Here is a 230,686-nt window from a genome sequence, read left to right on the forward strand (position 1 = left end):
ATCCATCATTTTGACTTTGGTAATCAAAATTGAGATTCGGCTTTTAATTGCTGGCTGATTAAATTCGGCCGGAATATTATTGTTCAAAGCCATCGCTTTTTTTGAAATCGCTTTTGACTTTTTTTGAAATGCTGTAATTGTTCGTCTCGGTTTATCGCCAATTTCTTTTAAAAATTCACGCCATTCTGTCCAAGTACCTGCATTTTTCTCTGCAACATCATTTATTGGCTCATCAATAAAAATCCAGGCTTTATTAATATTATTGAAGATTTTCTCATTCTTTTTAGCCATTTTTTCTTGTTCGGCAAGACGTTTTTCATTTTCATTTTGACATGAATGCAGTACAAAAACTAAAAGCAAAAAAAGAGATATTTTATATTTCATCTGATAAAACATTAAGTGGCAAAGTTACGAAGTAAATTTACAATTTCGAAGATCGTTTTTTGCTAAAGATTCTATAAATCAAGGTTGTTGTTTTTGTCATTTCTATTAGCATTCAGAGCCACAAATCAAGATACTTTTTTTTAACGCTTATCATCAATAAAAATGATTTTTAGGGATGATTTTTGAAAGGCACATGAGCACACTCTTCTAGGCACAAAGACACACCCTTGGAAAAGAGAATAATCCAATAAACAAACTTTTTCGTTATTGAATTTATAATTTATGATTCAAAAAAGCTTATGTAATTACGAAAACGTTATATTTGTGTCTCTAAAATCTTCAAAGAAATGAATCCAAAAATATTGATCATTGGTGCCTGTGGACAAATTGGAACAGAGCTGACGCAAAAGCTGCGTAAATTATACGGAACCGAAAATGTAATCGCTTCTGATATTCGAAAATTAAATACTGACGTTGTCAATTCAGGACCTTTTGAAGTGGTCAATGCTTTAGATTTTAATCAAATCGAACATTTGGTAGAAGTACATAAAATTACTGATATTTATTTGATGGCGGCACTTTTGTCTGCAACCGCCGAAAAAAATCCTGCTTTTGCTTGGGATTTGAATATGAATTCGCTATTTCACGTTTTAAATTTGGCTAAAGCCAAAAAAATACAAAAAATCTTCTGGCCTTCAAGCATCGCTGTTTTTGGACCAACAACTCCTAAAGAAAACACCCCGCAATATACCGTAATGGAACCTTCAACCGTTTACGGAATCAGTAAACAAGCAGGCGAAAGATGGTGTGAATATTACCATAATATTTATGGTGTTGATGTTCGCAGTATCCGTTATCCGGGCTTAATCAGCTGGTCAACTCCTCCTGGTGGCGGAACGACAGATTATGCAGTCGATATTTTTTATAAGGCTATTGCCGATAAAAAATACGAATGCTTTTTATCATCAGAAACTAAAATGCCGATGATGTATATGGATGACGCGATTGACGCTACAATCAATATCATGAAAGCACCTGTTGAAGAAATCAAAATTCACTCATCATACAATTTAGCGGCGATGAGTTTTACACCAACAGAAATTGCTGCCGAAATCAAAAAACATATTCCAGATTTTGAAATTACTTACAATCCAGATTTCCGCCAAAAAATTGCGGACAGCTGGCCAGCAAGTATTGATGATTCTTCTGCAAGAGAAGACTGGGGATGGAATCATAAATTTGATTTAGAAACAATGACTAAAGATATGATTGAACATTTGTCATAACCTGAAATAATAAAATTTTAAAGCGTGTTATTCTATAACACGCTTTTTTTTATGAATATTATTGTAAGAAAAAAATACTGATTGTATAATTTATGTACTTTTGATTGCGTTTAAACATTAATCAAGTTTATTCCAAAATCATCAATCAAATCACAACAAAATCATCAATCAAATGACAAATTCTTATCATCCTGTCGAGCAGAGCAAAAGAACTGCAATTGTCGACATACTTCGGGGCTGGGCAATATTGGGCGTAGCAATTGGAAATTATTTAGATTTCCTTTATATCGGTATAGAGAAAAAAATTAAACATAGTACTTTCTCTGAAATTCTTCTATACATTAACCGTTATTTATTTGCGGCAAAATCTTGGACATTATTAACTCTTTTATTTGGCTTCGGATTTGCAATTTTAATTAACAATGTTGCCTCTAAAGGAAAAAATCCTATCGCTTTTTTTGCTTGGCGAATGTTTTTGCTTTTTATTTTGGCTTTTATTAATTCTGCTTTTTGGCTGGGAGACATTTTAAAAGATTATGCCTTTTTAGGACTTGTATTATTACTTTTTTATAGATGTTCTGCCAAAACTTTAGCTATTATTTCTGGTGTCATTGTACTTACAGTTCCTTTTGTAATGGCTTATGTAAATGGTATTAAGATTGAGCATTCTGTAATTGCATCAAATCCTGAATATCTAAAACTATATCATTCTGGAAATTGGATTGACTTTTTTAGATTTAACTTATTAGCTTCATTTTACGAACAAATTATTGTTCCTGGTTATGCCATTACTGCTCATTATGTAATGTTGGGTTGTATGCTATTTGGATTTTTACTTCAAAAGCTAAACTTTTTCAATCGCTTAAGAGAATTAAAAAGCCTTCTAAAAAGTATCTGTGTTGTTAGTTTTACATTGGCCGTCATTATCGGAATTGCATTTAATATCATAATAATATACAAGGTCGAATTTCTAAAAATCTTCCACCCGCTTTACTGGCTGGTATTAAGCACGATGATTTTTATATCAACTGGAATTTGTCTTTTGTATATCAATGGCAAATTAAAAACGGTTTTCAGCTATTTTAGCGCAGGCGGAAAAATGACATTGACCAATTATATGACTCAAAATATATTGGCAGGTATTATTTTCTCTGGAATCGGATTCGGAATTGCAGATTCAATGCCTTATTGGTTTTACTTTTTCCTTGCTATTTCTGTCTTTATAATTCAATTATTCATTAGCAAATGGTGGCTTTCAAAATACAATTATGGACCAATTGAATGGTTATGGAGATCTGCTAGTTACAGAGAATGGGTTCCGTTTAAAAAAGCACAACCAGAGGTTATTGCAGATATAAAAATGGTATAAAAACTAGAAATGAAATAAACTTGATTATAAAAGAAAAGCCCTTAAAACTAAATTTAAGGGCTTTTTTTATGTCTAAAAGAGAGATTTACTTCACTTCAAAAACGTTATTTGTTTGTTTTACATCAGCCATTAATCCGCTTGGATCGATAGTGATTTTTTTGATTGCAGTTTTATTTTTCTCAATTGAAAAACTATAGTTTGACTGTGCCCAAGCCCAATCTTCAAGAACTGTTCTTTTCTCGTTTGGATTTGGGTTTGGTTTGATGAAATTCATCATTCTTAACGGAATGTAGAACGTTTCAGAAGTTCCGTCAGTATAATCTACTTTTAAGTCAATTGGCATTGGCATTCTTCCAATTCTTTCTAAAGTAACTGTCGTTTTTCCTGAATTATCAGCAACGTCTTTAATTCCGTAATCAATTGTATTTGCTGTTTGTGCCCAGTCCACTAAATACCAATCTAATTCAGCTCCAGAAACTCTCTCTGCTGATCTTTTGATATCGTTTGGAGTTGGATGCTTGAATTTGAAATCGTTGAAATACCTGTGCAATGTTTTATCAACATTTTCTTTTCCAATTACATATTCCAATTGCGAAAGGAAAATACTTCCTTTTACATAAGATGAAATACTGTAAGGACGATTTTCGTCATAACGATCTCCGTGCGTCGTTTGTGGCTGTTCTTTTCCAGAATTTACTAAGCTGTAATAAGCGGCATAATTTCCTTTAAACGGATTTGCTTCTTTTTTATCGCCTTTTAATTCATTCAAAGCGCTGTCTTCAATATAGGTTGTAAAACCTTCGTCCATCCAAGGATGTTTAGATTCATTTGAAGCCAAAATATGTTGGAACCAAGAGTGTCCTAATTCATGTGTAGCAGTTCCTAAAATTCCTTCAAGAGTTCCGCTTCCAAGCATCAAAGTACACATTGCATATTCCATTCCGCCGTCGCCACCTTGAATAAATGAATATTGTTTGTACGGATATTGCCCAACTCTGTGATTGTAATAATCCATCACTTTTACCATTAAAGGCTCTAGCTGTTTCCAGTTTGCAGTTGTTTTTTCGTCATTTTTGTAGAAGAAATGCAAATCAACATCATTTGGTCCTTTTACAACATCGTGCGCGTATGCTTTATCAGCAGCCCAAGTAAAATCATGAACATTTGGCGCGATGAAATGCCATGTCAATGTTTTTGCTTTTTTAGGATAAACAACTGTTACGCCAGCATCTTCGTAACCGTGTCCAATTGAATTTTTATCCTGCAAATATCCTGAACCACCAATTGTATATTCTTTATCAATCGTAATATTTACATCAAAATTACCCCAAACTCCGTGGAATTCTCTTGCGATATACGGATCTGCGTGCCATCCTTCAAAATCAAATTCGGCTAATTTTGGATACCATTGCGACATCGAAAGTTCAACTCCTTCTTTATTATTTCTTCCAGAACGACGAATTTGAACTGGAACTTGTCCTTCAAAATCTAATGTAAAAGTAGTTTTTGAATTTGGCAAAATTGGTTTAGCCAAAGTAACTTCTAATATTGTAGATGAAAGTCTTGTTTGCGCTGCAACACCGTCTTGTTTGAAATTTGTCACTTTTAAGAAACCAATTTCGTTTGGTTTTAAAGTTTCAATTCGACTCTGCTTGATTTCTTTTCCATCTGCATCCTTAATTTTATTCACCATTCTTGCATCTGGATCTTTAATTGAATGCAGACGAGCATCCATTTCACTTCCTGGTTGAAATGCATTTGGATATAAATGATAGAAAACCTTTTTTAAAGTATCAGGAGAATTGTTAGTGTAAACTAATTCTTGTTTTCCTTTGTATTGATAGGTTTTTACATCCATCGATACGTCCATCTTGTAATCGACGTGTTGCTGCCAATACGGCGCGCTTTGCGCAAATGCTGAGTTTAAGCCCAAACTCAAAAAGGATAATAGTATTATTTTTCGCATGGTTATTTTAATAAAAATGGAAGGGCTGCCGCCCTTCCACCGGATTAGTGTATTTTATTTGATTATTTTTTTGACATTTTTTCGGCCATAAGCAAAGCGTTGTAAGCATTTACCATTTTAGCAGTTTTTGAAGATTCTACAGATGAAACTGCTTTAGGTGCTTGAATTGAATTTTCATCTTCTCCTAAAACTACTTTTGAAGGAAGCGCAACTCCAGAATCCATTAAAATTTGCTTAACCTGCACTGCTTTTAATTTTGGATAATAAGAACGAATCAATGCCGCAACTCCAGCTGCATTTGGCGCCGCCATTGAAGTTCCTTGCAAATATTTGTATTTATTATTTGGAACTGTTGCATAAATCTCTTCTCCCGGAGCAAAAACATCAACATTTATTTTTCCGAAATTTGAGAATTTTGCCACTACATTTTCGCCATATTCTTTGTTGATTGCGCCAATAGTGATCACATTATTTGTAAATTCTTTTACGTTGTCTTTAGAATCATTTGGATAATTGATGTTTTTCGTTTCATCAATATTATATCCGTCATTTCCAGCTGCATGAACAATCAAAACATCTTTTTTTGCTGCATATGCTAGTGCATCATAAACCCAGTCCTTGTGCGGTGAGAAGCTTTTTCCAAAACTTCCGTTGATTACTTTTGCTCCGTTGTCAACCGCATAACGAATTGCCAATGCAATATCTTTATCATACTCATCTCCATCCGGCACTGCTCTTACAGTCAAGATTTCAACATTGTTTGCGACGCCGTCTCCGCCTAAATTATTACCACGAACTTGCGCAATAATTCCGGCAACGTGAGTTCCGTGAAGTGCTTTTTCTTTATCTGGACCATAAACAACATTGTTTCCGTAATGATTGTTTTTGATATCATCAGGATTGTCGCCTACGACTTTTCTTCCGTCGTACTCTTTGTTTAAATTATAATCGATTTCATCGTAAACTTGCTCTCTGTATTCTTCGAAATCAGCTTCAGGATCAAAAGTCGGACCTGCATTTGTAAAAACTTGCGTCATGACCATTTTTGATCTCGCCACTTTTGGATCTGTAGATGTTAAAGTGCTTAAATCCTCGATTTTATACGTTTTTTTATTAAGCGCAGTTTGAATCGTTTTATGAACGTCCATTAAAAAATCAACTTGTTCCTTGTTTTTTAAAGCCTCCTCATATTTCTCATTATATTGTTTTAGAGCTTCTTTATATTGAGCTGAACCATCATCGCCTTTTTTGACTATACGCGTCAATTCAAGATTTTCATGAACAGCATTTCCAAGAAAATTCCACCCGTGAATATCATCAACAAAACCGTTTTTATCATCGTCTATTCCATTTCCAGGAATTTCTTTTGGGTTTGTCCAGATTTTTCCCTGCAAATCTTCGTGCTCGATATCAATACCAGAATCTACAATTCCTACAATTACTTTTTGACCCGTTTTGCCTTGCAGTAATTCGGCGTAAGCCCTATCGACACTCATTCCCGGAATAGAATCTTTTATTAAATCAAGATGACTCCATCTCTTCAATTCATTTTCAGTAACTGGCGCCTTTTTAACAACTGCCAATGGTGCTTTAATAAATTCTTTAGAAGCAGAAGATTGTGCCTGTAAAGTTGTTCCGCAGCCTGCCAAAACTAATAAAGCAAAAGCAGATAATTTAATAGGTTTAGTATAACTCATGTTATCTTAATTTAATGTCAAAGTTAAAAGATGCGCCTAAATTATGACTTTTTGTTACAAAAAACTAACGATTAACACTGTGTTATGATTATTTAAATTTACTTTAAGTAAACTAAAAAAACTAGCATGAACAATCTCTATATCAAATACTTAAAACTAAACTTACAAAAAACAAAAAAACACAGCCATTTATAGTTTTTTTTCAAAAAATATAGAATAAAATCACGCAATTACGCTTTTCCGTAAGGAATCTCCGCTTAAAAAAGATATTATTGCGCGACCTTATTTCTAAAATTATTCTATGAAAACAAAACTACTCTTGTTGCTGTTTCTGGCAAATTTTTCTATTTATGCGCAGTATACGACAATACCTGATCTTAATTTTGAAAAAAAACTAATTTCCTTAGGTCTTGATTCTGGCGCTCCAGACGGAAAAATATTGACATCAAACATCAATACAGTAATAAATTTAGATGTCACAGATTCAGAAATTAAGGATTTAACCGGTATTGAAGATTTTACAGAACTAGTTGGTCTGACATGCAAATTAAACTTACTTACAAAATTAGATTTATCTAAAAATATAAAATTAGGCATCTTAGACTGTAGAGGCAATAACTTAACAAGTCTGGATTTTTCAAAACTACCAGCTCTTGTCAGCGTATTTTGTTCAGAAAACTTTTTAACTGATCTTGATGTTTCCAAAAATCCAATTTTACAAGGTATTTTTTGCTCTAAGAATGAGCTAATTAGTTTAAATCTAAAAAATGGGAATAACACCAAATTTAAAGATCTCTTTTTTGATTTTACAGATAATCCGCATTTAAGTTGTATTGAAGTTGACGACCCAAATTATTCCAACTTAAACTGGGCTGATAATAAAGACAAAAATGCCGTTTATTCAAGTTCTTGCGGGCAATCTTATACCAATATTCCAGATAAGAATTTCGAGAATAAATTAATAAACTTAGGAATTGACACTGATGGAATAAATGGCCGAGTTTTAACTGCAAATATTATCTCGATTACATCGCTTGATGTTTCTAATAGCTCTATTTCTGATTTATCTGGAATTGAAAATTTTATGAGTCTAGTTACTCTAAATGTTTCTAATAATAATTTAACCTCTTTGAAACCCCTTTATTCAAAAAAGCTTAAATTTTTATATTGTAATAATAATCTTTTAACCGATTTAGATCTAACTAAAAACTCGGATTTAACTACTTTGAATTTTTCAAATAATAAATTATCTGCAGTTGATTTTTGGTACAATTCTTTATTAACTGACGTAAACGGATCTTCTAATTTATTGACAGGGGTTAACTTTACAAATGCCAATTTGATCAAAACACTTGACCTAAACAACAACCAAATAACTGACCTGCAATTAAACAACAATAAACTATTAACAGATGTAAATTGTAGTAAAAATTTATTATCGGCTCTAGACATATCTGCTTTAGATCAATTAAAAACGCTTAATGTTTTCAGCAATCAATTAAAAACATTAGAATGCAAGAACAACAAAATGTTGACGAGTCTTAATTGCGATAATAACTTGCTATCCTCGCTAGATGTTTCCACAAATAGTAATTTGACCTCTTTATCCTGTCGTAACAATCAACTTATAAATTTAGATGTTTCATTAAATACCTTGTTGAGAGAAATTTTATGTGATTCAAATAATTTATTGGAATTAAATTTAAAGAATGGGGCCAACAGTTTATTCACCAACTACTCCTTTAAAAACAATATCAATTTAGAATGTATTCAAGTAGATGATGAATTTTATTCTAATACAAACTGGACTAACAGCAAGGACATAACAGCTACATATAACGTTTTATGCGATCCCTACACCTTAATCCCGGATATCAATTTTGAAAAAAAATTAATTGCTTTAGGTATTGATTCTGGAACCGCAGACGGAAAAGTATTAACTTCAAAAATAAGATTTATAACTTCTTTAGATGTTTCTGGCAGTTCTATTTTTGATTTAACAGGAATTGAAAAATTTATAAAATTGAAGACACTAAATTGCTCGTCAAATCAATTATCAGATTTAAATATTTCCAAAAACAACGATTTAAGTAATCTAATTTGTTCTAATAACAAATTGGGAAGTTTAAATATATCTAATAATAGTAATTTGACCATTTTAAATTGTTCTGCAAACAATTTAAGCAGTCTTGATGTTTTTGCAAATGTTAAGTTAGAAAAAATCAACTGTGCAAATAATCAATTAACAAATTTAGATGTTTCCAAAAATATAGCGCTGATTTCTTTAGACTGTTCAAAAAACAAAATCACATTGCTAAATTTAAAAAACGGAAAAAATACGTTAACAAATACATTTGAAACAAATTTTACAAGCAATGCTCCATTGGCGTGTATTCTTGTTGATAATCCAACTGTTTTTAACACCTCTTGGCTTTCTAAAAAAGATGACTTGGCTAGTTATGGCTCAATTTGTAGTCGTTATACTTTAATTCCAGATATTAATTTTGAAAAAAAACTAATATCGCTGGGCATCGATTCAGGAAAAGCTGATGGAAAAATTCTTTCAGAAAACATTGAGAGTCTTACGTCTCTAAATGTATCAGGAAGCAATATCTCCAATTTAAGTGGCATTGAAGATTTTGTAGCATTAAAGGGATTATATGTTTCACAAAATAACATTACAGTTCTAGATATTTCTAAGAATACCAAACTAACAGAATTTAGTTGTTCCGAAAATAATCTAAGTACTATAGATATTTCTAAAAATACTTTATTGATTCAATTCGCATGTTGGGGCAATAAACTGAGTACTGTAGATGTTTCTAAAAATCCTTCATTAAATGTTTTTGAATGTTATAATAACGCAATCACGACTTTAGATATTTCCAATAACAAAGCACTGGGTTCCATACTATGTTATAACAACAAATTAGAATCTTTAGATGTCTCCCAAAATGCAAATTTATGGTCTATTTCATGTTATTCTAACAACCTGTCTAAATTAGACATTTCAAAAAATAACTTATTATCGTATTTAGATTTCACTTCAAACAAAATAAAAGATATAGATGTCTCAAAAAATATAAAATTAAGAGAACTAAGTTTAGACAATAATCAAGTAAATAAATTAGATGTTTCTAAAAACTTGCTTTTGGAAGTTTTGTCAGTTACAAATAACTCCTTGACAACATTAGATGTTACTTTAAACAATAAATTAAGATCTTTGAGTTGTTCTACGAATCAATTATCAATCCTTGATGTTTCTAAAAATTTAGATTTAGAATATTTTACTTGTAGTTATAATCAATTGCAAAATCTTGATGTTTTTCAAAATACAAAATTGAAATCAATAGCTTGTTCTGGAAATAAAATAAAAACTTTAAATCTCTCTAAAAATGGGCTTCTAACTACAATTATGTGCTCTAATAATAATTTAACTTTTTTGAATATAAAGAATGGAAATAATGCCAATTTGGATTTTATTCATACTGGTTATTTAAATTTTGCAAACAATCCAGATTTAACATGCATTCAGGTTGATAATGAAACATATTCTAATACAAAATGGATAAATAAAAAAGACGCAACAGCTACCTACAATACAAACTGTGGATCTACTCTTGTACTACCAAGCGACAATTTTACTGTAGAAACAAAAGGAGAATCTTGTCTTGGTCAAAACAATGGCGAAATAAACATTACTGCAAAAGCAACATATATTTATCAAACAAATATTGGCGGAAAAGCCTATACGTTTAGCAACAACACTCTAAAAGTGTCAAATTTAATACCCGGAATTTATACAATTTCTATAATTATTCCTGAGGAAAACTATGAACAAATATTTAATGTTACCATTCAGAAAGGTGCAACTATTACTGGAAAATCTAGTATAACTGCTAAAAAAGTTGATGTTGAAATTACTGAAGGAACTGCGCCGTTTACTGTATTTATTGATGGTCAAGCACAGTTTGAAACAAACGATTCTAGTTTCTCTTTAGATCTTGAAAAAGGCGGTTTATTAGAAGTTGTATCATCAAAAGCCTGCGAAGGAGTTTATTCTAAAAAAATTGCAAGATTAGATATCTATGGAACTTTAGCAGCTTATCCAAACCCAACTTCTGGAAGTTTTGAAATCGAAATCCCATCACAGGATAAAGAAGTTACGATCGAATTATACAATTTTGGAGGTCAACTGGTTTCGGCTAGAAACTACAGCATCGAAAATGGAAAAGTGAAATTGAATCTTGAAGATCAGCCTTCAGGAATTTATGCAGCTAAAATCTATTTTGAAACTCCGGAATTCGTTAAAATCATAAAAAAATAAAAATGAAGAATTTTATATATCTCTCAATTATCAGCTTAGTTTTTATTTCTTGCAGTGGTAGCTCAGATGATCCCGTTACACCACCAATAACAAACACCGCTCCAACTGTTCCAACATTAGTTGGTCCAGTTGACAACAAACTTTGTTTAGACAATACGGTTTCTTTTCAATGGAACAAAGCCACAGATAAAGAAAATGATGCTATCACTTATCAAATTCAGGTCGCAAAAGACAATACTTTTGCTCAAATCGAAAAAACTTTTGATGGTGCTGACAATGTGGCTTCTTTTGTATTAAGCAAAAACACGGCTTATTACTGGAGAATAAAAGCAACGGATGCTAAAGGATTAGCAAGTGCATATTCGGCTACTTTCAAATTTTATACTTCTGGAGATGCTGTTGTAAATCATTTGCCTTTTGCTCCAGAATTAGTACAGCCAATTATGAATGCTGCTTTAAGCACTACTACTGCAACCTTAAAATGGACAGCTTCTGATGTTGATACTGCAGATGTTTTGACTTATGATGTTTATTTTGGAACGGCGAATCCGCCAACTGCTAAAGCAAGTGAAAACCAAGGAGCGAATTCACTTGATGTAACTATAGAACCTGGCAAACAATATTTCTGGAGAGTTGTTGTAAAAGACAATAAAGGCGGAGAAACTGTTGGTCAAGTTTGGAAATTTAAAACCAATTAACATTTTTTAACCACAATTTAATTAACCAAAAAATCCTATTTTCATTTATTTGAAAATGGGATTTTTTTATATTTCTGTTTTTCATTACGTTTTTATTTCTAACTTTAGTCTTACAAGCTGATTTCCAAAGAAATAAAACCCAATATGAAGAAAATCATACTTTTATTTTTTCTTTTATTTTTCTTCAAAGCCAGTGCACAGACCTGCGATACGCTAGTATTGAAAAACAACGATATTCTTGTGGGCGAAATAAAAATAATGAACAAAGGCGTTGTTCAAATCGAAACCGATTACAGCAAAGATGATTTTAAACTGGAATGGAAATATGTAAAAAATATTGGTTCAGAAAGAGTCCATATTATCAATTTGACCAATGGAGTTTTGTTAAACGGAATAATTTCGAAAATCAAAGCGCCTAATAAATGCGAAATTACAAATGTCGAAACTCAGACCAAATCTATTGTTGATCTTACGGATATTGTTTACATAAAACCTGTCGATGAAAGTTTTTGGGACCGACTCGACGCCAGTTTTGACGTGGGAATAAAATTGACCAAAGCCCAAAATTTACAGCAATTAACTGCAAACGTAAACTTAGGCTACACGGCAAAAAGATGGTATGGCACAGCAATGTACAAACATCTGCAATCTACTCAGGACGAGAGCGATCCAATTCGTAGGATTGATTCCGAATTAAGTTATGTTCATTTGCTTCCAAAAGATTATTTTATTCCGTTATCAGTAACCACTTTATCAAATACCGAACAAGATATCAAGCTTCGAGTCATTTCAAAAGCAGGATATGGAAAATATCTCATGCACAGCAACAAAAAATATTGGGGAGTTGCCTCTGGATTGTCGTTCAACCATGAACGTTATACCGAAACAGAGGAGGCAAATAAAAGTTTGGAGCTGTTTTTAGGAACGGATTTCAACTTATATGACATTGGCGATTTCAGCATCCAGACTAAAGCCACCGTTTTTCCGAGTATTACGGAAAGCAAAAGGGTCCGTACTGATTTTTCTTTAGATACAAAATACGATCTTCCTCTGGATTTTTTCATCAAGCTGTCGTTTGTTTATAATTATGACAATAAGCCAAAACCTGGTTCCCCAAAAGACGACTATGTTTTCCAGACCACCTTTGGATGGAAATTAGATTAAAGGTTCAAAATAAAAAAAGGACTGTCAAAAATGACAGCCCTTTCTTCAAATTGTAATTAAAAAGCAAATTATGAGTTACCACATAATTTAGTGTAATCGTCAAACATTTTGATGTACGTTTCTTTATTTTCAAAATCGTAGTCTCCTTTATCAATACTCTCAATCATTGCAGGACAATCAGAGAAATATTCTTTTAATGCTTTTCTTCTTCCTAAGAAAACTGGTGGAATGAAGAATTCATCTTCAACTGTTTTTTTCAAAGTATAAGCATCTTGTGGAAAGAATTCATGGAACAATGAAACTTTCGTACCTTTTTTAACTTCTTCAAACATCGAGTATCTTTTTGTATTTACGTCGCTGCTTATGCCTACTCCTCTTCCTGTTTTACCTACAATATATAGTCTGCCTTCGTTATCTTTGATATTAACTACTTTTTTCAAGTTCGTTTTTTCTGGCTTTTTTTGTCCTTCAACATAAATTCTTACCGAACTTTTTTCTGAACCAATACCGTCGACCAATGATCTAAAAGCAGAAGCCGTTTGCTCCGTTCTTAAATCAACCAACTCAGGGTAATCACTGATAATTCTAACTTTACCTTTCCAAACCTTAGAATCAGTATCTAAAACTTCTCCATCAAATTCAGCATATCTAAAAGCTGTCTCTGCTTTTTTGTAAGATGGCAAAACTGGTTCCTGAGCAATTGCTTCAATCGTAAATGCTTTTTCAGTAAGTTTTTTGTATTTATCGATATCTTCTATTAGACCTGTAATGTATGGATGGTCTTTTCTCATACCAAAAAATGATTTTTCATTTTCTTTAATTCCTGGCAAATACTTCGCAGCTTCTTCCGTATTTCCTAAAAGGATATAAGTACCAGCTAAATTGTAATTAGCGCTAAATCTGATATTTTTTGCTAAATCCTCATCCGCTTTATCTTCAAAATTTACAAGTTCTTTCCAGTATTTTTGAGCCTCTCCAAATAAATCTGCCCAGTTTTCTCTATCAACATCAACCAAAGTTGGTAATACCTGAAGTGATTGATTGTATTCATCAATATTAAATGTTGATTTTGATTTTTTCTTTTTTTCCAGATCAGAATATCTTAAGTTCGTGATTTTTGGACCATAAAGATAAAACGCTTCAAACTCTTCCATCATGCTGTAAAAATTATCAGTCAAGATTTTGTACGTTAAATTATCATATGTCTCTTTTGGATCTATAACAAACATGCAAACTTTAGGAGTAGTATATCTTTTGTAAATTAACTTTCCTGTTTTGTCAAATATTTCTAAGTTAGATTCCATACCAATATAATATGCTGGAGCATTTTGATATGAATTTTGTACATAATCTTCATCGTTTACAAGCTCAAAACGAGTCAAATTGTATTTTACTTTAAATTCGCCGTCTTTTTGTTTTTTCAAACCTGAAATATTAAATGCTTCATAATATTTCTCCTGTGAAAATGGAATTTTTCTGTTATTCATACTTTTTTCCAATCCAGGAGCAAGGTCCAGAATCATTTCGTATGATTTGTATTTTCCGTATTGTGGATCCTTTGGTGGCACTGGTCCGCGTAAGTTCAATGCATTTAATATCGATCCAGGTTTCCAACTGAACCAACCATTGCCTTGAGCACTTACAGTTTGTGTGATACTCGCAAGTACCATTAATAAAATAACTCTAGTAAAATTTTTCATGAATTTTTATTTTAGGGCTGGGTTATGTGTAGTATTCAATTTTGATGCTTTAAAACTTGCAATTAAACTATTTGCTCTTTCGATCAATGCTTTTCCATCACTTTTGTCGTAATCATTAGCGATCAATTTCTCAGACTCAGCAATAGTTTTTTCTGGCTGATCTAACATAAGATAAATAACAGCTAAATTATAATAAGCCGAATATCTCATTTTACGAGAAGGTTTGTTATCCTCAGTATATTTTGTTTTCAATGAATCAAAATATTCGATAAGAGGTTGCATATTAGATTTTAAATCATCAATTGGCTCATCTGCTTTCATAGTCGCAAATAAAGCTTTCACTGCCTGAATTGCCTCGATCTGAGTTTTTCCTTCATCGCTTTTTGCATCCAAAATCCATAAAATTTCGTTATCACTTTTAGGTTTGAAACCGTAAACTCTATCAATATTATTACCGAAAGTCGATAATGAGTTATTAGCAAAATCTCTTAATGTTTGATCTTTGATAGCTGTTCTGTTCATGTTAAACTCCTTGTAAGGCAATGACGGATCTAAAGATTCTTTTGAAGTGTATTTTAATTCACCATTGAAACTAACATTAAAACCTTCATTTGAAGCAGTAGAATCTTTTTTCACAACTGCATTTTTCAAAAATCTATTGCTAGCCACAGCAGCTTGTTTTGCTTTTTCTTCTTCGATTTGTTTATCTGAAACTGGCGTTGCAGTAACTGGGCCTTTTACTTTAGCATAACCTCTTGTTGCATAGGTTGCAACTACATAATAATATACTTTTCGAGGTGATGTAACTTTGCCATCTTTATCTTTTCGCTCTTCTTCAACTCTTGTCTGAGTTGAAGCACTTCTTTCAACAAAATCTTCTAAGTTAAGTTCGATATCAACAGTACCGTTCGCTTCAACTTTTTTCCAGCCTGTTATATAAACTTTTTCATTTGCACTTTCCGGATTTACATAACTATATAAAGCCGAGCCTAACTTTACGTGTGATGAAAAAGTTCTCTTTTCGAAAGGAACATATTCTTTAGGAAGAATTTGATAATTCACACCAAAATAAAAACGATCAAGGTCTACTTTCTGTGCTTTTGAGCTAAAAACAGACATTAATAAAATAAAAGCAATAATTTTTTTCATAGGTTAATTATTAATAAATTTTGAGCACAAACCTATCCATAATTTTACTAAAAAACAACTTTATAGAACTATCAACTGAAGAATATTGTGTTAAATTTCACACAGTCCAAGGCTTTTATATACCGCATCCTATAAAAATTTTTTTGTTAATTTCTAATTGTTATATAAGTAATAAAAAAACCTATCTTGTAGTTTTACAACTACAGAGTTTTCTTTCGAAAAAAGCAAAAAAATCCTGCTCTTTTTTTACAAAAAAGCAGGAATTTAAAATTTTATGGAAAAGTCTTAAAAAACGTCTTCGCAGGTAAATACTTCTTTCAAACGAACTCCTTTTTCAGTATGTTCTACTGTTATAATTTGATTGTGGGCATCATGTTCTAAAAACAAATAATAATTCTGATCGGCAGCTGAGTTGAGCAATTTTGCTTTTTCTGGCATCGTCAACAAGGGTCTTGTGTCGTAACCCATTACATAAGGCAACGGAATATGTCCGGCTGTTGCCAGCAAATCGGCACAAAAAACAATCGTTTTGCCTTTGTATTTGATATGCGGAATCATTTGTTTTTCGGTATGGCCGTCAACATAAAAAATATCGAAACCTAATTCTGCGGAAAAACCAAAATCACTTTCCGGTCTTTCAACAAAATTTAATTGGCCGCTTTCCTGCATTGGCAAAATATTCTCTGCCAGAAAAGATGCTTTTTCACGCTGATTTGGCTTTGTTGCCCATTCCCAATGATTTTCATTCGTCCAGAATTTTGCATTTTTAAAAGCCGGTTCATAACCCGTTTTATCCGAATTCCATTGAACACTTCCGCCACAATGATCAAAATGCAAGTGCGTCATAAAAACATCGGTGATATCGTCTCGGTGAAAACCATATTTTGCCAAAGATTTATCAATAGAATGCGAACCCCAAAGTGAATAATACCCAAAAAATTTCTCCGATTGTTTGTCACCCATTCCGGTATCAATTAAAATAAGGCGGTTTCCATCTTCAATCAGCAGACACCGTGCCGCAATGTCAATTAAATTATTGGCATCGGCTGGATTTGTTTTGTTCCAAATTGTTTTAGGAACAACGCCAAACATTGCACCTCCGTCTAACTTAAAATTTCCAGATTCTATTGGATAAAGTTTCATAAAAAAGAATTTCTATTAAGAAAACAAAGCTAGCAAATCCAATTTCGTTTTGCTATTCATTCTCTAAATATGTATCTTTTATGCATGTTAAATTGGCCGCTGATTTTGCAGATTTAGCTGATCTACACGGTTTTTTTAGTGGTAAACTAAATATGTTCGACGCTTTTTCAAAATCTGTGAAAATCCGTTAAACTAGTAATCCCGATAGCTATCGGGAGTGGGCTAAAAAATTTCTTTTATTCTAAAGTAATCGAAGAACTCCCCATTATTTCTTGTTTGTCGAAGAAATTGACAAAATAAGTTCCCTTTTTAAACTTAGCTAAATCATCATTCAAAACGCCATAAACATTTGCCATTTTTCCTTGATAATCAACAGCAACTAAAAAACTATAAACCAACGCTTTGTCATTACCAAATTCAATTAATTTATTCTCGCCCATAACGGTGTTTCTTTGATCCAAAACCTGAATATAATAAACTCTTTTTCCTGTTTTTGCAACCGAATTTCCATTTACAGAAAAGCTTATTTTAAGCTTATTTGTATTTTTAGCTTTTGTAGTTTCTTGTTCTTTTCCTGAGCTTCTTTCATTAAAAGCCGCGACTTTAAAATTTCCTAAAGAAAGTTTTGAAGCATCTTTTAAAGTTGATTCCAGTTTTTTCTGTTTTGAAATTAAGGTGTCATTTTCAGCTTTTTGTTTGTACATGACAACATTTTGGCTCTCAATTTCATTCAACAGATTTTTATTCTGAGATTTTAATTTTTTAATCTCCGCCACCTTAGTATCTAAAGTAACTTTAAGATCAGAAAGCTGCTTGCGGTAAATTTTGATTTGTTCGCCTGACGGATTTTTAGATGCTTTGATGATTTCCATCAAATTCTCAATGTTCTTTTTTTCAAGTTCTAATTCTTCAGATAGCGCTGTTTTTTCGAAAATAGCGACATCGTAGGCTAATTTCAAATTATTCAAAGAATCTAATATATTTTCCTGATCAACAGACTCTGATGCAGGGCCTATGATTTCTAATTTGCCAACTGTCGGCTGTTCTGTTTCGTTATTTGGCTCATTGCTGAAAATCAAATATGTAGCACCTATACCAAAAATAAAAATTACTGCAAAAAGTGCTTTAATCCAGCTATCTTTGTAATTTTTCTTCATAATTACTCATAATTTTGTGCAAAAATACCATAAATTTAAAACTACGAATAGGTAAAACTACGGGATTTTAACGTTTTTTGTTAATTCTTAATAATTTAATAACCAATCGGATAACTTTTTGTAAGTTTCTTTTTATTTTCCTAAAAAACATAGTATTCTGAAAGGTTTTTAAAACATAAAATAACTTCTATCTATTTTAACATTTGTTATAATAATGTGAACCGTTATGGAAAAAGGTTTTTAAGTCGTATCTTTGCAGACAATTTCATTTGAACATTGATAGACAGCTGTTTAAATTGTAATAATTCGATTACTTTTTTAAGCGATTCTGGCAATGAAAGAAAATTAAAAACTATAAACACAATGATAAAAGTTTCTGATACAGCCAAAAAGAAAATCATCGATTTGATGACAGATGATGGTTTTGACGCCGCACACGACTACGTACGTGTAGGAGTGAAAAGTGGCGGATGCTCTGGTTTGTCGTACGATTTGAAATTTGACAAAACCAAAGGCGAAGATGACAAGATATTCGTAGACAATGATATACAAATCGCAGTTGAAAAAAAATCATTCCTTTATTTAGCTGGAACAATTCTTGAATTTTCAGGCGGATTAAACGGAAAAGGATTTGTATTCAATAATCCAAACGCAAGCAGAACTTGCGGTTGCGGAGAATCATTCTCTCTTTAAAATAATTAAACGATTGCAAAATTTAAAGATTTAAAAATTACAGAACTGATTCTACTTAAATCCTTCAATTTTTAAATCTTTCAATAAAAAAACAATGAGCAAATACACAGAAGACGATTTAAAAATCGAACTCGAAACTAAAGAATATGAGTACGGATTTTATACCAATATAGAATCTGAGACTTTCCCTATTGGTTTAAATGAAGAAATTGTAAGAGCTATTTCTCTTAAAAAGGAAGAGCCTGAATGGATGACCGAATGGCGCATCGAGGCTTTCCGTGCTTGGAAAGAAATGATCGAACCTGAATGGGCAAACGTTCGTTATGAAAAACCAGATTTTCAAGCGATCTCTTATTATTCAGCTCCAAAACAAGTAGATCCTAATAAAACTTTGGATGATGTTGATCCAGAATTATTAGAGATGTACAAAAAGTTAGGAATTTCTGTTGACGAACAAAAAATGATGAACAATGTCGCTATGGATATTGTTGTCGATTCTGTTTCTGTAGCAACGACTTTCAAGAAAACTTTGGCCGAAAAAGGAATTATTTTCTGTCCAATTTCTGAAGCTATCAAAGAACATCCTGAATTAGTAAAAAAATATTTAGGAACTGTTGTACCTCAAAAAGACAACTTCTACGCAGCATTAAACTCAGCGGTTTTCTCTGACGGAAGTTTCTGTTATATTCCAAAAGGCGTTAAATGTCCAATGGAACTTTCAACTTATTTCAGAATCAATCAAGCAGGAACGGGACAATTCGAAAGAACGTTAGTTATTGCTGATGAAGGGAGCTACGTTTCTTACCTTGAAGGATGTACTGCTCCAAGCCGTGACGAAAACCAATTACACGCTGCTGTGGTTGAATTGATTGCGCTTGACGATGCTGAAATTAAATATTCTACTGTTCAAAACTGGTTCCCTGGAAATAAAGAAGGAAAAGGTGGAGTTTACAACTTTGTAACCAAAAGAGGTTTATGCGAAACTAACGCTAAAATTTCTTGGACTCAGGTTGAAACTGGTTCTGCTGTAACTTGGAAATATCCTTCTTGTGTATTAAAAGGAGATAATTCAGTAGGAGAATTTTATTCAATTGCTGTTACAAATAACTTCCAGCAAGCGGATACTGGAACAAAAATGATCCATTTAGGAAAAAACACTAAATCGACTATTATTTCTAAAGGTATTTCGGCTGGTAAATCACAAAATAGTTACCGTGGTTTAGTGCAAATTAGCCCAAGAGCGGAGAATGCAAGAAACTTTTCTCAATGTGATTCATTATTAATGGGTAACAATTGCGGTGCACATACTTTCCCATACATTGAAAGTAAAAATCCATCAGCTAAAATTGAGCACGAAGCAACTACAAGTAAAATTGGAGAAGATCAGGTTTTTTATTGCAACCAAAGAGGTATCCCGACTGAAAAAGCGATTGCCTTAATTGTAAACGGTTTCAGTAAAGATGTATTGAACAAACTTCCAATGGAATTTGCTGTTGAAGCTCAAAAATTATTAGAGATTTCTTTAGAAGGTTCTGTAGGATAATACCTTAAGTTATGAATCTTACCCTTAAAAATGTAAAGAAAAAAGATTTGCCTGTTTTAAAAGCATTAGCAAAACGTCTTGGTTTCGAAATTGAAGAGCAGGAAAAACCATATAATTCCGAATTTGTAAAAGAGATTTTACAAGGACAAAAAGATATAGAGGAAGGTAGAGGAATTAAAATGACTAAAGAAGATTTAGACAATTTGTGGAAATAATCATTTTCATTAAAAGGACATTACGAATAAGTATTAATGGAAAATAAAAAAGTCATCATTTTAGGTTCTTCCCGAAAAAATGGAAATACAACGAAAATTGTAGATGAAATTGCGAAAGAACACCATATTGATGTAGTAAATTTAAGTGATTATAATATTTCATATTATGATTACGAAAGCAAAAATATAGAAGATGATTTTTTGCCTTTGATCAAAAGAATTATCGAAAATCATGACACTTTCATTTTTGCAACGCCCATCTATTGGTATAATATGAGCGGAATCATGAAGGTCTTTTTTGATCGGTTTTCAGATTTGATCCGAATTGAAAAAGAAACCGGAAGAAAATTGAGAGGAAAGAAAATTGGCGTGATATCAAATTCGCACGACGATGAAATTGAAGATAGTTTCTACATTCCGTTTAAAAAAACAGCCGATTATTTAGGCATGGAATATTTAGGACACGCGCATTTTAATGCCAACATCCTAAACCAACAAACAAAAATAGAATTGACATTTATATAAAATAAAAAAAACAATGTTATCAATAAAAAACCTTCACGCCGCGATTGGTGATAAAGAAATCCTGAAAGGAATTAATATAGAAGTTAAAGCTGGCGAAGTACACGCTATCATGGGACCAAATGGTTCTGGAAAAAGTACACTTTCGGCTGTTATTGCAGGAAACGAAAACTATGAAGTTACAGATGGAGAAGTTATCCTTGACGGAGAAGATCTTGCTGATTTAGCTCCTGAAGAAAGAGCACACAAAGGAGTTTTCCTTTCGTTTCAATATCCTGTAGAAATTCCTGGAGTTAGTGTAACTAACTTTATGAAAACTGCAATCAACGAAACTCGTAAAGCAAACGGTCAAGAAGAAATGCCGGCAAACGAAATGCTAAAAGTTATTCGTGAGAAATCGGAATTATTAGAAATTGATCGTAAATTTTTATCACGTTCTTTAAACGAAGGTTTTTCTGGTGGTGAGAAAAAAAGAAACGAGATTTTTCAAATGGCTATGCTAGAACCAAAATTAGCTATCCTTGACGAAACAGATTCTGGACTTGATATCGATGCTTTAAGAATCGTTGCAAATGGTGTTAACAAATTAAAAAGCGACAAAAACGCAATTATTGTAATCACGCACTACCAACGTTTGTTAGATTATATCGTTCCTGATTTCGTTCACGTTCTTTACAACGGAAGAATCGTAAAATCTGGCGGAAAAGAGCTAGCATATGAGCTAGAGGAAAAGGGTTACGATTGGATCAAGGCAGAAAACTAATTATAAGTCGTAAAGCCGAAAGTCATAAAGTCAGAAATACAATATGAGTAAGTTCAAATCTTTTGAAGAAATAAATTCCTGGCAAAAATCTCGAATCTTCAATAAGAAAATATATTTGATTACTGAGAATTCTAATTTCAAAAAAGACTTTGATTTTGTTAGACAAATTAGACGCGCATCACTTTCTATATCATCAAATATAGCAGAAGGTTTTGAGAGAAATACAGACAAAGAGTTTATTTACTTTTTATATGTAGCCAAAGCATCTGCAGGAGAAGTTAGATCTCAATTATATTTAGCTTTTGATTTAGAATATATTATAAAAGAAGAATTTGAAATGCTTTTAGAATCGATAACAGAAATATCGAAATTATTAAGCGGTTTCATTAAATATTTGAGCCCAAAGTCATAAAGTCGAAAGTCATAAAGTCTCAAACTTTATGCTTTAAATTTTTAACCTTTTGGCAAAAACAGTCGACAATCCTAAGTCTTTCGACTTTCGACTTTCGACTTTAAGACTAAAAAGAACAATGGATTTAAAAGAAAAATTAGTATCGTCTTTTATGGCTTTTGAAGAGCGTGTCGATGTACATTCAGATTTACATGACATACGCACAAATGCTATAAAAAACTTCGAAAATAAAGGTTTCCCAACCAAAAAAGAAGAAGCTTGGAAATATACATCGCTAAATGCCATCTTAAAAAATGACTTTACGGTTTTTCCAAAACAGGAAAATGCAATCGAATTCAACCAAGTAAAAAAATACTTTTTACACGAAATCGATACGTACAAATTAGTATTTATTGACGGCGTTTTCAGCTCGCATTTGTCTTCAACAACGCATGACGGAATCGATGTTTGCTTGATGTCATCGGCATTGACCAAACCAAAATATAAAATGGTTATTGATACGTACTTCAATCAAATTGCAAGCAAAGATGATAGCTTGACTTCATTGAATACGGCTTTTGCTATTGAAGGTGCTTTTATCAATATCCCAAAGAAAAAAGTAGCTGACAAACCAATTGAGATTATGTATTTCTCAACTGGAAACGAAGCGGCTTTAATGGTTCAGCCAAGAAATTTGGTAATTGTGGGTGAAAATTCGCATGTTCAAATTATTGAGCGTCACCAAAGTTTGAATGAAAACCCAGTTTTAACAAACTCTGTTACTGAGATTTTTGCTCAAAAACGTGCGATTGTTGATTATTACAAAATTCAAAACGATAATAGCGAAGCGAATTTAATTGACAATACTTATGTTTCGCAACAACAAGAAAGTCACGCTTATGTGCACACTTTCTCTTTTGGTGGAAATCTTACGCGTAACAACTTGAATTTCTATCACTATGGTGAAAGATTGACAAGTACGTTAAACGGAATTTCAATCTTAAACGACAAACAACACGTTGATCATTATACTTTGGTAAACCACGCACAACCAAACTGCGAAAGTTTCCAAGATTATAAAGGAATTTTCTCTGATCGCTCAACAGGAGTTTTCAACGGAAAAGTTTTGGTAGAAAAAGAAGCTCAAAAAACAAATGCTTTCCAAAAAAGCAACAATATTTTATTGAGTGACAAAGCAACTATCAATGCAAAACCACAATTGGAAATTTTTGCTGATGACGTAAAATGTTCTCACGGTTGTACAGTTGGACAGCTTGATGAAACAGCAATGTTCTACATGCAGTCTCGTGGAATTCCTAAAAAAGAAGCTAAAGCTTTATTGATGTACGCATTCTCAAATGCCGTTATCGAAAGCATCAAAATACCTGAATTAAAACAAAGAATTACTAAAATCATTGCTACGAAATTAGGCGTGAATTTAGGATTTGATTTGTAGTATTGTTTAACCGCAAGGTTCGCAAAGAATTACGCAAAGTTCGCAAAGGTTTATTACAAAACTTTGCGAACTTTGCGCTTTTTACTTGGCGTCTTTGCGGTTAATTACCCAATAATATTTACAAAATTTCTCCAATTCCAACTAAATTTGGCCCTTCGTGAATCCACCACACTTGTCCTTTATTAAGATATTTTTCAATTGGCTGATTAAGTAAAAATCTGACTGTTACTGTTTTTTCTTCTCCTGGTTCGATAGTTGATTGATTTTCAAAAATAATATCTCCCATAAAAGCTTGATTTATTTTTCCATCTTTCCCATACTCAAAAACATGATCAGGTCTATAGCCACTTGCAATTCCTGTTCGTCTTCCTCCTTCGGCAGTATCTTTTAATTTAATCTTTGCTTTAACAGATAATAATCCATTTGAATTCTCATACTGTAAATCTGTATAACTCATTAATGTATATTTGTCATAAGCCATAATGTCAAATACTTTAGAGTTTCCAGTACTTAACCAACGTTTATAAATGAGAACTCCATTCATATATAAATAAAGCTCATCATTTTCTATTCTTTTTAAAATTGCCATTTATTATTTCTTCACACTCTCAATAATCCCCTTCAGAAACCCATTAAAATCAAAACCAGGTTCTTCTTCCTTCACTCCCATTCTCACGATTACCATATCCAAAGACGGAATAATCACCACCATTTGACCTTGATACCCACTGCAATAAAACATATCACGAGGAACATCCGGGAATTTCCCTCCGGCATTTAACCAAAATTGCGCTCCATATTTTCCTTCAGAAGTATTGGTTGGTGTTGCTGTGTATTTTACCCAGCTTTCGTCAAATATTTGTTCACCATTCCAATTTCCTTTGTGAAGATAAAGTAATCCAAATTTTGACCAGTCTCTCGGTGTTGCCCATCCGTAAGATGAACCCACAAATGTTCCAGACATATCTTGCTCAACAATCATCGAGTTCATTCCGATTTTGTCGATTACGGCGCTGTACCAAAAATCAAGATATTCTTGTTGGGTTTTAAATTGGCTTCTTAAAATTCTTGATAATAAGTTTGTCGTTCCTGATGAATAATACCAATGCGTGTTTGGTTTATATTTCGCAGGTTTGTCCATTTGCACTTTCCCCATATCTGCAGACTGAAAAAGCATTTGTGTGGCATCACAAATTGTACTGTAATTTTCTTCCCATTCTAAACCAGAATTCATGTGAAGCAAATCGTTAATCGTAATATTTTTACGCTCGTCATTTTGCCATTCTTTGATTGGCGCTGGTTTGTAAATATCAATTTTGCCTTGTTTAACCAAAACTCCAAAAGCAGAACTTGTTATACTTTTTGTCATCGACCAGCCTAAAATTTTGCTGTCTTTATTGAAACCTGTATCATATTTTTCACCAATTAATTTGTCTTTATACAAAACTACGACTGCACGAGTACGTTTTGCTTTTCCGCCATTTTTATCGAATGAGTCATCAATTGCTTTTTTTAATTTTGCGTAATCCACATTCGTGAAAGCAGAATCTTTTGGTTCGTTATTCCCGTAAGGAAAAGGAAGATTGTTAACCAATTTTGTTCTTTTTGGAAGCAAATAAGGTTTCGAAATATCATAATCATCATTAATCAACAGAGCACCCAAACCTTCTCTATAAATTGCTTTTCTTTCTTTTAAACCATAAACGGCTGATGTTGCAAATTTTCCGGCATCATTAATTGTATTGGTTGCAAGGTCCAACAAAGGGATATCATTGTCTGTTTTCTGAATTAAATCAAGCGGACGATGATCCATAAAATGTCCTGAAGCAACACTTTTAGCTGAAAAGCCAGAAATTAAATCCAGTTTCGGATAAGTGGTGAATCCGAAATACAAAAAAGCAAGAACTAGAGCAAGTACAAGTACTTTTAGAAATTTTTTCATAATGATGTTAACTATTTTTAATGCAATATAAATAATTTATGTTCACGTTTTTAGAACTGAAATTACAAATATGATTCGGATAATGCATAAAAGCGAATTGATTTTTAGAGAATCAGCAATTACGCCTTCTTGCAATGGCGTCATAAAAGGAAATTATAGAATTCCTGTATAAACAAATTTAGTTTTAGTACTTTTGTAAATAGATTTTTTCTAAATAAGACATGCTAGATATTCAAAAAATAAGAGCTGATTTTCCGATACTTTCACAAACTGTAAACGGAAAACCTTTAGTATATTTCGACAACGGAGCTACTTCGCAAAAACCACAAATCGTGATTGATGCAGAAGTTAAATATTATCAGGAAATCAACGCCAATATTCACCGTGGCGTACACACTTTAAGCCAGTTAGCAACTGATGCTTACGAAATTTCTCGTGGCAAAGTAAAAGTTCATATCAATGCAAAACATGCTTATGAAGTCCTTTTTACTTCGGGAACAACGCACGGAATCAACTTGGTCACAAACGGTTTTGCATCTATTTTAAAACCGAGCGATGAAGTTATTGTTTCTTCTTTAGAACACCATAGCAATATTGTGCCTTGGCAAATGTTGTGCGAAAAAACCGGAGCTACTTTAAAAGTGATTCCAATGAATGAACATGGCGAATTGATTTTGGAAGAATTTGATAAGATTCTTTCAGAAAAAACAAAAGTCGTTACGGTAAATCATATTTCAAATGCATTGGGAATTATTAACCCAATCAAATCTATTATTGATAAAGCGCATGCTGTTGGCGCTGCAGTTTTAATTGACGGCGCTCAAGCAGTTCCGCATTTAAAACCAAATGTTCAGGAATTAGATTGCGATTTTTATGCTTTTTCAGGTCATAAAATGTGTGGCCCAACGGGAACTGGAATTTTATACGGAAAAGAAGAATGGCTGAACAAACTTCCTCCTTATCAGGGCGGTGGCGAAATGATCAAAGAAGTTACTTTCGAGAAAACTACGTACGCAGATCTTCCGCATAAATTTGAAGCCGGAACTCCAAATATTGCGGGCGGAATTGTTTTAGGAACTGCAATTGATTATCTAAATAATATTGGTTTCGAAAATATTCAGCAATACGAACACGAACTTTTAGAATATGCAACAAAACGTTTACTAGAAATTGAAGGTTTGAGAATCTACGGAACTGGAAAAAATAAAGCATCAGTAGTTTCATTTAATATCGACGGAATTCATCCATACGATATTGGTTCGATTATTGACAAATTAGGAATTGCAGTCAGAACTGGCCATCATTGCGCCCAGCCAATTATGAATTTCTTCTGTATTCCGGGAACGATTCGCGCGTCTTTCTCTTTTTATAATACTAAAGAAGAAATCGATGCAATGGTTGAAGCCGTTAAGAAAGCGCAAACAATGTTAAGCTAAAAACCTTTTTTATGAGAATATTATCTTTATTGCTCTTAACGATTTTCATTGGAACTAGCTGTTCGAGCCAAAAAAAAGCAGATATGACTTCAACTCAAATTGAATATTCAGCAGTTTCCAGAGGAGTTTTTAAAAAGATAGTTGTTCAGAATAAAATAGCAACGGTTACAAACGGCAGAAATAACCAACCCGTTGAAAAGAAAATTGATGATGCAAAATGGAAACAAATTGTAACTGAATTTTCGAAAGTGAATTTAGATAATATTCCAAATTTGAAAGCTCCGACAGAAAAACGTTTTTATGACGGCGCCGCAATTGGAAATTTAAAAATAACTCAAAATCAAAAAACATACGAAACAAAAGGTTTCGATAATGGTTTTCCCCCAAAGGAAATAGAAAAACTGGTAAATTTGCTGGTTGATTTTGCTAAAGAATAATTATGACGATAAAAGAAATACAAGACGAAATAATAGATGAATTTTCAATGTTCGACGACTGGATGCAGCGTTATGAATACATCATCGAACTGGGAAAAAGTCTTCCTTTAATTAAAGAAGAATATAAAGTCGACGAAAATTTAATTAAAGGATGCCAGTCAAAAGTTTGGCTTCAAGGCGAAGAAAAAGACGATAAAATTGTTTTCACGGCTGATAGTGATGCGATTCTGACCAAAGGAATAATCGCGATTTTAATTCGCGCTTTCTCAAACCAAAAAGCATCAGATATCATAAACGCTGATACTGATTTTATAGATGAAATTGGTTTGAAAGAACATTTATCTGCAACTCGTGCCAACGGTTTGGTTTCGATGATCAAAAACATCAAAATGTACGCTTTGGCTTTTGATGCAAAAAACAAAAATTAAAAAAAATTAAACCATTAAGGCATTAATGTTCATAAAGTACTAAACTTAATTTTCTTAATATCTTAATGGTAAATAAATCACCTAAATGGTGAAAAAACAAAAACAATGGAACAAGAAATAGACACAAACGAATTAGGAGAATCAATCGTAAAGGTTTTAAAAGGAATTTACGACCCTGAAATTCCTGTAGATATTTATGAATTAGGATTAATTTATGACGTAATGGTAAATACTGATTATGAAGTAAAAATCCTTATGACATTAACATCTCCAAACTGCCCAGTTGCAGAAAGCTTGCCAAGAGAAGTGGAAGAAAAAGTAAAAACAATCGAAAACATCAAAGATGTTGACGTAGAAATTACTTTCGATCCGCCTTGGAGCAAGGATTTAATGAGCGAAGAAGCAAAGTTAGAATTAGGAATGCTTTAAAAATATTTGTTTCAGGTTTAAAGTTTCAAGTTTTGCATAACGTGAAACCTGAAACTTTAAACTTGAAACCATTTTTCACATGGAAGAAATCATCAATAAAGTTGCTAATAGTGCATTAGAAGTTTTTGATCTTGAGGATTATTATCCAAAAGGAATGCGTGTGCAGATTGACATTTCGCAATGGCTTTTGGAAGGATTTTTATTAAAAGAAAAAGACTTTAGAGAGCATCTTAAAAATCACGATTGGTCACAATATCAAGATCAATATGTGGCGGTACACTGCAGCACAGACGCTATTATTCCGGCTTGGGCTTTGATTTTAGTGAGTGTGCATTTGGCACCATATGCAAAAAAAGTCGTGAACGGAACAATCGAAGATCTTGATGGTAGTCTTTACGAAGAAATCTTAAGCAAACTTGATTATTCGGTTTACCAAAACAAACCTGTAATTGTAAAAGGCTGTTCTAAAAAACCAGTTCCAATGCGCGCTTATATTTTAGCCACAACCTATTTACAGCCATTTGCAAGAAGCATAATGTACGGTGAAGCATGCTCTGCAGTACCTTTGTACAAAGAATCCAAGAAATAACCTGCTTTTACAATCAATTAAGTCTTAAGCTTTTAACGGTTTTTAGTATATTTGTTTATACACTTCTAAACTAAAGACCATGAGAAAGCTAGCCTTATTACTTTTCATTTTAGTAAACTTCACATTTTTACAAGCCCAAAATTCAGAAAAAGAGTTAATTCAGAATACTGAAAAAGCAGTAAAAAAAATTAACGATACCATCGAAGACGAAGGCTGGAAAACAAAAGGAACCGTCTCACTTTTATTAAATCAGTCGAGCTTTAACAACTGGATTGCAGGTGGTGAAGATAGTTTCTCTGGAACTCTGGGAATCAATTACGATTTCAATTACAAAAAAGATGATTTAACTTGGGACAATAAAATTCTGGCTTCATACGGATTATTGCAAACCAAAAACGACGACTTCACAAAAAAAACAGATGACCGTTTAGAATTCAACTCAATTGTTGGGAAAAAAGCTTTTGGTCAATGGTATTACTCTTACTTCCTGAATTTTAGAACACAGTTTTCTACAGGTTACATTTACGGCCAAGATGCCAATGGAAAACAAATTAGGACTGAACAAACTAAATTCATGTCTCCTGGATATCTAACTACTGGTCCCGGAATTTATTGGACAAAAGACGACAATCTTAAAATAAATTTTGCGCCATTAACTTCAAAATTCACTTTTGTAGATAGTGCCTACACAACCGGAATTGACAGATTTACAGGATTGCCGTATGTAGATGGTGCTTATTTTGGTGTAGATGAAGGTAAAAGCTTGCGTTATGAGTTGGGTTTTTATGCTTCCATTTACTATAAATTAGCCATAATGACCAATGTAACTGCTGAAAATACGCTGAATCTTTATTCAAATTATCTTGAAGACCCTCAAAACGTAGACATCAATTATTCGCTGAATATTATCATGAAAATCAATAAATTTTTATCTGCGAACTTATCATTTCAAGCAATTTATGACGATAATGCCTTTGCAGGACTACAAACCAGAGAAGTTTTTGGTCTAGGAGTCAACTTCGGATTTTAATTATTAGAAGCATCACAAAAGGCATTTTAACCAACATGGTTTCCCGCTCTCGGCTATATCTCGCTGTTGCCCTCTCGTGCCAGCAAGGATAACGCCTCCATCTGGGCTAGATTCAAACAATTGACATCTTTTAAACATAAAAAAACCCTCTAAATAAGAGGGTTAATATTTTTATAATGACTTAGCTTTTATTTTTACTATTTTATCATCTTTCATAATAACTAATTCGCTATTTGATTTCTTCTTGAACTCAATTAATTTCTCATAAACAAGATCCATTGAATCTAAAATTTTAGTTTGAGTAGCCGATCTTTTATATGTTTTCATTGTAAAACTTTTTAAGTCTATTGTATTTAATTTCGTTGATTATATCAATCTCAGTATCAAACATTTTTTCTGCAATTAATTCAGGTTTACCAAATGAATTATCAAAAATCATCGCTTCATCAACTATAGGCAAATATAAATTAAATAAATTATTTATTCCATTTATATATCTACGCTTAATTACATCATTTTCAATATTATGCCCACCTTCCTTAACTCTGGTTTTCACTCTTTCAATTGCTAAATCAACATCTTGCAACCAAAAAAACAAAAGTACTACTTTATACTTTTTATCTTGAGCAATTTTGACTTTAGACTTATAACTTTTAGTGGCAAGAGTCGTTTCAAAAGCAAAAACTTCATTGTTAATCAAAAGTTCATTTATTCTGTGAAGCATAATTCTGCCCGCTTCAAAAGCAACTTTTTCTGGCTGAAATGGAGAGAGGCCTTTGGCAATTTCATCTGCATTTACAAACTCTTTACAATCTAAAATTTCAGGTAATATTGTAAAAGATGCAGTAGTTTTACCTGCTCCATTGCAACCAGCAATTATATATAAATTCTTACTCATTTAAACAAAGATATGAAATATCCATTTCAGTAAATCTTATTGAAAAGCTAAATTAATAAATCCTTTAATTTAATAGCAAAATAAAAAAAACGGCTTTTGATAAACTCAAAAGCCGTTTCTATTTTATTCCTCTTCTTTTTCAACTGCATCTTTATAATCTGGATACAAAAATTTATTATAAGGAAATCTCGTGATATGAATTTGACGAACAGCTTCGTAAACCATTTCTCGAAATTCCTCGAAATTTTCTTTTTTGGTCGCCGAAATAAACAACGCTTTATCCTGACCAACATTACTCATCCAAGTCTGTTTCCATTCGTCAAGCGTCCAGTGTTTTCTTGTTCTTTCGGTAATCAAATCATCATCATCTATTGTCAGGTGTTTGTAAGCATCGATTTTATTGAAAACCATAATCGTTGGTTTATCGTTGCTTTTAATTTCCAGCAAAGTCTGATTTACAGATTCAATATGATCTTCAAAATCTGGATGCGAAATATCGACAACATGCAAAAGCAAGTCGGCTTCACGAACCTCGTCCAATGTACTTTTAAATGAATCAACTAATTGTGTTGGTAATTTTCGGATAAAACCAACCGTGTCCGATAGCAAGAATGGCAAGTTTTTAATAACTACTTTTCTAACCGTCGTATCTAAAGTCGCAAACAATTTATTCTCAACAAAAACATCGCTTTTTCCAATCGCATTCATTAAAGTCGATTTCCCAACGTTTGTATATCCAACCAAAGCCACACGAACCATTGCACCGCGATTGCTTCGCTGAATACTCATTTGTTTGTCAATCGTTTTGATTTTGTCTTTCAGCAACGAAATTCTATCACGCACAATACGTCTGTCCGTTTCAATCTCCGTTTCTCCAGGTCCACGCATACCAATACCCCCTTTTTGACGCTCAAGGTGTGTCCATAAACCAGAAAGTCTTGGTAATAAATATTGACATTGTGCCAGCTCAACCTGAGTTCTTGCATACGAAGTTTCGGCTCTTTGCGCAAAAATATCTAAGATTAAGTTTGTTCTATCTAAGATTTTAGCGTCAATAATTCGTGAAATATTTTTTTGTTGCGACGGTGTTAATTCATCATCAAAAATAACTGTCGATATTCCGTTTTCTTTTACAAAAAGATTGATTTCGTCTATTTTTCCCGTTCCTACAAAAGTCTTCGGATTCGGGCGTTCCATTTTTTGCGAAAAACGTTTAATAACTTCACCGCCAGCAGTAAAAGTCAAAAACTCTAATTCGTCTAAATATTCGTTAAGTTTTTCCTCACTTTGATTTTGAGTTATGATACCAACAATGGCCGTTTTCTCAAAATTTATAACTTCTTTCTCTAACATATCTTAAAATAAGCTACAAATTTAATCATTTGTGCCCTACTTACAATTATAGAATTTCAATTTTAAATCCGATTTAAAAAAATAAACCATTTATAAATCAGGCAGAAACCTAATTTATAAATGGCTTTAAAATTTATTCAAAACTATTTTATTCGTAAATAAATGTTTTTTCCGTTTTTACAATTCCGTTTTCTTCAATTTGAGAGCATGAAATTGGAAAATTCAACTTGTTGTATTTGTACTTTCGGCTTACTGCAACCAATACTGTAGAAGACGGACTGAAATTCATTTCGTTATTATAAGAAATCGATTCAAAAGCAAATTCTTCTTCATGATAAGAAATCATAGGGACAATTACTTTATAATTATCTCCAAAAAGATTCTGAACAATTAATTGATCAACCGACTTTTTATCATCATAAGTAAATGATTTTGAGATTTTATCGCCAACTAATCCTTTGTGTTTTGAGACATTGTCATTTACATAAACGTATTCGATTTTGCCAATAATTTGTTTGTTTCTATCGCGTGAAGTACGTCTTACAATAATTCCGTTTTCTACAATATATTCAATATCATCGACTAAATTCTGGTGGTTTGTGCTCTTTTTTGTTGTTACTTTAATTCTTGCACCTTCATAAACAAAAGTCACAACTTTAGTAATGTAATCTGGACCTTCCTGGTATTTTTTTACAAATTTCGTGATGTTATTGTCCGCATCATAAGTATAATTTACAATCTCTTTCCAGTCGCTGCCAACTTTGTCTTTTACCGTCATATCCAGCAAGCCATTTTTATTGTAAGAGAAATGCTGTACAACATCTGAAGTTGTTACCGTTTGAAGTTTTCCGTCTTTAAAAACCATTGTTTTGTTTACAATTTCACCATCCTTTGAGTTTTGGTAATTTGTCTTTACAATGTTGATTTGCTTTAATTTAACCGCATCGGTCTGATCCTGGCTGTGCATCAGGAAAGGAAATACCATCATCAAGATGGCGATAAAGTAGGTTTTCATGTGGTATTTGTATTTATTTGGGATGACCAAAATACAAAATTCTGACAAAATCTGAAAGCTTAAAATTGAAAAAACAAGTCATCAATTTTTTTCTTTATCCAAAATCATAGAAAAACTGCCTACTTTTCTCCAAAAATTTTGACATCATCAACCATAAAAGCGCCATTCAAAGTTTTGTCTTTTCCAGAGCCAACATACTTGAATCCAATATTAATATTTCCCGAATACGCTGTTAAATCAATTCCGCCCGAACTTATAAACTGACGCGCCGGTGTCGAAAGCGAGGGAATTTTTGCTTCTAGTTTTGTCCATTTTGCTTTAGCAATATTTGATCCATCAAAATTGGTTGAAACATACACTTCTAAAGTATTTAACGACGAATCTAACTTTAAATCATGCTGTGCACTTCTAAAAGATAACACTGCATTTTTATATCCCGACAAATTGATTTTTGGAGAAATCATCCAAGCAACATTTTCGGCTGCGGTAGTGCTTGTGGTATTAAATTCGGCGTATCCATTTCCTGAATATACCATGCTTTTCCAAAGTTTTGTGGCTTTTTCAACAATATTGCTCCAACGCGGAAGTACAAAATTTACATTGTTTTTAACCGACTGGAAATCTTCTGAAAAAAACGGGGTATTTCGTTTTCCTGTCATTACAATATCACTTTCAAACCGAACTAGAAATTGATAATCCGAACCAAATTTGGTCAAAATTCCTCGGACTTTGCCACTTCCCTCTGGCACAAAATGATCTGCGAATTTTGCATAACTACTGGTTCTAAAAATAATCTGATTTCCGGTATTGTCTCTTAAATTCCAATTTGTAGATCCGCCTACATTATTGGTTTCTTCAAAATAATGGCGACCTAAAGCTTCTTCGGAAAATTCAACATTTTTGAGTTCGATTAAAGTATTTAATTTTGAATCTTTCAAAGCATCTTCAATAGTAAGTGATTCAACCAATTGATTTTCATCTATAATTGTACAAGAGGCGTTCAAAACATTTTTAATTTCATTTTGCGAAATCCTTCCAATTGTTGGGTCGCCTGCATTGCTCACATATAAACTTCCTATTCTTAATCCGCCGTAATACAAATCTGTAAACTGATTTTTAAGTTTTATATACACTTTATTTCCCACTCTATAATCTATATAAGTGTTTGAAGCATCGATTGGAATACTAAAGCCTATTGCAGGAAGATTTTCAGATGCTTTTGCTTGCAGTGAAATACTTTTAAAGAAATTCCCCTCTTCATCGCTCGAAACTACATAAGCTTCAACAACATCGTCATATGCATATTGTTTGGCAGTTGCATTCGAAAGTTCATAGACTTTTTCGACAGTTTTCGTCACTTCAAAATCGGGTTGAGTACAAACTAATTTTGGTGTTTCGATTTCAGCGTTACAACCGAAAAAAAACAAAGAAGGTATAAAATAGAGAAGTCTTTTTTTCATAAGAATAAATTTTCAGTTTATAATCCGAGGGTAAGATTTAAAAAATAAGTTCGGCCATAACCGTAATAATATTTTGGCCCAAATGATGGTGTTCCGCTGGAAACATCCTGATTTAATGCTCTAAAATTTGCATTTCTCGCCTGCTCAAAACCACCAGTTTTATATACCAAATTCAACACATTATTAACGCTTGCAAAAAGTCCGATATACTTTTTGCGAACCCGCCATGATTTTCCACCACTCAAATTAAGCAAGGTTATTGGACTAAATTTTTCTTGTTTCAGCAATTCATTTCCTCGTTCAGCAGTGGCTTCAGGAAAAGGAAATCCATTGACGGGATTAATGTAAAATTGAGAAGTTCTTGAAATTGGTGAAACATCAATATAATTATCCGTCAAATAATTAATATTGACAGCAAGCCACCAAAATTTAGGATCACGATATTCCAATCCCAAAGAACAGGCGCTTTGAGGTGTTCCAGCTTGTTTATAATTTTTAAGAAAAGCGTGCCCGAAATCAAAAGTTGTTTTAGTTCCGTTTTTCGAAGCATTTGCATCATTTGTAATGGAAACATTTGGGTTGCTGCTGTAAATAAAATTTCCGTATGCTGCAGAAAAACTTGTTTTGAGAGTCGGCGAAAATTGATATTCAAAACTCAATTCTGCTCCTGTATTCTTCTTGTCTAATTTCGTCAAAGTCTGACTCACAAAAGCATCTGTTGCGTCAAAGCCGGTACCATTATCAAAAATTCCTTCGGCATAAAAAAAAGAAGTTTTTGACGAGTTTCTAATTAAAGTATAGTAAGCTGTCAAACGCAATTTGAGTTTTGGCGAACGATATACATAATTCGCTTCGGCGCTGCTGACATTTTCATTTTCTATTCCGTCAACAATTGCATTGTTCAATCGTGAATTTGAAAATGTATTTCTCAAAGATGGCGCTCGAGTAAGATGTTCAGCATTTACAAAAAACCATTGTTTGCCCGAAATTTTATACATGAATCCACCTTTAAATCCGAAATTCTCGAAAGTTGCTTTATTGCTTTTTCCGAGAGAATTATTGGCATAAATTCCATTTTTATACAATCCTTCACGTTGATAATTCGAGATTGAATACGACTGTCCCAGAAAAAATTCAATTTTATTATAAGAGAATTTAAACTGCGTAAAAGCATCGATTGTGTTAGCTAAAAAATTATAATTGTAGCCATAAATATCTCCCTTTTTTACTAGACGATTAGGATGCAATAAATCTGATTGTGACAAATTTCCTTTATAAAACGGATCAATATCTACAAAATATTCGCCACCAAGAAGATCCAGTAAATATTGAAAATTATGTGATTTCAAATTCCTATAAACGATTCCTCCATCAAAGGAAAGATTAGAATTTAACTGTGAATTTAAAGTCGAATTTGCAGCGAACGTTTTATCATCTGTTCTGTCTTCATAAAGAATATAATGGCTTTGAGATGGCAAATATCCATTTTGATCTTTCTTTTGATTTGCCAAATACATGGCGTTCCAGTCAATTTGTGAATTTTCCAAAAACGTTGTTTTGCTTTTTTCAGCATTTATGTAATCTGGTGTAAATTCTCCAGAAAATTCGCCATGATCTTTCGCGTAAAGCGAGCTAAAATAACTTGGCATTTTTTGGTAATAAACAGGATCGGGGCTGTTGGCGTTTTGATAATCGATATTGCTGTTTCCAACTTTCCCAAATTGATACATTATCCCAGAATTCAGGTTGGTTTTTTCATCAATTTTAAAATAATGATTCAACATCAAAAGCGGTTCTTCAATATTTTTAACTCTAGCATTTCGTTTTTCACCACTCTGAAATCCCCAATACGAATTGTATTTTTCACCCATCAAACTCACAACTTCATCTGTATTCGGTGAATTTTTTCCTCTGGAATTTGGCGTATAAAATCCGGTAAAGTTTAGTGATTGCCTATTGTTTATTTTCTTCTCAACACTTATAAAAAAAGAATCTGCGTTAAAATTTGTTCCATTAAAATAACCTTCTGTTGCATATCTTTTTCCTACGGAAACAGCATAAGCCCAGCCTGAAGCATTCATTCCTGATGCATATGTTCCAACAGCGCGCCAAGTGTATGACGCATTGCTTCCTGAGAAAGTAAGCTGTGTACCTTTTCTGAACAAAGAGGCTCGAGTTGCGATTTGCTGTGTTCCCAAAATACCTCCAAAACTATAATTTGAAGCTGCAGCGCCCACTGAAAATTCTTGATTTCGGGTTACATTATTCAAACCTCCCCAATTATTCCATTGTGGTCTTCCGTCAAAAATTTTATTCATTGTCATGCCGTTGAGCATCATGGTTCCGTTTTCGCTGTCTAGTCCCCGAACTTTAAATCGGGCTTGTCCCCAATTAAAAGTAGCAGTTTGCATAAAAGCATCTTTTGAAGATTGCAAAAGTCCCGAAGTCATCTCCGAGGAACTACTATCATCAGATAAATCAGTATCTAAAAGTGTGATTAATGCCGCCGGAGTTTCATCAGCATATAAATCCTCTAATTGTAAAGTTCCGAGATAAACAATTTGTCCAAAATTTGATTGAATTTTAAGAAGAAGATCCTTGCAGCCTTGACTATGAATCAATAGCAGCTGTTCGCCATTTATGGAAGAATGAAGTTCAAATTGACCTGTTTTTGATGTAAGTTTTGTTATAGTAGTATTTTGAATCGTTACCACAACATTCTTTAACGGATCTTGCGTTTTTGCATCAACAACAATCCCTCTAAAAACGGTTTCTTGAGCAAAACAAAAAGTACATGAGCATAGAAGTAAAAAAATGAAGTATTTTTTTATCATTAAAAATTCCAATTTATTTTTGAAAATGGTTTTCGGATATTAGTCCTATTCAAAAGATAAAATTGGTTTTTGGAAAAAGGAAAATGGATTTAAATTCTAAAATTCAAATGTAGATAAAATATTTACTATTATGCGTTTTTTCTTACTAATGTTTTGATTGAAATTTGAAATTAATTAAGTAGATTTGCCTATTTTTTGGTTTTTCTTTTTAAAAAATTTTACTCCGTAGTTCTAATTTTAGAAACCAAAAAAGCAATCAAAACTCCAAAAATTCCAATAAACGCAAAAGAGAATTTGAGTCCGAAATTTTGAGCAATGTGACCAATTACGGGAGGTCCCATTAAAAATCCTAAGAAACTCACGCTTGAAACTATGGTTAACGCTTCACCAGGAGGAACAGTTGGGTTTTTTCCTGCCATGCTGTAAACCGTTGGAACAATAGTTGCCACACCCAAACCTACAGCCATAAAAGCAATCGTACACGGAATTAAATATGGAAGAAAAACAGCAGTAAAAAGTCCGGCAGAAATCATGACACCGCTAATTTGCATGACACGCTCACGCCCGAATTTATTAATTAATCCGTCGCCTAAAAATCTTCCGCTCGCCATCATAATCATAAACGAAGTATAGCCCAAAACTACCAAAGGTCCTGGCGCTTTTACAACATCTTTAAAATAAACACCGCTCCAGTCAAACATTACGCCTTCGCTGGCCATACTGCAAAACCCGATTACGCCAAGCCAAATCAAAGCGCTGTCTGGTTTTGTAAACAATTTTTTCTTTTCGCCTTTGTCTTTATGTTTGATTTTTTCTTTGGCTTTGACCAAAAATCTAAAGTTAAATCCTATCATTAAAAGCACGATACCGGCTACTATTAAAAAATGATGCAACGGAGAAAGGTTTAAAGCTAACATTCCTAAACCCACCAAAGCGCCTGTAAAACCTGCAAAACTCCACATTCCGTGAAACGAAGACATGATTGTTTTTCTAAAAAGCACTTCGGTATAAACGCCTTGTGTATTTACGGCAATATTGGCCAAGTTCCCAAACAAACCAAACAAAAACAAACCTAATGACAATTGAAGCGCTGTTGTGGCCAAACCTAAATTGATAAGGCACAAAACATACATTATTAAAGAGAAAATCAAAATGCGATGGCTTCCAAATTTGGTCACCATTTTTCCTGAAAAAGGCATGATGATCAATTGTCCCATTGGCAAGGCAAAAAGTATCGAACCCAAGTCGCCTTCGGTTAAATGCAGGGCGGTTTTTATATCTGGAATTCGGCTTGCCCAAGTAGCAAAACTTAATCCCATTCCGAAATAAAACATTCCTACTGCAAAACGAATTCGGTTTAAATAGGAAGCCTTTGCTTCTCTAAAAACTTTCTTTATTTTTCCTTTTGTCTGAAAAAGTTCTAACGGATTGAAATTTATCAAAATCGATGCATTTTGGGATTATACTATAAAAGTACAAAAAAGCTGTGGATTTCTCTAAAGGTTCAAATTGTTCGTTTATTTACAACGTTATTGTTTATAAATTGCTGTTTTTTTGGCCCACGGATTATGCGGATTAAAACGGATTTACACCGATTTTTATTTTTTTTCTGGCGCATAAAAAAGACGCACTGCTGTGTGCGCCTCTACGATTTATATTCTGTTTTTCATCCACAAATTATAAAAATAAAACCAGCGAAAACCAGTTTTAATCCGTACAATCCGCGGGCTATAAATTACAACTTAATTACTGTTCGCTGTGAGTTGCTTGCAATTGCAGCTTCAATAATCTGCATTACTTTTACGCCATCTTGACCTGTAACCGGTTCTGTTGTATCGTTTATAATCGAATTGTAAACACCATCAAAAAACGAGAAATAATTCCCTTGTAATGTTGGCACTTTTTCACGAATTATTTTTCCTTCAATTTCGGTATGAAGCAGACCTTGCAATTCTTCAGGTTCTGTTCCCCAAGATTCTAAATTTGGTTTTTTTCCAATTTTCAATTCGTCTTCCTGTACGTCTCCACGAGGTTTTAAAAAAGAACCTTTTTTTCCATGAATTACATAAGCAGGATTGGCTTCTCTCACAAAAAAACCAGCTTTTAAACGTACTCTGAAATTTTCGTAAATCAGCGACAAATCAATCCAGTCGTCAACCACAGAATTTTGTCTGGTATATCGAATATCTCCAAAGACCGATTTTGGCGAACCAAACAAACAAATTGCCTGATCGATAATATGCGGACCTAAATCTTTTAAAACTCCGGCTCCATCATTGGCAGTTTCTTTATGCGCTTTAGGACTCAACAACGGGTTGTATCTGTCAAAATGAAATTCGGCTTCAACAAGTTCCCCTAGAACGCCGTCATTGATTATTTTTTGGATCGTTTTAAAATCGCTGTCCCATCTTCTGTTTTGGAAAACAGCTAATTTCAATCCCTTTTCTTTTGCAATTTGTGTCAATTCTTCGGCCTCTGCAACAGTTGTTGTGAAAGCCTTTTCAACAACAGCATGTTTTCCTGCCAAAAGCACTTTTTTCGCATATTCATAATGCGTGCCAACGGGCGTATTCACGATTACTAACTCAACATCATCAGCCAATAAATCATCAATTGAAGGATAACTTTTTACGTATGGATAATCTTCCTGAATTAATTTTTTAGTTCGTTCCCAAGATCCTAATAATTCAAAACCGGGATGAATGTCTAAAAACGGAGCGTGAAAAACTTTCCCCGACATTCCGTATGATAATAGTGCTGTTTTTATTTTTTGCATTTTACATGTTTTTTTGCTACAGATTATTAGGATTAAAAGGATTTTTCTTTTTGCCACGACCCGAGCGATAGTGAACAGGCGAAGCAATTTCACGAATTTACACAAATCAGTGCGTTTAGAAAAGCTTTAAAATTCGTGAAAATTCGTGAAATTCGTGGCAACCAAAACAAAAAAATCACTTTAATCTGTAAAATCTGTGGCTAATAAAATTTAAATCTTAGCTCTCTCGTATTGTTTTGGCCAATGAATATCGTCGTTTAATGCTGCGGCAAAATCCAAAGGCAAATTCGGATTTCTTAATGATTCTCTGGCAAACAAAATTAAGTCGGCTTGACCGTTATTCAAAATTTCTTCTGCTTGTTTTGCGTCTGTAATCAAACCAACTGCTCCCGTTAAAATATTTGCTTCTTTTTTTACTTTTTCTGCGAAAGGAACCTGATAACCTGGACCAATATTAATTTTTTGATGCGAAACCAATCCGCCTGACGAAACATCGATTAAATCTACTCCTTTTTCTTTAAGTATTTTTGAAAGTTGTGCCGATTCTTCAGGATTCCATCCTCCCTCTGCCCAATCTGTTGCCGAAATTCTAACAAACAAAGGAAGTTCTTTGGGCCATTCTTTTTGAACTGCTTTTAGGATTTCTAAAGTAAATCTAATTCGGTTTTCAAAACTTCCTCCGTATTCATCTGTTCTCACATTCGTTAAAGGCGATAAAAATTGATGCAGCAAATAACCGTGCGCCGCATGAATTTCTAAAACCTGATAACCCGCTTGAACGGCCCTTTTTGTCGCTGTTTTAAAATCAGAAATCACTTTTTGAATCCCGTTTTGATCTAAAGCTTCGGGAAGAAATGGTTCGTCATCATGATATGGAATCGCACTTGGAGCAACAGTCTGCCATCCGCCTTGAACGAAATCTAATTTTTTATTGCCGAGCCAAGGAGCCGAAACGCTCGCTTTTCGTCCTGCATGCGCCAATTGAATTCCGGGAATTGAATTTTGTGAAATGATGAATTCGTTGATTTCTTTCAGTTTTGCGATATGTTCGTCTTTCCAAATTCCGAGGTCTGAAGGAGAAATTCTAGCTTCTGGAGAAACTGCGGTCGCTTCCTGAATAATCAATCCGGCGCCTCCACTTGCACGGCTTCCTAAGTGAACCAGATGCCAATTGTCTGCAAATCCGTCTTGAGCAGAATATTGGCACATTGGCGAAATGACAATTCTGTTCTTAAAAATGGTCTGTTTTATTGTTAATTGTGAAAATAATTGTGAAGCCATAATTGTAACTTTTAATGGTTTTAGGCTACCTATTGAAGACAGCAGCCTTTAAAAAAGTAAAGTTACTGCATCCTTATAAAAGGAGAAATCTAAATGTTTATTAATTAACAAACATTTAAAACCTTAAGTATTATATTGCGGTCTTAAATTAAATAAGAAAACGTTACTTTTGTGCGTTAAATACGAACTAAAATTATAAAATGGATATAGTTATCAAACTCTCTCAATTTCTATTGAGTTTATCTTTACTTATTATTCTTCACGAATTAGGGCATTTTATCCCTGCAAAATTATTCAAAACAAGAGTCGAAAAATTTTACTTATTTTTTGATGTTAAATATTCTCTATTAAAAAAGAAAATTGGCGAAACAGAATACGGAATCGGATGGCTGCCGCTTGGAGGTTATGTAAAAATCTCTGGTATGATCGACGAAAGTATGGACAAAGAACAAATGGCTTTACCACCTCAGCCGTGGGAATTTCGTTCGAAACCAGCTTGGCAGCGTTTAATTATTATGCTTGGCGGTGTTACGGTAAACTTTATCCTAGCTTTTATTATATATATAGGAATGGCTTTTGCTTATGGCGATACTTATATTGCAAACGCTGATTTGAAAGATGGAATTTGGGTAACAAATCCTGCTCTAGAAAAAATTGGAATAAAAACGGGAGATAAAATTATCTCTATTGACGGTCAAAAAGTTGAAAATATTGACAATGATACCAATATGAAGGTTATCACTGCCAAAGAAATTTTAATTGAAAGAAACGGACAGCAGATCACAGTCAAAATGCCAACTGATTTTATTGATCAGTTATCAAAACATGAAAAAGGTCTCTTGATTGATACAAGAATGCCTTTTGTTGTTGGAAGCATTCAAGATGATTCGCCAAATACTTCACTTAAACCAAAAGATTTGCTTGTTACATTAAACGGACAACAAGCTAAATATTATGATCAGGTAAAAGCAATTTTAAGCGCAAATAAAGGAAAAACAATTCCTGCTGTTGTTTTGCGCGATCTAAAACAAACTCCTATTACGGTTAAAGTTTCTGCAAAAGGAACTTTAGGTGTCATTGCTGGCGGTTTAGATATTAAATCTTTAGAAAAACTAGGATACTACAAAGTAAGTACTAAAGAATACAGTTTTGCAGAATCTATTCCGGTTGGACTTGAGAAAGGTAAAGATCGTTTGATTGGTTATGGAAAACAATTGAAAATGATTTTTAATCCAGAAACTAAAGCTTACAAACAAGTAGGTGGTTTTGCGGCGATTTACAACATTTTTCCTAGTTCTTGGAGCTGGGAAGCTTTCTGGTCAATCACTGCAATTTTGTCAATTATGCTTGGTGTAATGAATTTATTGCCAATTCCTGCTCTTGATGGAGGTCATGTGATGTTTTTATTATATGAAATTATCAGTGGCAAAAAACCAAGCGATAAATTCCTTGAAAACGCCCAAATGGTTGGCTTCGTACTACTTATAGCGTTGCTTTTGTTCGCAAATGGAAACGATATTTATAAGGCAATTACGAAGTAGAAAAAAAAATCAAGAAAAAGAGTTAAAATATTTTTGAGAAACTAAAAAATCGATTATATTTGCACTCGCTAAAAAGAGCAACACTTTCCTCCTTAGCTCAGTTGGTTAGAGCATCTGACTGTTAATCAGAGGGTCCTTGGTTCGAGCCCAAGAGGGGGAGCAACTTTTTTTAGCAAACATATTTACCTTTAAGGTGATTCCTCCTTAGCTCAGTTGGTTAGAGCATCTGACTGTTAATCAGAGGGTCCTTGGTTCGAGCCCAAGAGGGGGAGCTTCATTGGAAAAGCCATTCGAAAGAGTGGCTTTTTTTATTTCTACACTTTGTAAACCCTTGCAAAACCTAGTCATCAGCTCCACTAAGCTATTTTCAGAATTGGTTCGAAAACAGTCTTTTTCGAGTATTAAATTCTCAGGATAAATAACTCTTAAAAACGACCCTTTTTCCTTATTTTGCAGGTGGTTGAACACATTTCCTAACTGACACAATAAATCAACCGAATTATCTACATATTTCATTAAATCAGTATCATTTTCTTTCATTGAATCAATACGATTTTCAATATCAATGATTTTGTTAGAGTATCTATTCCTAATTTTAACATAGTCCTCTGGTGATAGTCCATCTGACAAAAGCTTATCTTCTGTATTTTCCAGCATTATTTCAACTGATTTTTGCTCTATTTTAAGCTCTTTAATACGAGCTTTAGCATCTACAGTATTTGACTTAATAACGTCACTTAGAACCACTTTGTATAACTCTTTCACATTTTCGTCCAATGAAATTTTATTGAGTAATTCCTTAATCCTATCATGTACTAAATCTTTCTTCAATCTAATCTTACACGATGACTTACAATGATAGTATTCATAATGACCACCGTTCCCTTTAGATTTACTTGCAGTTACTTGTTTACCACAGTTTGGACAAATAAAATTACCTCTCAATGGAAACAAATCGTTTTCACTAGATGGAAATTTAGCATCAGAATTCTTCCTCCCATCTAGTACAGACTGCACTTTTTTAAATAAATTAATATCAATAATTGGCTGATGAATTGCCTTAATGATTTCCTCTTTTTCTTTTTTGTACTCAGGAACTATAATCATACCCGAATAAGTAACGTTTCTGAGCATATTATAAAATTGTTGCTTTTCAAGTTTCAATCCATAGTCATCTTTTATTTTTTTTCTAATTACTTCAACGGGCTCTATTCCTTTCGCCACTTCTGTAAATGCTTTTAAGACAATCTTTGAATCTGAATTTGGCGCTATAGACGTTTTCTCCATAATTTTAGCATTAGAATAACCAAAAGGAGCTTTCCCCATAAAACATCCTTCTTTCTTTGCTCTACGCATACCATCCTTAGTCCTTTGAGCGATTTTATCATTTTCTATTTCTGGAATTACAAGGTACATGGCTAATATTAATTTGTTTTCTGGAATTGTCATATCCAAAGGCTGTTCAATTGCATTTATAATTATTCCCATCTTTGAGAACTCTCTTATAACAGCCATTGCTCCTTCCGAATCTCTAGAGAATCTATCCCATTTTGTTACCAAAAGCATGTCTATAGAATTTTTGTTTTTTTTGACATAATCTCTCAATATTTTCCATTCTGGACGATTAAAAGTCTTTGCCGAATAGTCCTCAACATAATGCTTAAGAATCTTATATTCTTTAATATCACAGTATCTTTTCAACATTTCTTTTTGATGATTTAAGCTAAAACCATTTTCTTTTTGCTCTTCTGTACTTACTCTCCCATAAGTGATTACATTCATTTTTTTCATAATTTTTAATTGTTTTTTTGTTTATACATAATCTCTGCGATTTTGTATAATGCTTCTCTTATTTTTTCTATTTCTTCATCATTGTATGATGCTCCTTTTTTGTTTAATATTTTTTTACATTCAGTAATACTTAACACTTTGTTTCTCAGTCGTCATTTTCCAATTTTTTATTTTGACGGTGGAATTCTCTTTATTTTAGGTCACAACAAGACCTTGCCAAATCAATCTCATAATTAGATTTAGGTAAATTATCGGTATAAATCATTTGCTCAAGTAAAATGAGACAAATACCAAATCAGGCATAAAATGCCTTAGTAATAAATTTTAGGATTTGCTGAAACCACTTTTTAAAAACAAAGTGGAAAAGAATTTTATCGTTTAAACAGCTTAGCTGTCCTCATACATTTTGAGTAAATTAATTAAAAGAGCTGGATTGAGATACCAGTTTTAACCTTTTAAAACTAACATATACAAAGGTACTAAGAAATTCGAAGTGATGCCAACTCTTTTCACAACTAAATTTATATTATGCTGATTCTAATAGCGTTCTACTATACAATTGATGGACAGTTGGGGCAAGAAATTCATTACCGTAACGAGTTTTGAAGTTTAATTTGTTGAGGTATTCCGCAATTTGTCTATATGTCATCCCTCGTTCTTTACAACTTATAATAATAGACTGAGCTTGTCTATTTCTATCGTTGTTGATAGCATTTTCTTTGATTGTCGCAATTCCTTTGGCTCTAGCTTCATCGTTGAGGTTATTTGGATTACCAAGCACTATTCCTTTTTTCTTAAGTTCAGCTAGCGCCTGTTTAGTTCTAATACTTATAAGCATAGCTTCCTGTTCTGCTAGAGCTGAAAAAATATGTATTGTAAAATTATTTGCAGATGGCATATCAACAGCTAAAAAATCAATACCCGCAACCATGAGAGAACTTACAAAGTTCACATTTCTGGCTAATCTATCTAATTTTGCTATGACGAGAATAGCGTTTTCATTTTTAGCCATTTCAATAGCCTTATGGATTTCCACTCGTTCACGTTTATTAGTTCCCGTTTCGATTTCTGTGTATTCACCTAAAATGATTCCTTCTTGACTTGAAACATATTTTTGAACCGAACTTCTTTGAGCTGATAAACCCAAACCCGAAATTCCTTGTTCTTTTCTACTTACTCTATAATATGCAATATACTTTTTCATAGCTCAAATATTTAGGTGTAATAAATCTTAAACGACCGTTTGTGATTTATTACACGACAAATATCCAGGTGTATTTTTGATTATCCTAGAAAAATCCTGGATTTCCTGGGCTCGCATAATTTTGGATAATTTGGAGTAAAAAAAACGAGGTGTTAGCCTCGTTCTTTGGATTGTATTAATCGTGAAAACTCTTCAAGTTCCTTTTCTGTGAAATTACCAGCTTTAAAGGACAGCGGGTATCGGACATCCTCTGATTTGAGAACCTGTCTTAGTTGGTTGAGCGTTATTCGTACTTTCATCGTTTCTTTTACTATAAATATCATTCAAGAATCAAAGTATCCGAAATTTTTACTCCATTTTTCTCTCAGAAATTTTTTTTCTCGATTTTGATAGCGCAGTGAACACGCCATATCATCGCTATAGATATGAGTGTGTACTAATGGTCGGGAGCGAGGGCGGTAACTGAACCCTTTAAAATCAAGACTTTACTGAGAATACGGAGGAGAGGGCGTGCCATTGAAGGATATTTTACCCATTGGTAACTTTCCAGCGTTTACGTGCTCGTGTTGTTCAGTGTGGAACGCTTATACCAGTACTTTAGGGACATAAAGAGTTGATATTACACAAGTATAGTACTATAGTAATCTATTTTCTATTTCTATCTCTTCCTATCTCTATCATATATGTTACTTAATATATTATATAATAATATCTATATAATACCAGTAATAATAAGGTATTCAAGACTATTGTACTATATAGAAATATGCTCAGTTTGCGCTATTGAAAATTTGGAACATCAAATTGATATCAACTATTTTATAAAATTGGTATCCAAAACTCTTGACTAATTTTTGATTTGAAGTATATTTATGAAAAGCAATAATTGAGAGTACAACTCATTAAAACCTTGGTTGCTGGGAGTCATGCCCCAGCTTCTCTTACCAAGCCAATCTAAGAGACAATAATCCATCCTGCGTGATGGAACGAGAATAAGAGAATATCAAAATGAACTTAAAAAATGAAGATAACATTGCCTTTACTGGCGATACTGGAGACTTTGAATTGCTCCAAAACGATTACAAGCTGTCTGAATCAGCACTGCGTTTCCCTAACGTAAATTCTATTCTAATACCAAAGAAAGCCGAGTACAATCTGCGAAAATACGTTTCTAAAGCCATGCTTAGAAAAGTAGACTTCGATTTTGATATAGCCGTTGAAAAATGTCTGGTGTTCTTATCCAACCTAGCCAGTACCTATTACACCGATTCCAAATGGAAACCGCTTAGTTCGGTTTTATTGCATGAGCAATCCCGAAATGCGGACAGTACCTTTATATATACCAAGATAATCGAAGTGCTTACTGCTGGAACGAGTAATGGAGCGTTTATTGAAGTTGATGGAAGCTATCAGGCTGGCGTGCAGTCCAAAAAGTTCCGATTTACCGAGATTTACCTAAAAGCGGGTCTGGTAGAATACATTATCAAAAATACCGAGATTATCCGTACCCGAAACAAGATGTATTATAAGCAGTTATATGAGGCTTTTCAGAATCCAATCTGCTCCAACCTCATTGCAACGTATCCAAAGATTAATTTGCCAACTAGCGAAGAACTGCTAGTTATTGGCAAGCAATTGGTCAAAGACGGTCGATGTACCAAAAAAGGCAAAATCCTGACCATGCGCAACAAGCATGTAAATGAATATTGGATAGATGCTGATAAGAGGAGCTTTGTTGAGGATAATATCAAACTCTTTGAGTTCCTGACTTCTCGTGGCTTTATGATTCCCAGCGCAGGCGATATGTACAGCGGTGGCCGTGTTGTTGATAGCTTCACGCTGATGCCTGCTTGGATACGTGAGCAGATTACCATTGACGGCAAAAAGCTTGTAGAATGCGATTACAGTGCACTCCATCCCAATATTGCCATCAAGCTCTATAATGGTTCTTTGTCTTACCTCACACACGGAATAGTGGCGGAACAAAGCGGTATTGACCTGAAAAAAGTTAAGATTGAACATTTGAGCTTTTTCAATATGAAGTGGGATGACATGAGAAAATCTTCATTATTTAACTACTATTCAACTAATGAACCTGATATGCTAGCGAGAATCTATAAGGACAAAAACGAGCACGGTCACAAGATTACCTCTCAGAAGATGTTTGGGATTGAAGTAGGTATCATGAGCGCAGTTATTATGGATTTGAACGCTAAAGGTGTTTACGTGCTTTACGTGTATGATGCTTTGCTTTGTGAGGAAAAAGATAGTGGGCTCATAGCTGAAACCATGAATCGAATCATTCTGGAGCACGGAGTAAAAACCACCGCAAAGCTGAATATCAATAACGAAGACAATCCAATCTTAGAAACCAATCTTACTAATAAAGAGGAAATAATCGTAGTTGATGCAAGTAAATTAAATCATGGTATAAGTGTTAAAAATCAGATTTTAGAGCGAATCAAAAATGGGGAAGAACTGATTTTTGTTGATGCTGTTATTGAATTTGGCAGAAACGATACGATACTGGATAAGGTTGTAAAAATCTGTGATAAGCAGAATCCAGAAGCCTGTTATGTATCTGAAAGTTTTATTATGAGTGCATGAGAGTATCCTGCATTAATGTTACATATTGAGTTCGGAAAGTAATTCTGACATTTTAATATCTAATGCATTACAGATTTTTAAAAAGATATTAATGGAGAAATTCTGTTTCCCTTTTAAAATTCTTCTGATACTTGTTTCGTCTATATCACATGCAGAGGCAAACTCTAAATTAGTTTTGAATTTAGCTTTTGCTCTTACATTTATATTCTGACCCAACTTTATTAAAAATTCTTCTGGCATCATTCAAAATTCGAATAATGCAATTTTAAATCATCGGCATATTTGCCGATTTAGATGTTTAGTATTAAGTTTGTCTCAATTTAAATCAACCTAAAATTTATTATTATGAAAAAAAATCTATTTTTTCTTCTGTTACTAACTATTGTACTAACAAGTTGCAACACAACTAGCATTGAATCTAAAGAAGAGGTTCAAGAGTTTATTATTGGTAAATGGCATGATGAAACAACTGAAAGCGGTGGTGTTATTACATATTATCGATTTGAAATAACAGCGCAAGAAATAAAATGTTGGAAACAAATTGCTTTTCTTGACGGTACAGGAACGGGACTCAAAGGAGATGATAAGTGGGAAGAACAAACTCCAGTTGCTTTATCAATCGGAAGTGTTCAAACGCAACCTGAGAGTAGTAGTTCTTATGAAAAAAAATATAGAACATTGGGGGATTGCAGTTACGGAACTTATACCTTTGAGCACAATTCAAAGTTTGGTAACTCATTGATTTTTAAGGATAATAATTCGATTAATAGTGATACTGAGTGCGTTTTAGAAAAGGGCTGGGAATATTGATAATTCAAAAAATATTAAAATCTAATAATTAATAAATATCAAAAGCCATTTCGTAATGAAGTGGCTTTTTTTATTGATTATATATAGAATATAAAGTCGAAATTTTCATACACCGCGCGAAAATTTATATTTTTAACACGATTAATTTATATTTGTTATGATTAGAAAAAGTATATTCTTAGCTATCTAAATACATTAATAACAACTTGATTTTTAAAACTTAAAACTTCCAATTTAACAAGAGCTGAAAAACATGAAAATATACACGGAAAGATTGTCTCACATAATTAAAGGTAAAAATCATTGGTCTGACTTAAAAAATGAATTATCTAAATATAACATTGATAATAGAGATGAGAAACTAAAAGATACTTCAGCGGGAAAAATTTTTGAAGTTTTTTCAAAATACTTCTTTTTAAGTGCGCCAGAATTTGACGGACATTATACAAATGTCTGGCTATATAATGAAATACCATTGCAGATAAAAGAAACGTTAGATTTAGGAACTGTTGAATATGGCATAGACTTATTACTAAAAACCATTGACAATAAATATATTGCCGTACAATGTAAATTCAAGAATGATGAAACCAGCAAATTAAATTGGTCTGCAGATAAAATTGCCAATTTATTTGCATACTGTCCAAAAGCCGATGGTTATATATTATTTTCAAACTGTGCATCATTAGATACTGTTTCATCATCTAGAACAAATAATTTTACCTTTTACAACATTGGCCATTTGCTTGAAATCGAAAAAAGCACATTTGAAAACATTTCGATTAAATTACAGAATGGTCAACCCAAAGAAAGGGAATATTTTTCTCCGAAACCACATCAACAAAGAGCTATTAACGAATGCGTACAGTGGTTTACGGAAGGAGAAGAATCAAGAGGGCAATTAATATTGCCTTGTGGCGCAGGTAAAACACTCACTTCCTTATGGATTAAAGAAGAACTGAAAAGCAAAAAGACACTTGTTTTGGTTCCTTCTCTGGCTTTATTAAGACAAATAAAAAATGATTGGGGAAGGCAAAGAAAAACAAATTATGAATATTTATGTGTTTGCTCAGAAACGGATATTGATGGAGATAATCAAGATTCAATTCTAACTCATACCTATGAAATTGGAGGAAATGTAACAACAAATTCCAAATATGTAAATCTTTTTTTGCATGATAATTTAGAAGAAAAAGTAATTTTTTCTACATACCAATCATTACCTGTTATTGTTGAAGCGCTTAAAACTACAGAAATCATATTTGATTTTGTTTTTTGTGACGAAGCACACAAAACAGCTGGAATAAGCAAGGGAGTCTTCGGCATAATTCATGATAACACTAAAATACCTGCTAAGAAACGACTATATGCAACCGCAACCCCGAGAATAGTAAAAGAATCATTAAAAAAGAAATTAGGAGATGATTTGAAATATACTCACGACATGAATGACCCTCAAACTTTTGGAGAAGAATTCTTCCGCATGTCTTTCAAGGATGCAATTGATGAAAACATACTTGTTGATTATAAAATTATTGCAATCGGTGTAAATGATAAACAATTATCTGATTACTTAAAAGAAAAAAGATATGTTGACACCAACATTTCAATAGATGAAGTTGCAAACAACTACGCACTTGATTTTGTAATGTCAAAATACTCCGCTTATCATGCTTTAACTTTTCATTCAAGAGTAAATTTAGCTAAAGCCTTTTCATCTCGACATTCAAAACTTTTTGAAAATACAAATTCCTTTTCAGTAGACGGAACTCAAGCTACAAGTATAAGAAATCAAATTTTGCATGAATTTAAGTCTTCAAATAAAGCAATAATTTCAAATGCTAGGTGTCTAACTGAGGGCGTAGATGTTCCAACTATTGACTTGGTATATTTTTCCGACCCTAAAAATTCAAAAGTAGACATAATACAAGCAGTAGGAAGGGCATTACGAAAAAAAGAAGGAAAGAAACAAGGCTATATTGTTGTACCTGTTTATCATACAAATCATGGGGAGGTGGAAAATTCAATTAGTGAAGGTTCCTTTAGAAATTTATTACAAGTAATTCGTTCACTTTGCGAGCAAGATGAACGTCTTCAAGATGAAATAAACACTATCGCTTTTGGTAAGGGTAAAAAAATATCAAAAAAAATAGACATTCTTACTTCTTTTGATGAAGAAATTGAAACTTTAAATCTTATTGGATTTGAAGAAAATCTAAAAAATTCTTTATTTGACCAAATAATTTATAAGACTTCAAACAATTGGGACATTTGGTTTTTAGAATTAAAAAACTATTTGGCTTTAAATAATGATTATCCTTCTAAACATCAAAACGCTAATTTATACGCATGGGTAGCACAACAACGTAATAGAAAAAACAATAGAACCCTAAAACTCGAAGAGATTAAAAAATTAAATTCAATAAATTTTGCTTGGGATATAATCAAATGGAAATGGGATAAAATGTTTGAACAATTCAAGCTTTATTCTGAAATTAACACATTCGCTCCTTACAAGGATTTCGATAATCCTGATTTAGTAAATTGGTATAAGCTTCAAATTATATATTCCAATGATAAAAAAAATATAACGAATGAACAAATACTAAAATTCCAAAGTATAAATTCCAAATTTTTATGTTCAGGAAGTAGAAAAAAATGGATTCCTTTATATGAGGATTTGGTTGCATGGCGAAATATAAATCCAGACAAATGGCCTCAATATCAAAGAGACGACAAAAATTCAAATGAGAATAAATTAAATGTCTTTTGTGCAACACTTAGAAGAAAATTTAAAGAAAATGATTTAGAAAATTATTGGTATGATAAAATTTCTTCTCTAGGATTTAACTTTGAAGGTTATACAGATAATTGGAATACCTATTTTGATAGATACGAAAAATTAGTTCTTGAAAAAAATTCAATATCAATTAATGATATAGGAGAAAATGCATATGCATGGATAAATCTTCAATTAAAAAAAGACAAATTAGGGACTCTTGATAAGTTCCAATCAGAAAAATTAAATAGCTTTTATAAATTTTTTGAAACTTGGGAACAAACTTTTGAAAAACTAAAAAATTGGCAAATAGAGAGTGGAAAATCACCAACAAAAAATAACCACAAACAGTTTAACAGTTGGCTTAATTCTCAAAGGACTAGATACGCAAATGGCAACTTATCAGAACAACAAATTGAAAATCTTATTTCGATTGGATATGACTTAGACGCTAAAGGTAAAGAAAACAATGAAAAAAAATGGAAAGAAAAGTTAAATCAGTATTCTAATTTTATTAAAGAAAATAAACGAGAGCCAAGTTATGGAAGTGGTGGTCTAGAAAAAACTCTGTATTTATGGTGTTCTGCACAACGAGCGGTGAAAGCTGGAAACGCAAAAAATAGAATTCCATTATCCAAAGAAAGAGAAATTGCATTAAATAATATAAATTTTAACTGGGTTGGTGATGGTAGTATCGGAAAATCTTGGGAGGAAAGTTTTGACGAATTTAAAAAATATGTTGATGAAGAAGGAAGAGTAAATCTATCATCAACAATTGAAGGAGCAAAAAATCCTTTGTCAAAATGGTGGGCAAATCAAAAATCTGCTTATAAAGCAAATAAATTATCTGAAGAAAAAATTAAGGCATTTTATGAAATTGGACTTAAAGGAAAGCTAAACAGCTACAATGATAGAGATGGTTTTCAAAAATGGTCAAAAAATATTAAGGAAATAGCTATTTTTTATGAAATAAACAAGAGATACCCAAAAGCAGGAAAAAAAGATGCCTCCGAATCAAAATTATATCAGTCTTTAGCAAGAACAACGAGAGCTTTTAAAAATAATGAGCTATCTCAAAGACAAATTGATTTCTTACAAGAACTAAATATTAAACTTTAAAAAATTCATGTAATTATTTAAAAAGGTTAATATACAATAATAACATTTTTTTAACCTTGGATATCTAACGAAAAACCACTATTTAGTAGTGGTTTTTTTATTTACACAAGAGGTTGTTAATAAGTGATATAATATGTTAATAATAATATTGTAATAAAATTTAATGAATTTGCGCAGAGAAAATTTTATTCTTAAATTTGCTTAAATAAAAAAGCATCCGACGGGAAAGGATGCTCTTTGTATAGTTCTTTGAAATGGGTGATTTCAAATATTTTTCAATAATGTTTGACAAAATTAATAAATATTCATTAGATGCGCAAGGCGTAGGCAATGATTTGTATGTTAAATTTATTCAAGTTGCATACAATACGGTAAATGACGGAGTAAGAAATTCCGTCAAGATATTCAATAATGACCCTGGTCAGTTTGAATACAGGTCAGCAAAAGCTGTCTGGATGAACTCTAATATCAAGAAATTATTCAATAATAGTTTAATTCTTGATAACTTCTTAACAAAAAAAATCAACCGACTTAAGTCTCATGGTGTTGATTACTACGTATTAGATGGAAAAGCTTTGATTTGTTTTAAAAAAATGGATAATAAAAGCAAGATTAGCGGATTCTATTCTAAAAGATTTAAGGACATGATGAACGGTAATGCAATACATTACTCCACTAATATGCTCCAAAATCTTTCTGAAATGGGAATAAACAAACCATTACCAATTTATTATATAGGTTACATCTTAGACAGAACGGGAAATCTTGTCGATATACGATTAGTCCATTATAACGATGGCATTGTAGCTTATGAGGTTAGTTTGGTTGAAGTATTTAGACCAAATTTATTTAGTATTAATACAAATGACACAACTGACGAAATAAAAGTTGTATCAAAAAAAAGAAAAGGCAACCAACAAACTGGTAGCTAGTTGATAATCGAAATCCCCATTTCAAAGTTATATTAACTTAAAACGAATACCTATGGCAAGTATACTTAAAAATGATACCTTAAAATTAGCTAGGAATTATTTTGGAATGAACCAAAAAGAATTTGCTGAAAAACTAAACGTCTCACAAGCACTGATTAGTAATTTAGAAAAAAGTTTAAAGCCATTAACAGACGATATTATTGAAAAATTAAAGGATGAGTTTAGTGAAAACTTTTTTTCACAAGTTATGAGTACTCCAAATTTAAAAGTACATTATCGTGCGAGTGCGACCGTAGCAAAAAAGTACACAGATTTATTTGAAGCAAGATTATTAATAATTTCAAATAAAATAGAACAATTACTCGAATATGTAGAAATTCCTGAAAATAAGATTCCACAAATGAACTTGGAAGACTTTCGGCTCGATGCAGAATATCTTGCAAATGAAGTTCGTGACTATTTCGAATTAGGAAGAAAACCAATAGAAGATTTAGTCAAACTTCTGGAAAAAAATGGAGTTATCGTTTATTTTTTTGATTATGATTTCATTTCTGCACAAAATAAAAATTTCGATGGAGTAAGTTTCTATGTCAAAGGTGTACCAGTCATTTTAATTAATGATAAGATTCAAAATGCAAGAAAAATCTTCACAATTTCTCATGAGTTAGGACATTTAATAATGCATAATCACAATGATTTTTTTATCTCAAATGAAAGAGATATGGAAAAAGAAGCTAATAAATTTGCTTCCGAGTTTCTTGCTCCTAAAAATGCATTAAGAGGTGAATTCACAAGATTAACAAGTGAAAAACTTTTTGAACTAAAAGCATATTGGAAAATATCGGTTGGTGCATTATTATACAAAGCAAAAGAAACTACTTTAACTCAAGACCAATACAGAAGATGGGTAACCTATTTTGCTCCTTATAGAAAAAGTGAACCTCATGATGTTAATATAAATAAACCAATCCTCTTAAAAAAAATGTTCCAAGTATGTCAAGAAGATATCGGGAGTGAAAAAGAATTTTTAAACGAATTTGGTCTTTCCAAAAAGATTTTCGAAGATGTTTATTCAACATTAATTGATAAGGAAAGAACTAAAATGAAAATAATACTTTAAACAATTAAAAAACAGAAAATCATGAACAATAAACAAACATCAAAGTCAATTGCTTCATTAGCATCAGAAGTTTTAAGAAACCCAAATTCATCAACCATCCAAAAGACTTTAGCAGGTTCAGCCTTATCTCAAGTTAACAAAGGAAATCAAACTGGTTCTGAAATGGAGAGTATTGCATCTAAAGTTTTAGGAAGCACAAAATACAATGAGGACACAAAGAGTCTTGCTGGGTCTATTGTTTCGCAATCAGATAAGAAAAGATAAATTATATCTTAAAAATGAGATAAGTAATATGAGAACAAGATTATGGTACGAATTAACACAAGCAAAATATAATGAAACTTATTTATGTCATTTAATTGCAAGACAAAGACGTTTATTAAATATTTTTAACCTAATTGTTACCGTATTTTCTACTGCAGGAATAATGGGATGGAAAATCTGGAATAATTTGCCAGTCATTTCATGTGTAATAATAGCCGTAATTTCGTTAGCAAAACTAATACAGCCTCATTTAATTCCATCAGATAAACAAATTGAAAAACTTGATAAGGTATGTGATTTTTACTACGACTTTTATCTAAAACTAGAAGAGATTTGGTTTCATTTTGAAAATGATAAGTTATCCGAAATAGAAATGTTAGAAAAGTTTCAAAATCTAAAACAGACCGAAAGAGAAATTAATCAAATCATCAATGAGATACATAAATCTCCCAAAAAGAAACTAGCACTTTTATCAGAAACAGAATGTCATAATTTTTTTAAAAAAGCATTTAATACTACAAATCATGAGTAACGAAAAAGAAAATTCATCAAATGGTTCTCAACAGAATGGAGGACAATCATCTGGAAATACACAATCACAAAGAGGAGAATTAAAGAGTAATACATTGCCTACTTATCAAACTCCGCCACCTCCACCTCCAAAAGATAAAAAGTAATAACTATAAAATTTAAGCATCTTCAATGAAGATGCTTTTTTACTTTTCTTAGTTTATTCGTAATATCCAGATTGAGGATTCATTACTCTTTCAATTCCTTCATTTATCAACCCTTTTTGCATAGCATCATAAATTCTTAAAAAACTAGGAATTTCCATCAAACCTTTTGTTGTACCAATTTTTGTGTTTCTACATTTTAGAACTAAATTGTCTTTGTCAACATTGAAAGGGAATTGGTCATCATCAAAACTCCTACCTAATTCAGCAACTAATATTTTTTTTCGCAATTTGACTATATTCATAATTGTACTTAGCAACCATTTATCAAGATGTTTTAATTGCTCGGTGTCATTAATCAATGGATAAAAACTCATAATACCTTTAAATGTTAGAATTTTGTATGTTCCATTTAAATATTTTTTTAAAGTTTCTTCGGTTAAGTTACCGTATAAGTATCGTCTTATATGCATTATTGCAGATAAAAAGTTCTTATCTAACCCTCCTTTTGGAATATTACGTGGGGAAATTGGAGAAACCTTAATTGGCTGTATTAAATTAGTATACAATAAATAAGAGATTTGTTTTTTAATTTTTTTAATTGATTTATCTTTAATACTTATGTTATCGGTTGAAATTTTATATCCTAAAAACTCAACAAACTCTTTTGTACTATTAAACTCTGAAGGCATAGATTGTTTTTGTAGTAAAGAAATTCCTTCTGACTTATTATAATTAATCTTTATACCTGTTTCCATTGAAAATTCGCTGATAATTTCAAAAGCTTTTGTTATTTTGGTATAATCTTTCGACCAAATAATTGTATCATCAGCATATCTAGCAAACCTTAAACCGTGATTTTCAAGTTCACGGTCTAACATCCAACATGCAACATTTGCCAGAAACAAGGAAATTGACGTTCCTAAAGGAATTCCCTTATCAAAAGGCTTTAAGAAAGCATCTATCACTTGAAATTCTATTTCACTAATAAGAAATCCATTTTTCCTTAATTGACTTCTTATAAAATCATGATTTATTGAACCAAAAAAATCACTAAAATCAAATTCAGCCACAAAAATTCTTGGAGCTAAGTTTAATTCGTTTGCAATATCCTGAATTGCAAAATGAATATTTCTATCATTCCTGTAAGCATATGAATTAGAGCTGAATCTATGTTTGTTTTTACTTAATAAATTGTGATAAAATCTATCGGATACAGCGGAATCAGGAATTTGGTATACATTAATATCTCTATATCCACCATTAGGTTTTTTTATCTGCTTTTTAAATGGTTGCGCAGGAACATAAGTTCCATCCAGAATTTTTTTGCTTATTGATTTTGCAATTTGTTTATTACGTTTTAAAACATAAAACGGATTGAATTTATTATCAATTCCCCATTCACTTGGAATTCTGACATCTTTTATAGGTGCACTTATGTAATTTTTCAAAGCCCTCAAATGTGAATGATGTAAATAATTATGATACAGTTGATATTTATCCCTTTGTTCTTTGGCTTGCTTCGTTATATCTTCAAGTAAAATTTTTTTCATATAATTAATTTAAACAAAAATGTCCTGCATTAAGCAAGACAATTTCACGGAATGCACAATTAAAAATAAGCTTTCAACTAATAAAATCATGTGAATCATAATCTTATACCCATCCTAAAAAAAGGCTGTAGTACCTTCCGTTAGTTCCCTGAGAACCTAAAGCAAATATATATTTATTTAATTATTAATTTATAAATTATTAATAATTTATTTCAATTATGCACAATATTAAACTCCAAAATCTTCAATAAATGAGTTCGACTATTCAACAATAAGGGTATTCATTTTTAGTAATTGTAAAATCAAATCAGTGTTTTATAATGCTTTTTAAATTCCAAACTTAGCGTATAAAGTTTTTCTAAATCAGTTTTAAATCGGTTCGAAAAAACAATATTAAAGGGAGCTTATTAAATACCACTTACAAATTGTAAGTGGTATTTTTTTTGCTTATTCGGATTTTATTTTCTTATCTATATTTTTTGTAAATTTGTATCATTATGATAGACATTTCAAATACAACTGAAAGAGTGCAATTTGCCTTAAAGCAAATGGAGAAAGCTATGCCTATTGTTAAACAACAAGTGGCTATTTATGAAAAAAATATCGCTTCAGGTAAAAATAAAAAAAATCCTCCAATAGCACCGCAATTCAAGAATGTCTAAACCTGTTCTACTTGTTATTGCAGGATGTAATGGCGCTGGAAAATCAACTTTTTCGAAACCCCTTTCTCCTGAAAATTTCACTCCTTTTGATTATGATCTTGAATTTTTAAAGAATTATAATTCTTTATTTGATTCTGAGATGAGAGAAGTAATGGCGCATCAAATGGCTTTTAAAGAACTGGAAAATCAGATTGAGAAAGCAATCGAAACTAAATCCAGTTTTTGTTATGAAACCAATTTTAACTCAACTCCTCTCCACTGGCCAGAATTATTTAAAAAAAATGGATATGATTTGCATTTAATTTTTCTATGTCTTGATTCCATTCAAGAGGCCACAAAAAGAGTCGCTATTCGTGTTGAAAATGGCGGACATTTTGTTCCAAATAATGAAATACAGAAACGTTACTACGACGGATATAGTAATTTAAATTCTTTTTATTATTATTTTGATTATGTCGATCTATATGATTCTTCTAAATATCTAGGAAAACCATCTCATATTTTATCAATTGAATCGGCAAAAGTTATTACTACAACTCATATTCCTAACTACCTAAATGGTTTAATTCCAAATATCCTTTAAGACAATAACAAAAATTATATCAGCTTAATTAAATAATCAATTTCTTTACAGCACTTTGTTATTAAAATAAACAAAAAGACGATCAAATGATCGTCTTTTTGTTTGATATAAATGTAAAGTTCACTCCTTCATTCTTTCTACTTTTTACTGTTTAGCAACTTTATTAGACAAGTTTTTACTTTCAAACAACACCATCATCTCATTTGCTTTTTCTAGCTTGTTAATTGCTTTTAGTGACTCTGCACAGCGATAGTAATATACTGGATCGAGATCTTTGCCTACCTCAACTAGTTCTTCATAATATTTTGCTGCTGCTTCCATGTCTCCTTCAAAATAAGATTGGTCGGCTACTTTTTTGAGCATATCGGTGTTTTTGTAACCACGGTCAACCACTTTGGCGTAGGTTTTTGAGATATCAATATTGATGTATTTTGTAGTTTCCGCAGGACGCGCTACCGCCACTTTTACGGGCTCAACTTTTTCGTCAGGAATATCCGTAACCACTTTTGACATTAACGGTACTGCTGTCGGTTTTAATTTAGGTTTTCTGTAAATTGGAGTAACTGTTCTCGTATTATTGGGACCGAGATCGTAGGTATTCACCATGTCTAGTTTTGAAACTTCATATTTGGTAACTCTTCGTCCAAAAGGCATATTGATTGTTTCTTCAACGTAGTAAGCTTCTATAACAAGACCATCATCTGTGTTCTTATCCGACTGTAACTGTGTATTTCCAGCTGCTGCTATGACAGGAGCTTTTGAAGCTGTTCCTTGGGAAAAACAGCAAAAAGGAACAACACACACAATTGTCACAAAAATCTCTGCATAATTTTTCATGATAAATTGATTAAGTTGTATTTATTTCAAAAAACTAGAGTAAAGTTAGTCATAGTTCTTTTTTTTTTATTGATTTAACCCGTAAACAACCTTAAAAGACGTTTAAATACTGTTTTTTAGCATTTTTAGCTGCAAAAAAACCAAAAAAAATAGCGCTCAATTACTTGAGCGCTATCATAATTATTAAAATCGGAATAAAACTTAAACCCCTAACTTCTTAGCAATATCCGTTGGGATTCCGCCTTTGTTTACCATTAAGGCAGTTGTTTTGTATTTCACGAAGTTTTTGGTTACAAACAAGAAACCTTTGTAATCGTTTGTTTCTCCCCAAGAATTTTTCACGATGTAATATTCTTTTCCTGTTTGATCTTTTGCAATACCAATAATATGCATTCCGTGATCGTCAGTTGTTGTGTAATTATCAAAAGCTGCTTGACGCATTTCTGGTGTAATTTCTGGTTCTGCTTTTGGTCCGTTGAACATGTCTGCTTTTTCTTCAGCCGTCATGTCTTCGTATTTTTTTGTTGGAACATAAGCCACACCATTTTTCCAGCTAAAGCTTTTTTCACTTACATCTGTTGCCCACGCTACCGTGTAACCTTTTTTCAAAGCATTGTCAATAATGTCCGTCATGTCGTTTACTTTTACATTGTAAACCTGATCTAATGACCAGTTGTCCGGTACCATTAACGTTGTTTTTTGGTAATATGGCGAAGTTGTAAATGAAGACATTTCGATATATTCATCTGGATTGATTCCTACTACTTCTTTAGCAAAAGACTGTGGCGTGTAATTTTTTCCTTTGTAAGTAAAATTATCCGGCACTTTTCCTAAATAAGAATCAATAACTGCTGCGTATGCTTTTTGCCAGTTTGGAGTCAATTCTCCATTTGGATTTTTAACAACAGCTGTCAAAACGCCTTCGATAAGCGCTGCCATTTCGGCAAATTTATTTTTGTCGGTTCCGTAGTTTAATCCTGTGTAAACTTCTCTTGGAACAGTTCCGTATTTTTTATACATATTGATTACATCATGCAGCGAACCTCCATCACCTAATGTGGTGGCACCGTGCATACGTACATAATTTACTCCTTTGTCAACATATACATTTCTTGCAGAAAAAACCTGAGACAATTCTACTGGCTGTTTTCCTAAACGAATCATTTCTGATTCTAAAAATGAGTTTGTTGAATAACTCCAGCAAGTTCCAGATGATCCTTGAGCTTTTACTGATGTTGTTCCTAAGTTAACTACTTCTGTGAATTTAAAGTTTTCTTTACTTTTATCACTAGCATTTAACTTTAATGAGTTTACCAAAACGTCTTGTGCAAAACAGCCGCCTACACCAACTAAAAATGCCGATGCCGCAAAAACTGATTTCATAGTATTTTTATACATAATCAAAAGATTTAAAAAGTTGACTTATTAGTAGCCTAATTTTATTTTTGTTACAAATCAATTAAATATCAGGTAAAAAAACTATTGTTTTTACGTTAATTTTTATACAATGTTTTTATTATGCATCAAAACCTTACAAATAATGTAATCTGATTTTTTTTTAATTAGATAATGTGGCAATTAGATAATTAAATGATTTTCTTTAAAATCTTAATTTTAAAATACTCGTTATTATTTGCAAATAAGTAGTATTTTGGTTTGTGTTTTGACACGCAACAAAAAGGCCATGTACGAACTGGAAAAAGAAACTTATTTAGGCAATACTAAAAACATCTTCAAAACCCGGGAGGGAATTGCAGTTGTTGAAACGGAGTATCAAAATAAAGTTTACGAGGGCTGGCATTCGCACAATAACGCTCATATTACCCTTTTTTTGAAAGGCGGCACAACTGAAAAAAGAAAAAATTTCAGTGAAACTGTTGGTCCCGGTTCTTTATTATTTTACCACAGCGATGAACTGCATTTGAATCAAAATACACTTCTCCCGTCCCGAAATATTAATATTGAAATTGAAGAAAACCTTTTAAAGGAACTTTTTATTTCTGAAGCTCAAATCGAAAAGTCAATTCAAAATAGTGTACACGCAAAATCTTTGATTCTGAAAATTTTCAAAGAATCTCAAGCTGCCGATCATTTTACGAATGACAATGTAAAGATGTTGTTTGCGCAATTATCGAATACAAATGAACATTTGGAGCGATTTGAAAAGAGTCCTTTTTGGGTAAAAAGTTTGAAGGAACTGCTAAATGATTGCTGGAATGAAAATCCGAATTTAAACGAACTTGCCCAAATTTTGAACCTCAATCCGATTTCGATTTCGAAACATTTTCCAAGATATTTCGGCTGTACTTTAGGCGAATATATGCGCCGAATTAAAATCAACCGTTCGCTTTCGCTGATACATTCCAATGAAATTAATTTAACCGAAGTTGCTCTAGAATGCGGATTTGCAGACCAAAGTCATTTTATCAGAACGTTCAAAAACCAAACTGGATTTTTGCCTAAACAATTTCAAAAATTATAGCAGAGGCAAATTTCATTCTATTTTTTGTTTTTGACGAGACTTACTTTTGCCTCATCATAAGTCATAATCAAATGGAAACAATTTCTGCAAAACAAAAAATACTTAATTTCCCTTTAACCAAAATCATTTTATCTTTAATAGTTTGCTTGTTTTTTGTCAATATCGGTCAAATCATCAGCGGAAAACTTTTACTTCAAACACCTCTCGACAAAGACTTCAGAAATCTTTTAAAAGGAATAATTGTCTGCGCTTTGGCTTTAAGCAGTTATATTATTTTCTTTAAAAAATATGAAAAGAGAGAAGTAACCGAATTTGCTTTTAAGGGAATTGCTCGAAATTTAATTTTAGGAATTTTAATTGGTGCTGTTTTGCAATCGCTGACAATTTTAGTCATTTATATGAATGGCGGTTACATTATTTCGGCAATCAATCCGGTTTCTTTCATCATTATTCCGCTTACACTTGCTTTCACAGCTGCTATTATTGAAGAAATATTAGTACGCGGTATTCTTTTCCGAATTATGGAAGAAAAATTGGGAAGTTATATTGCTTTGATTATTTCGGCTCTTATTTTTGGTTTTATGCATTTGGCAAATCCAAACAGTACCATTCTTTCTTGTTTGTCAATTGCCATTGAAGCAGGTTTGATGTTGGGCGCTGCATTTATTTACAGCCGAAATTTATGGTTGCCGATTGCCATTCATTTTGCTTGGAATTTTATGCAGTCCGGAATCTTTGGCGCCATAACTTCAGGAAACGAAACACCAAAAAGTCTGCTGGTTTCAAAAATAAACGGTGTATCACTTATAACCGGCGGCGAATTTGGTCCCGAAGCTTCAATTCAGGCGATTATTTTCTGTTCTGTAGCCACGGCAATATTTTTGGCTCTAAGCCATAAAGAAAACAAAATCATAAAACCGTACTGGAAAAAATAAAAAACAAACTCCCGACAATTACTACCGGGAGTTTTATATTTTCACTTCTAACCAATCACTTTTCACTTTTCACTAATCACTATTCACTATTCACTATTCACTAAAAAAAACTACCTCATCCAATTGCTTCCAAAGACAATATAATACGCCCAATCTTCATTTCCTTTGGCAATATCCACTCCCATTCTCAGTTTGAATTTTCGGGCAATTAAATATCTAAAACCTGTTCCGTAACTGTAAACAACTGGTTTTTCAAAAGCCTTATCCCAATCGTCAAAAGCACTCGCAAGACCACCAAATCCCATTAAGCTCCATCTTCGGTACAAATCCCAGCGCAACTCGAGTTCGTTTACAATACTGCTATTTCCCATATAACGGGCTGTTGGAATTCCTCTTAAATTAATTCCCGGTTTTAAATAAAAAGGCGGACTCCCCAGCGCATGTTCTCCTTCAATCCTTAGTCCGCCTATTAATTTGTCCGTTATCGGATAATAACCTATTGCAGATAAATTAATACGCCAGAAGTTATAATCACTTCCTATTCCTTTATCAGACCAAAAGAAATCGGTCTGAATTCGTATTCCTTTATCTGGTGTAAATATGTTGTCGCGTCCGTCAAATTGAAGTGCTCCTCCTAATTGACTCACGGTACTTTTAATATCGCCAGGTTTAACAAATGGTGGTGGCAAATTAACATCGGGCAAATTTATTTTAGAATTCAGAAACAAATATTGCGGTCCTGCGCTCCATTTTGCATTTCTGAATTGCTTTAGCCATTGTGTATAAAAAACCGAAGATCTAAAATTTAATTTAAATTCCTGATCATTTCCAGTAGGAAGATTATTCGCATAGAAAGACAAATTTATATTCCCGTAAGCTGCTCCAATACGGTATAATATTTTTGGTTTTACTAAAGTTGCCGAACGAAATCCTCCGGCCATCCAGCTGTCATTTGCAGTGTACATTCCGAAACCTCCGGTTATATCTGGATTTATAAAACGTTTTTTACCATCTTCCTCGATTACAGGTTCACGCTTTTTAAGGAAAATAGGCGCTAATGCACCTCCAAATCCTCCTAAAGCAGGTTCAGAAATTATGGCAGGAACTACTAGAAAACCATTTGCATAAATTAGAAAATTACTTAAATCGATTGCTCCATCAAGAGAATCTTTAAAGCGCATATTTGTTGGAGTCTTTTGTGCCTGCATTCCCAAATATGACAGGAGAAAAAGGGCAACAATCACTCTGGTTTTCCAGCTATTTTTTCGATCAAAAAGGCGCTTTTTTTTCATTGCAAATGTGTTTTATTTTATAAAAAATAATTCCTTATTTAGGCTGCTCTTTTCCGAAACTGAATACATGTGCCAGCGTTAAAAAAAAGGTATTGCCCTGAAATCTATTTACTGCTCCGAGCTCAGAAACCCAACGAAGTCCTGCTGAAGTTTTGCATTCGATATGGAAATAGTTTACTTCAGCGCCAAGAGCTCCAACTCTGTCTTTATCTGGTTCGAGAATTAATGTGCCGGCCGGTATTTCATCATTTGAAACTTTGTATTGCAAATAATAGATCAATCCCGCATTCAGGATTCCGGTTGGGGCGGTTTTCTCGGCATTCATCATATAAAATGTTTTGCCCAAGCCTCCTTCAACACTTAAAATATCGCCCGTTTTTATATCCGTATCTTTCTTTTTGCCATTGATTTCATAAGCTGCCAAAATTGAGAAATGAACCGTTTTTTTATCATTAAAAAACAAAGTCGTTCCGCCAGAAAATTCGTTTATAAACATTCCCAATCCGCTATTATCGCTTGCTCCGAGTTCGTATTTTCCCGTTGGAAGATATAGTTGATAACTAAAAACAAAATCGGCTTTTTTATGATGCCAGCCTAATTGAATAGGTTGCACAAGCATATCGGTAAAAGCAAAAGGGCTTTTTGAATCTACATAACTTCCTTGGATTCTATTTGATGCAAATGCAAGCAAAAGAGTTGCACCATAATTTGCGCCTAAAATTTTAAAATCACTCACATAATTTGCACCAACACCGGTCAAAAACATATTAACATCTGGATTTGCAATGGACTTATCTCCGTTCGCATCTCGCAACGAACCAGCCGTATACAAATATCCAGGCAAATATAAACTGACTGTGTTTTCTGGAGCCTGCGTCCCCGATTGCAATCCAGAAGATCCCAAAATATGACCGCCTTTTAACTGTGCATGACTTAAACAGCTAAAAGCCAAAAATGAAACCAAGAATATCGATTTTATTGTTCGTCTATATTGATTTAATTCCGCTTTCATTGTTTTTGCTTTTAAATTAATAAGACTTCTGAATCCTGTTTAATTTTAAATAACGTGTATGCGTTTTTCTGGATTCAATCTGATAACTTTAAAATATTCTGAAGGCGATTTTCCGGTATGTTTTAAAAATGCTCTAAAACAAGTAGTTCTGGATTTAAAACCAGAGCCCCAAGCCATTCCTTCCAATGAAAGATCTTTCCATTCTGGATCATTGATTTTTTCTTTGAAATATTCAATTCTTTTCAAGTTTACATAATCTTGAAAATGCAGATTAAACTCCGAATTAATTAAATTGGAAAGATGATGTACAGATATTCCTGTTTCATCGGCAATATCTCTGATAACCAAATCTTTTTTTAGGAAAAGCTCTTTTGAAGTAAAAATTTCCTCCAATTGCAGCAAGTAAAGCTGTTTTTTTTCATTTGTTAATTCCTTGACTAACGGCATTGCATTTTTTGATTCATCTTCTTTTATAACAAGCAGTTTCTCCTCGACAATCTGAAAATTATCATTAACCTCATTTGTATTTATATCATAAAATATTTGTGGCTTAAAATAAAGCCAGCTTACTGTAAAAATAAGCACAAATGAAATTAAAACGTAACAGGATAAGTCAACCGTTTGAACGCTGCTCACTAAAAAATAATGAACAAAAAGAGCCGAAAACAAAAATAAGATCAACAAATTATAAACTCTGATCCAGTTTAGAATTTTTATCCGGTTAAAATGATTTTTTTTAAATTTTCCTAAGTCATAATTCAGAACCATCATTGTTTGGCAAAATGCATAAACAAGCCACATTGATAAACTCAACATAGAAAATGGATTTTGGATTTTTGGTGAAATTTGCTGTGCAAAAGGAAAATGGGCAAAGTTTCCAATCCATACACAAAATGTCAATCCAAAATAAATTAAAAAAGGAACAAAATGAAGCCAGTCATATTTTTGAAACACACTCTCTGTAAATAACAGGTTTCGGATATACAGAAAAGCACAAGGCGCTACTAAAAATATAAATGGTTTCGTGATCATAAACAGATCAGGGAAAAAATTCAGCACATTTGCCGACAAATAAAAATTATACACACTGACAACAGCGAGGCTAAACAGAAATAGGCCTAAAAAGAAACTTTTTGAATAATTCTTTTTAGAAAACAGCACCATAAATGATGTTGCAAAGCCTACCATTGTAGCCATGAAAAAGAAAAGAGAGAGTACTATATCCAGCATATATTAGTTATTTATATTAATAATTGCTCTTTCTTAAAAATGGGTTTTTAGAAGAAAGTAATGTACCATAACTCTGAAAGGCAATACTTATCTGTTGCCAGATAAGTACAACTGCCTTTGTAGAATAAATTTATAAGTTATTTTTTAGCGAGACCTGGGGGAAAGCCTTCTAAGATTTTCTTAATTGCGCCGGCAATAAATTCTTCTGGATTATCTGGTTTGCTGTCGATTTGAGCATTTCCTATCCCTTGCCAAAGCAATTTTTGTGTTTTTGTAGATACAATATCAATTACAAGCGAACCATCAACATAATCGTAAGAATTAAATGTTGTTGTTCCGCCACCCATCATAGCGCCGCCGCCCCAATATCCGTATGGACGATACATTCCTCCATAACCATAGAAATTAGTGTCGGCTGTTACTTGAGTTTTATTTTTTAGGATAGATACCGCGTTAACTTTTAAATCTGGATTATCAGATGATTCTACGAATCCTTTGGCAGTCATTTCGGCACGAATGGCTCTTGCAACACGATCTGCATTAAGTTGATTTACTTGACCTTCTTGAGCCTTTAAGTCATAAACAGTAAATGTTTTGTATTGACTGAAATTAGCTGAATGATCATAATCTGTGGTGACTTTGACAGTAGGCGAACAGCTGTAAAGTAATCCCAGTAAAACTAACGGAATTATACGAAGATTTGTTCTTTTAATATTCATTGTTGTGGTATTTAAATTAATAATTAAATTAGTTTAACTTGAATGTATTAAAATCTAAATAAATCTTTGGGGCATTAAAGTATTGTAAAAACAGTGTTAAGCCAACGCAAACAACTATCAAACAACACTTTATTCAACCTAAAGGTATATTTTTTTCTTTAATTAACATAGTTTATTGCAGAAAATCTTACTTACTAAGTTTAATGAAACGAGTCTTGAAATTTAAAATTCTGCTATATTTTATTTTCTGACGCACAAGCTGAAGCAACTTTCAAATTATTCTTCAGCCGAAATTGGCAATCGTCCGTCTTTAATCGCTTCAACCATTTTATTGTAATCCAATTCGTTTTGATGCGCGTAAAGCATTGAAAACTTAGCAATGGCGTTTGCAAATTCATTGTTATTCCCAATATAGCCCGATAAAACCGACGGATCACCAGATCGGGCGTGAGCTCTTGCGAGTGCCCATCCGCAAGCTTTTGCATAGTCAATCATATTTTCGGATTTCATGATTTCGATAACGGGTTTTATTTTGGCATCGCGAAGCTGACGGGTGTAAAAAAACTTTCCCTTATCGTCATCTGTCCAGCCTAAAAACATATCTGGCGCCGATTGCATTAATTTTTGTCCCATTACAATTCGCTCGCCTTGATGTGAATATTTCCCTTTATTTTTTACGTTCGCTTCAATTACACTTTTTCGCGCTTCTTTAAATTGCAAAAAAATAGGTTCTCCCGTTGCCGACATTAATAAACTAATGCCACAAAGTGTTCCAACACTTCCTACTCCTACCACTTTTATGGCAAAGTCTTGAATTGTGTATCTGCTTAATAAAACCTGCTTGTCTTCTGGCAATGATTCTACATATTTTTTATGAGCCAGCTTTGCTTCTCTAAACGTATAACCTCCCTGAGCTCCAGAAGGGTGATAAATTAACGGTGGATCATCTTTTATTTTAGCACGAACGCCATCTAGATAAGTCATTTTTGCAAATTCTTTTTCGTGGGCAATAGATTCAAATGCTTTTTTTATTCTTTTTTGCTGAAATTCTTTTAGGTCGTCATCTTTTCCTAAATCAATAAGTTCGGCCAAATCAATATCAGCATACCAAATTTGAAGTGCCGATAATTTACTGTAATCAAACATATGTCGTTTATAACTGTCGGCGACATGCCACGCAAAAGCTTTACAGTCTTTTGTCGAAAATTTTCTCCATTTTCCGGCAATCACAAAACTTGCTGCAAGACGTTTTAAATCCCATTCCCAAGGTCCAGGAAAAGTTTCGTCAAAATCATTGATATCAAAAACCAATTTACGTTCAGGAGTTGCAAAACCTCCAAAATTCATTAAATGGCAATCACCGCAAAGCTGAAGCTGTATTCCTGTATTTGGTGTCTTTGCTAAATCTGCCGCCATAATTGCCGCAGCTCCTCTAAAAAAAGCAAATGGCGATTCGATCATTCTTCGGTACCGAATTGGCAGCAAATCTTCAATTCTTCCAATACTGGTTTTTATCAGAATATCAATAGGATCCTCACGGTCTTCAGATGGCGACCATTTTTGGTGCGAAGAACGGGGCACATCTTTTCTGATCGCTGCTCCATTATCATAGCGTTCTGCTTTTGAAGCCAAGCGGTCAAAAAAACTTTCGGCACTATCTGTTGATTTTTCAGTCATGAGGATTATTTATTTCACTTCTTTAATATCATCCATTTTCCAGCTTTTATCAAAGTACGCTGTAGTTGGTCCGTAGAAACGCATATAGGCAAACCAATGTTTTCCTGGCAAAGTTTGAACCCAGTTTTTCTCTTTTCCTGCCGGAGCTTTTGGTCCAAAATACAAATCGACTGAACCATCTGAGTTTTTAATCAAATCTTTACGAGACGATAAATCGGCATTTTTTTGAGGATTGTCAATTAAACAACGCGTTTTAGAATCATAAACTGTGATTGACCAGAAATTTACCGCAGGTGGATTTGCTGGAATATTTAAAGTATAGTTTTTCCCTCCATCTAACCAATTTCCATTACTATCTGAATAATTTCCTAAATACGCCTGACCCAGATTTGGAGTTTTTGATATCATTGCATTAGAAAAAGTTACGGCTTCATAGAAATATGCAGATCGCTCAAAAAATTCATCAAAATTTTCTTCACGCTGAGCAGAATTTTTCATCGTAATAACGTAATCCCATTTTTTATCCGGCCAGTGTCTTACGTCTTTAAAACGTTTTTCATAAGAATTAGCCATCGCCATTTGCTCACCCTTTTCTGCGGCCGCAATTAAAATTTTCTTCTGACGTTCATCGGGTGCAAAAGGTTTTCCTTTTTCTATTCCAAGATTTTGAAGCCAAGCCATAAAGAAACGGTCACGTTCCTCAACTGGTTCATCTTGTAAAATGGCATGTAGGCATTCCCAATATTTTATTCCGGATGGCTGAATTCCGTACCAATTTTTATCGGCTGGCGGACTTACTATTTTCGTTGGTGTCGGATTTGCTCTTTGTGCGTAAGGATATATTTTGACTTTTTTCACTAATTCTTCCGTCACTTTAGGATCTGGGTCTAATGTTCTAAAACCGAAGAAATTATTTACTGTTGTACACGAAATTATAAAATAACCATCGGCTTTAAAATCTTTCATTGTTGGTGGCACCAAAACATATTTTCCTCCTTTTCCCTTATCTGGCCCCATTTCTCCAATTACAGCCTCTTCTCTTTGCCAGAAATCGCTCAATCCTCCGGCTGTTTTTCCGGCTGGCATCTCGATTACTGTTGGACCATTTGCCTTTAAATCTATAAATGACATGATATAAGGAGTTGTAGCATTTGCTGTTAAAATTCCTAATCGATCATGGTATGTATTGTACAATACAAGATCATTACTTGTTGCACTGAATGTTTTATAATGCTGTTGTTGCCATTCGGCGAAAGCCACAATTGGAAGTCCCCATAGATAACATTGCGTTGCCTGCTGAAAATCCATTTCGTCAAATAATGCTGGAATCGATTCTTTTGACGGCAATTCGCCATCCATTTTTATTTCGGTTCCAGATGATGAAACTACTGTAGCTGATGAAGTTTCGGGTGCTTCTTTTTTACATCCAACATTTAAAATTAGAGAAATTGCAGCTAAAATTATAAGGCATTTACTTTTCATGTGGTCAATTATTTTAGTTTAAAATCAGAGCATTTTTTATTTCACTTCAGTAACATCTCCCATTTTCCAAGCTTTCTCAAAAAACCCTTTTTTAGGACCATAAAAACGCGCTAGCAATTCAAATTTCCCTTTTGGATCAGTCGGAACCCAGTTCGATTCTTTGCCTGCTGGGGCTTTTGCTCCAAAATAAATATCTACTGAACCGTCGCTGTTTTTTTGAATTCCAGGCGAAGTTGAAGCTCTGCTGAAATATTTCATATCTTTAATTAAAGCATGTGTCTCACGATCATAAGCTGTTACTGACCAATATAATTTTACAGGAACATTTGCCGGAAGATGCAATTGATACAATTTTGATCCGTCAAATTCCTGTCCTTTGTCATCTTTAATTGATATTAAATAAAATTGACCTGCCCCTAAATGTTTTGCACTGAAATAGGCGATCGAATAAGCAATTGCACGCTCACGAACTGGATAGTTGTTTGGTATTGAATAATTACTTCCAATTGCTTTTACAAATTCCTGCGAAACAGGCAATGCCCATTTTGTACCTTCATAAAAAGGAGTTTGAAAAGCATTGTTGTATTCATTATCTATCCAGCTATGCGCATCTTTTATGGCTGCGTTTAGGATTTCTTTTCTTCTCGCATCTACTTCAAAAGATTTGCCTTTTTCTATGCCAATTGATTTTAAAAAATCGACCATAACTAAATCTCGGTTCAACCAAGGTTCGCGCTGCACAAACTGATTTAAAAGTTCAAAAAAATGAAAATCATACGGAATCGTATTGCTGAATGGAACTTGCAACAAATCAACAAATTTTGTTGCCGGCGGATTTGAAGCTTGTGAATACGGATAAATTTTCACCTTTTTTCCGTACTCAATTGCTCTTTGAAGATCGGCCGAACTTCCGTCAGTCAGGTTCGAACGAAGAATTGCAAAACCAGTATAAGTTGATGAAGGCATCGGAATATACCCTGCTGGTACTTTATCTTTATAATCTGGAGGTAAAATCAAATATTTCCCGCCTTTTCCTTTGTCAACTCCTGCCGGACCGATATCTTCAATTGCAGTTTGCCAGCCGTCATCTAAACTTCCTGTGATAGATGAACTGCCTTCTGCTGCCGGAATTTCTAAAACAACGGGACCTTTTCTAGTATCGTATAACGGATTGATATAAACAACGTCTGGATTTGGCGTTAATGTCTGATTTTTTGAATTGATCAAGCCAGACCAATAAATAATTTCGTTGAAATTGCCTTTTGCGTTAGTTAAACTTTCATTCAACAATTCAAAATTGACCGCAGGAACTCCCCAAATAACAGCTTCAATTGCTCTATTATAAATAACTTGCTCTTCTAGATTAGCTGGTTTGAAAGTACTTGAAACAATTTCGGCAGAAGCGGGTTCTGTTTTTTCTGTCGAAGTTTTATTGCATGAAAAAAATAAAGCAATAAGGAAAAGTAAAATTATTTTAGCTTTCATGTTCTATACTTTTAAAAAATGAGATAAATATTTTCTAAAAACTTTTACGGAAAATTATTGTGGAAATATAAACGCTACTACTGCGCGAAGTCCCCAATCTGGTCTTATGCTGGAATGGCCTACAACTGGAATTAAAGGCATTACAGCAAATTGCATCGTCTGTCCTCCTAATTTTGTAATGGCTCCAACATTTGGACTAACCGTAATTAAGGTGGTATTTCCTTGCCAGTTTTGCGTAATTTCTGAAGTAATTCCTAAACTTGCGCCACTTTTGTAACTATGTGTTAGAAAGATTTGTGTGTAAAACTGATTGAAATCGGCTCGGTCTGCATTTCCTGCTACCGACCAAATTTGATTGGCTAGAAAACCTATAGAAAGCCCTTTTCCTTGGTGCATGACCAAAACACTTGGCCCAATTCCGAATTTTTCTGTTCCCAACAATTTATCTGTAGCAGTTGGTACTAAAAAAGCAGGACCAGCACCAAAGATGAGTCCTTTGGTTTTAGGAGCAAAAAATGCCGTTACTGTTGCATCGCTCAAACCAAATTCGTGTGTATTTTGTCCCGTGACATCCTGCTGATCTACAACTGGCAGAATATAACGGGTAATTAAATTTAGATTTTCACTTAATTTAAAAGGAACAACGGGTTGAATATTTATTTGATATTTCGAGCCATTGTATGCCCCAATCCCGTAAGTAAGATTATTTTGAAGTGGAACACTAATTAAACTCGCAACAGGATTGGCCATTTTATCGGCGAGTTCTTGCGCACTTGACCCGGCTTTTGGTTCGGCTTCCTGCGCAAAAATTCCTATCGAAATAATAAAAAAGAGAGCACAGAAAAATAATTGATGGCTGACAAAATGCTTATTTCGTTTCATGACTATTTATTTATAAATTTTTGTTACTCTCAAAATCACTTATTTATCTGCAAAAACCTTTTTCCAGTCGTCTTTAATGCTCACAACATGATATTTATATTTTGCAGCAGTATTTAAAGACAGATTATCTTTTTCTTGATAATTGAATTCTCTGATCGAATCGTTATGATTTACAATTAATTGAAAAGAAGGATATTTGCTTCCTGAAGAATATCTCAACATGGCAAGATCCCCCGCTCCTCCTTCATTTCCGCAGGCAAAAACAGGACGTTGACCAATATGCAATTGTATGGCGACAGGCTTACCCTCTTTATCATTAAAATGATTTAAAGCCGGTTCTCTTACCACCGAATTTTTAGCATCGTCAAATTTATATTTGAAAGAAGTCCCAACTACTTGTTCTTTCGGAATTCCATAAAAATCTGGAGCTATAGCACGAACAAATTCAACCGTTCCGCCAGTTACGATAAAAGTTTTGAATCCATTGGAACGCAAATAATTCAAAAGTTCTAGTTGTGGCTGGTAACGAATTTGTTTTAAAGGAACATTTTTGCCCGGATAGGTTGCGCCAGCAAAAAAATCTTTGGCCGAAGCTTCGAACTCATCTTCTGTCATTCCCGTGTGTGTTGCTGCCACTAACTCAACAAGTGCTTTGTCTCCGCCTTTTTCAAAATAGGTTTTGTCTTTTTCGATTACGGCTTTAAAAGGTTGTTTTTTAGCCAATTCAGGATTTGCCTCAACCATTTTTTTAACTCGGTAAAAAGCAAATAATTCCTGAGCCAGAGGTTTTTCTGCCCAAAGCGTTCCGTCATTATCAAAAGTTGCAATTCTGCTTTCTGTCGGAATAAAATCTGGACTGCCCTCTTTAGTTACTTTTTCAACATAAGAAATAATATCTTTTTTTAACGGTCCGTCATTCCAGCTTGGCAACGGATCTCCATTTGTAACAGCAGTCGCTGTACTGTCTTTTGTATTGACAGAAGTACTTTCTTCTGATTTTTTGCAGGATACAAATAAAAAAAGAAGGGTCACTATTGGTACTATTTTTTTATACATAACAAATACTTTTTAGTGAAAAGAAACAGGACTTTTTACGTCCTGTTTCCTTCAATTATTTATATTTTATTTTTTCTTTTTTGGAGCGTCTTCTTGCTCTTCTTTTAACTTAGGAAGAACATTTTTCTCTACATATTTTTGCGCTTTGATATCTTTCATCGCTTCTTCCATGATCGTATAAGCAGAGAAACTTGGTGGAATTGATCTTGGCGGATATTCTTTGAATGTTTCTGCAAATGCAACCACATCTTGTATCGCTCCATACATAGAACCTACGTGATTTAACTGCCAATCCCAAAAGGTATTTGATGTTACATCAGCTCGCTCAAAAGGATCCTGAAACAGATTGAATGTTTTTTGAAGACGAAGTTTTGTAAAAGGTTCTGCCCAAACACCAAGAGTTCCTTCTAAACGCTGTTCAGCAAAAACATATTTATAATCTCCTTCTCTTAAAGCAACTAACAAACCATCATCATCTGTATAGAAGAATTTATCTCTGGCACTTTTTGGTGTTTTGCCTTCTAAAAATTTACTTTGGTCATAACCGTCTAAATGCACTTTATACGATTTTCCGTTTGCAGTATAGCCTTTTAATAATTTGTTCGTTAAATCTGGTTCTCCAGCAATTGAAGCAAGAGTTGGCATCCAGTCGTTATGGCTCATTAACTCGTTTGTAACAGTTCCTGGTTTGATATGACCTGGCCAACGTACGATACAAGGTACACGGAAAGCGCCTTCCCAGTTTGTATTTTTTTCTGAACGATAAGGTGTCATGGCACCATCAGGCCAAGTATTCATGTGAGGACCGTTATCTGTAGAATATACCACAATCGTATTATCAGCAATTCCTAAATCGTCTAAAGCTTTTAAGATGCTTCCAATAGTTTCATCATGCTCGATCATACCATCAATATATTCACTGTCTCCATGTGTATATCTTCCTCTATGTTCTGCTCTTACATGCGTACGAAGGTGCATACGAGTAGCGTTGAACCAACAGAAGAATGGTTTTCCTGCTGCGTTTTGTCTTTTGATAAAATCAATCGCGGCCGCAGAAGTTTCGTCGTCGATTGTTTCCATTCTTTTTTTAGTAAGCGCTCCAGTATCTTCTATTTTCTGTTTTCCAACTCTTCCAAAACGTGGATCAGTTGTCGCATCATCAACATTTGTTGCTGTACATTTTAAAACTCCTCTTGGTCCAAATTTTTTCAAATATTCTGGATCTTTTGGATAATCTGGCAATTCTGGTTCTTCCTCAGCATTTAAGTGATACAGATTTCCGAAGAATTCGTCGAAACCGTTTACAGTTGGCAAACTTTCGTTACGGTCACCAACGTGGTTTTTACCAAATTGTCCTGTAACATACCCTAAGTTTTTCATGATTCCGCCAATAGATGGATCCAATTGGCTCATACCCATTGGTGCGCCAGGAAAACCAACTTTTGTAAGTCCGGTTCTAAGACCATGCTGTCCTGTTAAGAAAGCGGCACGTCCTGCTGTACAGCTCTGTTCACCATAATAATGTAAAAATCGCATTCCTTCATTAGCTAAACGATCAATATTAGGAGTTGTATAACCCATAACTCCATCACTATAAGCACTAATATTGGTAGTTCCAATATCGTCACCCCATAGTATTAAAATATTAGGTTTTTTTTGAGCATTCACCTGAACCACTGTGAAGCATACTAATGCAAAAAGCATTATGGCATTTCTGAGTTTACTTTGTTTCATGGTAATAAAATTTGTTAATAATTAGTTTTAAAAAATGATGCATTATTTAGGTGAAAATGTATTGGCATTTTTTAAATAAAAATCATTTCTAGAAATCCTCATTTCAAATTTTATTGTCGGAAAAGATTGTGGAAAGGAAAACAGGAATTTCTTAACTTTTATTTAAGGAACTCAAAATTAACCAATAAAAAACCGGAGAACCGCTTATTTTAACCCTGAGATGGTTTCATTTTATAAAATGAAACGTTAAAAAAGCAGTATTTCAACAATTTGTTAAAGTATTGAACAAAATTTCTTGAACAAAAACAGCTGTTTCAATTCTGTTATGATTCTTTTATTTTGCTGAAAATTTTTACAGAAATTCAGCATTTAAATTATAAAGACAAAAAAAAAGCCATTCTTTCGAATGGCTTTAGCATATCTTTAAAAAAGAAAACTATTCAATTTCAGAAACTCTCATGGTATTCACCATTCCTTTGTCTTTAATTGGCATAGCTGCAAGGTTGATCAAATAGTCACCTTTTGTTGCATATCCTTTATCAATCGCAATTTGGTTTACATCTGTTACAGTATCATCTGTACTTTCCTCATTATCATAATAGAAAGATTTAACTCCCCATAATAAATTCAATTGGGTCAAGATTCTTCTGTTTGAAGTAAATACTAAAATATGAGCAGTTGAAGGTCTCCAAGCTGAAATCTGGAACGCTGTATAACCACTATTTGTCAATGTACAAATCGCTTTTGCACTGATTTCATTTGCTAATAAAGCCGCTTGGTGGCAAACTGTTTTAGTTACAAAACGTTTTGTTTTGATTTGTGGTGTATTTTGAGGCACTTGAATTAGCGGAGAATTTTCTACAGCTTCACAAATTTGCGCCATTCTCTGAATTACCTGTACAGGATAATTTCCTGTTGCAGTTTCTCCAGACAACATTACTGCATCGGCACCGTCCATTACAGAGTTTGCAACGTCGTTTACTTCTGCTCTTGTTGGAGTCAAGCTAGTAATCATTGTTTCCATCATTTGTGTAGCAACAATAACTGGAATTCTAGCCGTTTTAGCTCTGCGGATCAAATCTTTTTGTACCAATGGCACTTCGTGAGCAGGAAGTTCAACCCCAAGATCTCCACGAGCAACCATCAAACCATCGCAATACGCTACAATTTTATCCATGTTCTCAAGAGCTTCTGGCATTTCAATCTTAGCAATGATTGGAATTTTGTATTCTGAGTGCTTAGCGATCAATTCTTGTAAATCCTGTAAATCGCGTGGTGTTTTCACAAATGAAAGTGCGATCCAGTCAACTTTTTGCTCAATTGCAAAAATCGCGTCAGCAATATCTTTTTCAGTTAAAGCTGGCAAAGAAATTTTAGTGTTTGGAAGATTAACTCCTTTTTTAGATTTTAATTCTCCACCTTGAATAACTCTAGCAACAACTTCTGTTTTTTTGTCTGTTGAAACAATTTCAAAAATAAGTTTACCATCGTCTAGCAAAATACGCTCTCCCGGATTAACATCATTTGGGAAGTTTTGATATTTCATGAAAACTTTTTGAGCATTTCCAATAATATCTTCAGCTGTCGTAAACGTGATTGTATCACCATCGTGTACAACTGTTCCTTCTTCCATAACACCAACTCTAAGTTTTGGTCCTTGCAAATCTCCAAGGATTGCTGTAGTGTAACCAAACTCTTCGTTTAGACCTCTAATGATATCGATTTTTTCTTTTACTCCTTCGTAATCTGCATGCGAAAAATTGATTCTAAACACATTAACCCCTGCCTCGATCATATCCTTGATAATCTCTCTTGTACTACATGCGGGACCAAGTGTAGCAACAATTTTGGTTTTCTTGTTTGTTAACATTTTTTTTAAAAAATTAGATTGTTTTTTGATTTTATTTTATCTGTATCGACGGCATAAATAGCCGCAACACTCTCTATGGTATTTAATTGTTGTTGAATTTCTGAAAAATTTAGAGTTTCCTCGCTATTCTCTATTTTCAGGAAAAAATCTACTTTTTTGAATTCAGGAAGTAAATGAATTGTTGTTGAAACCTCACTTGTTTCATTAGAAAACAAATTCTGGAAATCACTCGTACTCACTGAAATGATTTCATTTTTATTCTGAATTAAATTCCATGAAACTGCTTTTTCGGAATCATAATAATAAAATCTAGAAAAATTTGCGACTCCATCCTTAGTCTGAGCATGAATCTCGTTTTTGCTCTTACTTAAGTTTATCGGAAGAATTTTATTGATAAAATAGGCCAATCGATAATCTTCTAATGAAGTATGAATTGCCATTAAATAATAATCAATTTCGTCAAATTCGTCTAAATCCAATCTATGAATAGCCATGTCATGAAAAATCAAGTTGTAAATATACTATTTCTAACGGAGCATCAATAGTTATGACGTGGTTGTTTTTGTTAATTTATAAACGAAAACGTTATAGCTTTAAGATAGTTACAGCATTTTTGTAGCTATTTCTTGTCTATTTTTTCCTGAAATGCAAAATAAGCTCTTTGTGATGCTTTCTCTTCTGCCTTCTTTTTTGAAGTTGCTCGCGCTCTTGCGATTACTTTATTGTCTATACTTAATTTGACGCCAAATAAACGCTGACCATCAATACCGTTATCCTCAAAAATGTCATAATGAAAAACTCTTTTTTCTTTTTGACACCATTCGATAACCAAACTTTTATAACTAATTACTTTTCCTTCAAGCCTAGCAATATCAACATAAGGCGTGATTACTCTCTTTTGAATAAATCGCTCGCAGAAAGAATATCCTTTGTCTAAATAAATTGCTCCAACTAAAGATTCAAAAATATTACCGTGTATGTTTTCGCCAAAATGCTGGATCGGCACTTTACTCTCAACAAAGCGAACCAGATTTAAATCCTTACCAAGCTCATTCAAATGTTCGCGACTTACGATTTTAGATCGCATTTTAGTCAAATATCCTTCGTCTCCATTTGGTGCTTTATTGAACAAATGTGCAGCAATTACGGCACTTAACATCGCATCGCCTAAAAACTCCAAACGCTCATAGTTGATCGGTTGTCCGTTTTCATCCAGCTTATTTGATGATCTGTGTGTAAAGGCTTTTCTATAAAATTCTACATTTACCGGCGGAAAACCAAGAATTTTCTGAATAGTGTCAAAAAAAATCCCGTCTTCTAGAGAACGGGATTTAGAAAATATTTTTTTGATAATATTCATATACGAAAATTAGTCAACTAATTTTTTAAACAATACACACGCATTGTGTCCACCAAAACCAAAAGTGTTGCTCATTGCAACATTAACTTCTCTCTTTTGAGGTTTGTTTAAGGTAAGATTCAATGATGGATCAATTTTCTCGTCTACAACAGTATGGTTAATCGTTGGAGGAACAATACTGTGTTGCATTGCTAAAATAGAAGCGATTGCTTCAATAGCTCCAGCTGCACCAAGCAAGTGTCCTGTCATTGATTTTGTTGAGTTGATATTGATATTTTTAGCATGACTGCCAAAAACTGCACTAATTGCTTTTAATTCAGCAACATCTCCTAGAGGTGTCGAAGTACCGTGAGTATTGATATGATCAACATCTTCAGGTTTCATTCCAGCATCTCTTAAAGTATTTTCCATAACGGCAATAACTCCAATTCCTTCTGGATGTGGTGCTGTTAAGTGGTAAGCATCAGATGACATACCTCCACCGCCAATTTCGCAGTAGATTTTTGCACCTCTAGCTTTTGCATGTTCGTAATCTTCAAGAACCAAAGCTCCTGCTCCTTCACCTAAAACGAAACCATCTCTAGTTGCGTCAAAAGGTCTAGAAGCTGTTTCTGGACTTTCATTTCTTGTTGATAAAGCATGCATTGAGCTAAAACCTCCCATACCAGCAATTGTAACTGCAGCTTCAGATCCGCCTGATACAATAACATCGCACATTCCTAAACGAATGTAGTTGAAAGCGTCAATTAAAGCATTTGCAGAAGATGCACATGCCGAAACTGTTGTGTAGTTTGGCCCCATATAACCATTACGCATAGAAATATGTGCAGGCGCAATATCAGCGATCATTTTTGGAATAAAAAACGGATTGAACTTTGGCGTTCCATCACCTTTCGCATAATACATTACTTCTTCTTGAAAAGTCTCTAAACCGCCAATACCAGCTCCCCAGATAACACCAACTCTTTGTTTGTTTACGTTATCATTTGTAATTCCAGCATCTTTAATAGCTTCATCACTGGCAGCAATTGCATATTGAGCAAATTTATCTAGTCTTCGAGATTCCTTGCGATCCATGTAATCTTCAATGTTGAAGTTTTTTACTTCGCAGGCAAATTTCGTTTTATGCTTCTCTGTATCATAATATGTGATAGGAGCGGCTCCGCTTACTCCATTCACAAGTGCATTCCAATATTCCTGGATATTATTCCCTATAGGAGTAAGTGCACCTAATCCTGTTACAACAACTCGCCTTAATGCCATAAATATGTATTTTGTACTTTAAACAAATAAAACCCACGCTTTCTTAACAATAATGTTACTTAAGAGCCATGGGCATTACAATATAAATATATCTTTTTGATTGAAAACCAATCGAAATTTAAATTTTAAAAAAAATAATAACACCCGACTCTTAAAAATTTCAAAAATCAAAAATCAAATTCCAATTGGAATTTGGAATTTCAAAAATTGGGGATTTTTAGAAATCGGGTGTGGTATTATTATTTTTTAGCTTCCTCGATATAAGAAATAGCTTGACCTACAGTAGCAATGTTTTCTGCTTGATCGTCTGGAATTTGAATATCAAATTCTTTTTCGAATTCCATAATAAGCTCAACAGTGTCTAATGAGTCAGCTCCCAAATCATTAGTGAAGCTTGCTTCTGTTACAACTTCGTTTTCGTCAACACCTAATTTGTCTACGATAATCGCTTTTACTCTTGATGCAATGTCTGACATAATCTTTAATTTTAGAATTTAATTTGTTGGCAAAAATAAAAAACTTTATTTTAAAACAACGATTTAGTTTATAAATGTAACACTAATTTATAAAATTAATTTCAAGAAAGCCGTTTTAAAGCTATTTATTTTCGTTTTTTATTCCGTTTTTTGCATTCTCAAAACACAGCGAATTATGAAAAAAATTATCGTTTTTGCCTCAGGATCAGGAACTAACGCAGAGAACATTATAAAATATTTTTCGAATACTGAAATTGCAAAGGTCGTTTCTGTTTTTACGAATAATGCTTCGGCAAAAGTTATCGAAAGAGCAAAAAATCATCAAATTCCAGTCGAAATCTTCTCAAAAAACGAACTTTTAGAACGAAATGTACTACAAAAAATACAAGAAATCGACCCGGATCTGATCGTTCTTGCCGGATTTTTGCTAAAATTCCCTGAAAATATAATCGAGAAATATCCTAATAAAATAATCAACATTCATCCGGCGCTTTTACCTAATTATGGAGGCAAAGGAATGTACGGAATGCACATACACAGGGCTATAGTAAATAATAAGGAAAAAGAAACGGGAATCTCTATTCATTATGTAAATGAAAACTATGACGAAGGTGGTATTATTTTCCAAACAAACGTAGCATTAACAGACCAAGACACGCCAGAAACTGTTGCAGAAAAGATTCATGAATTGGAACAAAAACATTTTCCGGAAATAATTCAGGCAGTATTAGAAGATTCAATTTCCAAAAAATAAATTTCAAATTAAAAAAAAATTAAACCATATAAGTCATATAAGAATCTATAAGATGGACTTTAACTAACTCTTATAAAACTTGACAAAGAAAATATAAGCTGTATTATTTAAATGAACTTATATAACTTATATGGTGAAAAAAAAATTAAATGAATCACGAAGTACATATATATACAGATGGCGCTGCAAAAGGAAATCCGGGAAACGGCGGCTACGGCGTGGTCATGGAATTAGTGGGAACGCCACATAAAAAAGAATTTTACGAAGGGTTTCGTTTGACGACCAATAATAGAATGGAACTTCTGGCTGTAATTGTAGGTCTAGAAAAACTGAAAAAAGAAAACATGAAAGTGCTGGTAATTTCAGATTCTAAATACGTTGTGGATTCCGTTGAAAAAAAATGGGTTTTGGGTTGGGAGAAAAAGAAATTTGCTGGAAGAAAAAATCCTGATTTATGGAAACGCTTTTTAATTGCTTACCGTAAACATCAAGTCGATTTTAAATGGATCAAAGGCCACAACAATCATCCGCAAAATGAACGCTGTGATCAACTTGCCGTTATGGCATCAATGCAACCGAAACTTTCTATTGATGAATATTACGAAACTATTGGTTCTAAAGAATAAAAAAAACGCATCAAATTATTGATGCGTTTTTTTGTACTAACTTAAATTTTTACTTACTCTTTGTCTAAATCTTTGGCAGTTTTAAATCCTGTTAAAAGTCCAATTCCGGCCATTATAAAAATAATTGAAGGATAAACTGCGTCATCATCTAGAGATGTATACGTTGTAATCAACAAAGCAAGAAAAATTCCAACACCGCATCCTATTAATAAGAATGCCAGATTTACAACAAAAATTTTCCAAGCAGGAACTCCATTTCCTCTTCCTTGCAAAAAGATGCTGGCATCAACACCTTTTTCTATCAAAGCTAATCGCTCTCTGTTTCTTGTCGAATAAATTAGGTAAACAATCCCGAAAATCATTAAGAAAAGGCTAAGTGGTACTAAAACTTGTGGTCCCATAATTTTTATGTTTTTATAATTGATTGATACTCCATATGACGACACGTTTTAAATTGAGGTTACAACTTTTGATGAAAAATTTTAAAAAATAAGTTTTAAAATCCAAAACCTACTGATTATGAGTTAATTTTGAGTTCAAAATTCTTTGAAAAAACTATAACTAGCTTAAACGTTAAATCAATAACGAGGTTTTTGTCATCTCGACGGAGGAGAGATCACACTAGAAGCTCCGCAATGCAAATCGCCAATCTTTGTCGATTTTCGCGTGTGATCTCTCCTCCGTCGAGATGACAATATTGCGGTAAACCTTTGACCAAGTTCAATACTTATTATATATATGTAAATTTTTAAAATTGAAAATTATTTCAAAATTCTTGTAACCTCGACAAACAAACCGTCGTCCTATATAATATGAACACAATGAATGATCAACATTATATCGATAGAATCCTGCAGGGCGAGACCAATTTGTTTGCCGTGCTGGTGGATCGTTATAAGGATATGATTTTTACGTTGTCGCTCAAAATGATTAAAAACAGAGAAGAAGCTGAAGAAGCTGCACAAGATACTTTTATTAAAGTATTTAATTCGTTGAGCAAGTTCAAAGGCGATTCTAAATTTTCAACTTGGATTTATAAAATCTCATATAATAATTGTTTAGACCGTTTGAAGAAAAACAAAAAAGAAGATTTAAATATTTCTATAGATGAATTTTCATCGCATTTAGTAAAAACAATGGACAACGCTTTGAGCGCTTTAGAAGACAAAGAACGAAAGCAGGCTATTCAGAATTGTCTAAATTTGTTGCCACGGGAAGATAATTTCCTGCTGACTTTATTTTATTTTGAAGATCAGAATTTAGAGGAAATCGGCAAAATCATGAATACAAATGCTAATAATGTCAAAGTGAAATTATTTAGAAGCCGGCAAAAATTAGCAACCATTTTAAAAAAGCAGTTAGAACCCGAAATAGTAGAGTGTTATGAAAGAGGAAGATAAAAATTTAGAAAATCTTATTGAGAAAATGATGGCCGAAAACACTTTGCAATCGCCATCTGCCGACTTTACTTCAAACTTAATGTCGCAAATTCTTGTTGCCGAAAAAGCAAAAATCAAACCTTACAAACCTTTGATTTCTATTTCAACATGGATTTTTATTGGAGTTGTTTTGGCTCTTTTAATTGCTTATAATGTCTTTTTTGCGGGAGCCCAAAACAATCTAGAAATAGGAAAATCATACACTGATAAAATCTCGGCAATTGTTTCTGGAATTCATATTTCAAAAACTTTATTGTATGCTATTTTAGTTGTTCCTTTTATGATTTTAATTCAGGTTGGGATTTTGAAAAATTATTTTGACAAGAAGTATCAATTGTAAGATTTTAAAATCAAAAGCATGCTAAAAGCAAAAAAGATATCCATCTGTTCATTCTTACTATTTCTGTTTTTTGTTGTTGGTTATGCATCAGCACTTCCACCGAACTTTACTACGAAAGAAATAAAATTTGTAAGTGAAGGAATTTCACTCGCCGGAACCGTTTTTACACCTAACAACATAAAGGCGGCCGTTGTGATCGTTCATGGATCTGGGCAGGAAAAAAGAATGATAGACTTTGCTACAACCCTAGCCAACAATGGAATTGCAGTTTTGACATACGACAAACGCGGCGTCGGAGAATCAGGTGGCGTATATGCAGGACCCGAAGTAGGAACTAACAATGTTGATTTCGCAAACCTTAATCTTTTGTCTTTAGATGCAAGTGCTGCTGTAAATACTTTATCTAAATCCTTATCAAACAATAAAACATCAATCGGTTTAATAGGTGGTAGTCAAGCCGGATGGATAATTCCATTGACTGCTGCGAAAAATAAGAAAGTCCAATTTATGACCATATTTAGCGGCGCTCTTATTACCGTTAAAGAACAATTGAGATTTCAATTTTATACCAATGGAGATAAAAAATTTTGGGATACGCACTCAGAAGAAGAAGCAAGAAAACATGTATTCCATGACCCAGATAAATATGAGTTTATTGACACAAATCCTAAAGATATCCTTGCTAAATTATCAATTCCAGGATTCTGGATTTATGGCGGTAAAGATATTCAAGTTCCTGCGAAGCTATCAATCGAATATCTTGATGAGTTAAAATCAAAAGGAAAACATTACGAATATAAATTGTTTCCAAACTTGGGTCATAACACAGCATTTTCAAACGATGAAGACCCTATGAAAGATGCAATCAATTGGATTAAAAATGTAGAAAAATCAAAAAATCATAAGCAAAAAAACTAGAGGCATTATCGCTAACAGTTACTAAAATATATTTTAAGTTTTCTAAAAAACTATTTTGATAAGAAGTACCAGTTGTAAGATTATTAAAAAAAATATACTACTTATTATAACTTAATTTATTGTATTTTTGTAAAGTTCATTAAATCATAAAAAATGATACAAAAAACCATTACTCCTAAGGATAAAATTGTCAATCTTTCTTTTGAAATTCCAAAAAACTATGTTGGAAAATCACTGAAAGTATCGATTGATTTCGAAAATGAAGTTGATCAAATTGAAAGTAATTTGTCCAAAGAAGACTTTGTGAAATGGATAGAAAATGCCGAAAAATCCAAAACAATGTCTTTAGAAAAGTTTAATGAGAAATGGGAAGAAAAAAAATTGAAGATACAAAACAATATACGTTAGATATTTCCGAGAACTATTTCCAAAATTTAGAAGAGATTGTTGATTACATCGCATTCGAAAAACATCAACCTATAAATGCTATTAAAGTTGGTAACGGAATAAACAAAGCAATGAATAAAATCATTGAAAATCCCTTAATTTATTCTGAGTGTGAAAATCTACCAACTAAATCTAAAATTTACAGAGAAGCAACTTACAAAACTTGGCTCATTATTTTTAAATTGAAAAAGAATCATATTATGGTTTTGGGCGTTTTAAGCGGAAAAAGAAAAACTTCATCTTTTAGAAAACTCAAATAAAATCCGGAAGTTTTTTCAAAATAAATATTGCAATTTAATTCTGATAATCGTATTTTAATCACTCAAAATATTTCAATATAATTCACTCATTTACAATAGTTTTAACCCCGAAATCGATATTCTTTTTTTAAGAAAATTTTGAGAACCTAAACCGTTGCAATATTGTAACTTATAGAGTATCTTTGCACCCTAATTCGAAATTCATAAAATGAATAAATTATTGATTGTTGGAACAGTTGCTTTCGACGCGATTGAAACTCCTTTCGGAAAAACAGATAAAATTTTAGGTGGTGCTGCAACGTACATTGGTTTATCAGCTTCATTTTTTAACTTGCAATCGGCTATTGTTTCAGTAGTTGGTGATGATTTCCCACAAGAACATTTAGATCTTTTAACTTCAAAAAATATTGATATCTCAGGTATCGAAATTGTTAAAGGTGGAAAAACCTTTTTCTGGAGCGGTTTATACCACAACGATTTAAATTCTAGAGACACTCTTGTAACGGAACTGAACGTTTTAGCTGATTTTCAGCCAAAAGTTCCTCAAAACTACAAAGATGCTGATGTTGTAATGCTTGGAAACTTGCATCCATTAGTTCAAAGCAGTGTTTTAGATCAAATGGAGAAAAAACCAAAATTAGTTGTTTTAGATACAATGAACTTTTGGATGGACTGTGCTCTTCCAGAACTTTTAGACGTTATTAAACGTGTAGATGTTATTACAATCAATGACGAAGAAGCTAGACAATTATCTGGCGAATATTCATTAGTAAGAGCAGCTTCTAAAATCCAAGAAATGGGACCAAAATATGTGGTGATCAAAAAAGGAGAACATGGAGCGCTTTTATTCCACAACAGAGAAGTTTTCTTTGCACCAGCATTGCCTCTAGAAGATGTTTTTGATCCAACTGGAGCTGGAGATACTTTCGCAGGTGGTTTTTCTGGATTTATTGCGCAAAGCGAAAACATTTCGTTTGGCAATATGAAAAATGCAATTATTTACGGTTCAAATTTAGCTTCATTCTGTGTAGAAAAATTTGGAACTGAAAGGATGGAAACGTTAAGCAAAGCCGAAGTAGCGATTCGATTACAGCAATTTAAGTCGTTAACTCAGTTTGACATAGAAATATAATGCCTAAGAGCCTCGGTAAAACGGGGCTTTTTTATTACGTTAATACACACAACTTACAACACACAAAAAAACAAAAAAAATGAGCGACGCTTTAAAACACGAATGTGGTATAGCTTTAGTTAGACTTCTTAAACCGCTTGAATATTATAAAGAAAAATACGGAACTGCTTTTTACGGAATTCAGAAAATGTATTTAATGATGGAAAAACAGCACAACCGTGGACAAGACGGAGCTGGTTTTGCAAGCATTAAATTGGATGTTGAACCTGGACAACGTTACATCAGCAGAGTTCGTTCGAATCACGCACAGCCAATTCAAGATGTTTTTAAACAAATCAATGAGCGAATCAGCGAGGAATTAAAAGCAAGACCTGAAATTGCTGATGATATTCACAAAATAAAATCTGAAATTCCATATGTAGGTGAATTGTTTTTAGGACACGTTCGTTACGGAACTTTCGGGAAAAACAGCATCGAAAGTGTTCACCCATTTTTGCGTCAAAGCAACTGGATGCACCGCAACTTGATTTTGGCAGGGAACTTTAATATGACAAATGTTAAAGAACTTTTCGAAAATCTTGTTGAATTAGGACAGCATCCAAAAGAAATGGCGGATACTGTTACGGTAATGGAAAAAATTGGTCACTTTTTAGATAAAGAAGTAATGCAATTGTACCAAGACTGCAAAGCTGAAGGATATTCTAAAAGAGAAGCTTCACCGGTAATTGCTGAGCGTTTGGATATTGCAAAAATCTTAGCTCGTTCTGCTAAAAACTTAGACGGAGGTTACGCAATGGCCGGATTATTAGGTCATGGTGATGCATTTGTTTTTAGAGATCCAGCCGGAATTCGTCCAGCTTACTTCTATCAAGATGACGAAGTAGTTGTCGTAGCTTCTGAAAGACCAGTTATTCAAACGGTATTTAATGTTCCTTTTGAAAGCGTTCAGGAAATCGACCCAGGAAATGCTTTGATCATCAAGAAAAACGGAAAAGTTACCATGAATCAAATCTTGGAACCAACCGTTAAAAAAGCGTGTTCGTTTGAAAGAATTTATTTCTCAAGAGGAAGTGATGCTGAGATTTATCAAGAACGTAAAAATTTAGGTAAATTAATTTTACCTGCAGTTCTTAACGCAATTGACAGCGATACTGACAACACCGTTTTCTCTTATATTCCGAATACAGCCGAAACATCATTTTATGGTTTAGTTGAAGCGGCTCAGGATTTCTTAAATCAGAGAAAAAACAATTATATTTTAGAAAACAGAAACACACTGACTACTGAAACGCTTCAAGAACTTCTTGCTGTAAAAATTCGTACTGAGAAAGTTGCCATTAAAGATGCTAAACTTAGAACGTTTATTACCGAAGACAGCAGCCGTGACGATTTAGTGGCACACGTTTATGATGTTACATATGGTGTAATCAAACCAGAAGATAATCTGGTTATTATTGACGATAGTATTGTTCGTGGTACAACTTTAAAAATGAGCATCATTAAAATGATGGATCGTTTAAATCCAAAACGTATTGTAATTGTTTCATCGGCACCACAAATTCGTTATCCAGATTGTTACGGAATCGATATGGCAAAACTAGAAGGACTTGTTGCTTTTAGAGCCGCACTGACTTTATTAAAAGAAAGAAACTTATATCATATAGTTGACGAAGTTTACGCGAAATGTAAAGCGCAAGAAAATTTCGCAGATAAAGATGTTGTAAATTATGTTACGGCGATCTACGATCAATTTACTCCAGAAGAAATTTCAGATAAAATTGCAGAAATGTTAAGCTCTCCAGAAATCAATGCTGAAGTAAAAATCATTTTCCAAAAAGTAGAAGATTTACATATTGCATGTCCTAAAAATTTAGGCGATTGGTACTTTACCGGAGATTACCCAACTCCAGGCGGAAACCGAGTTGTAAATCGTGCATTTATGAATTTTTACGAAGGAAAAGACGCTAGAGCATACTAAGAAAACGCTAAGAAAAAGTTAATTTGTGCATTTCATCGGTTTTTTTTGCCGTTCATCCTGTTTGTTTGGTAAAAATGAAAAGCTACAATACTTTTGGAAGACCATAACATTAGTAGGTTAAGTTTATGGTAGATTTGGGGCAAAAAGGGTGGAAGTAATTCCACCTTTTTTATTTTATTCAGATAAGTAATTACAAAACAGACCCCTAGCATCACTTCATCGAAAATATTGACCATTCATCTAAAATTTTTTTTTAAAACATATAGTCGCCATACATTTACTGAACCATAACATTAGTAGGTTAAGTTTATGGTAGATTTGGGGCAAAAAAGGCGGAAGAGATTCCGCCTTTTTTATTTTCCTTTTTTTTTAGTAAAAAGAAGAAAGAGCAAAGACAAAAAAAAAAGAAACACAACTATTTACTTTTTACTGATCACTTTTTACTCAACACTAATCAATAATTACTATTCACTAATCACTTTTCACTACTCACTACTCACTATTCACTCAAACCACAGTTTACTTCATCGGATATATTTGCCATTCGTCTAAAAAAGTTTTTTTTAAAATATTGTCATCATACATTTACTGAACCATAACATTAGTAGGTTAAGTTTATGGTAGATTTGGGGCAAAAAAGGCGGAAGAGATTCCGCCTTTTTTATTTTTCTTTTTCTAGAGAATAGAATAAAGAAAATAGAACAAAGAGAAAGGGCCAAAAAAAAAGATAAAAAAAAAGACGAACACCGAATGTGTCCGTCTTTTCTCTTTATTCTTTACTCTATCTTCTTATTTGTCTAAAGCGAATCTTCTTGCAACTTCTGTCCAGTTGATTACGCTGAAGAAAGCTTCAATATAATCTGGTCTTCTGTTTTGGTAGTTTAAGTAGTAAGCGTGCTCCCAAACATCCATTCCTAAGATTGGAGTTCCACCGTGACCAGCAACTTCTGGCATTAATGGATTATCTTGGTTTGGAGTACCTACAACTTCTAATTTTCCGCCTTTTTGAACTGTTAACCAAGCCCATCCTGAACCGAATTGTGTAGCACCAGCTTTAGCAAATTTTGCTTTAAACTCTTCGAAAGTTCCAAAAGAAGCTTCGATTGCTGCTAATAAATCTCCTGTTGGTAATCCTCCTCCGTTTGGAGACATTACTGTCCAGAATAAATTGTGGTTGTAGAAACCTCCACCATTGTTACGAACTGCAGCGTTAGATTTATCTAAGTTGATTAAGATATTTTCAATAGTTTTTCCTTCTAAATCAGTTCCTGCAATTGCAGCGTTTAGATTTGTTGTATATGCATTGTGATGCTTTGTATGGTGGATTTCCATTGTACGAGCATCAATATGTGGTTCTAATGCATCATATGCATATGGTAATTGTGGTAATTCAAAAGCCATGATATTAGGATTTTTATGGTTTATAATAATTTATTCCAAATTTAGACATTTAACTTTGGAATTGAAAATACTATTTCGTTATAATTAAATTAAATTAATCGATAAATTGATTTTTTAAACGTTAAATACTTGTAAATCTTTATTTTCCGTTAAAAGTTGTCATTGTATTTTCTAATCCGGCTGTCCCAAAAGATTTTATGATTTCAGATGCTACTTCTAAACGTTCTGGCAATTTTGCTTTTTCATCTTCATCCCAATCACCTAAAACATAATCAACTTGCTGTCCTTTTTTGAATTCGTCACTAATTCCGAATCTAAAGCGGGTGTATTCCTGCGTGTTTAATATTTGGTTGATGTTTTTGAGGCCGTTATGACCTCCGTCGCTTCCCTTTTTTCGGATGCGAATAGTTCCGAAAGGAAGATTTAAATCATCGGTAATGACAAATATGTTCTCTAACGGAATATTTTCTTTATCCATCCAGTATTTTACGGCTTTACCACTTAAGTTCATGTAAGTGTTTGGCTTTAAAAGAAAAAAAGTTCTTCCCTTAAATTTATATTCCGCCAAAGCTCCCAATTTTACGGTTTCGAAAGACAAACCTTCTTTTCTCGCTAAAAAATCCAGCACTTTAAATCCGATATTGTGTCTCGTGTTTACGTATTCGGCCCCTATGTTTCCTAAACCTACGATTAAATATTTCTTCATATTGTCTTCTATGTTCTCTTCTTTTGGTGTTGATGAAAACAGTTTTGTTATCCATTTTATCATTTGACAAAAATAGGACTAATTATTTTTAACCGCAAAGAGCGCGAAGGATTTACGCAAAGTACACTAAGAAAAGCACACGGATGATACTGATTTGCTATCGCAAAAACGCTGATTTACACGGATTTTATTATAATCCTTTACAAAAGTATTTCTCGATGATTATGTTGATTTTCTCTTAAAACCCGAGAATCACAAGAACTTACAATCTTATGAAAAAGACTTTTTCTGGCTAGCCCTGACAGAAGCGGCATCCTTTTTATCCGCTTTTTAGCGGATGAAAAGATATAGCGGATGGCAGGAATGTCACATCTACTGAAAACGAGGAATTTCTGCTTCTAAAAAAGCAATTAGATAATTGCTTGTAAAAGGCTTCGACTCCGCTCAGCCTGACAAATATTAAGCGTGTCAGACTGCGCGGAGTCGAAGCTCTTACGCAGTAAAAAACCTTAGTCCCGAAGCTTCGGGATAGCCCCTCAACATCTCAGAACCTCAAAAAAAAGCCCCAATCGGAAGATTGAGGCTTTTTGTATAGAGTTGAAAAAAATTATTTTTTCTTTCCTTTTGCAGGAGCTTTTGCAGCTTTTGCAGCTTCTTGAGCAGCTTTCATAGCAGCACGAGAAATTCTTACTTGACAAACAACTGTGTTGTCTGGGTGCATAATTTTGTACTCTGGTTTTCCAACTTTAGTAACGTATAATTTGTTACCCATTTCAAGTGGAGTGATGTCTGCTTCAACAAAATCAGGAAGATTTGCTGGTAATGCTTTAACTTTTAATTTACGTTGGTTCAAACGTAAAACACCTCCCGCAAGAACACCTTTAGATGTACCAACGATTTTAACTGGAACTTCCATTGTGATTTCTTTATCATCAAATAATTGGAAGAAGTCAATGTGTAAAATTTTGTCAGTAACTGGGTGAACTTGGATATCTTGCAAAATTGCATTGAATGATTTTCCTTTTCCAAGCTCAATCACAACTGTGTGTGCGTTTGGAGTGTAAACCAAGTTTTTGAACGCTGCAGCGTCTGCTGAGAAGTGTACTGCTTGATTTCCTCCGTATAACACGCAAGGAACCGCTCCAGCATTACGTAAGGCTTTAGTTGACACTTTGCCCACGCTTTCTCTTTCTGATCCTTTAATTGTAATCGATTTCATTGTAAAAAAATATAGTTATTAAATAAATATTCTCAATTGCTTTAAGCTTTAGGCCATAGGCTTTAGGCTTTTTTTGTAATTTCTAATAGCTTACGGCTTATTGCCTAAAGCTTATAGCTTTTACATTATGAATTTTCCACTAATGGAATTGTTGTGGTGCACCATGTGCATAACTTCTGCAAAAAGAGGCGCACAACTCACCACTCTTATTTTCTTTGATTCTTTCTTTAACGGGATTGAATCAGTTACGATCAATTCTGTTAATTTCGAATTTTCAATTTTCTCATATGCACCGCCAGATAAAATAGCGTGAGTACAAATTGCTCTTACGCTTAGCGCTCCTTTTTCGATCATTAGGTCGGCAGCTTTTGCTAAAGTTCCTCCTGTATCGATCATGTCGTCCACTAAGATTACGTTACGACCTTTTACTTCACCAATTAGCTCCATAGTGTCGATAACGTTGGCTGCTTTTCTTTGTTTGTAACAGATTACTACATCTGATTCTAAAAACTTAGAGTAAGCATAAGCTCTTTTTGATCCTCCCATATCTGGAGATGCAATCGTTAGGTTTTCCAACTTTAAACTCTGCACGTAAGGCAAAAAGATTGTAGATGCAAATAAATGATCTACTGGTTTTTCAAAGAATCCTTGAATCTGGTCTGCGTGCAAATCCATTGTCATGATTCTTGTTGCTCCGGCTGCAGTCAATAAGTTAGCTACTAACTTAGCTCCAATCGGGACTCTTGGTTTGTCTTTTCTGTCCTGTCTTGCCCAACCAAAATAAGGCATAACAGCTGTAATATGTCTTGCTGATGCTCGTTTTGCAGCATCAATCATTAGTAACAATTCCATCAAATTATCTGCCGATGGAAAAGTTGAACACACGATAAAAACGCGTAAACCTCTAATTGATTCTTCGTAAGATGGCTGAAATTCTCCATCGCTATACGTTGACATCGTTACTTTTCCTAACGGAATTCCGTATTGTTCTGCAATTTTTTCTGCAAGATAAACACTTTGTGAACAAGCAAAAATTTTAGCTTCTGGTTCTAGGTGCGACATTATAATTTGTTGTATTTGCTCCGCTGCTTTTCTACATTTTAACTTTATTTTCTACTTAAAGCAAAAGATGCATAAATGCCTCGGATGTAGTTAGTTGTGTGTGCGTCGTTTTAACGAGGTGCAAATTTATAAAATTTATTGGAGACTGAAAGGAAAAAATTAAGTATTTTTAGTAGTTCATTTAATTTTATTTTTTACATTTGCACCGTGTTAAAGGAATAAGCACAGTTATGACATCATAATTACTTATTCTATTGCGTTAAAATAACTGATTTATTAGTTGTTTTTTCGTCTGCTAAGCCCGGATGGCGGAATTGGTAGACGCGCTGGTCTCAAACACCTGTGGGAAACCGTGCCGGTTCGACTCCGGCTCCGGGTACTTTAACGGAAAAGCTGTCATTTTTGACAGCTTTTTCTTTTTTAAGCCTTTCCGAACCCTTGCTATTTCTAGTCAAAACGTTGATTACTTCATTAACTTGAGTGGTTCGACAATCATCATTTCCAAAAATTAGTTTTTGAGTGAAAATTGAACCCGCTACAATTCTTTTCTCATCATAATCTCCATTATGAAACAACCTATCCATGTTAGTAAGCAACTCAAGACCTGAATCCACAAACGTTTTCATTGAATCTGTCTTAGCACTAAGAACCTCAATTTCATTGTTCACAACACTTAACTTTCCATTGATACGTTCGATTATACTTTCGAATCTTTCCTTGCTAATGTCACCACTTATAAGCTTATCCTCTGCATTTTCAATTTGAGATTTTAAAGCTCTTTGAGCCTCAAATTTCATTTCTAGCTGACTACTCTTGTCACCATTGATTTGAGACTCCGAATCTTTTAAAACAACCGAAAACAATTCTTTGATATTGTCATTTATCTGCAAACCAGTCAGAATATTTGCGATTTTAAGATGAGCATCATGAACCGAGACTCTTGTTTCACATTTATTCCTGCAATGGTAGTAAGCGTATTTCTTTGTCCTACCTGTAGAATTACTACCAGTTATCTGACCACCACAAACCTTACAAGTTAAAAAATCACGCATTGGAAAGTCATGATTCTTATGACTTGGCTTGATACCATACCATCTTTTTCCTCTAAATACAGCTTGAACCTTATTAAACGTCTCCAAATCAATTAGAGCCTCGTGTTTACCGTCAACTACCATTGCTGGCTCCTTCTTGAATTCAGGAACTCTTATCTTACCTATATACACAATGTTCTTAAGAAGCTCGCTAAAAGCACTTTTCTTCAACTCCATTCCATCTTGCCTTAGCTTTTTCCTTATCGTCTCAACAGGCTCTATTCCCATAGCAACCTCTTTGAATGCTCGCTTCACCAACCAAGCATAATCATTAGGTTTAAGAGTGGATTTTTTTTGCTCATCCCTAAAGTTACTATACCCAAACGGAGCTTTTCCTGCAAAATAGCCATCTCTTTTCGCCTGATAAGTACCCGCAATTGTTCTACTAGAAATTTTATCTCTCTCGACCTCGCCAGCGGTTAGATAAATAGCTAGCACCATTTTATTATCTGAATTACTCGTATCTAAGTATTGCTCAGTCGCATTTAATTCAACTCCTATTGAATCAAACTCTCTCAATACGGTTAACGCTTGCTCCACGTTCCTTGAAAATCTATCCCATTTAGCAAAAAGAACCTTATGTATTTCTTTCTTATTGGATTTTACATAAGTTTTCAACTTTGACCATTCAGGCCTATTGAAATTTTTAGCAGAGTGGTCTTCTCTGTAAACTTTGACAATATTATAGTTTCTTGAATCACAGTATCTCTTTAATGATTCTTCTTGATAATCCAAGCTAAAACCTTTTTGAGCTTGTTCGTCTGTACTTACACGACAGTAAATAACTACGTTTGTTTTTGAATTTTCCATGTTCTATTCTTTTATATCTTTTATTCTTTGATTTTATTGTTGAGCTGATTGTGGCACACCTCTGCCAGTTTATACAGTACATTTCTGATAATTTCTATTTCTGCATCTGTATAGCTTATTCCTTTTTTATTTAATATTTTTTTGCATTCAGTTAGACTTAACACTTTGTTTCTCAGTCGTCATTTTCCGATTTTTTAATTTGACGGTAGAATTCTCTTTATTTTTGGTCACAGCAGGACCACGTCCAAATCTGTCTCATAAACTGATTTAGATAAATTTTTACGCATAGAAGTGCCATTTCAAACGAAATGGAACAAATAGCTGATTAGGCATAAATGCCTATAATGTAATTTTGTGTATGTGCTGAAACCACTTTTTGAAGAACAAAGTGGAAATATAAGTTATCGTCTAAACAGTAAAAACTGCCCTCATGCGGTTCTGAGTAATATCGCTAAAAAGGACTGATTAAAGAGTCAGCTTATATCTTTCTAAGTGATATACACGAAGGTACGAATTTTAATCGAAATATGCAACTTAATGTAGACATTATTCTAACCACTTACATGCTAGTGCCCATTTTTGATTTCACCTTTAAAATTTTGTTGTAGCATTTCAATTGTTTCTGCTGAAAAATACCAATAGCAGTTTTCTGGTCCGTTTGGTCCCATGTTCCGAAATATTCTCAAGTCAGGTTGCATAACTATTCCGTACAACATTTTAGTTTCTTCTTCAGCTATTGAATTTAATCCAACAGCAGGTTTATCTACAATAGCAATTGCAGTTACTTCACCACCCAATGATTCATAGAGTGGTAAATCCTCGTGCGTCCCTCTGTATTCAAGCCTCCAGTTTATTAATTCTATTGAAAACCCTGTTTTTGTTTCAAATCTATTCATTGAGATGTATTGTAATTTCAACCAAATCTAACCAAACTTTCAATGGAGGTATTTAATTTATTTCGTAATATCCTTTTATCAGAGTTGCAAGTAAATTTGAAGAAACTCCAGTTGCTATTTTTCCAACTCCATTCAATGCTTTTTTACTGATATTTAAAATCCAATTCATAGCATTTTCACCTAAAGTCTTATCTTCATTCGGGCTTTCTGATTGTACTATTTCTGCTAAGTCATTTACATCTTCAGAATCAATCCCTAGTTTTGTAAGTTCCGTTTTTAATGACTCTAAATCTCCTTTTCGTATTGAGTTTGAATTTGAAATTTTGTTTTCGTTTCCAGTATTTATAACGTTACCATCGCCAGTATTTGTAATGTTTGTGCTCATATAATTGTTTATTGTATTGTTAATTTTTGTATTGTTAAATTCGCTAATTTCAACATCATATCCAAATTCATCAGCAATAGCCATAACTAACTCCAACAATGTTGTTCGTATGGAACTTGGAATATCTAAAAAAATATTTCCATTGCCAATAAGTCTAGAACCCGTTGCGCTTAGTGGTGGATTTGTTTTGTAAAGTTCTCTCAGTACAGGTTGAACAAAATGCAGTAATTCTAAAGGCAATGGCTTATAAAATTCTTTATTTCCCTTTTCTTCCATATCTCTAGCCATTTTCTCAACTGTTGCTATTCCGTCTCTAACACCTACGTAAGTGAATCTATTCCTTAGTTCTTTAATTGCAGATATTGGAATTTCTAATTCTTGAGAATCTACATAATAAGATTGAGCAGTGACTAACAACTTAGCTATTGTTTCTCGGTATTTAGGCACTTCGTCTTCTACTTCATAACCTTTCATTTCCTTAGTTGTGAAATCGATAAGCTTTTGATTTTTTGTTAATCGTCCAAAATAATTTAGCTTCATTAATGGTCCTTGAAGAGTCTTGTCTGTATTTATCAATTCGTCAATAACTTCTTGGAGTAAAAAATTGTGCTTGCTCATGATTTTAAGGTTGTTGTATTTATGAAGCTTTTTTAGGTTTTCTCGTTTATCAAATATAAAGAATTTTTAATCATAAAAATTACCTCTGAGCACTTGGTTCAATACTGAACGTATCAAAATTTCAACTGTATCAAAATATATCTGTTACAACTACACACCGATACAACATTATTGTATCAAAAATATTCTTTGATTTATTTTGCCATGTGCCGAAATACCTGGACTTTTGGAATATGGAAAAAGCAATCATCATATCCCGTTGTTCAACAAATGAGAATCGTCAAGACGTTACACGTCAATCTCAAGAGCTAATTTCTAATTACGGAAATCAGTATGAAATCGTCAAAGAGTTTACTTACTACAAGTCTGGAACCAAAAATGATGAGGTAAATGCTGAGATTTTGGATTACGCAATAAAAAATGGTGTAAAACACATCATTGCCATAGAAATCTCAAGAATCTCTCGCAAGATTTCCTCGTTCGCCTTATTTTTAGAAAAATGCAATGAAAACCAAATCAATATCATTATTGATAATTTCAAACTGCATACTCTTCTACCATCAGGTGAAATCAACGGTATGGTTCAAACGATGCTTAGCATTGCATCGACTTTCGCAAGCCTAGAATTATCGATGATTAAGGAACGTCTGAACTCTGGTCGTGACAAATTTATCCGTAATGGAGGAAAGCTAGGACGCAAAGTTGGCTCAGAGAAAGAGCCGAAGCAACTAATAGCCGAACATGCAGATATTGTGAAATTTCTAAAGCAAGGTCAATCAGTCCGTAACACCATGAAACTAACTGGAAAAAGTAGCGGTACTGTGCAAAAAATCAAAAAAATGGTGGCATAGCAAAAAAAATCCTCCCAGATTATGAGAGGATTTTTCGTAAAACATTGACGCACCACATGATTGTAATGCCTTTTTCTAAGCCCTAAAGCCAGTTTTTTCAGATACACCTATAGAGCAAATACAGGCTAATCTAGGTACAAATAGGAACATTAAATCTGAAAAAAAATTCGAGCACCTATTCGAACCCGCACTATTTCAAACCAAAAAAAGCAAAAAATGCTAGGCGGTAACGAGGCTACATGTTGCCAAATAGCAGGACGGGGTGCGTCACCCCAACTGCTCTATTCTCTTCTTTATCTGCTCGATTTCCTTTTCCAATTGTAACTTCTGTAACTGTTTTTGTAACTCTTGTTTTCGATGCGGTTCGTTCTCAATAGAGATTTGCATTTGCTTTAACCTAATTTTATCATCCGTTGCTATTGCTTCCATCCTTTAGGTAATTTATCAAATACTCCTCCTCAAAAAGAAAATGGAGCTCGTTATTCTCTTTCAAAAGATTATACTCCTGAATCAAATGCCAATCATCTAAAATCGCATCTTCTTCATAAGTTCTAACGCAGTAATTCACCAACATCTTACGAAGCTTTGGATTGTACTTAAAGTCTTTAATTTCTATCATGTTTAGTTTAATTTTTTTAACGTTATTATCTGGCCACCGTCCTTTTTTATGTAATCCTTCCAACCGTTTAAGTCAAAGACGACACTCTCATGATAGCTTATTTGACTGAATCCTAATTTGAAGCAATTGATTAGTTTCTTCTTATTTGAGCATTTTACATAACAATGTAAGTGATTTAGGTTGTTGCTCTTCTTTTGCTCTACTACATAATTAATCTCTAGTACATCGTCACCCATTTGTTCATAAGCAAATTTCATCACCACATCGATGTCAGATTTACTATAATCTGTACACGGGTCGATGCTGAGAGCATAGTATTTGTTCTTTCTAGTTCGTTGAGGTTTGAACTTCGGCACCAATAAATGGTGAACCATCCATTCACCATTTTTATTCTTGTATAGCATAGCTTCGCTACAATTGTCTGTTAGACTACTGATTATTCTTCTAACATTTCTAGTACACATTTCATATTTTGTACTAATTTCTTTTACTGTTACGTATTCATTTTGTTGCATTTTAGTTTCTTATTAAACGCATCATATCTATTAGGGAACTGCTTAAATTCCCTTCTGATATGTTATTTTATTATAAATATGTCCGAGAATTGGAAAAGTTCCTTCGGACATAAAATATTTATCCACAATCATAATTGAGTTGGAATAAATTGTAAATAGTTTGTGTGAATATTTTATTGGTCAGAGTGACCGTATTGTTCTAGTAGTTGTTATCTCTAGTCAATAGCTTGTATGCATGTGAAAGTTTCTTCAAATCTTCAACGAATAAATTCGACAATTCAACCGTAAATGGTACTTAAAACCTCTGAAATCTTTTGATTCTCAGAGGTTTTTACTTTTTAGGCTAATTATATTTGGCAACAATGAAGCTAAAAACGCTTTTTAAATCCAGTACAAATAGACAAACCAAACGCTTAAACAGCATCAAGAGCTTCAAATAATCGATCAAATTCTTCGGGATTTAAGGAATTTTCGAGTTTCCCGCGAATCATGTTTTTGCTTTCTTCCAAAGAAGACTCAAAGACTCTTTTCTGATCACTAGTTAAACAATCTTGCAAGGCTTTAATTTTAAAGCTAAGTACCATTATGCTTAACTTCATTACTTTCAATTCTTCTGAATCCATAAATTAAAGATTTGATAATTAAATACATAGTTAATCAAAATTTCACAAATACTTTTATAATTATTGATTTCTTTTCCCTGTTGAATATAATTATTTAAGACAAACAATATCATTATAGCTCCAAACTAATAATCTTGTATTTATTTACATAATTCAAATCTCACAACTCGCCTCATGCGAAACTGGAAAATTGCAAGAATTAGCAATAAAACACAATTGATTTGCTTTAAAATGTAGCTCTAAAGCCAATTCAATTTGGTCGGGATTTGAAATTTTTACCGTCGGGAATAATTTTACCTCAACAAATCGTCCGCTTCCATCTGGAGAAACTTCGAGTGTTGCTTCGGCATTGTCAGAATATTCGAGAACTTCTATTCCGTTTTGAGAACAGATATATAAATAAGACATCATGTGGCAGGAAACCAAACTGCTCAGCAATAAATCTTCAGGATTATATAATGTTGGATCGCCTTTGAAAGCTTTTGCCGCTGAAACATCTAAAACTGGTTTTCCTTCAATTTTAATTTGATGAGTTTTGCTGAAAATTTTTGAAGTTGAATCTTCTTCTTTTTTTGAAGTCCAATTTAGCGCTGCTTTGAATAGATGTTTCATTTTGCCTTCTTTTTTAATACAACAAAGTTACTATTAAATGTAGCGAAGATTTGAAGCTTAAGCACAATATTGTCATTTCGACGAAGGAGAAATCTTCGTAAGAAGCTCGACAAAGATTGGGTTCTTCATTGCGGAGTTACTCATGGAGATTTCTCCTTCGTCGAAATGACAAAAATGAGCGAACTCTTTATTTTAACTAGTACTTCTACAAATAAAAAAACCTCGAAAGTATTAAGCTTTCGAGGTTTCTTAGAGAATTACTAAACTAATAAACAAATTCTAAAACTATTTTTTCACCGAGAATTTAAACGTAGTTTTAGTTTTATATTTTTCTCCCGGATTTAAAACCGTTGTTGGAAAATTTTTCTGGTTTGGAGAATCTGGATAATGTTCTGTTTCTAGACATAATCCTGTTCTGTGTGCATAAGTTCCACCATTGCGCATTGGTAAAGTTCCGTCAAGGAAATTTCCAGAATAGAACTGAATTCCAGGTTCATCTGTTGTCATTTCCATAATTCTTCCGCTTGCTGCGTGATACACTTTTGCAATAATTGTTTTTCCTTTTTCAGGATTGTTCAATACCCAGCAGTGATCGTAACCTTTTCCTCTTTCTAACTGCTCGTTTTTAGCATTGATATCTTTTCCAATTAATTTTGGAGTTCTGAAATCGAAAGGAGTACCAGCTACATCATCTAATTTTCCTGTCGGAATTAAAGTCGCATCTACCGGAACTAATTTATCAGCATTTAAAGTCAATTCGTGGTCTAAGATTGTTTTTGTAAAATCTCCAGATAAATTGAAATAAGAATGTTGTGTCAAATTCACAACTGTTTTCTTGTCTGTAGTTGCTTCATACAAAACCTCTAATTGATTGTCATTCGTTAAAGTATAAGTCACAAAAACTTTCAAAGTTCCTGGATATCCTTCTTCCATATCTTTACTTACATAAGATAATTTTAAAGAAGCTGTGTCTCCAGATTTTGCTTCATCGGCTTTCCAAACAACATTAAAATATCCTTGCGGACCACCATGCAAAGCATTCGGCGCATTATTGATCGCTAATTGATATTCTTTTCCATCTAATGAAAATTTACCTTTTGCAATTCGGTTTCCATATCTTCCGATCAAAGCTCCGAAGAAAGGATTTTCTTTTTCATATTGTGCCAAAGAATTAAATCCGATTACTACATTTTCAGAAACTCCTTCTTTATTTGGTACTTTCAAATCTGTAATTCTTCCACCAAAAGTGATGATGTCAACTTCCATCCCATTTTGGTTTTTCAATTTATAGCTTTCTACTTTTTCGCCTTTTGCAGTAGTTCCATATTCTGATTTTTCAATTGAAACTAAATCTTTTCCTTCAGTGGCAACTTTTTCTGTATCTGCTTTTTTATCGCTTTTACATTGAACTGAAAGCGTTGCCAAACCTAAAAGTGTAATTCCGAAAACGTAACGTTTTAATCCTTTCATAATTGATATTTTTTGTAAAATGTTAGAAGTTAAAAGTAATCTGCCGGGCTTATTATTTAGACGCGGATAAAACAGATTCGCTTTCGCGAAGACGCGGATTTATACGGATTTTTTTTAATTTAAAATCTGTTTTATCTGCGCTTTTGCGGTAGCAAATCCGTTTTATCTGCGTTGTAATTTGCTCAACAAGTTTAAAAGTAACAAAAACTTAGAACCTTAGCAACTTAGAATCTTAGTCCCTCAGATTAAAGTCCGTGTTGAAACAAATGATAATACGCTTCGTTTGCGTTGATTTTATCTTTGAAATCTCTTACTGTAGTTTTCTCATCAATTACTAATAATTCGATTCCAGCGATGTCTGCAAAATCTTCCATATATTCTGTTGTAATTGATTGGCTGTAAACCGTGTGATGCGCTCCTCCAGCAAGAATCCAAGCTGTAGCTGCAATATCAAGGTTTGGTTTACAATCCCAAAGAACTCTTGCAACTGGTAATTTTGGCAATTCAGCCATTGGTTTAACCGCTTCAACTTCGTTTACAATTAAACGGAAACGAGTTCCCATATCAACCAAAGAAACATTGATTGCATCTCCAGCAGGCGAATTAAATACTAAACGAGCTGGATCTTCTTTTCCGCCAATTCCTAAAGGATGCACTTCGCAAGAAGGTTTTCCGTCAGCGATAGAAGGACAAATTTCCAACATGTGCGATCCCAAAACATATGATTTTTGTGGGGTGAAATGGTACGTATAATCCTCCATGAAAGAAGTTCCGCCTTCCAAACCAATATTCATTACTTTTAAAGCTCTTACCATTGCAGCGGTTTTCCAGTCTCCTTCTCCACCAAAACCATAACCATCGGCCATTAATCTTTGTGTTGCGATTCCAGGTAATTGTTTCCAAACACCAAGGTTTTCGAATGTATCTGTAAAAGCTCCAAAACCTCCTTCTTCAAGGAAAGCTCTTAAACCTAATTCAATTTTTGCCGCTTCCGCTAAAGAGCTTCTTTGCGCGCCACCTTCTTTTAAAGAATCAGTCAAAGTATAAGAAGACTCGTAAACTGCTAATAAATCAGCTAATTGTTTGTCTGTTACTTTTTCAATATGTTTGGTAACATCTGAAGAATCGAATCCGTTTACTGAAACCCCAAAACGAATTTGAGCTTCTACTTTATCGCCTTCTGTAACGGCAACTTCACGCATATTATCCCCAATACGAGCTACTTTTAGGTTTTGAAGTTCATCCCAACCAAGAACAACTCTTGACCAAATTCCTAATTTTTTCTGAACTCTTTCGTCTTCCCAATGTCCCACAACAACTTTACGTTTTTTACGCATTCTTGACATAATAAAACCGAATTCACGATCTCCGTGTGCCGACTGATTTAAGTTCATAAAATCCATGTCGATAGATCCCCACGGAATTTCAGCGTTGTATTGTGTATGTAAATGACATAATGGTTTTTTCAAAATACTCAAACCGCCAATCCACATTTTTGCTGGTGAAAAAGTGTGCATCCAAGCTATAATTCCGATACAGTTTTTCTCTGAATTCGCAGCCAAACAAACATCTAATATTTGAGATGGAGATTTCACCACATCTTTGTAAACTACTTTCACCGGAATACTAGATGAAGCATCTAATCCTTTTGCAATTATCTGCGAATGTTCTGCTACTTTTCTAAGTGTTTCTTCACCATATAATTCCTGGCTTCCTACTACAAACCATACTTCTTTTTGAGATATATCTATCATTCTTTTGTTTATTTTGTTTCAAGTTTCAGGTTTCAGGTTGTTGGAATCTGAAAACTCGATTTGTTATTTTATTGTTTTTTTTTGTTTGTTTCAGCTTTCAGGTTTCACGTTCCAACAACTTGAAACAAAAAAGACCTGAAACCTGAAACAAAACTCCTACTGTCCGTAATACGAATCTTTTCCGTGTTTACGGTTGTAATGTTTCTTTATTAATGAATCCTTTAATCTTGGTGCGTTTGGGTTTATTTGCAAAGTCAAGTATGCCATTTCTGCCACAACTTCTAAGACTTTACTGTTATAAACCGCTTTTGCAGCATTTTTTCCCCATGCAAACGGACCGTGATTTCCTATCAAAATCATTTCTACTTCTTCGTAAGAAAGATTTTTTTCTTTGAAGCAATCCAAAATCTGAATTCCGGTATTGTGTTCGTAGTTTCCTTCGATTAAAGAATCTGCCATTGGCGGCGCGCACGGAATATCAGCTGTTAAATGATCAGCATGGGTAGTTCCGAAAATTGGAATATCCTGCTGAGCCTGCGCCCAAGCCACAGAATAGGTTGCGTGTGTATGTGCAACTCCACCAATATTTGGCCAGTTTTTGTATAAATAAGCATGCGTTTTCGTGTCTGATGACGGACGCATAGTTCCTTCGATAATGTTGTTGTCAAAATCGACAATTACGATATCTTCGGGTTTTAAATCTTCATAAGGAACACCGCTTGGTTTAATGGCAAAAACACCATTTTCTCTGTCCACGGCGCTTACATTTCCGAATGTATAAACCACCAAATTCAATGCATTTAACTGCATATTGGCCTCGTAACATTCTTGTTTTAAATCTTTATACTGAGAACTCATTTTGAGATATTTTAATGGTTGGATCTGCAAAAGCACTTAATTGTTCGTACCCGACAAGCAGTTTATTGTAAGCTGCAACTTTGTCTAATTGAGGGAAATATTCTCCATCAAAATCACTTCCTATTTTCTGACTTGCTTCGATTACATTTGGATAAATTCCTGCTGCAACTGCTGCATAAATCGCTGCACCTAAAGCTGGAGTTTGGTCTGAAGCTGCAATTTTAATTGGTTTGTTTAAAACATTAGCCAATGTCTGCATGATGAAAGGAGATTTTCTTGCAACACCGCCAATTCCGATTACGCTGTCGATTTTTACGCCTTCTTCTTCAAAACGGTCTACAATTTTCTTCGCTCCAAAACAAATAGCGTTTACTAAAGCTTTAAAAATATGAGGCGCTTTTGTTCCTAATGAAAGATTCGAAATCGCACTTTTTACTTCCTGATTTGCATCTGGAGTTCTACGTCCGTTGATCCAATCTAAAGCAATTGGAAGACTTTCTGAAACTGGGATTTTCTCTGCTTCTTTAGTTAACTCCACAATTAATTTATCGCTGAATTCTTCTCTTAATTGCTCTTTTTGAGCGTCATTTAAAAGTGACGTAGAACCTAATAAATGTTCCGTCGGCCACATTAAAAGTTCTTTGTACCAAGCCAATAAATCGCCAAAAGCAGATTGTCCTGCTTCTAAACCAATAAATCCTGGAATTACAGAACCATCAACTTGTCCGCAGATTCCACGAACAGTTTTTGTCCCCACTTCATCATAAGAACCAACCAGAATATCACAAGTTGAAGTTCCCATAACACGAACTAAAGTGTTTTCGCCAATTTTAGCGCCAACAGCTCCGGAATGCGCGTCGAAAGTTCCAACAGCTACAACTGTACCTGTAGAAAGTCCTAAACGATCTGCCCATTCTTTGCTTAAATTTCCGGCAACTAAATCTGATGTATAGGTTTCATCGTATAAATTGCCGCGAAGTTGTGCTAAATACGGATGTAATTTTTCTAAGAATTCAACCGGAGGAAGTCCGTTCCAGTCTGTGTGCCACATTGCTTTATGTCCTGCAGCGCAACGGCTTCTTTTGAACGTTTTTAAGTCTTTATCTTCAATTAACAAATAGGTCATTAAATCGCAGTGCTCCATCCAAGTATGCGCTGCATTTCTAACCGCTTCATCTTGTCTTGCAATGTGAAGGATTTTTGCCCAAAACCATTCTGATGAATAAATTCCGCCTACATATTTTGTAACGTCTTCACCTCCCCAACTTACTGCCAGTTCATTGATTTCGTTTGCTTCATTAATCGAAGTATGATCTTTCCACAACACCATCATTGCATTTGGGTTTTCTTCAAAACCTTTAGTTAATGCTAATGGCGTTCCGTCTTTTGTAACCGGAACTGGAGAAGATCCAGTTGTATCAATACAAATTCCGCGAACCAATGACGGATCAACTTTACTTTCTTTTATAACATTTTGAATGGTGATTTCTAATCCTTCTATATGATCTAAAGGATGCTGACGAAACTGATTTATTGATGCGTCACAATATTGTTTGTTTTTCCATCTTTTGTAATGAGAAACATTCGATGCTAATTCCTGCCCATTTTCAGTATCGATAAGCACCGCTCGAACAGAATCTGTTCCGTAGTCCAATCCTATAACGTAATTTTTCATTCGAAATTCATTTTTAATAATGACAAATATAATTATAATTCATTTATAAGTGTACAATAAACACTTAATAAAAATGGAGCTTTGAATTTTTACAAATAATGCATCAAAACAAGCCATTATGACAAAAACAGAAAATAAACGTTAGTTTTACATTTATTCTGTTGCGATTATTTCATCTTAATTTTTAAAACTGTTACTGAATATGCTGGAAAATCATATTGAACTTTGTTGCCGCTTACTTTAAATTCGCTTTCTTTCGGACTAATTTTAGTTGGAGATTCAAAAGAATTTTCATCATTTATTCCATCTCCTTTTAAAACAATCGCTGTTCCTTTTGAATCTAATTTTGCGCCTTTCAAATCAATTGAAACATTTTGAGAAGCAGCATTTGCATTCACAATTTTCAAAATCACTTCTTTAGAATTCACATCTTTTACTGCCGATGCAAACAAATCATTTTGACCTGTAACTGCTTTTCCATCTTTTGTAATAGTGATTAAATCGGTTCCTTTGTTATTAGAGAATAATTTCTGAACATAATAATTTGGCGTTCCGTATGATTGTAAATTGTTGAACCAAATCATATCTGGTGTCCATTGCCAGCCATCAACGTGAGCCAATAATGGCGCGTAAGAAGTCAACTGAACAACCTCAGCATTACGTTCCATTCCAGTCATGAAAGCGGCTTCAGAGAAAGCACATTCCCAGTTGTTTTTGTTTTCTGGACTAGCAATTGCAACACTTTGCGCTGCATATTCTCCAGCGAAGATTTTTGGTCCTTTACGATCGTAATTATCGTAACGCGTTACATTTTTTCTGAACCAAGCTGGATCTTTATAATAATGTTCGTCAACAATTTCTGCATTCAATTTTTTTAATTCTTTCATGCCATAATCGTAAAAATCGCCCTCAGGAAAAGGTCCTGTTCCAGAAATAATTGTGATGTTTGGATATTTTGCTTTGATCGCTTTTTGGAATACTTTGAAACGCTCGATATAATCTGGTCCCCATTGCTCATTTCCAACTCCAATGAATTTTAGGTTGAATGGTTTTGGATGTCCCATATCAGCTCTTACTTTTCCCCAAGCTGTAGTTGCATCGCCATTTGCAAATTCGATTAAATCTAAAGCGTCCTGAACATAAGGATCAATTTGATCCATTGGAACTAATTCTCCTGTATTAAATTGGCACGCCATCCCACAGCTTAAAATTGGTAAAGGAGAAGCGCCAATATCTTCTGAAAGTTGAAAATATTCAAAGAATCCTAAACCAAAACTTTGGAAATAATCAGGAGCCGGACGATGCGAAAATTCCATATTCCAACGGTTTACTGCAGTTTCTCTGTCTTCCACATTTCCTACTGATTTTTTCCATTGGTAACGTTCTGCCAAAGTTCTTCCTTCAACAATACAGCCTCCAGGAAAACGCAAAAATCCCGGTTTCAAATCGTATAATAACTGCACTAAATCTTTACGAAGTCCGTTTTTTCTTCCTGCCCAAGTATCTTCTGGAAACAATGAAATATTATCTAAATCAATTACGCCATTTCCTTCAAAAGTGATTTTTAATTTTGCTTTGGCTTCTGTTGCATTTGATGTTAGTTGAGCCGAATAATTTGACCAGTCATTTGATGTTGGTACAACAGAAGTTTCGCCTAAAACTTTATTGTTTTTGTCAATAAATTGGAATTTAATTTTTGAAATGTTTCCAGAAATATTTGATGCTTTCAAAGACAAATTGTACTTCAAATCTTTTTTAAGTCCCATTCCTCTAAAGCCTTCATTAATCAATTCATAACCATTTGCATCATTAATTGTTACTCTGCAATAATTATGATTTGTTCCTTTTTGAGAATACTGAATCACATTTGCAATTCCTGATTCGGTGTTTAATTTATGACGGTCGCTTTTTGGCTGATTCCATCCCATTAACGGAAACTGGAATTCGAAAGATCTGTTTTTGATCATTTCGGCATACAATCCACCATCTGCAGCAAAATTGATATCTTCAAAAAACACACCGTACATCGTTGGCTGAATTTTAGTTACTGTTTTTGCAACATCAACTTGAAGATTATTTTTTTGTGCCGATGCATAAACGCTACTCAGCAATAAACCGCAAAGGGTAATTTTTGTAATTAAATTGGACTTCATTTTTTTATAATTAATGTGTTTTATGGTACGCGGATGACACTGATTCACTAAAGTGAAAACGCGGATAAAAACGGATTTTTATTTTTTAAACTTTGGCTTTATTTTTTTAAAACACATAGAAACATAGATTTAAATGATTAAAAAAGGCATTTCATTTTTTTAAACAAACATAGCTATGTGTGCAAATCTAGATTTGTTTTATTCTCTTTTTATAATCATTTAAATCTATGTTTCTATGTGTTTAAATATTTGTTTCTCGCAGACTTAGCAGATTTTTTCTTTTACCTCAACCTGCTAAATCTTGCTTCTTGCTTCTTTTCTCTATTTTCTCAATTCTTATAATCTAACCAAACTTTCATTTTTCCTACGCCTCTGTTTGACCATGAATAATATGGAATTGCTTTGAATTTTGAATTCTCAATCACGTTAACGCCATTCAATAAATTCGCTTCTTTTTTTACTTTGAAATTATCTCCGGGAGCCACATTGATTTGATCAAAATTGGTTTTATTGTCAATTTCTTCAACCGCGTAAACAATTGGTCCGTATTCTAAAGAAACCTTATTTTTATTGGTCTCAACTTTTGAATTGGTTTCCACTTCCTGAACTTCCATTGGGAAATTAAGCGTGATTTTATCTCCTTTTTTCCAATTTCTTGTAATTGAAAAATATCCATCTGTAGATTGAATAGCTAATTGTTCTCCGTTTAAATTAACGGTTGCTTTTTGAGTTGAGGCTTTTTTATAAGTGTATAAATCTCCCGGCAAAACTTCGTTTCTTGCCCAGCCCGGAACACGAAGTTTGATAGTAAATTGGCTTTCTTTTTTTGGATTAACAGCTATTGCTACTTTTCCGTTCCAAGGATAACCGGTTTGTTGTGAAATCTGTAAATCGGTTTTTCCTAATTTGAAAGAAGCGCTGTTTGAGGCATATAAATTTACAAATAATTCATCATTTGTTTTTGAATAAATCAATCCCGGAATTGACGGAATAAAACGAATCAAATTCGTAGGACAGCAAGAACAGTCAAACCAAGCCTGACGCGTGCAAGAACCTCTGTTTGATTTATATACGCCATCGGCTTCAAGGGCATTTGGGTAGAAAAACTCTTTTCCGGTCAATGAAATTCCAGAAATTAATCCGTTATACATCGTTCTTTCGATGACATCAAAATACTCCGATTTTCCGTATAAATTATGCAGTCTGTGATTCCAGTAAACATCGCCAATCGCAGCGCAGGTTTCATTGTAAGCCGTAAGATTTGGCAATTCATAATTGGCTCCAAAAGCTTCTCCGTCATGTCTGGAACCAATGCCGCCTGTGATGTACATTTTTTTGTTCACCATATTGTTCCATAAATTATTTACGGCATTTTCATATGATTTGTCTTTTGTCATCGCAGCAATATCCGTCATTCCTGCATACATATAAACCGCACGAACAGCGTGGCCAACTACTTCATTTTGCTGAATTACCGGCATATGATCCTGCGCATATTCGCCATATAATTTATGATTTTTCGGATTTCCGCGATTATCTAAAAAGTATTTCGCCAATTTCAAATAATCCTCTTTTCCGGTAATTTGATACAATTTAATCAAACCTGTTTCAATAATTTGATGTCCCGGAACACCTTTTACCTGACCCGGACCATCGCCAAAAGTTTTCACAAACAAATCGGCATTTTTGATGGCAATATCAAGAAAGTTTCTTTTTCCTGTCGCTTCATAATGCACAACGGCTGCTTCGATTAAATGTCCGGCATTGTAGCATTCGTGGCTAATTTGCAGTGATTCCCAACGTTTTCCTTCAATAACCGGGACCCAAGTTGCAGGCGGTTTTGCCGGATTTATGGTTCGCCAAGTCGTCAAATAACCATCTTCTTCCTGACCAATTTTTACAATGGCAATCAACGAATCTAAAACTCTTTCTAATTTCGGATTTGGAGCAGAAATTAAGGTATTCGATGCACCTTCAATAATTTTGTAAACATCAGTATCATCAAAAGGCATTTCGCCTCTAACTGTTCCCGTTTTTTGTTTTCCTGCGATTAAAAAGTTCTCAAAACGACCTTCTTCATTACATTTTTGAATGGCATAAGCAATCGTAACTTCTTGGACTCTTTTGATAATTGGCAACCAAAAACTATCGCTCAGTTTCACATTTTGAATGTTAACGGGTTCGATTTTGTAACCCGCTTTTAAAGCCGACGTTTTATCGCTTGCTTGAACTTCTTTGTTTTTGGTTTCTTTACAGGAAGCCAAAATCAGAAGTGACATGAAAATCGCTAAAATTGGTAAATTGTATTTCTTCATTTTATTGGTTTATTCTATTTTAAAACGGGCCATAAATTGGCATCCCATTGCATTTCTTTAACGACTAATCTTGGCGTTCCGTTTGATTTTTTTTCATAAGCGTGATAGAAAATATAATCTTTACCATCAAACGTATATGCGCTATTGTGGCCTACACCAAAGTAATTTTCGTCTCCTTGAACTACGATACTTCCACCGCCTTCTGTCAATAATTTTCCGTCTTTATCAACATAAGGTCCGGTTACATTTTTTGATCTTCCAACGACAACTTTATAAGTGCTTTTTTCTCCGCGACAGCATAAATCCCAAGAAAGAAATTGGTAATAATATCCGTTTTTCTTGAAAATAAAAGGAGCTTCGAGCGCGCCGTCTCCAGGATCAGAATCGACTAATTCAAAAGTTCTTTTACGTTTTGAAATCGTATGCCATTCTTGTGGCTGAGCAATCGATTTTAAATCTGAATTTAATTTGACCATTTTCAATCCTTCCCAAAAAGATCCAAAAGCCAACCAAGGCGTATTGTTTTCGTCGAAGATTAAATTTGGGTCAATGGCATTCCACATATCACGATTGGGTTGTGATTGAATGACAATTCCTTGATCAACCCATTTATAATTTTTGTCTTTTGGATCTAAAGTCGTATTGGTCGCAACGCCAATCGCCGAAGTATTTTTGGCGAAAGCCGAAACTGAATAATACAGATAATACACATTGTTATGAAACGAAATATCCGGCGCCCAAATGTGGTTTTTGAAATCGGCCGCAACGCCATCTGCCCAAACGGGTTTTTCTGCAAAAACTTGAGGTTGTTTGTCCCATTTTTTTAAATCTTTTGAACTGAAAACGCTGATTCCGTTTCCAGTGCAATACAAATAATAGGTGTCTTTTTGTTTGATGACAACTGGATCATGAACTACAATTTCCTGCGCAAATGAAACTGAAGCAATCAGCATCAAAAAACCAGAAATTGTATATTTTATGTTTTTGTAAACCATATAAGTGATATAAGTAAATTTAAGTTTTTTGTTTTACTGAAAACTTTTTAGATCATATAAGCGAAACTGTAAACTGCGACTTTGACTGAACACTAAAAACCTGAACACTGAACACTAATTACTGAATTCCCTCAGAAGTCATTACAACTCGTTTCATTGTTCCGTCTTTGTTATAATATAATTTGTCGACACAAACTGATCTTCTGAAACTTCCGCCATGTGGAATTGAAGCTCCGTTGTGATAAATAAAATACGACTGTCCTTTAAAATCAATTATTGCTTGATGATTTGTATTGCTGTTTCCGGCCAATTCATTTAAAATACCTTTGAATTCCCACGGACCATTTATTGATTTGCTCATCGTGTAAGCAATTTTCTCAGGAAACTCGTAGGCGTACGACAAATAATACCAGTCTTTATGTTTATGAATCCAAGGTGCTTCAGTGTAATGTGGTAAATCGATATGATGAATTTCTCCATCTATTTCAGTCATATTTTCTTTTAATTTGGCGTAATGGCAAGAGGTATTTCCCCAAAACAAATAAGCTTGTCCGTCAGTATCAATATAAACCGTCGGGTCAATATCGTCCCAGCTTATATCGGTATATTTTGTCATGTCATTTGTTATCAAGGCTTTTCCTAATGCGTCTTTAAAAGGCCCAATTGGACTATCAGAAACAGCAACACCAATAGATTTTCCAGGAATTGTTCCGTGTTCAACCGTAACATACCAATAAAATTTCCCGTTTCTTTCAATTACCTGCGAAGCCCAAGCATCGCTTTTTGCCCATTTAAAATCGGTTACTTTTAACGGAACTGGATGCGATTCCCATTTTTTCATGTCAGATGAAGAATACACCACCCATTCGTTCATCTTATAAAAATTAAAATCGTTAGGCGCTTCGTCATGACCGGCGTATAAATAGACTTTGTCTTTATAGACTAATGCTGCCGGATCGCCTGTATATTGATCCTTAATAATTGGATTATTGAATTTTACCGATTGTGCAGTTCCTGCTATCGATAAAAACAAAATGGAAAGGCTTGCAAATAGGTTCTTCATTATGGTTTTATTTTTTGCCACAGATTAAATTGATTAAAATGATTTTTTATAGTCTTTGGCTTGATTTTTTTGCCACGAATTGCACTAATTTTCTCGAATTTAATTCGTGGCTTATTTTTTCTCTCTCAGATTGAGCAGATCTATTTTAATCCATTTAATCTGTGAAATCTGTGGCATAAACTTTAATTTATCTTTTTACCCCAAACTGGCAATCCAGCTGCTGTGTATCCAGAATAACTCAAGGTTACTTTTCTGGTTGCTAATTCCCAATCCCAAGAATCAGAAACATTACATTTTACTCCGTTTACTGTTAAGATTTTTTTCGTGCTGTCATATGACCATGTTCCGTTTGCATCACCGCTTACTTTTTTATCGGCAGTCAAATAAATTGTTCCTGCTTTTTGCATGGTTTTGTATTGGTAATTCATTGTGATTTGCTCCCAAGTTCCAACAAAATTTGCGTCGGTAATTGTTGTTGCTGGAACACCCGCGTAACGTTCTGCTTCAACAACTGGCCAGCCATCTTCTGTCCATTGAATAGCGCGAACATGCCCCATCATTACGGCATTTGAAACGGCAATTCCTGGAACACCTTCCGGTAAACGAGCTTGTGAAGCATAATACCATTGTTTAGTATCTGGATTTTGAAAAACGGCGCAATGCGAAAATCCAACCCAACCTGTATGATTTTTAAATTGATAAGGATGTGTCACCATCGGAAAACATTCTGCTCCGGTTGTAATGCTGCTTCCGCTGATGGTTAAATAAGGGCCTAAAATACTTTTTGAACGTGCTACACGAGTATTGTAAGCAACCGATAATTCGTCATAAGCCAAAAACAAATAATAATATTGTGTGTCTGGATTATAGATAATTTCTGGTCCTTCGAGTGCTTGCCAGCGATTTGTGCTTACGTTTCCGCGTCCTGCAATTCGAACTCCATAATCGTCAATAGTTTTTAATTTATCTGGTTTTCCGGTTGCTGGATTCAGTTTTAAAGCTGCAATTCCAGAATGCCAAGAACCATAAATCAAATACTGATCGCCTTCTGGAGTCTGAATAAAACTTGGGTCGATGGCGTTGAATTTAAAATAAGCATCCCAATCGTTTCCGCCATTTCGAACGTAACTTTTTACGCCGTCTGGCTCAGAGCAAACGACCATTCCTTTATCTACCCAATTGTTTGAAGCCAAATCATCTGTTTCAGCCAAGCCAATAAAAGCGCGCTCCGACCAAGATGTATTGGTATCTGTTCCTGTAATTGGATTTGTTACGACAATACTATAATACATTCTGAATTTGTTTCCGACTTTTCGAACACAAGGCGCCCAATATCCGTAACTCGGATTTGTAATTGGAGGAAGCGCCGGATTCATTCTTGCTCTTTTATTGTTCAAAGAATCTTTTACCCAAGACGGAGCTGTTGTCATCGAAGATCCCATGAATTCCCAATTGATTAAATCTTTTGATCTTCTGTAGAAAAAATGTCCATTGCCTTCGTGCGCATTTCCATAAGAAGCGTCTGTTTGGTACATATAATAGTATTCTCCTGATTTTTCTACCGATGGATCATGAACGTTAGCCAAATTCCATTGCGATCTGCTTCCCCAACTTGAAATTGAAGTATAATTATCAGCATAAGTTGGCCCCGGAAATGCTGGCGTAACCACTGGCGGATCAACCACCACCGGCGGATCTGGCGTTACGGGTGTATCAGGATTGTCACTTGAACAGCCGAATACCAATAACGCGCCTAAAAACATTCCGATATACGGCACTGTTTTTAAAATGGAATTTGATTTTTTCATCTTTATATTTTTTTATTTTCCTTCTAAAACAACAACTGAGAAAGGAGGAATTATGATTTCAAGTTTTCCTTTTTTGTTTTCGAAACCTTTAAAAATTGTCGGAACAATTTTGTTTGGTGTATCGAAAGAATTGTAATCTTGTAATTTAGCCGATGTTAAAACTATTCCTGTGAACGTTTTAACACCAAGATCATTTACATCAATTTCAATTTTGTTTTTGTTTTTAGCATCAATGTTTACCAAAGAAATATGAACTGCACCGTTTTTATCTTTTGAAGCTGACGCTGAAACTGCAGGAAGTGTTTCTCCGTTAAATGTATAGTTTGGAGAAGTAAAACTTACTGGCAATAATTTTGCGTCTTGATGCACGCTGTACATTTTCATTACATGATACGTTGGCGTAGTAATCATTTTTGCTTTGTCAGTTAGAATTACAGCCTGCAAAACATTTACACATTGTGCTAAGTTTGCCATTTTAACTCTGTCTGCATGATTGTTGAAAATATTCAATGTTGCTCCTGCTAAAACAGCATCACGCATTGTATTTTGCTGATATAAAAATCCAGGATTTGTTCCTTTTTCTACTTCGTACCAGCCTCCCCATTCGTCAACCATCATGGCAACTTTTTTCTGAGGATCGTATTTGTCCATTATGGCAGAATGCTTTGTTACAAGCTCTTCCATTTTTAAAGCCGATTTCATGGTTTTGAAATAACCTTCTTCGGTAAAATCTCTGTCATCTCCTTTTTTAGCCCATTCAATTACAGCGTAATGATGCACTCCAAGTCCGCCTAACATATTCAGCGGAATGTTTTTCATTAAAACTTCTGTCCAATTATAATCGGCACTATTTGAACCTGATGCAATTCGAGTCAATCCTCCAGTGTTTTCCCAATCCGACATGAAAGTTGCAAATTTTCTGTATTCGCCAGCATAATATTCGGCTGTCATATTTCCTCCGCATCCCCACGCTTCATTTCCAATTCCCCAGAATTTCACTTTCCAAGGTTCTTTTCTTCCATTTTTTCGACGCAAGTCGCTCATCGGACTTTTACCTCCAAAATTGGTGTACTGAACCCAATCCGCTAATTCCTGGACGGTTCCGCTTCCAACATTTCCTGACAAATATGGTTCTGCTCCAAGAAGTTCACACATATTAAGGAAATCGTGCGTTCCAAAACTGTTGTCTTCTGTAACGCCACCCCACCATTTGTTTACGATTGTAGGTCTTTGTTCTTTTGGTCCAATTCCGTCTTTCCAATGGTACGTATCGGCAAAACAGCCGCCCGGCCATCTTAAATTCGGAATTTTCAACTCTTTCAAAGCAGCAATAATGTCATTTCTAACGCCATTTGTGTTTGGTATTTTTGAAGTGTCTCCAACAAAAAATCCGCCGTAAATACAGCGTCCTAAATGCTCAGCAAAATGCCCGTAAATGTTTTTGTTGATTACTGGAGCATCTGCATTATTTTTTATGGTAACAACTGTGGTTTGATTTTGGGCAAAATTAACCTGACTGCAAATGGCAATTAAAAAGGTAACTAAAAGTGCTTTTTTCATACGTGGGTAATATTTGTTTTTTATTGGAATATGGTATCGCCATTCTTTAATATTATTTTTCATTTGAATCATGGCGATTTCATAATGTTTTAATGTTATAATATCATGTGAAGGTTTTGAAGCCTTCACATGATATTAGGTATTCTGACTAACTCAAATAAATATTAATAACTATCATTTTGTTTTGTTCCCGGATTGTTATCCATTTCTAACTGCGGAATTGGGAAATATTCTCTTCCTGGCGCATATGAATTGAACTCTGCGTCTCTTGTTTTTAACCAAGCCAATTTTGTAGCATCCTGTAACCATCCCCAACGACGGATATCATCAAAACGGTGTCCTTCAAGAGGGAATTCTAAGAATCTTTCATGACCAATTTGATCTCTCATTTGCGCCTGATTCATGCCCGGTTTTGTCGTTGCTAAATCTGGCAGATTCACTCTGTTTCTAACCATTTGAATGTATGTGTAAGCACCTTGAGTATCTCCTGTTTCATTTAGACATTCGGCATACATCAATAAAATATCAGCATATCTTAATAAACGCTCATTGATTCCTGAACGCCAGTCGTATTCATCAGCAAACTGACCATCAGAGTTTTCATATTTTCTGCAGAAGATATCGTTCAAATCAGCTGGACTTGTTGCGTAAAAAGTAGCAAAATCTTTTCCGTACAATTGCATTCCGCCCGGTTTATTGTAAAAAATCGTAGCATCTAAACGAGGATCAACTGCTCCTGTTTTTGTTTTTTCCTGCTGAAATTCATTAAATAATGTCCAAGAAGGCTGAACGTCTGTCCATCCAAAAGCTCTTGGCGCATAAGTAATGGCACGAGCAGATGTTTTTCCCCAGCCAGAAGCCGGTGTACCACCCCAACCTAAATCAACCCCACCTGCATCTCTGCTGAACTGAACTTCAAAAAGTGACTCAGAGTTGTTTTCATTTGCTGTAGTAAAGTTATCACGATAGTTTGAAACTAAAGAGTAAACTCCTAAATCAATTACTTGTTTAAATGTCGTTTTTGCGTTTGCAAAATCTTTAGTAAACAAATATGCTTTTCCTAAATATCCTAAAGCAGCACCTTTTGTCGCGCGTCCTTTTTGACCTTTGTCAATTCCTGTAATTCCATCATAAGATGTTGGCAATAAATCGGCAGCAGCTTTGAAATCTGCAATAACCTGAGCCCATCCTTCCGCTTCTGATTTTTGTGGCGTATATAATTTGATCTCTGTTGGAATCGGTACATTTTTAAACATGTTAACCGAATGAAACAAATACAATCCTCTTAAAAAATAAGCCTGTCCTAAAATTCTGTTTTTAAGCGCCGCATCTTCAAATTGTATGGCTGGAACATTTGTCAAAACTTGGTTGGCACGATAAATCCCTTGATAGTACGTTTCAAAAGCCCATCCATAAATAGCAGGATCTGTAGGGTTTGAGTTGAAACGCCCAACATTGTACATTGCTCCCCATGGACTGTTGCTTCGTGTATCATCTCCTTTTAAATCTAAAAGCAAAGGCGTACTTCGCATGTAAGTTCCATCGGTAAGCAAACTTCCATAAGCGGCGTTTACTCCTTCGATAGCATCTTGATCTGTTTTCCAAAATGAACCTGCGGTTTCAACGTTTGGGTCCACTTGCTTCAAGTCTTCATTATCAACGCAACTTGTTGTTACAAGCGCCAATGAAAAGAAAACTGTTATATAATTAAATACTTTATATTTCATTTTAATTCGTTTTTAATTGGTTAGGATAGATTAAAAAGTTACTTCAACACCCATAGAAATTGTTCTTGGATTTGGGAATGATCCAGCATCATATCCTCTAGAAAATAATCCGTCATTGTAATTAAAATCTGGATCGTAACCTTTGTATTTGCTGATGATCCATAAATTTTGACCATTTACATATACTTTTGCTCTCTGAATAAACAAATCTTTTGGCATTGGAATTGAATATCCAATTTCCATTGTCTGCAATTTGATATAATCACCACTTTCAATAAATCGGTCAGAATCTCTTGCGTTTCCGTTTGGATCTCCAATAATTGGACGAGGAACATTTGTATTTGTATTTGTTGGTGTCCAATAGTTCAATGCATCAACACTATGATTTCCATATTGTTCTGTCATTAAGTTACGATACAATCCGTTGAATACTTTGTTTCCTCCTGAACCTTGCCAGAACATTGAGAAATCCCAATTTTTATAATTTGCACCAAAATTGATTCCGTAGCTGTACTTCGGAATTGTAACTCCCATAAACTTTCTATCAGCATCCGTGATTTGGCCGTCACCATTTAAATCAGCGAATTTAAGATCTCCAACACCTGCATTCGTCTGAGTTGGCGATGAAGCTAAATCAGCAGCGTTTTGGAAAATTCCAGCAACTTGATACGTATAAAGTTCACCAATTGATCTTCCTACTTCTGTTTTTGAAGCTGCTCCGTAGATTGGATTTCCGTCAAGACCAATCTGTAAAACCTCGTTTTTCAAGGTTCCTAAGTTTGCCGAAATATTGTATTTAAACTCATGGTGATTGTTGTTGTAAGTTGCTGTAAACTCAAAACCACTATTTTTAACCGCACCTGCATTTGTTGTAATACTTGCAGGGAATGCTCCAGTTGAATAAGGCAACGGAACTCCAATCAATAAATCTGTTGATTTTTTCTGATAGTATTCAGCCGTAATTTGCAAATCGTTGTCTAAGAATCCAAGTTCAACCGCAACGTTTGAAGTAGCCGTTTTTTCCCAGTGAACATTTGGATCAATAGCACTTACTACAGTTGTTCCAGGAGCTAATGTGTTGTTGAAATCATAACCAGCAAAAGCGTTGATTGTTGGCGAATACGCATAAACTCCAAGTGTGTTATTTCCTAATTCTCCATAACCACCTCTCAATTTGATGGTATTAAACCAATCTGGCAAATGCAAGAACTTTTCGTTGCTTAATTTCCAAGCTCCAGAGAAAGAGTAGAAATTTGCTGTATTGTTGTCTTCACTAAAAAGAGACGTTTTATCTTGTCTGAAGTTTCCAGTAATGAAGTAACGATCATCATAAGAATAATTCAAACGGCTTAAGTAAGAGATATTTGTAAGCGTATTTTTGTATTCACCAGCACTTGTAGCATCAGCATATTGAATTTGGCTGATTTCGCCTGGAGTGTATCCAACACCTCTTGACCAATGTCTGTAATAATCATTTCTTTCTTGAATCCATCCTCCTAAAGCATCGATTTTATGCTTGTCTAAAGTGATTTCGTAAGTCAATAAATTGTTTACGAAAGTTCTTTGCTGATTTCCATTGTCAACATCTAAAGAAGCTTCGTCATTTGTTGTAATATAATACCATCCTAAATCACTTGGCGGAATGAATTTTCTGTTTTGAAAATCCAATCTATCGTAACTTAAATCTAATTTATATTTTAAGCCTTTAACAATTTCAAGTTCTCCCCAAAGATCTCCAATAAAACGGCTTCTTTGCCCGTTGTTTGTAATCAAATTGTTGTAACCAATAACGTTCATTGAGATCGCTCTTTGCGTCAAGTTGTCTGTTCCACCGTAACCACCAAGTCTTTTTGGGTCGTAAACTGGCATTGTAGGAACCGCTCCTAATAGATCAACAATTGCAGATTCTCCACCATTGTATTCATTAAAGTTTTCTTTACCTGATTTTGTATATCCAATTTTTGAACCGTATTTGAATTTTCCTTTTTTACCATATAAATTCAAATTCATAGAATATCTTTCGTAATCTTGAGGCGAATTCAAATAACTTGTATTTTTGAAATAATCTGTATTTAAGTTGTAGCCTAGAGTTTCAGCTCCTCCGCTAAAAGTAAGCGAGTGATTTTGAACAAGACCTGTTTTAAAAGCTTCATTTTGCCAGTTTGTATCCACATTTTTAATGTATGAAGGACTGTTTGGGTCATTTCCTGGGGCAATTGTCAAACCAGCATTTAGTTCAGCCGCCGATGTGATTTTTTGATAACCAACACGGTCAGTTACGTCCCAAGTTTTAGCTACATTCTGAAAACCTACAAGCGATTTGTATTTAATTTCCAGTTTACCTGATTTTCCTTTTTTAGTCGTAATAATTACAACCCCGTTTGCTCCTTGAACACCATAAATAGCCGCCGCAGATGCATCTTTTAAAACCTGCATCGATTCGATATCGCCTGGCGCAAAGTCATTTGGGTTTGAAACGATCATTCCGTCAATAACAAAAAGTGGATTATTGTTTGTAAACGAATTGATACCTCTAATCTTCACATTTACAAATCCTCCAGGCTCTCCAGATGATTGTACTGTTACACCGGCAACTTGCCCTTGAAGCATTTTTGCCGGATCGTATGTTACGGTTTTCTTAGCCGCTTCCATGTCAACTACACCAATAGAACCAGTAAGATCGGCTTTCTTTTGTGTACCGTAACCTACTACGACTACCTCGTTAAGTTTGTTTGTATCTTCTCCTAATGCAAGGTCAATTTTTGATTGGTTTCCTATTGTGATTTCTTGGTTTTGAAATCCTATAAATGAAAAAACTAAAACATCGTTTGGAGATGCTTTAATCGAATACTCTCCATCAAAACCGGTTGTGGTAACGGTTTTGGTTCCTTTTATCATAATATTAACACCCGGCAAAGGCAATTTGTCCTGAGCCGAGGTAACAACTCCGCTAATCGTTTTGCCTTGAGCCGACATTTGATTAACAGAAAAAAGCAGCATTACTAATGCTAAAATCCATTCTTTTTTTGGCAACAAAAAGTTGCAATAAAAAAATAATCGTTGGTTTGTTATCATAAGGTTTAATTAAGTTGGTTAGTGTATAATTATAAGTGTTAATTTTACATTTGTAAATTTAACTAAAAAAAAACCTCAAAAACAAATTAATATGGCAAAAAAAATGCTGAAAAAAAATACATATCATAAATTAAGTGTGAAATTAACATTAATAAATTGATATTTTTTTCAAAAAAAAGACCTATTTTAAGAGTTATTTGTGTAAAATATACACTTTTTGTCAAAAAGCCGCTTTTTAATCAAAAAAACACCTTTCTGAAAAAAATTATAAATAGGCTGTTTTAGAATAATTTAAAGTTTAAAAAAAAATATTTTTGTAAAAAAAATCTGCTTTAGTAACCGCTGTTTTTCTTAAAATTTTCTTAAATTCTAAAAAAACTACTTTATTTTTGTACCGAAAACGTTTGAAAACCAAAAATCTAATTCAAAAAAGGAAAATTTATAACCCATTTATTCAATGTAATTTATGGTCATTTTAACTTTAAGTGTGAAATCTACATTAATAAATTATGAAACATATTAAGAAGTTTATATATTTACCAATAAAAAATTGATTTATGCTAAACAATTATAGCTCTGCAGATAAAGTATTATTAGCAGTAGATTGTATTATTTTTGGATTCGATAATCAGGGTTTAAAAATACTTTTAATCAAGAGGGACTTTGAGCCAGAAAAGGGCAAATGGTCATTAATTGGTGGGTTTTTAAAACGCGATGAAGTGTTGGATAATGCCGCAATCAGAATTTTAAATACCTACACAGGTTTAAACGATATTTATATGGAGCAGCTTTATGCTTATTCCGAAATTGATCGTGATCCTGTCGAAAGAACCATTTCGGTTTCTTACTATGCTTTGATTAATATCGAAAATCATAATACCGAGCTGATCAAAAATTATCATGCGCAATGGTTTAGCATTACTGATGCACCAAACTTGATTTTTGACCATAATGAAATGGTAGAACACGCCATAAGAAGGCTTCGCTACAGAACTTCGATAAAACCAATCGGATTCGAATTGCTTCCGGAGAAATTTACTATGAGGCAGTTATTAGAATTGTATGAGGCAATTTTGAGCAAAGAATTAGACAAACGAAACTTTATCAGCAAAATTAATTCATTGGAAATTCTGAATAAATTGGATGAAAAAGATATGGGGTCGTCACGAAAAGGTTCGTACTTGTACACTTTCAACAAAGAAAAATATGAAGAAAAATTACTTAATGATTTTGTGTTGAATTTGTAAATTATTAGCCCGCGGATTTAGCGGATCAAACGGATTTGCACAGATTTATTTTTTATATTCTCAAAAAACAAAAAACCCTGAAAGCCAAAATCTTTCAGGGTTTTTACTTCAATAAAACTACTTATTAAAAAACTAATTAATTAATCTTTTTTTGGAAAATAATCTCCCGCAGATTTAACAGATTCATGCATAAAAAAATCTCTTCAATCTGCAGAATCTGCGAGAAAAAACTTTTTAGCTATTCCCTTTTTGATAATCCGCAAGGAAAGTTGCTAAACCAATATCCGTCAACGGATGTTTCAACAAACCTTCAATTGCGCTCAATGGCCCAGTAATAACGTCTGATCCAATTTTAGCACAATTGATAATATGCATCACGTTTCGAACCGAAGCCGCCAAAATTTGAGTTTCGTAACCGTAATTATCATAAATCAATCTGATTTCTTCAATCAAGTTCATTCCGTCTGTCGAGATATCATCCAGACGACCAATAAACGGAGAAACATACGTTGCACCCGCCTTTGCCGCCAATAATGCCTGACCAGAAGAAAACAGCAAAGTGCAATTAGTCCTGATTCCTTTATTTGCAAAATATTTGATCGCTTTTACGCCTTCTTTGATCATCGGGATTTTCACGACAATCTGCGGATGCAATGCTGCCAGTTTTTCGCCTTCAGCAATCATGCCTTCAAAATCGGTCGAAATTACCTCAGCACTTACATCGCCTTCAACCAGTTCACAAATTTTTATGTAATGGTCTAAAATATTCTGCGCTCCCGTAATTCCTTCTTTTGCCATTAATGACGGATTTGTGGTTACACCATCTAAAACCCCTAAATCATTGGCTTCTTTAATATCTTTTAAATTTGCTGTATCTATAAAAAATTTCATTTGTCTTTTTTTTGTGAGTGAATTAAAACTAGTTTGTTTTATTTTTTTGACGAGTTTCTTCCTAGGTATCCTCTTTTTATAAAACAAATTAAATAATAAGTGTAAAATTTACATTTACAAATGTATGTAAAATAATTTCACAAAAACAAAAATTGCTTCCTTATTTTTTTAATTAAAAAGATGGTGATTTTTCAAACAATCAGAAAATTTCTTGTGATAAAAACACAAAAAAGCGAATTGTTTTTTGCCCGCTAATCAATTGCAAAATGAATTTTAAACACATAGAAACATAGCTTTTCTAGCGCAATTAAAAGAATGCATAAGAGAAATATATTTCTCTCACATAGTTTGACTATGTTTGTTTAAAACAAGTGAAACCCTTTTTTTAGCAACTAAAAGCTATGTTTCTATGTGTTTAAAACAAAAACTCGCAATGATAAATATTACAAAGAATTTCGCATGATCAAAGACGATTTGTTTTCGATCTGTTCTTTTTTTCCTTTCAAAACCATTTCGGCTAGAATTTTTCCCATGGTTTCAAAATGAGTTGAAATTGTCGTGATACCATTTGCGACAATCTTTTTTAGACGTGTTTCATTATAAGAAATAATTCCGAAATCAATTCCCAATTTCAAATTCTGATTTCGTGCATTCTCAATCACATGAATCAGTTCACGATCAGTTGGAATAATATAAACGTTGCCAACTTCAATTTTTCCATCGGTGAATTCGCTTATGATTTCGTACTCAAAATTATATGTTGAACAAAATGCCTCAAAACCTATTTTCATACCAAGAGGTTCGCGAAATCCCGGGAAAATCAAAATCAATTTTTTGTATTTATTCAATTTTGCTTTTGCATTAAACAGACCTTCAAAAATATCTTTCTCATGATTTTGATAAATTGCTGGATACGCTTTTAAATCGGGATTCGTCTGATCCAGAATAATAACGTCACCTACTGGTAGGGTTTTTATGGAAGATGCCGTGTCAAGCAAATTGGTTGGCATAATAATGTATTTGGTATAATTTCCATTGCTGTCATTAATCAATTTTTGAAAAACTTGGATATTAAAATGATGAAAGAAGATATCGACCTGAACATTTTTTCCAATGTGCTGTAAAAACGAATTATAAATGTCTTCCTTAAAAATATTTAATTCGTCAAAAAGTAAAAAAACCTTTTGTTTTATAGTGGTTTCAACGCTTTTAACATAATAGCCTTTTCCCGGAATGGCATAAATAATACCTCTTTTTTTCAATTCTTCATAAGCCAGCAAAACGGTATCTCGCGACAAAGAAAAAGCCAGACAAACTTTATTTACGGATGGAAGTCTATCATTTTTCACCAATTTTTCTTCGTCAATTGCTTTTTCAATTGAAAGAATTATCTGCTTATATTTTGGCAGGCCAATGTTGTTTTGGATGGAGATAATATTCATGAAAACAAAATTTTGACGCAATATACAAAAAACTGGTAGGTACTGGTATGTAAAAGAGGAAAATGTTTCTAATTTTGAATTTCACTTTTGTCAAAAATAGCATGGAAATAAAACATATATCGCATTTTCAAGATGATTCTGGTTTAAAATCATTTGGTTTAACTCCTGATAACGAAGAAATTCTCTCTTTTGAATTATCAAATAAAAAAGGAATGAAAGTTCAGTTAATCAATTATGGAGCAACTGTAACTTCAATAAAAATTCCTGTTGTTGAAAAATTGGTCGATGTTGTTTTGGGTTTTGATACTTTAGAATCTTATATAGGATCCTATAATTTGCCAAGTGCGCCTTATTTCGGAACTACTGTTGGTCGTTATGCCGGAAGAATCAATAAGGGAATTTTTACCTTAAACGGAAAAGAATTTCAATTGCCAGGAAATAATAACGGAAATGCTTTGCATGGCGGAAATGAAGGCTTCGGAAAAAAAACATGGACGGTTTCTGAGTTTACATCTGGCGAAAACCCATCAATTACTTTTAGTCTTTTAAGTGAAAATTTAGACCAAAATTATCCTGGCGCTTTGCAGGTTTATTTAAAATATACTTTAACGGAAGCAAACGAATTAAAGTTAGAATACAAAGCAACAACAACCGAAGATACGGTTATAAACTTGACACACCATAGTTATTTCAATTTAAATGGTCACGGTTCGACTGTTTTAGATCAAGAAATGTCTATTGCTTCAGATAAATTTTTGGAGACGAATTCGGAGAATATTCCAACAGGAAAATTTACGCCTGTTTCTGGTCATGATTTCGATTTTAGAAATCCTAAAAACTGTCCGGCTTCAATTGATAATTCATTTGTAATTGAACCTTCAGATGATGTTGTAGCAACCTTGTACAGTCCGAAAACGAAATTAAAAATGAGCGTTTATACCGATCAGCCAAGTGTACATATATATGTAGGCGGAAACTGTTTTGATACTTTGAAAGGAAAAGAAAATGCTGATTATCATCCGTCAAGCGGAATTTGTTTTGAAACACAAAATTTTCCAGATGCGCCAAATCACGCGCATTTCCCGAATTCAATTTTGAAAAAAGGAGAAGAATATAACCAAACAACGGTTTATAAATTTGAAAATGTAATTTAAAGATTTATGAAAAAGATCAAATTAATACTTTGTCTTTTTGCAGTAGCAATATTTGCGTCCTGCACGACAACAAAAGACAGCAAGGAAACAAAACCTCAAGAAAATGGTTTTGCAAAAGGTGCCGATGTTGGCTGGCTTCCGCAAATGGAAGCAACCGGATACAAATTTTATGATACCGACGGAAAAGAAAAAGACTGTCTGCAGTTATTGAAAGACCGTGGCATCAACACGATTCGTTTAAGAGTTTGGGTAAACCCAAATGACGATAAAGCCAGCGGACACTGCAGTCCTGAAGAAACTGTGGTTATGGCGGTTCGTGCCCAAAAAATGGGAATGCGTATTATGATCGATTTTCATTACAGCGATTCATGGGCAGATCCTTCAAAACAAAATAAACCGGCAGCTTGGGCGAAACATTCCTTTAATGAACTTTTAAATGACGTTTACAATCATACTTATGATGTTTTGACTTTATTGAAAAAAGCTGGTGTTACGCCAGAATGGGTTCAGGTTGGAAATGAGATTCCGGGTGGGATGCTTTGGCCTGAAGGAAGCACAGACAATTTTGGACAATTGGCGCAATTGCTTAATAAAGGTTATGATGCAACTAAGGCAATTGATGCAAAAATAAAAGTGATCGTGCATCTTGATGAAGGAAACAAGAACGATAAATTCAGATGGTTTTTTGACAAAGCAACTGAAAACAAAGTAAAATATGATGTTATTGGAATGTCGTATTACCCATATTGGCTTAAAACCGATTATAAAAGCACCATTTCAGATTTAGAAAATAATCTGAAAGATATGGCAACACGTTACAATAAAGAAGTTATGGTTGTTGAAGTTGGCGGCGATTATACATTAGTTCAAAACACTAAAGAAATGCTTGAAGCTACTATAAAAGCGGTGAAAAATGTTCCAAACAACAAAGGTTTGGGCGTGATTTACTGGGAACCGGAAGGTGAAAAAAGCTGGAGCGGTTATCAATTAAGCGCTTGGCTTTCTGACGGAAAACCTTCACCGGCTTTAGATGCTTTCAAAAATTAAACAATTAAACAATTAAAATTTACCATTAAGGCATTAAGATTCATTAAGCTTTGTGTGGAATGTAAGATTATTAAGTTTTGCGTTCGCCTTAAATACATTTATAGCTTGGCTTAATTCTCTTGACAAAGCTTAGACTTAATTTTCTTAATATCTTAATGGTTAAAAAAACAGAAAATGAAATTAATTTTTAAATCCATATTTTTCTTAATTCTACTGACTTTTTCTTTCGGAAAAATTCAGGCACAGTCACGCACAAAAATAAATTTTGGTGCCGATTGGGAATTTAAAAGAGAGGAAACTCCTGCTCAAGATTGGGAAAAAGTAACGATTCCGCACACGGCAAGATTGGAGAAATTAGTTGTCATAAAACAGTTTCAAGGAACGTCTTGGTATCAGAAAAAATTCAAAGCCACTATTTCAAAAGATCAAAAAGCTTTCATTTATTTTGAAGGCGTGATGCAGGAAGCTGACGTTTGGATTAATGATCAAAAAGTAAAAAATCACAAAGGTGGTTATTTGCCTTTTACGGTTGATGTAACGCCGTATTTGAATGCTAATAATGACAATACGATCAAAGTAAAAGTCAACAACGAAGACAATCCTGACTTTTTGCCTGGAAAACCGATTAAGGATTTAGATTTTAATTATTATGGCGGAATTTACAGAAATGTATATTTTATTACGACTTCAAAACTACATATTACCGATGCTGTAAATGCGAATAAAACAGCAAGTGGCGGACTTTATGCAAACTTTAAAAACATCAGCAAAACTGAAGCTTCGGGAACTGTTCAGGTGCATTTGCAAAATGAATTTGAAAGCGACAAAACAACTTCTTTAAAATTTATTTTAACGGATAATTCGGGTAAAAAATTAGAGTTTAAATCAGAGAATTTCGTGGTCAAAGCAAATTCTGATTATACTTTGACGCAAAAGATTTCAATTAAAAATCCAAAACTATGGTCGGTTCATAATCCGAATTTATACAAGTTAGAAGTTCAGATTATTTCGAATAATAAAGTTGTTGATTCTCATTCGGAAAAAATCGGGATCAGAAAATCAGAAATAAAAGCCGATGGTTATTATTTGAATGACGAAAAAATCTACATCACCGGAACAAACGAACATCAAGAATATCCTTATTTAGGTTATGCGATTTCAGACGAAGCGCAATATCGCGATGCGGTAAAAATTAAAAATGCAGGTTTTGATTTTGTTCGTATGTCTCATTATCCGCATGCCGAAGCTTTCTTGAATGCCTGCGACGAATTAGGAATTTTAGTAATGAACAGCTTAACAGGCTGGCAGTTTTTTGGCGGAGAACAATTTCAAAAAAGCGCCTATCAGGACATTCGCGATATGGCGAGAAGAGATAGAAATCACCCGAGCATTATTTTTTGGGAAGCTTCATTAAACGAAACCAATATGTCGCCAGAATTCATGAAAGAAGCGACAAAAACACTTAAAGAAGAATTGCCACTTGATTCTAATTACAGCGCCAGCTGGATTGACAACGACAATTACGACATCTTTATTCCGGCGCGCCAGCATGCAAAAGCGCCAGATTATTGGACAAAATACAACAAAGGAAACCGTAAAATTTTCATTGCAGAATATGGCGATTGGGAATATTATGCGCAAAACGCAGGTTTCAATCAAACGGAATTTGCGAATTTAAAAGAAGAAGAACGAACGTCAAGACAATTGCGCGCCGCAGGAGAAAAAAGACTTTTACAACAAGCTTACAATTTTCAGGAATCATCAAATTCAAACCGAAAAGGCGCATCAACAATTGGTGAAGCAAACTGGTTAATATTTGATTATAATCGCGGTTATAGTCCAGATATAGAAAGTTCTGGAATCAGCGATATTTTCAGAATTCCGAAGTTTGCTTACTATTTTTATCAAAGCCAGCGCGATGCAAATGTGGTTTTGGATAAGAAATTATTCTCTGGACCAATGGTGAATATTGCCAATTTCTGGACTCCAGAATCTCCATTGAATGTTACAGTTTACAGCAATTGCGACGAAGTGGCTTTGTATGTAAATGATATTTTAATTGGTAAGCAAAAACCAACTTCAAACAACAACAGCGACAAACTGGAACATGCTCCGTTTATTTTTAAAGTAAGCGCATTTCAAGTAGGAACGTTGCGTGCGGAAGGATTTATCAACGGAAAAAAAGTGGCTTCAAATACAGTAAAAACACCTACAAAAGCTTCAAAAATTGAGTTGAGTTATGATCTTTCATCAGTAAAAATCAATCCGGATTTTCCTGATATGGTTTTTGTTTATGCTAAAATTACTGATGAAAATGGAACTGTTATTCCAACAGCAACGAACGAAGTTACTTTTGCTTTAAGTGAAGGAAATGCCGAAATCATTGGACAAAATCCTGTAAAAGCAGAGGCCGGAATTGCAACGATTGTTCTTAAAACTAAAGATCTTAAAAAGAAAATTGTTCTAAAAGCAACATCAAATAATTTACAAGAAAATACTATTACAATTACTAAATAATGAACGAGATTTTAATTCAAAACACCACAGCATTTTTTGAGAAATCCTTTGGATCTGCTCCTCAAAAAATTGTTCTTTCTCCAGGACGAATCAACATCATTGGAGAACATATTGATTATAATGACGGTTACGTTTTGCCCGCTGCAATCGACAAAATAATTTGTTTTGCTTTTGAGAAAAACAACACCAAAAAATCTAAAATAATCGCCATCGATTTAAATGAAGAATTTGAAATCGATTTGACTGAAAAAATCGAATTGAATGATGCCGTTTGGACAAATTACATTCGTGGCGTAATCAAACAACTTCAAGCTAACGGATTTGCTTTTGAAGGTTTCAATTGCGTTTTCAGCAGTAATATTCCGGTTGGATCTGGATTGTCTTCTTCGGCGGCTCTAGAATGTGGGATGATTTTCGGAATTGCGGCACTTTTCGACTTAAAAATTGAAAAGAAAGACATAGCATTATTAGGACAAAAAGCAGAACACTGGGTTGGAATCAACTGTGGTATTATGGATCAATTTTCAAGCGTTCACGGACTTGAAAATAAAGTAATTCAGCTTGACTGCAACACGCTGGAATTTGAATATCATAATGCCGATTTCAAAGATTATTCTTTAGTTTTAATGGACAGCAACGTGAAGCATTCTCTTTTCACATCTGAATATAATACTCGCAGAATTGAGTGTGAAAAAGGTCTTGCGATTATAAAAGAAAATTTTCCACAAGTAAAAACTTTTAGAGACTGCAAAGAAGAACAGCTTTTGAGCATTCAGGATAAATTTGATCCAACCGTTTTTAAAAGAGTACATTTTGTTGTAAAAGAAATCAACCGAGTTATCAAAGCGTGCGAGGCGCTTGACAAAGGAAATATAGAACTTTTAGGACAATTGCTTTTTGAAACGCATTACGGCTTATCTCAAGAATATGCAGTAAGCTGCGAAGAGCTCGATATGCTTGTAGATACTGCAAAAGCTGATGATGCGATAATTGGTTCTCGTTTAATGGGAGGCGGTTTTGGCGGCTGTACTATAAATTTAATTAAAAAAGGTCATGAAAATGAGGTAAAAAGTAAGTTTTCAAATCTTTATTTAGATACATTTGGAATTGAATTAAAATTCTATGATGTAAAAATCTCAAACGGAACAAAACTACTTTAATACCACAACACATTACAATGAAAAATTTTGACATTAACGAAGATCCGCACAGACGTTTTAATCCTTTATTAAACGAATGGGTCTTAGTTTCACCTCATCGTGCAAAACGTCCTTGGCAGGGACAAAATGAAACCATCGCTACAGAAGCTTTGCCAAAATACGATCCAACCTGTTATTTATGTCCGGGAAATGTTCGTGCCAACGGAATGAACAATCCGAAATATGACAGCAGTTTTGTTTTTGAAAATGATTTTGCTGCCATGAAACAGGACGAAATTATTTTTGAAGAGGATATCAAACACACTTTTTTTAAAGCAAAACCAGAACAAGGAATTTCAAGAGTAGTTTGCTTTTCGCCAAGACACGACCTGACTTTGCCAGAAATGGAAATTGACGGAATCGAAAACATTATTAAAACTTGGCAAAAAGAATACACTAATTTAGGAAGCATCAAATACATCAATCACGTTCAGATTTTTGAAAATAAAGGAAGCGTGATGGGTTGCAGCAACCCGCATCCGCACGGGCAAATCTGGGCGCAGTCATCATTGCCAACGCAGGTTGAAAAAACACAAAACAGCTTAAAAGCCTATTACGATAAAAACAAAAGAACACTTCTTGAAGATTATCTTCAGGCAGAATTAAAATTGGGACACAGAATTGTAATCGAAAATGATCATTTTGTGGCTTTAGTTCCTTTTTGGGCAATATGGCCATATGAAACCATGATTTTAAGCAAAAGAGCTTTTGGCAAAATCACCGATTTTACTGCTGAAGAAGCTACCGCTTTCGCGAAAATTCTAAAGCAACTTACAACCAAGTATGATAATTTATTCAATACTTCGTTTCCCTATTCATCAGGAATTCACCAAGCGCCGACTGATGGTTTAGAGCATCCTGAATGGCATTTTCATATGCATTTTTATCCGCCTTTATTAAGATCGGCAACGGTTAAAAAATTTATGGTGGGTTACGAAATGTTGGGCGAATCACAACGCGATATCACGCCAGAGAAAAGTGCCGAGATTTTAAGACAACAATCAGAAGTACATTATAAAAGTCTTTAAAAACAGATTCTGAAAACACAAAAATCAAAAGTGTTTTAAAATTTAACATAATAAATCTATTATAAATGTAAAAAACACATTTGTAGATAGTGTAAATATCGAATTTTATTATACTTTTGGCTTTCGTTCTTATTTTCATAAAAAAATAACAAAATAAAAACAGATATCTTAGTTTTAACAAGATAAAACAATAAAATAACAGGTTTCGAAATTATAATATAAATGAATTCATAAAACCACTTTACAAACAATCACCTATACTAATTTTTTAAAATACTATTAACAATGAACCAGAACCTCGCTTTCGCCGATTATGCGGTTTTTATTATTTATTTCATCGTAGTTTCTGCCTACGGTTACAGCGTTTACCGCAAACGTAAACAAGACGAACATGATGCTAAAGCTTATTTCTTGGCAGAAGGAAATTTAACTTGGTGGGCCATTGGAGCTTCATTAATCGCTTCTAATATTTCAGCTGAACAATTCATCGGGATGAGCGGTGAAGGTTTCTTTTTAGGAATTGCTGTTGCTGCTTACGAGTGGCTTGCTGCTGTTGCTTTGATAATAGTAGCTGTTTGGTTTATTCCTGTATATCTTAAAAACAAGATTTACACAATGCCTCAATTCTTAAAAACACGTTACAACGAATCTACAGCCTTAATTATGGCGGTTTTCTGGTTGTTTTTATATGTTTTTGTAAACTTGACTTCTATCCTTTATTTAGGAGCTGTCGCAATCAACGGACTTGCAGGCGGACAATATCTACACGTAATTATGATTGGATTAGCTGTTTTTGCTTTGTTCATCTCTTTAGGAGGTATGAAAGTTGTGGCTTATACTGACGTTATTCAGGTTGCGGTTTTAATTATTGGAGGTTTGGTAACTTCTTATATCGCTTTAACAACGGTTGGACAATATTTTGGAGTAGGTCAAAATGCAATTGAAGGTTTCAAAGTTTTAATGAGAGAAGCTCCTGAGCATTTCAAAATGATTATCCCAAAACCAACTGCAAATTCATCGCAGCTTGAAATCGATAAATATTTAACTTTCCCAGGTTTGATGTCATACCTTGCTGGTATCTGGATCATCAACTTAAACTATTGGGGATGTAACCAATACATTACACAAAGAGCTTTAGGTGCTGATTTACAAACTGCTCGTACAGGTATTTTATTTGCTGGTATGTTGAAATTATTAATGCCTCTAATCGTAATGTTGCCTGGTATTGCTGCTTACGTTTTATACCAAAACGGACATTTACCTCAATTAGTTGGAGGAAAAGATGGAGCTTACTCAGCTGTATTGACTTTCTTGCCAACAGGTTTAAAAGGACTTTCTGTAGCGGCCTTGACGGCTGCAATTGTGGCTTCATTAGCTGGAAAAGTAAACAGTATTTCGACTATTTATACATTAGACGTTCATAAAAAATACATCCAAAAAGAAGCAGGCGAAAAGCAACAAGTAAACATTGGTAGAATTGCCGTTTTTGCTGCAATGCTTTTAGCTGTATTATTTACATGGAATGATTTACTAGGAATTGGAGGAGTTGGTGGTTTCACTTACATCCAAAAATATACTGGATTTATCAGCCCTGGGGTTTTCGCAATGTTCTTCCTTGGTATGTTCTGGAAAAGAACTACTGGAACTGCAGCTATCGTGGGTGTAATTTTAGGATTTGCTTTATCTGTTTTATTCAACGAATATGCTCCAATGTTGTTCGGAAATGAAACTTTACTTTATACTGCTTATCCAAACGGAAAAGGAGCTTTTGAAATTCCGTTCCACATTTGTATGGGATTATCATTCTTCTTTACAATGTTAGCAATGATCGGAATCAGTTTTGCTGGTCCAAAAGTAAATCCAAAAGCGTTTGAAATTGACTCTGAAATGTTTAAAGTAAAACCACAAACTACAGTTTTAATTGTAATTACATTATTAGTTATCGTTGCACTGTACGTTAAATTCTGGTAGTATTAATTTTTACTATATTATTTTTTGAAGTTAAAAGGCTGTCTGATGATTAGACAGCCTTTTTTTTATTTCCTTTTGTGAAATTATTTTTAACACATAAAAAAAACAGATTTTGTAAAGTTAAAAAAGGCGTTTCACTTTAAGTAACAATTCCAAAAGCTTAGGAACTATGCGTTAAGAAACTTGTTTCTTTTTTATATTCTTTCCCTAAATCTAAAAATCTATGTTTCTATGCGTTAAATTATTTTTTCGACCAAAAAAAAGCCCCGAATCACTCAGGGCTTTTGTTCTTTTTGCATATTCAGTAAATACGCCATATTCGCAATCACATGATCATGTTTCTTGACAAAAGGATTTTCCTCGTTCCAGACATAACCTGCTAGAACAGCACAAATTTTTTCTTTCACATCTGGATTTTCCGGCTGATGGAAAAACAAAGTCTGAAGATTTCCTGTGTACCATTCCTGAACATAAGTCGTGAAAACAGCAATACCGCGTTTCATATATTGTGTAAATTCCACTTCCCAATCTACTTTAATTCCTTGTGACTCTTTTAAATATAATTTCGCCGCCAACATTCCAGATTCTGTAGCAAAAGCAACTCCAGATGAAAAAACCGGATCAAGAAATTCAGAACTATTTCCGGTTAAGGCAAAACCGTCGCCGTACATTCTTTTTACCGCTCTTGAATAGTTTTCCAATTTAACTGGTTCGAACAAAAATTCAGTTCCTTTAAATCTTTTTATGTAATAATCTGATTTCTGAATGGCGTTTCGCAAAGCCTCAGCATTGTCTTTATTTTCTGAAAGCGAATTAATAAAATCCGTCGGGCCGACAACGCCTAAACTAGTATTTCCATTTGAAAACGGAATTACCCAAAGCCAAACTTCAGTTTCTAAAATATCAAATGAAATTTGAGTTCCCTCCTCGCCTTCTTCTCTATTAATATCTTTTACATGTGTAAATATCGAAGAATGCGGATCCAATTTTGAGGGCGTATCCAAATCTAAAAGTCTTGGTAAAACGCGCCCGTATCCGCTGGAATCAATAATGAATTTGGCGTGAATTTCTTTTAAATTTCCGTCCTTATCTTTTACAATTGTTTTCGAATTTTTTCCTTCAAAAGAAACTTCCAAAACTTCTGTTTCAAATTCTAAATCGATTCCTTTTCGAATTACTTCCTGCGCCATCGTATTGTCAAAATCGGCTCGCGGAACCTGCCACGTCCAATCCCAGCCTTCTCCGAATTTCTGACTAAAATCAAAAACACAAATTTCTTCGCCTCTAATAAAACGGGCTCCGAGTTTTTTTTCAAAGTTCATCGCGTTTAGCGCTTCATAAAGTTCCGCCTCCGCAAAATGATCCATCACGCGCGGAATAAGGCTTTCGCCAACAACAAGCCGCGGAAATTTTGCTTTTTCCACCACTTTTACCTTGACATTATTTTTATGAAGATACGATGCCGAAACACATCCTGAAGGTCCTGCACCAATCACTAAAACATCAACAAACTCCTTTGTCATAATAAAAATGTTATGAATTATTAACTTACATTTGCGTTCATCAAAATAACTACAATTATTTTGATAATTAAAATTAAATTAGCACAATCAAAACCGGTTTAATGAATACAATTAATGAATATTTAAGTTTAGCAGAATTCGAGTCTATCATTTTTGGAAACAACAAAGTCTCTATAAGCAATGTTGTTTTAAATCGAGTAAACGAAAGCTTTAACTTTCTGAAAGAATTTTCGGGAAACAAAATAATATACGGTGTAAATACTGGTTTTGGACCAATGGCTCAATACAGAATTAAGGAGTCAGACCAAATTCAGCTGCAATATAATTTAATCCGAAGCCACTCTTCTGGAACCGGAAAACCTTTGAGCCCTATTTGTGCAAAGGCGGCGATTTTAGCTCGTTTGAACACACTTTCTTTAGGAAATTCAGGCGTTCATCCTTCGGTTATTCATTTAATGTCTGAATTAATCAACAGAGACATTATGCCTTTAATTTTCGAACATGGCGGTGTTGGAGCGAGCGGCGATTTAGTACAATTATCACATTTGGCTTTGGTCTTAATTGGCGAAGGCGAAGTTTTTTATAAAGGCGGAAGAAGACCAACCAAAGATGTTTTTGCAATTGAAGATTTAAAACCGATTAAGGTTGAAATCCGAGAAGGTTTGGCATTGATCAACGGAACTTCTGTAATGACCGGAATTGGTGTTGTGAATGTTCATTATGCTAAAAAATTATTAGATTGGTCATTAAAATCGTCTTGCGCAATCAACGAATTGGTTCAGGCGTACGATGATCATTTTTCGGCAGAATTAAACCAGACCAAACGTCACAAAGGACAACAAGAAGTAGCGGAAAGAATGAGACAAAATCTTTCTGACAGCACTTTAATCCGTAAAAGAGAAGACCATTTATATTCGGGAGAAAATACCGAAGAAATCTTCAAAGAAAAAGTTCAAGAATATTATTCATTACGTTGTGTTCCTCAAATTTTGGGACCAGTTTTGGAAACTATAAATAATGTCGCTTCAATTTTAGAAGACGAATTCAACTCGGCAAACGACAACCCAATTATCGACGTAAAAAACAAACACGTTTATCACGGAGGAAATTTCCACGGCGATTATATTTCGCTTGAAATGGATAAACTGAAAATTGTTATTACAAAATTAACGATGTTGGCAGAACGTCAATTGAATTATTTATTGAATTCAAAAATCAACGAAATTCTACCTCCATTTGTAAACTTAGGAACGTTAGGATTTAATTTCGGAATGCAAGGTGTTCAATTTACTGCAACCTCAACAACTGCCGAAAGTCAGATGTTGTCAAATCCAATGTACGTTCACAGCATCCCAAACAACAATGACAACCAAGATATTGTAAGTATGGGAACTAATGCAGCGGTGATTACATCAAAAGTAATCGAAAATGCTTTTGAAGTTTTGGCAATAGAAATGATTACGATCGTTCAGGCAATTGATTATTTAGGTCAAAAAGATAAAATTTCATCGGTTACCAGAAAATGGTACGACGATGTTCGACATATAATTCCAGAATTTAAGGAAGATCAGGTGATGTATCCTTTTGTTCAAAAAGTAAAAGATTATCTGATAAACAGTTAAAATATGAAATGTGTATTAGTAACAGGCGGTTCAAGAGGAATTGGAAGTGCTATTTGCAAAAAATTAGCCGTTGAATCTGATTATCATATTCTGATTAATTATCATTCGAATAAAACTGCTGCAGAAGAAACACTTTTGGAAGTACAAAAATTAGGTGGAAAAGGAGATATTTTAGGTTTTGATGTTTCTAATTTTGAAGAAGTACAAACTGTTTTAACAAAATGGCAGGAAGCAAATCCTGAAGCACTTGTTGAAGCGATTGTAAATAACGCCGGAATTACAAAAGATGGTCTTTTTATGTGGATGACTCCCGAAGACTGGAATGGTGTTGTGAACACAAGTTTGAACGGATTTTTTAATGTAACGCAGTTTTTCATTCAAAAAATGCTGCGCAATAAATATGGCCGAATCGTAAATATGGTTTCGGTCTCTGGAGTTAAAGGAACTGCTGGACAAACTAATTATTCGGCTGCCAAAGGCGCAATTGTTGCAGCCACAAAAGCATTGGCACAAGAAGTGGCAAAACGCAATATTACAGTAAATGCTGTTGCACCAGGTTTTATAAGAACGGATATGACAAGCCAGCTAGACGAAAAAGAATTATTAAAATTAATTCCGGTGAATCGTTTTGGCGAGGCCGAAGAAGTAGCAGATTTGGTAAGCTTTTTGATTTCTAAAAAAGCAAGTTATATTACAGGAGAAATTATCAATATAAACGGAGGAATATATTCTTAAAAAGTTGATTTTAAACACATAGTTCCGATAGCTATCGGGATATGTGCAAAAAGAATACAAAAGAGAAATACATTTCTTTCACATAGAGAGCTATGTTTATTTAAAATAAGTGAAACGCCTTTTTTAAGTTTAGAGAAACTATGTTTCTATGTGTTTAAAAAGCACTTTAAGGATAAAAAATTACTTTGAAATACCATGAATAAGAGAGTTGTAATTACTGGAATGGGAATTTATTCTTGTATCGGAACTTCTTTAGACGAAGTAAAGGAATCTCTGTACCAAGGAAAATCGGGTATTAAATTTGATGCCGACCGAAAAGAATTTGGTTTCCAATCGGCTTTGACCGGAATGGTTCCAAAAGCTGATTTAAAAAATTTATTGACACGCAGACAGCGTATGAGCATTGGCGAGGAAACCGAATATGCTTATATGGCGACTATCGAAGCATTGAAAAATGCGAATATCGACGACGCTTTCTTTGAAGAAAGAGAAGTTGGAATTATGTATGGAAACGACAGTGTTTCTAAAGCAATTATTGACGCGACAGACATTGTCCGCGAGAAAAAAGATACTGCATTAATTGGTTCTGGAGCGATTTTCAAATCAATGAATTCTACCGTTACCATGAATCTTTCGACGATTTTCAAACTTCGTGGTATTAATTTGACTGTTAGTGCGGCTTGTGCCAGCGGATCTCATTCTATAGGATTGGCTTATTTTTTAATAAAAAGCGGTTTTCAAGATATTATTATCACTGGTGGCTCTCAGGAAATCAACAAATATGCTATGAGCAGTTTTGATGGTTTAGGTGTTTTTTCAAATAGAGAAAGCGATCCTGAAAAAGCGTCAAGACCTTTTGATGCAGACCGTGACGGATTAATTCCGAGTGGTGGCGGCGCAACTTTAATTTTAGAAAGTTATGAATCCGCAATTGCCCGGGGTGCTAATATTATCGCCGAGGTCGTAGGTTATGGATTCTCTTCAAACGGCGGCCATATTTCGACTCCAAATGTCGAAGGACCATCAACAGCCATGCAACGTGCACTAGAAGATGCAAAATTACAAGCATCAGATGTTGAATATATAAATGCGCATGCCACCTCAACTCCGGTTGGTGACGCAAACGAAGCAAAAGCGATCTTTGAAGTTTTTGGAGAAAAAAATCCTCCGGTAAGTTCTACAAAATCAATGACAGGCCACGAATGCTGGATGGCCGGAGCAAGCGAAATCATTTATTCGATCATAATGATGCAGAATGATTTCATCGCACCAAACATCAATTTAGAAAATCCAGATGAAGATGCGGTTAAATTAAATTTGGTCAAAACTACTTTAAACAAAAAATTTGACATATTTTTGTCGAATTCTTTCGGTTTCGGAGGAACCAACTCTGCGTTGGTGGTTAAAAAGTTTAAATTGAACAATGAATAAAGAAGAGATTATAACGAAAATTAATGGTTTTTTGGTTGATGAGTTTGAAGTAGACAATGATGAAATTGAACCAGATGCTAATTTAAAAGATACACTCGGGTTAGACAGCTTAGATTATGTTGATTTAGTAGTTTCTATTGAAGCGAACTTTGGTGTAAAACTGGTTGAAGCAGATTTCGTTGGAATTGCGACTTTTCAGAACTTCTATGACCTGATTGAAACCAAAATAAAAGCTAAAGCTGCTTAATGAGTCAATGGGATGGCAAATCAAAAGGTACAGTTTTAGGCTATAGAATATTCGTTTTTTTGATACAAAAAGCGGGTGTCAAATCTGCTTATGCCTTACTTTATTTTGTTGCTTCTTACTATTTCTTATTTCTAAAGAAAAGTAATAAAGCTATTTTTTACTATTTCAAAGAAAGACTTAACTATTCCAATTTCCAGTCAAAAAAAATGGTTTTCAAAAGTTACTATACTTTTGGACAGACTATTATTGACAAAATTTCGATTTCTGCCGGAATGCGAAATAAATTCACTTATGAATTTGACGGCATCGAAATTCTGAAAAAATTATTGGCCGAAAAAAAAGGCGGTGTCTTAATAAGTGCGCACGTTGGGAATTTTGAAATCGCTGAACACTTTTTTGGAGACATCGATCTTGATTTCCAAATCAATTTGGTTACGACCGATCTCGAACACTCGGCAATTAAGAATTATCTGGAAAGCGTTACTCAAAAATCTGCCGTAAAATTCATTATCATTAAAGACGATTTGTCTCATATTTTCGAAATCAATTCGGCTTTAGCCAATAATGAATTGGTGTGCTTTACCGGCGATCGCTATTTTGAAGGAACCAAATCTCTTTCTGCAGAAATTTTGGGCAAAGAAGCCAACTTTCCTGCTGGTCCATTTTTAATTGCTTCGAGGTTAAAAGTTCCTGTTGTTTTTGTTTATGTGATGAAAGAACCAAATCTTCATTATCACTTATACGCAAGAGAAGCAACCGTAAAACATCGTGACGAAAAAGCTTTATTGAAAGAATATGTAAAAAGCGTTGAAAGTATTCTGCAGAAATATCCTTTGCAGTGGTTCAATTATTTTGATTTTTGGAATGATTTGACATAATGCGTAAAGAATCGCGCGAAGTCGCAAAGTTTTTTCTCATTTTTGTCATTTCGACGAAGGAGAAATCTCCGCAAGTAGCTCCGTTCCTATAAACCAATCTTTGTAGAGCTCCTCGTGGAGATTTCTCCTTCGTCGAAATGACAAACTGCACTTTAAAATTCATTTTAAATTTAACCTTTGCGCCTCTAAGTCTTTGCGAGATTCAAAACGTACCACAAATCCGAGCTTAAAAAAACTTACAAAACGAAACATTAAACAAGAAAATTCGTTTAAAATAATTTACTTATTTTTGTTTGCAACCAAAGCAAGCAAACCCAAATGAAAAATGTTCTCGTTATTTATTATTCCCAATCTGGACAGCTAGAATCGATTGCACGCAACATTGCAAAACCTTTTCTGAATTCAGATGAAATCAACGTCGTTTTTCATGAAATTCAGCTAGAAAAACCTTTTCCTTTTCCTTGGAATAAAACCACTTTTTTTGACGCTTTCCCAGAATCTTTTCTACAGATTCCAACAGCTTTAAAGCCCGTTCCGGATGAAATTTTAAACACAAAATTTGATCTTGTTTTACTGCATTATCAAGTTTGGTATTTAACGCCTTCGATCCCGATAAATTCTTTTTTGAAAAGTGCCGAAGCAAAAACCATCCTAAACAATACACCAGTAATTACCATAAACGGTTCACGAAATATGTGGATTATGGCGCAGGAAAAAGTCAAAGTTTTATTGCATGAAGCGAATGCAAAATTGGTTGGAAATGTAGCATTAGTCGATCGAGTTGGAAATTTAATCAGCGTAATTACGATTGTAAACTGGATGTTTTCAGGAGTAAAGAAAAGATATTTAGGCTTTTTTCCGTTGCCTGGCGTTTCAGATAAAGACATTCAAGAATCAGATCAGTTTGGCGAAGTAATGCTTTCGCAATTCAAACAAAACAAATTAGAAGATTTACAGCCAAAATTAGCCGAAATGGGAGCTGTAAAAATCAGTTCTTATTTAGTGACAGTTGATAAAACAGCGAACAAAATTTTTGATAAGTGGTCAAACTTCATTTATAAAAATCAAAAAAACAGAACAACCCTTCTTAAAATATTTTATGTTTATTTATTCCTCGCAATATGGGTAATCTCGCCAATAGTATATATATTGCATGTTATTAGCTATCCGTTCAAGATTAAAACTATAAAAAAAGAAACTCAATATTACCAAGGAGTTTAGAGACGAAATTAAATTATGTTTGACGTATATATTACCAAAGCCGCGAAATATTTGCCAAATGAAGCCGTTTCAAACGATGAAATGGAAAATTACTTAGGGCTCATAAATGATACCGCCTCAAAAGCGAGACGTATTATTTTGCGCAATAATAAAATTACCAGCCGATATTATGCCGTTGATAAAAACGGCAAAAGCACGCATACAAATGCCGAGTTGACAAAAAATGCTGTTTCGCAATTGTTTGATGAACATTTTTCGGCTCAAGATATGGAAGTACTTTCCTGCGGAACGTCGTCACCTGATGTTTTTGCGCCTTCGCATGCCGCAATGGTTCATGGATTGCTAAAAAACAAATCGGTTGAGCTGAATTCTTCTTCTGGAATTTGCTGTTCTGGAATGAATGCCCTGAAATATGGTTATCTTTCTGTAAAATCTGGAAACTCAAAAAATGCTGTCTGCACAGGTTCTGAAAAAGTTTCGACTTGGCTTTCGGCACAAAAATACAACCACGAAATCATCAATCTGAAAAATCTGGAAGAACAGCCTATTATTGCTTTCAAAAAAGATTTTTTGCGTTGGATGCTTTCTGATGGAGCTGGAGCTTTTTTATTGGAAAACAAACCTTCTGGCGCTATTTCACTAAAAATTGAATGGATGGAAGCCTATTCCTATGCATTCGAATTAGAAACCTGCATGTACGCAGGCGGCGATAAACTGGAAAATGGCGAAATAAAACCGTGGAGCGATTATAAACCTGAACAATTATTGAACGAATCTATTTTTGCTGTAAAGCAAGATGTGAAATTATTAGACGAATTTATTTTGCCAAAAGGTGTTGAAAGTATGAGCGATGCCATGGCAAAACACAATGTTACGGCAGATGATATCGACTATTTTTTACCACATGTTTCTTCTCACTTTTTTGTTGACGGACTTAAAAAAGGACTAATCGAAAAAGGAGTTGACATTGCCGACGAAAAATGGTTTATGAATCTTTTGAGAGTTGGAAATGTAGGTTCTGCTTCGATTTATATTGCCGTTGAAGAATTAATAAATTCTGGGAAATTGAAAAAAGGAGACAAGATTTTCCTTTCGGTTCCAGAAAGCGGCCGATTTTCATTTGCATACGCGTACTTAACTGTCTGCTAAATGGAAATCTCATTACTTTTAGAAAAAGAAGCAGTCGAAAGTCTGATTCCGCAAAAGTTTCCTTTTGTAATGGTAGATCGTATGTTTTCGTATTCAGAAACAGCTTTAGTTTCTGGTTTGAAAATAGACAACAGTAACATTTTTTTAGAAGAAGATGTTTTTTTAGAAGCAGGTTTAATCGAACATATGGCGCAATCTGTTGCGTTGCATACTGGATATCAGTTTTTTTTAAAAAAAGAAATTGCTCCAACAGGATATATTGGTTCTATTAAAGATATTCAGATTAAAAAATTGCCTAAAACCAACGATACCATTCAGTCGAATGTTACCATTTTACAGGAATTTGCTGGAGTAACTTTGGTTGATATTGTGACTTTTTTAAATGATGAAGAAATTGCAAGCGGACAAATGAAAACAGTTTTAGCTAAATAAATATGACGATGAAAGTTGGAATCGACATACAAAATTATTTACCGCACCGTGCGCCAATGCTGATGGTCGATTTGATTTTGGAAATTGACTCCACTTCTGTTGAAACCGAATTTTTAATTAAAGAAGACAATATTTTTGCTGCTAATGGCATTTTAATAGAAGCAGGATTAATCGAAAATACTGCGCAGACTTGTTCGGCAATTGTTGGAAAAAAATATTTTTTTGAAGAGGATGGAACCGAAAATGAAAACGTAAATGTTATTGGTTTCATCAGCGCTTTAAAGAATCTAAAAATACATGCATTGCCAAAAGTTGGCGAGTCAATAACGACAAAAGCAACTTTGGTTTCAAAATTTGTTGGCGACGATTATACTTTATGCACCATGAAATGCGAAAGTTTACTTGGAGACCAAATCCTTTTAGAATGCGAAATTAATTTGTTTATTCAAAAGACGATTTCGACGACAACTTAATGCTAAATTGAAAAATAAATCCCGTCATGGAAAAAGAAAATGTACCTCAGCACGATGGAAATTTAAGCAAAAAAAATCTCAAAGAATTGGTTTATGCTACTGACGAAAATGGCAATTACACAACTGCTTTGAGCACAGGCTGGGAACCAAAAGCCATTGCCCTTTCAAATGCCATCGACGATATAAAAGAGCGTGCCGAAGAAGCCAAAATAAAAGTAAAAAACGGAGAATTGAGTCCGATTTGTTATTTTATGGAACTCAACAAAATGGATCTTTCCATTCTTGCCGGTTATGTAGAAATGTGGAAATGGCGTGTGAAAAGACATTTTAAACCTTCTGTTTTTGCCAAACTAAACGATAAAACTTTACAAAAATATGCCGACGCTTTTGACATTTCATTAGCCGAATTAAAAAACTTTAAAACAGATTAATGCAAGTTACTTTTACACATCATCAATCTGCTCATTGTGAAAACGGAGTAGCTTCAAACCTCTTAAAAAACAGCGGACTCAACATCAGCGAACCGATGGTTTTCGGAATTGGTTCGGGACTTTTTTTCGTGTATTTGCCTTTTTTAAAAGTAAACCACGCGCCGGCAATCAGTTACAGAACTTTGCCTGGACACATTTTTAATAAAGTTGCCAACCGATTAAATCTTAAAATAAAAAGACAAAAATTTTCTTCGGTTACCAATGCAAATAAAGCTTTAGAAGAAAATCTAAAAAATAATATTCCCACCGGATTACAAGTTGGTGTTTATCATTTAAGTTATTTTCCTGATGAATATCGCTTTCATTTCAACGCGCACAATTTAGTCGTTTACGGCAAAACCGAAACCGACTATTTGATCAGTGATCCTGTAATGGAAACGGTTACGACTTTGACACATGAAGAAATGGATAAAGTACGTTTTGCCAAAGGTGCTTTTGCTCCGCGAGGACAAATGTATTATCCAATTCAGATTCCGAGTGAAGTTGATTTAAAAAGTGCTATTATAAAAGGAATCAAAAATACGTGTCGTGACATGTTAGCGCCAATGCCAATTGTAGGCGTTCGCGGAATTAAAATGGTTTCGCGCCAAATTCGAAAATGGCCGAAAAAACATGGAGTTAGGAAAGCCAATCATTATTTGGCGCAAATGGTTAGAATGCAGGAAGAAATTGGAACCGGAGGCGGTGGTTTCCGATTTATTTACGCCGCGTTTTTACAAGAAGCTTCGGTTGTTTTAAGAAATGAAGAATTGAAAACACTTTCAAAAGAAATGACACAAATTGGTGATTCATGGCGCGATTTTGCCGTTGAAGCTTCAAGAATTTATAAAAACAGAAGTGCCAAAGAAGACGCTTACAACGCCATTGCCGATGAACTTTTGGATATTGCGAATCGTGAAGAAATCTTTTTCAAAAAACTAAAAAAAGCAATCAGCTAACTATATTTTGAATTCCATTATAAAAATAGAATCCCTTTCGAAAAAGTACAAAGATGCCGATCAGTTTTCTTTGAACGATGTTTCGCTGGAAATAAATGAAGGCCAGATTTTCGGATTATTAGGTCCGAATGGCGCCGGAAAAACCACTTTAATTTCGATGCTCTGCGGATTGATAAAACCTACTTCGGGACATTTTTCAATTGACGATTTAGATTATCACCATCATTCATCCAAAATCAAAAAAATCATTGGCGTTGTTCCTCAGGAATATGCTTTGTACCCAACTCTGACCGCGAGAGAAAATCTGCATTATTTTGGAAGCATGTACGGTTTAAAAGGTTCCGATTTAAAAGATAAAGTAATCGAAACTCTAGATCTTTTGGGTTTATTGAAATTCGCAGACAAACAAATTCATACTTTTTCGGGCGGAATGAAACGCCGTGTGAATCTGATTGCCGGAATTCTGCACAATCCGAAAGTTTTGTTTTTGGATGAGCCAACTGTTGGCGTTGATGTTCAGTCAAAAAATGCCATTTTAGATTATTTAAAAGTTTTAAATCAAAACGGAACTACGATTATTTATACCTCACATCATTTGGCTGAAGCCGAAGATTTCTGCACGAATATTGCCATTTTAGACCGAGGCAAAATTTACGCTAAAGGAACGCCGTCAAGCTTGATTGAAACGACAGAAAATGCTCGAAATCTCGAAGACGTTTTTATTTCATTAACCGGTAAAGACTTGAGAGATGCTATATAAAATTTGGATGTCGATAGTAAAAGAATTTCTTTTATTGAAAAGAGATTTAGGCGGACTGATTATTTTATTTATCATGCCTTTGGTTTTGGTCATCACGGTTACCATCATTCAGGACAGCACTTTTAAAACAGTAAGCGATAATAAAATTCAGATTTTATTGGTGGACAATGATAAAGGCGCGGTTTCGAAAACGGTTTTTGATAATCTTCAAAAAAATAATTTATTCAGCGTTGTAACGCAACTCGACAATAAAACAATCACCGAAGAAGTTGCCAGAGAAAATGTTTACAAAGGAAAATTTCAGTTAGCAATTGTAATTCCGAAAAATCTAAGCGCCGATTTACAAGCCAAAGTTGATCAGAATGTCGAAAACATTGTGAGCAAAATGGGTTTTACAGACAGCGTTGCAAAACCAGAAAAACCAAAAATAATTCAGCAAAAAGAAGTAAAATTATATTTTGATCCGGCGGTTCAGCTGAGTTTCAAAAATTCGGTAATGAGTTCGATTGACAAAATGATTTCTCAAATCGAAACCAAATCAATTTATACTGCTTTTCAGAATCAATTTGGCGAAGAAAATACTGAATTCGATCAAAAGAATTTTATCACGTTCAAAGAAATTGTTCCGAGAATAAACAATAAAGAAGTGTTACCAAATTCGGTTCAGCACAACGTTCCGGCCTGGACGCTTTTTGCGATATTTTTTATTGTGATTCCGCTTTCAATCAATATTGTAAAAGAAAAATCACAAGGAACTTTTGTTCGACTGTTGACCAATCCGGTTTCAAATTTAGTGGTCATTATTGGCAAGACCATTACCTATTCTGTCATTTGCATGATTCAGTTTTATATGATGGTTGCTGTTGCAATTTTCTTGTTTCCACACATTGGTTTGCCTCCTTTAAATGTTGAAGGGCATTTATTTTTAATGAGTGTTGTCGCTTTATTTTCAGGTTTTGGCGCCATCGGATTCGGGATTTTATTAGGAACTGTGGCGAGCACTCAAGAACAATCAGCGCCGTTTGGTGCAACAAGCGTGATTATTTTAGCTGCAATTGGCGGCATTTGGGTTCCGGTTTTTGCAATGCCAAAAATCATGCAAATCATTGCCAAATCATCGCCTATGAATTGGGGCCTTGAAGCATTTTATGATGTTTTATTGCGCAACGTTTCTTTCGTCGAAATCATTCCAAAAATAAGTTTGCTATTTTTGTTCTTTATAATCACAACTTCCATTGCATTATTTTATGACAAAAAGAAAAGAACAGTATAACGAAGCCTCAGACTTAACCGTTTCGCACGAAATCAGAATTCGTTTTAACGAAACTGATCCGCTTGGAATTGTTTGGCATGGCAATTATATTACCTATTTTGAAGACGGTCGTGAAGCTTTTGGGCGCCAACACGGACTTACGTATTTGGACATTGCAAAAACGGGTTACACGACTCCAATTGTAAAATCAAAATGTGAACATAAGTTGTCTTTGCGCTACGGCGATGTTGTCACAATCGAAACCACAGTTGTTGATACTCCAGCAGCGAAAATAATTTATCGTTTTAAGATTATTGACGCTCAAGGCGAAGTTGCCTGCACCGGCGAAACAACTCAGGTTTTTTTAGATAAAGAAGGGAATTTAATGTTGACGAACCCTCCTTTTTATGAGGAATGGAAAAAGAAAGTTGGGTTGTTGAAATAGAACACGAATTTCACTAATTAGCACGAATTAAAAAATAAAATAATCTGCGTAAAAAAAATTAAACACATAGAAACATAGATTTTAAAGATATTGAAAAGAGAATAAAAACAAATCTAGATTTGCACACATAGCTATGTTTGTTTAAACAAATGAAATGCCTTTTTAAGAAAACAAAAGCTATGATTCTATGTGTTTAAAAAAATAAGTTCAACGTTTATAAATAAAAATCTGTTTTAATCTGCGTCATCTGCGTGCCATAAAAACGCACAAAAAATTAATCATAAAATGTCAAAAGAAATATATATCAACGAAACGAATTGTATTACGCCTTTAGGTTTTGATGTTGAAACCAACATCGAAGCGATTTTGCGTGACGATTCGGGAATTCAGCTTCATAGCGATATTTCTTTGATGCCAAATTCATTTTATGCTTCGATTATTTCTGATGAAAAAATAAACAGCGCTTTCTCAAAAATCAGTTCTGAAACAAAATATTCCCGTTTAGAGAAAATGATGATTTTGGCTTTAGAGCCGATTATCAAAAATTCGGGAGTTGAATTGAATTCAAAAACTGCTTTTATACTTTCGACAACAAAAGGAAATGTGACGGCTTTAAAAGAGAATTCTCAAGAAAGTTTTAATAACGCACATTTAGATGTTTTAGCTAAAAATGTTTCTGATTTCTTCGGATTTCAAACACAGCCAATCGTTGTTTCAAATGCCTGCGTTTCCGGAATTTTAGCCATTTCTGTTGCCAAAAGAATGATTCAATCTGAATTATATGATAACATTTTTGTTGTGGCCGGCGACGAAGTTTCCGAATTTGTTTTGTCTGGTTTTAATGCTTTTCAAGCGATGAGTGAATTGCCTTGTAAACCCTATTCTAAAAACAGAACCGGAGTAAGTTTGGGCGAAGCAACCGCAGCAGTTTTAGTTTCTGCGGAAGCCAAAAACGCAAAAATAAAAGTAATTGGTGATAGTTCTATAAACGATGCGAATCATATTTCTGGACCTTCAAGAACTGGCGAAGGTTTGTTTAGAAGTATCCAAAATGCTTTGAAAGAAGCAAAAATTGACGCCAATAAATTAGATTATATTTCTGCACACGGAACCGCAACTCCTTTCAACGACGAAATGGAAGCGATTGCCTTAAACCGATTGGATTTACAAAATGTTCCAATCAATAGTTTGAAAGGATTTTATGGTCATACGTTAGGCGCTTCGGGATTATTGGAAACGGTAATTGCAATTGAATCAGCGAATAAAAATATGCTTTTTGAATCAAAAGGTTTTGATGAAATTGGAGTTAGTGAAGCTGTAAATGTTATTGAGAAAAATAAAGAAGCAAGTATTGAGTATTTTTTGAAGACGGCTTCTGGATTTGGAGGTTGTAATACGGCTGTGGTTTTTGAGAAGATTTAAATAAAAAAATTAATGGAAAACGAAAAAACATTTAAGACAAAAACTGGATTCTGTCACGTATTATCAGATAAAATAGTTTTGACCAGAGACGGAATAATTGGAAATATTTCAAAAGCAGTTGTTGGAAATGGAATCGCAAAAATCTTAATTATCTATTCTGGAATTGTAATTTTCATGTTATATCAAGCTTTTACAAGTTTTCAAAACAAAGAAAATGGCTCTGCATTATTGTTTGGCGCTCTTTCTATATTTTTAGTTTACTCAATTTCAAAAAGCATTAATAATTCTGCTACACCAATTATTGAAAGAAATAAAATTAAAGATGCTAAATTTATAAATGGAAAAACTGGTTTAACACGTTCAAGATTTGAAATCATGTTTGAAGACGAAAGTGGAAAACTTAAGAAACGTTTGATTATGCTTCCAGGTTCTTTAAGTGATGGATCGAATGAAACCGAAAAAGCATTAGCAATAATGAAAAGTGAGAGGATAATTTCAGCATAATGAAAATATCAAAATTCATATTTATAACTCTAATTCTTCTTTCTTTTTTTGGATGTAAAAAAAAGGAAGTTGAGAAGGTAGATGAATTACGATTTGAAAAAAATGTAGTCAATAATGTTTTTCTAGAAATTGTTGATTCAATTTATATGGATAGAAGAACCGTTATTCCACCACCACCACCTAAATTTGATTTCAAAACAAATAAAGAAGATACGATTGGTTATCATGCGCAACTAAAAAAATATTGGCGGGAGCAAGACAGCATCAAAAAAGATACAACTAAAATTTTACTTGGCGTAACTGATTTAGTTGAAAAAATTGGCGGGTTTGATAAAGAACAGTTGATTAAGGAATGTCAAAAAAAAGGATGTATTTATGATAAAAGAAAAGAAGTAGAAAATTTTAAATTTGATTTAAATCCTTTTAAAAATAATAAAAAATTTAATTTTCAATATCTATCAAAATTCCCTGATTCAAATCTTTGGGATCTAAATGATGAAAAAAGTTCCATGCCTGTTGGAGCAGTTTGGTTTTCGAGAATTTTGTTTAATAAAACCAAAACGAGAGGAGTTTTATCTGCTGAAGCTTCTTGTGGAGGAGGAAAATGCGGAAGAGGATTTACAATTACAATTGAAAATAAATCCGGAAAATGGCACATTAAAAAAATTGTTCAAACTTGGGTTTCCTAAATTAGCAAAATGACTCAAACCAAAACCTACATACAATCCTACATCACCATCCAAAACAACGAAATTGTTTTGAACGGAACTTCTGTATTCAAAATTGAACCGACTGATTTTGCTGATTTCGCGAAACAAGCATTGCGTAATTTTGAAATCCAATATCCAAAGTTTTTCAAAATGGATGCCTTGAGCAAACTGGCTTTTTTAGGATCAGAGTTGCTTTTGAGTCCGATAATTTCATCTGAAGAAGAGAATAATATCGCTCTGGTTTTGGCGAATAAATCGTCGAGTTTAGATACTGATGTAAAATATCAAGAATCGATTTCAGACAAAGAAAACTATTATCCTAGTCCGGCGGTTTTTGTTTATACGCTGCCAAATATTTGTTTGGGCGAAATAAGTATTCGTCATCAGTTAAAAAGTGAGAATTCTTTCTTTATATTTGATGCTTTCAACACTGAATTTATGTCGAATTATTCGAATATTTTATTGAATTCAGATAAAGCAGATAAAGTTCTTTGTGGCTGGGTGGAATATTTTGATGAGAATTACAAAGCTTTTCTCTGCGTCATCAGCAAGGAAGAAAATGAGAAATATAGAGACGAAAATATCAATACATTATATAATAAATAATCATGGAAGCATTAAAAGAAGAATTAAAAAATAAAATCATTACGACTTTAAACTTAGAAGATATCGCTGTTGAAGACATTGCAGACAACGATCCTTTGTTTGGAGACGGTTTAGGTTTAGACTCGATTGATGCACTTGAATTAATCGTGATTCTTGATAAAGACTACGGAATAAAACTAGTTGATCCGAAAGAAGGAAAAGCAATTTTCCAGTCAATCGAAACGATGGCTGCGTACATTAGCGCTAATAGAACTAAATAAATTTTAGATTTTAGACTTCAGATTTTAGATTTTCAATTGAGATCTAAAATCTGTCAACTTTGTCAAAGTTCTAAGAATCTACAATCTAAAATCATAAATCTAAAAATGAAAGGTGTCGCAATAACGGGAATGGGAATTATCTCTTCGATTGGAAATTCTGTCGAAGAAAATTATATTTCCTTAATCGAAAATAAAATCGGTATTTCCAGAATTGAAAATATTCCGACGGTTCATGCCGATGTTATTAAAGTTGGTGAAATCAAAAAAACCAATGAAGAACTGGTTTCCGAATTACATCTTCCAGAAAGTAACAACTTTTCAAGAACAGCAATGATTGGCGCAATTGCGGCCAAGCAAGCTGTTGAAAATGCCGGAATTACTTCGATCAACGAATTTAGAACCGGACTTATTTCGGCGACAAGCGTTGGTGGAATGGACATGACCGAAACTCATTATTATGATTATTTCGAAAATCCTGATCTTGTAAAATATATTTCGTGCCATGACGGCGGTGATGTTGCACAAAAAATCGCCGAAGAATTGGGTTTAAAAGGAATGGTGACGACAATCAGTACGGCTTGTTCCTCTGCAGCAAATTCAATTATGTTGGGTGCGCGATTGATCAAAACCGGAAAACTGGATCGCGTAATTGTGGGTGGAACTGATGCTTTGGCAAAATTCACCATCAACGGATTCAAGACGTTAATGATTTTATCTGACGATTATAACAAACCTTTTGATAATACAAGAAAAGGATTAAATCTTGGTGAAGCGGCCGCTTTTTTAGTTTTAGAATCGGATGAAATTGTTGCGAAGCAAAATAAAAAAGTTTTGGCAAGAGTTTCGGGTTACGGAAATGCAAATGATGCTTTTCATCAAACTGCTTCTTCAGAAAATGGCGACGGTGCTTATTTGGCCATGAAAAAAGCCTTTGAAGTTTCGGGTTTAAGACCTTCTGAAATTGATTACATCAACGTTCATGGAACTGCAACGCCAAATAACGACTTATCTGAAGGAAGAGCTTTGCTCCGAATTTATAAAGATGAAAAAGTTCCGGATTTCAGTTCGACAAAACCATTTACGGGTCACACTTTAGCGGCGGCGGCGGCGATTGAAGCTGTTTATTCCGTTTTGGCCATTCAAAATAGTGTCGTTTATCCGAATTTGAATTTTGAAGTTCCAATGGAAGAATTTGAATTGGAACCTCAAAAAACTTTAAAAATGAAAAATATCGAACACGTTTTATCTAATTCTTTTGGTTTTGGCGGAAATTGTTCCACCCTTATATTTTCTAAAAACTAATGAAATCTTCATTATTCAATAAAAACTAAAATACTAAAAGCTTAATTTTAACCACAAATTACACAAATTCACACAAATTAATTGGCGAAAATTTGTGTAATTTGTGGTTAAAAAAAATTCAGAAGCTGAAAGCAGAATGCACTAAAACACGTAGTTTTTAAATTATTTTTGAGACTAATAAATTAAAAATGATGATTCCAAATTCCTTAAAAAAAATAATCTTTAGATGAAAAAAACATATATAAATGGAGTAGGCTGTATTTCGACTCAAAAAACATTTGATACTGTTTTTTTTGAAGAAGCCATCGTTAATACTACTGAAAATGTATTAGCTGTAGTTGCTCCGGTTTACAAAGATTATATTTCTCCTGCAGCAATTCGCCGAATGGCAAAAGGAGTAAAAAACGGAATCGTAGCTTCGGCTTTGGCAATGAAAGATGCCAATGTCGAAAATGTCGACGCCATTATTACTGGAACTGGTTTGGGTTGTATTGAAGATTCTGAAAAATTCCTGAAAAACATTCTGGATAATAATGAAGAATTTTTAACGCCAACTTCTTTTATTCAGTCGACACACAACACGGTTGGCGCACAAATTGCGCTTTCTTTACAATGCAAAGGTTATAATTTTACGTATGTAAATGGAGCGGTTTCTTTTGAATCGGCGCTATTGGATGCTAAAATGCAGATTGAAGAAGCGGAAGCTAATTCAATTTTAGTCGGAGGAGTTGATGAAAATGGAGAATATACCGTTTCGCTTTTCAAATTGGCAGGAAGAATTAAAAATGAAAATGATCTTCCTTCGAATGTTTTGAATGCAAATTCAACTGGAGCTGTTTATGGCGAAGGTGCGAGTTTTTTTGTTTTGGAAAACGAAAGAAAAGAGTCGACTTATGCCGAAATTCTTGATGTTGAAATCATAAATACATTGGGAAAAAATGAAGTTGAAACAGCTTTAGTTTCATTTTTAAAAACAAATAATTTACAAATTTCAGATCTTGACGCCGTTGTTTTAGGTCTTGATGGAAACGCAGCTTCTGATTTCTATTATAAAAATCTGTCCGAAAATACTTTTGCACAAACGCCTCAAGTATATTACAAACATTTGAGCGGTGCCTACGACACGGCTTCGGCTTTTGCTTTGTGGATGGCATCAAAAATTATAAAAACTCAAGAAATTCCTGAAATCATCAAAGTAAATTCGGTTTCAAAACCAAGTTATAATACCATTTTATTGTACAATCAATCTAACGGAAAAAATCACAGTTTTACGTTGCTTTCAAAATGATAACGCATAAAAACATATCTCTGTTTTTTATTTTTTTATTGCTTTTACTGTTTCTCTTGAATCTTTATACGGCAATTAATTTGTTGTGGTTTGTTTTGATTGTTTTGATTTGCTTAGGAATAAATGCGTTTGGTTCTGCTCGAATTTCTTCGAATTATCATGTAAAAGCGTTCTGCAATAATCCTTCGGAAACAGAAAAAAAAATTGCACTAACTTTTGATGACGGTCCGAGTGAATTTACTTTGGAAGTTTTGGAACTTCTGAAAAAATACAATGCCAAAGCGACTTTCTTCTGCATTGGAAAAAATATTGAAAAGCATCCTGAAATTTTAAAACAAGTTATTGCCGAAGGTCATTTGGTTGGAAATCATTCGTATTCACATTCGAAGTTTTTTGATTTTTATAATGCTAATAAAATAACCGAGGAACTTCAGAAAACAGATGAACTTCTGGAAAAATTCACATCAAAAAAAATCAATTTTTTTCGTCCGCCTTACGGAGTTACCACGCCATCAATTCGTCGAGCTTTAAAAGTTACGGGACACAAAGTTATTGGCTGGAATATTCGTTCGCTTGACGGCGGAACAAAAAATCAGGATTTAATTTTAAACCGAATTAAAAAACGAGTTTCTCCCGGCGGAATTGTACTTTTGCACGATACTGCTCCGCACTCTGTTTTGGTATTGGAACAGTTTTTGCAATTTTTACAGCAGAATAATTATGAAGTGGTTTCTGTGGAGGAATTACTGAGTCTTAATGCTTATAAAATTGAACACGGATGAAACGGATTCGCTAACGCAAAGACGCGGATTAATACGAATTTTATTATACGTTGGGTAAAAACATTTAACACATAGAAACATAGGTTTTTGTGACGAAAAAAGAGATCAAAAGAAACACGTTTCCACACATAGACAAACTATGTGCGTTTAGATTAGTGAAACGCCTTTATTTAGATATTGAAAAACTATGTATCTATGTGTTGAAAATAATTACACCCAAAGGACTAAACTCATAATCTGTGTTAATCATTTTAATCTGTGGCAAAATATTTAAACACAATTTTTGACAAAACATGAAAACTAAAATAGCACTATTAATTCTATTTATTTCAGGTAATTTGTTCGCTCAGGAACAAAAAATGACCGATGCCGAAATTGCAACTTTCAAACAAGATGTAAATGTGATTTCGAAAAAAATCAAAACTTTGAGCACTGATTTTGTTCAATACAAACATTTGGATTTTTTATCGAAAGATATCGAAACATCTGGAAAAATGGTTTTTAAAGAACCTGCGTTATTATCATGGCAATATAAAAAACCATACAATTACAGCATTGTTTTCAAGAACGGAAAAATCTTGATTAACGATGAAGGAAAGAAAAGTGCGGTTGATATTGGCAACAGTAAAATTTTTGCTAGAATCAACAAATTGATTATTGGAAGTGTAAGTGGCAATATGTTTGACGATAAAGAATTTACGATTTCCTATTTTAAATTGAAAGGTCAGAACTTGGCGAAATTTATTCCGAAAGATGTTACGCTGAAAAAATACATCAAACAAATCGAACTGACTTTTGATAAAGAAGAAGCAACTGTAGTTCAGGTAAAATTATTAGAATCATCAGAAGATTATACCCGAATTGTACTTAAAAATAAAGTGATCAATGCAAAAATCGACGATTCAATTTTTACTAATTAATTGTTTTCTGGCAATTGTTTTGGTTTCCTGTGGCTCGGTTACCAAAAATTATACGCCTAAAAAATTAGACAAAACAAGTATTGAAGTTCCGTACTTCGCCAACTCAAGAACCGATTATGTTTATAAAACCAACATCACGGTTTATGGTCATGAATTGTCTGGAATTTTTATTGCCAAGAAAATAAATGATACAACGCATCGCGTGGTTTTTACAACCGAATTCGGGAATAAATTATTGGATTTTGAAATTTCTGAAAAGACTTTTAAAGTCAATTCGATTGTGTCAGAATTAGATCGAAAAATCCTAATTAATACTTTAGAAGAAGATTTTCGATTGCTTCTTAAAAAAGAATATCAGATTCAGGAACAATTTGAAAATGAATATTTTGACATTTATAAATCGGTAGACGGAGATCGCGACAATTATCTTTTCTTCTCTAAAAAAGGTCAGAAATTAGAAAAAATCGTTCGTGCATCTAAGGCAAAAGAAAAAATAACAATTACTTTTACTTTAGAAAACGATAATTTTGCTAAAAAAGTTGTCATTTTACATCAAAACATCAAGCTTACTATTGAGCTAAATTATTTTAAATCGGAATAAAAATTACATTCATACAAACCAAACCAACTATGAGAAAATTAACCTTAATTGCATTTGTTTTATTCATCGGACTTTTTTCATCGCAGGCACAAGTATCTGTAAGTCCAGGAATTAGAGGCGGTTTAAACCTTACAAATCTAACCAATATCGACAACAACAGCATGAAATCTGATTATTATGTTGGTGGTTTGGTTGCAATAAAATTCAATAAATTTTTCACACTTCAACCTGAAATAACGTATTCAAGACAAGGTGCGGAAGGCAGAGAATACTTCAACGGATCAAATAATTTTCAAGATACAAAATATGAGTTGAATTATGTAACGCTTGGTGCAGTTGCAAAGTTTAACTTTGGCGGACAAGGTTTTCATGTTTTGGCGGGACCATCTATTGACTTTAAGACAAGTGATAATTTTGGACGCTACGGTTATGATCCAATTGGTACAGATTTGGCTTTTGTTGGCGGAATTGGTTATAGTTTGCCAAATGGATTGACTTTTGAAGCACGATTCAAACAAGGATTAATTGATATTTATGGTTATGATGGCATTAATAATAATGACTACTATTATGATCAAATTATTCTAAATGAGGTATTGCAATTTGGTATCAGTTATACTTTTAAAGTAAAATAAAAATGGTTTTAAAAGATTTTTATAAGATACTTTCAGAAGAAAAAACAGGTGATTCTAAATATACTATTACGATTTTGGTCAATGAAAAACATGAAGTTTTTAAAGGCCATTTTCCAGGAAATCCAATTATGCCAGGCGTGTGTATGATTCAGATTATTAAAGAACTGACCGAAAAAATCACACAGGAAACTTTAATGATTCAAACACTTGCCAATGTAAAATTCATGGCGCTTATTAACCCAGAAGTTAATCCAGAATTGCGTTTGGAACTTGATATTACGGTTACCGAAAATGACTTGGTTAAAGTAAAAAATACGACTTATTTTAACGAGACTGTTGCTTTGAAACTTAGCAACATCTATAAAAAAATAACACTATGAAACTCTTACTGACATTGCTTTTATGGGTAAATTTTGTGGGCGGTCCAGATTTGGCGTCTATCAGAAAAATGTATCCAAACGTTACAAAATCGGAAAGCAATGCCAAAGAATTTTCTGAGAAACTAGCTGCCATTTCTGATGATGCAGATAAAACTTTAGTTGCATATAAAGCCGCTTCCATTTTATTGGATGCTAATTTCAAAAAAAAATTAAAAGACAAAATTGCTCGATTTAAAGAAGGTGCAAAACTGCTTGAATCGACTATAAAAAGCGACCCAGACAATATCGAAATCAGAATGATACGCTTGAGTGTTCAGGAAAATGTTCCGGGAATTACGGGTTATAAAAAGAACATAAAAGAAGACAAAAAATATCTTACCGAGCATTATGCTGATCAAAGCGTTGTTTTAAAAGACTATCTAAAAGACTTTGTTTTACAATCAAAAAGTTTTTCTGAAAAAGAGAAACAATTTGTGAAGTAAACGAAAGCATAACTCCCCATGGAACCTATTTTACTTCAGCACGATTTACTTGATTCGACTTCGTTTTGTGTTATTGTACCAACGTACAACAATCACAAAACGCTGCAAAGAGTATTGGATTCTATTTTAAATTATACGGCAAATATTATTGTTGTCAACGACGGTTCGACTGATGATACTTTCGAAATTCTAAAACAATATCAACAGCTCACGCAAATTCATCATCCAAAAAATTTAGGAAAAGGACGAGCGCTTCGAAATGGTTTCAGAAAAGCTTTGGAACAAAATTTTGAATATGCCATAACAATCGATTCTGACGGCCAGCATTTTGCATCTGATATTCCGAAATTTATTGAGGAGATTCAAAAAGAGCCAAATGTGCTTTTGATTGGAAGCCGAAATATGACGCAAGAAAATGTGCCAAAGAAAAGCAGTTTCGGAAACAAATTTTCAAATTTTTGGTTCAAATTTGAAACCGGAATAAAGTTGGATGATACACAATCTGGTTTTAGGCTTTATCCGTTGCAATTGCTTCCAAAGAAATTTTACACCAATAAATTTGAATTCGAAATTGAAGTGATTGTTCGTGCAGCTTGGAAAGGAATTGTTGTAAAAAACATTCCGATTCAAATTCTTTATGATCCGGCAGAACGCGTTTCGCATTTTCGCCCGTTTCGCGATTTTACCCGAATCAGTATTTTAAATACGGTTTTGGTTACCAATGCTTTATTGTACATTAAACCGAGAGATTTTTTTAGAAGAGCAAAAAAAAAAGGTTTTAAAAAGTTCTTTCTTGAAGATATTTTAGAAAGCAAAGATTCTAATTTTAAAAAATCGGCCGCAATTGCATTGGGAATTTTTATTGGATTTTCACCTTTTTGGGGTTTTCAAACGATCTTGCTTTTTACTTTTGCTGCGATTTTCAGACTCAACAAAGTCATTGCTTATTTGACTTCAAATGTGAGTTTCCCGCCTTTTATTCCGTTTATTATTTACGCTTCGCTAAAAGTTGGGAGCATTTTCATCAAAAGTGACGCACCTTTGATTTTAGATAGTTCGATAACACTCGACGATATTCAAAAAAATGCTACGCAATATATTGTAGGAAGTCTTATTTTAGCAACCGTTTCGGCGCTATCAGTTGGCACAATAAGTTATTTGCTTTTGTCCGCTTTTACCAAGAAACAAACTGAATAAATTTTTGCCACAGATTCAAAAGATTAAATGGATTTTTTCTATCTGTTCGCCACGAATTTCACTAATTTTCACGAATTAATTCATTTAAATTCTGAAAATACTTGGTCATTCACTATTAGTAAAATCGTGATAGAAAAAACATTAATTTAAATTGTTTTTCATTTTAATTAGTGAAATTCGTGGCAAAATTACACAGACTTTCAAATCATTTTAATCCTTTGAATCTGTGGCAAAAAAATAAAAAACAATGCATCAATACTTCTACGCCATTCATTTATTTGTTAACCGAAGAAAATCTTTGTCGGTTGCTTTGGCATTTTTGATGCTTTTGGTGTTTGGCTTTTTTGCTTCTCAAATTAAGTTTGAAGAAGATATAACCAAATTAATTCCTGCCAATGACAAAGCCGACGTCACAGCAAAAGTCCTAAAACAATTAAATTTTGCCGATAAAATAACTGTTATTTTCAAACTCGAAAAAAACGGTTCTGCAGAAGATTTAAAAGAAATGGCAACTGCATTTTCAGACAGCGTTTCTAAATCCTGCAAACCTTATGTAACGGGAATTCAAGGAAAAATTGACGAAGAAAATATTCAGGAAACAATCGATTTTATTTACCATAATCTGCCTCTTTTTCTTGAAGATAAAGATTATAAAACGATTCAAGAAAAACTACGAAAAGACAGTATTACGGCAACTGTTCAAGGAAATTACAAATCAATTATTTCGCCTTCGGGATTTATTACTCGAGATTTTATTCAGCGTGATCCGCTTGGAATTTCTTTTATGGCGCTAAAAAAATTACAGCAATTAAATGTTGGTGATGATTTTACGCTGGAGAATGGTTTTGTGATGACCAAAGACAAAAAGAAATTATTGCTTTTTATAACCTCAAATCTTCCATCGAGCGAAACCGAAAAAAATACACTGTTTGCAGAAAAACTAAAATCAATTCAAGAAAATTTAAATCAGAAGTTTAACGGAAAAACTTCTATCAGTTATTTTGGTTCGGCTTTAATTGCAGTTGCCAATGCCAATCAAATCAAAAGCGATATTGTCCTAACAACATCAATTGCGATGTTTACTTTGATGTTGATTTTGATTTTATTTTATCGAAAAATCTTAATTCCGCTCATTATTTTTCTTCCAACCGTTTTCGGAGCCTTTTTTGCCGTTGCGTTTTTATATTTTGTAAAAGAGCAGATTTCGGCAATTTCGCTTGGAATCGGATCTATTTTACTCGGAATCACAATCGATTATTCCATTCATATTCTCACGCATTATAAGCATAACAGCGACATCAAAACATTGTATAAAGACATTACGATGCCCGTAATTATGAGCAGTTCGACAACGGCTGTTGCATTTTTATGTCTGCTTTTCGTAAAATCCGACGCGTTGAATGATCTCGGAATTTTTGCCGCCGTAATTGTTATGGCAACTGGAATTTTTTCGCTTTTGATTGTACCGCATTTGTACAAACCAAAAGAAAATCCGGCGGAACATAAGAAAAATGTCATTGATAAAATGGCGCATTTCTCTTTTCACAACAATAAAATCTTGATTGCTTTTTGTGTAATTATCACCATAATTTGCTGTTTTACATATAACGATGTTGGCTTTAACAACGATTTGTCGCAATTAAATTTTGTTCCAAAGGAAATTAAAGCTGCAGAAAAACAATTGGAGGAAAGTACCAGTTTGACTTCAAAAACAATTTATGTTGCTTCGTACGGAAAAAGCATGGACGAAGTTTTGCAAAACAACAGCAAACTTTTCACTGATTTAACCAAAGAAAAACAACAAAACAAAATCTTGAATTTCAGTTCTGTTGGTGGCATTATGCTTTCGCAGAAAGAACAAAAAGAAAAAATCGAAAAATGGAATTCGTTTTGGGATGCCAATAAAAAAGCACTTTTAAAATCGGAATTAATTAGCGAAGGTTCGAAACTCGGCTTTAAGTCAACAACTTATGCGAACTTTTTTGATCATTTGGATTTTAGTTTCAAGCCAATTTCTGCAACAGATTATTTAAAAATTCAAGCGTTGCAGTTAAAAGAATTTGTGACTGAAAAAAATGGTTTTTATACGATTTCGACTTTAGTAAAAGTTTCGCCAGAACAGCGAGATGCTTTTGTAAAATCGGCTTCAGCCAAAAATAATTTAGTTGCGATCGATCGCCAACAAATGAACGAAACGTTTTTCAGTACGTTGAAAACTGATTTTAATTCACTTGTCAATTATTCCTTTGTTGCCGTAATTCTAATTTTATTTTTCTTTTTCAGAAGAATCGAATTGGTAATCGTAAGCTGTATTCCAATCGCTTTGACAGGAATTGTGACGGCAGGAATTATGGGCATTTTTGGCATTCAAATGAATATTTTCAGCATGATTGTCTGCACTTTGATTTTTGGTCATGGTGTCGATTTCAGTATTTTTATGACCAGCGCGCTTCAAAAAGAATATACGACTGGAAAAAATGAAATCGCGATTTACAGAACCTCCATTATTCTGGCTGTAATTACAACCATTTTAGGAATTGGCGCGATGATTTTTGCCAAACATCCAGCGTTGACTTCAATTTCATCGGTTTCATTAATTGGGGTTTTTGCGGCGCTGATTATCACGTTTATTTTCTACCCGATTCTTTTCAAATTATTTATTTCGAATAGAGCGAAAAAAGGAAATCCGCCGTATCATTTACGCACTTTTATTCATGGCGTTATTTCGTTTTTCTATTACGGTCTTGGCGGAATTGTCATGTCGATTTTCAGTTTTACAATAATGCCAATTTTGCCTTTAAGTGCTAAAACAAAAATGAAAGCTTTTAGATATGTGGTTTCGAAATTTATGAAATCAGTATTGTATTCAAATCCATTTATTCGCAAAAAAACCGTCAATAATTTCAATGAAAATTTCGAAAAACCAGCCGTAATTATTGCCAATCATTCTTCGTTTCTAGACATTTTAGCGATGGGAATGTTGAGTCCAAAAATTATTTTTCTGGTAAGCGACTGGGTGTACAACTCTCCTATTTTTGGCGGTGTTGTGCGAAAAGCAGGTTTTTATCCGGTGTCTGAAGGTCTAGAAGGCGGTGTTGAACATTTGCGTAAAAAAGTAAACGAAGGTTATTCTTTAATGGTTTTTCCAGAAGGAACTCGTTCAGAAAATAATGTTGTAAAACGATTCCATAAAGGTGCATTTTTCCTTGCCGAAGAATTTAATTTGGACATACTTCCAATTGTGATTCATGGCGCTTCAGAATTAATTCCGAAAGGGGATTTTGTTATTCATTCTGGACAATTGACTGTTACAATTTTAGAAAGAATAGCGCCCGAAAATCAATCATTCGGGAAAAATTACGCTGAGAGAACAAAACAAATCAGCAGCTACTTTAAAACAGAATATCGCAATATTCGCCAACAATTAGAAGGTCCGGATTATTTCAAAAAAATGCTGCTTCATAGTTTCGATTATAAAGAAATTGAAGTTGTAAACAGCGTGAAAAAAGATCTAAAAAAGCATCTTGAAACATATTTTCTTCTTGGAAAACAATTTTCGGCGAAAGCCAAAATACTGCATTTGGCAAATGATTACGGACAATTAGACGTTTTATTGACACTTCAAGAACCACCGCGAAAAATTCAATCCTACATTGCCGATGAAGAAAAACGCGACGTTGCCAAAACCAATTATGTTGTTACAAAAAGAAAAATTTCTTATCTCGAAAATTTAGAAAATGTAGCTGAAAATCAATTTGATGTTCTTTTAATTTCAGATGAAAATTCGGAAAATGAAATTCAAAAAGCAATACTTCTAACTTCGTGTGTAATTTTAATGGATTGTCCGCGTTTAAAAAACACTTTGATTAACTTTGGTTTTGAGTCAATTTTAGAAAAAAACGATCTAATCGTATTAAAGAAAAACTAAAATGAAAGAACATTACGACGTTGTAATTGTTGGCAGTGGTTTGGGCGGACTGGTGTCATCCATTATTCTGGCCAAAGAAGGCTACAGCGTTTGTGTGCTCGAAAAAAACAAGCAATACGGTGGCAATCTTCAGACTTTTGTGCGTGATAAAACCATTTTTGATACTGGAATTCATTATATCGGAGGTTTAGGCGAAGGCCAAAATCTGCATCAATATTTTAAATATTTAGGAATTATCGATAAGCTGCATCTGAAAAAATTAGATGAAAATGCTTTTGACATTATTTCTTTTGAAGATGATAAAACCGAATATCCGCATGCTCAGGGTTATGAAAATTTTGTCCAGCAATTAAAAAAATATTTTCCCAAAGAAGAAAAAAACATTTCTGATTATTGCGAAAAATTGAAATCAATCTGTGATTCTTTTCCGCTTTACAATTTAGAATCAGAAGGACAATATGATTCTGAAATTCTGACTTTGAATGCAAAAGAAACTATTGATTCTTTTACAAAAAATGAAAAACTGAAATCTGTTCTAGCGGGTTCAAATTTTCTTTACGCCGGCATTCCAGACAAATCGCCATTTTACGTTCATGCCTTAATCGTAAATTCTTATATCCAAAGTTCGTGGCGCTGTATTAACGGCGGAAGCCAGATTACAAAACAGCTTTTAAAACAACTAAAAAAGCATGGCGGTGAATTTTATAAACACAAAGAAGTTACCCGATTTGAGGTTGAAAATCATAAAGTGAATTCGGTGAAAATGAAAGACGGAACACAGGTTTCCGGAACGTACATTATTTCGAATATCGAGCCAAAAACCACCTTGAAAATGGCAGGCGAAACCAATTTCCGAAAACCATTTTTCAATCGAATTCAAAGTCTTGAAGGTGTACTTTCTGCTTTTAGTTTGTATTTGGTTTTTAAGCCTCAGTCTTTTAAATATATCAATCATAATTATTATCATTTTAAAAACAGCGACGAAGTTTGGACGGCGCATGAATATGACGAAAATTCGTGGCCAAAAATGTACATGGCTTCCATGAATGCTTCAAAGGAAGACGAAATCTGGGCCGACGGAATGACGTTTATAACCTACATGAATTTTGATGATGTTTTGCCTTGGTCGGAAACTTTTAATACAACTGTCGAAAAAAACGATCGCGGTGAAAGTTATGAAGAATTCAAAGCCAGAAAAGCCGCTAAATTTTTAGAAGAAATCGAAATAAAATTCCCCGGAATCAGAAAATGTATTAAGTCGATACACACTTCGAGTCCGCTTTCGTATCGCGATTATATTGGCGGTGACAACGGAAATATGTACGGTTATGTTAAAGATTCCAATAATCCGCTGAAAACATTGATTCCGTCAAAAACCAAGTTAGAAAATTTATATCTTACAGGACAAAGCATCAATATGCATGGCGTTCTTGGCGTAACGATTGGTGCCGTAGTAACCTGTTCCGAAATTGTGGGAAAAGAATATCTAATCAATAAAATTAATCAGGAAACAGAATAATCTGAATTATGAAAAACCGAATTACATATCTTTTCTTCCTCGGTTTTTTTGAGATTATTATTTCCTGCGGTACATCAAAATCAAAAAATCATCAACCTGATATTACCTCTTATAATGCGGTAAAACCAGTTGTTACCAAAATTTCAGACAGCGTTTTTATTTCTGGAAATAATTCACTTTTAAAAAATAAGCAAGGGCTTTGGGAATTATACGTTGAAGGCGATCCTTTAGAAATTGGTCTGAACACTGGCGCTTTAACCGACTCGCTTCTGCAAAGACAGCAAACTATTTTCTTCTCCAAAATAAAAGATTTAATTCCGTCAAAATTTGAACAGAACTTATTGCGTCAATTCTTAAAATGGTACAACAGAAAATTATACTCAAATGTTCCTGATGAATATCAAACAGAGATTTTTGGCGTTTCGCAATACACGTCGCATGACTTTGACAATTTTGCACCACAATATCAACGCGGTTTGTATTTGCACGCGGCGCACGATATTGGGCACGCTTTGCAGGATTTGGCATTAGTTGGATGTTCGTCTTTTGCGGCTTGGGGCGAAAAATCGGAAGATGGGAATTTAATTCTCGGGCGAAATTTTGATTTTTATGTAAATGATGCTTTCGCAGAAAATAAAATTGTAGCTTTTGTAAAACCAGAACAAGGTTATAATTTTATGATGGTTGCCTGGCCCGGAATGATTGGCGCCGTTTCTGGAATGAACCAGCAGGGTTTGACGGTTACGATCAATGCGGCAAAATCAGAAATTCCGATGAGCGCAAAAACCCCGATTTCAATTGTGACCCGTGAAATTTTGCAACATGCTTCAACTGTCGATGAAGCTGTAGCTATTGCAAAAAAACGATCGGTATTTGTTTCTGAATCTATAATGGTAGGAAGTGCAAAAGACAATAAAGCGGTTTTAATTGAAGTTTCTCCAAAAAAAATGGCTGTTTATGAAGTTCCAAATTCCAATCAATTAGTTTGTTCGAATCATTTTCAGAGCGAAGTCTTCAAAGATGAAAAACGGAATCAGGCACAAATTGGAGACAGTCATTCGCAATATCGTTTTGACCGAATGCACCAACTTTTAGCAGAAAACAAAAAAATCAATCCGAAAATTGCTTCAGAAATTCTGCGAAATAAAAATGGCTTAAATGATATTCCGTTAGGACTTGGCAATGAAAAAGCACTAAACCAATTGCTTGCGCATCACGGAATTATTTTCAAGCCAAAAGAAAAATTAGTTTGGGTTTCTGCAAATCCATTTCAAATGGGCGAATTTGTTTGTTATAATCTGGATTCTATTTTTAATGGGAAAAAATTGAATACTGCAATTTCATTTGAAAAAGAAAATTTAAATATTGCCAAAGATCCTTTTATCGATACAGAAGCTTTTAAAAACTATAAAAAATTTAAAGCTGAAAATCACCAAATGGATTTGTATCTTAAAAAGAAAAAAACTATTTCGCCCGAATTTATTCCGCATTATCAATCTTTAAACCCAGATTATTGGGTTGTATATTACAAAGCAGGGTTGTACTTTTATCAACAGAAACAATTTCGTGCCGCTCAAATTAATTTTGAAAAAGCACTGACCAAAGAAATTACCACGGCTCCTGAAAAAGCAAAAATTGAAGAATATTTAAAAAAACTCAAAAGAAAATTACAATGATTCCAGCAATAGAAAAAAATTCTTTAGAAGAAATTAAAATTTTTCAGGAACAAAAATTAGTTGAACTTTTAAAATATATCAGCGACAATTCTCCTTTTTACAAAAGGCTTTTTGCTGGACGAAATATTGATATTGCAAAAGTAAAAACGCTGGAAGATTTGCAATATCTGCCCGTTACAACCAAAGAAGATCTACAGCAATATAATGACGATTTTTTGTGTGTTCCGCAGCATAAAATTATTGATTACGCCTCTACTTCAGGAACTTTGGGCGATCCTGTAACTTTTGGTTTAACCGATTCTGATTTAGATAGATTGGCTTATAACGAAGCGATTTCGTTTGCCTGCGCCGGAATTGCCGAAGGTGATGTGGTGCAGTTAATGACGACAATCGACCGAAAATTTATGGCCGGACTTGCTTATTTTCTTGGTTTAAGAAAATTGAAAGTCGGCGTAATTCGTGTTGGCGCCGGAATTCCAGAAATGCAATGGGATTCGATTTTAAAATACAATCCGTCTTATTTAATTACCGTTCCTTCTTTTCTTTTGAAATTAATTGAATACGCGGAAATTCACGGAATCGACTATAATAATTCTAGCATAAAAGGCGCAATTTGCATTGGAGAATCGTTGAGAGAACAAGATTTTTCAATGAATATTTTGTCAAAAAAAATAACGGACAAATGGAATATTAAGTTATTTTCGACTTACGCTTCTACCGAAATGAGCACCGCTTTTACCGAATGTGAACATGGAAAAGGCGGACATCATCATCCAGAATTAATTATTGTAGAAGTTCTCGACGAAAATAATATTCCGGTAAAAAACGGAGAAACCGGCGAACTGACTTTTACTACTTTAGGAATTGAAGCCATGCCTTTATTACGTTTTAAAACCGGAGATATTGTCCAGCTTCATCACGAACCGTGCGCTTGTGGCAGAAATACGTTGCGAGTTGGTCCAGTTGTTGGCCGTAAAAAACAAATGATAAAATACAAAGGAACAACACTTTATCCACCAGCGATGAACGATGTTTTGAGCAGTTTTGACAATATCGAAAATCATTTAATCGAAATCTCAACAAATGATTTAGGCACCGATGAAATCCTAATAAAAATTGCCGTAAAAAATCAAACTCCAGAATTTCTACAAGAAATAAAAGATCATTTTAGAGCCAAATTGAGAGTGACTCCAAAAATAGAATTCGCCTCAAAAGAAGTTTTGAACCCTTTGGTTTTTAATCCAATGAGCCGAAAACCAATTCGGTTTTTTGATTATAGGTAACTTTATAGATGCAAAGTTACAAAGGTTCAGAGGGACAAAGGTTTTCTAATCTAAACTAAAATAAGTTTTATTTGTCATTTCGACCGAAGGGAGAAATCACACAAGGAATTCTACAAAGATTGGAGCTTTTAGGAACGGATTTTCGCGTGTGATTTCTCCCTTCGGTCGAAATGACAAATCCGTGAGTATAAACCTTTGTCACTTTGTCCCTCTGAACCTTTGAGCCTCAATTTGGTACAAATTGAACTAAAAGTTGTAATTTTGCAAAAAATTATGAAGATGGTCAAGATTGGCAACATAGAATTACCCGAATTTCCTTTACTACTAGCTCCGATGGAAGATGTGAGTGATCCACCGTTTCGCAGATTATGCAAAACGCACGGCGCAGACATGATGTATTCTGAGTTTATTTCGTCAGAAGGATTAATTCGTGATGCAATCAAAAGCAGAATGAAGCTGGATATTTTTGATTACGAACGTCCGGTTGGAATCCAGATTTTTGGTGGAGATGAAGAAGCGATGGAAATGTCTTCTAAAATTGTTTCAACTGTAAAACCAGATTTAGTGGACATCAATTTTGGATGTCCGGTAAAAAAAGTTGTTTGCCGTGGTGCTGGTGCAGGAGTTTTGAAAGATGTTGATTTGATGGTACGTTTAACAAAAGCGGTTATCAAAGGAACTGATTTGCCTGTTACGGTAAAAACGCGTTTAGGATGGGATGAAAATTCCATCAATATTGATGAAGTTGCTGAAAGACTACAAGATATCGGCGTTCAAGCTTTGACAATTCATGCTAGAACTCGTGCGCAAATGTACAAAGGCCACTCTGACTGGTCGCATATTGCACGTGTAAAAAACAACCCTAGAATTACAATGCCAATTTTTGGAAATGGCGATATCGACAGTCCTGAAAAAGCATTACATTATAAAAATGAATACGGAATTGATGGTATCATGATCGGTCGTGCTGCGATTGGTTATCCGTGGATTTTTAATGAAATAAAACATTTTTTTAAAACCGGCGAGCACTTGCCTGCTCCAACGGTTATTGATCGTGTTGAAGCTGCTAGAAATCATTTAAAATGGTCAATGGAATGGAAAGGGGAACGATTGGGAATTGTAGAAATGCGTCGTCATTATACCAATTATTTCAAAGGAATTCATTCGTTTAAAGAATTCAAACAAAAATTAGTTACAACTGATGCTCCTGAAGATTTATTCGCGATTATGAAAGAGATTGAGCAGGTTTATGCGGGATATGAGTTTGTTTAAAATTGACTTTTACAAAGTTTCTTAATACAAAAAAGACCTTCAAAAATTTGAAGGTCTTTTTTTATTATTCATCATAATGGAATCGACATTGTAAAATTACACATTTTTGATCAACACCTTTTGTTCCTGAAACTTTATAAACTAATCGATGTTCTGCCGTAATTCGGCGTGACCAAAAACTTTTTAAGTCATATCTTAAAGGTTCCGGTTTTCCAATTCCTTTAAAAGGATTCTCGCGAATAGATTTTATTAACTCTTTTATTTTTATCGCAGTATCTGTATCGTTTTCTAACCAATATTCAAATTCTTCCCAGCCATTTTTGGTAAAACTAATATCCATATAATTTAAAGCTCATCTAAGTTAAAGTCGATAAGTTTTCCTTTTTCCATTTGTTCTATAGATTCTGAAAGTCTTTTTCTATTTGCCTTAGTTGACAATAAATGTTGTGTTTCTAATATTGAATTATATTCTTTCATAGAAATTATTACAACCGCATCCTCTTCTGAATTTCTTGGAACAACAATTACTTCTGATGATTCAGAAACTTCATCAAAATAGTTTTTTATATTCTTTCGTAATGTTGATATCGTAATTGCTTTCATAATTTGACACTTTAAAACGTACGTTCAAAGGTACATAATTTTGTACACTAAAACTTGGTTTATAAAACTTTTAACTTTTAAGCAAAAAGACCTTCAAAAATTTGAAGGTCTTTTTATTCGCAATATTTCTATTTATTTTAACGATTCCAAGATTTTTGCAGCAATTTCACTTTGACCTTTTTCACTAGTAATATAATTTCGATCATTTACATTTGATAAATATCCAACTTCTAAAGTCAATGCAGGACAATTAGAATTTTTCAAAATATAAAAAGGTGCTTCTTTCACTTCGCTTTTCGAAAAATAATTCCCCGCAACTTTATCAACTAGAACTTCGGCATTTGTCTTAGACTGATTGTAAAATGTTTTGTTTGACGAAATGTAAGCTTCAACTCCATTCTTATTAATGTTTGGAGAAGAATTAATATGAAGTGAAATTACTAAGTTCGGACTTAGATTATTGATGATAGAAACTCTTTCGCTTAATTCCATAAAATGATCACCTTCACGAAGCAAAACAATTTCTAAATTCTCATTTTTATTTTGAGCTTTAACCAGTTTCGCAATTTTCTCAACAATTACTTTTTCTTGTAAACCTTGCAAATCTGCACCAAAATCATCTCCGCCGTGAGCGGCATCAATAACTACTACTTTTTTTTCTACTGGTATAAAAGCAAAAAGTCCACATAAAAATACTGCACTAACAATTCCTAAAAATTTTCTGTTGATTTTCATAATAAATTAGTTTTTGGTTTTAAGTAAATTCCAACGATAAAATTTAGGAAATATTGTACAAAGAATGTTTTAAACCTGAACTCGTTTCCACTTTCCTCTTTTGTAAAAAACGATTCCAGCTAAAGTAATTGCAGTCTCCGCTACCGGAATTGCAATAAAAACTCCTGTTGGTCCCATATTGAAATGTTTTGCCAATACAAAAGCCAATGGAATTTGAAATAACCAAAATCCGAAAAAATTAATTCCTGTTGGTGTCCAGGTATCTCCCGCTCCATTGAATGTATTGATTAAAACCATTCCAATTCCGTAAAAAATAAATCCGATACTCATTATCTGCAAAGCTTCAATGGCAACAACTTTTACTTGTTCATCATTTGTGAAAAAGGAAATAATATATTGTCCGAAGATCAAAGTTATAATCATAATTGAAGCCATAAAAATCACGTTGTAGCGCGCGGTTGTATATACCGATTTCTCGGCACGTTCAATTTGCTTCGCTCCTAAATTTTGCCCAACCAAAGTCGCAGCTGCATTGCTTAATCCCCAAGCCGGAAGAATAAAAAACATCATAATTCTAAGTGCGGTTTGATAACCTGCTGAACCATGATCGCCTCCGGTCGTTGCTACTAATTGTGCCAAAAAAATCCAGCTACAAGAAGCAATTACAAATTGCAGAATTCCCGGCGCCGCAATTTTAATTAATGCTTTTATTTGCTTAAAATCGGGAGCAAAATAGGGAATCTTGATTTTTAGAATTCCGTTTCCAAAAAATAAATGATAAACCTGATATAAAACACCAATACTTCTTCCGAAAGTTGTTGCCAATGCAGCACCAACCAATCCGAAAGCAGGAATTGGGCCAAGACCATTAATTAAAATCGGACATAAAATAATGTTGCAGATATTAGCAATCCAAAGACTTTTCATTGCAATTGCAGCATTTCCAGCTCCACGGAAAATTCCGTTGATCAAAAATAAGAGCATGATGCACAAACTGGAGCCAATCATGATTTGAGTAAATTTGAAACCGTGTTCGGCAGCTTCAACCGAAGCACCCATCAGTAGTAATATATCTTTGGCATACATAATTCCGAAAATGCTCAAAAAACTATTTACTGCAAACGCCACAATAATAGCCTGCATTCCGGCTTTAGAGGCCGCGATTGGATCTTTTTCGCCAATTCTCCTTGCTACTACAGCGGTTGCTGCCATACTCATTCCTATTGCAAGTGAATATATAATCGTTAAAACGGATTCTGTCAATCCAACGGTTTGAATGGCAAAACTGCTGTGTTCTAAATGCCCGACGAAATATAAATCGACTAAAGCAAAAACGGATTCCATCATCATTTCCAAAACCATTGGAATTGCTAATAGAATTACTGCCTTTTTTATACTTCCTGCAGTATAATCAAAGGATTCATCGCCTTTTAAGGCTTGTTTTAAAGTGGTGAAAATTTTAGAAAAGAAGCTTTTCTGTATTGTAGTTTCTGTCATGATAAGTTAGGATAAATGAAAAAATGGGTTCAGATGTAGAAATCTGAACGCGAAAAAAACGTAAGTATCCTAATTATTCCAAAAAATAAAATAGGATTAGGCAGAAACAATCATATGCGCTAATTTTTTGAAAGGATAAATATAGGGAATATTTTTGAGCAGAGAATATTAATCCAACAGCTTTTTACTTACTCGGCTGCAGGCAATTAAGGAAGCCAGAAAACCTAAAGAAATAATGGTTCCTAAAACAATCAATATGTTTTCAATTGTAAAAACAACCGGAAAAGCCAAAGTAGGTGTAATCATTATCAGTTCATATTTCTGCTGTAGCAACACTAAAATAATACCTAAAACTAGTCCGATTATACCGCCAAAAACACTTAACAAAGTTCCTTGGAGCAGGAATATTTTTCTTAGATGACTAATTTCTGTACCAAGATTAAAAAGGGTTTTCAAGTTTCCTTTTTTCTCTAAAATCATCATAATCAAGGCACCAATCAAATTAAAAAGTGCCACAATAATCACCAAAGTAAAAATCAAATAAACCGCGATATTTTCGGTATTAAGCATTCTATACAACGATTCATTTAGCTGTGCTCTGTTTCTAAGCGTAACTTTATTTTTGAAGATGCTTTCAAGCTGTGATCTGATTGCGTTTTCATTTGCGTTTTCTTCAATGTTAAATTCAACACCTGAAATTTGATTTGGCTTGTACATTAATAATTCTTGCACCAAACCTAAATCGGCAAAAACATATTTTGAATCCAAATCTTCACTGATAGAATAAATTCCTACTGGCAAAACATCAGTTTTTGTAAAAGCATCATCCGGATTTTCAATTGCTCCTTTTCCAGGTTTCGGAGCAAATATTTGTAGCGGATTTTCGAAATCAAGAACTCCCAATGAAAAATCGCGCGAAATTCCGTAGCCAATAACAACCTGATATGTATCTGGTTTTAGCCATTGTCCTGTAAAAAGCTTTTTTTTGATATCGTTGACCACAGCATAATTACGGTCAACGCCTTTTAAATAAGTAACTTTTTGTTTGCCTTTAAACAAAAACAAAACACGTTCTTCTATAATTTTAGTGTACGAGATGACACCATCAATTTTCTTGATCTGATTTTCCTGATCTGGAGTAATCAAAAATGATTTTCCTAAAGTACTCGTCATTTTTAAATCGGGATCAATTTCGTTTGTAAACGAAAGGCTAAAAACCTTCAAACCACTAAAAACTGATAAAACCACAAACAAAGCCATTGTACCAACGATGATTCCCATGCTGGCAATACGATTAATGATATTAATAGCGTTGTTTTTGCTTTTGCTAAAAATATAACGTTTGGCTATGTAAAGGGGGAAATTCAATTTATGATTTTCTTCTTTTATCTAAAAGATCACGGTTTTCAATTGGGTTTTCCTTGCCTGCTAAAGCGTTGTCGATTTTTTCGATATAATCTAATGAGTCATCGATAAAAAATACCAAGTTTGGTACACGACGCAACTGCAAACGCACACGCTGAGACAAATCGTGTTTGATTAAAGTTGTATTTGATTTTATTCCTTCTAAAGTTTCTTTGGCTTTTTCCTGAGGAAAAATGCTTAAATATACTGTTGCCACAGATAAGTCAGTAGTCACACTAACTTTGGATACTGAAATTACCAAATTGGTAATTCCGTTTTTTCGCACTTCACCTTGCAAGATATCAACCAAATCTTTTTGGATGACACCGCCTATTTTTTTCTGTCTATTTGTTTCCATAATGCAAAAATACTATTTTTAAATTCAATAGATTAATTTCAAATCAAGATATAGATTGATTTTTCGTTTTCTACTCTAAATTATTCTTTTTTTATAATTAAATCTTAAGATTTCAATTATACACAAAAAACATTTAACTCATTTATTTTCAGATGTTAAACCTGATAAAAATCATGTTTCGAATGCTATTCTTTTCCGAACTTTGATGCAAACATTACAACTTATTTATCATGAAAAAGAGAGAACCAATTAGTCACATTATGACAAAAACCGTAGTGACTGCAAATGAAAAAGATGATTTAAAAACAGTAGTTGAAAAATTAAAGAAAAATACCATTCGACATATTCCAATTGTGAAGGGGAAAGAAGTAGTTGGCATCATTAGCCGAACAGACATCAACCGCCTTACTTTTGGTGCTTTGTTTGAAGGACAGGACGGCGCAGACGAAGCTATTCTTGATATGTTGTCTATTTCTCAGGTAATGACTTCAAAACCTAGAACAGTTCCGTCAGATATGATTATTAGAGACTTGGCTGAAATTTTTGCAAAAGAAGATTTTCATGCACTTCCTGTTGTGGATCATGATGAACTTAAGGGAATTGTTACGACGACGGATGTGATAAAATATTTATTAGAACAATACGATTAATCAAACCTCGATTTATAAAAAAAAAGGGAGCCAACGAGCTCCCTTTTTTTATCTGTTTTGCAACCATCCTTCCGGATTGTTATTTGATGTATTTTGAAGAATCAAAAATTTGATTATTGTTTTTCCTGTATCACCACTGGTTCTTACTTTTCCAAGACTTTGCTTAATTTTTACTTTATCTCCTTGTTCTACAAAAACCTGACTCAGATTCTGATAAACAGTAAAATAATCCCCATGCTGAATAAAAACTGCCTTATTTACTGGAGATAATGCAATAACTTTTGATACAACCCCTTCAAATACTGCACGCGCAGTAGCACCATCTTCTGTCGTTATCTCAACCCCTGAATTGTGTACTATAATCGAAGGATGGAGTGGATGTGGCTGATCTCCATATGCAAGAGAAATAAATCCTTTTTCAACTGGCCATGGCAATTTTCCTCTGTTTGCCTTAAAGTCTGCTGCTAGAATTTTACCTTCTGGTGTTAATGCAATTCTATCTGAAGAAATACTTCGAACAGGTGGATCATTACTTTCTGTAGTTTTACCTTCTGCAATTCTTTTTCTTCTTTCTTCTTCTGCTTTCTGGTTGGCTAACCTAATTTGTTCACGAATAAGATCTTTAATTTTTGCATCAATTCTTCTCGATTCTTGTTGTTTAGCTTTTGTATCAGCAATGATTTTATTTTTATCTTTTTTAAGAGCATTTACTAATTTTTGCTGTTCTTTCTTTTCAATTTCTAAACTTTGCTTTTCCTTTTGATTTTCAGCAATAATTTTCTTCTTAACTTGCCTTTGTCCGTCTAATTTTGCGTTGAAATCAACCAATTGAGCCGTTTTAGACTGAATTTCTAGACCTTGATTTTTTCTGTAATTTGTATATTGTTTTAAATACTGCGCTCTTTTATAAGCTTGCAAAAAGCTTTCTGAAGACAAAATAAACATGGCACGACTCTGCTCAGAACGGCTTTTGTATGATTTAAGAATCATTTTTGCATAATCCGCTTTTAAAACTGTCAATTCTTTTTTCAATTTATTAACCTGAACTTGATTAATATACATATCATTGCTGATCAATCTCTCTTGTTTTGCCGTTGTATTGATCAGTTTTTCTTTCAGCTTAATTTTATTTGCCTGAATCATAAATACATTCACAGCCGATTTTTCCTGTTTTTTTACAGACTGCAGCATTTTTTCATTATCTCTAATTTCCTGCTGAATTTGCGCTTTGCGCTGTTCAAGTTTTTCTTGCTGAGAATCCTGTGCCCACATAAAAGTTGTGGCACAAATAAAAATTAGGCTTAGGAGAAATTTTGGCATGTTTCTGTTTTCTTTTTGCAAATTTACTTAATTATAACTTTTTTATATCCACTTGGAACACTATATGGAAAAGAAAGTTCTTCATTAAATGAAATATTAGTATAGTTTAAATTAATATTGGTTTTGCCTTTTGGCTGTACCGCATTAATTTCAATGTTCGTTGGAAGCGTTCCTTGATTATATGTTTTACTGTCAGAATACATAATCTCAAGATTTATGTTTTCTGAAGCTTGTGAAATTTCTTCTTTCTGAACTAAATATTTTTCAGAATCTAAATAAAATACTTTTTTCAGTTTGTTGTCTTTTTCATCTTCTAATCTAAAAAGATTTTCAACAATTGTCTGCGTATATTTTCCCTTTCTCAAATCATCAAGTGCCTCTCCTACTAACAAATTCTGAACTTTGCTATAGTCTAATTCCGTTCCAAGCCATTTGCTTAAACTTGTAAAATCACCTTCATAGTAAGTTCCTTTTATTTTTTCATAATAGCTTACTGTGGTTGGCGTTATCAAAGCTTTTGCCATTGTGATTCCAAGAAAACGAACGCTTATTAAAATCTGTTTGTCTTTTTCTATCTTGATGTCTGCACTAACATTTTGGCTTTGCTTTTCATCTTCATATCGCGCGCTCGCCTTTATATTTAAAGTCGAAAAATCTAACTTATTGTTATAATGTTTTTCAATTGCTTTTCTATCTTCTTTTGGTGCTTCTTCAATCTTACCATTGTTGTTTTGTACTGCTACGGCTTTGGACTTGCATGAAATCATTAGAACCGAAAGCAATAGTACTGCTATATATCTTTTCATCTTTTCTTACTTCTTTTGTTTTAATAGTTCGTTAGCCTTCAAAAAGTATTCCTCTTTTTTCTTTGCATCTCCCAATCCGTTGTAAGCTTCTCCTAACTGCGTATTAAAATTTGACTCCAGCATTTTATCATCAACAACATAATCAAGCCCCATTTCTAAAACGGTTTTTGCGTTTTTAAATTGCTTTAACTGGTTATTTCCCAGTCCTGCATAATAATAAAATTGCGGCTGACTCGGATAAACTTCAATCATAGTCATTGCTCTTTTTGTCATTGGCTCAAATTGTTTTGCTTGCGTATACGCTTCAAGCAAAAGCAAATTGGTTTCACGATCTGTATCTGAATGTGCTTTTAAATCTTTTTCATAATATTTAATTGCATTTTCATATTGACCTTTACTGTGATAAAATTTTCCTATTTCTTTGGCAACATCTACATTTGGGTCATTGTCAAAATAAGAAATCGCTTTCTCCAAATCTGGTGCATATTGCGGGTTCTTATTCGTATAAATCAAAAATTCATTCAAAGTTCTGTGCTTGATTTTTGAATCAATTTTTGGACTCGCCAAAATAATATTCATTGACTTGATTGCTTTATCAGCTTGGTTTGCATCTAAATAGGTTTTGAACAAACTCACTTGCGCCCATTCCGAATTTGGAACCTCTTTTGCCAATTTTGTCGCAACTTCCAAAGCTTTGTCATTATCATCTGATTTTGAATATAAAATAATCAGATTCAGATAATTCGATTCTTCCTTAGGATTCTTTTTTATCTGATCAATCAAATTAGAAATCTCAGCATCTTGGTATTTTCCTTGTGATAAAATCTGCATTTTATAACGATCACGATCTTCGGATTTTCCAAATTTATCGTTCATTTCGTTAATCGTTGCAAGCGCTTTATCAAATTGATTTGTAATCATATAAAGCGAAATCAAATCATCTTTATATTCTTCATCAAAAACAATAATTTTTTGAATCGTTTCTATCGCCAACGGATAATTCTTGGTTTCATAACTTACGTCATAAATCCCGAGCCAATACCATTTGTTTTTAGGATCTAATTGTGTTGCTTTTTCAAAAGCTGTATTTGCGCTTTGATAATCTTTTAAAGCAAAGTAATTTTTCCCTAATTCAAAATAAGCAACAGCATCATTAGGTTTCAGCTTTATGCATTTTTCTAATGATACTATAGCTTTATCGTAATTTTCTATTCCTTTTTGTTTCAACGATTCATAAAAAGCATCTTGATAGTCATCGGGCGCCATAGCAATATCTTCCGGTTCTGTCTGTGCAAAAACCGAATTTGAATTGCCTAGCAAAACGAAAAATAAAATAACCAAAACGCTTTTTTTCATTCTTTTATAATTTCATTTTTAAACCAAAAAGAAAAAGCCGAAACTCCTTTTTTTATTCTAAAACAGAATAATCTCCAATGCTTATGCTTGTAAACTTTCCGTCATAACTAACGTGATTTCCAATCATCGCATTGTCTAAGTTAGCGTTTTTTATTTGAGAATATGTTTGTATTAAGCTATTTTTAATAGAACTATCTGTAATGCGGCATCCTTTTCCAATAGAAACATTTGGACCAACTGTTGTGTTTTTCAGCACAACATTTTCACCAATGTAACAAGGAGGAATAATCGTTGAATTTTCTAAAGTCACATTATAATCTACTAAATGTTCTCCGTCATTATGCAAAAATCCAAGCATTCTGCTGTTGGTTTCAACCGTAACATCTTTGTTTCCGCAATCCATCCATTCATCAACGCTTCCGGTCTTAAATACTTTACCATTAGCCATCATCGCTTTGATTCCGTCATTGATTTGGTATTCACCGCCATTTTGAATGTTATTATCCAAAACGCCCTGAAGTTCTTTTTTCAAATCTCCAACTTCTTTGAAATAGTAAATTCCGATAACAGCTAAATCACTTACGAATTCCTTTGGCTTTTCAACCAATTCTATAATTTCATTATTCTGATTCAGTTTTACAACTCCAAAAGCTTCTGGCTGTTCCACTTGTTTTACCCAAATTACAGCATCTGCTTGAGGATCTAATTCAAAATCAGCTCTAATTAAAGTATCAGCATAAGCAATAACTGCAGGACCAGAAAGTGATTCTTTGGCACACATAATTGCATGGCCAGTTCCTAAAGGTAAATGCTGGCGATAAATAGACGCTTTTGCACCAAGCCCTTGAGCCAAATCTTGTAAACTTGTTACAACATCTTCACCAAAGAAAGCTTCATCGCCTAAAATAAATGCAACCTCTTCAATTGGTTCTTTTAATATTTTGGCAATATCTTCAACTAAACGGTGAACTATAGATTTTCCTGCAACAGGAATTAATGGTTTTGGAACTGTTAACGTATGTGGTCTAAGTCTCGAGCCGCGGCCCGCCATTGGAACGATTATTTTCATGTTTTTATTGAAAGATTAAAAAATTGAAAAATTGCAAGATTAGTAAATCTTTACATTCTTCAATCTTTAAATTATTAAATTTTTATTTTACTCCAGTACTCCCAAATCCGCCGGCTCCTCTTGAAGTTTCTGAAAGCTCTTCAACTTCAATCCATTCAGCTCTTTCGTGTTTGGCAATAATTAATTGTGCAATTCTTTCTCCGTTTTCAACAACGAATTCTTCATTTGATAAGTTTACTAAAATTACTCCTATTTCACCTCTATAATCAGCATCGACAGTTCCTGGAGAATTTAAAACGGTTACGCCTTTTTTTGCCGCCAGTCCGCTTCTTGGTCTTACCTGAGCTTCGTAGCCAATTGGCAATTCAATAAAAAGTCCTGTTTTTACAATTGTTCTTTCTAAAGGCTTAAGTGTAATTGATTCTGTTAAATTAGCGCGCAAGTCCATTCCAGCCGAAGCGATCGTTTCGTAGTTTGGCAAGTCGTGCTGTGATTTATTTATGATTTGTATTTTCATTTGTAATTTAAAATTTTAAACGGGCTTATTTTTTCTTTAGTATTCCTTTAATGGTATCCTTTTCATAATGATAAACCATATACATGAAAATTAAAAGCAACGGAATTCCAACATAATATTTCTCTCTAAATCCGTAAAATGAAATTATTGAGAATACTATCGAAACGCCCAAATAAGCTCCAATTTTGTTCATGTCGTAAGGAATTGGGTAATACTTATTTCCTAAAACATACGAAATAAGCATCATACTTCCATAAGCCGAAATGGTTGCAATTGCAGAACCATAATAACTATATTTTGGAATCAAAAGATAATTTAAAACCAATGTAACAATGGCACCAACAATAGAAATGTAAGCACCAATTTTTGTTTTGTCCGTCAGTTTATACCAAACCGACAAATTATTATAAATTCCTAAAAAGAAGTTTGCCAAAATAATCAGCGGTACTACTTTCATTGCTTCCCAATAGGACTTGTCGTTAAGCAATAAAATCTTTAAAATATCTGCAAATACAATAACTCCCAATAAAATTAGTGAACCCAGAATCACAAAATATTTCGTGATTACGGCATAGGTTTGAGGCGCATTTTCATTTTTTGCATGGCTGAAAAAGAAAGGCTCGATTCCTAATCTGAAAGCAGTTGCAAAAAGAACCATGAATAATCCTAATTTGTAGCAAGCAGAATATGCACCAACTTCAGATTTTGCTAAATTTTCAGGAAGAAGATATCCTAAAAGGATTTTATCAAAATGCTCATTTACTGCAAAAGCCAATCCCGCAACCAAAATTGGAAGCCCGTATTTCATCATTCTTTTCCAAAGTTCTGGATCAAATTTTCGTCCAAGCGAAAGGTAATTTGGCGAAAGCACAATAAAAGTGGCTAAACTCGCCAGAAGATTTGCAATGAAAATATAGGCGATTTGAAAATTCTCTACGTATAAATTATCCCAAACTGAATTAGGATGTGATTCTGCCAATTTCGGCAAATACATCAAAAAGAAAATATTCAATAATAAATTAATTACAACATTTCCAATCTTGATAGCCGCATAAACCATTGGTCGCTGATTCGCTCTCAGTTTAGAAAAAGGTACTAAAACCAAAGCATCCAGAACTAAAATCCAAACCGAATACGTGATATATTGTACATCAACTTCCGCCCAAGTTGCGAGCGTATTTCTAAAAATTAAGGCGGCAAATAAAAATCCTATTGATGACCAAAAAATAGAAATGGTAGACGTTGCAATTACATTTTTCTTGTCATCTTCGGCACTATAGAATCTAAAAAAAGCGGTCTCCATTCCGTAAGAAAGAACCACATTAAAGAAAACCATCCAAGACAAAACAATCGAGACTTCGCCATATTCTGCTGTTGGTAAAATACCTGTATATAATCTGACCAATAAAAAACTAAGCATCCTCGGTAAAACCGTTGCTAGTCCGTAAATCGCAGTTTGTTTGAATAGATTTTTATATAATCCCAAAATAATTTTTATAATAAAGTTCGTAAAACAAAAATAACCAATTCTTTGGTTTATTAATGATTTTGCCTGTTCAATAAAGAAAGTTCAGCTGTTTTTTTATTGAGTAAGTTTGTTTTCATCCAAAACTTTCACAAAATGAAATCCTTTAGGACCGTAACCTTGGTTGTAGTAAAACCGATGTGCACCAAAATTTCCGGTAAAAGCATCTAGAACGATACTGCTGCAGCCTAAATCTGAAGCTTTCTTATCAATATAATCCGTCAATAATTTTCCTATTCCTTTAGATCTGTGCTCTGGGTTCACAACAAAATTGTCAATTTCAAGATATTTTCCTGTCCAAAGTTTTGTGGCTGACCAACAGCCAGTTATTCCTAAACAAACATCGTTGTCAAAAACTGCAATCTGGATATAGTTGTGAGGAATCATTTCCCTTAAATAGGACTCATATTTTTCGATTGAAATTTTAGGATAAAGAAATCGCATAGTATCGATTTGTTCCAGCATTTCTTCAATTGTAGTAAGTTCTCGTATTTGAAATTCCATTGTAATAAAGATAAACGTCAAAATTACTCAATTTTTCTTACGCCAAAAATATTATTGCGAAACAAGGCATATGTGAAATCTATAAAATTGAAAAAAAATTATATAAGTTTTTCCAACTGCTTCTGTATTAACTTTGTATCACAGGGAATGAGAAAAGCTAAAATACAACCCTTAAAAAAAGCAAAGCATTGGGACGGATAAAGCTAGTTTGTTCCCACAAAAGACAAAGCACAAGGGATTGATTCTGCTGAAATGTAACCCTCAAAAAAACAGAGCCTTGGGATTAATAAAGCTAGTTTGTTCCCATAAAAGACAAAGCAAAACAGAGGTGATAAATCTGTGCAATAATTTTATAAAATGGTATTGATTCTCAGTTTTTGGGTAAATTGAGAATCACCATTTTATAACAGATAAAAAATTCAATTTCTATATAAAAGAGAAAAAGCTGATATTTGGGGGTATCGGCTTATTTTTTGCAAAAAAAGAGCCAGCAAATATGCTGGCTCTTTTTTATATTTTAAGATACTAATTATCCTTTCAACGCTTCTGCTCCACCAACGATCTCTAAGATCTCATTAGTAATAGCAGCCTGACGTGCTTTGTTATAAGTCAATTTCAATTGGTTTCTTAATTCAGTTGCGTTGTCAGTTGCTTTGTGCATAGCTGTCATACGTGCTCCATGTTCTGAAGCAAATGAATCACGAATACCTTTATATAATTGAGTTTTTAACGATTTAGGAATCAAAGTCAATACAATTTCTTCTTTTGAAGGCTCGAAAATATAATCTCCTGTAGAAGATGCTGCATCAGATTTAATTGGAGCTAACGGTAAAAACTGCTCAGTTTGAACAATTTGTGTAGCTGCATTTTTAAACTGATTGTAGATTAATTCGATTCTGTCATATTCTCCAGATAAGAATTTTTGAGTCAAATTATCAGCAATTCCAGCAACATTTTCAAAAGTTAAATGATCAAAAATTGCATTATGATGCCCGTGAATTTTATGCGTTTTAACTAAAGCATCGCCTCCTTTTTTACCAATGGCAAAAACATCAACTTGCTTTCCAGCATAAAAATCAGTGCGATTTTTAATCTCCTTAATTACATTTGAATTGAATGCACCACATAAACCTCTGTTGGAAGTTATCGCTACAAGCAATACTTTTTTTACTTCACGTTGTGTTGTGTAATCTCCACCAACTTCACCATCAAGTGTAGCTGAAAGATTTTGCAACAACTCAGTTAATTTCTCGGCATAAGGGCGCATTGCAGTGATTGCATCTTGTGCTTTCTTAAGCTTTGCAGCAGAAACCATTTTCATAGCCGATGTAATCTGCATCGTCGATGAAACGGAAGTAATTCTATTACGGATTTCCTTTAAATTTGCCATTAATTTTTTGTTTATTGTTTGTTGTTTTTAGTTTATTGTTAGGGCGAACCACAAACAATAAACTAAAAACTATAAACTAAATATTAGTTATATTTTGCTGAAACTTCTTTTGCTGCTTTTTCAATAACATCTGTAATGTTATCGTCAAATTTACCAGCTTTCAACGCGTTAAGCGTATCTTTATGTTTACTGTTTAAGTAAGACAAGAAATCAGCTTCAAATTCTTTTACTTTACTTACAGGAACGTTTCTTAATAAGTTTTTAGAACCTGCGTAGATAATAGCAACTTGGTTTTCAACAGGATATGGATCATTTAAACCTTGTTTCAAGATTTCAACGTTTCTTTTTCCTTTTTCAATTACGTTTAAAGTAACAGAATCCAAGTCAGAACCAAATTTAGCGAAAGCTTCTAATTCACGGAATTGAGCTTGGTCTAATTTTAAAGTTCCAGAAACTTTTTTCATTGATTTAATTTGAGCATTACCTCCAACACGAGATACAGAGATACCTACGTTGATAGCAGGACGAACCCCAGAGTTGAACAAATCTCCATCAAGGAAAATCTGACCATCTGTAATCGAAATTACGTTTGTTGGGATATATGCAGAAACGTCACCAGCTTGAGTTTCGATAATTGGCAATGCAGTTAATGAACCACCACCTTTTACGATTGGCTTGATAGAATCTGGCAAATCGTTCATGTTTTTTGCGATACCATCATCAGCGATTACTTTACAAGCACGCTCTAATAAACGAGAGTGTAAGTAGAAAACGTCTCCAGGGTAAGCCTCACGTCCCGGTGGTCTTCTTAATAAAAGAGAAACCTCACGGTAAGCAACAGCTTGCTTAGATAAATCATCATAAACGATAAGAGCTGGACGACCAGAATCTCTGAAGTACTCTCCAATTGCAGCACCAGCGAATGGAGCATAAACTTGCATTGGAGCTGGGTCAGAAGCATTAGCAGCAACGATAACTGTATAAGCCATTGCTCCTTTTTCTTCTAACATTTTTGCGATTCCTGCTACAGTTGAAGCTTTTTGTCCAATTGCAACATATATACAGAATACAGGTTTTCCTGCATCATAAAATTCTTTTTGGTTCAAGATTGTATCGATACAAACAGTTGATTTACCTGTTTGACGGTCACCGATTACAAGCTCACGCTGACCACGACCAACTGGTATCATAGCATCAACTGCTTTTACTCCTGTTTGTAATGGCTCAGTTACTGGCTGACGGAAAATAACTCCTGGTGCTTTTCTTTCTAAAGGCATTTCGTATAAATCTCCACCGATTGGTCCTTTTCCATCAATTGGAAAACCAAGAGTGTTAACTACACGTCCTACCATTTGCTCACCTACTTTAAGAGAAGCAATACGTTGAGTTCTTTTTGCAGTAGATCCTTCTTTAATTCCTGTAGATGGTCCTAAAAGTACCACACCAACATTATCCTCTTCAAGATTCAATACGATACCTTCCATACCGTTATCAAATTCTACTAACTCACCATATTGAACATTAGATAGCCCGTAAACACGAGCAATACCATCTCCAACTTGAAGTACTGTTCCTACTTCCTCTAGCGTAGCACCAGATTCAAAACCTTCTACTTGCTTTCTTAATATTGCTGAAATTTCAGCAGGTTTGATTTCCGCCATCTTAATTTATAATTTAGACACTTTTATGTGTAATAAAACTAATTACTTAACTCTCTTTTTAATACTTGTAATCTGTTTGCAACAGAGGCATTGTATTGATTATCACCTATTCTTAAAATAAATCCACCAATGATTGAAGGATCTACTATATTTTCAATTGTAATTTTTTTATCTGATAAAGTTGCAACTTTAGCCAAAACTTTAGCTTCTAAAGCAGCATCCATAGGAATTGCAGTTGTAACTTTTGCTACTTCAACACCATTGTTTTCATCAAATAATTTATTGTATTCTGATGCAATTGCATTTAGAATTTCAAATCTTTTGTTTTCAAATAATAAATGGAATAAACCTTTAGTTACACCGTTTACATTTGCAAAAACTTCTAAAAGAGCACTTTGTTTAACTTCAACAGTTGTTGTTGGGTTTTGAATAAATGTACTCAATTCTGCATTAGTCTCAATTGCCTGAGCAATTGTTTTCATATCGTTATTGACAGCTTCGGCAACACCTTTAGAGTTTGCTAAGTCCAGAATTGCTTTTGCATAACGAATTGCTGCTCTTGTACTTGCCATATCTTAGTTTAACTTTACGTCACCTAACATTTTCTCAACTAATTTAGTTTGAGATTCTTTGTTAGATAATTCTTCTTTCAATAATTTTTCAGCGATGCTTAATGATAAAGTTGAAACTTGAGATTTCAATTCAGCCATTGCAGCATTTTTTTCACTTTCGATAGCAGCTTTAGCTTGTTCAATCATTTTTTGACCAGCTTCTTGCGCTTCGTTTTTAGAATCAGCTATCATTTTCTCTTTCATTTCGCGAGCTTCCTTCAACATCGCGTCACGTTCTGCACGAGCTTCATTCAAAATTCTTTGATTGTCAGCTTGTAAGTTTTCCATTTCTCTCTTTGCATTTTCAGCAGAAAGCAATGCGTTTTTAATACCTTCTTCTCTTGAAGTAATAGATTCCATAATTGGTTTCCATGCAAATTTTACTAAAAGCAAAATCAATATTACCAAGATTAAAGCTTGCCAGAAGAATAAACCGAATGAAAAATCGTTAATTAACTTATCCATTTTATAACTATATTAAATATTTAATTTCTTTTTTAAAGTAACAACACCTTTAACCAACCGTTAAAGATGTTGTTATTTTTCTCTTTATTATTTTCCTAAGATCAAAGCAGCAAATGCTAAACCTTCTAATAAAGCCGCGATAATAATCATCGCAGTTTGAATTTTACCTGCAGCTTCTGGCTGACGAGCAATAGCGTCCATAGCAGATCCACCGATTTTACCTAAACCTAAACCTGCACCGATTACTACTAAACCAGCACCTACTAAAGTTGGAATTGTTCCCATAACTATTTATATATATAAAATTAAACTTCTAAATTAAATAATTGCTGTTTCATCTTCGTGGTGGTGAGCGTGGTCATGATCTTGAACCGCCATACCAATAAACAATGATGATAACATTGTGAAAATGAAAGCCTGTAAAAATGCAACTAAAATTTCAATAACAGAGATAAATAATGTCAATCCTAAAGAGATTGGCAAATCTGCTGCCAAATTTTTTCCAACGAAAATCATTCCGATCAAACTCATGATTACTACGTGACCTGCAGTAATGTTTGCATACAAACGAATTAATAATGCGAATGGCTTTGTTAGTGTTCCTAGAATCTCAATTGGTGCTAAGATAATTTTCATTGGAACTGGCACTCCTGGCATCCAGAAGATGTGACCCCAATAATCTTTGTTTGCACTAAATTGTGTAATGATAAAAGTAAATGCTGCTAAACAAACTGTAATTGCAATATTTCCTGTTACGTTAATTCCTAGAGGAGTCATTCCTAATAAGTTTAAAACCCAAACAAAGAAAAATACAGTTAATAGGTAACCCATATATTTACGGTATTTTTTCTCTCCAATATTTGGAACTGCAATTTCATCTCTAATGAAAATTACAAGTGGCTCTAATACTCTACCAAATCCAGTTGGGATTGGTCCTTTTTTATATGATTTTGCTAAACCAGTAAACATGAAGAATAAAAGTACCGCAACAAAAAGCATTGAAACAACATTTTTTGTAATTGAAAAATCTAAAACTTTTTCGTTTTCTGGGTGACCTTCTTCATTAAAAGTAACTGTACCGGCAGCATCAGTTTTGTAAATTTTACCGTGAACTAATTTGTAGTAGTTTCCATCAACCTCAGCAACTGTTTCGCCGAAATGGAATTTTGAAGATGAGAAAACTTTCAAACCTCCGTCAATAAGTATAACTGGTAATGGGAAACCGTAGTGCTTGTTTTCTTTTTCATCTTGAAAGAAAACAAAGTCGTGTGAATCTTGTAAGTGGTGATCAATAAAAGCGTCCACTTTTGCTTTTGGGTCAAGAGCTACTTCGTGCTCTCCTTCCGCTGGAGCATCATGTGAAATTACTTTCTCTTCGTGAGCTGTTTCCGTTTGTACATGCGTTGAATCATTCTCTGAGTTTGCAAAACCCATAATTGGTAGAGAAGCTACAAAAGCTGCTAGAATAAAGCTGAGTGGTTTGTTTGAAATCACCATATCGTGGAAAATCTTATTTTTTTACGTTTCTAAAATTTGGTGCAAAGGTACATTTTTTATTAATATTCAAAAGGATATGAAAAATTATTTTTGAACCTTGTTTTACATATTCGCGATTTTAACGCTTTTCATTTAATAATCGGACAGTTAAAAGCGTCTCAAATAACAAAAACAAAATAAATGTTATAAAAAAACTGACTTTTTCAACATTGACCATTTCTGTTTTGATTTTTAAAATAGGCTGCAAAATTAAATATCCCAACAACATTTGAGTAAAAGTTCCGAATAAGAAAACCATTCCAACGATTTCAAAATTCTTCGTTTTTACCTTTAATAATATAAGGTATAAAAAAGTCGCTAATCCGAAAAAAATCAAATACAGCAATTCTATACTATAATGAAATTTTTGAAAATTAATTTCAAGCAAATAAAAGGCTGCTTTATGCACAATACAGGCAACAACAGCAAAACAAAATAAATGAAAAATAGGTTTGTAATTTTTTAATGACATTTCAAGTAATTTTTTGCAAAGATGCAACTTTTATCTAAAGCTGCTGTAAAGGCAAAATTACTTTGTTTTGTTAATATCATTAACTTGGCGGATAACATTATATAAAGCAAGGCCTACACCGGCCAATACAAAAATAGTATTATAATAAACTTTCGGGCTTGGATGATTTTCATCAAGCCAGGTTCCAAAATAAGAAAACAAGAAAATAATGACCGCCATTTGAAATGGAATATTAATAAGCGCCAGCCATTTATTTCTTCTATTATTATTCGGTTCCTTTTCCATCTTCTAACATTATTACTTGATTAGCATTTGCGAGCATAACGCAGGAAGCTGTAAACTCGGCTCCTGGTTCGATAGAAAGTTTTCCAACGGCAATTTCTCCGTGAATACGTGCTGTACCTTTAATATTAAGGACTTCTAAAACTCTTAACTTTCCTTGAAATTCTCCTTCAATATCAGCATTATGGCAAATAATTTCGCCTTTTACAATTCCTGACGCGCCAATAACAAGTTTTCCCTGTGAAGTAAAATTTCCAATCAGTTCACCATCCAGTCTAAAATCAGCTTTTGAAACAATATCCCCAACTATAGAGGTTCCTTCTACAATTCTGTTGGTTTTTCCTAAATTCTCTGTTGTGCTTTTTTTGACTTTCTCAAACATGGTTTATGGGGTTTTTGGGGCTAAATATGTGTCAAGATTTTTTTTGATTTGAACTACCTTATAATTATCACTTGAAATAATTATTGGCGTATTAGAGATTTTATACTTTTTATCATCTCTCAAAACTCCTGCAACATCATTGGCATACGCCTCTGATTTTAAACCATGAATAACTACAAAACTTTGCGTTTTATTGTATTTGTCAAAAGAAGTTGTTAGTCGTTCGAAATTTTCAACCAACATATACACCTTGATTGCCTCTTCGATTTTTTTAACCGATTTGGTATCAGAATTAGAAATAGGATATAAAATTTTCCAGTTCTTGCCATCAACTGCCGTAAAATCAAGTTTTTCCAGAGTTGGAATTTGTTTTTCCAAAATGTCACGCGCCTCTCTTCCTTCTTCACTATTTGGGTAATTATCAGCAACGTTTTCCAAACCTTTTTTATATGCAGCCAAACCTTCTACTTTTCCTAAAGTACTTGCTTTAAGCAATTCAAATTTCGAAACAATATCTTCACCAGAATACTGATTAATCAAATTGTCGATGTTGCTTAAAACTTCGTCAAAATGTTCTTCTTCAAACAATTTGTACCATTTTTTGTATTCTTTGTCGGCCGTAACCAGATCGTCTGAATTGGTATTATTCAAAATTTGTGCATATCTCGAAGTTGGATAATTACCTATAATATCCGACTTGATCCTCTCTGCTCTTGCTGGATTTGTAATTTGATAAATTTTATACAAATTATACATCGACGGCAAAACCAATTTTTCCTCAGGTTTGTTCTGCAATAACTGTTCTAATTTATCACTGGCTAATTGATATTCCTTAAACTTCTCTTTATAAATAAGTCCTAACTGATAATAAGCAAAGTTTCGTTCTTTACCAATACTGTCCATTACTGCAGGACTTGTAGGAAGTTTTTTTTCATAAAATGCCGTTGTATATTTTTCTGGAACGGCCTGTTGAAGTGCATTTATAGAATCTTGATTGATGTTTAAAGAATCTTTCAAGGCAGTATTAACAATTGCTTTTGATGCAGACAATCTCCAGTTTCCTGCTATAGCACGATTTCCCCACAATTTTCTAAACTGCAATTTTCCGTAAGCAACTGTTGTTGGATTGTAAAAATAAAAAGTGCTCGCAACATCATTTGTTCCTGGCGGATTAAAAGCTCCTGCGGTTAAATCTGTTTTGTTAGGCGCTTGCGGGTTTATAGCTGTTTGCGAAACTCCAGTGTTTGTATTACGCTGTACATTTGCAAGTTTCTCTTTTTGAATTTCTTCTGCTAATCTTTTTGCGTCATCTTTCTTTTTAAGTTCTGCAATATAAATTTCGAAGTATGTTTTTCGATCGGCTTCTGGCAAATTATATACCTTAATAATACTGTCATTGCGTTTTGCAATTCCTTCGTATTTAATTACGTTATCTAAATTTTTTCTGTTTTTCTCGATAAACGCGAACTCTCTCGTTTTTGGGTTTAATTTTACAAGTGTACTGTCGTAATATTTTGCAGCCATCGTGTAATCTGTATTTCTAAAATACATATTTCCAATGTTTCGATATGTCGATGCAACGAGATATGGATCTTTAGATTTTCTGGCTAATGAATGATTGTAAAATTCCAAAGCATTGTCCTGCTCATTATTTTTGTCAAAAAACACGCCCATTTCATAAAACAGAATATCATAATACGGTCTGTTTTCTCGGTCTTCGACTAATTTATTATAGGTTTCAATAAACATATTATGATCGTCTTTTTCATAATCAAACATTTGTGCTTTTTTTGCATATGCTTGCATCATGTATTTGCGATCGGCTTTTCGGTTCATGTCGATTACGCCATTATAAAAATAAACAGCGCTATCTCTTTGTCCCGATTCTTGATATAATTGTCCTAAAATAAAACGGTATCTAGCTCTGTCTTCATTAATTCTGGTAAACTTTTCGGCAATTTTTAATTTCGCTACAGCACTATCCTTTTGCTCAGTATTTAAAAAAGCTTCTGCCAATAAAGCATTTGCATCTGAAAAAGTTTGTTTATCCAAATCTGTTTTCTTCAACAAATCATTGATGTTTTTAATAACAATCGCATCATTTCCTAAACGCATATTTGTTTTTTCACGCCAGATTTTTGCGGTATAAATATTACTGCTGTTTGGATATTTGTAAAGAATATAATTGAAAGCCTCAATTGCCGGAATAAAGCGCTGATCATAATATCTTGCCTTTCCGAGCATTAAATACGCTTCGTCAATCTGATAATTTCTTTCTCTTCCCCCAATATTCATGGAGTGCTTCTGAATAGCTTTTGTTGCTTTTGTTTCAGCTTTTTCGAAATCAGGATTTTTTGTTTTTTCTCCTTCTGAAAAATTCTCGTCAAACTGCATTTTTTCAATTGGCAGAATCTTCCAAAAATTATCTTGATTATTAGCTTGAATTGATTTCAGTCCTTTTTCAAGTCCAATTCCGCCATTGTACAAAATGTTGTATTTTGTACTTAAAGCATGCGAATTTCTATTCACAAAAGTATTTTTCTTGGTAGAGCAAGCTATCAAAAAGAATAAAAAAGTAAGGAGAAAACAGTATTTAAGAGTATTCTTTTTCAATAGAGCTAATTTTAAAGCATAAACTTATAAAAAGGACTTTTAGTATAATGACTTGTAAAAATACGCTTCTTTTTGTAATATAGAAACTTAAACAGCAAAAAACGATTCCAGCTCTTGCAAGGTTTCTTCTGAGGTTTGAATATCCTTTACAATTTCGCCTTTATTAAGCGCAACAATTCGATCGCAAACTTCTACAGTGTGCTGTAAATCATGGCTTGAGACCAAGACTGTAACATTTGGATCATCGGCTAATTCTTTTATAATTTTCTTCAAACGGCTTACGGTCGTCGGGTCTAAATTTGCAAAAGGTTCATCTAAAATTACCACTTCTGGATTACCAATAAGTGTCGCAATAATACCCACTTTTTTCTGATTTCCTTTCGATAAATCGCGAAGGTATTTTTTGTTGTTTAAAATTTCGCCATTAAAAAACTCTTCATGTTTGCTTAAAAGCGCATCAATATCAGCCTTATTCTGATGACGCAAATCTCCAATAAAATAAAAATATTCTTCGGGAGTCAAATAACCAATCAGAAAGCTTTCATCTAAAAATGAACCTGTGAAAGATTTCCAGTTTTCACTTGTATTTACCTGAATATCATTGTTTTTTATACTTCCCGTTGAAGGTTGAATTAGATCTAGAAGCAAACTGAAAAAAGTTGTTTTTCCTGCTCCGTTATTCCCTACAAGTCCAAAACTCTGACCTTTTGGAATTTCAAGATTATTAATATTTAAAACTGTTGTATTGTTATATTTTTTTGAAAGCTGATTTACTTGTATCATTTTCTTTTAGTTTAATTGTTGATTCGTTTAATCGTTAATTTGTATTCAATGAAATGAATTATCTCATTATCAAATTGACTACTTTTCTAATTATCTACTTAATTCTTTTGTTTATAAGCACTTATTGTACTGTATTTTTCAACTTTATATCTTTTTTCGATTAAAGAAAAAACCTTGTCTTTAAAAATAAATCCCAAAACTCCGGCTCCGGCAACTAGCGATAATCCGAGGGCTTTGTTGTTGAAATAAAGTCCCAATCCGTAAAGCAGCAAAGGCAGCAAAATTTTTGGTATTGTTAATAACATCGCACTTACATTAAATGCTTTTTTATCGCCAAAAGCACCGCCTGCATTGCTTAAATCTATTGGCGTTTTTGTAAATGCACCACCCAAAAGAACCAAATGTGAATTTACTCCAATATTATAAATTGCTGCAGCTACAATTGTTACATAAATCTGCCAACCAAAATAAAGATAAAAAGAAGCCAAAATTGTTGAAACCACAGTCGCAATTACAATCAGCCACCATTTTGCCATAATATAACCGCGATACGGAATATTTTGCGTCATCATTAATTGGTAATAAGAACTGTCCCAGCTTGGTACAAACTGACCAAAAACAAATAGAAAACCGCCCGAAACAAATATTCCTGCCAAAAGATGCATTACGGGTTTATCATACGATTCGATTCCGCCGGAATAAAATAAAAGTCCGTAAAACAAGAAGAGAAAACTCATGAAAATCGTGGTTTTTGATCTTTTATTTCTTTTGATGAGTTTGATATCATTTTTAAGAAATGTTCCGACAGTTCCAAATTGATTCAGCCATGAAAGATTTTCGGTCGAAGCAATATCTTCTTTTACAGATAGTCCTGCATCGAGATATAAATTGTTTTTGAAAAATTTAAACGCAAAAATATATAAGCCAACCAATACCAAAACAGGAACTAATGACAATCCAGGAATTTCATAAAGTCCCTGAAAAAATGGTGCTGTAAAAGCAGTAATATCAAACAGTTTATAATATTGAGCTGTTCCAAGTGCAATTACAAGAACCAAAAAAGCAGCAAACAGTTTGTCAATATTGCTTAAAATGATATTTAAAAAATTGTTGATGTAGATAAGCGAAATAATAGCGAGATTCCAAAAAAGAATATTAACAACGTCGTATCCTTCAATCATTAAAACAACTGAAAACGGAATAAAAAACAAGGCATGAATCCAATTAAAAAACGACAACGCTGTTTTTCCCAAAGAAAAATGAACAATTGTTGGCTTTTTGAATGGCAGTACCAATAATGGCTTAATATTTAAAACCGGAATTGCCTGAAGCATCAAACGGACTATTAAATCAAATAAGAAATAATAAATCAAGAACCGGTTTACTGTCTGCAAAGGTTCAAGATTCATTTTTTTAAGAATGTAGAAAGCGCCCACACCCATTCCGACAAAAATTAATGAAAAGTAAATCATTAAAAACCCTAATAAAATCTTCATCGCTAGGTTTTTGCCAAATGATGCTGATCTTATAAAGGCTTTCCATTCAAGAAAAATAAACTTTTTAATCATGATTATTTGTTTTGGTTTTTCAGTAAGAGACCAAATGTAGGAAAACGTTACAAAAAAAGTTAAAAAAAATATTTTAGTAAGTGTCAATTACTTAGTGTTTGCTACTTTTGCAAAAAAAATTAATCATGCCTTCATTTTTAAAACTTATAATTAAAGAGGTAAAACGCGAAACTGCCGATGCTGTTTCAGTACTTTTTAATGTTCCTGAAGAACTAAAAGCAGACTATAAATTTATAGCTGGACAATACATAAATTTAAAACTAACTCTTGATAATCAAGAAATAAGACGTGCTTACTCTATTTGCTCTGCACCAGAAAGCGGTGAATTGCGAATTGCAGTTAAAGCAGTAAAAAATGGTCTTTTTTCTCAATTTGCCAACACAAAGCTAAAAGCTGGAGATGTTCTTGAAGTTGGACAGCCTGAAGGAAAATTTACTTTTGAGCCAGAAGCCGACAGACAAAAAAATTATGCGGCATTTGTTGCAGGAAGCGGAATTACGCCGGTTCTTTCAATCATAAAATCGGTTTTAAAAAGTGAACCAAAAAGTTCATTTGTATTGGTTTACGGAAACAAAACTCCTGAAGCAACTATTTTTCACCAAGAATTGCACGATTTGCAATTACAGTATGTAGGACGTTTTTTCATTCATTACGTTTACAGTCAGGCAAAAGCTGAAAATGCTTTATTTGGAAGAATTGAGAAATCGGCGGTGAATTTTGTGCTGAACAATAAACATAAAGAACTTCAATTTGATAAGTTTTTCTTGTGTGGCCCAGAAGAAATGATCAACACGGTTTCGAATATTTTAAAAGAAAAAAATGTAAAAGAGTCAGCTATTAAATTTGAGCTTTTTACATCTTCTTCAGAAGAACATGTAATTCAGGGTTCTCAAGAAGGTCATACAAAAATCACCGTTTTAGTTGATGATGAAGAGGTTACTTTTGAAATGTCTAAAAAACAAACCATTCTTGATGCTGCTTTAAAACAAGGCGTTGACGCTCCTTATTCTTGCCAAGGCGGGATTTGCAGTAGCTGTTTAGGACGCGTTACAGCAGGTTCTGCTGAAATGACAAAAAATTCAATTTTAACGGATGGCGAAATTGCAGAAGGTTTGATTTTGACTTGCCAAGCGCACCCAACTTCAGATACTATTTATGTTGATTACGACGACGTGTAAGTAATTGAATCATAAAAAATATAAATTTCAAATTCCAATTTTCTATTGGGATTTGGAATTTTTTTTGTTTGATTTTTATTACAATATTTGCCTAATTGGAATTTGGATTTAAAAATTGAAAATAAATTGTTTTATGAAATCTGTACGGGAAATTTTTAGAAATAAAGAATATCTACTGGATGAACCAGAGGTTGTCAAACTTGTTGATTATTGTGAAGAACTGCAAGACGAGATTGTAGAATTCAAATTTCAGAAAACCAACAACAAAGAACTAGCCATGCTCGATATGCTCAAAGAAGTTATAAAAGGATGCAATGCTATTCAAAAAGAACAAATAGAATTTGAACGATTTGGTTATGAGGCGCCTGACTATGAAGCAACAATTTCAAATCTTAAAGATTATATTTATAGTAGATGCAAGGAAGAAAAGATTTATTTGTAGTTAGAATTATAAAAAAATCAGTTTTTTATTAAAATATTGCCAAATTTTTATTATATTAGAGGTGAAATTATAGTAATCTCATTCTCATGGTTTGAGAATTTGTAGAGCTAAATCGGAATTGTCAATACATTTAAAACTTTAAATATCATGACAGCGCACGTACACCACTTTCATTTATCACTTTTCATCATGTTGCTTGTATCTGCTTCGTTATGCGTACTGGCAGTTATAATTAAAATGAGAAACAAAAAAGGTCCTAAGCTGCTCGAAAAAGAAAAATACAATGCAACTATGACCGAAAAAATGGTAGAAGTAAAAAATACAGATTCAAGTATTTTTAATATCTGGCCATATGTAAGCAAACTTAAATCTGCTAAAATTTTATCTAAAAAAATTAAAGATCACGACTTGATTTATAAAATTTACAGAGATTCTTCAGAAAAATTCGAACATATTATATTGTCAACCGAAGACAAAAATAACTTTGTCACAATTATAGTGAATAAAAAAAGAAAAAAAACATTAGGATATTCGCTCCTTGATTCTAAAGAACGATACGATTTAAGCAAGAAAATAGCTTAAAACAAAAAAAAACTTCTCCACAAAGAGAAGTTTTTTTTTATGAAAGTTGTTCGACAACTTTATCAATAATTTTTTTTGGCAAAATCGTTCGCATAGCATCTTCGTAACCTTCCACCACTTTATTTCCGTAAACAGATGTTGGCAGTTTTGGATACTGATTTCGGTCTGAAGTCAAAGCGTTTTCTATACTTTGATTAAATGGCAAAAATCCTGCGTACGGATGTGTTGCACCCCAAAGCGTAACAACTTTTACACCCAGCATTGCGGCAATATGTGCATTTCCAGAATCCATAGAAAGCATTATGTCAAGATTGCTGATTAGTTTTAATTCCTGCTGAAATTTAATTTTTCCGGCTACATTTATTACATTTTTAAAAGGCTGCGAAAGCGAATCTAAAATCTCGATTTCTTTTTTTCCACCTCCAAAAAGCAAAATGGTTTGATCTTTATTTTCGGCTAATTTTTCGATTACTTTCTGCATCAAATCTAAAGGATAAACCTTAGAATCGTATTGCGCAAAAGGTGCAATTCCAATTAATTTTTGATAATTTTCACCAACTAAATCAGTAATTTCTGCGCTTAAAACTGCTTTTTTAGGAAACTCTGGATTATTCAAATTTATAGGAAAACCCAATTCTTCAAACACTTTTGCATGTCTTTCGAACATCGTTGGCAATTGTTTAAAAATCTTGTTTTCGGGTCTTGTCAATTCTTTTTTTCCTTCTCTTCCTTTATCAACAGTTGCTCTTTTTTTTCCGCTTAAAGCGAAAAGCAAACTCACGACTTTAGATCGTAAAACATTATGAAGATCTGCAAAAGCATCAATATCAAGCTTTTTTAAATCTTTAAATAATCGTAAAAGCCCGAAGAAACCTTTATGTCTTTCTTTTTCATCAAAAGCAAAAAAATCAAGATTCGGAATTCCTTCAAAAAAAGGCTTAAAAAATGGACGTGAAACAACGGTCAATTTTACCTCAGGATACTGCTTTACAAAAGCTCGTAAAACAGGAACCGTCATGGCGACATCTCCCATTGCGGATAGTCTCATGACGGCTATGTGTTTAATTTTGGTAGACAAGTCGGCCAAATTATTTTTTATTTTGATACAAAACTGGATTCAATTCATCATCGTTGTACATTTTCATTTGTTTGTACACTTTCATGAATTTTTCTCCATTTTCAATATCTGTCAACAATTCTTCAATTGCTGTAGATAAATCAGTTCTTTGCTCTAAAAGTACATTTAGTTTTTCCTGACATTTATCTCTGTGTTCTTGCGAAGCCTCAGCACGTGTAGCTTCTTCGTGCATATGATAAATTTTTAAAGCCAAAATCGACAATCTATCAAATGCCCAAGCCGGACTTTCAGAATTGATTTTTGCTCCGTCTTTTGCTTTTATATGACTGTATTTCTGCAAGAAGTAACTGTCGATGTATTCCACCATATCAGTTCTTTCCTGATTTGAAGCATCAATTTTTCTTTTTAAAGTTAATGCCGCAACTGGATCAATTTGCGGATCACGAATAATATCTTCAAAATGCCATTGAACAGTGTCAATCCAGTTTTTAAGATATAATAAATGTTCAAACTTATCTTTTGGATAAGGATTATTTATTGGCTGATCAACACTATCAAATTGATGATAATCTTTGATGCTTTGTTCGAAAACAGAATACGCTAATTTTGAAAACATGTCTTTAATTATTAGAGACACAAAGATACTTTTTATACTTTTATACTGTGAAAAAAACTATTATTTTTTCGTTTTGTGTTAAAAACAATAAATTATTATAAAACTTACTTATGAAAATTCATTATATATCTGAAAACAATAGTGTACTGAATCATTTTTTAGGCCAAATAAGAAATGTAAATGTTCAGAACGACAGCATGCGTTTTAGAAGAAATATAGAACGAATTGGCGAAATAATGGCGTATGAACTGAGCAAAAGTTTGCCTTACAAAAATGTCGAAATTCAAACGCCGCTTGGCATCAAAAAAACAACTGAAATTGCTTCAGATATTGTTTTGTGTCCGATTTTAAGAGCTGGATTGCCGCTTCATAACGGTTTTTTGAATTATTTTGATCATGCCGAAAACAGCTTTGTTTCGGCTTGTAGATTTCATCCAAATAATGATGATGAATTTGAAATTCTAGTTGAATATCAGGCGATTTCAAACCTCAACAATAAAACCGTTTTATTGCTTGATCCAATGCTAGCAACCGGACAATCGATCGTAGCGGTTCATGAAAAATTGATGCAGAATGCCACTCCTGCTGAATTTCATATTGTAGTAGTTATTGCCGCTCCAGAAGGCGTCGCTTTTTTAGAAAAAAATCTCCCTGACAATTGCCATTTATGGGTTGCCGCTCTTGACGAGAAGCTAAATGAAAAAAATTATATTGTTCCCGGACTTGGCGATGCTGGTGATCTTGCCTACGGAAGCAAATTATAACTGAGAGAAAAAAGTAAATAAACTGCAGCAAATCAATACATAAAAAACAATTTCGTTGTTTAATTTTTGCTGCATATATTCTACGTGGCTCGATGCCATAATCGTTAATGGCGTAATGCTAAACAACAGTAAATCATTGCTTTTATTTGGCGAAAGCACAAAAACAAAAGCTGCAATAAAAAAACAAGCTACGATTTTTTTGTATGAAGTATGTACAATTTGTGGTCTGTTTGACAATGTTGATAACATTGAAACTATAAAAAACAAAGCAACAGCAACGTATATTGAAAGTGCTCCGTTTTCGTAATTATTTTTAAAATAATCGATTCTTAAATCGATTACGGCTCTTTTTTCAAAAAATGCAATGGCATCAAAATGAAATAACAGCGACACCATAAAAAAGATTAATCCAACTGCTAAAACTGCTACAAAAGGCAAAACCCAGTTTCTATAATCGCGTGAAACGTGAAAAATAATAGAAATAAATACTAAAATAAGGAAAAGAATACACCAAAATTGAAATAAAGAGGCTACTAAAATCCAAAAAGAAGCATCAAATATTTTTTCTTTTGAGGCTTTTAATGACTGAAGCGAAATTAATCGGCGAAGCGCAAGCAGCACAAAAAAGTTGGCATATATTACATTCGAATCATTAAAAATAGTGGGGAAAAACAAGATAAACAATAAATAAAAAAATATCGTGTATCCGTTGTCTTTGCTGAGTCCGTTCTTTTTTGCGATAAAATTAATCAGGAAAAAAGAAGCTAAAATAAAGCACAGCAAACTTACTTTTTGGAAAGCCAAAAAATAATTAGTAATCCAAGTTGGATCTTGAATTTGAAACAGAAAAAAGAAAACCAGTATTAAAATTACAACCAAAGAATAATTTAATGGCGTAGATTTTTTAAAAACACTTGTTATCATAAGGATATTTTATACTTTTGTGATTGTAAAGATAATACTTGTTTAAAATGAAAAACCGAACAAGTAGAAAAAAGATTCTATTAAATGAATTTTGTCTTCAAAGCATTACACAACAATAAATAACATATAATTTTAAAAAATTATGACAGCTTTTTTCGAAGGAATTCAATACTTATTCGTTAACATTTTGTTTGCTCCACTTGACTTTTTACGTCATTTAGAATTGATCACGTGGTTTGGCGCAAACACTATTAACTGGATTTTCATGACCATCTGTGCGTGTGCAATCGTTTATTGGATTAAACAATTACGCATTTTTGATGATGCTGGAACAGAAAACCAAGATACAACGGCTCACTCATTTTTAAAATAATAAACCAAACCCTTTAATTAAAAAGGGCTGGTTAATTTATTTTTTAGATTAAATCGAAACCGATATCTTTTCTAAAATACATCTTATCAAAACTTAGTTTATCTATGTTTTGGTAAGATTTTTTTATTGCCTGTTGGAAATCATCTCCATATGATGTTACAGCCAAAACACGTCCTCCATTAGTAACGACATTTTCGTTATCTAATTTTGTTCCTGCGTGAAAAACTATAGAATCTGTAATATTTTCTAATCCAGAAATTACTTTTCCTTTTTCGAAATCTTCAGGATATCCGCCAGAAACAACCATTACAGTTGTTGCACTTCTTGGATCAACTTCTAAATTAAAGTCTCCTAATTTTTGATCCGCAACCGAAAGGAACAACTCAACCAAATCAGATTTTAATCTAGGAACCACAACTTCTGTTTCAGGATCTCCCATTCTCACGTTGTATTCAATAACAATTGGTTCGCCTTTCACATTGATCAAACCAATGAATACAAACCCTTTATATTCGATTCCGTCTTTCTGGAAACCTTCGATTGTTGGTTTTACGATACGAGTTTCGATTTTTTCCATCAAAACAGCATCTACGTAAGGAACTGGAGAAACTGCTCCCATTCCGCCTGTATTTAAACCTGTATCGCCTTCACCAATTCGTTTGTAATCTTTTGCCGTTGGAAGAATTTTATAGCTTTTTCCGTCAGTCAAAACGAAACAACTTAATTCAATTCCGTCTAAGAATTCTTCGATAACAACTTTTGCACTTGCTGTTCCAAATTTTGCGTGAACCAGCATGTTTCTTAATTCTGTTTTTGCTTCTTCAAGATCGTGAATAATCAAAACCCCTTTTCCAGCTGCTAAACCATCTGCTTTTAAAACATAAGGTGGTTGCAATGTTTCAAGAAACTTGCATCCTTCTTCAACTGTTTCAGCAGTAAAACTATCGTATGCAGCAGTTGGGATATTATGTTTCATCAAGAATTCTTTAGCAAATTCTTTACTTCCTTCTAATTGTGCTCCCAATTTTGATGGTCCAATTACCGGAATATGTTTTAGACTTTCGTCGTTTTTAAAATAATCATAAATACCTTTTACCAATGGATCTTCAGGTCCTACAACTACTAAACTTATATTTTCTTTAAGTACTAATGCTTTTACAGCTTCAAAATCAGTTGCTGATATTGCAACATTTTCAGCGATTGCGGCAGTTCCTGCATTTCCTGGAACTACAAAAAGTTTTTCGCAAAGCGGACTCTGAGTCATTTTCCATGCAAAAGCATGCTCTCTTCCGCCTGATCCCAATAATAAAATTGTCATGGTGTTGTTGTATTTAGTTGTGGTGCAAAAATACTTGCTTTTGAACGTAAAAAATAATTAAATCTTCAAAAAATTGTTGGTTCTGCCCTGTTAGTAATTCCTAAACATTATTTTTGACGAAAATTATCTCGAAAAATGATTCGTCTTTTTGATCTTTCGCTCAAACTAAACGGTTTTCCAATTAAGGAAGCTAAAGCCGAATTGGATCAAATTATTCATTTTTCTAAAGAAGGACATGCTTCGTTTCTGGAAAATAAAAAGAAGGAAATTGTTGATTTTCATTTGAAAAACAATTCTTTTTACGCCGAATTAGCCGGAAATACAACTGCTGAAAATTGGGAAGATTTACCGATTTTAAACAAACAAAATCTTCAAAAACCGCTTGAAGAAAGGCTTTCAAAAGGTTATTCTAAAAAAAACATTTACCTCAACAAAACCTCCGGATCTAGCGGAACTCCTTTTGTTTTTGCTAAAGATAAATATTCGCATGCATTGACTTGGGCTTCGAATATTATGCGTTTTGGATGGTTCGGAATTGATTTTAATCATTCGTATCAAGCACGTTTTTATGGAATTCCTATGGATTTTATTGGATACCAGAAAGAACGTTTCAAAGATTTCCTGACGCATCGTTTTCGTTTTCCTGTTTTTGATTTATCTGACGAAATTCTCGAAAAATTTCTGAAGAAATTCAGAACAAAAAAATTCGATTATATCAACGGTTATACAAGTTCGATTGTACTATTCGCTAAATTTTTAGAGCAGAAAAATATCATCTTAAAAGAAATTTGCCCGACTCTAAAAGCGTGTTTTGTCACTTCCGAAATGCTTTTTGAATCGGATAAAAAATTATTGGAAAAACAATTTGGCATTCCGATTATCAACGAATATGGCGCATCTGAATTGGATTTAATTGCTTTTGAAAATCCAAAAGGCGAATGGCAAGTTAACGCTGAAACACTTTTTGTAGAAATTTTAGATGAAAATAATAATGTTCTTCCTTATGGAAAAGAAGGCAAAATTGTAATCACTTCACTCTACAATAAATCTAATCCTTTTATTAGATATGAAATTGGCGACATCGGAATTTTAGACGAAAAAAGCACGCCTCAAAAACCAATTCTAAAAAAACTAATTGGAAGAACCAACGACGTTGCAATTCTTCCAAGCGGGAAAAAATCGCCAGGTCTGACGTTCTATTACGTAACCAAAAGTATTATTGAAGATGATGGAAATGTAAAAGAATTTATCATCAAACAAACCAAAATTGATACTTTCGAAATTGAATATGTCGCTGAAAAAGAACTAGTTTCAGAACAAGTTCAAAAAATAAAAGAAGCTATCGATTTATATTTGGAACCCAATTTAAACTTCACTTTTACTCGAAAAATAGTTTTAGAAAGAACCAATCGTGGAAAATTAAAACAGTTTAAATCATATTTGTAAATATAAGCAAAATCTTACATTTGTTTTTCTAATTAAAAACTTATGGAAGATCACTCTTTACTTTCTGAAGAAACAATTTCTAATAAAATATATTTTATCCGTGGTCAAAAGTGATGCTTGATCGTGATTTGGCATTACTTTATGGAGTTGAGACACGAATTTTAAACCAAGCAGTTAAAAGGAACATATCTAGATTTCCAGAAGATTTTATGTTTGAACTCAATAAATCAGAATTTGAAAATTGGAAATCACAAATTGTGATTTCCAATTCTGAAAAAATGGGTTTACGTAAAATTCCAACAGCTTTCACTGAACATGGCGTTTTAATGCTGTCAAGCATTCTAAAAAGCGACAAAGCCATTCAAACTAATATTCAAATCATGCACATTTTCACGAAAGTGAGACAAATGCTTTTAGACACAACTGAAATTAAAGTCGATATTTTGCAGATTCAGAAGAAGTTAGAAAATCATGATAAAAATATTGAATTAGTATTCTCCTATTTAGATGAATTAACTGAGAAGAAAGAAAATGAATCTGAACGAGTGAAGATTGGCTATAAAAAATAGTTCTTTAAGATCACAAATTGTGATCTTAAAAACTTGATGTCACAAATTGTGACATCAAGTTTGTCATTTATATTATGATTTGAAAAAATTGGAAGTCACAAATTGTGACTTCCAATTCTAAGCGAAATTCTTTAAGGTCGCAATTTGCGACCTTAGAAATCGAAACGTACTTTTAAAAAAATTGGAGGTCACAAATTGTGACCTCCAATTCTAAATGAAATTCTTCAAGGTCGCAATTTGCGACTTCAAGTTGAATTTTAAATATTCTTTATATATTTTGGTTTGATAATCAACTGAGTAAATAAAAACCTCATCATCAACAAAACAGAAAAAACAAAATTATATCCGTGAAATTCTCTGTAAACTCCAAAATTGTGTTTTATTAATTTGAATTTTGATGACGAAATAGAATCTCTTCTAATTCTGTAAAATGCTAACGATTCTGGGATAGCTTCTGCGGTTTTTATTTGTTTTAAAATCGTGAGCCATAATCGCCAATCTTGCCTTTTTTGAGACGATTCTAATTTGATTTTTCCGAAGAAATCTGTATCGTAAATTGCGGTTAAATTCCCAACGTAATTACAGAAAAACAATTGGTTATAAGTAAGCGGAACCGGAGTTTCAACTCTTCTTTTTAGATTATTTCCGTCATCGTCAATACAATCGTAAAAACTAAATGTAAACGGCAAATTTTTTGTCTTTAAAAAATGAATCTGTTTTTCCAATTTCTCAGGAAACCATAAATCATCAGCATCTAAATAGGCAATGTATTTTCCGGAAGCTTTTTCTAAAGCAATATTCCTAGCGAAACCGTTTCCTGAATTTTTTTCTAATTTGAATAATTTGATTCGGGAATCATTTTTGGCAAATTCCTCAATTATAGCAACTGTTTGATCTGTTGACGCATCATCAACCAAAATCATTTCCCAATTGGAATAGGTTTGATTTTGAACCGATTGCAAGGTTTCTCTAATGAACTTTTCAGTATTGTATGTCGGAATTAAAATAGATACTAAATGGTTCATTAGATGTATAATGCTTTCAGAAACTTATCGTTCCTTATTTTATATAACTTGAAAAGTCTTTGTGTTCTTCTTTTGAAAGTTCTTCTGGAGATAACGATTTGAAATACTCATAAGTAATTTTCATTCCTTCTGCACGACTTACTTTTGCTTCCCAACCTAATAATTCTTTTGCTTTTGTAGTGTCTGGCTGACGTTGCAACGGATCATTTATTGGCAACGGGTGATAAACCACTTTCTGATTTGTTCCTGTTAATTTAATGATTTCTTCAGCAAAATCTTTAATTGTGATTTCATCTGGATTTCCAATATTTACTGGATACACATAATCAGAATGCAATAATCTGAAAATACCTTCTACTTGATCATCAACATAACAGAAAGAACGTGTCTGCATTCCATCTCCAAAAATCGTTAAATCTTCTCCACGCAAAGCTTGTCCTATAAAAGCCGGAATAACACGTCCGTCGTTCAATCGCATTCTTGGTCCGTAAGTATTAAAAATACGCACAATTCTGGTCTCTACGCCGTGAAAAGTGTGATAGGCCATTGTGATTGATTCCTGAAAACGTTTTGCTTCATCATAAACGCCACGTGGGCCAATTGTGTTTACGTTTCCGTAATATTCTTCGGTTTGTGGATGAACCAGCGGATCGCCATAAACTTCAGAAGTTGAAGCAATCAAAATTCTTGCTTTTTTAACACGTGCCAATCCTAATAAATTATGCGTTCCTAATGATCCAACTTTTAAAGTCTGAATTGGAATTTTTAAATAATCTATTGGGCTTGCCGGCGAGGCAAAATGCAATATGTAATCTAAATCACCTGGAATATGAACAAACTTGGTGATATCGTGATGATAAAATTCGAAGTTTTCTAACTTAAATAAATGCTCAATATTTTTAAGATCTCCCGTAATCAGGTTATCCATTCCAATAACAAAATAGCCTTCTTTAATAAATCGGTCACATAAATGCGAGCCTAAAAATCCTGCTGCTCCGGTAATAAGTATTCTTTTCATAATTGATTTTATTGAACATTTCTGAGTCTTATTTTTACAGTAAAAACCCAAGATAGACGCACAAATGTACTAAAATATCTTTCCTTTCAAATGAGACTTCAAATCATATCTTAAAAGAAGTTTATTGATTTGAGATAAATATTAAACTCATTTCTCTATTTTTACCCACAAATAAATCCACGATTTTGAAAGTTGTACATATAATTGAGGCGCTCGGCGGTGGCGTTTATACCTATTTTAGAGATTTATCGACTTTCTTTGGAGATGATGAAATAGCCAAAAACATAGAAACCACGATTATTTATAGTGGCAACCGAAAAGAAATTGATCCTCAAAAAATAAAATCTGAGTTTTCAGATGGCGTTAAGCTCATCCACATCAATATGGTTCGGGATCTTTCGCCTTTTCAAGATTTAAGATCAGTGTACAACTTGGTCAAAGAACTTAAAAAAATCAATCCTGATATTATTCACCTCCATTCTTCAAAAGCTGGGGTTTTGGGACGAATTGCTTATTTTTTCCTATTTAAAAAAAAGAAAGTCTTTTATACACCTCACGGTTATTCGTTTTTACGAACTGATATTTCTAAAACTGCGAGAAGCATTTATTGGGGAATCGAAAAGAATTTCCAACGCTTTTTTGGCGGAACCATTGTTGCCTGTGGCGATACAGAACAGGAAATTGCAAAACAAATTGGCCCGGCAAAATTAGTCCGAAACGGAATTGACATAGAAAATATTCAAGAACATTTCGCACCTCATCAAAATGAAAAATTAACGATTGGGATTATGGCCAGAATTACGGCAGCAAGAAATCCCGAAATGTTTAATCAAATTGCATTAAAGTTTCCCGATTTTAATTTTGTATGGATTGGCGATGGCGAATTAGGACCTTTAATTACCGCTCCAAATATCAGAATTACAGGCTGGATTTTAGACCGAAGTGCCGTTTTAAAAGAATTGAACAATATTGATATTTATATGCAGATTTCACTTTGGGAAGGTTTGCCAATTGCTGTTCTTGAAGCAATGGCGCTGCAAAAACCTATTATTGCAACGAATATTATTGGCAATAAAGATGCTGTTCTTCACGCAAAAACGGGTTTCCTTTTTAATGATATTTCCGAATTAAATCAATATTTTGAAATTTTGAAAGACGAAGAAACGAGATTGCAATTTGGTCAAAATGCCTTAGAAAGATGTCGTGATTTATTCGATAAAAATAAAAATTTTAAACAGCTTGTTTCGCTTTATCAAGAGTAAATTTTTGCTGCAGCCAATAACTTGCGAATATTGACGACCATAATCCGCTGAAGGCGATTCCGTCAAAGCTCAGCAAAAAATCATCGACTACATTTGAGGTGAAAAAAATCAGGAAAAACGAAAGTATCATCGCGTTTTTCAAATCGTAGCCCAAATAACCAATCGTAAAAATATAAAGTGCTGCAACAAGAGGTCCTAGAATTCCAAACTTTAATAAAAAATCTAAAAATTGATTGTGCGTCGGGAATTCATATTTTGCCAAAAATTGCTGATTTGTCACTTTATAATATTTATTCAATTCTGGTTTTCCATCTGATGCTCCAACGCCAAAAGGAAGATTTTTTAAAGACAATTCCCAAGCCGATTTCCAGATGGAAAGTCGTGTTACAAGCGAGTTAAAAACCTTAATTTCTGGATGATCGATTTCGTCTAATTTGCCCACTTTGTCCATATAAGCAAAAGTTACCGACGAATATTTTTCTTTCATATAAGGATTCTTCTGAACGAATAGAAACAAAATTCCGCCCAATAAAACAACGATCGCGATACCGGTTAAAACAATCTTTTTCAAATTGAATTTTGATCGGATTTCGTAAAAGAAAACAATCAAAAATCCAGCTAAAACATTGAACAGCGCCATTCTCGTATTTACTAAAAGCACAAAGAAAAACGAAGCAAGAAAAACCCCTAGATTTATAATTTTCAAGCCTATTTTCTGCTGATTTTTAAAGCTTTCAAATACAAAATACAACGCACAAACCGTTACAAAAGCCAAATGCATATTCAAGGCAGGTGCATGAATACCAATGCTATCAGCAAACTTATACCCCATTTCCCATAAATCAATTCGATTTAAATATTTAGTCACCAAATCAGGAAATACATTAATAAACCTAATCATGAAAAAAAACATAATTGCTGTGGTTGCAATTACATAATTTTCAATGATTTTAAGAAATTTGACGCGCTGATAATTTCCAATTACAAACAATGGAAAAACGACTAGCGATGTGCTTTTTTCAATTGCTTTTAATCCTTTTGCAAAGGAATCATTGTTCCAAAAAAGCAAAAGTTCTAACAAAACTGGCGATGCAATACAAGCCATTAAAACTAACTGGATTTTAGAATACTTCAGCTTTTTGATAAAAATCAAATTGAACGCCGCAAACAAAATAATCAGCAAGGAACATGGCTTTCTAAAAATCATTGCAATAGCAATGAGACATAAAAAAACATGAAATATTTTATTGAAGTTCTTTTCGGAAATATTCATAGTATAAAGCAAAATAAATTAAAGGAAAAATGCCGATTTTATGCCGAATTGCCGAACCTAAATCGGGTTCAAAAACGCCCTGAAGAATAAAAAACGAAAATAAAATAAACATGATCAAAAGCTCGTAACGGTACTTTTTTCGGTCTTTTAAACATTTAGAAAATCGGACAAGCAAAATATAAAACACTAAAAGCTGCCAAATAACAAACACAATAATTTGTGGCGAAAGAATATATTTTAAACCATTCAAAGGCAAGTTTACCGTGAAAAACCCATAAAAAATCCCAATCATTTCGCCATACCAAGTATCTGTTTTTACAGGCGAAATGATCATCGAATTGGCATCTGAAGAAGCCATTCGGGCATTGTTTATCACTTCCCTGCTGATTTCAGAAAAATATTTTCCTTTTAAAATACCGTAACTCAATGACAGAAAAACAGCAATCAGCAATCCGTAAAAAATAGTGCTGATAGTTTTATTTTTAAAATTAATGAAACTGATCAAATACATACCGCCGCCAACAACTGGAATCAAAGCAAAATAAGGGCGATAAAGCGCTCCAAAAACAATTAAAAGAACTGCACTAATGAATATTGTTTTTTGGAACGAAAACCGCTCATTTCGGCACAACAAAACAATTACAGCAATAAATAAATAGGTTATGAATTCTTTTGAAGGCATTGAAATGAAAATCGCAATCATAAAAAAGCCCAGATAAACCAAAATATTCTTGATATTCAGTTTTTCAAAATTATCCGGAATTCCTATTTTATATAAAATATAAATCAAGATAGGAAACTGAATTAATGCAATTATGGGAAAAGGCAGATGCCTGAAACCAATTATTTTATAAAACAAAATCGTTAGCGGATAACTCCCGAAATACCCAATTTCATTGTATTTGTCATAAATTATGATAGCCGAATCGTAGAAAAATTTTGGAGGCAAAACAAAAAAAGCCAAAAAAGCCACAACTAAATTAGCTGAAGCAATAAGCAAAAATGCTGCAGTACTTTTTTTGATTAATAATTGCATTTTTCTGGTTCTAATTTATTTTGAAGCTCGGTATTTTTTATTCCATCTTCTTTTTATTCGGTAACCATTCAAAAAGAAAATCAATGTTTTAAAGGTCAAAAATCGATAAAATTTCATCACTTTATCTATTTTTATATTGCGTCCTTTTTTAAGAAGATATTTCCAGGAAACTAAGTCATTCCAAATCTGCTTTTGTGTCGCATCAGACAAAACATAAAAATCTTTCAGAATTACTACGTAATTGCATGCCCAATAATTTTCTATGGCTTTGTTTACTATTTCTGAATTCGTTTTCTCGGCTTCCAATCCTTCTTTTACCATTTCATAAACATCTTCAATATGTTTTGCGCTTACTGTTGTGGTGATAGAGCCTTGGCGCGCTTGGCGATATACATAAAATGATTTCGGATAAATACTGAAAGTCTTAAGATAATGCATCAATTTTCCGCACCACTCAATATCTTCTGATTTTCTTCCGACAGGAAAAAACAATTCATTTTCAACTAAAATTGATCTTTTGATTACTTTATCCCAAGCCGAAGCAACGTATAAATCATGATAAACTAAATTTAAAATTTCGTCTTCAAAATTTCCATTTTTATTTTTTATAAATCGCTGATTGTATTTGCAGTGTGAATCATTTTCCGTAAAAAATCGGCTTTCTTCATGAATGATAATATCCGGATTTCGTTGAGAAATTAAATTACTCAAATCTTCTAAAACTTCTTTTTCTTGCCAATAATCATCGCTGTCTGTAAAAATAACATATTCGCCTTTTGCTGCTTTTAAACCTGTATTTCTGGCATCAGACAAACCACCATTTTCTTTGTTTACTAATTTTATTTGATGGAAATTCTGCTGGTATTTTTGACAGATTTCTAGTGAAGAATCGGTAGATCCATCATTGACTAAAATTAGTTCAAAATCAGAAAAAGTCTGGCACAAAATACTGTCCAAACATTGCGGCAAATAATCCTCAACGTTGTAAACGGGAACAATAATGCTGAAAAGCAATTTATTTTTCTCAATGTTCATTGCACAGTTTTTTAATGCAGAAATACTTTTATTTTATCCTTTCGATAAATGACAATTGCCGAAACGAGATTCCAGAAAAAAGAGCTCGCAACAAACGCAATTGCTCCGCCGGTCATTCCATAAATTGGGATCAAAAATCGGTTTAAAACAAAATTTATTGCAACCGCGATCAATAAAATAATCTGAAAAAGATGCTGTCTTCCACTCATATTCAAATAAACAGAAGCGGTGCCAAATGCCGAACAAATGCCTTGGCCAATAATTAAAATTAAAAATGCCTGTTGTGCCACAACATACTGATGACCGAAAATTGACAAAATATCTTCTGAAAAATAACTGATCAGCAAAATAACCGGAAAAGTTATTTTGAAAATCAATCGCGCACTATTTCTTGAAACTTCTCTTAATTCTGCAATTTTATGACCCGCAAATAATTCTGCAATTTTAGCCGAAACGGTAATATTGATACTCACAATTATGATCGAAATAATCGTCATAATCTTAACACCAACCGAATAAAAAGCAACCGTTTCATCGTTTCTATATTTTTTCAGAAACATGATATCAAAACACATTAATAAAAACAACGCCATTGCGCTAATCGCAATTGGGTATGATTTTAAAAATATTTCTTTATGCGAAAAGTTATCAGGCGTTTTTAATACTGTATTTTTTCGGAAATAAATAAAAACAAAAGCGGAACTCAAAAGCGCCAAAAAAACAAATCCCAACAAAAAAACGTCAACTAAATAATCTTGTTTATGACAATAAAATAAAAGTATTGAGCCAATAATCAGCGGAATATATTTAATGATATTTCGGAATAATTCGGCAACATATAATTTATCCAATGCTCTGAAAACCTCGGTGTTCAAAATCGATAATCCCGAGAAAAACAACGCTAAAGTTCCTTTTAAAAGAATGGAATATACGGCAGAATCTGAAAAATAATTGTTAATTGTTTCTTTGCTGATAATTGCGATTATAAGCAGCACTAACAAAGAGGTACCAAAAAGCATCACAACCATTTTAGCATAGATATTTTTTAGCTTTTCCAGCTCGTTTTGGCTTGCCAGTTTTCCTTTAAAATAGATAATCGACTGATCAAAACCAAGCAGGCACATACTCCCGATGGATAATAAAAAAGAGCGCACAAAATCATATTGCCCAACTAATTTTGGACTATAAGTTTTAGTCAAGAAAACCGTAAATCCAAACAAAAGCAATGCTCCAAAAACACGCAAAGATAGGGTTCCAAAACTTTGCTTTAAAAATGGATTCTTTGAAATTTTTTCAAAAATAGAATTGGCTTTCAATGCTTTTAAAGTTGACTTGCTTGTGAAAGAGCAAGCTGTTTGTGGTAAAATTTTCCGAACATGCTAACCAAAACAAAAATAAAAATAAAGAAAAGTGGCAACCAGATTTTAAAATTTCCGTTCACGACTTTGTTTTCATTTATATTAAGTGTCGAATTGATTTCTTTAATTGTTTTGTCAGAACTAATTAATCTGATTTTGTTTTTTCCTTGTTCCAAAATCAGTTTTTGTTTCGTCTTTAAAATGTCATTCAATTGCAAATTTTCATTATAATAAACCACTTTATCACTTTTTGCCGTACTTGAAAGTCCTTTTAAAACTTGATCAATCTGTGAAATAATGGTATCATTTTGTGCAATTTGGCGTTCTAGATTTTTATATCCAATTTTTTGCGCCGCATCAAAATAGGCTGAATTATTCAAAAATTTTAATAACGGTTCTACAACATCTTTTTCGCTTATTTCTTGATTTGAAGTAAAAGTAATGGTGTGAAAAGTATAATTTTTACTGGTAACATTATCTTCAAGAACCTTTTTTACGTCGCCAACCTCAGCCATTAACTTAATCAGTTCAAGGTTTTGCTCTTTGTCTTCAACAAATTTGTAAACATCTGCAACTGGTTTAATTTCAATTCTTTTAATGGCAACTCGGTTGGAATTTCCAAAAACTTGGTGCAGAAAATCAACGTCTCCGGCAACAATTTTAGACTGAATCAAATCGATTTTGGAATATAAATAATCAACGCTTTCAAAATTTGGCGTTACAACTACTTGATTTTGAAACGATTTTTTATTAGAATCCAAATAAAATCCGAGCGCAATTCCGGCTACAGCCAAAATCAGAATCGCAATCCAGTTTCGGATAAAAAACTGAATCGCTCTAAAAATAGATCTATTAATACGGTCAAAAAAACCGCCTATGCTTTTTGAAAGCTGAAAAATATCTATTTCCTGATCTGTATTTTGGGGTACATTTGTACTCATGTATTGCTTTATTTTACGTTGAAAATTTGTTCCAAAATTTTAATGGTAATCAAATAAGTTGGTTTTACTCCTGTTGTTCCTAAACCGCCCGAAGCCAATGTACTTCCTGTTTCCAAAGGATTATCAGACGCATAATATGCATAACGCACTTTAATATCATGCGGAACACTTTTTCTGATTTTTGATGCCGACTGGATGGCTTTTTGGTAATAAGAACCTTCCATTTCAAGACCAATTACGCCCCAAGTCGATTCATGGAAAAATTTCAATAAATCTCTATTTTGCAACGAAGTTCCAAGAACGGTTACCATTGCACCTTCATAAACATCGATGTCATTTCCTCTAAACATATCGCCGGTTAATTCATTTTCGAAGAAATAATTATCCGCCGTTCCTTCGTTGATATGTGCCGATGGAATCATGATATCGCCTTTTCCGCCTTCCAGAATTCCAGCTTTACCCATAATCGAAACCGATTTTACATTCAGCAAAGTTTCTTTTTTATAAGGTTTCAAAAGCTCATCGATGGTTTCATATGCTTGCTCTCCAAAAGCGTAATCCATTACAATAATTACAGGTTTTTCTTCACCAACATTTGCATTTGTAAAGGCTGTTTTAGACCAGTCAATTTTGGCTGTGTCAAAAATCTGAACGTCGATATTTGTTCCTGAACAATCTGGAAATGAAATCATTCCGTTTTTTAAAGCCAATTCTTCAACCTGTTTTCTGATCTCTTTTGAACCTGAACTGCTCAACTCTTCATAAATATGAAAATCACTTTTTCCTTTATATTTTGAAGTCAATAACGGCGTTGCAAAAATCGAGTTCATCACACTATGCATATTCGCACTGATCACATGAATTGGGCGTTTTAAAAGATCATTTGCTTTTAAAACTTCCTTGATGTTTGTTGCCCAGATTTCTCCGTGAATATGATGTCCTAAGCGCTCGCGCAAAACCGGACTAAATGTTATTGTTCGTTTATTATTCTCAACAATTTCTTCGATCGCCAATTTTCCTAACCAATAAATTACGTGTAAAAAACGATCTGGCGCATTTTCTGAACCAAAAGCGTCATAAATATCCAAAACTTCTTCAAAAGTTCTGGCTAAAATATTGGCAACGTGCGAAATTGCTTTTTCTTTTTCAATCTGCGATAGCTTTTTCGTCTGGGTAACGGCTTGCTCTAATTTTAGCCAGTCGCGTGAAACTTCTCCACCATCGTCAATTAAAACTCTGTTTTTGATTTTGTGCGATTCGATGAAAATGAAGGTCAAATGCGTCAGAATATCATAAATGTCTGAACGTCCGCGCGTGATTTCGACATTCATTTGTTCTTCGTCGATTCGGTAACAATTTCTTCTTCTTTTTGGAGGAACTATTGGCTGAAAATGTGATTTTGAATAGCCTTCGTCTGAAGTTAAATTGATAAATCGACATTGCTCAATTCCGATAGGAAGACGCTCTATAACGTATAAAAGTCCGTTTAGTTCTACTTTTTCCTCGGCAATATTTCCATATATTTCAGGGCGCAATGCCAATAATGATTCACGTAAACTATCGCCAGAAACTCCCATTGGTTTATAAAAACCACGGTTGAATAAATGGCGCATTGTAATGTACATTTTTTCTATAGCCGCAGATGATTCCTGCGCTCTTGATCTTGATATATGTTTGGTTTCTTTCATGCTATTTTATTTTGTAAAATCAAATTTAAACAAATACAAGGCATACCTTGTATCTCCAATATTATTTTTTAAAAATCATTTTGATTTTTCGCCTGTTTTAAATTTATCTTTTCCCCAATTTTCCGGATTTGAAACAATATAATCAGAAATTCTTTGATAATCATTATTGGTTCTGATGATATTATCGTAAAATAATTTTTGCCATTGATGCGGATAACCTAATCTATTAGCATGCTTGGTTACCGCAGATTTATACGACCCAACAATTGACGAAATGGTGTTTTTGCCAATATTTTGAAATCGTTGTGATCCAGAATTTTCTTGTTCAGACCGTTGAGACAGGGCATGCCCTGTCTGTACAATATTGGCGTCAATTACGAAATCCAAATCAATATTATTCGATTGTTTATCGATAATCAAAATTCCGTGAATATGATTTGGCATGACCACAAAATCACCCAATTCAACGTTTTTATGGTGTGTCGGAATTTGATGCCACAATAGATCGGCAATAATACCTGTCGCAGACAAAATCATTTTATTATTTTGAATTTCTCCAAAATGATGTTTTCTGTCTTGTGTGCAAATTGTTATAAAATAGGCTCCATTCCAGCCATAATCCCACCATTGCGCTCTTATTGATGAAATGCGATATTTATTTTGAAATTTTTCTTTATTCATATAACTTAATGCTTCAATCTTTTTTATTCATTAAAAAAGAGGCATTAACTTACAAATATAAATATTTTCCTACTTTAAATTATCTGCAATCTTTCTATCATTTGACAATCTCGGAATTTTATTCTGACCTCCTAATTTTCCCTGCGATTTCATGTATTCCTGAAATCCGTTTTTTGAAACTTTGGTAATCACTACTTTCTGCAACACATTTCCGGTAATTAAATCGTCGTAATAAATGTTTTGTTTTCGCATCGAATCATCAATAGCTTGCGCAAAAATTTCGATGCTATCCGGTTCTCTTTCAAACTCTATTAACCATTCATGATACGGCAATCCGCTTGACGGCGTGATTTGTGGCGCAACTGTAAATTCGTTAATTACGATATTCGTTCCGGCGGTTGCTTCTTTCATTGCGTTTTCAACCTCATTCGCAATTACGTGTTCTCCAAAAGCCGAAATATAATGTTTGATACGCCCTGAAACTATGACACGATACGGCGCCAAACAAGTAAACTGAACAGTATCACCAATATTATAACCCCAAAGTCCAGCATTTGTAGAAACAATTAAAGCATAATTGACACCCAATTCCACTTCGCCGATTGTATAACGTTTTGCATTTTCGGTAAAGAATTCATCGGCTTTAATGAATTCGTAGAAAATTCCAGAATTCAACAGCAAAAGCATTCCCTTTTCATTTTGAGAATCCTGATAAGCAAAAAAACCTTCTGAAGCTGGAAAGAGCTCAATACTATCCACTTTTTTGCCAATCATTTGTTCAAACTTCGCGCGATATGGCTCATAATTAACGCCTCCGTAAATAAACAAATTAAAGTTTTTGAAGATTTCGCTAATTTTTTTTCCGCCACTTTTTTGCTGTAAACGCTCAAAATACATTTGCACCCAAGACGGAATTCCAGAAATCACCGACATATCTTCTTCTATCGTTTCATCGACAATCGCGTTTACTTTAGTTTCCCAATCGTCAATACAATTGGTTTCCCACGAAGGCATTCGGTTTTTTTGTAGATATTTCGGAACAAAATGCGCTACAATTCCAGAAAGTCTTCCAAATTTAATTCCGTGTTTTTCGGTTAAAATTGGACTTCCTTGCAGGAAAATCATTTTTCCGTCAACAAAATCGGCTTTTCCAGTTTCGTTGATATAATGCAGAATCGCATTTCGAGCCGCTTCAACATGAAAAGGCATTGATTCTTTGGTCAGCGGAATATATTTGGCACCAGAAGTTGTTCCCGAAGTTTTAGCAAAATAAATCGGTTTTCCTTTCCAAAGAATATCTGCTTGACCAATTTTGACTTTTTCAATATAGCCTTTCAAATCTTCGTAATCCCGAATCGGAACATTCTTTTGAAAATCTTCAATTGTTTTTATGCTTCCAAAATGATGATCTTTTCCAAATTCAGTTTCTTTGGCATTTTGGATCAAATTTTTAAAAACTTCCAATTGTGTTGCAACCGGTTTATTTGACCAAGCCTGAGTTTGATTGTATATTTTTCGCGCAAAAATTTTTGCTGCTATCGATTTAATTGACATTTGATGTGGTATTATTTTTTGTCGCTTTTCTTTTTCTTGGTTTTGTTTTCGCCCGACTCTTTTTCTGTCTTTGCTACTTCTTCCCTAAGTTTAATTTCTTCTTCGGTAGCTTTCATGTTTACTTCTGAAGGTTCGTCGACTTCAGCCAAAATCGAGTCTTTATTAAATTTCGCATATTCCAATTCCCCTTTCAAAACTTTTTGAACGCCATGCAAATAGGCCTCATTTTTCTTTAAAGCCGTTTCTAGTGAATCTGATTTAATGGCTAATTTAGTCGCATTTCTTTTTAATTCAGTCGATGAATAACCCGGAATAAACTCGCGTAAAGGCGTAAATGCAATAATAAAAGTGGTGACCAAAATTAAAAATATTCCTCCTAAAGTAATCGTTACAAAAACATTCATTAAAGTGAGCCGGAAAGAAAAAATCTCTTCAAAAGTATTTTCATTCAAAATTACCAAACGGTTTTTAACGAATAATTTTTTTCTGAAATCAAATTTTTTCTTAGTCATTTTGAATGATTATATGAGCAAATATAGCAATTAATAATATTGATGGCGGTGGAGAAAAAACGCCGAATACCGTAATTTTATTATTTTATAAAATATTTAACGCGGTAAGAAACAAATATTTTAATCCAAAAACTCTTGTTGTTCGTATATTCTATATACCTTTGCGGTGAAAACGAAAATCAATTTGCTTCGGCATTAATTATACAATCATGGGAAGATTAGGTCTTACAGAAATCCTTGTTATAGTAGGTATTGTGATATTACTTTTTGGAGGTAAAAAAATTCCAGAATTAATGAAAGGTTTAGGAAGCGGTATTAAAGAATTTAAAAACGCTGCTAAAGACGATCAACCTGCACCTTCTAAAAAAGAAGAAGAAGAGAAATAAGAAATTCAAACGTATTAAAAATCCCAGATTACAAATTTGTAGTCTGGGATTTTTTTGTTTTTATAATAAAGCTTAACGCATAGTTTTGTCATTTCGAGCGAAGGGAGAAATCACACAAGTATTTACGCGAAGCGAATCGCCAATCTTTGTCGAGTTTCTAGTGTGATTTCTCCCTTCGGTCGAAATGACAAGATTGTGGAAGTTTGTAGTTTCTACAATACCATTGTCAACTGAATTCTCTTTCTATCTTCATCAACCTCAGTAACTTTAACCTCAACATGTTGATGCAATTTCACCACTTCGTTTACATCGCTCACAAATCCAGCTTTCAATTGCGAAATATGAACCAGTCCGCTTTCTTTGATTCCGATGTCAACGAAACACCCGAAGTTGGTGATGTTATTCACAATTCCTGGTAAAATCATTCCGATTTTTACATCTTTAATCGATTTTACATTTGCATCAAACTCAAAAACCTTAGCCGACTTTCTTGGGTCTAATCCTGGCTTTTCAAGCTCTTTTATGATGTCTTTAAGCGTTAGTAAACCAATTTCTGGTGTAACATATTTTTCTGGCTTAATAAGCGCTGTTTTTTCTTTGTTTGCAATTAAATCATTCAGAGAAATATTCAAATCTTTCGCCATCTTTTCAACAACCGGATAAGCCTCAGGATGTACCGCCGAATTATCCAGCGGGTTTTTAGCATTTGTAATTCTGATAAACGCCGCTCCTTGTTGATACGCTTTATCACCTAAACGTGGCACTTTTTTCAACTGTTTTCTGTCTTCAAAAGGTCCGTTTTCAGAACGATATTGTACAATGTTTTCAGCCAACTTCTCTCCTATTCCACTCACATAACTTAGCAAATGTTTACTTGCTGTGTTGATATTAATTCCGACTGAGTTCACGCAACGAATAACCGTGCTGTCCAATTCTTCTTTTAATTTAGTTTGGTCAACATCATGCTGATATTGTCCAACGCCAATTGCTTTCGGGTCAATTTTAACCAATTCGGCCAAAGGATCTGAAAGTCGTCTTCCGATAGAAACTGAACCACGAACCGTTACATCATAATTTGGAAATTCTTCTCGCGCAATTTTTGATGCCGAATAAACCGAAGCTCCAGCCTCAGAAACGATAAAAACCTGAACTGGTTTGTCGAACGCGATTTTTTTTATGAAAAATTCCGTTTCACGAGAAGCTGTTCCGTTACCAATAGAAATCGCATCAATTTGATACGCATTTACCATCGAACGAATTTTTTTAATCGCCATTGATTCCTCGTTTTGAGGGGCGTGCGGATAAATCGTTTCGTTGTATAACAAATCGCCTTTTTCATCCAAACAAACTACTTTACAACCGCTTCTAAATCCTGGATCGATTGCCAAAATTCGTTTTTCGCCCAAAGGTGGTGCCAATAATAACTGTCCTAAATTGTTAGCAAAAACCTGAATTGAGTTCGCATCTGCCTTAGCTTTTGCTTCTTGCAGAGTTTCATTTCCAATTGCCGGATTCAATAAACGTTTGTAACTATCCTCAATCGCTAATTGCAAATGAGCAGTTGTATTATTTTGTTTTTTAATGATGATTTCGTCAATAACGTCATACGCATCGTCGATATCAACATCGATTTTCATTTTTATAAAACCTTCGTTTTCGGCACGAAGCATCGCTAATAAACGGTGTGCCGGCGCTTTTGTCAAAGGTTCTTCCCAGTCAAAATATTGATTGAATTTTTGAGCACCTTCTTCTTCGGCTTTCTTTTTAACCACTTTTGTAGCGATAGTTGCTTTTCGCTGAAATAATCTTCGAAGCTGTTTACGAACGTAAATATTTTCGTTGATCCATTCGGCTACAATATCTCTTGCACCCTGAATTGCTGCTTCTTCGTTAACAACATTTTCATTAATATATTGTGTTGAAAGGAAATCAATATCGGCATCACTTTCAGACATAATCAATTTTGCCAATGGTTCTAAACCAAATTCACGAGCAACATCCGCTTTTGTTTTTTTCTTCTTTTTGTATGGAAGGTAAAAATCTTCAATTTCTTGTAAATCAAAACTATCTTCAATTTTTTTCTTCAATTCTGGCGTAAGCGCTTTTTGTTCTTCAATCGATTTTAGAACGGCTTCTTTACGTTTTATAAGCGTATCATAATCTTTTTGAAGTTTCGCAATTAGCTCAATTACAGTTTCATCAAGATTTCCTGTACTGTCTTTTCGGTAACGCGAAATAAACGGAATTGTACAATCTTCTTCTAATAATTTTACTGTGTTTTGAATACTGATTGCTGGCGCCTGTACAGATTTGGCAATAAATTGAATATTAGTCATACTTTTAATGAAATAAATTCTTAATTATAAATTAGTCTAATTTACTTGTTAAAATATACAAGGAAAATCACTAACGATTCGGCTAAAATAATATCTTTGTTTTGAATATTATGCCAATGAAATTTTTTTTACTCTATTTTTTATTTATAAATATCATCGTTTTTATTCTTGCCGGATACGATAAATATCAAGCCAAAAAAAAACAAACGAAGAATCCCCGAAAATACTTTGTTTTTTCTTGAAGCAATTGGCGGAACAATCGGTTTATTAATAGCAATGTTTTTCTTCAGACATAAAACGAGTAAAACTTCATTTATTGTCAAATTCCTGCTTATTTTTTTGATTCAGGTTGTTTTGATTTATCTCAAATTAACTGATAAGTTATAGATATTAACAATGTTGATAACCTAAAAACATACTTTACAATTAATTGATTTTAAATGTTTTAAATAAAAAACCGGATGAATTTTGAAAATCCGCCCGGTGTGTTTTATTTATATTGGTGCGAAGCACCGAATTTTTTTTTTCGTTTTTATGAACAAGCAATCTTATTAACTCGGTTTTGATGTCTTCCACCTTCAAAAGCGGTATCCAAGAAAGTTTCAACGATTTCAACAGCCTGATGAATAGAAGTAAAGCGCGCCGGAATACTCACAATATTTGCATCATTGTGTAAACGTGTTAAATACGCAATTTCTTTAGTCCAGCATAAACCAGCTCTCACTTTCGGGTGTTTATTAACAGTCATCGCAATTCCGTTTCCGCTTCCGCAGATTACAATTCCAAAATCCGCTTTTCCTTCAGATACATCATTAGCAACTGGATGCCCAAAATCAGGATAATCAACAGAAGCATCTGTATCTGTTCCGTAATTGGTTACTTCATACCCTTTTGCTTCAAGCATTGCAACAATTGCTTTTTTATATTCTGGTCCCGCGTGGTCGTTTCCTATCGAAATTTTCATTTTTTCTCTCTATTTAGTTGTGTCTTGCAAATTTACTTAATAAATAGTTGTTCGCCACGAATTACATTAATTTTCACAAATTTTTTTCTTTTTCAATGCTATATAAACATCAGAATACAAATTAATGTACATTCGCAAAATTCGTGGTAAAACCCCTCGTTTTGCAACTATCTTACTATCAAAATCTTAACAGTTATTAACATTTTTAATAACTCCATAAGTCTCTCACAATCAATGAAGAATAAACAAGATATTTGTTAAAATTTTGAAGTGTTAATAGGAGTTTGTAATTGCTTGATATTCAATTAACTTTAAGTTAACAGAAAATGTTAATAAGTTCGAAAAGAAAATTAGAAGTTTTTTTTGGTTGTTTCAGAAAAAAACGTAATCCAAAACCGGAATGAAAAATCCAAATAAAGTTTCGGGAATTTTTGGAAAAGTTATCAATATCAAAAATGCTATTTTCAACAGAAATCAACATATCAACTTATCTACAAAATGAATTCATTTTTGGTTGTCAACCGTTGTTAATTAAAATACAAAAAGTCTTAAAAATTAAACTTTTAACTAAAAATAACTATGTTAATAACTGCGAATAACTAAGAGAAACTTCATTTCAATACTTTTAAAAATAAATTTATTCGACATATTAACAGACTATAATAACCAACAAATTTTTTTAAATTTTTAAAAATCTTTTTTGTTGTATTTAATATATGTTGAAAACTAAAAAAGTTGAAAAGGAAAAAAAATTTTTGAGTTTGAAAAATGAAAGCTTTTAAACGATTTTGAGAGGATTGTTTAGATTGTCTAGAATTTGCTGCACTTCTTCGAAATCGTTTGGATGAACTTTGAGTCGGATCCCGCCAAGTGCCGCCGAATACATTGGAGCGACAGAGAGCGTTACTTCGTTTTCAAAGAAATACGGAATTTCTTCCTGCTCTAATAAGTGTTTCAAAACAACGGTTTCGTGCTGATAATTGAATACGGCGATGGTTTTAAAGCTGTCCATATTAAGTCTTTTTGTAAATGTACGAAAAGTTATATTTTTAATAATTCTAATTGTTAAAATCTATATTCTGATATCTTATTTGTAATTTTAAACCTTATAAGAAAAGATATATGAGTAAGAAAATTAGAAAGCCGATAAAAAAAGAGAAAGATTTCTCTAGTAAGATAGTAAAAATTTTATCGCAAAGTGCTAATAAACCATTCAATTATAAACAAATGGCTGCTAAGCTTGAACTTGATGATACAAAAAGCAGAAATCAGATTATTAAAGATTTGAAAATTCTTGCTGCTCAAAAAAAGATTATTGAAACGGAACCTGGAAAGTATTTAATCAAGGCCGTAAGTCAAGATTACTACGAAGGAACGATAGATATGACGAGCAGAAAAACGGCATATTTTATTTGTGAAGAATTTGAAGAAGATGTTTTTATCCCGACAAATAATTTGAATCGTGCTCTTGATAAAGACAAAGTAAAGGTTTATGTTTATAACCGAAGAAAAGGAAAAAGACCTGAAGGTGAAGTAATTGAAGTTCTAGAAAGAGATAAAACAGAATTTGTTGGAGTGATTGATATTCAGTCAAATTTTGCTTTTGTTTCGACTGCAAATCCAAAAATGTATACGGATATTTTTATTCCAAAGGATAAAATGGACGAGGCCGAAAATGGTGACGTTGTTTTGGTTAAAATTGAAGATTGGCCAAAACGCGCTGATAGTCCATTTGGATCTGTAATCAGAGTTTTAGGAAAACCAGGAGAACATAATACGGAGATTCATGCCATTTTAGCTGAATACGGATTGCCAGCAGATTTTCCGGTAGAAGTAGAAGTTTTTGCACAAAAAATTGATACTTCAATTCAGGAATCTGAAATTGCAAAACGTCGCGATATGCGTGATACGCTTACGTTTACGATCGATCCAAAAGATGCAAAAGATTTTGATGATGCCTTGTCTTTCAAAAAGTTAGAAAACGGAAATTTCGAAATTGGAATCCATATTGCGGATGTTTCGTATTATTTGGAAGAAGGAACAATTCTAGACGATGAAGCGTATCAAAGAGCAACTTCAGTTTATTTAGTAGATAGAGTAGTGCCAATGCTTCCAGAAGTTTTGTCTAATTTTGCGTGTTCACTTCGTCCAAATGAAGAGAAATATACGTTTTCTGCAATATTTGAGGTTTCGCCAACATCGCAAGTTGTCAACCAATGGTTTGGAAGAACAGTAATTTATTCAGATCAGCGTTTTGCTTACGAAGAAGCACAATATATCATTGAAACAAAGGATAATACAATTCCGGTTGATATTTCAATTACCGGAGAATCTTATGTTGTATCTGATGAAATTGTCGAAGCTACTTTGAAACTTGATGAATTAGCGAAGATTTTAAGAAAGAAAAGAATGCAGAATGGTGCTATTTCTTTTGATAAAGTGGAAGTGAAATTTAATCTTGATGCTGAAGGAGAACCTGAAGGCGTTTATTTCAAAATTTCAAAAGATGCAAATCATCTTATTGAAGAATTTATGCTTTTGGCAAACAGAAAAGTAGCAGAATACATTGGTAAACAAAAGAAAACATTTGTTTACCGTATTCACGACGAACCAAATGAAGACAAATTAATTGCAATGGCGACAGTAATTGCTAAATTTGGATACAAAATTGATTTCAGAAACAAAGAAGATATTTCCAAATCTTTGAATGCTTTGATGGAAGAAGTTAATGGCAAAAAAGAGCAGAACTTAATTGATACTCTTGCAATTAGAAGTATGAGTAAAGCCAAATATTCGACAGAAAATATTGGGCATTATGGTTTAGCTTTTGATTATTACAGTCATTTTACATCGCCAATTCGTCGTTATCCAGACGTTATGGTACATCGTTTGTTGCAATATTATTTGGATGGAGGCGCTTCTGTAGATCAAGAAACATACGAAACAAAATGTCTGCATTGTTCAAATATGGAAAGTTTAGCCACAAATGCTGAACGTGACAGTATCAAATACATGCAGGTTAAATACATGCAGGATCATCAGGATGAAGAATTCTTGGGTGTTATTTCTGGAGTTACTGAATGGGGAATTTATGTTGAAATCGTGTCTAATAAATGCGAAGGAATGGTAAGAATCAGAGAAATTAAAGAGGATTATTATACTTTTGACGAAAAGCAATATGCATTGGTTGGAGCTACTTCAAACAGTATTTTGCAATTAGGAGACGAAATTTATGTTAAAGTAAAAAATGCCGATTTAGTTAAAAAACAACTGGATTTTCATTTTTTAAGAAGAGCCGAATAATTATTAATTAAAAAAATAAAAGTATGAAAAAGCTAATTATTGGAGCAGTAATTTTATTTGCCCAAATGTCTTTTGCTCAGGTTACTAAAGAGTTAGGTGATTTTGATACCGTAAAAGTATTTGATAAACTAAGTGTTAAATTAGTACAGTCATCTGAAAATAAAATTGTTATTAAAGGAGCAAGAGAAGCTGAAGTCGAAGCCGTAAATAAAAATGGAATATTAAAATTAAGAATGCCTTTTCCAAAACTTTTATCTGGAAATGATCTTGATATTACGCTTTATTACAAACATTTAGAATTAATAGATGTTAACGAAGGTGCAGAAGTTAAAAGCAGTGAAACTATTAAAGCTACTTCTTTTAAAGTAAGTGCTCAAGAGGGCGGTATTATAAATGTTGATTTGAATGTTGATAAACTAAAAGTAAGCTCTGTTTCAGGAGGTTCAATTACTTTAACTGGAAAAGCAGAAAATCAAGATGCGAGTTTAGGAGCTGGAGGTTATTTGCTGGCAAGTAAATTAAATACGTCTCAAACTACTGTAAGCGTTTCTGCGGGCGGAAAAGCCGATGTAAATGCTTCGACCCTTGTTGAAGCAAAAGTGAGCGCAGGAGGCTCTATTTACATTTATGGAAAACCAAAACAAATTAACCAAAAAACAGTGTTTGGCGGTAAAATTGAAGAAGTAAAATAACACAAGTATTTTGATGATAAATGATATTTTGGCTGGACTGCCATGGGGACTTGTTCTGAGCTTTATGGTAGGTCCAGTATTTTTTGTTTTATTAGAAACCAGTATTACAAAGGGATTTAGAGCTGCGATAGCTTTTGATCTTGGAGTTGTATTAGGTGATGTTTTTTTTATTGCTATTGCGTATTTAGGAAGTTATCGATTGATTTCCAGTTTAAAAGACGATCCTGCTCTTTTTATTTTTGGAGGAATAATTATGCTTTCTTATGGTATTATTTCGTTTGTAAAACTAAAGAAAGAAGAAAAAATAAACGATGAAGAAATTGATCGTGATATCTTGAAAAGAAACTACGGAAGTTTGTTTGTGAAAGGCTTTTTACTGAATGTTATAAACATTGGAGTTCTTGGTTTTTGGCTTGCTGTAATTATTTCTGTTGGTCCAAAATTAGAAATGCAGACTCCAAGAATGATGACATTTTTTACTGCTGTAATTATCACTTATTTGTTGATTGATTGTGCTAAAATTTTATTAGCCAAACAGTTAAAATCAAAAATGACGCCAACTAATATTCTTAAAATCAAAAAAGGAATTAGTATTGTTTTAATGGTTTTCGGATTTGCTTTGGTAATTCAAGGCTGGTTTCCAAAAGAAAAAGAAATGGTCAAAAATGCTTTTGAAAAGATCGATAAATAGTTTGTTGATAACTCAAGATTATAAAATTAAACCTCTGAATTTCAGAGGTTTTTTTGTGTTTATAAGTCCTTGCGAGGAACGAAGCAATCTCACTAGCATGAGTTAAAAGATTGCTGATATGCTTAATGAGATTGCTTCGTTCCTCGCAAGGACAAAACATAAAAAAAACCTTCAAATTGCTTTGAAGGTTTTGAGGCATCGTCCGGATTCGAACCGGAGTAGGAGCTTTTGCAGAGCCCAGCCTAGCCGCTCGGCCACGACGCCATTACTTGAACGGTTGGCAAAAGTAACTAAAATCTTTAAATTTCAAAAGTTTCGAATGAAGTATTTTAAAATTTTAGATTTTTAATTAGAAAAATTACTTTCTAATTTCAGTCATTTTTATGGTAACTGTTTCAACATCACCACCAATAGGCGGATTTACTTTTGAAACCCAAACTGTTGTTTTTTCTACCATTTCTATCTCTGCCAATACGCGAATATTGATTCTTTTGGCCACATGTTCCAATAAATGCGAACGAATTGCCATTTCTTCAGTTACAATTCGGTTTAAATGTACATAATCAACAGTATCTAAAAGATGATCAGTTTGAGCTGATTTCTGAAGATTTGCCTTAATTTTAAGATCAACAATATAATCAGATCCTATTTTTCCTTCTTCAATTAAACATCCGTGATATGAAAAAGTACGGATATTTTTCAATTTTATAACTCCCATTTTTTATTTTAATTTTATTCTTGTAGTATTTGGATCTTGATGATTTGATGTAATTGCATGAATAGAAACTATATTATTTACTTCATCAATAGTAAAATGGATGGTATAAGGAAATTTCTTTAAAGGAAGAGTTCTAACAATATTATATTTTTCTTCAAAAAAAGGAAAAGTATGTAAAGTTTCTACGTATTCTTGATATTCTTTAAAGAATTTTGTTCCCAAACCTTTAGAAATAGATTCGTAATATTCAGCTATTTCATCTACTTCTAAATCAGCTCGTACTAGAATATTTATTTTAAACATTACTTCTTATTCCATTTAGCATTTAGTCTTTTTTTAGACTCTTCCCAACTAATATAATCTTCTGGTTTAGCGTTCTTTATGCGATCTAAAACCATTTCTTGTTGCCAAAGAGGAATTTCATTCTCTACTGTTTCATTTATAGAAACATCAGGAACATGTTTAAAAAAACTAATAAAAGTATCGTAAAAATCGTCTGGAATTGTAACAGTCAATTGTCTCATAATTCTCAATATTTATACAAAAGTAATAAATATATTTATTCAAGGTTTCAGGTTTTAAGTTTCAAGTTTAGAGTAAGTTTCCAAAGAAAACCATAAACCATAAACTATAAACTATAAACTTTTTTATCTTTGCTAAAATTACTATAAAATAATGGCATCAGAAGAGAAATCACTCAATTTTATTGAACAAATCATAGAGGAAGACGTAAAATCAGGTCTTTCAAATTCAAAACTTCGCTTTCGTTTTCCACCAGAACCAAATGGGTATTTACACATTGGGCACGCGAGTTCTATTGCGTTAAATTTTGGTTTAGGAATTGATTATCAATCTCCTGTGAATTTACGTTTTGATGATACAAACCCTGAAAAAGAAGAACAGGAATTTGTTGATGCTATTAAAAAAGATGTAGAATGGCTGGGTTACAAATGGGCTGAAGAATGTTATGCATCTGATTATTTTCAACAATTATACGATTGGGCAGTTTTATTGATTAAGAAAGATAAAGCGTATGTTGACAGTCAATCTTCTGAAGAAATGGCAATCCAGAAAGGAACTCCAACAACTCCAGGAACTGACAGTCCGTACAGAAACCGTTCTGTTGAAGAAAACTTAGATTTATTCGAAAGAATGAAAAACGGTGAATTTGAGGCTGGTACACATATTCTTCGTGCAAAAATTGACATGAAATCAACAAACATGTTAATGCGAGATCCAATCATGTACAGAATTTTACACAAACATCACCATAGAACGGGAGATGCTTGGAAAATCTATCCAATGTACGATTGGGCACACGGACAAAGTGATTATTTGGAACAAATTTCCCACTCATTTTGTACACTAGAATTTTTGCCTCACCGTGAATTATACGATTGGTTTTTAGATCAGATTTTTGATGATAATAAACTTCGTCCAAAGCAAAGAGAATTTGCTAGACGTAACTTATCACATACCGTTGTTAGTAAAAGAAAATTACAGCAACTAGTTAAGGAAAAGCATGTTAACGGTTGGGATGATCCTAGAATGTCAACTATTTCAGGATTACGAAGACGCGGTTATACAGCTGCTTCTTTACGTAATTTTGCGAATACAATTGGTATTGCAAAACGTGATAATTTGATCAATGTATCGGTTTTAGAATTCTGTATTCGTGAAGATTTGAACAAAATTGCACCTCGTGTAATGGCTGTTTTAGATCCTGTAAAATTAGTAATTACAAATTATCCAGAAGGAAAAGAAGAGTGGTTGGAAGCTGAAAATAATCAAGAAGATGAAAATGCAGGATTCAGAAAAGTACCTTTTTCTCGTGAATTATATATCGAAAGAGAAGACTTTTTAGAAGAAGCTCCAGCTAAGTTTTTCCGTTTAACTTTAGGAAAGGAAGTTCGTCTTAAAAATGCTTATATTGTTAAAGGTGAATCAGTTATAAAAGATGAAAACGGGAATATTACAGAAATTCATGTAACATATGATACTGATTCTTTAAGCGGAAGCGGAACTGAAGCAAGCCAAAGAAAAGTGTCTGGAACATTGCATTGGGTTTCAATTCAACATGCACTTGAAGCAGAAGTTCGTTTGTACGATCGTTTGTTTACAGATGAAGCTCCGGACAGTTATAAAGAGAAAAATTTCTTAGATTTTGTGAATCCAAATTCGTTAGAAACTGTAACTGGGTTTGTTGAACCAAGTTTATCAACAGCTCAAAATGAAGATAAATTCCAGTTTCAACGTTTAGGATATTTTACTGTTGATAAAGATTCAACTAACTCAAGATTAGTGTTTAACAAAACTGTTGGATTGAAAGATGCTTGGGAAGAAAAAGGAAAAAAAGAGGAAAACAGCATCAATAATTCTTTAAAAGAAATCAACAAATATTTTAAAGTTGAGACTAAACCAGAAAGAATTGCAATTGAAAGCGCAATAGGGGAGAACATCAGAAATATTTCTAGTTTTTCACTTTTGCAGAATTCTTTAAAGAAAAATATCAATAATAATAAAGCTTCATTGTTGTTTTCTCAGTTTATTTTGAAGTATTCAAACTGGAAATCTACTGATTTTGAAGAAGATGATATTAAAAAATTATATTCAATGTCTCTAAAAAGTGAATCGACTTATGTTCGATCAAAAACACTTTTAAATTTAAGAGATAATGAAAGTGAAAGTTTGAGAAATCAGTTTTTTGAAGAAATTTCGAAATTAAATTCAAATCCGCCAAAAAATGCATCGGAAAGAGAAATTGAAATTTTAGCAGAAATGGTTAAGAACTAAAAATAATTAGAATCTATTGAAAAGCGCTTTTTAAAGCGCTTTTTTTATTATATATAGAAACTATTAAAAATTAAAATTTAATAATTTTTATAAATTAAAAGTGACTTTAATAAAGTAATTTTAATCGAAAATAAATTTTTAATGGATTACCATTTCATTTTTTAGGTTTTAATTTAAGAGAAAGCTTTATTTTGATTTTTTACTTTTTACAAGGTCGATTTTACTTTTCGATCTCTTAATATAATTTTTATTGATTATAATGTTAATTTTAATTTAGTATTTTTATTATTTAAAAAATCTATTAAATTTTAAATTTTAATTTATTTTATAGATTAAAATTGACTTGCATAAATTAATTTTAAGAAAACTTTTTGTTTTAAATATCTCTTGATTCCTAATTTTTAAAATATCTTTTTAAAAGTCTTTATTTCAATTTTTGTCTTTTTTGACCTATTTTTTATGTTTTTAGGAGTGATAAATTAGTATTTTATATTATTATTAAAAATTATAAAATATTAATATGTATTAATTTTATTTATTATTTATAAAAACTATTGTTTTTATATTTTTGATAATTAACTTATATTAAAATTGACTTAAATAAATTGATTTTAAGACTATTTTTTAATCATCTTGATAGATAACTCATTTTTTGAATTATTGTTTATTTGGAGTCTTTATTTAACTTTTTGCTGTTGTTTTTGCCAGTTTAACGGGTTGTTAACACACAATTGTTTATAAAGTTGGTATTTTTAACTCAATACTAAAAATCAGAGATGATTTTTATAAAAATTAAAATTTGCCGTTACAGAAACGAAACTGAAATTTATTGTTTTTAAAAACTTATAATTTTTATTTCAATAGATTTTCAAAACTGATTTCTGAAAAAGACAATTTTATGTTCTCATTTTTATTGTGATGTATTTTTGATAATATTTCGCGTAAAAGGTATTTTTCAAAGTGCATCATAATGTACAAAATTCCATAACATTGAATTTGTGTTAAACTTTAGTTTTTAAATTTCAAATCTGATCATTTTTAATTTAAATCTAATAATCATGAAAATTTTATATTTTACGCTAGCAATGTTATTTGCAAATATTGCAATTTCTCAAACACATCAAATTACAAAACATAATGGTGAACAGCTTGATGTTAATTTCGTTAAAAACGAAAACGGTCTGATTTACTACACATTAAATGGAAGTTCAGAAGAAGTTAAAATCAGTAAATATGCTGTTTCATCAATAACAAACAAACAGACAAATCAAACACAGAAAGTTTCGGATAAAATAGTTGTTGATTCAAAAGAGGATTACAAAATGGTAACTGTTTTAACTCAAGAAAAGACAATAGGGCTGAAGCAGGCTGCAAGTTTTACAGGAGTGTCGACAAGGACAAAAGGCGAACCGCCAATTGCAAACCAAAATCAGACTGCTATGAGAATCAAAACAAAGTCAGCTTCAAATGGTTACCCATTTGTAAGTATCATTCAAAAGGCTGATGGCAAATATGAAGCAGTCGCATATATGTATTAATAATAGTGTTAATATTATGTAAATAACAATTTATCAAAGGTTTATCATTTTAAAAATGAGTATCTTTATTAATAATTTAAAAATTGTAACATCATGTCAAAGAATTTAAATACAGCTGCAGCAATTTTAGCAGCAGCAGCGGCAGGAGCAGCAATCGGAATTTTGTTTGCTCCAGATAAGGGATCAAAAACTAGAGCAAAATTGAAAGAAGGTATTGACGATGCCAAACATAATCTGAAAGATTCTTTTGATGCAAGCTCTGAAGTTCTTCGTGAAAAATTTACAAGTGCTACTCATAATCTTGATGGAACTTTAAACGATTTACTTTCAAATGTTAGTCATAAAACAGAAGAAGTAATTACTTTTTTAGAAACTAAATTGGCTGAGTTAAAGGCACAAAACGCTAAACTTCAGAAATAATAAATTTTTTAAAAGCACTTAACTTGCTTTATATGGGTAAGTTGTGTGCTTTTTTTATTTAAAATCATCATTATGGCTTTTGAAGAATTAAAAGAAAATACTGAAAATATTCAAGATCAGGCTAAAGAATATATTGAAAGTCATTTAGCATATTATAAGCTTTGGGGTTTTAAAGTGGCCATGAAATCGACTACTTTAATTTTTAAGTTTACTCTGATTTTATTGTGTTTTAGTATGGTTTTGTTTTTTGGATCTTGTGCAGCAGCTTATGCATTTGGAAGTTTGTTTGGAAGCAATGCATTAGGATTTTTGACAGTAGGAGGGATCTACTTGTTTTTTACCATTTTGCTTTTCTTTGTAAAAGATAAGTTTGTTGAAGGACCAATTTTAGAGAAGTTTTCGGAAATCTTTTTTAATGATTAGAAATTATGGAAAAGAAAAAATACTCATCATATGCTGAACTTGAAAGAGACCTGGAAATTTTAAAATTAGAAAAAGAGATCAATTATCAGAAGTTAGTTCTAAGTTTTCAGAAAACGAAAGAGAGCATCACGCCACATAAAATTGTAAACGGTTTTGTTTCGTCTTACACAGAATACTTTTCAAATTCATATGTAAAAATTATCCAGGCAGTTTTACCATACATAATTGGTTGGTTTATAAATAAAAAAAGAGGCAATTAAGCCTCTTTTTTTATTTTGGTAGTATTTATTAAGCCGTTTCTGTTGGCTCTGAAGTATCTGATGGATTGTAATTTACATCAGAGTTGTCTACTTTTTTTACTTTTCTAGGTTGTCTTTTCATTTCTTCTCCAATGATATTTGAAGCCGAAAAACTAGTTACCATATTGTTCAACATATCACTCGCAGCTTGTGGAGAGTTTGGTAATAATATCAAATTTGAGTTGGTATCAGCTCCAATAGCTTGTAGTGTGTCATAATGTTGGGTAATTACAATTAATGCAGATGCTTCCTGCGAATTGATTCCAACATTGTTCAAAACTTCAACACTTTCTACTAATCCGCGTGCAATTTCTCTACGTTGATCGGCAATACCTTGACCTTGAAGCTTTTTGCTTTCAGCTTCAGCTTTAGCTTTGGCTACAATTCTAATTCGTTGTGCTTCAGATTCAAACATTGCTGCTGTTTTTTCTCTTTCGGCTGCGTTGATTCTGTTCATTGCATTTTTTACCTGAATATCTGGATCAATGTCTGTTACAAGAGTATTGATGATGTCATAACCATAAGTTGTCATCGCTTCGTTCAATTCACGTTTTACTGCAATTGCAATATCATCTTTACGAACAAAAACGTCATCCAAAATTAATTTAGGAACTTCGGCACGAACAACGTCAAATACATAAGCAGTGATTTGATCATGAGGATATTCTAGTTTGTAAAAAGCTTCATAAACATGTTCCTGTATTACTTTGAACTGGACTGAAACTTTCATTTTGATAAAGACATTGTCTTTAGTTTGTGTTTCAATAAGAACATCTAATTGCTGAATTTTCAAATTTACGCGACCTGCAATTCTATCAATTACGGGAATTTTTAACTGTAAACCTGAATTCCTAACGCTTGTAAATTTTCCAAAACGCTCTACGATAACACTTGTTTGTTGCTTTACAGTAAAGAACGAAGACAAGAAAATAAATAATCCGAAGACTATTAGAATAATAAATGCTGCACCCATGGTAATATTGATTTAGTTTTTTTGATCTGGTAATTTACAAATTTTATAAATATATTCTTTCTAAAATTCTAAAAGGTATCATTGTGTTTCTAAATTTAACATTTTAGGAGAGAGGATTTTTGTTAATGATTGATTCAAAATTTAATAACAATTAAGAAATTCTATAAAAGTACTTTTGGTAAGCATATTCTAACCTGACCAACATGAAACACTTTTACTTTTTAATTTTATTATTTTGTATAAATTCTTTTGCAAATGAATCTTTTGATAGTTACATTTTAAAAAAGGAGGGAACCAAAATTAGCATTAATCCAAGTTTTTTTAGAATTGATTCTAATGAAAAATTTGTCTTTTATAAATTAGAGAATTCTGATGTTGAGAAGAAGATCAGTTTCAAAGATTTTGACTATATATTAATTGGAAAGATTAAGTTTAAAACTTTTAAGCTTAACAATTCAAAGGAAATAAATGGTTATTTTATTTTGTGTGAAACAGCTTCCAAATCACTTATTGTATCATCATCTTCTGATGAAGAAAGTGAGACAATGCATTATGTTTTTTATATAATAGATCAAGATACAAAAGTAGTTGACAATCTTGAATTTGATAATCTTAAAAAAACGAAATCAGCTGAAATACGGGCTGATATTTTTTTAAAAATTCAATTCTATTTTAAAGATTGTAATGCATTAATGGATAGGCTTTATTCCTTTGATAAAGATTCTGCTCAAAACTCTAATTTAAATATTTTAGGGTTTTTTGATTCGCCCGTATATATTGAATGCTTATAAAA

At 33.4% G+C, this 230,686-nt stretch carries 213 protein-coding genes and 4 tRNA genes (1 of these 217 cut by a window edge); 104 read left to right on the plus strand and 113 right to left on the minus strand.

Annotated elements, in window-relative coordinates; genetic code table 11:
* A protein-coding gene (locus FND99_RS03055; RefSeq protein WP_144336526.1) for a hypothetical protein crosses the window boundary here: on the minus strand, window positions 1-384 show its 5' portion. 225 nt of this gene lie to the left of the window's left edge; 384 of the gene's 609 nt are visible here — the first part of the coding sequence; it begins with the start codon at window positions 382-384; the stop codon falls past the left edge of the window.
* 347 nt (window positions 385-731) lie between these two features.
* On the opposite strand from FND99_RS03055, the gene FND99_RS03060 reads away from it, so the two are divergent.
* Entirely contained in the window at window positions 732-1,670 is a 939-nt protein-coding gene (locus tag FND99_RS03060; protein WP_144336527.1) for an L-threonine 3-dehydrogenase, read from the plus strand.
* A 172-nt stretch (window positions 1,671-1,842) separates the two neighbouring features.
* Window positions 1,843-3,039 (plus strand): DUF418 domain-containing protein, encoded by a 1,197-nt coding sequence (locus FND99_RS03065; protein WP_144336528.1) that lies wholly within the window; start codon window positions 1,843-1,845, stop codon window positions 3,037-3,039.
* Between the two features lie 85 nt (window positions 3,040-3,124).
* Here the strand turns inward: FND99_RS03065 and FND99_RS03070 are convergent, their stop codons facing one another.
* Together FND99_RS03070 and FND99_RS03075 are read right to left on the minus strand one after the other, a co-directional pair.
* Complete coding sequence (locus tag FND99_RS03070; RefSeq protein ID WP_144336529.1) at window positions 3,125-5,005, minus strand: M1 family metallopeptidase; 1,881 nt, start codon at window positions 5,003-5,005, stop codon at window positions 3,125-3,127.
* A gap of 62 nt (window positions 5,006-5,067) precedes the next feature.
* Complete coding sequence (locus tag FND99_RS03075; RefSeq protein ID WP_144336530.1) at window positions 5,068-6,702, minus strand: S8 family peptidase; 1,635 nt, start codon at window positions 6,700-6,702, stop codon at window positions 5,068-5,070.
* 301 nt (window positions 6,703-7,003) lie between these two features.
* Here FND99_RS03075 and FND99_RS03080 point away from each other — a divergent pair, with 301 nt between their 5' ends.
* From FND99_RS03080 to FND99_RS03090, 3 genes are all read left to right on the plus strand, one after another.
* The gene (locus tag FND99_RS03080; protein ID WP_144336531.1) at window positions 7,004-11,029 is read left to right on the plus strand and encodes a T9SS type A sorting domain-containing protein; all 4,026 of its coding nucleotides are present in this window, start codon (window positions 7,004-7,006) and stop codon (window positions 11,027-11,029) included.
* 2 nt (window positions 11,030-11,031) lie between these two features.
* Window positions 11,032-11,727 carry a fibronectin type III domain-containing protein gene (locus FND99_RS03085; RefSeq protein ID WP_144336532.1) on the plus strand — a complete coding sequence of 232 codons (696 nt, stop codon included), beginning with the start codon at window positions 11,032-11,034 and terminating at the stop codon, window positions 11,725-11,727.
* A 144-nt stretch (window positions 11,728-11,871) separates the two neighbouring features.
* The gene (locus tag FND99_RS03090; RefSeq protein ID WP_144336533.1) at window positions 11,872-12,891 is read left to right on the plus strand and encodes a DUF481 domain-containing protein; all 1,020 of its coding nucleotides are present in this window, start codon (window positions 11,872-11,874) and stop codon (window positions 12,889-12,891) included.
* Window positions 12,892-12,959: 68 nt separating this feature from the next.
* On the opposite strand, the gene FND99_RS03095 is transcribed toward FND99_RS03090, so the two are convergent.
* The 4 genes from FND99_RS03095 to FND99_RS03110 form a co-directional block, all read right to left on the minus strand.
* Window positions 12,960-14,591, minus strand: coding sequence for a hypothetical protein (locus FND99_RS03095; protein WP_144336534.1), 1,632 nt, complete (start codon window positions 14,589-14,591; stop codon window positions 12,960-12,962).
* A 6-nt stretch (window positions 14,592-14,597) separates the two neighbouring features.
* Window positions 14,598-15,740: a hypothetical protein gene (locus tag FND99_RS03100; protein ID WP_144336535.1), complete on the minus strand. Its 1,143-nt coding sequence runs from the start codon at window positions 15,738-15,740 to the stop codon at window positions 14,598-14,600.
* A gap of 285 nt (window positions 15,741-16,025) precedes the next feature.
* Window positions 16,026-16,883, minus strand: a complete 858-nt coding sequence (locus tag FND99_RS03105; protein ID WP_144336536.1) for an MBL fold metallo-hydrolase — start codon at window positions 16,881-16,883, stop codon at window positions 16,026-16,028.
* Between the two features lie 236 nt (window positions 16,884-17,119).
* Window positions 17,120-18,040: a hypothetical protein gene (locus tag FND99_RS03110; protein WP_144336537.1), complete on the minus strand. Its 921-nt coding sequence runs from the start codon at window positions 18,038-18,040 to the stop codon at window positions 17,120-17,122.
* A 363-nt stretch (window positions 18,041-18,403) separates the two neighbouring features.
* Between FND99_RS03110 and FND99_RS03115 the strand changes: the two genes are divergently transcribed.
* The 7 genes from FND99_RS03115 (at window position 18,404) to sufD (ending at window position 23,623) form a co-directional block, all read left to right on the plus strand.
* Window positions 18,404-18,733 (plus strand): HesB/IscA family protein, encoded by a 330-nt coding sequence (locus FND99_RS03115; protein WP_111286450.1) that lies wholly within the window; start codon window positions 18,404-18,406, stop codon window positions 18,731-18,733.
* A 94-nt stretch (window positions 18,734-18,827) separates the two neighbouring features.
* Window positions 18,828-20,276 (plus strand): Fe-S cluster assembly protein SufB, encoded by a 1,449-nt coding sequence (sufB, locus tag FND99_RS03120; RefSeq protein WP_111286338.1) that lies wholly within the window; start codon window positions 18,828-18,830, stop codon window positions 20,274-20,276.
* Between the two features lie 11 nt (window positions 20,277-20,287).
* Complete coding sequence (locus FND99_RS03125) at window positions 20,288-20,491, plus strand: DUF2683 family protein (protein ID WP_144336538.1); 204 nt, start codon at window positions 20,288-20,290, stop codon at window positions 20,489-20,491.
* 36 nt (window positions 20,492-20,527) lie between these two features.
* Complete coding sequence (locus tag FND99_RS03130; RefSeq protein ID WP_144336539.1) at window positions 20,528-21,016, plus strand: flavodoxin family protein; 489 nt, start codon at window positions 20,528-20,530, stop codon at window positions 21,014-21,016.
* Between the two features lie 13 nt (window positions 21,017-21,029).
* Entirely contained in the window at window positions 21,030-21,776 is a 747-nt protein-coding gene (gene sufC / locus FND99_RS03135) for a Fe-S cluster assembly ATPase SufC (protein ID WP_008466070.1), read from the plus strand.
* A 43-nt stretch (window positions 21,777-21,819) separates the two neighbouring features.
* A complete protein-coding gene (locus tag FND99_RS03140; RefSeq protein ID WP_012023264.1) occupies window positions 21,820-22,188 on the plus strand; it encodes a four helix bundle protein in 369 nt (122 codons plus the stop codon).
* A gap of 118 nt (window positions 22,189-22,306) precedes the next feature.
* Complete coding sequence (gene sufD / locus FND99_RS03145) at window positions 22,307-23,623, plus strand: Fe-S cluster assembly protein SufD (RefSeq protein WP_144336800.1); 1,317 nt, start codon at window positions 22,307-22,309, stop codon at window positions 23,621-23,623.
* A gap of 118 nt (window positions 23,624-23,741) precedes the next feature.
* Here sufD and FND99_RS03150 read toward each other — a convergent pair whose 3' ends face one another.
* Together FND99_RS03150 and FND99_RS03155 are read right to left on the minus strand one after the other, a co-directional pair.
* Window positions 23,742-24,212, minus strand: coding sequence for a hypothetical protein (locus tag FND99_RS03150; protein WP_144336540.1), 471 nt, complete (start codon window positions 24,210-24,212; stop codon window positions 23,742-23,744).
* Between the two features lie 3 nt (window positions 24,213-24,215).
* Complete coding sequence (locus tag FND99_RS03155; RefSeq protein ID WP_144336541.1) at window positions 24,216-25,565, minus strand: serine hydrolase domain-containing protein; 1,350 nt, start codon at window positions 25,563-25,565, stop codon at window positions 24,216-24,218.
* A 221-nt stretch (window positions 25,566-25,786) separates the two neighbouring features.
* On the opposite strand from FND99_RS03155, the gene FND99_RS03160 reads away from it, so the two are divergent.
* The 6 genes from FND99_RS03160 (at window position 25,787) to FND99_RS03185 (ending at window position 29,914) form a co-directional block, all read left to right on the plus strand.
* Window positions 25,787-27,001, plus strand: a complete 1,215-nt coding sequence (locus FND99_RS03160; RefSeq protein ID WP_144336542.1) for an aminotransferase class V-fold PLP-dependent enzyme — start codon at window positions 25,787-25,789, stop codon at window positions 26,999-27,001.
* 11 nt (window positions 27,002-27,012) lie between these two features.
* Window positions 27,013-27,438: a protein kinase family protein gene (locus tag FND99_RS03165; RefSeq protein WP_144336543.1), complete on the plus strand. Its 426-nt coding sequence runs from the start codon at window positions 27,013-27,015 to the stop codon at window positions 27,436-27,438.
* 2 nt (window positions 27,439-27,440) lie between these two features.
* A complete protein-coding gene (locus tag FND99_RS03170; RefSeq protein WP_144336544.1) occupies window positions 27,441-27,866 on the plus strand; it encodes a SufE family protein in 426 nt (141 codons plus the stop codon).
* Between the two features lie 105 nt (window positions 27,867-27,971).
* Window positions 27,972-28,295: an SUF system Fe-S cluster assembly protein gene (locus FND99_RS03175; RefSeq protein WP_017494560.1), complete on the plus strand. Its 324-nt coding sequence runs from the start codon at window positions 27,972-27,974 to the stop codon at window positions 28,293-28,295.
* A 79-nt stretch (window positions 28,296-28,374) separates the two neighbouring features.
* Window positions 28,375-28,884, plus strand: coding sequence for a DUF2480 family protein (locus FND99_RS03180; protein ID WP_144336545.1), 510 nt, complete (start codon window positions 28,375-28,377; stop codon window positions 28,882-28,884).
* A 79-nt stretch (window positions 28,885-28,963) separates the two neighbouring features.
* Window positions 28,964-29,914: a DUF3078 domain-containing protein gene (locus FND99_RS03185; RefSeq protein WP_144336546.1), complete on the plus strand. Its 951-nt coding sequence runs from the start codon at window positions 28,964-28,966 to the stop codon at window positions 29,912-29,914.
* A 171-nt stretch (window positions 29,915-30,085) separates the two neighbouring features.
* Here the strand turns inward: FND99_RS03185 and FND99_RS20225 are convergent, their stop codons facing one another.
* The 9 genes from FND99_RS20225 to FND99_RS03225 all read right to left on the minus strand — a co-directional run bounded on the left by FND99_RS20225 (window position 30,086) and on the right by FND99_RS03225 (window position 41,531).
* Window positions 30,086-30,241 carry a hypothetical protein gene (locus FND99_RS20225; RefSeq protein WP_167498064.1) on the minus strand — a complete coding sequence of 52 codons (156 nt, stop codon included), beginning with the start codon at window positions 30,239-30,241 and terminating at the stop codon, window positions 30,086-30,088.
* A complete protein-coding gene (locus FND99_RS03190) occupies window positions 30,228-30,812 on the minus strand; it encodes a zeta toxin family protein (RefSeq protein ID WP_144336547.1) in 585 nt (194 codons plus the stop codon). Before FND99_RS03190 ends, FND99_RS20225 begins: the two co-directional genes overlap by 14 nt.
* 123 nt (window positions 30,813-30,935) lie before the next feature.
* Complete coding sequence (gene hflX, locus FND99_RS03195) at window positions 30,936-32,165, minus strand: GTPase HflX (protein WP_144336548.1); 1,230 nt, start codon at window positions 32,163-32,165, stop codon at window positions 30,936-30,938.
* Between the two features lie 148 nt (window positions 32,166-32,313).
* On the minus strand, window positions 32,314-33,180 hold the full coding sequence (locus tag FND99_RS03200; RefSeq protein ID WP_144336549.1) for a hypothetical protein: 867 nt from the start codon (window positions 33,178-33,180) through the stop codon (window positions 32,314-32,316).
* A 119-nt stretch (window positions 33,181-33,299) separates the two neighbouring features.
* Window positions 33,300-34,640, minus strand: coding sequence for a DUF5689 domain-containing protein (locus FND99_RS03205; protein ID WP_144336550.1), 1,341 nt, complete (start codon window positions 34,638-34,640; stop codon window positions 33,300-33,302).
* Window positions 34,641-34,657: 17 nt separating this feature from the next.
* Window positions 34,658-37,474 (minus strand): peptidase associated domain and porin domain-containing protein, encoded by a 2,817-nt coding sequence (locus FND99_RS03210; RefSeq protein WP_144336551.1) that lies wholly within the window; start codon window positions 37,472-37,474, stop codon window positions 34,658-34,660.
* Between the two features lie 218 nt (window positions 37,475-37,692).
* A complete protein-coding gene (locus FND99_RS03215) occupies window positions 37,693-38,916 on the minus strand; it encodes an MFS transporter (RefSeq protein ID WP_144336552.1) in 1,224 nt (407 codons plus the stop codon).
* 293 nt (window positions 38,917-39,209) lie between these two features.
* Window positions 39,210-40,250: a Gfo/Idh/MocA family oxidoreductase gene (locus FND99_RS03220; RefSeq protein ID WP_144336553.1), complete on the minus strand. Its 1,041-nt coding sequence runs from the start codon at window positions 40,248-40,250 to the stop codon at window positions 39,210-39,212.
* A 210-nt stretch (window positions 40,251-40,460) separates the two neighbouring features.
* Complete coding sequence (locus FND99_RS03225) at window positions 40,461-41,531, minus strand: NADH:flavin oxidoreductase/NADH oxidase (RefSeq protein ID WP_144336554.1); 1,071 nt, start codon at window positions 41,529-41,531, stop codon at window positions 40,461-40,463.
* A gap of 200 nt (window positions 41,532-41,731) precedes the next feature.
* On the opposite strand from FND99_RS03225, the gene rseP reads away from it, so the two are divergent.
* The 3 genes from rseP to FND99_RS03240 all read left to right on the plus strand — a co-directional run bounded on the left by rseP (window position 41,732) and on the right by FND99_RS03240 (window position 43,344).
* Window positions 41,732-43,072, plus strand: a complete 1,341-nt coding sequence (rseP, locus tag FND99_RS03230) for an RIP metalloprotease RseP (RefSeq protein WP_144336555.1) — start codon at window positions 41,732-41,734, stop codon at window positions 43,070-43,072.
* 86 nt (window positions 43,073-43,158) lie between these two features.
* Window positions 43,159-43,232: transfer RNA gene (locus FND99_RS03235), tRNA-Asn, on the plus strand.
* A gap of 38 nt (window positions 43,233-43,270) precedes the next feature.
* Window positions 43,271-43,344, plus strand: a tRNA-Asn gene (locus tag FND99_RS03240).
* Here FND99_RS03240 and FND99_RS03245 read toward each other — a convergent pair.
* Window positions 43,310-44,863, minus strand: coding sequence for a recombinase family protein (locus FND99_RS03245; protein ID WP_144336556.1), 1,554 nt, complete (start codon window positions 44,861-44,863; stop codon window positions 43,310-43,312). The genes FND99_RS03240 and FND99_RS03245 overlap by 35 nt on opposite strands.
* Before the next feature lie 526 nt (window positions 44,864-45,389).
* Entirely contained in the window at window positions 45,390-46,067 is a 678-nt protein-coding gene (locus tag FND99_RS03250; protein ID WP_144336557.1) for a recombinase family protein, read from the minus strand.
* A 1,008-nt stretch (window positions 46,068-47,075) separates the two neighbouring features.
* On the opposite strand from FND99_RS03250, the gene FND99_RS03255 reads away from it, so the two are divergent.
* A complete protein-coding gene (locus FND99_RS03255) occupies window positions 47,076-48,674 on the plus strand; it encodes a hypothetical protein (protein ID WP_144336558.1) in 1,599 nt (532 codons plus the stop codon).
* Window positions 48,675-48,692: 18 nt separating this feature from the next.
* Here the strand turns inward: FND99_RS03255 and FND99_RS03260 are convergent, their stop codons facing one another.
* Window positions 48,693-48,917 carry a helix-turn-helix domain-containing protein gene (locus FND99_RS03260; protein ID WP_144336559.1) on the minus strand — a complete coding sequence of 75 codons (225 nt, stop codon included), beginning with the start codon at window positions 48,915-48,917 and terminating at the stop codon, window positions 48,693-48,695.
* A 102-nt stretch (window positions 48,918-49,019) separates the two neighbouring features.
* Here FND99_RS03260 and FND99_RS03265 point away from each other — a divergent pair, with 102 nt between their 5' ends.
* The 7 genes from FND99_RS03265 to FND99_RS20155 all read left to right on the plus strand — a co-directional run bounded on the left by FND99_RS03265 (window position 49,020) and on the right by FND99_RS20155 (window position 56,375).
* Window positions 49,020-49,484, plus strand: coding sequence for a hypothetical protein (locus FND99_RS03265; protein ID WP_144336560.1), 465 nt, complete (start codon window positions 49,020-49,022; stop codon window positions 49,482-49,484).
* Between the two features lie 253 nt (window positions 49,485-49,737).
* On the plus strand, window positions 49,738-53,382 hold the full coding sequence (locus FND99_RS03270; RefSeq protein WP_144336561.1) for a DEAD/DEAH box helicase: 3,645 nt from the start codon (window positions 49,738-49,740) through the stop codon (window positions 53,380-53,382).
* Between the two features lie 281 nt (window positions 53,383-53,663).
* Window positions 53,664-54,314, plus strand: coding sequence for a hypothetical protein (locus FND99_RS03275; RefSeq protein WP_144336562.1), 651 nt, complete (start codon window positions 53,664-53,666; stop codon window positions 54,312-54,314).
* A 52-nt stretch (window positions 54,315-54,366) separates the two neighbouring features.
* On the plus strand, window positions 54,367-55,434 hold the full coding sequence (locus tag FND99_RS03280; protein ID WP_144336563.1) for a helix-turn-helix domain-containing protein: 1,068 nt from the start codon (window positions 54,367-54,369) through the stop codon (window positions 55,432-55,434).
* Between the two features lie 21 nt (window positions 55,435-55,455).
* Window positions 55,456-55,698 carry a hypothetical protein gene (locus tag FND99_RS03285; RefSeq protein ID WP_144336564.1) on the plus strand — a complete coding sequence of 81 codons (243 nt, stop codon included), beginning with the start codon at window positions 55,456-55,458 and terminating at the stop codon, window positions 55,696-55,698.
* 28 nt (window positions 55,699-55,726) lie between these two features.
* Entirely contained in the window at window positions 55,727-56,230 is a 504-nt protein-coding gene (locus FND99_RS03290; protein ID WP_144336565.1) for a hypothetical protein, read from the plus strand.
* On the plus strand, window positions 56,223-56,375 hold the full coding sequence (locus FND99_RS20155) for a hypothetical protein (protein ID WP_162615529.1): 153 nt from the start codon (window positions 56,223-56,225) through the stop codon (window positions 56,373-56,375). The genes FND99_RS03290 and FND99_RS20155 overlap by 8 nt, the downstream gene beginning before the upstream one ends.
* Before the next feature lie 53 nt (window positions 56,376-56,428).
* Here the strand turns inward: FND99_RS20155 and FND99_RS03295 are convergent, their stop codons facing one another.
* Complete coding sequence (locus FND99_RS03295; RefSeq protein ID WP_144336566.1) at window positions 56,429-57,925, minus strand: reverse transcriptase domain-containing protein; 1,497 nt, start codon at window positions 57,923-57,925, stop codon at window positions 56,429-56,431.
* Window positions 57,926-58,422: 497 nt separating this feature from the next.
* Between FND99_RS03295 and FND99_RS20160 the strand changes: the two genes are divergently transcribed.
* Together FND99_RS20160 and FND99_RS03300 are read left to right on the plus strand one after the other, a co-directional pair.
* On the plus strand, window positions 58,423-58,587 hold the full coding sequence (locus FND99_RS20160; protein ID WP_162615530.1) for a hypothetical protein: 165 nt from the start codon (window positions 58,423-58,425) through the stop codon (window positions 58,585-58,587).
* Entirely contained in the window at window positions 58,580-59,170 is a 591-nt protein-coding gene (locus tag FND99_RS03300) for a zeta toxin family protein (RefSeq protein ID WP_144336567.1), read from the plus strand. Before FND99_RS20160 ends, FND99_RS03300 begins: the two co-directional genes overlap by 8 nt.
* A 144-nt stretch (window positions 59,171-59,314) precedes the next feature.
* Here FND99_RS03300 and FND99_RS03305 read toward each other — a convergent pair whose 3' ends face one another.
* A complete protein-coding gene (locus tag FND99_RS03305; RefSeq protein ID WP_144336568.1) occupies window positions 59,315-60,007 on the minus strand; it encodes a hypothetical protein in 693 nt (230 codons plus the stop codon).
* Window positions 60,008-60,208: 201 nt separating this feature from the next.
* A complete protein-coding gene (locus FND99_RS03310) occupies window positions 60,209-61,405 on the minus strand; it encodes a C1 family peptidase (RefSeq protein ID WP_144336569.1) in 1,197 nt (398 codons plus the stop codon).
* A gap of 286 nt (window positions 61,406-61,691) precedes the next feature.
* Between FND99_RS03310 and FND99_RS03315 the strand changes: the two genes are divergently transcribed.
* Window positions 61,692-62,489: a helix-turn-helix domain-containing protein gene (locus tag FND99_RS03315; RefSeq protein ID WP_144336570.1), complete on the plus strand. Its 798-nt coding sequence runs from the start codon at window positions 61,692-61,694 to the stop codon at window positions 62,487-62,489.
* A gap of 71 nt (window positions 62,490-62,560) precedes the next feature.
* Window positions 62,561-63,424 carry a CPBP family intramembrane glutamic endopeptidase gene (locus FND99_RS03320; RefSeq protein WP_144336571.1) on the plus strand — a complete coding sequence of 288 codons (864 nt, stop codon included), beginning with the start codon at window positions 62,561-62,563 and terminating at the stop codon, window positions 63,422-63,424.
* Window positions 63,425-63,534: 110 nt separating this feature from the next.
* Here the strand turns inward: FND99_RS03320 and FND99_RS03325 are convergent, their stop codons facing one another.
* From FND99_RS03325 to FND99_RS03395, 15 genes are all read right to left on the minus strand, one after another.
* Entirely contained in the window at window positions 63,535-64,716 is a 1,182-nt protein-coding gene (locus FND99_RS03325; protein ID WP_144336572.1) for a BamA/TamA family outer membrane protein, read from the minus strand.
* Window positions 64,717-64,750: 34 nt separating this feature from the next.
* Window positions 64,751-65,728, minus strand: coding sequence for a SphA family protein (locus FND99_RS03330; RefSeq protein ID WP_144336573.1), 978 nt, complete (start codon window positions 65,726-65,728; stop codon window positions 64,751-64,753).
* Window positions 65,729-65,773: 45 nt separating this feature from the next.
* Complete coding sequence (locus FND99_RS03335) at window positions 65,774-66,544, minus strand: helix-turn-helix domain-containing protein (RefSeq protein WP_246074162.1); 771 nt, start codon at window positions 66,542-66,544, stop codon at window positions 65,774-65,776.
* A 551-nt stretch (window positions 66,545-67,095) separates the two neighbouring features.
* Window positions 67,096-67,677, minus strand: a complete 582-nt coding sequence (locus FND99_RS03340) for a DUF4136 domain-containing protein (protein ID WP_133523581.1) — start codon at window positions 67,675-67,677, stop codon at window positions 67,096-67,098.
* A 276-nt stretch (window positions 67,678-67,953) separates the two neighbouring features.
* Window positions 67,954-69,354, minus strand: coding sequence for a DUF2252 domain-containing protein (locus FND99_RS03345; RefSeq protein ID WP_144336575.1), 1,401 nt, complete (start codon window positions 69,352-69,354; stop codon window positions 67,954-67,956).
* A 9-nt stretch (window positions 69,355-69,363) separates the two neighbouring features.
* Window positions 69,364-70,836 (minus strand): DUF1254 domain-containing protein, encoded by a 1,473-nt coding sequence (locus FND99_RS03350; protein ID WP_211356617.1) that lies wholly within the window; start codon window positions 70,834-70,836, stop codon window positions 69,364-69,366.
* A gap of 36 nt (window positions 70,837-70,872) precedes the next feature.
* Window positions 70,873-72,321 carry a DUF1254 domain-containing protein gene (locus FND99_RS03355; RefSeq protein WP_144336576.1) on the minus strand — a complete coding sequence of 483 codons (1,449 nt, stop codon included), beginning with the start codon at window positions 72,319-72,321 and terminating at the stop codon, window positions 70,873-70,875.
* A gap of 54 nt (window positions 72,322-72,375) precedes the next feature.
* Window positions 72,376-73,203, minus strand: a complete 828-nt coding sequence (locus FND99_RS03360; RefSeq protein WP_144336577.1) for a hypothetical protein — start codon at window positions 73,201-73,203, stop codon at window positions 72,376-72,378.
* 39 nt (window positions 73,204-73,242) lie between these two features.
* Complete coding sequence (locus tag FND99_RS03365) at window positions 73,243-74,259, minus strand: HAD family hydrolase (RefSeq protein WP_144336578.1); 1,017 nt, start codon at window positions 74,257-74,259, stop codon at window positions 73,243-73,245.
* A gap of 66 nt (window positions 74,260-74,325) precedes the next feature.
* Window positions 74,326-75,993, minus strand: a complete 1,668-nt coding sequence (locus FND99_RS03370; protein ID WP_144336579.1) for an arylsulfatase — start codon at window positions 75,991-75,993, stop codon at window positions 74,326-74,328.
* Window positions 75,994-76,429: 436 nt separating this feature from the next.
* On the minus strand, window positions 76,430-77,863 hold the full coding sequence (gene pyk, locus FND99_RS03375) for a pyruvate kinase (protein WP_144336580.1): 1,434 nt from the start codon (window positions 77,861-77,863) through the stop codon (window positions 76,430-76,432).
* 5 nt (window positions 77,864-77,868) lie between these two features.
* A complete protein-coding gene (locus FND99_RS03380; RefSeq protein WP_144336581.1) occupies window positions 77,869-78,357 on the minus strand; it encodes an IPExxxVDY family protein in 489 nt (162 codons plus the stop codon).
* 125 nt (window positions 78,358-78,482) lie between these two features.
* Window positions 78,483-79,223: a ribonuclease III gene (gene rnc, locus FND99_RS03385; protein ID WP_144336582.1), complete on the minus strand. Its 741-nt coding sequence runs from the start codon at window positions 79,221-79,223 to the stop codon at window positions 78,483-78,485.
* A 9-nt stretch (window positions 79,224-79,232) separates the two neighbouring features.
* Window positions 79,233-80,486, minus strand: coding sequence for a beta-ketoacyl-ACP synthase II (gene fabF, locus FND99_RS03390; RefSeq protein WP_144336583.1), 1,254 nt, complete (start codon window positions 80,484-80,486; stop codon window positions 79,233-79,235).
* 239 nt (window positions 80,487-80,725) lie between these two features.
* Window positions 80,726-80,962, minus strand: a complete 237-nt coding sequence (locus tag FND99_RS03395; protein ID WP_007137004.1) for an acyl carrier protein — start codon at window positions 80,960-80,962, stop codon at window positions 80,726-80,728.
* 175 nt (window positions 80,963-81,137) lie between these two features.
* Between FND99_RS03395 and purN the strand changes: the two genes are divergently transcribed.
* Complete coding sequence (purN, locus tag FND99_RS03400) at window positions 81,138-81,716, plus strand: phosphoribosylglycinamide formyltransferase (RefSeq protein ID WP_144336584.1); 579 nt, start codon at window positions 81,138-81,140, stop codon at window positions 81,714-81,716.
* Window positions 81,717-81,865: 149 nt separating this feature from the next.
* On the plus strand, window positions 81,866-82,342 hold the full coding sequence (gene rnhA / locus FND99_RS03405) for a ribonuclease HI (RefSeq protein ID WP_144336585.1): 477 nt from the start codon (window positions 81,866-81,868) through the stop codon (window positions 82,340-82,342).
* Between the two features lie 53 nt (window positions 82,343-82,395).
* Here rnhA and FND99_RS03410 read toward each other — a convergent pair whose 3' ends face one another.
* Complete coding sequence (locus FND99_RS03410) at window positions 82,396-82,743, minus strand: DUF6249 domain-containing protein (RefSeq protein WP_144336586.1); 348 nt, start codon at window positions 82,741-82,743, stop codon at window positions 82,396-82,398.
* A 411-nt stretch (window positions 82,744-83,154) separates the two neighbouring features.
* On the opposite strand from FND99_RS03410, the gene FND99_RS03415 reads away from it, so the two are divergent.
* From FND99_RS03415 to FND99_RS03445, 7 genes are all read left to right on the plus strand, one after another.
* Window positions 83,155-83,742 (plus strand): RNA polymerase sigma factor, encoded by a 588-nt coding sequence (locus tag FND99_RS03415; protein ID WP_144336587.1) that lies wholly within the window; start codon window positions 83,155-83,157, stop codon window positions 83,740-83,742.
* Window positions 83,726-84,121, plus strand: a complete 396-nt coding sequence (locus FND99_RS03420; protein WP_144336588.1) for a hypothetical protein — start codon at window positions 83,726-83,728, stop codon at window positions 84,119-84,121. The genes FND99_RS03415 and FND99_RS03420 overlap by 17 nt, the downstream gene beginning before the upstream one ends.
* Before the next feature lie 18 nt (window positions 84,122-84,139).
* Window positions 84,140-85,039: an alpha/beta hydrolase family protein gene (locus FND99_RS03425; RefSeq protein WP_144336589.1), complete on the plus strand. Its 900-nt coding sequence runs from the start codon at window positions 84,140-84,142 to the stop codon at window positions 85,037-85,039.
* 153 nt (window positions 85,040-85,192) lie between these two features.
* Window positions 85,193-85,447 carry a hypothetical protein gene (locus tag FND99_RS03430; protein WP_111378841.1) on the plus strand — a complete coding sequence of 85 codons (255 nt, stop codon included), beginning with the start codon at window positions 85,193-85,195 and terminating at the stop codon, window positions 85,445-85,447.
* The gene (locus FND99_RS03435) at window positions 85,405-85,746 is read left to right on the plus strand and encodes a type II toxin-antitoxin system RelE/ParE family toxin (protein ID WP_144336590.1); all 342 of its coding nucleotides are present in this window, start codon (window positions 85,405-85,407) and stop codon (window positions 85,744-85,746) included. Before FND99_RS03430 ends, FND99_RS03435 begins: the two co-directional genes overlap by 43 nt.
* Window positions 85,747-85,954: 208 nt before the next feature.
* Window positions 85,955-86,878, plus strand: a complete 924-nt coding sequence (locus FND99_RS03440; protein WP_144336591.1) for a PfkB family carbohydrate kinase — start codon at window positions 85,955-85,957, stop codon at window positions 86,876-86,878.
* Between the two features lie 79 nt (window positions 86,879-86,957).
* Window positions 86,958-88,856, plus strand: coding sequence for an amidophosphoribosyltransferase (locus FND99_RS03445; protein WP_144336592.1), 1,899 nt, complete (start codon window positions 86,958-86,960; stop codon window positions 88,854-88,856).
* Between the two features lie 789 nt (window positions 88,857-89,645).
* On the opposite strand, the gene FND99_RS03450 is transcribed toward FND99_RS03445, so the two are convergent.
* From FND99_RS03450 to FND99_RS03465, 4 genes are all read right to left on the minus strand, one after another.
* Window positions 89,646-90,257 (minus strand): superoxide dismutase, encoded by a 612-nt coding sequence (locus tag FND99_RS03450; protein ID WP_132987705.1) that lies wholly within the window; start codon window positions 90,255-90,257, stop codon window positions 89,646-89,648.
* A 139-nt stretch (window positions 90,258-90,396) separates the two neighbouring features.
* Window positions 90,397-91,026 carry an aminoacyl-tRNA hydrolase gene (pth, locus tag FND99_RS03455; protein ID WP_144336593.1) on the minus strand — a complete coding sequence of 210 codons (630 nt, stop codon included), beginning with the start codon at window positions 91,024-91,026 and terminating at the stop codon, window positions 90,397-90,399.
* A gap of 544 nt (window positions 91,027-91,570) precedes the next feature.
* Window positions 91,571-92,182, minus strand: coding sequence for a 50S ribosomal protein L25/general stress protein Ctc (locus tag FND99_RS03460; protein ID WP_026727205.1), 612 nt, complete (start codon window positions 92,180-92,182; stop codon window positions 91,571-91,573).
* A gap of 120 nt (window positions 92,183-92,302) precedes the next feature.
* Window positions 92,303-93,244: a ribose-phosphate pyrophosphokinase gene (locus FND99_RS03465; RefSeq protein WP_144336594.1), complete on the minus strand. Its 942-nt coding sequence runs from the start codon at window positions 93,242-93,244 to the stop codon at window positions 92,303-92,305.
* Between the two features lie 299 nt (window positions 93,245-93,543).
* Between FND99_RS03465 and FND99_RS03470 the strand changes: the two genes are divergently transcribed.
* Window positions 93,544-93,623, plus strand: a tRNA-Leu gene (locus FND99_RS03470).
* Here the strand turns inward: FND99_RS03470 and FND99_RS20370 are convergent.
* The 3 genes from FND99_RS20370 to FND99_RS03485 form a co-directional block, all read right to left on the minus strand.
* Window positions 93,577-95,145 (minus strand): recombinase family protein, encoded by a 1,569-nt coding sequence (locus FND99_RS20370; RefSeq protein WP_407925340.1) that lies wholly within the window; start codon window positions 95,143-95,145, stop codon window positions 93,577-93,579. The genes FND99_RS03470 and FND99_RS20370 overlap by 47 nt on opposite strands.
* Before the next feature lie 566 nt (window positions 95,146-95,711).
* A complete protein-coding gene (locus FND99_RS03480; protein ID WP_144336595.1) occupies window positions 95,712-96,041 on the minus strand; it encodes a hypothetical protein in 330 nt (109 codons plus the stop codon).
* 52 nt (window positions 96,042-96,093) lie between these two features.
* Window positions 96,094-97,044 carry an AbiTii domain-containing protein gene (locus FND99_RS03485; RefSeq protein ID WP_144336596.1) on the minus strand — a complete coding sequence of 317 codons (951 nt, stop codon included), beginning with the start codon at window positions 97,042-97,044 and terminating at the stop codon, window positions 96,094-96,096.
* A 233-nt stretch (window positions 97,045-97,277) separates the two neighbouring features.
* Here FND99_RS03485 and FND99_RS03490 point away from each other — a divergent pair, with 233 nt between their 5' ends.
* Window positions 97,278-97,895 carry a recombinase family protein gene (locus tag FND99_RS03490; RefSeq protein ID WP_144336597.1) on the plus strand — a complete coding sequence of 206 codons (618 nt, stop codon included), beginning with the start codon at window positions 97,278-97,280 and terminating at the stop codon, window positions 97,893-97,895.
* 406 nt (window positions 97,896-98,301) lie between these two features.
* Here FND99_RS03490 and FND99_RS03495 read toward each other — a convergent pair whose 3' ends face one another.
* The 15 genes from FND99_RS03495 to FND99_RS03565 all read right to left on the minus strand — a co-directional run bounded on the left by FND99_RS03495 (window position 98,302) and on the right by FND99_RS03565 (window position 120,717).
* The gene (locus FND99_RS03495; RefSeq protein WP_144336598.1) at window positions 98,302-98,514 is read right to left on the minus strand and encodes a hypothetical protein; all 213 of its coding nucleotides are present in this window, start codon (window positions 98,512-98,514) and stop codon (window positions 98,302-98,304) included.
* Window positions 98,515-99,442: 928 nt separating this feature from the next.
* Window positions 99,443-99,652 carry a hypothetical protein gene (locus FND99_RS03500; protein ID WP_144336599.1) on the minus strand — a complete coding sequence of 70 codons (210 nt, stop codon included), beginning with the start codon at window positions 99,650-99,652 and terminating at the stop codon, window positions 99,443-99,445.
* 153 nt (window positions 99,653-99,805) lie between these two features.
* A complete protein-coding gene (locus FND99_RS03505) occupies window positions 99,806-100,264 on the minus strand; it encodes an OsmC family protein (protein ID WP_144336600.1) in 459 nt (152 codons plus the stop codon).
* A gap of 285 nt (window positions 100,265-100,549) precedes the next feature.
* Window positions 100,550-101,734, minus strand: a complete 1,185-nt coding sequence (locus tag FND99_RS03510; protein WP_144336601.1) for an aldose epimerase family protein — start codon at window positions 101,732-101,734, stop codon at window positions 100,550-100,552.
* A 245-nt stretch (window positions 101,735-101,979) separates the two neighbouring features.
* Entirely contained in the window at window positions 101,980-103,488 is a 1,509-nt protein-coding gene (gene araA / locus FND99_RS03515; RefSeq protein WP_144336602.1) for an L-arabinose isomerase, read from the minus strand.
* Between the two features lie 156 nt (window positions 103,489-103,644).
* Window positions 103,645-104,346, minus strand: coding sequence for an L-ribulose-5-phosphate 4-epimerase (locus FND99_RS03520; protein ID WP_144336603.1), 702 nt, complete (start codon window positions 104,344-104,346; stop codon window positions 103,645-103,647).
* Window positions 104,330-106,021 carry a ribulokinase gene (locus tag FND99_RS03525; RefSeq protein ID WP_144336604.1) on the minus strand — a complete coding sequence of 564 codons (1,692 nt, stop codon included), beginning with the start codon at window positions 106,019-106,021 and terminating at the stop codon, window positions 104,330-104,332. Before FND99_RS03525 ends, FND99_RS03520 begins: the two co-directional genes overlap by 17 nt.
* A gap of 167 nt (window positions 106,022-106,188) precedes the next feature.
* On the minus strand, window positions 106,189-108,174 hold the full coding sequence (locus FND99_RS03530) for an alpha-L-arabinofuranosidase C-terminal domain-containing protein (protein ID WP_144336605.1): 1,986 nt from the start codon (window positions 108,172-108,174) through the stop codon (window positions 106,189-106,191).
* Window positions 108,175-108,503: 329 nt separating this feature from the next.
* Window positions 108,504-110,489 carry a glycoside hydrolase family 127 protein gene (locus FND99_RS03535; RefSeq protein ID WP_144336606.1) on the minus strand — a complete coding sequence of 662 codons (1,986 nt, stop codon included), beginning with the start codon at window positions 110,487-110,489 and terminating at the stop codon, window positions 108,504-108,506.
* A gap of 14 nt (window positions 110,490-110,503) precedes the next feature.
* Window positions 110,504-111,484, minus strand: coding sequence for an arabinan endo-1,5-alpha-L-arabinosidase (locus FND99_RS03540; RefSeq protein WP_246074163.1), 981 nt, complete (start codon window positions 111,482-111,484; stop codon window positions 110,504-110,506).
* A gap of 118 nt (window positions 111,485-111,602) precedes the next feature.
* Window positions 111,603-112,547 carry a glycoside hydrolase family 43 protein gene (locus tag FND99_RS03545; RefSeq protein WP_144336607.1) on the minus strand — a complete coding sequence of 315 codons (945 nt, stop codon included), beginning with the start codon at window positions 112,545-112,547 and terminating at the stop codon, window positions 111,603-111,605.
* 182 nt (window positions 112,548-112,729) lie between these two features.
* Entirely contained in the window at window positions 112,730-114,355 is a 1,626-nt protein-coding gene (locus tag FND99_RS03550; RefSeq protein ID WP_144336608.1) for an arabinan endo-1,5-alpha-L-arabinosidase, read from the minus strand.
* Between the two features lie 12 nt (window positions 114,356-114,367).
* Entirely contained in the window at window positions 114,368-115,915 is a 1,548-nt protein-coding gene (locus tag FND99_RS03555) for an alpha-N-arabinofuranosidase (protein WP_144336804.1), read from the minus strand.
* Window positions 115,916-116,079: 164 nt separating this feature from the next.
* Window positions 116,080-117,642 carry a RagB/SusD family nutrient uptake outer membrane protein gene (locus tag FND99_RS03560; protein WP_144336609.1) on the minus strand — a complete coding sequence of 521 codons (1,563 nt, stop codon included), beginning with the start codon at window positions 117,640-117,642 and terminating at the stop codon, window positions 116,080-116,082.
* 30 nt (window positions 117,643-117,672) lie between these two features.
* Entirely contained in the window at window positions 117,673-120,717 is a 3,045-nt protein-coding gene (locus tag FND99_RS03565) for a SusC/RagA family TonB-linked outer membrane protein (protein ID WP_144336610.1), read from the minus strand.
* Window positions 120,718-121,274: 557 nt separating this feature from the next.
* Between FND99_RS03565 and FND99_RS03570 the strand changes: the two genes are divergently transcribed.
* The gene (locus FND99_RS03570) at window positions 121,275-121,964 is read left to right on the plus strand and encodes an NUDIX hydrolase (protein ID WP_144336611.1); all 690 of its coding nucleotides are present in this window, start codon (window positions 121,275-121,277) and stop codon (window positions 121,962-121,964) included.
* Window positions 121,965-122,198: 234 nt separating this feature from the next.
* On the opposite strand, the gene fsa is transcribed toward FND99_RS03570, so the two are convergent.
* Together fsa and FND99_RS03580 are read right to left on the minus strand one after the other, a co-directional pair.
* Complete coding sequence (gene fsa / locus FND99_RS03575) at window positions 122,199-122,855, minus strand: fructose-6-phosphate aldolase (RefSeq protein ID WP_144336612.1); 657 nt, start codon at window positions 122,853-122,855, stop codon at window positions 122,199-122,201.
* 443 nt (window positions 122,856-123,298) lie between these two features.
* Complete coding sequence (locus FND99_RS03580; protein WP_144336613.1) at window positions 123,299-124,297, minus strand: GntR family transcriptional regulator; 999 nt, start codon at window positions 124,295-124,297, stop codon at window positions 123,299-123,301.
* A 101-nt stretch (window positions 124,298-124,398) separates the two neighbouring features.
* Between FND99_RS03580 and FND99_RS03585 the strand changes: the two genes are divergently transcribed.
* The 6 genes from FND99_RS03585 (at window position 124,399) to FND99_RS03610 (ending at window position 133,213) form a co-directional block, all read left to right on the plus strand.
* A complete protein-coding gene (locus tag FND99_RS03585; RefSeq protein WP_144336614.1) occupies window positions 124,399-125,451 on the plus strand; it encodes an aldose epimerase family protein in 1,053 nt (350 codons plus the stop codon).
* Between the two features lie 6 nt (window positions 125,452-125,457).
* The gene (locus tag FND99_RS03590) at window positions 125,458-126,498 is read left to right on the plus strand and encodes a glycoside hydrolase family 53 protein (protein ID WP_246074164.1); all 1,041 of its coding nucleotides are present in this window, start codon (window positions 125,458-125,460) and stop codon (window positions 126,496-126,498) included.
* A 174-nt stretch (window positions 126,499-126,672) separates the two neighbouring features.
* Window positions 126,673-129,015, plus strand: a complete 2,343-nt coding sequence (locus FND99_RS03595; protein ID WP_144336615.1) for a glycoside hydrolase family 2 protein — start codon at window positions 126,673-126,675, stop codon at window positions 129,013-129,015.
* Window positions 129,015-130,175 carry a galactokinase gene (galK, locus tag FND99_RS03600; protein WP_144336616.1) on the plus strand — a complete coding sequence of 387 codons (1,161 nt, stop codon included), beginning with the start codon at window positions 129,015-129,017 and terminating at the stop codon, window positions 130,173-130,175. Before FND99_RS03595 ends, galK begins: the two co-directional genes overlap by 1 nt.
* A 17-nt stretch (window positions 130,176-130,192) precedes the next feature.
* Window positions 130,193-131,242, plus strand: a complete 1,050-nt coding sequence (locus tag FND99_RS03605; protein WP_144336617.1) for a UDP-glucose--hexose-1-phosphate uridylyltransferase — start codon at window positions 130,193-130,195, stop codon at window positions 131,240-131,242.
* 285 nt (window positions 131,243-131,527) lie between these two features.
* On the plus strand, window positions 131,528-133,213 hold the full coding sequence (locus tag FND99_RS03610) for a sodium/sugar symporter (RefSeq protein ID WP_144336618.1): 1,686 nt from the start codon (window positions 131,528-131,530) through the stop codon (window positions 133,211-133,213).
* Window positions 133,214-133,488: 275 nt separating this feature from the next.
* Here the strand turns inward: FND99_RS03610 and FND99_RS03615 are convergent, their stop codons facing one another.
* A complete protein-coding gene (locus FND99_RS03615) occupies window positions 133,489-134,736 on the minus strand; it encodes an NAD(P)/FAD-dependent oxidoreductase (protein ID WP_144336619.1) in 1,248 nt (415 codons plus the stop codon).
* 101 nt (window positions 134,737-134,837) lie between these two features.
* Here FND99_RS03615 and FND99_RS03620 point away from each other — a divergent pair, with 101 nt between their 5' ends.
* The 33 genes from FND99_RS03620 (at window position 134,838) to dusB (ending at window position 167,577) form a co-directional block, all read left to right on the plus strand.
* Window positions 134,838-136,358 (plus strand): HAL/PAL/TAL family ammonia-lyase, encoded by a 1,521-nt coding sequence (locus FND99_RS03620; RefSeq protein WP_144336620.1) that lies wholly within the window; start codon window positions 134,838-134,840, stop codon window positions 136,356-136,358.
* Between the two features lie 3 nt (window positions 136,359-136,361).
* Entirely contained in the window at window positions 136,362-137,093 is a 732-nt protein-coding gene (fabG, locus tag FND99_RS03625; RefSeq protein ID WP_144336621.1) for a 3-oxoacyl-ACP reductase FabG, read from the plus strand.
* A gap of 195 nt (window positions 137,094-137,288) precedes the next feature.
* Entirely contained in the window at window positions 137,289-138,524 is a 1,236-nt protein-coding gene (locus FND99_RS03630) for a beta-ketoacyl-[acyl-carrier-protein] synthase family protein (protein WP_144336622.1), read from the plus strand.
* On the plus strand, window positions 138,517-138,771 hold the full coding sequence (locus tag FND99_RS03635; protein WP_115887852.1) for an acyl carrier protein: 255 nt from the start codon (window positions 138,517-138,519) through the stop codon (window positions 138,769-138,771). Before FND99_RS03630 ends, FND99_RS03635 begins: the two co-directional genes overlap by 8 nt.
* On the plus strand, window positions 138,771-139,649 hold the full coding sequence (locus FND99_RS03640; protein ID WP_144336623.1) for an LpxL/LpxP family acyltransferase: 879 nt from the start codon (window positions 138,771-138,773) through the stop codon (window positions 139,647-139,649). Before FND99_RS03635 ends, FND99_RS03640 begins: the two co-directional genes overlap by 1 nt.
* 318 nt (window positions 139,650-139,967) lie before the next feature.
* Window positions 139,968-140,870 (plus strand): NADPH-dependent FMN reductase family protein, encoded by a 903-nt coding sequence (locus FND99_RS03645; protein WP_144336624.1) that lies wholly within the window; start codon window positions 139,968-139,970, stop codon window positions 140,868-140,870.
* Window positions 140,871-140,885: 15 nt separating this feature from the next.
* The gene (locus tag FND99_RS03650; RefSeq protein ID WP_144336625.1) at window positions 140,886-142,019 is read left to right on the plus strand and encodes a beta-ketoacyl-ACP synthase III; all 1,134 of its coding nucleotides are present in this window, start codon (window positions 140,886-140,888) and stop codon (window positions 142,017-142,019) included.
* Window positions 142,020-142,451: a hypothetical protein gene (locus FND99_RS03655; RefSeq protein ID WP_144336626.1), complete on the plus strand. Its 432-nt coding sequence runs from the start codon at window positions 142,020-142,022 to the stop codon at window positions 142,449-142,451.
* Window positions 142,452-142,459: 8 nt separating this feature from the next.
* The gene (locus FND99_RS03660) at window positions 142,460-142,924 is read left to right on the plus strand and encodes an ABC transporter permease (protein WP_144336806.1); all 465 of its coding nucleotides are present in this window, start codon (window positions 142,460-142,462) and stop codon (window positions 142,922-142,924) included.
* 26 nt (window positions 142,925-142,950) lie between these two features.
* A complete protein-coding gene (locus FND99_RS03665; protein WP_144336627.1) occupies window positions 142,951-143,355 on the plus strand; it encodes a hypothetical protein in 405 nt (134 codons plus the stop codon).
* Window positions 143,355-144,353 (plus strand): BtrH N-terminal domain-containing protein, encoded by a 999-nt coding sequence (locus tag FND99_RS03670; RefSeq protein WP_144336628.1) that lies wholly within the window; start codon window positions 143,355-143,357, stop codon window positions 144,351-144,353. Before FND99_RS03665 ends, FND99_RS03670 begins: the two co-directional genes overlap by 1 nt.
* Before the next feature lie 7 nt (window positions 144,354-144,360).
* Window positions 144,361-145,113 carry an ABC transporter ATP-binding protein gene (locus FND99_RS03675; RefSeq protein WP_144336629.1) on the plus strand — a complete coding sequence of 251 codons (753 nt, stop codon included), beginning with the start codon at window positions 144,361-144,363 and terminating at the stop codon, window positions 145,111-145,113.
* Window positions 145,103-146,386, plus strand: coding sequence for an ABC transporter permease (locus FND99_RS03680; protein WP_162615531.1), 1,284 nt, complete (start codon window positions 145,103-145,105; stop codon window positions 146,384-146,386). The genes FND99_RS03675 and FND99_RS03680 overlap by 11 nt, the downstream gene beginning before the upstream one ends.
* The gene (locus tag FND99_RS03685) at window positions 146,361-146,810 is read left to right on the plus strand and encodes an acyl-CoA thioesterase (protein WP_144336631.1); all 450 of its coding nucleotides are present in this window, start codon (window positions 146,361-146,363) and stop codon (window positions 146,808-146,810) included. The genes FND99_RS03680 and FND99_RS03685 overlap by 26 nt, the downstream gene beginning before the upstream one ends.
* Before the next feature lie 285 nt (window positions 146,811-147,095).
* On the plus strand, window positions 147,096-148,232 hold the full coding sequence (locus tag FND99_RS03690) for a beta-ketoacyl-[acyl-carrier-protein] synthase family protein (RefSeq protein WP_144336632.1): 1,137 nt from the start codon (window positions 147,096-147,098) through the stop codon (window positions 148,230-148,232).
* A 12-nt stretch (window positions 148,233-148,244) separates the two neighbouring features.
* Window positions 148,245-148,736, plus strand: coding sequence for a phosphoribosylaminoimidazolesuccinocarboxamide synthase (locus tag FND99_RS03695; RefSeq protein WP_144336633.1), 492 nt, complete (start codon window positions 148,245-148,247; stop codon window positions 148,734-148,736).
* Window positions 148,736-149,425 carry a hypothetical protein gene (locus FND99_RS03700; RefSeq protein ID WP_144336634.1) on the plus strand — a complete coding sequence of 230 codons (690 nt, stop codon included), beginning with the start codon at window positions 148,736-148,738 and terminating at the stop codon, window positions 149,423-149,425. The genes FND99_RS03695 and FND99_RS03700 overlap by 1 nt, the downstream gene beginning before the upstream one ends.
* 9 nt (window positions 149,426-149,434) lie before the next feature.
* Window positions 149,435-150,052 carry a 3-oxoacyl-ACP synthase gene (locus FND99_RS03705; RefSeq protein WP_144336635.1) on the plus strand — a complete coding sequence of 206 codons (618 nt, stop codon included), beginning with the start codon at window positions 149,435-149,437 and terminating at the stop codon, window positions 150,050-150,052.
* A 2-nt stretch (window positions 150,053-150,054) separates the two neighbouring features.
* Window positions 150,055-150,312: a phosphopantetheine-binding protein gene (locus FND99_RS03710; protein ID WP_008465883.1), complete on the plus strand. Its 258-nt coding sequence runs from the start codon at window positions 150,055-150,057 to the stop codon at window positions 150,310-150,312.
* A 105-nt stretch (window positions 150,313-150,417) separates the two neighbouring features.
* A complete protein-coding gene (locus FND99_RS03715) occupies window positions 150,418-151,614 on the plus strand; it encodes a beta-ketoacyl-[acyl-carrier-protein] synthase family protein (RefSeq protein WP_144336636.1) in 1,197 nt (398 codons plus the stop codon).
* 226 nt (window positions 151,615-151,840) lie between these two features.
* The gene (locus tag FND99_RS03720; protein ID WP_144336637.1) at window positions 151,841-152,902 is read left to right on the plus strand and encodes a beta-ketoacyl synthase N-terminal-like domain-containing protein; all 1,062 of its coding nucleotides are present in this window, start codon (window positions 151,841-151,843) and stop codon (window positions 152,900-152,902) included.
* On the plus strand, window positions 152,899-153,684 hold the full coding sequence (locus FND99_RS03725) for a polysaccharide deacetylase family protein (RefSeq protein WP_144336638.1): 786 nt from the start codon (window positions 152,899-152,901) through the stop codon (window positions 153,682-153,684). The genes FND99_RS03720 and FND99_RS03725 overlap by 4 nt, the downstream gene beginning before the upstream one ends.
* 293 nt (window positions 153,685-153,977) lie before the next feature.
* Window positions 153,978-154,604 carry an outer membrane lipoprotein carrier protein LolA gene (locus FND99_RS03730; RefSeq protein ID WP_144336639.1) on the plus strand — a complete coding sequence of 209 codons (627 nt, stop codon included), beginning with the start codon at window positions 153,978-153,980 and terminating at the stop codon, window positions 154,602-154,604.
* On the plus strand, window positions 154,570-155,205 hold the full coding sequence (locus FND99_RS03735; RefSeq protein ID WP_144336640.1) for a hypothetical protein: 636 nt from the start codon (window positions 154,570-154,572) through the stop codon (window positions 155,203-155,205). Before FND99_RS03730 ends, FND99_RS03735 begins: the two co-directional genes overlap by 35 nt.
* 29 nt (window positions 155,206-155,234) lie before the next feature.
* Window positions 155,235-155,840: a porin family protein gene (locus FND99_RS03740; protein ID WP_144336641.1), complete on the plus strand. Its 606-nt coding sequence runs from the start codon at window positions 155,235-155,237 to the stop codon at window positions 155,838-155,840.
* 2 nt (window positions 155,841-155,842) lie between these two features.
* On the plus strand, window positions 155,843-156,220 hold the full coding sequence (locus tag FND99_RS03745) for a hotdog family protein (protein WP_144336642.1): 378 nt from the start codon (window positions 155,843-155,845) through the stop codon (window positions 156,218-156,220).
* Window positions 156,217-156,702 (plus strand): hypothetical protein, encoded by a 486-nt coding sequence (locus FND99_RS03750; RefSeq protein ID WP_144336643.1) that lies wholly within the window; start codon window positions 156,217-156,219, stop codon window positions 156,700-156,702. The genes FND99_RS03745 and FND99_RS03750 overlap by 4 nt, the downstream gene beginning before the upstream one ends.
* An 18-nt stretch (window positions 156,703-156,720) precedes the next feature.
* Window positions 156,721-157,899 (plus strand): DUF2062 domain-containing protein, encoded by a 1,179-nt coding sequence (locus tag FND99_RS03755; RefSeq protein ID WP_144336644.1) that lies wholly within the window; start codon window positions 156,721-156,723, stop codon window positions 157,897-157,899.
* A gap of 247 nt (window positions 157,900-158,146) precedes the next feature.
* Complete coding sequence (locus FND99_RS03760) at window positions 158,147-161,827, plus strand: 1-acyl-sn-glycerol-3-phosphate acyltransferase (RefSeq protein WP_144336645.1); 3,681 nt, start codon at window positions 158,147-158,149, stop codon at window positions 161,825-161,827.
* A 1-nt stretch (window position 161,828) separates the two neighbouring features.
* On the plus strand, window positions 161,829-163,346 hold the full coding sequence (locus FND99_RS03765) for a phytoene desaturase family protein (protein WP_144336646.1): 1,518 nt from the start codon (window positions 161,829-161,831) through the stop codon (window positions 163,344-163,346).
* An 8-nt stretch (window positions 163,347-163,354) separates the two neighbouring features.
* Window positions 163,355-165,022: a C45 family autoproteolytic acyltransferase/hydolase gene (locus tag FND99_RS03770; RefSeq protein ID WP_144336647.1), complete on the plus strand. Its 1,668-nt coding sequence runs from the start codon at window positions 163,355-163,357 to the stop codon at window positions 165,020-165,022.
* Window positions 165,019-166,305 (plus strand): phenylacetate--CoA ligase family protein, encoded by a 1,287-nt coding sequence (locus FND99_RS03775; protein ID WP_144336648.1) that lies wholly within the window; start codon window positions 165,019-165,021, stop codon window positions 166,303-166,305. The genes FND99_RS03770 and FND99_RS03775 overlap by 4 nt, the downstream gene beginning before the upstream one ends.
* A 279-nt stretch (window positions 166,306-166,584) precedes the next feature.
* Window positions 166,585-167,577 carry a tRNA dihydrouridine synthase DusB gene (gene dusB, locus FND99_RS03780; protein WP_144336807.1) on the plus strand — a complete coding sequence of 331 codons (993 nt, stop codon included), beginning with the start codon at window positions 166,585-166,587 and terminating at the stop codon, window positions 167,575-167,577.
* 64 nt (window positions 167,578-167,641) lie between these two features.
* Here dusB and FND99_RS03785 read toward each other — a convergent pair whose 3' ends face one another.
* The 6 genes from FND99_RS03785 to rbfA form a co-directional block, all read right to left on the minus strand.
* Complete coding sequence (locus FND99_RS03785) at window positions 167,642-167,917, minus strand: Txe/YoeB family addiction module toxin (protein ID WP_144336649.1); 276 nt, start codon at window positions 167,915-167,917, stop codon at window positions 167,642-167,644.
* Between the two features lie 5 nt (window positions 167,918-167,922).
* Entirely contained in the window at window positions 167,923-168,180 is a 258-nt protein-coding gene (locus tag FND99_RS03790; RefSeq protein ID WP_144336650.1) for a type II toxin-antitoxin system Phd/YefM family antitoxin, read from the minus strand.
* Window positions 168,181-168,312: 132 nt separating this feature from the next.
* Complete coding sequence (locus FND99_RS03795; RefSeq protein ID WP_144336651.1) at window positions 168,313-168,915, minus strand: N-acetylmuramoyl-L-alanine amidase family protein; 603 nt, start codon at window positions 168,913-168,915, stop codon at window positions 168,313-168,315.
* 69 nt (window positions 168,916-168,984) lie between these two features.
* Window positions 168,985-170,412 carry an MATE family efflux transporter gene (locus tag FND99_RS03800; protein ID WP_144336652.1) on the minus strand — a complete coding sequence of 476 codons (1,428 nt, stop codon included), beginning with the start codon at window positions 170,410-170,412 and terminating at the stop codon, window positions 168,985-168,987.
* A 168-nt stretch (window positions 170,413-170,580) separates the two neighbouring features.
* Window positions 170,581-171,780: an ABC transporter permease gene (locus FND99_RS03805; RefSeq protein WP_144336653.1), complete on the minus strand. Its 1,200-nt coding sequence runs from the start codon at window positions 171,778-171,780 to the stop codon at window positions 170,581-170,583.
* Window position 171,781: 1 nt separating this feature from the next.
* Window positions 171,782-172,174: a 30S ribosome-binding factor RbfA gene (gene rbfA / locus FND99_RS03810; protein ID WP_132988203.1), complete on the minus strand. Its 393-nt coding sequence runs from the start codon at window positions 172,172-172,174 to the stop codon at window positions 171,782-171,784.
* A 230-nt stretch (window positions 172,175-172,404) separates the two neighbouring features.
* On the opposite strand from rbfA, the gene FND99_RS03815 reads away from it, so the two are divergent.
* Entirely contained in the window at window positions 172,405-172,824 is a 420-nt protein-coding gene (locus FND99_RS03815) for a CBS domain-containing protein (protein WP_144336654.1), read from the plus strand.
* A gap of 48 nt (window positions 172,825-172,872) precedes the next feature.
* Here FND99_RS03815 and FND99_RS03820 read toward each other — a convergent pair whose 3' ends face one another.
* The 19 genes from FND99_RS03820 to FND99_RS03910 form a co-directional block, all read right to left on the minus strand.
* Window positions 172,873-174,144 carry a murein hydrolase activator EnvC family protein gene (locus FND99_RS03820; protein ID WP_144336655.1) on the minus strand — a complete coding sequence of 424 codons (1,272 nt, stop codon included), beginning with the start codon at window positions 174,142-174,144 and terminating at the stop codon, window positions 172,873-172,875.
* A 23-nt stretch (window positions 174,145-174,167) separates the two neighbouring features.
* Entirely contained in the window at window positions 174,168-174,950 is a 783-nt protein-coding gene (locus FND99_RS03825; protein WP_144336656.1) for a DUF4292 domain-containing protein, read from the minus strand.
* Between the two features lie 6 nt (window positions 174,951-174,956).
* On the minus strand, window positions 174,957-176,306 hold the full coding sequence (locus tag FND99_RS03830) for a tetratricopeptide repeat protein (protein ID WP_144336657.1): 1,350 nt from the start codon (window positions 176,304-176,306) through the stop codon (window positions 174,957-174,959).
* Window positions 176,307-176,358: 52 nt separating this feature from the next.
* A complete protein-coding gene (locus FND99_RS03835; RefSeq protein ID WP_144336658.1) occupies window positions 176,359-177,375 on the minus strand; it encodes a sugar phosphate nucleotidyltransferase in 1,017 nt (338 codons plus the stop codon).
* 82 nt (window positions 177,376-177,457) lie between these two features.
* The gene (dut, locus tag FND99_RS03840) at window positions 177,458-177,892 is read right to left on the minus strand and encodes a dUTP diphosphatase (RefSeq protein ID WP_035646609.1); all 435 of its coding nucleotides are present in this window, start codon (window positions 177,890-177,892) and stop codon (window positions 177,458-177,460) included.
* Between the two features lie 25 nt (window positions 177,893-177,917).
* Entirely contained in the window at window positions 177,918-179,378 is a 1,461-nt protein-coding gene (locus tag FND99_RS03845) for a lipopolysaccharide biosynthesis protein (protein WP_144336659.1), read from the minus strand.
* Window positions 179,379-179,474: 96 nt separating this feature from the next.
* On the minus strand, window positions 179,475-179,921 hold the full coding sequence (locus FND99_RS03850) for a GNAT family N-acetyltransferase (protein WP_144336660.1): 447 nt from the start codon (window positions 179,919-179,921) through the stop codon (window positions 179,475-179,477).
* Window positions 179,922-180,450: 529 nt separating this feature from the next.
* Window positions 180,451-181,311 carry an ATP synthase F1 subunit gamma gene (gene atpG, locus FND99_RS03855; RefSeq protein ID WP_144336661.1) on the minus strand — a complete coding sequence of 287 codons (861 nt, stop codon included), beginning with the start codon at window positions 181,309-181,311 and terminating at the stop codon, window positions 180,451-180,453.
* Between the two features lie 83 nt (window positions 181,312-181,394).
* Window positions 181,395-182,972 (minus strand): F0F1 ATP synthase subunit alpha, encoded by a 1,578-nt coding sequence (gene atpA / locus FND99_RS03860; protein WP_144336662.1) that lies wholly within the window; start codon window positions 182,970-182,972, stop codon window positions 181,395-181,397.
* 38 nt (window positions 182,973-183,010) lie between these two features.
* Window positions 183,011-183,544 (minus strand): ATP synthase F1 subunit delta, encoded by a 534-nt coding sequence (gene atpH, locus FND99_RS03865; RefSeq protein WP_144336663.1) that lies wholly within the window; start codon window positions 183,542-183,544, stop codon window positions 183,011-183,013.
* 3 nt (window positions 183,545-183,547) lie between these two features.
* Window positions 183,548-184,048, minus strand: coding sequence for a F0F1 ATP synthase subunit B (locus tag FND99_RS03870; protein WP_144336664.1), 501 nt, complete (start codon window positions 184,046-184,048; stop codon window positions 183,548-183,550).
* Window positions 184,049-184,135: 87 nt separating this feature from the next.
* The gene (gene atpE, locus FND99_RS03875; RefSeq protein WP_008465835.1) at window positions 184,136-184,333 is read right to left on the minus strand and encodes an ATP synthase F0 subunit C; all 198 of its coding nucleotides are present in this window, start codon (window positions 184,331-184,333) and stop codon (window positions 184,136-184,138) included.
* Window positions 184,334-184,366: 33 nt separating this feature from the next.
* Window positions 184,367-185,545, minus strand: a complete 1,179-nt coding sequence (atpB, locus tag FND99_RS03880) for a F0F1 ATP synthase subunit A (protein ID WP_144336665.1) — start codon at window positions 185,543-185,545, stop codon at window positions 184,367-184,369.
* A 118-nt stretch (window positions 185,546-185,663) separates the two neighbouring features.
* Window positions 185,664-186,056: a hypothetical protein gene (locus FND99_RS03885; protein WP_144336666.1), complete on the minus strand. Its 393-nt coding sequence runs from the start codon at window positions 186,054-186,056 to the stop codon at window positions 185,664-185,666.
* A gap of 57 nt (window positions 186,057-186,113) precedes the next feature.
* Complete coding sequence (locus FND99_RS03890; RefSeq protein ID WP_144336667.1) at window positions 186,114-186,341, minus strand: AtpZ/AtpI family protein; 228 nt, start codon at window positions 186,339-186,341, stop codon at window positions 186,114-186,116.
* The gene (locus FND99_RS03895; protein WP_144336668.1) at window positions 186,322-186,720 is read right to left on the minus strand and encodes a bactofilin family protein; all 399 of its coding nucleotides are present in this window, start codon (window positions 186,718-186,720) and stop codon (window positions 186,322-186,324) included. The genes FND99_RS03890 and FND99_RS03895 overlap by 20 nt, the downstream gene beginning before the upstream one ends.
* Before the next feature lie 3 nt (window positions 186,721-186,723).
* Entirely contained in the window at window positions 186,724-189,333 is a 2,610-nt protein-coding gene (gene porW / locus FND99_RS03900; protein ID WP_144336669.1) for a type IX secretion system periplasmic lipoprotein PorW/SprE, read from the minus strand.
* 87 nt (window positions 189,334-189,420) lie between these two features.
* Window positions 189,421-190,116 (minus strand): ABC transporter ATP-binding protein, encoded by a 696-nt coding sequence (locus tag FND99_RS03905; protein WP_144336670.1) that lies wholly within the window; start codon window positions 190,114-190,116, stop codon window positions 189,421-189,423.
* A gap of 98 nt (window positions 190,117-190,214) precedes the next feature.
* Window positions 190,215-191,684, minus strand: a complete 1,470-nt coding sequence (locus tag FND99_RS03910) for a DUF5687 family protein (RefSeq protein ID WP_144336671.1) — start codon at window positions 191,682-191,684, stop codon at window positions 190,215-190,217.
* 125 nt (window positions 191,685-191,809) lie between these two features.
* Between FND99_RS03910 and FND99_RS03915 the strand changes: the two genes are divergently transcribed.
* The 3 genes from FND99_RS03915 (at window position 191,810) to FND99_RS03925 (ending at window position 193,886) form a co-directional block, all read left to right on the plus strand.
* Window positions 191,810-192,862, plus strand: a complete 1,053-nt coding sequence (locus tag FND99_RS03915) for a ferredoxin--NADP reductase (RefSeq protein WP_144336672.1) — start codon at window positions 191,810-191,812, stop codon at window positions 192,860-192,862.
* Window positions 192,863-192,995: 133 nt separating this feature from the next.
* Window positions 192,996-193,304, plus strand: a complete 309-nt coding sequence (locus tag FND99_RS03920) for a hypothetical protein (protein ID WP_144336673.1) — start codon at window positions 192,996-192,998, stop codon at window positions 193,302-193,304.
* Window positions 193,305-193,451: 147 nt separating this feature from the next.
* Window positions 193,452-193,886 carry a hypothetical protein gene (locus FND99_RS03925; RefSeq protein WP_144336674.1) on the plus strand — a complete coding sequence of 145 codons (435 nt, stop codon included), beginning with the start codon at window positions 193,452-193,454 and terminating at the stop codon, window positions 193,884-193,886.
* Between the two features lie 37 nt (window positions 193,887-193,923).
* Here the strand turns inward: FND99_RS03925 and FND99_RS03930 are convergent, their stop codons facing one another.
* Together FND99_RS03930 and FND99_RS03935 are read right to left on the minus strand one after the other, a co-directional pair.
* The gene (locus FND99_RS03930; protein WP_144336675.1) at window positions 193,924-194,934 is read right to left on the minus strand and encodes a glycosyltransferase family 9 protein; all 1,011 of its coding nucleotides are present in this window, start codon (window positions 194,932-194,934) and stop codon (window positions 193,924-193,926) included.
* A 40-nt stretch (window positions 194,935-194,974) separates the two neighbouring features.
* Window positions 194,975-195,580 carry a DUF4254 domain-containing protein gene (locus FND99_RS03935; protein WP_144336676.1) on the minus strand — a complete coding sequence of 202 codons (606 nt, stop codon included), beginning with the start codon at window positions 195,578-195,580 and terminating at the stop codon, window positions 194,975-194,977.
* Between the two features lie 110 nt (window positions 195,581-195,690).
* Between FND99_RS03935 and upp the strand changes: the two genes are divergently transcribed.
* Window positions 195,691-196,344: a uracil phosphoribosyltransferase gene (gene upp / locus FND99_RS03940; protein WP_144336677.1), complete on the plus strand. Its 654-nt coding sequence runs from the start codon at window positions 195,691-195,693 to the stop codon at window positions 196,342-196,344.
* On the opposite strand, the gene FND99_RS03945 is transcribed toward upp, so the two are convergent.
* A complete protein-coding gene (locus FND99_RS03945; protein ID WP_144336678.1) occupies window positions 196,339-197,268 on the minus strand; it encodes a DUF6427 family protein in 930 nt (309 codons plus the stop codon). The two genes, upp and FND99_RS03945, sit on opposite strands and share 6 nt — an antisense overlap.
* A gap of 142 nt (window positions 197,269-197,410) precedes the next feature.
* Between FND99_RS03945 and FND99_RS03950 the strand changes: the two genes are divergently transcribed.
* The gene (locus FND99_RS03950; RefSeq protein WP_089354137.1) at window positions 197,411-197,641 is read left to right on the plus strand and encodes a DUF6341 family protein; all 231 of its coding nucleotides are present in this window, start codon (window positions 197,411-197,413) and stop codon (window positions 197,639-197,641) included.
* A 43-nt stretch (window positions 197,642-197,684) separates the two neighbouring features.
* Here FND99_RS03950 and purD read toward each other — a convergent pair whose 3' ends face one another.
* Window positions 197,685-198,959, minus strand: coding sequence for a phosphoribosylamine--glycine ligase (purD, locus tag FND99_RS03955; protein WP_144336679.1), 1,275 nt, complete (start codon window positions 198,957-198,959; stop codon window positions 197,685-197,687).
* 135 nt (window positions 198,960-199,094) lie between these two features.
* Between purD and FND99_RS03960 the strand changes: the two genes are divergently transcribed.
* Complete coding sequence (locus tag FND99_RS03960) at window positions 199,095-200,405, plus strand: phenylacetate--CoA ligase family protein (protein ID WP_144336680.1); 1,311 nt, start codon at window positions 199,095-199,097, stop codon at window positions 200,403-200,405.
* A 113-nt stretch (window positions 200,406-200,518) separates the two neighbouring features.
* Window positions 200,519-200,974, plus strand: a complete 456-nt coding sequence (locus tag FND99_RS03965; protein ID WP_246074170.1) for an ORF6N domain-containing protein — start codon at window positions 200,519-200,521, stop codon at window positions 200,972-200,974.
* 257 nt (window positions 200,975-201,231) lie between these two features.
* Here the strand turns inward: FND99_RS03965 and FND99_RS03970 are convergent, their stop codons facing one another.
* Window positions 201,232-201,999, minus strand: coding sequence for a glycosyltransferase family 2 protein (locus tag FND99_RS03970; RefSeq protein ID WP_144336681.1), 768 nt, complete (start codon window positions 201,997-201,999; stop codon window positions 201,232-201,234).
* 34 nt (window positions 202,000-202,033) lie between these two features.
* Window positions 202,034-203,017: a UDP-glucuronic acid decarboxylase family protein gene (locus FND99_RS03975; RefSeq protein ID WP_144336682.1), complete on the minus strand. Its 984-nt coding sequence runs from the start codon at window positions 203,015-203,017 to the stop codon at window positions 202,034-202,036.
* A gap of 185 nt (window positions 203,018-203,202) precedes the next feature.
* Here FND99_RS03975 and FND99_RS03980 point away from each other — a divergent pair, with 185 nt between their 5' ends.
* Window positions 203,203-204,279, plus strand: a complete 1,077-nt coding sequence (locus FND99_RS03980) for a glycosyltransferase (protein WP_144336683.1) — start codon at window positions 203,203-203,205, stop codon at window positions 204,277-204,279.
* Here the strand turns inward: FND99_RS03980 and FND99_RS03985 are convergent.
* The 9 genes from FND99_RS03985 to FND99_RS04025 form a co-directional block, all read right to left on the minus strand.
* Window positions 204,248-205,384: an O-antigen ligase family protein gene (locus FND99_RS03985; protein WP_246074165.1), complete on the minus strand. Its 1,137-nt coding sequence runs from the start codon at window positions 205,382-205,384 to the stop codon at window positions 204,248-204,250. The two genes, FND99_RS03980 and FND99_RS03985, sit on opposite strands and share 32 nt — an antisense overlap.
* Window positions 205,385-205,523: 139 nt before the next feature.
* Window positions 205,524-206,588: a hypothetical protein gene (locus tag FND99_RS03990; RefSeq protein ID WP_144336685.1), complete on the minus strand. Its 1,065-nt coding sequence runs from the start codon at window positions 206,586-206,588 to the stop codon at window positions 205,524-205,526.
* A gap of 15 nt (window positions 206,589-206,603) precedes the next feature.
* Window positions 206,604-207,623 (minus strand): glycosyltransferase family 2 protein, encoded by a 1,020-nt coding sequence (locus tag FND99_RS03995; protein WP_144336686.1) that lies wholly within the window; start codon window positions 207,621-207,623, stop codon window positions 206,604-206,606.
* 11 nt (window positions 207,624-207,634) lie between these two features.
* Window positions 207,635-208,939: an MATE family efflux transporter gene (locus FND99_RS04000; RefSeq protein ID WP_144336687.1), complete on the minus strand. Its 1,305-nt coding sequence runs from the start codon at window positions 208,937-208,939 to the stop codon at window positions 207,635-207,637.
* A 5-nt stretch (window positions 208,940-208,944) separates the two neighbouring features.
* A complete protein-coding gene (locus tag FND99_RS04005; RefSeq protein WP_144336688.1) occupies window positions 208,945-209,922 on the minus strand; it encodes a hypothetical protein in 978 nt (325 codons plus the stop codon).
* 8 nt (window positions 209,923-209,930) lie between these two features.
* The gene (locus FND99_RS04010; protein WP_144336689.1) at window positions 209,931-211,610 is read right to left on the minus strand and encodes a DUF6909 family protein; all 1,680 of its coding nucleotides are present in this window, start codon (window positions 211,608-211,610) and stop codon (window positions 209,931-209,933) included.
* A 75-nt stretch (window positions 211,611-211,685) separates the two neighbouring features.
* Complete coding sequence (locus FND99_RS04015; protein WP_144336690.1) at window positions 211,686-212,291, minus strand: transposase; 606 nt, start codon at window positions 212,289-212,291, stop codon at window positions 211,686-211,688.
* A gap of 69 nt (window positions 212,292-212,360) precedes the next feature.
* A complete protein-coding gene (locus tag FND99_RS04020; protein ID WP_144336691.1) occupies window positions 212,361-213,845 on the minus strand; it encodes a GH3 auxin-responsive promoter family protein in 1,485 nt (494 codons plus the stop codon).
* A gap of 11 nt (window positions 213,846-213,856) precedes the next feature.
* Window positions 213,857-214,357, minus strand: coding sequence for a peptidase (locus FND99_RS04025; RefSeq protein WP_144336692.1), 501 nt, complete (start codon window positions 214,355-214,357; stop codon window positions 213,857-213,859).
* Between the two features lie 209 nt (window positions 214,358-214,566).
* On the opposite strand from FND99_RS04025, the gene FND99_RS04030 reads away from it, so the two are divergent.
* A complete protein-coding gene (locus tag FND99_RS04030) occupies window positions 214,567-214,743 on the plus strand; it encodes a Sec-independent protein translocase subunit TatA/TatB (protein ID WP_144336693.1) in 177 nt (58 codons plus the stop codon).
* A 212-nt stretch (window positions 214,744-214,955) separates the two neighbouring features.
* Here FND99_RS04030 and FND99_RS04035 read toward each other — a convergent pair whose 3' ends face one another.
* The gene (locus tag FND99_RS04035) at window positions 214,956-217,079 is read right to left on the minus strand and encodes a Tex family protein (protein WP_144336694.1); all 2,124 of its coding nucleotides are present in this window, start codon (window positions 217,077-217,079) and stop codon (window positions 214,956-214,958) included.
* A 228-nt stretch (window positions 217,080-217,307) separates the two neighbouring features.
* Between FND99_RS04035 and FND99_RS20345 the strand changes: the two genes are divergently transcribed.
* Window positions 217,308-217,466, plus strand: a complete 159-nt coding sequence (locus tag FND99_RS20345; protein ID WP_342777761.1) for a DUF1294 domain-containing protein — start codon at window positions 217,308-217,310, stop codon at window positions 217,464-217,466.
* 145 nt (window positions 217,467-217,611) lie between these two features.
* Here the strand turns inward: FND99_RS20345 and rpiB are convergent, their stop codons facing one another.
* Both rpiB and FND99_RS04050 read right to left on the minus strand, forming a co-directional pair.
* On the minus strand, window positions 217,612-218,043 hold the full coding sequence (rpiB, locus tag FND99_RS04045; RefSeq protein ID WP_144336695.1) for a ribose 5-phosphate isomerase B: 432 nt from the start codon (window positions 218,041-218,043) through the stop codon (window positions 217,612-217,614).
* A gap of 778 nt (window positions 218,044-218,821) precedes the next feature.
* A complete protein-coding gene (locus FND99_RS04050; RefSeq protein WP_144336696.1) occupies window positions 218,822-219,055 on the minus strand; it encodes a putative signal transducing protein in 234 nt (77 codons plus the stop codon).
* A 110-nt stretch (window positions 219,056-219,165) separates the two neighbouring features.
* On the opposite strand from FND99_RS04050, the gene rnr reads away from it, so the two are divergent.
* The 3 genes from rnr to FND99_RS04065 are packed head-to-tail and all read left to right on the plus strand — an operon-like array spanning window position 219,166 to window position 222,729.
* Window positions 219,166-221,346, plus strand: coding sequence for a ribonuclease R (gene rnr, locus FND99_RS04055; protein ID WP_144336697.1), 2,181 nt, complete (start codon window positions 219,166-219,168; stop codon window positions 221,344-221,346).
* Between the two features lie 23 nt (window positions 221,347-221,369).
* Complete coding sequence (locus FND99_RS04060) at window positions 221,370-222,038, plus strand: head GIN domain-containing protein (protein WP_144336698.1); 669 nt, start codon at window positions 221,370-221,372, stop codon at window positions 222,036-222,038.
* A gap of 13 nt (window positions 222,039-222,051) precedes the next feature.
* Window positions 222,052-222,729, plus strand: a complete 678-nt coding sequence (locus tag FND99_RS04065; protein ID WP_144336699.1) for a LysE family translocator — start codon at window positions 222,052-222,054, stop codon at window positions 222,727-222,729.
* Between the two features lie 193 nt (window positions 222,730-222,922).
* Here FND99_RS04065 and FND99_RS20165 read toward each other — a convergent pair.
* The 4 genes from FND99_RS20165 to FND99_RS04080 form a co-directional block, all read right to left on the minus strand.
* Window positions 222,923-222,993 (minus strand) — tRNA-Cys (locus FND99_RS20165).
* Between the two features lie 94 nt (window positions 222,994-223,087).
* A complete protein-coding gene (gene folB / locus FND99_RS04070; RefSeq protein ID WP_144336700.1) occupies window positions 223,088-223,447 on the minus strand; it encodes a dihydroneopterin aldolase in 360 nt (119 codons plus the stop codon).
* A gap of 3 nt (window positions 223,448-223,450) precedes the next feature.
* Window positions 223,451-223,750 carry a hypothetical protein gene (locus FND99_RS04075; protein ID WP_144336701.1) on the minus strand — a complete coding sequence of 100 codons (300 nt, stop codon included), beginning with the start codon at window positions 223,748-223,750 and terminating at the stop codon, window positions 223,451-223,453.
* Window positions 223,750-223,971, minus strand: a complete 222-nt coding sequence (locus FND99_RS04080; protein ID WP_144336702.1) for a hypothetical protein — start codon at window positions 223,969-223,971, stop codon at window positions 223,750-223,752. Before FND99_RS04080 ends, FND99_RS04075 begins: the two co-directional genes overlap by 1 nt.
* A 151-nt stretch (window positions 223,972-224,122) precedes the next feature.
* Between FND99_RS04080 and FND99_RS04085 the strand changes: the two genes are divergently transcribed.
* The 5 genes from FND99_RS04085 (at window position 224,123) to FND99_RS04105 (ending at window position 228,881) form a co-directional block, all read left to right on the plus strand.
* Window positions 224,123-226,240 carry a glutamine--tRNA ligase/YqeY domain fusion protein gene (locus FND99_RS04085; RefSeq protein WP_144336703.1) on the plus strand — a complete coding sequence of 706 codons (2,118 nt, stop codon included), beginning with the start codon at window positions 224,123-224,125 and terminating at the stop codon, window positions 226,238-226,240.
* Between the two features lie 1,058 nt (window positions 226,241-227,298).
* Window positions 227,299-227,778, plus strand: coding sequence for a hypothetical protein (locus tag FND99_RS04090; protein ID WP_144336704.1), 480 nt, complete (start codon window positions 227,299-227,301; stop codon window positions 227,776-227,778).
* Between the two features lie 93 nt (window positions 227,779-227,871).
* Window positions 227,872-228,198 carry a YtxH domain-containing protein gene (locus tag FND99_RS04095; RefSeq protein WP_144336705.1) on the plus strand — a complete coding sequence of 109 codons (327 nt, stop codon included), beginning with the start codon at window positions 227,872-227,874 and terminating at the stop codon, window positions 228,196-228,198.
* A gap of 72 nt (window positions 228,199-228,270) precedes the next feature.
* Window positions 228,271-228,621 (plus strand): competence protein, encoded by a 351-nt coding sequence (locus FND99_RS04100; RefSeq protein ID WP_144336706.1) that lies wholly within the window; start codon window positions 228,271-228,273, stop codon window positions 228,619-228,621.
* Between the two features lie 5 nt (window positions 228,622-228,626).
* Window positions 228,627-228,881, plus strand: coding sequence for a DUF6327 family protein (locus tag FND99_RS04105; RefSeq protein ID WP_144336707.1), 255 nt, complete (start codon window positions 228,627-228,629; stop codon window positions 228,879-228,881).
* 28 nt (window positions 228,882-228,909) lie between these two features.
* Here the strand turns inward: FND99_RS04105 and FND99_RS04110 are convergent, their stop codons facing one another.
* Complete coding sequence (locus tag FND99_RS04110; protein ID WP_144336708.1) at window positions 228,910-229,893, minus strand: SPFH domain-containing protein; 984 nt, start codon at window positions 229,891-229,893, stop codon at window positions 228,910-228,912.
* Between the two features lie 203 nt (window positions 229,894-230,096).
* Between FND99_RS04110 and FND99_RS04115 the strand changes: the two genes are divergently transcribed.
* On the plus strand, window positions 230,097-230,684 hold the full coding sequence (locus FND99_RS04115; RefSeq protein ID WP_144336709.1) for a hypothetical protein: 588 nt from the start codon (window positions 230,097-230,099) through the stop codon (window positions 230,682-230,684).
* Window positions 230,685-230,686: the final 2 nt, after the last annotated feature.

Source organism: Flavobacterium daemonense (assembly GCF_007341385.1).
In the GTDB taxonomy this organism is placed as follows: Bacteria; Bacteroidota; Bacteroidia; order Flavobacteriales; family Flavobacteriaceae; genus Flavobacterium; species Flavobacterium daemonense.

What these genes read in the sequence shown, in the direction of transcription:
- FND99_RS03060 (WP_144336527.1), top strand. Translation starts at nt 732, where the DNA reads ATGAATCCAAAAATATTGATCATTGGTGCCTGTGGACAAATTGGAACA.
- FND99_RS03065 (WP_144336528.1), top strand. Translation starts at nt 1,843, where the DNA reads ATGACAAATTCTTATCATCCTGTCGAGCAGAGCAAAAGAACTGCAATT.
- FND99_RS03070 (WP_144336529.1), bottom strand. Translation starts at nt 5,005, where the DNA reads ATGCGAAAAATAATACTATTATCCTTTTTGAGTTTGGGCTTAAACTCA.
- FND99_RS03075 (WP_144336530.1), bottom strand. Translation starts at nt 6,702, where the DNA reads ATGAGTTATACTAAACCTATTAAATTATCTGCTTTTGCTTTATTAGTT.
- FND99_RS03080 (WP_144336531.1), top strand. Translation starts at nt 7,004, where the DNA reads ATGAAAACAAAACTACTCTTGTTGCTGTTTCTGGCAAATTTTTCTATT.
- FND99_RS03085 (WP_144336532.1), top strand. Translation starts at nt 11,032, where the DNA reads ATGAAGAATTTTATATATCTCTCAATTATCAGCTTAGTTTTTATTTCT.
- FND99_RS03090 (WP_144336533.1), top strand. Translation starts at nt 11,872, where the DNA reads ATGAAGAAAATCATACTTTTATTTTTTCTTTTATTTTTCTTCAAAGCC.
- FND99_RS03095 (WP_144336534.1), bottom strand. Translation starts at nt 14,591, where the DNA reads ATGAAAAATTTTACTAGAGTTATTTTATTAATGGTACTTGCGAGTATC.
- FND99_RS03100 (WP_144336535.1), bottom strand. Translation starts at nt 15,740, where the DNA reads ATGAAAAAAATTATTGCTTTTATTTTATTAATGTCTGTTTTTAGCTCA.
- FND99_RS03105 (WP_144336536.1), bottom strand. Translation starts at nt 16,883, where the DNA reads ATGAAACTTTATCCAATAGAATCTGGAAATTTTAAGTTAGACGGAGGT.
- FND99_RS03110 (WP_144336537.1), bottom strand. Translation starts at nt 18,040, where the DNA reads ATGAAGAAAAATTACAAAGATAGCTGGATTAAAGCACTTTTTGCAGTA.
- FND99_RS03115 (WP_111286450.1), top strand. Translation starts at nt 18,404, where the DNA reads ATGATAAAAGTTTCTGATACAGCCAAAAAGAAAATCATCGATTTGATG.
- sufB (WP_111286338.1), top strand. Translation starts at nt 18,828, where the DNA reads ATGAGCAAATACACAGAAGACGATTTAAAAATCGAACTCGAAACTAAA.
- FND99_RS03125 (WP_144336538.1), top strand. Translation starts at nt 20,288, where the DNA reads ATGAATCTTACCCTTAAAAATGTAAAGAAAAAAGATTTGCCTGTTTTA.
- FND99_RS03130 (WP_144336539.1), top strand. Translation starts at nt 20,528, where the DNA reads ATGGAAAATAAAAAAGTCATCATTTTAGGTTCTTCCCGAAAAAATGGA.
- sufC (WP_008466070.1), top strand. Translation starts at nt 21,030, where the DNA reads ATGTTATCAATAAAAAACCTTCACGCCGCGATTGGTGATAAAGAAATC.
- FND99_RS03140 (WP_012023264.1), top strand. Translation starts at nt 21,820, where the DNA reads ATGAGTAAGTTCAAATCTTTTGAAGAAATAAATTCCTGGCAAAAATCT.
- sufD (WP_144336800.1), top strand. Translation starts at nt 22,307, where the DNA reads ATGGATTTAAAAGAAAAATTAGTATCGTCTTTTATGGCTTTTGAAGAG.
- FND99_RS03150 (WP_144336540.1), bottom strand. Translation starts at nt 24,212, where the DNA reads ATGGCAATTTTAAAAAGAATAGAAAATGATGAGCTTTATTTATATATG.
- FND99_RS03155 (WP_144336541.1), bottom strand. Translation starts at nt 25,565, where the DNA reads ATGAAAAAATTTCTAAAAGTACTTGTACTTGCTCTAGTTCTTGCTTTT.
- FND99_RS03160 (WP_144336542.1), top strand. Translation starts at nt 25,787, where the DNA reads ATGCTAGATATTCAAAAAATAAGAGCTGATTTTCCGATACTTTCACAA.
- FND99_RS03165 (WP_144336543.1), top strand. Translation starts at nt 27,013, where the DNA reads ATGAGAATATTATCTTTATTGCTCTTAACGATTTTCATTGGAACTAGC.
- FND99_RS03170 (WP_144336544.1), top strand. Translation starts at nt 27,441, where the DNA reads ATGACGATAAAAGAAATACAAGACGAAATAATAGATGAATTTTCAATG.
- FND99_RS03175 (WP_017494560.1), top strand. Translation starts at nt 27,972, where the DNA reads ATGGAACAAGAAATAGACACAAACGAATTAGGAGAATCAATCGTAAAG.
- FND99_RS03180 (WP_144336545.1), top strand. Translation starts at nt 28,375, where the DNA reads ATGGAAGAAATCATCAATAAAGTTGCTAATAGTGCATTAGAAGTTTTT.
- FND99_RS03185 (WP_144336546.1), top strand. Translation starts at nt 28,964, where the DNA reads ATGAGAAAGCTAGCCTTATTACTTTTCATTTTAGTAAACTTCACATTT.
- FND99_RS20225 (WP_167498064.1), bottom strand. Translation starts at nt 30,241, where the DNA reads ATGAAAACATATAAAAGATCGGCTACTCAAACTAAAATTTTAGATTCA.
- FND99_RS03190 (WP_144336547.1), bottom strand. Translation starts at nt 30,812, where the DNA reads ATGAGTAAGAATTTATATATAATTGCTGGTTGCAATGGAGCAGGTAAA.
- hflX (WP_144336548.1), bottom strand. Translation starts at nt 32,165, where the DNA reads ATGTTAGAGAAAGAAGTTATAAATTTTGAGAAAACGGCCATTGTTGGT.
- FND99_RS03200 (WP_144336549.1), bottom strand. Translation starts at nt 33,180, where the DNA reads ATGAAAACCTACTTTATCGCCATCTTGATGATGGTATTTCCTTTCCTG.
- FND99_RS03205 (WP_144336550.1), bottom strand. Translation starts at nt 34,640, where the DNA reads ATGAAAAAAAGACTTCTCTATTTTATACCTTCTTTGTTTTTTTTCGGT.
- FND99_RS03210 (WP_144336551.1), bottom strand. Translation starts at nt 37,474, where the DNA reads ATGATAAAAAAATACTTCATTTTTTTACTTCTATGCTCATGTACTTTT.
- FND99_RS03220 (WP_144336553.1), bottom strand. Translation starts at nt 40,250, where the DNA reads ATGCAAAAAATAAAAACAGCACTATTATCATACGGAATGTCGGGGAAA.
- FND99_RS03225 (WP_144336554.1), bottom strand. Translation starts at nt 41,531, where the DNA reads ATGGCTTCACAATTATTTTCACAATTAACAATAAAACAGACCATTTTT.
- rseP (WP_144336555.1), top strand. Translation starts at nt 41,732, where the DNA reads ATGGATATAGTTATCAAACTCTCTCAATTTCTATTGAGTTTATCTTTA.
- FND99_RS03245 (WP_144336556.1), bottom strand. Translation starts at nt 44,863, where the DNA reads ATGAAAAAAATGAATGTAATCACTTATGGGAGAGTAAGTACAGAAGAG.
- FND99_RS03250 (WP_144336557.1), bottom strand. Translation starts at nt 46,067, where the DNA reads ATGAAAAAGTATATTGCATATTATAGAGTAAGTAGAAAAGAACAAGGA.
- FND99_RS03255 (WP_144336558.1), top strand. Translation starts at nt 47,076, where the DNA reads ATGAACTTAAAAAATGAAGATAACATTGCCTTTACTGGCGATACTGGA.
- FND99_RS03260 (WP_144336559.1), bottom strand. Translation starts at nt 48,917, where the DNA reads ATGATGCCAGAAGAATTTTTAATAAAGTTGGGTCAGAATATAAATGTA.
- FND99_RS03265 (WP_144336560.1), top strand. Translation starts at nt 49,020, where the DNA reads ATGAAAAAAAATCTATTTTTTCTTCTGTTACTAACTATTGTACTAACA.
- FND99_RS03270 (WP_144336561.1), top strand. Translation starts at nt 49,738, where the DNA reads ATGAAAATATACACGGAAAGATTGTCTCACATAATTAAAGGTAAAAAT.
- FND99_RS03275 (WP_144336562.1), top strand. Translation starts at nt 53,664, where the DNA reads ATGTTTGACAAAATTAATAAATATTCATTAGATGCGCAAGGCGTAGGC.
- FND99_RS03280 (WP_144336563.1), top strand. Translation starts at nt 54,367, where the DNA reads ATGGCAAGTATACTTAAAAATGATACCTTAAAATTAGCTAGGAATTAT.
- FND99_RS03285 (WP_144336564.1), top strand. Translation starts at nt 55,456, where the DNA reads ATGAACAATAAACAAACATCAAAGTCAATTGCTTCATTAGCATCAGAA.
- FND99_RS03290 (WP_144336565.1), top strand. Translation starts at nt 55,727, where the DNA reads ATGAGAACAAGATTATGGTACGAATTAACACAAGCAAAATATAATGAA.
- FND99_RS20155 (WP_162615529.1), top strand. Translation starts at nt 56,223, where the DNA reads ATGAGTAACGAAAAAGAAAATTCATCAAATGGTTCTCAACAGAATGGA.
- FND99_RS03295 (WP_144336566.1), bottom strand. Translation starts at nt 57,925, where the DNA reads ATGAAAAAAATTTTACTTGAAGATATAACGAAGCAAGCCAAAGAACAA.
- FND99_RS20160 (WP_162615530.1), top strand. Translation starts at nt 58,423, where the DNA reads ATGATAGACATTTCAAATACAACTGAAAGAGTGCAATTTGCCTTAAAG.
- FND99_RS03300 (WP_144336567.1), top strand. Translation starts at nt 58,580, where the DNA reads ATGTCTAAACCTGTTCTACTTGTTATTGCAGGATGTAATGGCGCTGGA.
- FND99_RS03305 (WP_144336568.1), bottom strand. Translation starts at nt 60,007, where the DNA reads ATGAAAAATTATGCAGAGATTTTTGTGACAATTGTGTGTGTTGTTCCT.
- FND99_RS03310 (WP_144336569.1), bottom strand. Translation starts at nt 61,405, where the DNA reads ATGTATAAAAATACTATGAAATCAGTTTTTGCGGCATCGGCATTTTTA.
- FND99_RS03315 (WP_144336570.1), top strand. Translation starts at nt 61,692, where the DNA reads ATGTACGAACTGGAAAAAGAAACTTATTTAGGCAATACTAAAAACATC.
- FND99_RS03320 (WP_144336571.1), top strand. Translation starts at nt 62,561, where the DNA reads ATGGAAACAATTTCTGCAAAACAAAAAATACTTAATTTCCCTTTAACC.
- FND99_RS03325 (WP_144336572.1), bottom strand. Translation starts at nt 64,716, where the DNA reads ATGAAAAAAAAGCGCCTTTTTGATCGAAAAAATAGCTGGAAAACCAGA.
- FND99_RS03330 (WP_144336573.1), bottom strand. Translation starts at nt 65,728, where the DNA reads ATGAAAGCGGAATTAAATCAATATAGACGAACAATAAAATCGATATTC.
- FND99_RS03335 (WP_246074162.1), bottom strand. Translation starts at nt 66,544, where the DNA reads ATGTTGAGTTTATCAATGTGGCTTGTTTATGCATTTTGCCAAACAATG.
- FND99_RS03340 (WP_133523581.1), bottom strand. Translation starts at nt 67,677, where the DNA reads ATGAATATTAAAAGAACAAATCTTCGTATAATTCCGTTAGTTTTACTG.
- FND99_RS03345 (WP_144336575.1), bottom strand. Translation starts at nt 69,354, where the DNA reads ATGACTGAAAAATCAACAGATAGTGCCGAAAGTTTTTTTGACCGCTTG.
- FND99_RS03350 (WP_211356617.1), bottom strand. Translation starts at nt 70,836, where the DNA reads ATGAAAAGTAAATGCCTTATAATTTTAGCTGCAATTTCTCTAATTTTA.
- FND99_RS03355 (WP_144336576.1), bottom strand. Translation starts at nt 72,321, where the DNA reads ATGAAAGCTAAAATAATTTTACTTTTCCTTATTGCTTTATTTTTTTCA.
- FND99_RS03360 (WP_144336577.1), bottom strand. Translation starts at nt 73,203, where the DNA reads ATGAAACGAAATAAGCATTTTGTCAGCCATCAATTATTTTTCTGTGCT.
- FND99_RS03365 (WP_144336578.1), bottom strand. Translation starts at nt 74,259, where the DNA reads ATGTATAAAAAAATAGTACCAATAGTGACCCTTCTTTTTTTATTTGTA.
- FND99_RS03370 (WP_144336579.1), bottom strand. Translation starts at nt 75,993, where the DNA reads ATGAAACAAAGTAAACTCAGAAATGCCATAATGCTTTTTGCATTAGTA.
- pyk (WP_144336580.1), bottom strand. Translation starts at nt 77,863, where the DNA reads ATGTTAACAAACAAGAAAACCAAAATTGTTGCTACACTTGGTCCCGCA.
- FND99_RS03380 (WP_144336581.1), bottom strand. Translation starts at nt 78,357, where the DNA reads ATGGCTATTCATAGATTGGATTTAGACGAATTTGACGAAATTGATTAT.
- rnc (WP_144336582.1), bottom strand. Translation starts at nt 79,223, where the DNA reads ATGAATATTATCAAAAAAATATTTTCTAAATCCCGTTCTCTAGAAGAC.
- fabF (WP_144336583.1), bottom strand. Translation starts at nt 80,486, where the DNA reads ATGGCATTAAGGCGAGTTGTTGTAACAGGATTAGGTGCACTTACTCCT.
- FND99_RS03395 (WP_007137004.1), bottom strand. Translation starts at nt 80,962, where the DNA reads ATGTCAGACATTGCATCAAGAGTAAAAGCGATTATCGTAGACAAATTA.
- purN (WP_144336584.1), top strand. Translation starts at nt 81,138, where the DNA reads ATGAAAAAAATTATCGTTTTTGCCTCAGGATCAGGAACTAACGCAGAG.
- rnhA (WP_144336585.1), top strand. Translation starts at nt 81,866, where the DNA reads ATGAATCACGAAGTACATATATATACAGATGGCGCTGCAAAAGGAAAT.
- FND99_RS03410 (WP_144336586.1), bottom strand. Translation starts at nt 82,743, where the DNA reads ATGGGACCACAAGTTTTAGTACCACTTAGCCTTTTCTTAATGATTTTC.
- FND99_RS03415 (WP_144336587.1), top strand. Translation starts at nt 83,155, where the DNA reads ATGAACACAATGAATGATCAACATTATATCGATAGAATCCTGCAGGGC.
- FND99_RS03420 (WP_144336588.1), top strand. Translation starts at nt 83,726, where the DNA reads ATGAAAGAGGAAGATAAAAATTTAGAAAATCTTATTGAGAAAATGATG.
- FND99_RS03425 (WP_144336589.1), top strand. Translation starts at nt 84,140, where the DNA reads ATGCTAAAAGCAAAAAAGATATCCATCTGTTCATTCTTACTATTTCTG.
- FND99_RS03430 (WP_111378841.1), top strand. Translation starts at nt 85,193, where the DNA reads ATGATACAAAAAACCATTACTCCTAAGGATAAAATTGTCAATCTTTCT.
- FND99_RS03435 (WP_144336590.1), top strand. Translation starts at nt 85,405, where the DNA reads ATGGGAAGAAAAAAAATTGAAGATACAAAACAATATACGTTAGATATT.
- FND99_RS03440 (WP_144336591.1), top strand. Translation starts at nt 85,955, where the DNA reads ATGAATAAATTATTGATTGTTGGAACAGTTGCTTTCGACGCGATTGAA.
- FND99_RS03445 (WP_144336592.1), top strand. Translation starts at nt 86,958, where the DNA reads ATGAGCGACGCTTTAAAACACGAATGTGGTATAGCTTTAGTTAGACTT.
- FND99_RS03450 (WP_132987705.1), bottom strand. Translation starts at nt 90,257, where the DNA reads ATGGCTTTTGAATTACCACAATTACCATATGCATATGATGCATTAGAA.
- pth (WP_144336593.1), bottom strand. Translation starts at nt 91,026, where the DNA reads ATGATAAAATGGATAACAAAACTGTTTTCATCAACACCAAAAGAAGAG.
- FND99_RS03460 (WP_026727205.1), bottom strand. Translation starts at nt 92,182, where the DNA reads ATGAAATCGATTACAATTAAAGGATCAGAAAGAGAAAGCGTGGGCAAA.
- FND99_RS03465 (WP_144336594.1), bottom strand. Translation starts at nt 93,244, where the DNA reads ATGTCGCACCTAGAACCAGAAGCTAAAATTTTTGCTTGTTCACAAAGT.
- FND99_RS20370 (WP_407925340.1), bottom strand. Translation starts at nt 95,145, where the DNA reads ATGGAAAATTCAAAAACAAACGTAGTTATTTACTGTCGTGTAAGTACA.
- FND99_RS03480 (WP_144336595.1), bottom strand. Translation starts at nt 96,041, where the DNA reads ATGAATAGATTTGAAACAAAAACAGGGTTTTCAATAGAATTAATAAAC.
- FND99_RS03485 (WP_144336596.1), bottom strand. Translation starts at nt 97,044, where the DNA reads ATGAGCAAGCACAATTTTTTACTCCAAGAAGTTATTGACGAATTGATA.
- FND99_RS03490 (WP_144336597.1), top strand. Translation starts at nt 97,278, where the DNA reads ATGGAAAAAGCAATCATCATATCCCGTTGTTCAACAAATGAGAATCGT.
- FND99_RS03495 (WP_144336598.1), bottom strand. Translation starts at nt 98,514, where the DNA reads ATGATAGAAATTAAAGACTTTAAGTACAATCCAAAGCTTCGTAAGATG.
- FND99_RS03500 (WP_144336599.1), bottom strand. Translation starts at nt 99,652, where the DNA reads ATGGATTCAGAAGAATTGAAAGTAATGAAGTTAAGCATAATGGTACTT.
- FND99_RS03505 (WP_144336600.1), bottom strand. Translation starts at nt 100,264, where the DNA reads ATGAAACATCTATTCAAAGCAGCGCTAAATTGGACTTCAAAAAAAGAA.
- FND99_RS03510 (WP_144336601.1), bottom strand. Translation starts at nt 101,734, where the DNA reads ATGAAAGGATTAAAACGTTACGTTTTCGGAATTACACTTTTAGGTTTG.
- araA (WP_144336602.1), bottom strand. Translation starts at nt 103,488, where the DNA reads ATGATAGATATATCTCAAAAAGAAGTATGGTTTGTAGTAGGAAGCCAG.
- FND99_RS03520 (WP_144336603.1), bottom strand. Translation starts at nt 104,346, where the DNA reads ATGAGTTCTCAGTATAAAGATTTAAAACAAGAATGTTACGAGGCCAAT.
- FND99_RS03525 (WP_144336604.1), bottom strand. Translation starts at nt 106,021, where the DNA reads ATGAAAAATTACGTTATAGGATTGGACTACGGAACAGATTCTGTTCGA.
- FND99_RS03530 (WP_144336605.1), bottom strand. Translation starts at nt 108,174, where the DNA reads ATGAAGTCCAATTTAATTACAAAAATTACCCTTTGCGGTTTATTGCTG.
- FND99_RS03535 (WP_144336606.1), bottom strand. Translation starts at nt 110,489, where the DNA reads ATGAAGAAATACAATTTACCAATTTTAGCGATTTTCATGTCACTTCTG.
- FND99_RS03540 (WP_246074163.1), bottom strand. Translation starts at nt 111,484, where the DNA reads ATGGTTTACAAAAACATAAAATATACAATTTCTGGTTTTTTGATGCTG.
- FND99_RS03545 (WP_144336607.1), bottom strand. Translation starts at nt 112,547, where the DNA reads ATGAAGAACCTATTTGCAAGCCTTTCCATTTTGTTTTTATCGATAGCA.
- FND99_RS03550 (WP_144336608.1), bottom strand. Translation starts at nt 114,355, where the DNA reads ATGAAAAAATCAAATTCCATTTTAAAAACAGTGCCGTATATCGGAATG.
- FND99_RS03555 (WP_144336804.1), bottom strand. Translation starts at nt 115,915, where the DNA reads ATGAAAAAAGCACTTTTAGTTACCTTTTTAATTGCCATTTGCAGTCAG.
- FND99_RS03560 (WP_144336609.1), bottom strand. Translation starts at nt 117,642, where the DNA reads ATGAAATATAAAGTATTTAATTATATAACAGTTTTCTTTTCATTGGCG.
- FND99_RS03565 (WP_144336610.1), bottom strand. Translation starts at nt 120,717, where the DNA reads ATGATAACAAACCAACGATTATTTTTTTATTGCAACTTTTTGTTGCCA.
- FND99_RS03570 (WP_144336611.1), top strand. Translation starts at nt 121,275, where the DNA reads ATGCTAAACAATTATAGCTCTGCAGATAAAGTATTATTAGCAGTAGAT.
- fsa (WP_144336612.1), bottom strand. Translation starts at nt 122,855, where the DNA reads ATGAAATTTTTTATAGATACAGCAAATTTAAAAGATATTAAAGAAGCC.
- FND99_RS03580 (WP_144336613.1), bottom strand. Translation starts at nt 124,297, where the DNA reads ATGAATATTATCTCCATCCAAAACAACATTGGCCTGCCAAAATATAAG.
- FND99_RS03585 (WP_144336614.1), top strand. Translation starts at nt 124,399, where the DNA reads ATGGAAATAAAACATATATCGCATTTTCAAGATGATTCTGGTTTAAAA.
- FND99_RS03590 (WP_246074164.1), top strand. Translation starts at nt 125,458, where the DNA reads ATGAAAAAGATCAAATTAATACTTTGTCTTTTTGCAGTAGCAATATTT.
- FND99_RS03595 (WP_144336615.1), top strand. Translation starts at nt 126,673, where the DNA reads ATGAAATTAATTTTTAAATCCATATTTTTCTTAATTCTACTGACTTTT.
- galK (WP_144336616.1), top strand. Translation starts at nt 129,015, where the DNA reads ATGAACGAGATTTTAATTCAAAACACCACAGCATTTTTTGAGAAATCC.
- FND99_RS03605 (WP_144336617.1), top strand. Translation starts at nt 130,193, where the DNA reads ATGAAAAATTTTGACATTAACGAAGATCCGCACAGACGTTTTAATCCT.
- FND99_RS03610 (WP_144336618.1), top strand. Translation starts at nt 131,528, where the DNA reads ATGAACCAGAACCTCGCTTTCGCCGATTATGCGGTTTTTATTATTTAT.
- FND99_RS03615 (WP_144336619.1), bottom strand. Translation starts at nt 134,736, where the DNA reads ATGACAAAGGAGTTTGTTGATGTTTTAGTGATTGGTGCAGGACCTTCA.
- FND99_RS03620 (WP_144336620.1), top strand. Translation starts at nt 134,838, where the DNA reads ATGAATACAATTAATGAATATTTAAGTTTAGCAGAATTCGAGTCTATC.
- fabG (WP_144336621.1), top strand. Translation starts at nt 136,362, where the DNA reads ATGAAATGTGTATTAGTAACAGGCGGTTCAAGAGGAATTGGAAGTGCT.
- FND99_RS03630 (WP_144336622.1), top strand. Translation starts at nt 137,289, where the DNA reads ATGAATAAGAGAGTTGTAATTACTGGAATGGGAATTTATTCTTGTATC.
- FND99_RS03635 (WP_115887852.1), top strand. Translation starts at nt 138,517, where the DNA reads ATGAATAAAGAAGAGATTATAACGAAAATTAATGGTTTTTTGGTTGAT.
- FND99_RS03640 (WP_144336623.1), top strand. Translation starts at nt 138,771, where the DNA reads ATGAGTCAATGGGATGGCAAATCAAAAGGTACAGTTTTAGGCTATAGA.
- FND99_RS03645 (WP_144336624.1), top strand. Translation starts at nt 139,968, where the DNA reads ATGAAAAATGTTCTCGTTATTTATTATTCCCAATCTGGACAGCTAGAA.
- FND99_RS03650 (WP_144336625.1), top strand. Translation starts at nt 140,886, where the DNA reads ATGTTTGACGTATATATTACCAAAGCCGCGAAATATTTGCCAAATGAA.
- FND99_RS03655 (WP_144336626.1), top strand. Translation starts at nt 142,020, where the DNA reads ATGGAAATCTCATTACTTTTAGAAAAAGAAGCAGTCGAAAGTCTGATT.
- FND99_RS03660 (WP_144336806.1), top strand. Translation starts at nt 142,460, where the DNA reads ATGAAAGTTGGAATCGACATACAAAATTATTTACCGCACCGTGCGCCA.
- FND99_RS03665 (WP_144336627.1), top strand. Translation starts at nt 142,951, where the DNA reads ATGGAAAAAGAAAATGTACCTCAGCACGATGGAAATTTAAGCAAAAAA.
- FND99_RS03670 (WP_144336628.1), top strand. Translation starts at nt 143,355, where the DNA reads ATGCAAGTTACTTTTACACATCATCAATCTGCTCATTGTGAAAACGGA.
- FND99_RS03680 (WP_162615531.1), top strand. Translation starts at nt 145,103, where the DNA reads ATGCTATATAAAATTTGGATGTCGATAGTAAAAGAATTTCTTTTATTG.
- FND99_RS03685 (WP_144336631.1), top strand. Translation starts at nt 146,361, where the DNA reads ATGACAAAAAGAAAAGAACAGTATAACGAAGCCTCAGACTTAACCGTT.
- FND99_RS03690 (WP_144336632.1), top strand. Translation starts at nt 147,096, where the DNA reads ATGTCAAAAGAAATATATATCAACGAAACGAATTGTATTACGCCTTTA.
- FND99_RS03695 (WP_144336633.1), top strand. Translation starts at nt 148,245, where the DNA reads ATGGAAAACGAAAAAACATTTAAGACAAAAACTGGATTCTGTCACGTA.
- FND99_RS03700 (WP_144336634.1), top strand. Translation starts at nt 148,736, where the DNA reads ATGAAAATATCAAAATTCATATTTATAACTCTAATTCTTCTTTCTTTT.
- FND99_RS03705 (WP_144336635.1), top strand. Translation starts at nt 149,435, where the DNA reads ATGACTCAAACCAAAACCTACATACAATCCTACATCACCATCCAAAAC.
- FND99_RS03710 (WP_008465883.1), top strand. Translation starts at nt 150,055, where the DNA reads ATGGAAGCATTAAAAGAAGAATTAAAAAATAAAATCATTACGACTTTA.
- FND99_RS03715 (WP_144336636.1), top strand. Translation starts at nt 150,418, where the DNA reads ATGAAAGGTGTCGCAATAACGGGAATGGGAATTATCTCTTCGATTGGA.
- FND99_RS03720 (WP_144336637.1), top strand. Translation starts at nt 151,841, where the DNA reads ATGAAAAAAACATATATAAATGGAGTAGGCTGTATTTCGACTCAAAAA.
- FND99_RS03725 (WP_144336638.1), top strand. Translation starts at nt 152,899, where the DNA reads ATGATAACGCATAAAAACATATCTCTGTTTTTTATTTTTTTATTGCTT.
- FND99_RS03730 (WP_144336639.1), top strand. Translation starts at nt 153,978, where the DNA reads ATGAAAACTAAAATAGCACTATTAATTCTATTTATTTCAGGTAATTTG.
- FND99_RS03735 (WP_144336640.1), top strand. Translation starts at nt 154,570, where the DNA reads ATGCAAAAATCGACGATTCAATTTTTACTAATTAATTGTTTTCTGGCA.
- FND99_RS03740 (WP_144336641.1), top strand. Translation starts at nt 155,235, where the DNA reads ATGAGAAAATTAACCTTAATTGCATTTGTTTTATTCATCGGACTTTTT.
- FND99_RS03745 (WP_144336642.1), top strand. Translation starts at nt 155,843, where the DNA reads ATGGTTTTAAAAGATTTTTATAAGATACTTTCAGAAGAAAAAACAGGT.
- FND99_RS03750 (WP_144336643.1), top strand. Translation starts at nt 156,217, where the DNA reads ATGAAACTCTTACTGACATTGCTTTTATGGGTAAATTTTGTGGGCGGT.
- FND99_RS03755 (WP_144336644.1), top strand. Translation starts at nt 156,721, where the DNA reads ATGGAACCTATTTTACTTCAGCACGATTTACTTGATTCGACTTCGTTT.
- FND99_RS03760 (WP_144336645.1), top strand. Translation starts at nt 158,147, where the DNA reads ATGCATCAATACTTCTACGCCATTCATTTATTTGTTAACCGAAGAAAA.
- FND99_RS03765 (WP_144336646.1), top strand. Translation starts at nt 161,829, where the DNA reads ATGAAAGAACATTACGACGTTGTAATTGTTGGCAGTGGTTTGGGCGGA.
- FND99_RS03770 (WP_144336647.1), top strand. Translation starts at nt 163,355, where the DNA reads ATGAAAAACCGAATTACATATCTTTTCTTCCTCGGTTTTTTTGAGATT.
- FND99_RS03775 (WP_144336648.1), top strand. Translation starts at nt 165,019, where the DNA reads ATGATTCCAGCAATAGAAAAAAATTCTTTAGAAGAAATTAAAATTTTT.
- dusB (WP_144336807.1), top strand. Translation starts at nt 166,585, where the DNA reads ATGGTCAAGATTGGCAACATAGAATTACCCGAATTTCCTTTACTACTA.
- FND99_RS03785 (WP_144336649.1), bottom strand. Translation starts at nt 167,917, where the DNA reads ATGGATATTAGTTTTACCAAAAATGGCTGGGAAGAATTTGAATATTGG.
- FND99_RS03790 (WP_144336650.1), bottom strand. Translation starts at nt 168,180, where the DNA reads ATGAAAGCAATTACGATATCAACATTACGAAAGAATATAAAAAACTAT.
- FND99_RS03795 (WP_144336651.1), bottom strand. Translation starts at nt 168,915, where the DNA reads ATGAAAATCAACAGAAAATTTTTAGGAATTGTTAGTGCAGTATTTTTA.
- FND99_RS03800 (WP_144336652.1), bottom strand. Translation starts at nt 170,412, where the DNA reads ATGACAGAAACTACAATACAGAAAAGCTTCTTTTCTAAAATTTTCACC.
- rbfA (WP_132988203.1), bottom strand. Translation starts at nt 172,174, where the DNA reads ATGGAAACAAATAGACAGAAAAAAATAGGCGGTGTCATCCAAAAAGAT.
- FND99_RS03815 (WP_144336654.1), top strand. Translation starts at nt 172,405, where the DNA reads ATGAAAAAGAGAGAACCAATTAGTCACATTATGACAAAAACCGTAGTG.
- FND99_RS03820 (WP_144336655.1), bottom strand. Translation starts at nt 174,144, where the DNA reads ATGCCAAAATTTCTCCTAAGCCTAATTTTTATTTGTGCCACAACTTTT.
- FND99_RS03825 (WP_144336656.1), bottom strand. Translation starts at nt 174,950, where the DNA reads ATGAAAAGATATATAGCAGTACTATTGCTTTCGGTTCTAATGATTTCA.
- FND99_RS03830 (WP_144336657.1), bottom strand. Translation starts at nt 176,306, where the DNA reads ATGAAAAAAAGCGTTTTGGTTATTTTATTTTTCGTTTTGCTAGGCAAT.
- FND99_RS03835 (WP_144336658.1), bottom strand. Translation starts at nt 177,375, where the DNA reads ATGAAAATAATCGTTCCAATGGCGGGCCGCGGCTCGAGACTTAGACCA.
- dut (WP_035646609.1), bottom strand. Translation starts at nt 177,892, where the DNA reads ATGAAAATACAAATCATAAATAAATCACAGCACGACTTGCCAAACTAC.
- FND99_RS03850 (WP_144336660.1), bottom strand. Translation starts at nt 179,921, where the DNA reads ATGGAATTTCAAATACGAGAACTTACTACAATTGAAGAAATGCTGGAA.
- atpG (WP_144336661.1), bottom strand. Translation starts at nt 181,311, where the DNA reads ATGGCAAATTTAAAGGAAATCCGTAATAGAATTACTTCCGTTTCATCG.
- atpA (WP_144336662.1), bottom strand. Translation starts at nt 182,972, where the DNA reads ATGGCGGAAATCAAACCTGCTGAAATTTCAGCAATATTAAGAAAGCAA.
- atpH (WP_144336663.1), bottom strand. Translation starts at nt 183,544, where the DNA reads ATGGCAAGTACAAGAGCAGCAATTCGTTATGCAAAAGCAATTCTGGAC.
- FND99_RS03870 (WP_144336664.1), bottom strand. Translation starts at nt 184,048, where the DNA reads ATGGATAAGTTAATTAACGATTTTTCATTCGGTTTATTCTTCTGGCAA.
- atpE (WP_008465835.1), bottom strand. Translation starts at nt 184,333, where the DNA reads ATGGGAACAATTCCAACTTTAGTAGGTGCTGGTTTAGTAGTAATCGGT.
- atpB (WP_144336665.1), bottom strand. Translation starts at nt 185,545, where the DNA reads ATGGTGATTTCAAACAAACCACTCAGCTTTATTCTAGCAGCTTTTGTA.
- FND99_RS03885 (WP_144336666.1), bottom strand. Translation starts at nt 186,056, where the DNA reads ATGTCATTAAAAAATTACAAACCTATTTTTCATTTATTTTGTTTTGCT.
- FND99_RS03890 (WP_144336667.1), bottom strand. Translation starts at nt 186,341, where the DNA reads ATGGAAAAGGAACCGAATAATAATAGAAGAAATAAATGGCTGGCGCTT.
- FND99_RS03895 (WP_144336668.1), bottom strand. Translation starts at nt 186,720, where the DNA reads ATGTTTGAGAAAGTCAAAAAAAGCACAACAGAGAATTTAGGAAAAACC.
- FND99_RS03905 (WP_144336670.1), bottom strand. Translation starts at nt 190,116, where the DNA reads ATGATACAAGTAAATCAGCTTTCAAAAAAATATAACAATACAACAGTT.
- FND99_RS03910 (WP_144336671.1), bottom strand. Translation starts at nt 191,684, where the DNA reads ATGATTAAAAAGTTTATTTTTCTTGAATGGAAAGCCTTTATAAGATCA.
- FND99_RS03915 (WP_144336672.1), top strand. Translation starts at nt 191,810, where the DNA reads ATGCCTTCATTTTTAAAACTTATAATTAAAGAGGTAAAACGCGAAACT.
- FND99_RS03920 (WP_144336673.1), top strand. Translation starts at nt 192,996, where the DNA reads ATGAAATCTGTACGGGAAATTTTTAGAAATAAAGAATATCTACTGGAT.
- FND99_RS03925 (WP_144336674.1), top strand. Translation starts at nt 193,452, where the DNA reads ATGACAGCGCACGTACACCACTTTCATTTATCACTTTTCATCATGTTG.
- FND99_RS03930 (WP_144336675.1), bottom strand. Translation starts at nt 194,934, where the DNA reads ATGAGACTATCCGCAATGGGAGATGTCGCCATGACGGTTCCTGTTTTA.
- FND99_RS03935 (WP_144336676.1), bottom strand. Translation starts at nt 195,580, where the DNA reads ATGTTTTCAAAATTAGCGTATTCTGTTTTCGAACAAAGCATCAAAGAT.
- upp (WP_144336677.1), top strand. Translation starts at nt 195,691, where the DNA reads ATGAAAATTCATTATATATCTGAAAACAATAGTGTACTGAATCATTTT.
- FND99_RS03945 (WP_144336678.1), bottom strand. Translation starts at nt 197,268, where the DNA reads ATGATAACAAGTGTTTTTAAAAAATCTACGCCATTAAATTATTCTTTG.
- FND99_RS03950 (WP_089354137.1), top strand. Translation starts at nt 197,411, where the DNA reads ATGACAGCTTTTTTCGAAGGAATTCAATACTTATTCGTTAACATTTTG.
- purD (WP_144336679.1), bottom strand. Translation starts at nt 198,959, where the DNA reads ATGACAATTTTATTATTGGGATCAGGCGGAAGAGAGCATGCTTTTGCA.
- FND99_RS03960 (WP_144336680.1), top strand. Translation starts at nt 199,095, where the DNA reads ATGATTCGTCTTTTTGATCTTTCGCTCAAACTAAACGGTTTTCCAATT.
- FND99_RS03965 (WP_246074170.1), top strand. Translation starts at nt 200,519, where the DNA reads ATGCTTGATCGTGATTTGGCATTACTTTATGGAGTTGAGACACGAATT.
- FND99_RS03970 (WP_144336681.1), bottom strand. Translation starts at nt 201,999, where the DNA reads ATGAACCATTTAGTATCTATTTTAATTCCGACATACAATACTGAAAAG.
- FND99_RS03975 (WP_144336682.1), bottom strand. Translation starts at nt 203,017, where the DNA reads ATGAAAAGAATACTTATTACCGGAGCAGCAGGATTTTTAGGCTCGCAT.
- FND99_RS03985 (WP_246074165.1), bottom strand. Translation starts at nt 205,384, where the DNA reads ATGGCTTGTATTGCATCGCCAGTTTTGTTAGAACTTTTGCTTTTTTGG.
- FND99_RS03990 (WP_144336685.1), bottom strand. Translation starts at nt 206,588, where the DNA reads ATGCAATTATTAATCAAAAAAAGTACTGCAGCATTTTTGCTTATTGCT.
- FND99_RS03995 (WP_144336686.1), bottom strand. Translation starts at nt 207,623, where the DNA reads ATGAACATTGAGAAAAATAAATTGCTTTTCAGCATTATTGTTCCCGTT.
- FND99_RS04005 (WP_144336688.1), bottom strand. Translation starts at nt 209,922, where the DNA reads ATGAGTACAAATGTACCCCAAAATACAGATCAGGAAATAGATATTTTT.
- FND99_RS04010 (WP_144336689.1), bottom strand. Translation starts at nt 211,610, where the DNA reads ATGAAAGAAACCAAACATATATCAAGATCAAGAGCGCAGGAATCATCT.
- FND99_RS04015 (WP_144336690.1), bottom strand. Translation starts at nt 212,291, where the DNA reads ATGAATAAAGAAAAATTTCAAAATAAATATCGCATTTCATCAATAAGA.
- FND99_RS04020 (WP_144336691.1), bottom strand. Translation starts at nt 213,845, where the DNA reads ATGTCAATTAAATCGATAGCAGCAAAAATTTTTGCGCGAAAAATATAC.
- FND99_RS04025 (WP_144336692.1), bottom strand. Translation starts at nt 214,357, where the DNA reads ATGACTAAGAAAAAATTTGATTTCAGAAAAAAATTATTCGTTAAAAAC.
- FND99_RS04030 (WP_144336693.1), top strand. Translation starts at nt 214,567, where the DNA reads ATGGGAAGATTAGGTCTTACAGAAATCCTTGTTATAGTAGGTATTGTG.
- FND99_RS04035 (WP_144336694.1), bottom strand. Translation starts at nt 217,079, where the DNA reads ATGACTAATATTCAATTTATTGCCAAATCTGTACAGGCGCCAGCAATC.
- rpiB (WP_144336695.1), bottom strand. Translation starts at nt 218,043, where the DNA reads ATGAAAATTTCGATAGGAAACGACCACGCGGGACCAGAATATAAAAAA.
- FND99_RS04050 (WP_144336696.1), bottom strand. Translation starts at nt 219,055, where the DNA reads ATGGACAGCTTTAAAACCATCGCCGTATTCAATTATCAGCACGAAACC.
- rnr (WP_144336697.1), top strand. Translation starts at nt 219,166, where the DNA reads ATGAGTAAGAAAATTAGAAAGCCGATAAAAAAAGAGAAAGATTTCTCT.
- FND99_RS04060 (WP_144336698.1), top strand. Translation starts at nt 221,370, where the DNA reads ATGAAAAAGCTAATTATTGGAGCAGTAATTTTATTTGCCCAAATGTCT.
- FND99_RS04065 (WP_144336699.1), top strand. Translation starts at nt 222,052, where the DNA reads ATGATAAATGATATTTTGGCTGGACTGCCATGGGGACTTGTTCTGAGC.
- folB (WP_144336700.1), bottom strand. Translation starts at nt 223,447, where the DNA reads ATGGGAGTTATAAAATTGAAAAATATCCGTACTTTTTCATATCACGGA.
- FND99_RS04075 (WP_144336701.1), bottom strand. Translation starts at nt 223,750, where the DNA reads ATGTTTAAAATAAATATTCTAGTACGAGCTGATTTAGAAGTAGATGAA.
- FND99_RS04080 (WP_144336702.1), bottom strand. Translation starts at nt 223,971, where the DNA reads ATGAGACAATTGACTGTTACAATTCCAGACGATTTTTACGATACTTTT.
- FND99_RS04085 (WP_144336703.1), top strand. Translation starts at nt 224,123, where the DNA reads ATGGCATCAGAAGAGAAATCACTCAATTTTATTGAACAAATCATAGAG.
- FND99_RS04090 (WP_144336704.1), top strand. Translation starts at nt 227,299, where the DNA reads ATGAAAATTTTATATTTTACGCTAGCAATGTTATTTGCAAATATTGCA.
- FND99_RS04095 (WP_144336705.1), top strand. Translation starts at nt 227,872, where the DNA reads ATGTCAAAGAATTTAAATACAGCTGCAGCAATTTTAGCAGCAGCAGCG.
- FND99_RS04100 (WP_144336706.1), top strand. Translation starts at nt 228,271, where the DNA reads ATGGCTTTTGAAGAATTAAAAGAAAATACTGAAAATATTCAAGATCAG.
- FND99_RS04105 (WP_144336707.1), top strand. Translation starts at nt 228,627, where the DNA reads ATGGAAAAGAAAAAATACTCATCATATGCTGAACTTGAAAGAGACCTG.
- FND99_RS04110 (WP_144336708.1), bottom strand. Translation starts at nt 229,893, where the DNA reads ATGGGTGCAGCATTTATTATTCTAATAGTCTTCGGATTATTTATTTTC.
- FND99_RS04115 (WP_144336709.1), top strand. Translation starts at nt 230,097, where the DNA reads ATGAAACACTTTTACTTTTTAATTTTATTATTTTGTATAAATTCTTTT.